At 72.9% G+C, this 227,293-nt stretch carries 194 protein-coding genes, 9 tRNA genes and 3 pseudogenes (1 of these 206 only partly in view); 134 read left to right on the forward strand and 72 right to left on the reverse strand.

Annotated features, from left to right (window positions below):
- Nucleotides 1–345: 345 nt before the first annotated feature.
- Nucleotides 346–2,649 (reverse strand): helix-hairpin-helix domain-containing protein, encoded by a 2,304-nt coding sequence (locus ACZ6X9_RS16870; RefSeq protein ID WP_469779173.1) that lies wholly within the window; start codon nucleotides 2,647–2,649, stop codon nucleotides 346–348.
- 539 nt (nucleotides 2,650–3,188) lie between these two features.
- Nucleotides 3,189–4,172, reverse strand: a complete 984-nt coding sequence (locus tag ACZ6X9_RS16875) for an aldo/keto reductase (protein ID WP_469778762.1) — start codon at nucleotides 4,170–4,172, stop codon at nucleotides 3,189–3,191.
- A 287-nt stretch (nucleotides 4,173–4,459) separates the two neighbouring features.
- Here ACZ6X9_RS16875 and ACZ6X9_RS16880 point away from each other — a divergent pair, with 287 nt between their 5' ends.
- Together ACZ6X9_RS16880 and ACZ6X9_RS16885 are read left to right on the forward strand one after the other, a co-directional pair.
- On the forward strand, nucleotides 4,460–5,509 hold the full coding sequence (locus ACZ6X9_RS16880) for an LLM class F420-dependent oxidoreductase (protein ID WP_469778763.1): 1,050 nt from the start codon (nucleotides 4,460–4,462) through the stop codon (nucleotides 5,507–5,509).
- A gap of 349 nt (nucleotides 5,510–5,858) precedes the next feature.
- Nucleotides 5,859–6,650, forward strand: coding sequence for a ferritin-like domain-containing protein (locus tag ACZ6X9_RS16885; protein ID WP_469778764.1), 792 nt, complete (start codon nucleotides 5,859–5,861; stop codon nucleotides 6,648–6,650).
- Nucleotides 6,651–6,818: 168 nt separating this feature from the next.
- Here ACZ6X9_RS16885 and ACZ6X9_RS16890 read toward each other — a convergent pair whose 3' ends face one another.
- Nucleotides 6,819–7,811, reverse strand: a complete 993-nt coding sequence (locus ACZ6X9_RS16890) for a magnesium and cobalt transport protein CorA (protein WP_469778765.1) — start codon at nucleotides 7,809–7,811, stop codon at nucleotides 6,819–6,821.
- Nucleotides 7,812–7,922: 111 nt separating this feature from the next.
- Here ACZ6X9_RS16890 and ACZ6X9_RS16895 point away from each other — a divergent pair, with 111 nt between their 5' ends.
- The 7 genes from ACZ6X9_RS16895 (at nucleotide 7,923) to ACZ6X9_RS16925 (ending at nucleotide 15,592) form a co-directional block, all read left to right on the forward strand.
- On the forward strand, nucleotides 7,923–8,627 hold the full coding sequence (locus tag ACZ6X9_RS16895; RefSeq protein ID WP_469778766.1) for a histidine phosphatase family protein: 705 nt from the start codon (nucleotides 7,923–7,925) through the stop codon (nucleotides 8,625–8,627).
- 212 nt (nucleotides 8,628–8,839) lie between these two features.
- Nucleotides 8,840–9,430 carry a DUF3090 domain-containing protein gene (locus ACZ6X9_RS16900; RefSeq protein ID WP_469778767.1) on the forward strand — a complete coding sequence of 197 codons (591 nt, stop codon included), beginning with the start codon at nucleotides 8,840–8,842 and terminating at the stop codon, nucleotides 9,428–9,430.
- Nucleotides 9,394–10,344: an SCO1664 family protein gene (locus ACZ6X9_RS16905; RefSeq protein WP_469778768.1), complete on the forward strand. Its 951-nt coding sequence runs from the start codon at nucleotides 9,394–9,396 to the stop codon at nucleotides 10,342–10,344. Before ACZ6X9_RS16900 ends, ACZ6X9_RS16905 begins: the two co-directional genes overlap by 37 nt.
- 204 nt (nucleotides 10,345–10,548) lie before the next feature.
- Complete coding sequence (gene mshC, locus ACZ6X9_RS16910) at nucleotides 10,549–11,778, forward strand: cysteine--1-D-myo-inosityl 2-amino-2-deoxy-alpha-D-glucopyranoside ligase (RefSeq protein WP_469778769.1); 1,230 nt, start codon at nucleotides 10,549–10,551, stop codon at nucleotides 11,776–11,778.
- 673 nt (nucleotides 11,779–12,451) lie between these two features.
- The gene (locus ACZ6X9_RS16915; RefSeq protein ID WP_469778770.1) at nucleotides 12,452–12,853 is read left to right on the forward strand and encodes an SgcJ/EcaC family oxidoreductase; all 402 of its coding nucleotides are present in this window, start codon (nucleotides 12,452–12,454) and stop codon (nucleotides 12,851–12,853) included.
- Between the two features lie 130 nt (nucleotides 12,854–12,983).
- Nucleotides 12,984–15,245, forward strand: a complete 2,262-nt coding sequence (locus ACZ6X9_RS16920) for a glycoside hydrolase family 31 protein (RefSeq protein WP_469778771.1) — start codon at nucleotides 12,984–12,986, stop codon at nucleotides 15,243–15,245.
- Between the two features lie 44 nt (nucleotides 15,246–15,289).
- Entirely contained in the window at nucleotides 15,290–15,592 is a 303-nt protein-coding gene (locus tag ACZ6X9_RS16925; RefSeq protein ID WP_469778772.1) for a DUF6191 domain-containing protein, read from the forward strand.
- Nucleotides 15,593–15,907: 315 nt separating this feature from the next.
- Here ACZ6X9_RS16925 and ACZ6X9_RS16930 read toward each other — a convergent pair whose 3' ends face one another.
- Together ACZ6X9_RS16930 and ACZ6X9_RS16935 are read right to left on the reverse strand one after the other, a co-directional pair.
- Nucleotides 15,908–16,366: a hypothetical protein gene (locus ACZ6X9_RS16930; protein ID WP_469778773.1), complete on the reverse strand. Its 459-nt coding sequence runs from the start codon at nucleotides 16,364–16,366 to the stop codon at nucleotides 15,908–15,910.
- A 193-nt stretch (nucleotides 16,367–16,559) separates the two neighbouring features.
- Nucleotides 16,560–17,291: a GntR family transcriptional regulator gene (locus tag ACZ6X9_RS16935; protein ID WP_469778774.1), complete on the reverse strand. Its 732-nt coding sequence runs from the start codon at nucleotides 17,289–17,291 to the stop codon at nucleotides 16,560–16,562.
- Between the two features lie 361 nt (nucleotides 17,292–17,652).
- Between ACZ6X9_RS16935 and ACZ6X9_RS16940 the strand changes: the two genes are divergently transcribed.
- Nucleotides 17,653–18,450 (forward strand): aminotransferase class IV, encoded by a 798-nt coding sequence (locus tag ACZ6X9_RS16940; protein ID WP_469778775.1) that lies wholly within the window; start codon nucleotides 17,653–17,655, stop codon nucleotides 18,448–18,450.
- Nucleotides 18,451–18,507: 57 nt separating this feature from the next.
- On the opposite strand, the gene ACZ6X9_RS16945 is transcribed toward ACZ6X9_RS16940, so the two are convergent.
- The 7 genes from ACZ6X9_RS16945 to ACZ6X9_RS16975 form a co-directional block, all read right to left on the reverse strand.
- Nucleotides 18,508–19,365, reverse strand: a complete 858-nt coding sequence (locus ACZ6X9_RS16945) for an SCO4651 family lipoprotein (protein WP_469778776.1) — start codon at nucleotides 19,363–19,365, stop codon at nucleotides 18,508–18,510.
- 146 nt (nucleotides 19,366–19,511) lie between these two features.
- Nucleotides 19,512–20,735, reverse strand: coding sequence for a PAC2 family protein (locus tag ACZ6X9_RS16950; protein WP_469778777.1), 1,224 nt, complete (start codon nucleotides 20,733–20,735; stop codon nucleotides 19,512–19,514).
- Nucleotides 20,736–20,905: 170 nt separating this feature from the next.
- Complete coding sequence (locus ACZ6X9_RS16955) at nucleotides 20,906–21,961, reverse strand: glycoside hydrolase family 18 protein (RefSeq protein ID WP_469778778.1); 1,056 nt, start codon at nucleotides 21,959–21,961, stop codon at nucleotides 20,906–20,908.
- A 131-nt stretch (nucleotides 21,962–22,092) separates the two neighbouring features.
- Nucleotides 22,093–23,700 (reverse strand): glycerol-3-phosphate dehydrogenase/oxidase, encoded by a 1,608-nt coding sequence (locus ACZ6X9_RS16960; RefSeq protein ID WP_469778779.1) that lies wholly within the window; start codon nucleotides 23,698–23,700, stop codon nucleotides 22,093–22,095.
- 14 nt (nucleotides 23,701–23,714) lie between these two features.
- Nucleotides 23,715–25,250, reverse strand: coding sequence for a glycerol kinase GlpK (gene glpK / locus ACZ6X9_RS16965; protein WP_469778780.1), 1,536 nt, complete (start codon nucleotides 25,248–25,250; stop codon nucleotides 23,715–23,717).
- A gap of 44 nt (nucleotides 25,251–25,294) precedes the next feature.
- Nucleotides 25,295–26,077 (reverse strand): MIP/aquaporin family protein, encoded by a 783-nt coding sequence (locus tag ACZ6X9_RS16970; RefSeq protein WP_469778781.1) that lies wholly within the window; start codon nucleotides 26,075–26,077, stop codon nucleotides 25,295–25,297.
- Nucleotides 26,078–26,594: 517 nt separating this feature from the next.
- Nucleotides 26,595–27,359, reverse strand: coding sequence for an IclR family transcriptional regulator (locus ACZ6X9_RS16975; protein ID WP_469778782.1), 765 nt, complete (start codon nucleotides 27,357–27,359; stop codon nucleotides 26,595–26,597).
- Nucleotides 27,360–27,632: 273 nt separating this feature from the next.
- On the opposite strand from ACZ6X9_RS16975, the gene metH reads away from it, so the two are divergent.
- The 4 genes from metH (at nucleotide 27,633) to ACZ6X9_RS16995 (ending at nucleotide 35,887) form a co-directional block, all read left to right on the forward strand.
- A complete protein-coding gene (metH, locus tag ACZ6X9_RS16980) occupies nucleotides 27,633–31,133 on the forward strand; it encodes a methionine synthase (protein WP_469778783.1) in 3,501 nt (1,166 codons plus the stop codon).
- A gap of 237 nt (nucleotides 31,134–31,370) precedes the next feature.
- Nucleotides 31,371–32,075 (forward strand): HAD family hydrolase, encoded by a 705-nt coding sequence (locus tag ACZ6X9_RS16985; RefSeq protein WP_469778784.1) that lies wholly within the window; start codon nucleotides 31,371–31,373, stop codon nucleotides 32,073–32,075.
- Between the two features lie 472 nt (nucleotides 32,076–32,547).
- Nucleotides 32,548–34,146, forward strand: a complete 1,599-nt coding sequence (locus ACZ6X9_RS16990) for an ABC transporter substrate-binding protein (RefSeq protein ID WP_469778785.1) — start codon at nucleotides 32,548–32,550, stop codon at nucleotides 34,144–34,146.
- Between the two features lie 145 nt (nucleotides 34,147–34,291).
- Nucleotides 34,292–35,887 carry an ABC transporter substrate-binding protein gene (locus tag ACZ6X9_RS16995; protein WP_469778786.1) on the forward strand — a complete coding sequence of 532 codons (1,596 nt, stop codon included), beginning with the start codon at nucleotides 34,292–34,294 and terminating at the stop codon, nucleotides 35,885–35,887.
- Between the two features lie 61 nt (nucleotides 35,888–35,948).
- On the opposite strand, the gene ACZ6X9_RS17000 is transcribed toward ACZ6X9_RS16995, so the two are convergent.
- Nucleotides 35,949–36,620 (reverse strand): response regulator, encoded by a 672-nt coding sequence (locus tag ACZ6X9_RS17000; protein WP_469778787.1) that lies wholly within the window; start codon nucleotides 36,618–36,620, stop codon nucleotides 35,949–35,951.
- Between the two features lie 13 nt (nucleotides 36,621–36,633).
- Entirely contained in the window at nucleotides 36,634–37,671 is a 1,038-nt protein-coding gene (locus ACZ6X9_RS17005) for a RecB family exonuclease (protein WP_469778788.1), read from the reverse strand.
- A gap of 130 nt (nucleotides 37,672–37,801) precedes the next feature.
- Here ACZ6X9_RS17005 and ACZ6X9_RS17010 point away from each other — a divergent pair, with 130 nt between their 5' ends.
- From ACZ6X9_RS17010 to ACZ6X9_RS17020, 3 genes are all read left to right on the forward strand, one after another.
- Nucleotides 37,802–39,061 carry a site-2 protease family protein gene (locus ACZ6X9_RS17010; RefSeq protein WP_469778789.1) on the forward strand — a complete coding sequence of 420 codons (1,260 nt, stop codon included), beginning with the start codon at nucleotides 37,802–37,804 and terminating at the stop codon, nucleotides 39,059–39,061.
- A gap of 70 nt (nucleotides 39,062–39,131) precedes the next feature.
- A complete protein-coding gene (locus tag ACZ6X9_RS17015; RefSeq protein ID WP_469778790.1) occupies nucleotides 39,132–40,055 on the forward strand; it encodes a tRNA (adenine-N1)-methyltransferase in 924 nt (307 codons plus the stop codon).
- 145 nt (nucleotides 40,056–40,200) lie between these two features.
- Nucleotides 40,201–40,758 (forward strand): hypothetical protein, encoded by a 558-nt coding sequence (locus ACZ6X9_RS17020; protein ID WP_469778791.1) that lies wholly within the window; start codon nucleotides 40,201–40,203, stop codon nucleotides 40,756–40,758.
- A 4-nt stretch (nucleotides 40,759–40,762) separates the two neighbouring features.
- Here the strand turns inward: ACZ6X9_RS17020 and ACZ6X9_RS17025 are convergent, their stop codons facing one another.
- Nucleotides 40,763–41,104, reverse strand: a complete 342-nt coding sequence (locus tag ACZ6X9_RS17025; RefSeq protein WP_469778792.1) for a ferredoxin — start codon at nucleotides 41,102–41,104, stop codon at nucleotides 40,763–40,765.
- A gap of 242 nt (nucleotides 41,105–41,346) precedes the next feature.
- Here ACZ6X9_RS17025 and arc point away from each other — a divergent pair, with 242 nt between their 5' ends.
- The 5 genes from arc to prcA all read left to right on the forward strand — a co-directional run bounded on the left by arc (nucleotide 41,347) and on the right by prcA (nucleotide 47,308).
- The gene (arc, locus tag ACZ6X9_RS17030) at nucleotides 41,347–43,113 is read left to right on the forward strand and encodes a proteasome ATPase (protein ID WP_469778793.1); all 1,767 of its coding nucleotides are present in this window, start codon (nucleotides 41,347–41,349) and stop codon (nucleotides 43,111–43,113) included.
- Nucleotides 43,114–43,454: 341 nt separating this feature from the next.
- Nucleotides 43,455–44,966, forward strand: coding sequence for a depupylase/deamidase Dop (gene dop, locus ACZ6X9_RS17035; RefSeq protein WP_469778794.1), 1,512 nt, complete (start codon nucleotides 43,455–43,457; stop codon nucleotides 44,964–44,966).
- Between the two features lie 148 nt (nucleotides 44,967–45,114).
- The gene (locus ACZ6X9_RS17040) at nucleotides 45,115–45,333 is read left to right on the forward strand and encodes a ubiquitin-like protein Pup (RefSeq protein ID WP_436780717.1); all 219 of its coding nucleotides are present in this window, start codon (nucleotides 45,115–45,117) and stop codon (nucleotides 45,331–45,333) included.
- A 305-nt stretch (nucleotides 45,334–45,638) separates the two neighbouring features.
- On the forward strand, nucleotides 45,639–46,484 hold the full coding sequence (gene prcB / locus ACZ6X9_RS17045) for a proteasome subunit beta (protein WP_469778795.1): 846 nt from the start codon (nucleotides 45,639–45,641) through the stop codon (nucleotides 46,482–46,484).
- A 62-nt stretch (nucleotides 46,485–46,546) separates the two neighbouring features.
- The gene (gene prcA / locus ACZ6X9_RS17050; protein ID WP_469778796.1) at nucleotides 46,547–47,308 is read left to right on the forward strand and encodes a proteasome subunit alpha; all 762 of its coding nucleotides are present in this window, start codon (nucleotides 46,547–46,549) and stop codon (nucleotides 47,306–47,308) included.
- Between the two features lie 225 nt (nucleotides 47,309–47,533).
- On the opposite strand, the gene ACZ6X9_RS17055 is transcribed toward prcA, so the two are convergent.
- Nucleotides 47,534–48,610, reverse strand: a complete 1,077-nt coding sequence (locus ACZ6X9_RS17055) for a LacI family DNA-binding transcriptional regulator (protein ID WP_469778797.1) — start codon at nucleotides 48,608–48,610, stop codon at nucleotides 47,534–47,536.
- A 155-nt stretch (nucleotides 48,611–48,765) separates the two neighbouring features.
- Between ACZ6X9_RS17055 and ACZ6X9_RS17060 the strand changes: the two genes are divergently transcribed.
- The 11 genes from ACZ6X9_RS17060 to ACZ6X9_RS17110 all read left to right on the forward strand — a co-directional run bounded on the left by ACZ6X9_RS17060 (nucleotide 48,766) and on the right by ACZ6X9_RS17110 (nucleotide 60,621).
- Entirely contained in the window at nucleotides 48,766–50,025 is a 1,260-nt protein-coding gene (locus ACZ6X9_RS17060) for an MFS transporter (protein ID WP_469779174.1), read from the forward strand.
- A 9-nt stretch (nucleotides 50,026–50,034) separates the two neighbouring features.
- On the forward strand, nucleotides 50,035–51,396 hold the full coding sequence (pafA, locus tag ACZ6X9_RS17065; RefSeq protein ID WP_469778798.1) for a Pup--protein ligase: 1,362 nt from the start codon (nucleotides 50,035–50,037) through the stop codon (nucleotides 51,394–51,396).
- 165 nt (nucleotides 51,397–51,561) lie between these two features.
- Nucleotides 51,562–52,656: an FKBP-type peptidyl-prolyl cis-trans isomerase gene (locus ACZ6X9_RS17070; protein WP_469778799.1), complete on the forward strand. Its 1,095-nt coding sequence runs from the start codon at nucleotides 51,562–51,564 to the stop codon at nucleotides 52,654–52,656.
- Nucleotides 52,657–52,739: 83 nt separating this feature from the next.
- Nucleotides 52,740–53,114 (forward strand): FKBP-type peptidyl-prolyl cis-trans isomerase, encoded by a 375-nt coding sequence (locus tag ACZ6X9_RS17075; RefSeq protein WP_469778800.1) that lies wholly within the window; start codon nucleotides 52,740–52,742, stop codon nucleotides 53,112–53,114.
- 126 nt (nucleotides 53,115–53,240) lie between these two features.
- Entirely contained in the window at nucleotides 53,241–54,278 is a 1,038-nt protein-coding gene (locus ACZ6X9_RS17080) for a helix-turn-helix transcriptional regulator (protein ID WP_469778801.1), read from the forward strand.
- A 113-nt stretch (nucleotides 54,279–54,391) separates the two neighbouring features.
- The gene (locus ACZ6X9_RS17085) at nucleotides 54,392–55,354 is read left to right on the forward strand and encodes a helix-turn-helix transcriptional regulator (protein WP_469778802.1); all 963 of its coding nucleotides are present in this window, start codon (nucleotides 54,392–54,394) and stop codon (nucleotides 55,352–55,354) included.
- A 7-nt stretch (nucleotides 55,355–55,361) separates the two neighbouring features.
- On the forward strand, nucleotides 55,362–55,607 hold the full coding sequence (locus ACZ6X9_RS17090) for a hypothetical protein (protein ID WP_469778803.1): 246 nt from the start codon (nucleotides 55,362–55,364) through the stop codon (nucleotides 55,605–55,607).
- A 184-nt stretch (nucleotides 55,608–55,791) separates the two neighbouring features.
- Nucleotides 55,792–56,007: a hypothetical protein gene (locus ACZ6X9_RS17095; RefSeq protein ID WP_469778804.1), complete on the forward strand. Its 216-nt coding sequence runs from the start codon at nucleotides 55,792–55,794 to the stop codon at nucleotides 56,005–56,007.
- Nucleotides 56,008–56,338: 331 nt separating this feature from the next.
- Nucleotides 56,339–56,620: a Sec-independent protein translocase subunit TatA gene (gene tatA, locus ACZ6X9_RS17100; RefSeq protein WP_469779175.1), complete on the forward strand. Its 282-nt coding sequence runs from the start codon at nucleotides 56,339–56,341 to the stop codon at nucleotides 56,618–56,620.
- A 65-nt stretch (nucleotides 56,621–56,685) separates the two neighbouring features.
- The gene (gene tatC / locus ACZ6X9_RS17105) at nucleotides 56,686–57,651 is read left to right on the forward strand and encodes a twin-arginine translocase subunit TatC (protein ID WP_469778805.1); all 966 of its coding nucleotides are present in this window, start codon (nucleotides 56,686–56,688) and stop codon (nucleotides 57,649–57,651) included.
- 156 nt (nucleotides 57,652–57,807) lie between these two features.
- A complete protein-coding gene (locus tag ACZ6X9_RS17110; RefSeq protein ID WP_469778806.1) occupies nucleotides 57,808–60,621 on the forward strand; it encodes a DEAD/DEAH box helicase in 2,814 nt (937 codons plus the stop codon).
- Nucleotides 60,622–60,942: 321 nt separating this feature from the next.
- Here ACZ6X9_RS17110 and ACZ6X9_RS17115 read toward each other — a convergent pair whose 3' ends face one another.
- From ACZ6X9_RS17115 to ACZ6X9_RS17125, 3 genes are all read right to left on the reverse strand, one after another.
- On the reverse strand, nucleotides 60,943–61,980 hold the full coding sequence (locus tag ACZ6X9_RS17115) for a hypothetical protein (protein ID WP_469778807.1): 1,038 nt from the start codon (nucleotides 61,978–61,980) through the stop codon (nucleotides 60,943–60,945).
- Nucleotides 61,981–62,196: 216 nt separating this feature from the next.
- The gene (locus ACZ6X9_RS17120) at nucleotides 62,197–63,063 is read right to left on the reverse strand and encodes a siderophore-interacting protein (protein ID WP_469778808.1); all 867 of its coding nucleotides are present in this window, start codon (nucleotides 63,061–63,063) and stop codon (nucleotides 62,197–62,199) included.
- A gap of 66 nt (nucleotides 63,064–63,129) precedes the next feature.
- Nucleotides 63,130–64,035 (reverse strand): 5'-3' exonuclease, encoded by a 906-nt coding sequence (locus ACZ6X9_RS17125; RefSeq protein WP_469779176.1) that lies wholly within the window; start codon nucleotides 64,033–64,035, stop codon nucleotides 63,130–63,132.
- A 243-nt stretch (nucleotides 64,036–64,278) separates the two neighbouring features.
- Here ACZ6X9_RS17125 and ACZ6X9_RS17130 point away from each other — a divergent pair, with 243 nt between their 5' ends.
- Together ACZ6X9_RS17130 and ACZ6X9_RS17135 are read left to right on the forward strand one after the other, a co-directional pair.
- Nucleotides 64,279–65,313, forward strand: coding sequence for a quaternary amine ABC transporter ATP-binding protein (locus ACZ6X9_RS17130; RefSeq protein ID WP_469778809.1), 1,035 nt, complete (start codon nucleotides 64,279–64,281; stop codon nucleotides 65,311–65,313).
- Nucleotides 65,306–67,111, forward strand: a complete 1,806-nt coding sequence (locus ACZ6X9_RS17135) for an ABC transporter permease/substrate binding protein (RefSeq protein ID WP_469778810.1) — start codon at nucleotides 65,306–65,308, stop codon at nucleotides 67,109–67,111. Before ACZ6X9_RS17130 ends, ACZ6X9_RS17135 begins: the two co-directional genes overlap by 8 nt.
- Nucleotides 67,112–67,236: 125 nt before the next feature.
- Here the strand turns inward: ACZ6X9_RS17135 and ACZ6X9_RS17140 are convergent, their stop codons facing one another.
- Complete coding sequence (locus tag ACZ6X9_RS17140; protein ID WP_469778811.1) at nucleotides 67,237–67,848, reverse strand: DsbA family protein; 612 nt, start codon at nucleotides 67,846–67,848, stop codon at nucleotides 67,237–67,239.
- 56 nt (nucleotides 67,849–67,904) lie between these two features.
- Between ACZ6X9_RS17140 and ACZ6X9_RS17145 the strand changes: the two genes are divergently transcribed.
- The gene (locus tag ACZ6X9_RS17145) at nucleotides 67,905–68,645 is read left to right on the forward strand and encodes a helical backbone metal receptor (RefSeq protein ID WP_469779177.1); all 741 of its coding nucleotides are present in this window, start codon (nucleotides 67,905–67,907) and stop codon (nucleotides 68,643–68,645) included.
- Here the strand turns inward: ACZ6X9_RS17145 and ACZ6X9_RS17150 are convergent.
- The gene (locus ACZ6X9_RS17150; RefSeq protein WP_469778812.1) at nucleotides 68,572–69,795 is read right to left on the reverse strand and encodes a TDT family transporter; all 1,224 of its coding nucleotides are present in this window, start codon (nucleotides 69,793–69,795) and stop codon (nucleotides 68,572–68,574) included. The two genes, ACZ6X9_RS17145 and ACZ6X9_RS17150, sit on opposite strands and share 74 nt — an antisense overlap.
- 286 nt (nucleotides 69,796–70,081) lie before the next feature.
- On the opposite strand from ACZ6X9_RS17150, the gene ACZ6X9_RS17155 reads away from it, so the two are divergent.
- Nucleotides 70,082–70,981 carry a LysR family transcriptional regulator gene (locus ACZ6X9_RS17155; protein WP_469779178.1) on the forward strand — a complete coding sequence of 300 codons (900 nt, stop codon included), beginning with the start codon at nucleotides 70,082–70,084 and terminating at the stop codon, nucleotides 70,979–70,981.
- A 170-nt stretch (nucleotides 70,982–71,151) separates the two neighbouring features.
- Here ACZ6X9_RS17155 and ACZ6X9_RS17160 read toward each other — a convergent pair whose 3' ends face one another.
- Both ACZ6X9_RS17160 and ACZ6X9_RS17165 read right to left on the reverse strand, forming a co-directional pair.
- On the reverse strand, nucleotides 71,152–72,063 hold the full coding sequence (locus ACZ6X9_RS17160) for a gamma-glutamyl-gamma-aminobutyrate hydrolase family protein (protein WP_469778813.1): 912 nt from the start codon (nucleotides 72,061–72,063) through the stop codon (nucleotides 71,152–71,154).
- Nucleotides 72,064–72,327: 264 nt separating this feature from the next.
- Complete coding sequence (locus ACZ6X9_RS17165) at nucleotides 72,328–73,059, reverse strand: FadR/GntR family transcriptional regulator (protein ID WP_469778814.1); 732 nt, start codon at nucleotides 73,057–73,059, stop codon at nucleotides 72,328–72,330.
- An 87-nt stretch (nucleotides 73,060–73,146) separates the two neighbouring features.
- On the opposite strand from ACZ6X9_RS17165, the gene ACZ6X9_RS17170 reads away from it, so the two are divergent.
- From ACZ6X9_RS17170 to ACZ6X9_RS17195, 6 genes are all read left to right on the forward strand, one after another.
- Nucleotides 73,147–74,514 (forward strand): glutamine synthetase family protein, encoded by a 1,368-nt coding sequence (locus tag ACZ6X9_RS17170; protein WP_469778815.1) that lies wholly within the window; start codon nucleotides 73,147–73,149, stop codon nucleotides 74,512–74,514.
- Nucleotides 74,515–74,525: 11 nt separating this feature from the next.
- Entirely contained in the window at nucleotides 74,526–75,884 is a 1,359-nt protein-coding gene (locus tag ACZ6X9_RS17175; RefSeq protein ID WP_469778816.1) for an aldehyde dehydrogenase family protein, read from the forward strand.
- 297 nt (nucleotides 75,885–76,181) lie between these two features.
- Nucleotides 76,182–76,970 (forward strand): 3-oxoacyl-ACP reductase, encoded by a 789-nt coding sequence (locus ACZ6X9_RS17180; protein ID WP_469778817.1) that lies wholly within the window; start codon nucleotides 76,182–76,184, stop codon nucleotides 76,968–76,970.
- A 109-nt stretch (nucleotides 76,971–77,079) separates the two neighbouring features.
- Nucleotides 77,080–78,357 carry a haloacid dehalogenase-like hydrolase gene (locus tag ACZ6X9_RS17185; protein ID WP_469778818.1) on the forward strand — a complete coding sequence of 426 codons (1,278 nt, stop codon included), beginning with the start codon at nucleotides 77,080–77,082 and terminating at the stop codon, nucleotides 78,355–78,357.
- Between the two features lie 204 nt (nucleotides 78,358–78,561).
- Nucleotides 78,562–78,975 carry a hypothetical protein gene (locus ACZ6X9_RS17190; protein WP_469778819.1) on the forward strand — a complete coding sequence of 138 codons (414 nt, stop codon included), beginning with the start codon at nucleotides 78,562–78,564 and terminating at the stop codon, nucleotides 78,973–78,975.
- A 13-nt stretch (nucleotides 78,976–78,988) separates the two neighbouring features.
- Nucleotides 78,989–81,727 (forward strand): KGGVGR-motif variant AAA ATPase, encoded by a 2,739-nt coding sequence (locus ACZ6X9_RS17195; protein ID WP_469778820.1) that lies wholly within the window; start codon nucleotides 78,989–78,991, stop codon nucleotides 81,725–81,727.
- Between the two features lie 24 nt (nucleotides 81,728–81,751).
- Here ACZ6X9_RS17195 and ACZ6X9_RS17200 read toward each other — a convergent pair whose 3' ends face one another.
- Nucleotides 81,752–82,969: an amino acid deaminase/aldolase gene (locus ACZ6X9_RS17200; RefSeq protein WP_469778821.1), complete on the reverse strand. Its 1,218-nt coding sequence runs from the start codon at nucleotides 82,967–82,969 to the stop codon at nucleotides 81,752–81,754.
- Nucleotides 82,970–83,208: 239 nt separating this feature from the next.
- Here ACZ6X9_RS17200 and ACZ6X9_RS17205 point away from each other — a divergent pair, with 239 nt between their 5' ends.
- The 4 genes and pseudogenes from ACZ6X9_RS17205 to ACZ6X9_RS17220 all read left to right on the forward strand — a co-directional run.
- Nucleotides 83,209–84,075, forward strand: a complete 867-nt coding sequence (locus ACZ6X9_RS17205) for a hypothetical protein (protein ID WP_469778822.1) — start codon at nucleotides 83,209–83,211, stop codon at nucleotides 84,073–84,075.
- 550 nt (nucleotides 84,076–84,625) lie between these two features.
- Complete coding sequence (gene mycP / locus ACZ6X9_RS17210) at nucleotides 84,626–85,771, forward strand: type VII secretion-associated serine protease mycosin (RefSeq protein WP_469778823.1); 1,146 nt, start codon at nucleotides 84,626–84,628, stop codon at nucleotides 85,769–85,771.
- A gap of 226 nt (nucleotides 85,772–85,997) precedes the next feature.
- A complete protein-coding gene (locus ACZ6X9_RS17215) occupies nucleotides 85,998–86,732 on the forward strand; it encodes an SseB family protein (RefSeq protein ID WP_469778824.1) in 735 nt (244 codons plus the stop codon).
- Nucleotides 86,733–86,874: 142 nt separating this feature from the next.
- Nucleotides 86,875–87,549, forward strand: a pseudogene (locus ACZ6X9_RS17220) (MIP family channel protein); the annotation flags it as partial.
- A gap of 512 nt (nucleotides 87,550–88,061) precedes the next feature.
- On the opposite strand, the gene ACZ6X9_RS17225 reads toward ACZ6X9_RS17220, so the two are convergent.
- Nucleotides 88,062–88,445, reverse strand: a complete 384-nt coding sequence (locus tag ACZ6X9_RS17225) for a DUF1844 domain-containing protein (RefSeq protein ID WP_469778825.1) — start codon at nucleotides 88,443–88,445, stop codon at nucleotides 88,062–88,064.
- 355 nt (nucleotides 88,446–88,800) lie between these two features.
- On the opposite strand from ACZ6X9_RS17225, the gene infC reads away from it, so the two are divergent.
- The 10 genes from infC (at nucleotide 88,801) to ACZ6X9_RS17275 (ending at nucleotide 99,547) form a co-directional block, all read left to right on the forward strand.
- Nucleotides 88,801–89,439 carry a translation initiation factor IF-3 gene (gene infC / locus ACZ6X9_RS17230; RefSeq protein ID WP_185945699.1) on the forward strand — a complete coding sequence of 213 codons (639 nt, stop codon included), beginning with the start codon at nucleotides 88,801–88,803 and terminating at the stop codon, nucleotides 89,437–89,439.
- Between the two features lie 137 nt (nucleotides 89,440–89,576).
- Nucleotides 89,577–89,771, forward strand: a complete 195-nt coding sequence (gene rpmI / locus ACZ6X9_RS17235; protein ID WP_004944288.1) for a 50S ribosomal protein L35 — start codon at nucleotides 89,577–89,579, stop codon at nucleotides 89,769–89,771.
- A gap of 103 nt (nucleotides 89,772–89,874) precedes the next feature.
- A complete protein-coding gene (rplT, locus tag ACZ6X9_RS17240; protein ID WP_004944290.1) occupies nucleotides 89,875–90,261 on the forward strand; it encodes a 50S ribosomal protein L20 in 387 nt (128 codons plus the stop codon).
- Between the two features lie 119 nt (nucleotides 90,262–90,380).
- A complete protein-coding gene (locus tag ACZ6X9_RS17245; RefSeq protein ID WP_469778826.1) occupies nucleotides 90,381–91,214 on the forward strand; it encodes a TrmH family RNA methyltransferase in 834 nt (277 codons plus the stop codon).
- 57 nt (nucleotides 91,215–91,271) lie between these two features.
- Nucleotides 91,272–92,384 (forward strand): sensor histidine kinase, encoded by a 1,113-nt coding sequence (locus ACZ6X9_RS17250; RefSeq protein WP_469779179.1) that lies wholly within the window; start codon nucleotides 91,272–91,274, stop codon nucleotides 92,382–92,384.
- A gap of 163 nt (nucleotides 92,385–92,547) precedes the next feature.
- Nucleotides 92,548–93,666, forward strand: coding sequence for a phenylalanine--tRNA ligase subunit alpha (gene pheS / locus ACZ6X9_RS17255; RefSeq protein ID WP_469778827.1), 1,119 nt, complete (start codon nucleotides 92,548–92,550; stop codon nucleotides 93,664–93,666).
- Nucleotides 93,666–96,173, forward strand: a complete 2,508-nt coding sequence (gene pheT / locus ACZ6X9_RS17260) for a phenylalanine--tRNA ligase subunit beta (RefSeq protein WP_469778828.1) — start codon at nucleotides 93,666–93,668, stop codon at nucleotides 96,171–96,173. Before pheS ends, pheT begins: the two co-directional genes overlap by 1 nt.
- A gap of 188 nt (nucleotides 96,174–96,361) precedes the next feature.
- Entirely contained in the window at nucleotides 96,362–97,534 is a 1,173-nt protein-coding gene (locus tag ACZ6X9_RS17265; protein ID WP_469778829.1) for a PP2C family protein-serine/threonine phosphatase, read from the forward strand.
- An 86-nt stretch (nucleotides 97,535–97,620) separates the two neighbouring features.
- Nucleotides 97,621–98,958, forward strand: a complete 1,338-nt coding sequence (locus tag ACZ6X9_RS17270; RefSeq protein ID WP_469778830.1) for a tetratricopeptide repeat protein — start codon at nucleotides 97,621–97,623, stop codon at nucleotides 98,956–98,958.
- Between the two features lie 58 nt (nucleotides 98,959–99,016).
- Entirely contained in the window at nucleotides 99,017–99,547 is a 531-nt protein-coding gene (locus tag ACZ6X9_RS17275) for an NUDIX hydrolase (protein ID WP_469778831.1), read from the forward strand.
- Between the two features lie 30 nt (nucleotides 99,548–99,577).
- On the opposite strand, the gene ACZ6X9_RS17280 is transcribed toward ACZ6X9_RS17275, so the two are convergent.
- The 3 genes from ACZ6X9_RS17280 to ACZ6X9_RS17290 form a co-directional block, all read right to left on the reverse strand.
- Nucleotides 99,578–99,829, reverse strand: coding sequence for a hypothetical protein (locus ACZ6X9_RS17280; RefSeq protein WP_221903609.1), 252 nt, complete (start codon nucleotides 99,827–99,829; stop codon nucleotides 99,578–99,580).
- A 195-nt stretch (nucleotides 99,830–100,024) separates the two neighbouring features.
- Nucleotides 100,025–100,849, reverse strand: coding sequence for a GNAT family N-acetyltransferase (locus ACZ6X9_RS17285; protein ID WP_469778832.1), 825 nt, complete (start codon nucleotides 100,847–100,849; stop codon nucleotides 100,025–100,027).
- Between the two features lie 93 nt (nucleotides 100,850–100,942).
- Nucleotides 100,943–101,800 (reverse strand): 3-hydroxybutyryl-CoA dehydrogenase, encoded by an 858-nt coding sequence (locus tag ACZ6X9_RS17290; RefSeq protein ID WP_469778833.1) that lies wholly within the window; start codon nucleotides 101,798–101,800, stop codon nucleotides 100,943–100,945.
- 163 nt (nucleotides 101,801–101,963) lie between these two features.
- Here ACZ6X9_RS17290 and ACZ6X9_RS17295 point away from each other — a divergent pair, with 163 nt between their 5' ends.
- A complete protein-coding gene (locus ACZ6X9_RS17295; RefSeq protein ID WP_469778834.1) occupies nucleotides 101,964–103,187 on the forward strand; it encodes a glycoside hydrolase family 10-like protein in 1,224 nt (407 codons plus the stop codon).
- A gap of 8 nt (nucleotides 103,188–103,195) precedes the next feature.
- Here the strand turns inward: ACZ6X9_RS17295 and ACZ6X9_RS17300 are convergent, their stop codons facing one another.
- Both ACZ6X9_RS17300 and ACZ6X9_RS17305 read right to left on the reverse strand, forming a co-directional pair.
- On the reverse strand, nucleotides 103,196–103,396 hold the full coding sequence (locus ACZ6X9_RS17300; protein WP_469778835.1) for a DUF1918 domain-containing protein: 201 nt from the start codon (nucleotides 103,394–103,396) through the stop codon (nucleotides 103,196–103,198).
- Nucleotides 103,397–103,772: 376 nt separating this feature from the next.
- The gene (locus ACZ6X9_RS17305; protein WP_469778836.1) at nucleotides 103,773–104,675 is read right to left on the reverse strand and encodes a DMT family transporter; all 903 of its coding nucleotides are present in this window, start codon (nucleotides 104,673–104,675) and stop codon (nucleotides 103,773–103,775) included.
- Here ACZ6X9_RS17305 and ACZ6X9_RS17310 point away from each other — a divergent pair.
- Nucleotides 104,674–106,113: an aminotransferase-like domain-containing protein gene (locus tag ACZ6X9_RS17310; RefSeq protein ID WP_469778837.1), complete on the forward strand. Its 1,440-nt coding sequence runs from the start codon at nucleotides 104,674–104,676 to the stop codon at nucleotides 106,111–106,113. The genes ACZ6X9_RS17305 and ACZ6X9_RS17310 overlap by 2 nt on opposite strands.
- Before the next feature lie 191 nt (nucleotides 106,114–106,304).
- On the opposite strand, the gene ACZ6X9_RS17315 is transcribed toward ACZ6X9_RS17310, so the two are convergent.
- Complete coding sequence (locus tag ACZ6X9_RS17315; RefSeq protein WP_469778838.1) at nucleotides 106,305–106,940, reverse strand: TetR/AcrR family transcriptional regulator; 636 nt, start codon at nucleotides 106,938–106,940, stop codon at nucleotides 106,305–106,307.
- A 48-nt stretch (nucleotides 106,941–106,988) separates the two neighbouring features.
- Between ACZ6X9_RS17315 and ACZ6X9_RS17320 the strand changes: the two genes are divergently transcribed.
- The 3 genes from ACZ6X9_RS17320 (at nucleotide 106,989) to ACZ6X9_RS17330 (ending at nucleotide 110,534) form a co-directional block, all read left to right on the forward strand.
- Nucleotides 106,989–108,569, forward strand: a complete 1,581-nt coding sequence (locus ACZ6X9_RS17320; protein WP_469778839.1) for an FAD-dependent monooxygenase — start codon at nucleotides 106,989–106,991, stop codon at nucleotides 108,567–108,569.
- A gap of 32 nt (nucleotides 108,570–108,601) precedes the next feature.
- Nucleotides 108,602–109,183, forward strand: coding sequence for a TetR/AcrR family transcriptional regulator (locus ACZ6X9_RS17325; RefSeq protein WP_469778840.1), 582 nt, complete (start codon nucleotides 108,602–108,604; stop codon nucleotides 109,181–109,183).
- A gap of 94 nt (nucleotides 109,184–109,277) precedes the next feature.
- On the forward strand, nucleotides 109,278–110,534 hold the full coding sequence (locus tag ACZ6X9_RS17330; RefSeq protein ID WP_469778841.1) for an MFS transporter: 1,257 nt from the start codon (nucleotides 109,278–109,280) through the stop codon (nucleotides 110,532–110,534).
- Between the two features lie 51 nt (nucleotides 110,535–110,585).
- On the opposite strand, the gene ACZ6X9_RS17335 is transcribed toward ACZ6X9_RS17330, so the two are convergent.
- Nucleotides 110,586–111,074: a GNAT family N-acetyltransferase gene (locus tag ACZ6X9_RS17335; protein ID WP_469778842.1), complete on the reverse strand. Its 489-nt coding sequence runs from the start codon at nucleotides 111,072–111,074 to the stop codon at nucleotides 110,586–110,588.
- 139 nt (nucleotides 111,075–111,213) lie between these two features.
- A complete protein-coding gene (locus tag ACZ6X9_RS17340) occupies nucleotides 111,214–111,429 on the reverse strand; it encodes a hypothetical protein (RefSeq protein WP_469778843.1) in 216 nt (71 codons plus the stop codon).
- 178 nt (nucleotides 111,430–111,607) lie between these two features.
- Here ACZ6X9_RS17340 and ACZ6X9_RS17345 point away from each other — a divergent pair, with 178 nt between their 5' ends.
- The 4 genes from ACZ6X9_RS17345 to ACZ6X9_RS17360 all read left to right on the forward strand — a co-directional run bounded on the left by ACZ6X9_RS17345 (nucleotide 111,608) and on the right by ACZ6X9_RS17360 (nucleotide 116,630).
- Entirely contained in the window at nucleotides 111,608–112,891 is a 1,284-nt protein-coding gene (locus tag ACZ6X9_RS17345; protein ID WP_469778844.1) for a sensor histidine kinase, read from the forward strand.
- A gap of 65 nt (nucleotides 112,892–112,956) precedes the next feature.
- A complete protein-coding gene (locus ACZ6X9_RS17350; protein ID WP_469778845.1) occupies nucleotides 112,957–113,643 on the forward strand; it encodes a response regulator transcription factor in 687 nt (228 codons plus the stop codon).
- A 1-nt stretch (nucleotide 113,644) separates the two neighbouring features.
- Nucleotides 113,645–114,454 (forward strand): ATP-grasp domain-containing protein, encoded by an 810-nt coding sequence (locus tag ACZ6X9_RS17355; protein WP_469778846.1) that lies wholly within the window; start codon nucleotides 113,645–113,647, stop codon nucleotides 114,452–114,454.
- Nucleotides 114,455–114,977: 523 nt separating this feature from the next.
- Complete coding sequence (locus tag ACZ6X9_RS17360) at nucleotides 114,978–116,630, forward strand: ABC-F family ATP-binding cassette domain-containing protein (protein WP_469778847.1); 1,653 nt, start codon at nucleotides 114,978–114,980, stop codon at nucleotides 116,628–116,630.
- A gap of 301 nt (nucleotides 116,631–116,931) precedes the next feature.
- Here ACZ6X9_RS17360 and ACZ6X9_RS17365 read toward each other — a convergent pair whose 3' ends face one another.
- Both ACZ6X9_RS17365 and ACZ6X9_RS17370 read right to left on the reverse strand, forming a co-directional pair.
- Complete coding sequence (locus tag ACZ6X9_RS17365) at nucleotides 116,932–117,525, reverse strand: short chain dehydrogenase (protein ID WP_469778848.1); 594 nt, start codon at nucleotides 117,523–117,525, stop codon at nucleotides 116,932–116,934.
- Complete coding sequence (locus ACZ6X9_RS17370) at nucleotides 117,522–117,983, reverse strand: nuclear transport factor 2 family protein (RefSeq protein WP_469778849.1); 462 nt, start codon at nucleotides 117,981–117,983, stop codon at nucleotides 117,522–117,524. Before ACZ6X9_RS17370 ends, ACZ6X9_RS17365 begins: the two co-directional genes overlap by 4 nt.
- A gap of 104 nt (nucleotides 117,984–118,087) precedes the next feature.
- Here ACZ6X9_RS17370 and ACZ6X9_RS17375 point away from each other — a divergent pair, with 104 nt between their 5' ends.
- Entirely contained in the window at nucleotides 118,088–119,017 is a 930-nt protein-coding gene (locus ACZ6X9_RS17375; protein WP_469778850.1) for a LysR family transcriptional regulator, read from the forward strand.
- A gap of 164 nt (nucleotides 119,018–119,181) precedes the next feature.
- On the opposite strand, the gene ACZ6X9_RS17380 is transcribed toward ACZ6X9_RS17375, so the two are convergent.
- Both ACZ6X9_RS17380 and ACZ6X9_RS17385 read right to left on the reverse strand, forming a co-directional pair.
- Nucleotides 119,182–120,450: a beta-ketoacyl-[acyl-carrier-protein] synthase family protein gene (locus tag ACZ6X9_RS17380; protein WP_469778851.1), complete on the reverse strand. Its 1,269-nt coding sequence runs from the start codon at nucleotides 120,448–120,450 to the stop codon at nucleotides 119,182–119,184.
- A gap of 370 nt (nucleotides 120,451–120,820) precedes the next feature.
- Nucleotides 120,821–121,456, reverse strand: coding sequence for a DUF2867 domain-containing protein (locus tag ACZ6X9_RS17385; protein ID WP_469778852.1), 636 nt, complete (start codon nucleotides 121,454–121,456; stop codon nucleotides 120,821–120,823).
- Between the two features lie 111 nt (nucleotides 121,457–121,567).
- On the opposite strand from ACZ6X9_RS17385, the gene ACZ6X9_RS17390 reads away from it, so the two are divergent.
- Entirely contained in the window at nucleotides 121,568–122,125 is a 558-nt protein-coding gene (locus ACZ6X9_RS17390; RefSeq protein WP_469778853.1) for a TetR/AcrR family transcriptional regulator, read from the forward strand.
- Between the two features lie 503 nt (nucleotides 122,126–122,628).
- On the opposite strand, the gene ACZ6X9_RS17395 is transcribed toward ACZ6X9_RS17390, so the two are convergent.
- Entirely contained in the window at nucleotides 122,629–123,483 is an 855-nt protein-coding gene (locus ACZ6X9_RS17395; protein WP_469778854.1) for a S1 family peptidase, read from the reverse strand.
- A 473-nt stretch (nucleotides 123,484–123,956) separates the two neighbouring features.
- On the opposite strand from ACZ6X9_RS17395, the gene ACZ6X9_RS17400 reads away from it, so the two are divergent.
- Nucleotides 123,957–124,850: a DUF2268 domain-containing putative Zn-dependent protease gene (locus tag ACZ6X9_RS17400; protein WP_469778855.1), complete on the forward strand. Its 894-nt coding sequence runs from the start codon at nucleotides 123,957–123,959 to the stop codon at nucleotides 124,848–124,850.
- 159 nt (nucleotides 124,851–125,009) lie between these two features.
- Here the strand turns inward: ACZ6X9_RS17400 and ACZ6X9_RS17405 are convergent, their stop codons facing one another.
- The 4 genes from ACZ6X9_RS17405 to ACZ6X9_RS17420 all read right to left on the reverse strand — a co-directional run bounded on the left by ACZ6X9_RS17405 (nucleotide 125,010) and on the right by ACZ6X9_RS17420 (nucleotide 128,341).
- Nucleotides 125,010–125,897 (reverse strand): AraC family transcriptional regulator, encoded by an 888-nt coding sequence (locus tag ACZ6X9_RS17405; protein WP_469778856.1) that lies wholly within the window; start codon nucleotides 125,895–125,897, stop codon nucleotides 125,010–125,012.
- A 78-nt stretch (nucleotides 125,898–125,975) separates the two neighbouring features.
- On the reverse strand, nucleotides 125,976–126,596 hold the full coding sequence (locus tag ACZ6X9_RS17410) for a GNAT family N-acetyltransferase (protein WP_469778857.1): 621 nt from the start codon (nucleotides 126,594–126,596) through the stop codon (nucleotides 125,976–125,978).
- 221 nt (nucleotides 126,597–126,817) lie between these two features.
- Nucleotides 126,818–127,789 carry a hypothetical protein gene (locus tag ACZ6X9_RS17415; protein ID WP_469778858.1) on the reverse strand — a complete coding sequence of 324 codons (972 nt, stop codon included), beginning with the start codon at nucleotides 127,787–127,789 and terminating at the stop codon, nucleotides 126,818–126,820.
- A gap of 3 nt (nucleotides 127,790–127,792) precedes the next feature.
- Entirely contained in the window at nucleotides 127,793–128,341 is a 549-nt protein-coding gene (locus ACZ6X9_RS17420) for a hypothetical protein (protein ID WP_469778859.1), read from the reverse strand.
- Between the two features lie 366 nt (nucleotides 128,342–128,707).
- On the opposite strand from ACZ6X9_RS17420, the gene pdxR reads away from it, so the two are divergent.
- The 7 genes and pseudogenes from pdxR (at nucleotide 128,708) to ACZ6X9_RS17455 (ending at nucleotide 135,887) form a co-directional block, all read left to right on the forward strand.
- Nucleotides 128,708–130,126, forward strand: coding sequence for a MocR-like pyridoxine biosynthesis transcription factor PdxR (gene pdxR, locus ACZ6X9_RS17425; RefSeq protein ID WP_469778860.1), 1,419 nt, complete (start codon nucleotides 128,708–128,710; stop codon nucleotides 130,124–130,126).
- 93 nt (nucleotides 130,127–130,219) lie between these two features.
- Nucleotides 130,220–130,735, forward strand: a complete 516-nt coding sequence (locus ACZ6X9_RS17430; RefSeq protein ID WP_469778861.1) for a putative immunity protein — start codon at nucleotides 130,220–130,222, stop codon at nucleotides 130,733–130,735.
- Between the two features lie 112 nt (nucleotides 130,736–130,847).
- A complete protein-coding gene (argC, locus tag ACZ6X9_RS17435; RefSeq protein ID WP_469778862.1) occupies nucleotides 130,848–131,876 on the forward strand; it encodes an N-acetyl-gamma-glutamyl-phosphate reductase in 1,029 nt (342 codons plus the stop codon).
- On the forward strand, nucleotides 131,873–133,024 hold the full coding sequence (gene argJ / locus ACZ6X9_RS17440) for a bifunctional glutamate N-acetyltransferase/amino-acid acetyltransferase ArgJ (protein WP_469778863.1): 1,152 nt from the start codon (nucleotides 131,873–131,875) through the stop codon (nucleotides 133,022–133,024). Before argC ends, argJ begins: the two co-directional genes overlap by 4 nt.
- A pseudogene (gene argB, locus ACZ6X9_RS17445) lies at nucleotides 133,021–133,962 on the forward strand (acetylglutamate kinase); the annotation flags it as partial. The gene argJ and the pseudogene argB, both read left to right, overlap by 4 nt.
- Nucleotides 133,963–134,051: 89 nt before the next feature.
- Entirely contained in the window at nucleotides 134,052–135,302 is a 1,251-nt protein-coding gene (locus ACZ6X9_RS17450) for an acetylornithine transaminase (protein ID WP_469778864.1), read from the forward strand.
- A gap of 42 nt (nucleotides 135,303–135,344) precedes the next feature.
- Nucleotides 135,345–135,887, forward strand: a complete 543-nt coding sequence (locus ACZ6X9_RS17455; RefSeq protein WP_469778865.1) for an arginine repressor — start codon at nucleotides 135,345–135,347, stop codon at nucleotides 135,885–135,887.
- 35 nt (nucleotides 135,888–135,922) lie between these two features.
- Here the strand turns inward: ACZ6X9_RS17455 and ACZ6X9_RS17460 are convergent, their stop codons facing one another.
- Nucleotides 135,923–137,035, reverse strand: coding sequence for a polyprenyl synthetase family protein (locus ACZ6X9_RS17460; RefSeq protein ID WP_469778866.1), 1,113 nt, complete (start codon nucleotides 137,033–137,035; stop codon nucleotides 135,923–135,925).
- A gap of 314 nt (nucleotides 137,036–137,349) precedes the next feature.
- On the opposite strand from ACZ6X9_RS17460, the gene ACZ6X9_RS17465 reads away from it, so the two are divergent.
- A complete protein-coding gene (locus ACZ6X9_RS17465) occupies nucleotides 137,350–138,837 on the forward strand; it encodes a glycosyltransferase family 39 protein (protein WP_469778867.1) in 1,488 nt (495 codons plus the stop codon).
- Nucleotides 138,838–139,111: 274 nt separating this feature from the next.
- A complete protein-coding gene (locus tag ACZ6X9_RS17470; RefSeq protein ID WP_469778868.1) occupies nucleotides 139,112–139,657 on the forward strand; it encodes a hypothetical protein in 546 nt (181 codons plus the stop codon).
- 190 nt (nucleotides 139,658–139,847) lie between these two features.
- On the opposite strand, the gene ACZ6X9_RS17475 is transcribed toward ACZ6X9_RS17470, so the two are convergent.
- From ACZ6X9_RS17475 to ACZ6X9_RS17485, 3 genes are all read right to left on the reverse strand, one after another.
- The gene (locus tag ACZ6X9_RS17475; RefSeq protein WP_469778869.1) at nucleotides 139,848–140,168 is read right to left on the reverse strand and encodes a hypothetical protein; all 321 of its coding nucleotides are present in this window, start codon (nucleotides 140,166–140,168) and stop codon (nucleotides 139,848–139,850) included.
- A gap of 225 nt (nucleotides 140,169–140,393) precedes the next feature.
- Nucleotides 140,394–140,585: a DUF397 domain-containing protein gene (locus ACZ6X9_RS17480; protein ID WP_469778870.1), complete on the reverse strand. Its 192-nt coding sequence runs from the start codon at nucleotides 140,583–140,585 to the stop codon at nucleotides 140,394–140,396.
- Nucleotides 140,582–141,406, reverse strand: a complete 825-nt coding sequence (locus tag ACZ6X9_RS17485; protein ID WP_469778871.1) for a helix-turn-helix domain-containing protein — start codon at nucleotides 141,404–141,406, stop codon at nucleotides 140,582–140,584. Before ACZ6X9_RS17485 ends, ACZ6X9_RS17480 begins: the two co-directional genes overlap by 4 nt.
- 137 nt (nucleotides 141,407–141,543) lie before the next feature.
- Between ACZ6X9_RS17485 and ACZ6X9_RS17490 the strand changes: the two genes are divergently transcribed.
- The 4 genes from ACZ6X9_RS17490 to ACZ6X9_RS17505 all read left to right on the forward strand — a co-directional run bounded on the left by ACZ6X9_RS17490 (nucleotide 141,544) and on the right by ACZ6X9_RS17505 (nucleotide 145,531).
- Nucleotides 141,544–141,879: a hypothetical protein gene (locus tag ACZ6X9_RS17490; protein WP_469778872.1), complete on the forward strand. Its 336-nt coding sequence runs from the start codon at nucleotides 141,544–141,546 to the stop codon at nucleotides 141,877–141,879.
- Nucleotides 141,880–142,129: 250 nt separating this feature from the next.
- Nucleotides 142,130–143,404, forward strand: coding sequence for an IS701 family transposase (locus ACZ6X9_RS17495; protein ID WP_469778873.1), 1,275 nt, complete (start codon nucleotides 142,130–142,132; stop codon nucleotides 143,402–143,404).
- Nucleotides 143,405–143,507: 103 nt separating this feature from the next.
- A complete protein-coding gene (locus ACZ6X9_RS17500; RefSeq protein WP_469778874.1) occupies nucleotides 143,508–144,281 on the forward strand; it encodes an NADH oxidase in 774 nt (257 codons plus the stop codon).
- Between the two features lie 260 nt (nucleotides 144,282–144,541).
- Entirely contained in the window at nucleotides 144,542–145,531 is a 990-nt protein-coding gene (locus tag ACZ6X9_RS17505) for a PI-PLC domain-containing protein (RefSeq protein ID WP_469778875.1), read from the forward strand.
- A gap of 135 nt (nucleotides 145,532–145,666) precedes the next feature.
- On the opposite strand, the gene ACZ6X9_RS17510 is transcribed toward ACZ6X9_RS17505, so the two are convergent.
- From ACZ6X9_RS17510 to ACZ6X9_RS17520, 3 genes are all read right to left on the reverse strand, one after another.
- On the reverse strand, nucleotides 145,667–146,275 hold the full coding sequence (locus ACZ6X9_RS17510; protein WP_469778876.1) for a response regulator: 609 nt from the start codon (nucleotides 146,273–146,275) through the stop codon (nucleotides 145,667–145,669).
- A 70-nt stretch (nucleotides 146,276–146,345) separates the two neighbouring features.
- Nucleotides 146,346–148,793: a sensor histidine kinase gene (locus ACZ6X9_RS17515; RefSeq protein WP_469778877.1), complete on the reverse strand. Its 2,448-nt coding sequence runs from the start codon at nucleotides 148,791–148,793 to the stop codon at nucleotides 146,346–146,348.
- Between the two features lie 366 nt (nucleotides 148,794–149,159).
- Nucleotides 149,160–150,908 (reverse strand): mycolysin, encoded by a 1,749-nt coding sequence (locus ACZ6X9_RS17520; protein WP_469778878.1) that lies wholly within the window; start codon nucleotides 150,906–150,908, stop codon nucleotides 149,160–149,162.
- 710 nt (nucleotides 150,909–151,618) lie between these two features.
- Here ACZ6X9_RS17520 and ACZ6X9_RS17525 point away from each other — a divergent pair.
- Entirely contained in the window at nucleotides 151,619–151,924 is a 306-nt protein-coding gene (locus ACZ6X9_RS17525) for a hypothetical protein (protein ID WP_469778879.1), read from the forward strand.
- Between the two features lie 287 nt (nucleotides 151,925–152,211).
- On the opposite strand, the gene ACZ6X9_RS17530 is transcribed toward ACZ6X9_RS17525, so the two are convergent.
- From ACZ6X9_RS17530 to ACZ6X9_RS17540, 3 genes are all read right to left on the reverse strand, one after another.
- Nucleotides 152,212–152,285 (reverse strand) — tRNA-Pro (locus ACZ6X9_RS17530).
- 126 nt (nucleotides 152,286–152,411) lie between these two features.
- Nucleotides 152,412–153,818 (reverse strand): hypothetical protein, encoded by a 1,407-nt coding sequence (locus tag ACZ6X9_RS17535; RefSeq protein ID WP_469778880.1) that lies wholly within the window; start codon nucleotides 153,816–153,818, stop codon nucleotides 152,412–152,414.
- A gap of 86 nt (nucleotides 153,819–153,904) precedes the next feature.
- Entirely contained in the window at nucleotides 153,905–154,495 is a 591-nt protein-coding gene (locus ACZ6X9_RS17540; protein WP_469778881.1) for a Uma2 family endonuclease, read from the reverse strand.
- A gap of 155 nt (nucleotides 154,496–154,650) precedes the next feature.
- Between ACZ6X9_RS17540 and ACZ6X9_RS17545 the strand changes: the two genes are divergently transcribed.
- From ACZ6X9_RS17545 to ACZ6X9_RS17565, 5 genes are all read left to right on the forward strand, one after another.
- Nucleotides 154,651–155,844 (forward strand): argininosuccinate synthase, encoded by a 1,194-nt coding sequence (locus tag ACZ6X9_RS17545; RefSeq protein WP_469778882.1) that lies wholly within the window; start codon nucleotides 154,651–154,653, stop codon nucleotides 155,842–155,844.
- A gap of 82 nt (nucleotides 155,845–155,926) precedes the next feature.
- Nucleotides 155,927–157,360, forward strand: a complete 1,434-nt coding sequence (gene argH / locus ACZ6X9_RS17550; protein ID WP_469778883.1) for an argininosuccinate lyase — start codon at nucleotides 155,927–155,929, stop codon at nucleotides 157,358–157,360.
- A 334-nt stretch (nucleotides 157,361–157,694) separates the two neighbouring features.
- A complete protein-coding gene (locus tag ACZ6X9_RS17555; RefSeq protein ID WP_469778884.1) occupies nucleotides 157,695–158,246 on the forward strand; it encodes a TetR/AcrR family transcriptional regulator in 552 nt (183 codons plus the stop codon).
- On the forward strand, nucleotides 158,243–159,829 hold the full coding sequence (locus ACZ6X9_RS17560; protein ID WP_469778885.1) for an MFS transporter: 1,587 nt from the start codon (nucleotides 158,243–158,245) through the stop codon (nucleotides 159,827–159,829). The genes ACZ6X9_RS17555 and ACZ6X9_RS17560 overlap by 4 nt, the downstream gene beginning before the upstream one ends.
- Nucleotides 159,830–160,033: 204 nt before the next feature.
- Nucleotides 160,034–160,870: an alpha/beta fold hydrolase gene (locus ACZ6X9_RS17565; protein ID WP_469778886.1), complete on the forward strand. Its 837-nt coding sequence runs from the start codon at nucleotides 160,034–160,036 to the stop codon at nucleotides 160,868–160,870.
- 29 nt (nucleotides 160,871–160,899) lie between these two features.
- On the opposite strand, the gene ACZ6X9_RS17570 is transcribed toward ACZ6X9_RS17565, so the two are convergent.
- A complete protein-coding gene (locus ACZ6X9_RS17570; protein WP_469778887.1) occupies nucleotides 160,900–161,577 on the reverse strand; it encodes a lysophospholipid acyltransferase family protein in 678 nt (225 codons plus the stop codon).
- Between the two features lie 264 nt (nucleotides 161,578–161,841).
- On the opposite strand from ACZ6X9_RS17570, the gene ACZ6X9_RS17575 reads away from it, so the two are divergent.
- The 3 genes from ACZ6X9_RS17575 to ACZ6X9_RS17585 all read left to right on the forward strand — a co-directional run bounded on the left by ACZ6X9_RS17575 (nucleotide 161,842) and on the right by ACZ6X9_RS17585 (nucleotide 164,305).
- Nucleotides 161,842–163,044: a glycerophosphodiester phosphodiesterase gene (locus ACZ6X9_RS17575; protein WP_469778888.1), complete on the forward strand. Its 1,203-nt coding sequence runs from the start codon at nucleotides 161,842–161,844 to the stop codon at nucleotides 163,042–163,044.
- Between the two features lie 99 nt (nucleotides 163,045–163,143).
- Nucleotides 163,144–163,713: an RNA polymerase sigma factor gene (locus tag ACZ6X9_RS17580; RefSeq protein WP_469778889.1), complete on the forward strand. Its 570-nt coding sequence runs from the start codon at nucleotides 163,144–163,146 to the stop codon at nucleotides 163,711–163,713.
- An 85-nt stretch (nucleotides 163,714–163,798) separates the two neighbouring features.
- Nucleotides 163,799–164,305, forward strand: coding sequence for a GNAT family N-acetyltransferase (locus ACZ6X9_RS17585; protein WP_469778890.1), 507 nt, complete (start codon nucleotides 163,799–163,801; stop codon nucleotides 164,303–164,305).
- A gap of 184 nt (nucleotides 164,306–164,489) precedes the next feature.
- Here the strand turns inward: ACZ6X9_RS17585 and ACZ6X9_RS17590 are convergent, their stop codons facing one another.
- Nucleotides 164,490–164,921 (reverse strand): hypothetical protein, encoded by a 432-nt coding sequence (locus ACZ6X9_RS17590; RefSeq protein ID WP_469778891.1) that lies wholly within the window; start codon nucleotides 164,919–164,921, stop codon nucleotides 164,490–164,492.
- 2 nt (nucleotides 164,922–164,923) lie between these two features.
- Nucleotides 164,924–165,283: a hypothetical protein gene (locus tag ACZ6X9_RS17595; protein ID WP_469778892.1), complete on the reverse strand. Its 360-nt coding sequence runs from the start codon at nucleotides 165,281–165,283 to the stop codon at nucleotides 164,924–164,926.
- A gap of 481 nt (nucleotides 165,284–165,764) precedes the next feature.
- Here ACZ6X9_RS17595 and ACZ6X9_RS17600 point away from each other — a divergent pair, with 481 nt between their 5' ends.
- The 9 genes from ACZ6X9_RS17600 to ACZ6X9_RS17640 all read left to right on the forward strand — a co-directional run bounded on the left by ACZ6X9_RS17600 (nucleotide 165,765) and on the right by ACZ6X9_RS17640 (nucleotide 179,403).
- Entirely contained in the window at nucleotides 165,765–166,823 is a 1,059-nt protein-coding gene (locus ACZ6X9_RS17600) for a methionine ABC transporter ATP-binding protein (RefSeq protein WP_469778893.1), read from the forward strand.
- Nucleotides 166,820–167,617, forward strand: a complete 798-nt coding sequence (locus ACZ6X9_RS17605; protein ID WP_469778894.1) for a methionine ABC transporter permease — start codon at nucleotides 166,820–166,822, stop codon at nucleotides 167,615–167,617. Before ACZ6X9_RS17600 ends, ACZ6X9_RS17605 begins: the two co-directional genes overlap by 4 nt.
- 97 nt (nucleotides 167,618–167,714) lie before the next feature.
- The gene (locus ACZ6X9_RS17610) at nucleotides 167,715–168,584 is read left to right on the forward strand and encodes a MetQ/NlpA family ABC transporter substrate-binding protein (protein WP_469778895.1); all 870 of its coding nucleotides are present in this window, start codon (nucleotides 167,715–167,717) and stop codon (nucleotides 168,582–168,584) included.
- A 198-nt stretch (nucleotides 168,585–168,782) separates the two neighbouring features.
- On the forward strand, nucleotides 168,783–169,439 hold the full coding sequence (locus ACZ6X9_RS17615) for a GNAT family N-acetyltransferase (protein ID WP_469778896.1): 657 nt from the start codon (nucleotides 168,783–168,785) through the stop codon (nucleotides 169,437–169,439).
- A 140-nt stretch (nucleotides 169,440–169,579) separates the two neighbouring features.
- Nucleotides 169,580–170,818 (forward strand): precorrin-6y C5,15-methyltransferase (decarboxylating) subunit CbiE, encoded by a 1,239-nt coding sequence (gene cbiE, locus ACZ6X9_RS17620; RefSeq protein ID WP_469778897.1) that lies wholly within the window; start codon nucleotides 169,580–169,582, stop codon nucleotides 170,816–170,818.
- A gap of 219 nt (nucleotides 170,819–171,037) precedes the next feature.
- Nucleotides 171,038–176,383: a nicotinate-nucleotide--dimethylbenzimidazole phosphoribosyltransferase gene (gene cobT / locus ACZ6X9_RS17625; RefSeq protein ID WP_469778898.1), complete on the forward strand. Its 5,346-nt coding sequence runs from the start codon at nucleotides 171,038–171,040 to the stop codon at nucleotides 176,381–176,383.
- Between the two features lie 229 nt (nucleotides 176,384–176,612).
- Complete coding sequence (cobA, locus tag ACZ6X9_RS17630) at nucleotides 176,613–177,872, forward strand: uroporphyrinogen-III C-methyltransferase (RefSeq protein WP_469778899.1); 1,260 nt, start codon at nucleotides 176,613–176,615, stop codon at nucleotides 177,870–177,872.
- Between the two features lie 50 nt (nucleotides 177,873–177,922).
- On the forward strand, nucleotides 177,923–178,747 hold the full coding sequence (locus tag ACZ6X9_RS17635; protein ID WP_469778900.1) for a TrmH family RNA methyltransferase: 825 nt from the start codon (nucleotides 177,923–177,925) through the stop codon (nucleotides 178,745–178,747).
- A 428-nt stretch (nucleotides 178,748–179,175) separates the two neighbouring features.
- Entirely contained in the window at nucleotides 179,176–179,403 is a 228-nt protein-coding gene (locus tag ACZ6X9_RS17640) for a hypothetical protein (protein ID WP_469778901.1), read from the forward strand.
- Nucleotides 179,404–179,465: 62 nt separating this feature from the next.
- Here ACZ6X9_RS17640 and ACZ6X9_RS17645 read toward each other — a convergent pair whose 3' ends face one another.
- The gene (locus ACZ6X9_RS17645; protein WP_469779180.1) at nucleotides 179,466–180,746 is read right to left on the reverse strand and encodes a serine/threonine-protein kinase; all 1,281 of its coding nucleotides are present in this window, start codon (nucleotides 180,744–180,746) and stop codon (nucleotides 179,466–179,468) included.
- A gap of 648 nt (nucleotides 180,747–181,394) precedes the next feature.
- Between ACZ6X9_RS17645 and ACZ6X9_RS17650 the strand changes: the two genes are divergently transcribed.
- A complete protein-coding gene (locus ACZ6X9_RS17650) occupies nucleotides 181,395–181,610 on the forward strand; it encodes a hypothetical protein (RefSeq protein WP_469778902.1) in 216 nt (71 codons plus the stop codon).
- A gap of 220 nt (nucleotides 181,611–181,830) precedes the next feature.
- Here the strand turns inward: ACZ6X9_RS17650 and ACZ6X9_RS17655 are convergent.
- From ACZ6X9_RS17655 to ACZ6X9_RS17680, 6 genes are all read right to left on the reverse strand, one after another.
- Nucleotides 181,831–181,905 (reverse strand) — tRNA-Val (locus tag ACZ6X9_RS17655).
- Nucleotides 181,906–181,925: 20 nt separating this feature from the next.
- Nucleotides 181,926–182,000, reverse strand: a tRNA-Val gene (locus ACZ6X9_RS17660).
- A 16-nt stretch (nucleotides 182,001–182,016) separates the two neighbouring features.
- Nucleotides 182,017–182,088 (reverse strand) — tRNA-Val (locus ACZ6X9_RS17665).
- 20 nt (nucleotides 182,089–182,108) lie between these two features.
- Nucleotides 182,109–182,183: transfer RNA gene (locus ACZ6X9_RS17670), tRNA-Val, on the reverse strand.
- A 1-nt stretch (nucleotide 182,184) separates the two neighbouring features.
- Nucleotides 182,185–182,258 (reverse strand) — tRNA-Cys (locus ACZ6X9_RS17675).
- Between the two features lie 33 nt (nucleotides 182,259–182,291).
- Nucleotides 182,292–182,364: transfer RNA gene (locus ACZ6X9_RS17680), tRNA-Gly, on the reverse strand.
- Between the two features lie 183 nt (nucleotides 182,365–182,547).
- Between ACZ6X9_RS17680 and ACZ6X9_RS17685 the strand changes: the two genes are divergently transcribed.
- The 3 genes from ACZ6X9_RS17685 (at nucleotide 182,548) to ACZ6X9_RS17695 (ending at nucleotide 185,363) form a co-directional block, all read left to right on the forward strand.
- A complete protein-coding gene (locus tag ACZ6X9_RS17685; RefSeq protein WP_469778903.1) occupies nucleotides 182,548–183,615 on the forward strand; it encodes a chorismate-binding protein in 1,068 nt (355 codons plus the stop codon).
- Nucleotides 183,612–184,433 (forward strand): aminotransferase class IV, encoded by an 822-nt coding sequence (locus tag ACZ6X9_RS17690; RefSeq protein WP_469778904.1) that lies wholly within the window; start codon nucleotides 183,612–183,614, stop codon nucleotides 184,431–184,433. The genes ACZ6X9_RS17685 and ACZ6X9_RS17690 overlap by 4 nt, the downstream gene beginning before the upstream one ends.
- A gap of 108 nt (nucleotides 184,434–184,541) precedes the next feature.
- Nucleotides 184,542–185,363: a GNAT family N-acetyltransferase gene (locus ACZ6X9_RS17695; protein ID WP_469778905.1), complete on the forward strand. Its 822-nt coding sequence runs from the start codon at nucleotides 184,542–184,544 to the stop codon at nucleotides 185,361–185,363.
- 16 nt (nucleotides 185,364–185,379) lie between these two features.
- On the opposite strand, the gene ACZ6X9_RS17700 is transcribed toward ACZ6X9_RS17695, so the two are convergent.
- A complete protein-coding gene (locus ACZ6X9_RS17700; protein WP_469778906.1) occupies nucleotides 185,380–185,910 on the reverse strand; it encodes a DsbA family protein in 531 nt (176 codons plus the stop codon).
- A 179-nt stretch (nucleotides 185,911–186,089) separates the two neighbouring features.
- Between ACZ6X9_RS17700 and ACZ6X9_RS17705 the strand changes: the two genes are divergently transcribed.
- Both ACZ6X9_RS17705 and ACZ6X9_RS17710 read left to right on the forward strand, forming a co-directional pair.
- Entirely contained in the window at nucleotides 186,090–186,536 is a 447-nt protein-coding gene (locus tag ACZ6X9_RS17705; RefSeq protein ID WP_469778907.1) for a hypothetical protein, read from the forward strand.
- A 59-nt stretch (nucleotides 186,537–186,595) separates the two neighbouring features.
- Nucleotides 186,596–186,832: a hypothetical protein gene (locus ACZ6X9_RS17710; protein ID WP_469779202.1), complete on the forward strand. Its 237-nt coding sequence runs from the start codon at nucleotides 186,596–186,598 to the stop codon at nucleotides 186,830–186,832.
- Nucleotides 186,833–186,848: 16 nt separating this feature from the next.
- Here ACZ6X9_RS17710 and ACZ6X9_RS17715 read toward each other — a convergent pair whose 3' ends face one another.
- Both ACZ6X9_RS17715 and ACZ6X9_RS17720 read right to left on the reverse strand, forming a co-directional pair.
- Nucleotides 186,849–187,442, reverse strand: coding sequence for a CGNR zinc finger domain-containing protein (locus ACZ6X9_RS17715; protein ID WP_469778908.1), 594 nt, complete (start codon nucleotides 187,440–187,442; stop codon nucleotides 186,849–186,851).
- Between the two features lie 232 nt (nucleotides 187,443–187,674).
- Nucleotides 187,675–188,088 (reverse strand): SsgA family sporulation/cell division regulator, encoded by a 414-nt coding sequence (locus ACZ6X9_RS17720; RefSeq protein ID WP_004942301.1) that lies wholly within the window; start codon nucleotides 188,086–188,088, stop codon nucleotides 187,675–187,677.
- Nucleotides 188,089–188,374: 286 nt separating this feature from the next.
- On the opposite strand from ACZ6X9_RS17720, the gene ACZ6X9_RS17725 reads away from it, so the two are divergent.
- Nucleotides 188,375–188,446: transfer RNA gene (locus tag ACZ6X9_RS17725), tRNA-Val, on the forward strand.
- A 338-nt stretch (nucleotides 188,447–188,784) separates the two neighbouring features.
- Nucleotides 188,785–188,856, forward strand: a tRNA-Val gene (locus ACZ6X9_RS17730).
- Nucleotides 188,857–188,929: 73 nt separating this feature from the next.
- Here ACZ6X9_RS17730 and ACZ6X9_RS17735 read toward each other — a convergent pair.
- Complete coding sequence (locus tag ACZ6X9_RS17735) at nucleotides 188,930–189,655, reverse strand: exonuclease domain-containing protein (protein WP_469778909.1); 726 nt, start codon at nucleotides 189,653–189,655, stop codon at nucleotides 188,930–188,932.
- 166 nt (nucleotides 189,656–189,821) lie between these two features.
- Between ACZ6X9_RS17735 and ACZ6X9_RS17740 the strand changes: the two genes are divergently transcribed.
- The 6 genes from ACZ6X9_RS17740 to ACZ6X9_RS17765 all read left to right on the forward strand — a co-directional run bounded on the left by ACZ6X9_RS17740 (nucleotide 189,822) and on the right by ACZ6X9_RS17765 (nucleotide 196,455).
- On the forward strand, nucleotides 189,822–190,424 hold the full coding sequence (locus tag ACZ6X9_RS17740; RefSeq protein ID WP_469778910.1) for a DUF4365 domain-containing protein: 603 nt from the start codon (nucleotides 189,822–189,824) through the stop codon (nucleotides 190,422–190,424).
- Nucleotides 190,424–191,608 (forward strand): hypothetical protein, encoded by a 1,185-nt coding sequence (locus tag ACZ6X9_RS17745; protein ID WP_469778911.1) that lies wholly within the window; start codon nucleotides 190,424–190,426, stop codon nucleotides 191,606–191,608. The genes ACZ6X9_RS17740 and ACZ6X9_RS17745 overlap by 1 nt, the downstream gene beginning before the upstream one ends.
- Nucleotides 191,609–191,690: 82 nt before the next feature.
- Nucleotides 191,691–193,667, forward strand: coding sequence for a threonine--tRNA ligase (gene thrS, locus ACZ6X9_RS17750; protein ID WP_469778912.1), 1,977 nt, complete (start codon nucleotides 191,691–191,693; stop codon nucleotides 193,665–193,667).
- A gap of 68 nt (nucleotides 193,668–193,735) precedes the next feature.
- Nucleotides 193,736–194,296: an HIT family protein gene (locus ACZ6X9_RS17755; RefSeq protein ID WP_469778913.1), complete on the forward strand. Its 561-nt coding sequence runs from the start codon at nucleotides 193,736–193,738 to the stop codon at nucleotides 194,294–194,296.
- Between the two features lie 96 nt (nucleotides 194,297–194,392).
- Nucleotides 194,393–195,205, forward strand: coding sequence for a polysaccharide deacetylase family protein (locus tag ACZ6X9_RS17760; protein ID WP_469778914.1), 813 nt, complete (start codon nucleotides 194,393–194,395; stop codon nucleotides 195,203–195,205).
- Entirely contained in the window at nucleotides 195,205–196,455 is a 1,251-nt protein-coding gene (locus ACZ6X9_RS17765; RefSeq protein ID WP_469778915.1) for a YVTN family beta-propeller repeat protein, read from the forward strand. Before ACZ6X9_RS17760 ends, ACZ6X9_RS17765 begins: the two co-directional genes overlap by 1 nt.
- A gap of 20 nt (nucleotides 196,456–196,475) precedes the next feature.
- Here ACZ6X9_RS17765 and ACZ6X9_RS17770 read toward each other — a convergent pair whose 3' ends face one another.
- Nucleotides 196,476–198,125: a hypothetical protein gene (locus tag ACZ6X9_RS17770; RefSeq protein WP_469778916.1), complete on the reverse strand. Its 1,650-nt coding sequence runs from the start codon at nucleotides 198,123–198,125 to the stop codon at nucleotides 196,476–196,478.
- A gap of 184 nt (nucleotides 198,126–198,309) precedes the next feature.
- Nucleotides 198,310–200,523: an elongation factor G-like protein EF-G2 gene (locus ACZ6X9_RS17775; protein WP_469778917.1), complete on the reverse strand. Its 2,214-nt coding sequence runs from the start codon at nucleotides 200,521–200,523 to the stop codon at nucleotides 198,310–198,312.
- 362 nt (nucleotides 200,524–200,885) lie between these two features.
- Here ACZ6X9_RS17775 and pgsA point away from each other — a divergent pair, with 362 nt between their 5' ends.
- The 3 genes and pseudogenes from pgsA to ACZ6X9_RS17790 all read left to right on the forward strand — a co-directional run bounded on the left by pgsA (nucleotide 200,886) and on the right by ACZ6X9_RS17790 (nucleotide 204,153).
- On the forward strand, nucleotides 200,886–201,548 hold the full coding sequence (gene pgsA / locus ACZ6X9_RS17780) for a phosphatidylinositol phosphate synthase (protein WP_469778918.1): 663 nt from the start codon (nucleotides 200,886–200,888) through the stop codon (nucleotides 201,546–201,548).
- Nucleotides 201,545–202,465: pseudogene (locus ACZ6X9_RS17785) on the forward strand (phosphatidylinositol mannoside acyltransferase); the annotation flags it as partial. The gene pgsA and the pseudogene ACZ6X9_RS17785, both read left to right, overlap by 4 nt.
- A 263-nt stretch (nucleotides 202,466–202,728) precedes the next feature.
- On the forward strand, nucleotides 202,729–204,153 hold the full coding sequence (locus ACZ6X9_RS17790) for a glycosyltransferase family 4 protein (RefSeq protein ID WP_469778919.1): 1,425 nt from the start codon (nucleotides 202,729–202,731) through the stop codon (nucleotides 204,151–204,153).
- Nucleotides 204,154–204,841: 688 nt separating this feature from the next.
- Here ACZ6X9_RS17790 and ACZ6X9_RS17795 read toward each other — a convergent pair.
- Entirely contained in the window at nucleotides 204,842–205,552 is a 711-nt protein-coding gene (locus ACZ6X9_RS17795) for a VC0807 family protein (RefSeq protein WP_469778920.1), read from the reverse strand.
- 230 nt (nucleotides 205,553–205,782) lie between these two features.
- Between ACZ6X9_RS17795 and ACZ6X9_RS17800 the strand changes: the two genes are divergently transcribed.
- From ACZ6X9_RS17800 to ACZ6X9_RS17855, 12 genes are all read left to right on the forward strand, one after another.
- The gene (locus tag ACZ6X9_RS17800; protein WP_469778921.1) at nucleotides 205,783–206,337 is read left to right on the forward strand and encodes a LemA family protein; all 555 of its coding nucleotides are present in this window, start codon (nucleotides 205,783–205,785) and stop codon (nucleotides 206,335–206,337) included.
- Between the two features lie 597 nt (nucleotides 206,338–206,934).
- Nucleotides 206,935–207,843, forward strand: a complete 909-nt coding sequence (pdxS, locus tag ACZ6X9_RS17805; protein ID WP_469778922.1) for a pyridoxal 5'-phosphate synthase lyase subunit PdxS — start codon at nucleotides 206,935–206,937, stop codon at nucleotides 207,841–207,843.
- Between the two features lie 85 nt (nucleotides 207,844–207,928).
- A complete protein-coding gene (pdxT, locus tag ACZ6X9_RS17810; RefSeq protein ID WP_469779181.1) occupies nucleotides 207,929–208,525 on the forward strand; it encodes a pyridoxal 5'-phosphate synthase glutaminase subunit PdxT in 597 nt (198 codons plus the stop codon).
- Nucleotides 208,526–208,583: 58 nt separating this feature from the next.
- Nucleotides 208,584–209,336 carry a YebC/PmpR family DNA-binding transcriptional regulator gene (locus ACZ6X9_RS17815; RefSeq protein ID WP_436781492.1) on the forward strand — a complete coding sequence of 251 codons (753 nt, stop codon included), beginning with the start codon at nucleotides 208,584–208,586 and terminating at the stop codon, nucleotides 209,334–209,336.
- A gap of 158 nt (nucleotides 209,337–209,494) precedes the next feature.
- Nucleotides 209,495–210,043, forward strand: a complete 549-nt coding sequence (gene ruvC, locus ACZ6X9_RS17820) for a crossover junction endodeoxyribonuclease RuvC (protein ID WP_469778923.1) — start codon at nucleotides 209,495–209,497, stop codon at nucleotides 210,041–210,043.
- Complete coding sequence (ruvA, locus tag ACZ6X9_RS17825) at nucleotides 210,040–210,654, forward strand: Holliday junction branch migration protein RuvA (protein ID WP_469778924.1); 615 nt, start codon at nucleotides 210,040–210,042, stop codon at nucleotides 210,652–210,654. The genes ruvC and ruvA overlap by 4 nt, the downstream gene beginning before the upstream one ends.
- A 128-nt stretch (nucleotides 210,655–210,782) precedes the next feature.
- Entirely contained in the window at nucleotides 210,783–211,862 is a 1,080-nt protein-coding gene (ruvB, locus tag ACZ6X9_RS17830; protein WP_469778925.1) for a Holliday junction branch migration DNA helicase RuvB, read from the forward strand.
- A 164-nt stretch (nucleotides 211,863–212,026) separates the two neighbouring features.
- A complete protein-coding gene (gene yajC, locus ACZ6X9_RS17835) occupies nucleotides 212,027–212,560 on the forward strand; it encodes a preprotein translocase subunit YajC (protein ID WP_469778926.1) in 534 nt (177 codons plus the stop codon).
- 147 nt (nucleotides 212,561–212,707) lie between these two features.
- A complete protein-coding gene (gene secD, locus ACZ6X9_RS17840; RefSeq protein WP_469778927.1) occupies nucleotides 212,708–214,492 on the forward strand; it encodes a protein translocase subunit SecD in 1,785 nt (594 codons plus the stop codon).
- A gap of 1 nt (nucleotide 214,493) precedes the next feature.
- Nucleotides 214,494–215,621, forward strand: coding sequence for a protein translocase subunit SecF (gene secF, locus ACZ6X9_RS17845; protein WP_469778928.1), 1,128 nt, complete (start codon nucleotides 214,494–214,496; stop codon nucleotides 215,619–215,621).
- Nucleotides 215,618–216,184 (forward strand): adenine phosphoribosyltransferase, encoded by a 567-nt coding sequence (locus ACZ6X9_RS17850; protein WP_469778929.1) that lies wholly within the window; start codon nucleotides 215,618–215,620, stop codon nucleotides 216,182–216,184. The genes secF and ACZ6X9_RS17850 overlap by 4 nt, the downstream gene beginning before the upstream one ends.
- 155 nt (nucleotides 216,185–216,339) lie before the next feature.
- On the forward strand, nucleotides 216,340–218,874 hold the full coding sequence (locus ACZ6X9_RS17855) for a RelA/SpoT family protein (RefSeq protein WP_469778930.1): 2,535 nt from the start codon (nucleotides 216,340–216,342) through the stop codon (nucleotides 218,872–218,874).
- A 63-nt stretch (nucleotides 218,875–218,937) separates the two neighbouring features.
- Here ACZ6X9_RS17855 and ACZ6X9_RS17860 read toward each other — a convergent pair whose 3' ends face one another.
- Both ACZ6X9_RS17860 and ACZ6X9_RS17865 read right to left on the reverse strand, forming a co-directional pair.
- Nucleotides 218,938–220,167: a DUF349 domain-containing protein gene (locus ACZ6X9_RS17860; protein ID WP_469778931.1), complete on the reverse strand. Its 1,230-nt coding sequence runs from the start codon at nucleotides 220,165–220,167 to the stop codon at nucleotides 218,938–218,940.
- Nucleotides 220,168–220,408: 241 nt separating this feature from the next.
- Nucleotides 220,409–221,284 (reverse strand): peptidylprolyl isomerase, encoded by an 876-nt coding sequence (locus tag ACZ6X9_RS17865; protein WP_469778932.1) that lies wholly within the window; start codon nucleotides 221,282–221,284, stop codon nucleotides 220,409–220,411.
- A 189-nt stretch (nucleotides 221,285–221,473) separates the two neighbouring features.
- On the opposite strand from ACZ6X9_RS17865, the gene ACZ6X9_RS17870 reads away from it, so the two are divergent.
- The 4 genes from ACZ6X9_RS17870 (at nucleotide 221,474) to ACZ6X9_RS17885 (ending at nucleotide 225,617) form a co-directional block, all read left to right on the forward strand.
- Nucleotides 221,474–222,193, forward strand: coding sequence for an MBL fold metallo-hydrolase (locus tag ACZ6X9_RS17870; RefSeq protein WP_469778933.1), 720 nt, complete (start codon nucleotides 221,474–221,476; stop codon nucleotides 222,191–222,193).
- Nucleotides 222,194–222,203: 10 nt separating this feature from the next.
- Nucleotides 222,204–223,466, forward strand: a complete 1,263-nt coding sequence (gene hisS / locus ACZ6X9_RS17875; protein ID WP_469778934.1) for a histidine--tRNA ligase — start codon at nucleotides 222,204–222,206, stop codon at nucleotides 223,464–223,466.
- 58 nt (nucleotides 223,467–223,524) lie between these two features.
- Nucleotides 223,525–224,184 (forward strand): vitamin K epoxide reductase family protein, encoded by a 660-nt coding sequence (locus tag ACZ6X9_RS17880; RefSeq protein ID WP_469778935.1) that lies wholly within the window; start codon nucleotides 223,525–223,527, stop codon nucleotides 224,182–224,184.
- Between the two features lie 83 nt (nucleotides 224,185–224,267).
- Nucleotides 224,268–225,617, forward strand: a complete 1,350-nt coding sequence (locus ACZ6X9_RS17885; protein WP_469778936.1) for a replication-associated recombination protein A — start codon at nucleotides 224,268–224,270, stop codon at nucleotides 225,615–225,617.
- 207 nt (nucleotides 225,618–225,824) lie between these two features.
- Here ACZ6X9_RS17885 and ACZ6X9_RS17890 read toward each other — a convergent pair whose 3' ends face one another.
- Nucleotides 225,825–226,526: a DUF2470 domain-containing protein gene (locus tag ACZ6X9_RS17890; RefSeq protein WP_469778937.1), complete on the reverse strand. Its 702-nt coding sequence runs from the start codon at nucleotides 226,524–226,526 to the stop codon at nucleotides 225,825–225,827.
- Between the two features lie 188 nt (nucleotides 226,527–226,714).
- Here ACZ6X9_RS17890 and rpsD point away from each other — a divergent pair, with 188 nt between their 5' ends.
- Nucleotides 226,715–227,293: the 5' portion of a 30S ribosomal protein S4 gene (rpsD, locus tag ACZ6X9_RS17895; protein ID WP_004942368.1), read on the forward strand. The gene runs 36 nt beyond the window's last position; only the first 579 of its 615 coding nucleotides appear in the window; the start codon lies at nucleotides 226,715–226,717; its stop codon lies beyond the right edge, outside the window.

Genomic DNA, 227,293 nt, shown 5'->3' on the forward strand with positions numbered 1-227,293 from the left:
CGCCTGGCCGCCTGGCCGCCTGGCCGCCTGGCCGCCTGGCCGCCTGGCCGCCTGGCCGCCTGGCCGCCTGGCCGCCTGGCCGCCTGGCCGCCTGGCCGGGTGGGTCCGTCGGGTCAGGCCGCCGGTCTTGACCGCCTTGTCGACTCCGCGTCCGTCCGCCCCTGCCCGGGCCGTCGGTCCGGTCCGGCCGTTCGCTCACCGTGCGCGTCCGTCCAGCCAGCCAGCCCGCCCGGTTCGGCGGGGTCACAGGCCGCCGGGGAGCCGGCCACGGCCCCGCCGAGCGCGAGCGTCAGGGGCCGTCCGGCCCGGCCTGGCCACGGAACCCCTCGGCGACCGCCGTCGACCTCACTCCGCCGGCGGCGTCTGCGCCTTCAGCAGGGAGCGCAGCCGTGTCGTCCGTTCCTTCGCGGGGATCTCCGCCACGGCCCGCGGCAGGTCCTGGCCCGCGCCGTGTACCACGGAGAGGTGGCGTTCGCCGCGGCCGAACGCCGTGTAGACCCAGGACCTCGTCAGGCCGGGGCCGGCGTCGCCGGGGAGGACCACCACCGCGGCCGGCCAGCGGGTGCCGGCCGCCTGGTGGGCGGTGACGGCCCAGCCGTGCCGTACGGCGTCGGCCACGCGGGCGGGCGGGACGACGACCCGGGTGCCCGAGCAGTCGAGCCGCAGCCCGTCGGCGTCGCCGGAGACCACCGTGCCCGGGACCATGCGGCCGGGGGCGGGGACGTAGGCGATCCGGTCGCCGGGGTCGAAGCCGCCGAACCGGCCGGGGCCGGGGTTGAGCCGCTGCTTAAGGGCGGTGTTGAGGGCCCGGGTGCCGGCGGGGCCGCCGTGGCCGGCCGTGACGACCTGGGTGTCCTGGGGCGGGACGCCGATCGCGCGCGGGACGGAGTCGGCGACGAGCTGGACCGTGCGGTGCACGGCCTCCCCGGCGTCCTGCACCGGGACGATGACGACCTCCTTGCCGGGGGCGTCGACGCGCAGCAGCTCGCCGGCCCCGATGCCGGAGAGCAGCTCGCCGAGGGGGCCGGAGTCGGGGGTGCGGGAGACGACCACCGGGCAGGCGCGGGCCGCCAGGACGTCGGCGAACACCCGCCCGGGGCCGGCCGACCAGAGTTCGGCGGGATCGCCGGAGAGCACCAGCCGGGCGCCGTCGGGCAGTGACTCGACCAGCGCGGCGGCGGTCTCGACGTCCAGGCGCGGCGCGTCGAGCACCGCCAGCAGGTCGACGGCGAGCGCCCCCTCGGCGTCCCGCTCCGGCCCCTCCCGGCCGGCGAGCAGCCCGGCGACCGTGACCGCCTCGGCGTCCCCGGCGGCGGCCAGGCGCCGCCGGCCGTCCTCGGTGAACGCGGCGGCCACCGCGCGCAGCCCGAGCGACCGGGCCGCGGCGACGACCGCCGCGGGCTCGGCGCGGGCGGCCTCGCCGCCGCTGTGCGCGACCAGGCCGGAGGCGGCCACGGCGCGGATCAGCTCGGCGGCCGACGGGGAGGGTGCCGCGGCGGCGGCGCCCGCCCAGTCCTGGTCCCGGGCGGCGAGCGTGCCGAGCAGCCGGGCGAGCCCGTCGGCCAGGCTCTCCTCGGCCATGGCGTACCGGTCGAGGCCCAGCAGGGTCCGGACCGGCACCTCCGCCTCGCCGGACTCCTCCTCGGGGGTCTCGGGGGCCCGCAGGGGCTCCTGGAAGACCAGCACCGAGCCGTCCGCCACCACCTCGCGGAGCGCCTCCTCCGGATCCGGGACGGCCCGCCGGGCGAGCTCCTCGCGCACGGCGGGCGCTTCCAGCACGGTGTGCCCGGCGAGCGCGGCCCGCTCCAGCAGCCGGACGACGAGGGCCCGGACCCGGCGCTCGTCGCCCGGGCCGCACGCGTCGCCGAGCAGCGCGCGGGCGAAGCCGTCCGCCTGCTCGGGGCGGACGCCCCCGACGCCCATCAGCAGCCACGGGTCCTCGCCCAGCGCCTCGGCGGCCTGTTCCCCGAGCGCGGCCACCACCGCCCCGGCCAGGCTCTCGGGCGCCCCGCCCGCCGTCAGCACCCGCCGCACCCCGGCGAGCGCCTCCTCGTCCACCGGCGCCTCGGCGAGCGGCCCTTCCACAGCGGCCACGGGCCGGGCCGGCCGCGCGGCCGCACGCGGCGCGGGCGCCGGCCTGGCCGGCTGCGTGAAGAACGACGCGGCGGGCCGCTCCCCGCTCTCCACGGCCCGCACGGCCGCGGCCAGCGCCTCCGCGACGGCGGACTTCCCGGGCGCCGCCCCGCCGCCCCCGGGGGCGGCCGAAGCGGCTTCCGGGCCACCGGCGGCGGCGCTCCCGCGCCCGCCGTCCGGGCCCGCGTCCGCGGCGGGCTCCCGGTCGCGGCGGCCGTCGGGGGAGGACGCGCCGTCCGGCGCTTCGCCGCCCTCGGGGGCGGCGGGAGGCACCTCGCCGCCCGCCCGGGCGGACTCCGAACGCGCCGCGTCGTCTGGTTTCCGGCCGGAGCGGCCGTCGGCAGCGGTGCCCTGACCGTCTGCCGTGCCACGTGCCGCCTCGGCCGGGCCCGCCGCGGAGCCCGGCCGAGCGACCGGCGCCTCCGGGCCCCCGGCCCGTCCGCCGTCCGTCCCCACGTCCGACGCGTCCCGACCGGTCGGTACGTCGTCCTGTGCGCTGGAGGCGCGGCCCGGCATCGTGCCGGGCCCCGGTGCGCTCTCGGCCGCGGCCGACTCGCCCGCTACCGGGTCTTCGGGGCGCGGCGCCGGTGCGGCGTCCGGGGACGTCCGCGCGGCGGCCGCTTCAGGCGCTTCGGTCGCGTCCGTCGCGTCCGTCGTGTCCTTGGCGTCCGTCGTGTCCTTGGCGTCCGGAGCGGGGGAGGAGGCGGGGGTTCCCCCGGACGTCGGGGCGGTGGCCTTCTCCGCGTCAGCGGGTTTCGCGCTGACGGGTTCCGTGCCGATGGGTTCCGTGCCGGCGGTGGCCGCACTGCCGGAACCCGTTCCGTCGGCGCTCGGGGCGCCGCCGGCAGCCGTCCGCAAACCGTCTCCGTCCCCGCCTTCACCGCCGTCCGGGCCGTCCGGCGCGCCCGTCCCGGCCCCGGCCGTATTCCGGGCCTCCCGGCCGTCGGGCCCGGGCCGCGCGGCCTCGGGTGCCCGGTCCGGGGTCGGGTCCGGTGTCGCGGACGTCGTCCCGTCCGTGGCCGCGGGGGCGGCCTCGCCGTCGAGGCGGTCCGTGTTCACAGCTCGCTCCAGTCCTGGTCGGGGTAGCGGTGCACCGGCGCCGACACATCGTCGAGCGCTTGGCAGATCTCGTCCGGAAGCGTAAGGGCTTCCACTGACAACGCCGCCCTGAGCTGCCGCGCCGTGCGGGCGCCGACGATCGGGGCGGTGACGCCGGGCCGGTCGCGGACCCAGGCGAGGGCGACTTGGAGGGGCGTCGTGGCGAGCCCGTCGGCGGCGGTGACGACGGCGTCGACGACGCGGCGCGCGGGCTCCTCCAGATACGGGGCGACGAACGGCGCGAGGTGTTCGGAGGCGCCCCGGGAGTCGGCGGGCGTCGAGCGGCGGTACTTGCCGGTGAGCACGCCCCGGCCCAGCGGCGACGAGGGCAGGACGCCGACGCCCAGGTCGAGCGCGGCGGGCAGCACTTCGCGTTCGATGCCGCGCTGGAGCAGCGAGTACTCCATCTGTGTGCTGGCCAGCCGGGTGCGCGTGCCCGGCGCGGCCAGTTGCCAGGTCGCGGCCTTGGCGAGCTGCCAGCCGCAGAAGTGCGAGACGCCGGCGTACCGGACCCGGCCGCTGGCGACGGCGGTGTCGACGGCCTGGAGGGTCTCCTCCAGCGGTGTGCCCGGGTCGAAGGCGTGCAGTTGCCACAGGTCGACGTGGTCCGTGCCGAGCCGGGCGAGGGAGGCGTCGAGGGCGGTCAGCAGGTGGCCGCGCGAGGCGTCGGCGCGGTGGCCGGGGTCCAGGACGCTGCCCGCCTTGGTGGCCAGGACCAGGTCCCGGCGGGGGACCACCGTGTCGAGGAGCCGGCCGAGGAGGTACTCGGCCGCGCCGCCCGCGTAGACGTCCGCCGTGTCCACCAGCGTCCCGCCCGCCTCGTGGAAGACCCTGAGCTGCTCGCCGGCCTCGTACTCGTCGGTGTCCCGCCCCCAGGTGAGCGTGCCGAGTCCGATCCGGGAGACGCGCAGGCCCGTACGGCCGACATGCCTTTGCTCCATGACCGGTGAGCGTATCGGCCGGCCGGGTCGGCACCGGGCCCGGCGCCGCGCGGTCACGGGCGCCCCGGGCGCCGCCCTTGCACACGTGGCGCCGGGCCGGCGAGGGCCTTCCCCGGAGGCAGGCGGCGCGGGCGTCCCCACCCGGCACCGGCCCGGCGCGGCCCCCGGCGGCCTCCGGTACGGCTTCCGGCGTCGCGCGGTCACCCCACGTCACCCGGTGACGTACCACCGGTCCGCGCGCTAGAGTCCCCGCGACGACGACGTTACTGATCGGTAGGGAGAGCGGGATGCGGCTCGGAATCAACCTCGGCTACTGGGGCGCCGGGATGGACGCGGACAATCTCGCGGTCGCCAAGGAGGCCGACCGGCTCGGCTACGCGGTCTGCTGGGCCGCCGAGGCGTACGGCTCCGACGCGGCCACCGTCCTCTCCTGGGTCGCCGCGCAGACCGAGCGCATCGACGTCGGCTCGGCCATCTTCCAGGTCCCGGCCCGCACCCCCGCCATGACGGCCATGACCGCCGCCACCCTCGACTCGCTCTCCGGCGGCCGGTTCCGGCTGGGCCTCGGCGTCTCCGGCCCGCAGGTCTCCGAGGGCTGGTACGGCGTCAAGTTCGACAAGCCGCTCGCCCGCACCCGCGAGTACGTCGAGATCGTCCGCAAGGCCATGTCCCGCGAGCGCCTGACGCACGAGGGCGAGCACTGGACGCTGCCGCTGCCCGGCGGTCCCGGCAAGCCGATCAAGCTGACCGTGCACCCCGTCCGCGAGCACATCCCGCTCTACATCGCGGCCATCGGGCCCAAGAACCTGGAGCAGACGGGCGAGATCGCCGACGGCGCCCTCGTCCTCTTCTTCGCCCCCGAGCTCGCCGAGGAGACCACCCTCGGCTCGCTCCGCGCCGGCCGCGCCAAGGCCGGCAAGGACATGGACGGCTTCGACCTCGTCCCGACCGTGCCGCTCGCCCTCGGCGACGACGTCGCCGCCCTCGCGGACACCTTCCGCCCCTACACCGCCCTCTACGTCGGCGGCATGGGCAGCGCCAAGCAGAACTTCTACAACCGGCTCGCGGTCCGCATGGGCTACGAGAAGGAGGCCGCCGAGATCCAGGAGAAGTACCTCTCCGGGGACAAGAAGGGCGCCGCCGCAGCGGTCCCGCAGCAGTTGATCGACTCGACGTCGCTGCTCGGCTCCGTCGAGCGGATCTCCGACCGGATGCGCGCCTACGCCGAGGCCGGTGTCACCACGCTGTCCCTGACCCCCGCGGGCTTCACGCTGGAGGAGCGGATCGCCGGGCTGCGGGCCGGCGTCGAGGCGCTGGAGCGGGCCGGACTCGCCTGAGGCTCCGAGCCGGAGGTCCGAGTCGGTGACTTCGGGCCGGTGACCCCGAGCCCCTTCGGGCCGGTGACCCTGAGCCCGACGCTCCGAGCCTGACGCCCGAGGAGCCGGTGAGCCCGAACCTGGCGCTCCCCGCCCGACGCCCCGAGAAGCCTGCGGCCGTGGTGGGGGCTCGGGGGTCTTCCCCGCCACGGCCGGCACCGGGCTCAACGCCCGTACGTCCGCCGGGTTACGGGGCGGAGGGCGCCCGGGGCGCGCGCCCGTCGTCGTCCGTTCGGCCGAGCGCCCGCCGCCTCCTGGCTGGCGCCCCCCTCGGCGGGGACCTTGACTGGTTCCCACGGAGGTGACGGCCATGCTCACGGCCAGAAGTCTGTTCCAGGAGATCCTCGGCCACGACGAGGCGTACCGCCTGTTCTGCTCCATCGCCGCCGGCGGCGAGGCGCAGGGCGGCTGGGAGAACGGCCGTATCGCCCTCCTGGTCCCCGAGGAACTGCGGGCCCTCGCCCCCAAGATCGCCCGGCACGGCGCGGACGAGGACAAGCACGGCCGGATCTTCCTGGCCCTGCTGCGCAAACGCGGCCTGGAACCGGTCGAGGTGCCGCCCGAGACCGACTACACGATGCTCCTCGAACGCCGCGGCATCGGCCTGCCGCACGCCAAACTGCGCGCGGACGAGCCGCTGACCGTGCGGGACGTCATCACCTACCTGGCCCACAGCCGCGTCACCGAACAGCGCGCCGCCGGCCAGATGCGGATGCTCAGCCACCACTTCGGCGACCACCCCGAGATCGGCCGGGCTCTCCGGATGATCAGCCACGACGAGGCCAACCACCTCGCGTACTGCCACGAGGAACTGCTGCGGCTCGCCGCCGCCGGACACGGCCGGACGATCCACACCCTGCTGCGCGAGGCCGCCCGGGTGGAGTCCGCCGTCCACCGTGACGTCGGCCTGGCCGTCATGGAGCGCATGGGCCGCCTGCTGGGCTGGCCGCGCGCCAAGTCGGCCGCCCTGGCCGCGGGCCTCCACGCGCTGTACGCGGGGGAGCGGCTCGGCGGCCGGCGGCGGGCGGTCGGGCTGCGCATGCCGGAGCGGCGGGACGCGCTGGGCGGCGGGGCGGTGGCGGTGGCGCCGGAATTCGTCTGACCGAGGGCGCCCGCCTGCCTCACGGCCACCGAGGCCGCGTACCCGCCCTTCAGCCACCCGAGAACAGCCGCACCCGAGGCCACGTACCCGCCTCATAGCCCCCACGGAACCGCCACCCGAGGCCGCGTACCCGCCCGACAGCCGCCCCAGGGCCGCCTACCCGCCGCCCTACAGCCACCCGCGCCGCTTGAACAGCCGGTACAGCAGCACCACCACGCCCACCATCAGCACCAGCGCCGCCGGGTAGCCCCACACCTGCCGGAGCTCGGGCATGTGGTCGAAGTTCATCCCGAACACTCCGGCGATCATCGTCGGGGCCGCCGCCATCGCCGCCCACGCCGAGATCTTCCGCATGTCGTCGTTCTGCTGCACGCCCATCTGCGCGAGGTGGGCGGAGAGGATGTCGGACAGCAGCCGGTCCAACTGCTCCACCGCCTCGTTGGCCCGGGCCAGGTGGTCGCCGACGTCGCGGAAGAACGGCCGCGCCTCCTCGTTGACGAACGGCAGCCCGGTGCTCGCCAGCCGGTTCACCGGCTCGGCGAGCGGCCCGGTGGCCCGCCGGAACTCCACCACCTGGCGCTTGAACGCGTAGATCCGGGACGCGATGTTCTTGTTGTCGAAGCCCAGAGGGGCGAACACCTCGGTCTCCAGCTCGTCCAGGTCGGCCTGGAGCAGCCCGGACACCTCCGTGTAGTGGTCCACGACCGCGTCGCTCACCGCGTACAGCACCGAGGTCGGCCCGCAGCGCAGCAGGTCGGGCTGTTCCTCCAGCCGGGACCTGAGCTCGGAGAGCGGGTTGCCGACGCCGTGCCGGACCGTCACCACGAAGGAGTCGCCGAGGAACATCATCAGTTCGCCGGTGCTCACGGTGTCGGTGTGGTCGTCGTAGACGACGGGCTTGAGGACGACGAAGAGCGAGTCGGCGTACACCTCCAGCTTGGGCCGCTGGTGCGCCTTGAGGGCGTCCTCGACGGCCAGCGGGTGCAAGCCGAACTCGCTGGTGACCAGGTCGAACTCGCTTTCCGTCGGCTCGTGCAGGCCCACCCAGAGGAAGGCGTCCCCGTCCGCGCGCGCCTGGTCGAGCGCGTCGGAGAAGTCGGCCGGACCGTCCGTGCGGTGTCCGTTCCGGTAGATGGCGAAATCCACGATCACGCGGGGCATTCTCCCTTCCCGGGGGCTGCTTGGTGTCCACAAGGGCGTCCGCGCCGCCGTCCGTCCGGCGGCCCGCACCGCCGTCGGTGTCCGTCCGGGGGGCGTCGTAGGCTGGCGGTCATGCCCACCCTGATCCTGGTCCGGCACGGCCGGTCCACCGCCAACACCGGCGGGGTGCTCGCGGGATGGACCCCCGGTGTCGCCCTGGACGAACGGGGCACCGCCCAGGCCGCGGCCCTCCCGGACCGCCTGCGGGACATCCCGCTCGCCGCTCTCGTCACCAGTCCCCTCCAGCGTTGTCAGGAGACCGTGGCCCCCTTGCTCGCCGCCCGTCGGGAGCTGCCGTCGAGCACGGACGAGCGGATCGGCGAGTGCCACTACGGCGACTGGTCCGGCCGCGCGCTCGCCGAACTCCACGACGAGCCGCTGATGACCGTCGTGCAGCGGCACCCCTCCGCCGCCTCCTTCCCCGGCGGCGAGTCCCTACGCGCGATGCAGGCCCGCGCCGTGGACGCGGTGCACGACTGGAACGAGCGGATCGAGCGCGAGCACGGCCCCGACGCCGTCTACCTCATGTGCTCGCACGGCGATCCGATCAAGGCGATCGTCGCCGACGCGCTCGGCCTCCACCTCGACCACTTCCAGCGGATCGCGGTCGACCCCTGTTCGCTCACGGTGATCCGCTACACCCCCCTGCGGCCGTACCTGCTGCGGCTCGGGGACACCGGCGAGACCGCCTCCCTGGCACCACCCGCCACACCGCCGGGCGGGGGAGCGGGCGACCCGGGGGAGGCCGTGGTGGGGGGCGGCGCGGGAGCACCGTGATCCACATGCGCAGTAGGGTGGGGGCGCGGGGGCGCCGCCGCACCGTCTGACCGATCCGGTCGTCCCCGCTGTTCCACAGTCCCGCACTCCCGCTGTCCCCGTCGGCGTTCCGAAGAAGACCGAACAAGACCCAGGAAGACCCCAGGAAGACCGAGAAGTCCGGGACTTCCCGCAGGACCCCCCCTCCGACACCGAACCAATGGAGCAGGACGTTGTCCCGTCAGGTGTTCCTCTACGACCCGCCGGACCGCTTCGTCGCCGGTACGGTCGGGCTGCCGGGCCGCCGCACTTTCTTCCTCCAGGCCAGCGCGGCCGGCCGGACCACCACCGTCGCCCTGGAGAAGGCCCAGGTGGAAGCGCTCGCGGAGCGCATCGACGAACTGCTGGACGAGGTCGTCCGGCGCACCGGCGGCAGCGCCCCGGTCCCGGCCGTGGCCCCCGTCGAGTACGCCGACACCGCGCCCCTGGACACCCCCGTCGAGGAGGAGTTCCGGGTCGGCACCATGGCCCTGGCCTGGGACGCCGAGGGGCAGCGGATGGTCGTCGAGGCACAGGCCCTGGTCGAGCTGGAGGCCGACACCGACGAGGACCTGGCCGCCGCCGAGGAGCGCCTCCTCCAGGACGAGACCAACGGGCCGCCCATGCTCCGGGTGCGGATCACCGGCACCATGGCCCGCGCGTTCGCCAAGCGCGCCATGGACCTCGTCAACGCCGGCCGGCCGCCCTGCCCGCTGTGCAGCCTGCCGCTCGACCCGGAAGGACACGTATGTCCGCGCCAGAACGGATACCGCCGCGGGGCGTGAGGCCGCCGGAGCCGGACGCGGGGGCTCCCGGGTCCGGGCCCGGGTCCAGGCCCGAGCCCGGGGCCGGTCCCGGATCCAGGCCCGAGCCCGGCTCCGGCGTGCCGGGCGTCAGTCCGCAGGAGCTGCTGGCGCATGGTGAGCTCACCGTCCGCGGGCGCGTCCGCGAAGCGTCCAACGCCGTCCTGTACTGCACGGTCGCGTACGAGGGCGTGACGGCCGCCTGCGTCTACAAACCGGTCGCCGGGGAGCGCCCGCTGTGGGACTTCCCGGACGGCACCCTCGCCCAGCGCGAGGTGGCCGCCTACGAGCTCTCCGAGGCCATGGGCTGGGGCCTGATCCCGCCGACCGTCCTCCGGGACGGCCCCTACGGGCCGGGCATGTGCCAGCTCTGGATCGACGGCCCGGCCGACGACGGCGCCACCGAGGAGACGCGGCGCCTCCTCGCCCTGGTCGAGGGGGACGAGCCCGGCCCCGGCTGGAAGGCCGTCGGTTACGCGGAGGTGGGGGACGGCCGCCCCGCCCTGCTCGTGCACGCCGACGACGAGCGGCTGCGGCGGCTGGCCGTCCTCGACGCGGTGATCAACAACGGTGACCGCAAGGGCGGCCACCTCCTGCCCGCCGCCGACGGCCGGCTGTACGCCATCGACCACGGCGTCACCTTCAACGCCGAGGACAAGCTGCGCACGTTGCTGTGGGGGTGGGCGGGGGAGCCGCTGACGGAGGAGGCGCTGGAGGCGTTGCGGCGACTTTCGGCCGATCTGGCCGAGGGGCGCCCCTTGGCGGGGCGGCTGGCGGAGTTGATCACTTCTGCGGAGATCGATGCCTTGCGGGGGCGGGTGGCCGAGTTGCTGCGTACCGGGCGGCACCGTGAGCCGAGTGGGGAGTGGCCGGCGATTCCGTGGCCGCCGGTGTAGGCGCCTGCGGCGGGCGGTGCCCCGGTCCCTCCCCTTCGCCGATTCCTGAAGCTGCGCTCCAGCCCCCTTGTCGCGGCTTCGCCGCTCGTCCTCGGACTTCCCGGAGGGGTGGGGCACACTCCCACCGCCCGCACAAGCCCCCTTTCTCAGCCAACCGCCCCCTCCGGTTCGTATCCGGAACCCGCATCCGGTTACGCTCAGGACATGCATGCCTGGCCCGCTTCTGAGGTTCCCGCCCTGCCCGGCAAGGGCCGCGACCTCCGGATCCACGACACCGCGACCGGTGGACGGGTGACCCTCGTCCCCGGCCCCGTCGCCCGCCTCTACGTCTGCGGCATCACGCCCTACGACGCCACCCACATGGGGCACGCGGCGACCTACAACGCGTTCGACCTCGTGCAGCGCGTGTGGCTCGACACCAAGCGGCAGGTCCACTACGTCCAGAACGTGACGGACATCGACGACCCGCTGCTGGAGCGGGCCGCCGCCAACGGCGACGACTGGGAGGCCCTCGCCGAGCGCGAGACCGCCCTGTTCCGCGAGGACATGACCGCGCTGCGGCTGCTGCCCCCGCGCCAGTACGTGGGTGCCGTGGAGTCGATACCGAAGATCGTCCCGCTGGTGGAGCGCCTGCGCGACGCGGGTGCCGCCTACGAGCTCGACGGGGACGTCTACTTCTCCGTCGCCACCGACAGCCACTTCGGCGAGGTCTCCGGTCTCGACGCGGAGGCCATGCGGTTGCTGTCCGCCGAGCGCGGCGGCGACCCGGACCGGCCGGGCAAGAAGAACCCCGTCGACCCGATGCTGTGGATGGCCGCCCGCCCGGGCGAGCCGAGCTGGGACGGCGCCTCCCTCGGCCCCGGACGCCCCGGCTGGCACATCGAGTGCGTCGCCATCGCCCTGGAGTACTTCGGCATGGGCTTCGACGTCCAGGGCGGCGGCTCCGACCTGATCTTCCCGCACCACGAGATGGGCGCCTCCCACGCGCAGGCGCTGACCGGCGAGCACCCGTTCGCCAAGACGTACGTCCACGCGGGCATGGTGGCCCTGCACGGCGAGAAGATGTCCAAGTCCAAGGGCAACCTCGTCTTCGTCTCCGCCCTGCGCCGCCAGGGCGTGGACCCGGCCGCGATCCGTCTCGCGCTGCTGTCGCACCACTACCGGGCCGACTGGGAGTGGACGGACGACGTCCTCGCCGAGGCCGTCGGACGCCTCGCCCGCTGGCGCGCCGCCGTCTCCCGGCCCGACGGGCCGTCCGCCGACGCCCTGCTCGACGAGGTCCGCGAGGCCCTCGCCGACGACCTCGACACCCCGGCCGCCCTGGCCGCCGTCGACCGCTGGGCCGCCGCCCAGGCCGCCGACGGCGGTGCGGACGAGGGCGCGCCCGGCCTGGTGTCGCGCACCGTGGACGCGCTGCTGGGCGTCGCGCTCTAAGGCGTCGTCCCGCAGGCTCCGGAAGAGGGGTGCCCACCGCCCAGGCGGCGGTGGGCACCCCTCTCCGTTTCCTCCGGAGCCGGCGGGGCCGGGCATCCGGACGCGGGGAGCACCGTCCCCACCCGCTGCCCGTCGAGCACCGTGCCCGCCCCGCTGCCCGTCGAGCACCGTCCCCACCTGCCGCACCTGCTCGGCCCTGCCGCCACCTGCTCGGCCCGCCGGGTGCCTTCGCCGCCTCCACCGCCTCCACCGCCTCCACCGCCTCCACCGCCTTCGCGCTCCTCGCGACACCCCGGACCCACGGCCCGCGCCGCCGCGGCCGGACCGGACGTCCCGCCGCCGTCCTCCCGCCGCGGTCCTCCCGCTGCCGGACGTCCCGCCGCCGGGCGGCACGCCGTCCGACCGGGTCAGGGCGCTGCTCGCCCGGCTCACCCCCGACGAGAAGAGCTCCCTGGTCCACGGCGCGCGCCCGGTGTGCGCCGGCCGGGGCGTCGTCGCGGGACATCCGGCTGACGGGCAGCGCCGTTCAGCGGGCGCCCGGCCCGGCGTACGCTTCCGCCGTCCGGGCGGAACAACCGGCGGGCGGGAAGCGCTGCCCGGAGAGGCGGGACGAGACCTGCCCGCCCCGCCGCACCGCCAGTGCAGACGTCGTGACGAGGAGAGGTGGCCGTCCGTGTCGGGAGTGGAGTACGAGGAGGTCGTCGCGCGGTTCCTCGCGGCCTGGGACGGGCTGGACGCCGCCCGGCTCGCGGAGTTCTTCGCGGAGGACGGGACGTACCACAGCATGCCCCTGCCGCCCGTCGTCGGCCGGGACCGCATACGGTCCTACTTCACCGACTTCCTGGCCCGCTTCACCGCCGCCGAGTTCACCGTCCACCACCAGGCGTCCGCCGCCGCCGAGGGCGGAGGAGTGGTCCTCAACGAACGGACCGACACGATGACGCTCCGCTCGGGGGCGGCCGTCCGGGTGCGGGTGGCGGGGGTCTTCGAGATACGGAGGGACGGGCTGATCGCGGCCTGGCGGGACTACTTCGACCTGGGGGCGGTGGCCGGGGACAGCCCGTCCGGCGTTTGAGGACCGCCGGGCGGAGGCGGTTCGGGGTGCGGGGGTCGTGTCCCGCAGGAAACGGCGAAATGGGGGCGCCCCCTCCGGGGAAGGACCGAGGGGCATGGTCATGTGCACGACAGTGCGCTAAGCATGCCGCATGACCACCCGCGAACGACACAGAACCCCCGTCGCCACCGCCCTCCTCGCCCTCCTCGCCGCCGTCCTCCCCCAGGCCGCGGCCCGGGCCGCGGACGGCCCCGACCGGGAGCCGCACACCGTCGGCAACGTCACCTCCTTCTCCGCCGAGGGCCCCGACTACCGCTTAAGCGCGGGCCCCGCCCGGGCCCGCATCCGTTTCGTCACCCCTGACGCCGTCCGCCTCGAACTCGCCCCCGACGGCACGTTCACCGACCCCACCGGGAACGACATCGTCCTGCCCCAGGGCGCGCCCCCGCCCACCCGCTGGCGTGACCGCGGCGACCGCTACGAACTGAGCACCTCACGCCTCACCCTGCGCGTCTACAAGGCACCGCTGCGCTTCGCCCTGTACCGGGCCGACGGCACCCCCCTCTGGTCCGAGACCAAGGGCCTCACCTGGGACAAGGACGGCACGACACAGACGCTCGCCCGCGGCGCCGACGAGCGGTTCTACGGCGCTGGCATGCAGAACGGCCGCGGCAACACCTCGCACCGCGGCAAGAAGGTCGAGGTCGGCGTCGACTACCACTGGGACGACGGAGGGCACCCCAACTCCGTCCCGTTCTACCTCTCCTCGGCCGGCTACGGCGTCTACCGCAACACGTACGCCCCCAACACCTACGACTTCGCCGACCCGGTGACGGCCACCGCCCGCGAACAGCGCTTCGACGCGTACTACGTCGCCGGGCGGACGCCCAAGGACGTCATCGGCGGCTACACCCGGCTGACCGGCCGCCCCTTCCTGCCGCCGCTCTACGGCCTGGAGGCCGGCGACTCCGACTGCTACCTGCACAACAAGAACCGCGGAGAGCGCCGCACCCTGGACGCGCTCAAGGTCGCCGACGGTTACGTCGAACACGACCTCCCCCTCGGCTGGATGCTCGTCAACGACGGCTACGGCTGCGGCCACGAGAACCTCCCCGAGGTGAACAAGGGCCTCGCCGACCGCAAGATGACCATGGGCCTGTGGACCGAGGACGGCCTCGGCAAGCTCGCCGACCAGGTACGGGCCGGGCAGCGGGTCGCCAAACTGGACATCGCGTGGATCGGCGACGGCTACAAGTTCGCCCTCGACGGCTGCAAGGACGCGTACAAGGGCATCGAGGACAACAGCGACGCCCGCGGCTTCACCTGGGCCCCCGAGAGCTGGTCCGGCGCCCAGCGCTGCGGCGTCCAGTGGTCCGGCGACCAGAAGGGCTCCTGGAACTACATCCGCTGGCAGATCCCCACGTACGCGGGCGCGACGATGTCCGGCCTCGCCTATACCACCGGCGACATCGACGGCATCTTCGGCGGCAGCCCCAAGACGTACGTCCGCGACCTCCAGTGGAAGGCGTTCCTCCCCGCCGTCATGACCATGGACGGCTGGGCGCCGAACGACAAGCAGCCCTGGCGGTACGGCGAGCCGTACACCTCGATCAACCGCAAATACCTCAAGCTCAAGGAGTCCCTCCTCCCGTACATGTACACGTACGCGGCCGAGGCGACCCGCACGGGCGTCGGCCCGGTCCGCCCGCTGGCCCTGGAGTACCCGGACGACCCGAAGGCGGCGTCGGACGCGGCGAAGTACGAGTTCCTGAGCGGTGAGCACTTCCTCGTCGCCCCGGTGTACGAGGACAAGGAGACGCGCGACGGCATCTACCTGCCGCGCGGCACCTGGACCGACTACTGGACGGGCCGGACGTACCACGGCCCCACCACCGTCGACGGCTACCGCGCCCCGCTCGACACCCTCCCCCTCTTCGTCAAGGCGGGAGCCGCCATCCCCATGTGGCCCGGCATCCGCTCCCACCGCGACCGCACCCCCGGCTCACCGCTCGCCTGGGACGTCCACCCGAAAGGCACCTCGTCCTTCACCCTCTACGAGGACGACGGCGTGACGCGGGCCCACCGCACGGGCGCCTCGGCCCGGCAGACGGTGACCGTCCGCGCGCCGCACACCGGCCGGGGCGACGTGACGGTCCACGTCGGCGCCTCCCATGGCACCTACCAGGGCAAGCAGCCCTCCCGCCCCTACACCTTCACCGTCCACTCCCGCACGGCCCCCCGGACGGTCCTCCTGGACGGCCGCCCCCTGCCCCACACCACCTCCGGCACGTCCGCCCCCGGCTGGTGGTACGACCCGACCGACCGCACCGGCATCATCCACGTCACCACCCCCAACCGCCCGACGGACCACGCCTTCACCCTGCGACTGCCCGGGGCTGGTGCGGTGGGCTGACGCAAGCGGAACCACGCCCGGGCCCGCCACGTTCCCTCGATGTGATGAGCCTTCTGACGGGTCCGGGCCTGGCCCTCCTGATCGTCGTCCCGCTCTTCCTGGCGGCCGCCGCCCGCAAGGGGATCCGACTCGTCCGGAGCGGCCCCGGCGGCGGCCCACGCGGTGCGGGCGCCACGGCGACGGAGGAGTTGCACGGCCTCATGTACCCCGGCAAACGCGCGCAGTTGGAACAGCGCCGCGTCGAACTGGTCCTGCGCGACGACGAACAGGACGGCGCCCCGCGCCGGACCGGTATCGACCTCGACGCGGGGACGGCCCGCCTGTCCCCCCGCGATCACCCGCACTGAACCGCGGCCATGGCACCCGCCCCGGCCGGCGCCGGACTGCGGCCGGTCGGCCGCGCCGACGGGATTCACCGTCCGGACCGGCCGGGCTGTGCAGGTGTGATCAGCCTGCGGACGGGGGTGGCGGCGGGCCCTGTCGAGCGTCGGCCGAGTCATGCCGGTTGTCGGTGGGATGGCCGCATGCACACGTGCAGCGGAGGCGTTCGGTGGTATCCGGCGCGGGCGGTGCGCCGATGACGCGAACGACGAGGGCGCCCTCGCAGTCGGCGTGGTGGCCGAGGGCGCACTGCGGAGCGACGTGTGGAGTGGTCCGGCCGGTCACGGACATGGCGTGACTGTCTTCCGGCCGAGCAGGCGCATACCGGTCTCGGCGGCGTGGCGCAGGTCGTCGGGGGCCGTGAGGGTGCGCCATGCTTCACTGTCGCGGCCGGGGATCACCCAGACGCGGTCCCCTCGGTACTTGCCCGGGGGCGGGGTGAACAGTTCCGAGCCCCTGGGCCGGGGCCTGATGCCGGGGATTCCGGCGAGGCGCGGCGCGCTGCCGAGGGGCAGCAGCCACCACATCGCGTGTTCCGCGCCGCCCATCAGGTAGAGGCCGATGTGGCGGTCGGAGTCCCTCAGCCGCGTGATGGCAGCGGTCGCGAGGGTGAAGTCGAGCTCGACCAGGTCCCATTGCCGACCGACGGTCAACGGCGTGGTCCCACCCGATTCCCAGTGGGCCAGTGCTTTCCGTGCGGAGGGGGCGGCCTGGCAGAGCCAGCGTGCCACGGCGTTCACTGGGCGACCTGAAGCAGGGGGCATCGTTGACTCCCATGGTGGTGAGCAGGGCTGGGCCGCTGCGGTCACGGAAAGGCGTCTCGATGAGACGCCCTGTACTGGAATGGTCCACCGGTGGACTAGTCAGGTCAAGGGGTCGGGAATGAAATGGCCCCCACCAAGTGTGGGGGCCTTCCGGCGAGTTGACGTAGACCTATTCGTTCATCGGGTACTCGTCCGTACGGGTCCATCGGCCGCCCGGGTTCACCCCGACTTCGTAGGTGATCGGACTCCCGTCCGCGTCGTATGCCACGTGCCGTGCCTCGGCCACGGCAGCCGGGCCGTCGAGCCGCAGCAATTCCAGCTCCTCCGCGGTGGCGAGGCGCGCGGTCCACCAGTCGCGGCCGGTGTGCGGCCGGCGCCCGGTCTGCATCTCGACGTAGCGGGTGGTGCCCTCCCTGACCCGCTCCCGGTGGAGGAGGCGTGGGGCCAGTGCCGCGACCTCCGCGGTGAACCACGACCACGAGGTGGCGGTGGGGGTCTCACCTTCGAAAGTGATGCGGTGGCGCCTTACCACCGGGTCGCCGGGCTCGATCCCGAGTGCGGTGGCCACTTCCTCCGGTGCCGGCAGTGTCTCGGCGCCGACGATCTCGGCATACTCGCCGGCCGTGTAGATCTGACCGGTGCGTACCGCTGTGCGGTAGCGCTCGCCGGCCGTCCGTGCCAAAGGTGCCCGCGCCCGCACCGTCGAACCGGTTCCCTGGCGGGTCTCGATCAGTCCCTCCTGGCGCAGGACATCGAGAGCGCGGACCACGGTGGCTCGCGCCACCGACCAGCGTTCCGTCAGTTCGCGCTCGGAGGGCAGGGCGTCGCCGGCCTTGAGTTCGCCACGAACGATGCGCCCTCGCAGGTCGCCCGCGATCTGGTCGTACTTCGGTAGCGCCATGAATACCTCAACTCATCTGGTGGACCAGTCCAGTAGTCATGGTGGTGACGTCGGAGAGCACGGTCAAGGGAGAGTGGATCCGCGAACGTGCGCGAGACGTGCGACGTCCCGCCCTCGCCGACGCCGTTGCCCCCGGGCCGCTCTGCCGAAGCCGTCGCGAGCGGGGCGCCCGCCCGGATCGGTGGCCCCCGTGTGGGCGGCCATGCGGGGGAGCGGGCCGTGGACGCCGTCGGAGTCGCGTGGCCGGCCGCCGACCAGGTCCGCCGGTACGTGCGGCTGACCCTGGGCCGGGGCAGCATGGCCAACGGCGACTGGAACCACGACGAGCTTTGAGCCGCAACGGGCACCATAGGGTGGGGAGATGAACGATCTCTCCACCCCGCATGTCGAGGTCGACGGCCGTCCGGTCGCCGCCGACCCCCTGTTCCTCGCCCTTCTCGGCGGCTACGGCCACATGACCGCGATGGAGGTCCGCGGCGGCCGGCTCCGCGGACTGGAGCTGCATCTCGCACGGCTCGACGCCGCCACCCGCGAGCTGTTCGGGGAGGGGCTGGACGACGGGCTCGTCCGGGAGCGGGTGCGGGGCGCGCTGCGGGCGGCCGGGGTGACGGACGCCGCCGTCCGCGTCTACGTGCACCTGCCGCCGGCCGAGGGGGCGGTCCGTCCGGTCAGCACGGTGACCGTCCGGCCGCCGACGCCCGAGCCGGAGGGCCCGCAGCGCCTCACCGCCGTCGCGTACCAGCGGCCCGCCGCGCACCTCAAGCACACCGGCGTCTTCGGGCAGGCGTACCACCTGCGCCGGGCACAGGCCGCCGGGTTCGACGAGGCGCTGCTGACCGGCCCGGACGGCACGGTGGCCGAGGGGGCCATCACCAACATCGGGTTCGTCCGGGGCGACACCGTCGTCTGGCCGGACGCCCCCGCCCTCGACGGCATCACCCTGCTCCTGCTGCGCCGCGAACTCGACCGGCTCGGCCTCCCCTGGCTCCGCCGCCCGGTCCGCCTGGACGACCTGCCCTCCTTCGACGGCGCCTTCGTCAGCAACTCCCTGGGCGTGGCACCCGTCGGCCGGATCGACGAGCTGAGTCTCCCCGTGGACGTCCCTCTGGTGGAGCGGATGCGGGCGCTGTACGCGGGCGCGGCGTGGGACGTGATCTGAACCACCGCACGGAGGCCCGTCGTACGGGGAGCGCGAAGGCGTCGCAAGGGACGAGGGTCAGCTCAGGGGGTCGAGGCCCCGGTCCGCCTTGTCGCGGACCCCTCGCAGCCATTCGTCCTGCGTGATGACGTCCTTGCCCTTCGGGATACGGATCCGCGGGTCGGCGCCGAAGTCCGTGTACTCCTCGGTCACACCCGTGCTGCCCTTGGAGCCCTTGCCGTGCTCCGAACCCTTGACCGGGATGTCGTCCTTGCCGATCCACAGGTCGATGTCGACCTTCTCCAGGCCGTCCTTCCGGTGGTTCTTGACGTAGAGCTCGCGGAGCCAGTCCCGCATCACGTCGCCCTTGTACGCCGCCAGGTCCGCGAGGGCGACCGTGGCCGCGAAGTGCGTGGCCTTGTGGCCGTTCACCTTCTCGCTGCCCACCTTGCGCACGTTCTTCGACGTGCGCAGGACGCTCAGCAGTTCGGGCAGCGAGCCCTCGGCGGTCTTCTGGACGTCCCCGGGCTTGGGCGGCTCCTCGCCCGGCTCCAGGAGGCTGGAGCTCACCCAGCGACCGTCGGCGATCTTGGGGTCACGGGTGTAGAGCGTCTGGCCCGCGCTCATCGCGTGGTCGAAGCGCTCCGGGCCCTTCTCGCCGTTCTCCCCCTTCTTCGCCCCGGACCGCCAGGTCTTGCGTTCGGCCAGGTCGGGCTCGCGGGAGAACGTGTACTCGCCGCGCTCCGTGCTCTCCACCCCGGTGACCTGCCGCTTCGTCCGGTAGGAGTTCGCCGCCGCCGTCTTCTCCGCCGCGGCCTTCAGTACGGCCTGGGGGTCGCGGGTGTCCTCCTCCCCGCCGCCGCACGCGGTCAGCGAGAGGGCGAGGGCGGCACCGGTGGCCGCTATGACGGTTGTTCTGATCGCCTTGACGGCCATGCTGTCCTTTTGTCGTTGCAGTTGTTGTAGCGGTTGCAGTTGCAGTCGCAGTGGTCGTTCGGTGTTTCGGTGGTGCAAGAGGATCAAGAGTGTCAAGAGGAACAAGGGGAAGGGGCGCCGCCCCGGCGGGCGGCACCCCTCCCTCGTCAGTTCTCGCCCTCCGGCGGGCCGGATGCCTCCGGTGGGCCGTTCCCGTCCTCGCCGGCGTGCCGGTCCTCACCGGTGTGCCGGTCCTCGCCCGGGCCCTCGGCCCCGTCGGCGCTCCCGGTGCCCTCCGCCTCCGCCTGCTCCTGCGGAGCCCGGCGCGGCGGACGCGTCCGTCCGCTCGTGGTGTCACGCAGGTACGAGGCGTCCCGGCCGCCCGGCTCGCCGAGCCCCGGCTCGGCCGCCAGGCCCCCCGGCTGCCCGGACCCCGCGCCCGTACCGCCGACACCGGCGGGCCCGCCGGGTCCGCCCACGCCGCCGGGCCCGCCGACCGGGCCGGGCCCGGTCCCCGGTCCCGACTGGCCGTCGCGCCGCCGCAGGTACCGTTCGAATTCACGGGCGATGGCCTCGCCCGACGCCTCCGGCAGGTCCGCCGTGTCCCGCGCCTGCTCCAGCGACTGGACGTACTCGGCCACCTCGCTGTCCTCCGCCGCGAGCTGATCTACCCCGAGCTGCCAGGCGCGCGCGTCCTCGGGCAGCTCGCCCTGCGGGACGCGCAGGTCGATCAGATCTTCCAGCCGGTTGAGGAGGGCCAGGGTGGCCTTGGGGTTCGGCGGCTGCGACACGTAGTGCGGCACCGCCGCCCACAGGCTGACGGTGGGGACGCCCGCGTGCGTGCAGGCCTCCTGAAGGATGCCGACGATGCCGGTCGGGCCCTCGTAGCGGGACTCTTCCAGATCCATGGTGCGTGCCAGGTCGGGGTCGGAGGTGACGCCGCTGACCGGCACCGGCCGGGTGTGCGGGGTGTCGCCGAGCAGCGAGCCCAGGATCACCACCATCTCCACGCCGAGCTCGTGGGCGAAGCCCAGGATCTCGTTGCAGAACGAACGCCAGCGCATGCTCGGCTCGATGCCCCGGACCAGCACCAGGTCGCGAGGTCTGCCGCCCGCCTCGCCCGCGCCGCCCGGACCTCCGGTGCGCACCACGGACAGCCGGGTCGTCGGCCAGGTGATCTTGCGGACCCCGCCGTCCAGCCAGACGGTGGGCCGGTTGACCTGGAAGTCGTAGTAGTCCTCCGCGTCCAGCGCGGCGAAGACCTCGCCCTTCCACTCCCGGTCCAGGTGCGCGACCGCACTGGAGGCCGCGTCTCCGGCGTCGTTCCAGCCCTCGAAGGCACAGATCATGACCGGGTCGATCAGCTCGGGAACTCCCTCAAGCTCGATCACCCAGCGCCTCCTTCCGACCGGGGTGGAGGGGTCCCTTCCACCGCCGGTTGCCGTTCAGTGCAGTTGATTGCAGGTCTCGTGCGTGCGCCCCCAAGCCTACGACTTCCGGGACCGCTGTCCGCAGTCCGTGCAAGGGACGCTCATCACCCTCGCACCACCGGGAGCTGTCGTCACCCTCGCCTACCCCACGCCTCGCGGTACGCACGCCAGTCGCCTTCCGTGGCGGCGAAGTCCACGTACAGGGCGACGCCGAACCGCTCGCGGTGCCGGTCCTCGCGTGTCAGTCCGAGCCGGGTGCCGCGCAGCGCGGCGGCGGCCGTCTCCGCCGAACCGTGGTGGCCCATGTCGTCGGTGTGGAAGAACGGCAGGCCCATCAGCAGGTCGGTACCGGTGGGAGTGGCCTCCAGCGCCAGCCGGGTCTGCTGGGCGACGTAACCGCCGTACAGGCTCTCCCAGGGCAGCGCCGTGTCGTACGACATGACGGCGATCTGGTCGGTGCGCCGGGCGACCTTGGCGAAATACCCCTGCGACCACCACTTCCGGCCGCCGAACGCGCGGGACGCCGCGTGCATCGACGGCAGCGGGTCGATCTGCTGCGCGGCCACCGACAGCACCCCGCCGCCCGAACGGACCGCCGTGTGCAGGGAGTCCAGCAGCGTCAGGAAGCCGCCGTCGCCGTCGGGGACGGGCTCGACGTCGAGGTGGACGCCCTCGAAGCCGGCCTTCAGCACCTGCCGGGCGCTCGTCACCACCGCGTCCCGGGTCGCGGCGGACCCCAGCCTCAGCCCGCCCTTCCCGTCGTGCGCGATCACGTCGCCGAGCCACGCCTGCACCCGGACGCCGGGCAGCTCGCGGTGGACGGCGTCGACCAGCCGGCGCGCGCCACGGTACGCCGAGGCGGGCAGGGTGCCGTCGTGCTCCAGCGGGCCCGCGTGGACGTACAGGTCCCGGACGCCGGTGCCGTCGATGCGCCGCTTGAGCCCTGCCAGGTCCTTCTCGGTGCGGCGCCCGTCGACCCAGGCGTGCCCGAGCCAGACGGCGTCCCGCCCGCGGGTGACGGCGTCGTCGGCGGGCGAGCCCGCGTAGGAGGCGCGCAGCGCCCCGGCGGCGGCCACCACCGGTACCGCGACGACGAGGAACAGGACGAGTGCGACGCGCTTGACGGTCCGCCTGCGCGGCAGGTGACGCAGCCGGCGCAGTCGGGCCCGGATCTCCGGCCAGGTCATGAGGCCCCCCTTTCTCCTCCAGGGACGGGGGAGGGGCGCCACCGGTTGCCTCCTACAAGAGGAAGACGGAAAAGGGGAGGGACGTCACAGGTCCCTCCCCTTCGCCCGCGCCCGCCGGGGCGCGGCGGGCCTCAGCCCTTGTGCTCCAGCATCTCCTTGACCCGGGCGCGGACGTTCTCGTCGTCCAGACCGCGGATGGTCAGGGTGGTGCGGCGGCGCAGCACGTCGTCGACCGTCTCGGCCCACTCGTAGTCACGGGCGTAGGCGACCTGGGCCCAGATCTCCGGGCCGTCCGGGTGGATGCGCTCGCCGAGCTCCGGGTTCTCGTTGGCCAGGCGCGCGATGTCGAAGGACAGCGAGCCGTAGTGGGTGGCCAGGTGACGGGCGGTCAGCGGGTCCATCCGGGAGCCGGGCTCGCGGTCCACGAGCAGGCGGTGGGCGACCGCGTTGGGGTTGGCGACACCGGGCAGCGGGGTCCGGCGGACCAGGTTGGAGACGGGCTCCATCTCCTCGGTCAGCGGGCTGCCGGGCACCTTGGCCAGCTTGTTCATGACCGTACGGCCGATGTGGCGGTACGTGGTCCACTTGCCGCCGGCGACGGACAGCATGCCGCCCTTGCCCTCGGTGACCACGGTCTCGCGCTTGGCCTGGGCCACGTCACCCGGGCCGCCGGGCAGCACCCGCAGGCCGGCGAAGGCGTAGGTCATCAGCGAGCGGTCGAGGTCCTCGTCGACGATGGAGAAGGCGGCCTCGTCCAGGATCTGCTGGATGTCCTCCTCCGTGGCGCGCACGTCGGCCGGGTCGCCCTCGTACTGGGTGTCGGTGGTGCCGAGGAGGAGCTGGTCCTCCCACGGGAGGGCGAAGGTGATGCGGTACTTGTCGATCGGGGTGGCCATGGCGGCCTTCCACGGCGACTTGCGCTTCATCACGATGTGCGCGCCCTTGGAGAGGCGGATGGAGGGGGCCGCGCCCTTGTCCTCCATCTTGCGCAGGTGGTCGACCCACGGGCCGGTGGCGTTGAGCACCACGCGGGCGTCGATGCCGAACTCGGTGCCGTCGACGCGGTCCTTGAGCTCCGCGCCGGAGACCTTGCCGTGCGTGAAGCGCAGGCCGGTGACCTCGGCGTGGTTGAGGACGACCGCGCCGGACTCGACGGCGGCGCGGACGGTCATCACGGCCACGCGCGAGTCGTTCATCTGGTGGTCGTAGTAGACCGCGACGGCCTTGAGGTTGTCCGTGCGCAGACCGGGGTTGTCGGCCTTGGCGCGGGACGGGGAGATCACCTTGCCGACGCCGTCGCCGAAGGCGGACAGCGCCGAGTAGGCGAAGACACCGGCGCCGAGCTTGGCGGCGCCGACCGGCCCGCCCTTGTAGACGGGCAGGTAGAAGGTGAGCGGGTTGACCAGGTGCGGGGCCACGTCCTTGGCCAGCACCCGGCGCTCGTGGTGGTTCTCCGCGACCAGCTTGACCGCGCCGGTCTGCAGGTAGCGCAGACCGCCGTGGACGAGCTTGGAGGACGCGGAGGAGGTGGCGCCGGCGAAGTCGCCGGCGTCCACCATCGCGACCCGCAGTCCCGACTGCGCGGCGTGCCAGGCGACCGAGGTGCCCAGGATGCCGCCACCGATGACCAGGAGGTCGTACGTCGCGTTGGACAGGCGCTCCCGGGTCTCGGCGCGGCCCGGGTTGGCACCGGCGGCCGGGTGCGTTCCCAGGGTGGGCACGCTCTGCGGGGTAGTCATGAGTTGCTCCTCAGTCAGCTCTCGTCGTCGATCCAGCCCATGGTCCGCTCGACGGCCTTGAGCCAGTTCTTGTACTCGCTGTCACGCTTGTCAGCGTCCATGCGGGGGGTCCACTCGGCGGCCCGGCGCCAGTTGGCGCGGAGGGCGTCGGTGTCGGGCCAGAAGCCGACGGCCAGGCCGGCGGCGTAGGCGGCGCCGAGGCAGGTCGTCTCGGCGACCATCGGGCGCACCACCGGCGCGTCCAGGAAGTCCGAGAGGGTCTGCATCAGCAAGTTGTTGGAGGTCATGCCGCCGTCGACCTTGAGCGCTGCCAGGTCGACGCCGGAGTCCTTGGTCATGGCGTCGGTGATCTCGCGGGTCTGCCAGGCGGTCGCCTCGAGCACGGCGCGGGCGATGTGCGCCTTGGTGACGTAGCGGGTCAGGCCCGCGATGACACCGCGCGCGTCGGAGCGCCAGTAGGGGGCGAACAGGCCGGAGAAGGCCGGCACGAAGTAGGCGCCGCCGTTGTCCTCGACGCTGGAGGCGAGGGTCTCGATCTCGGCGGCGGACTTGATGAGGCCCATCTGGTCGCGCATCCACTGCACCAGCGAACCGGTGACGGCGATGGAGCCTTCCAGGGCGTAGACCGGCTTCTGGTCGCCGATGCGGTAGCCGACGGTGGTCAGCAGGCCGTTGTACGACTGGACGGGCTCGTCGCCGGTGTTCATCAGCATGAACGTTCCGGTGCCGTAGGTGGACTTGGCCTCGCCCTTGTCGTAGCAGGTCTGGCCGAAGAGGGCGGCCTGCTGGTCACCGAGCGCGGAGGCGACGGGGACGCCGTCCAGGGCGCCGCCCTTGGCGTGGCCGTAGACCTCGGCGGACGAGCGGATCTCCGGCAGCACGGCGGCCGGGATGCCCATGGAGGAGAGGATGCGCTCCTCCCACTCCAGCTTCCGGAGGTTCATCAGCATGGTGCGGGAGGCGTTGGTGACGTCCGTGACGTGCACACCGCCGTCGACACCGCCCGTGAGGTTCCAGATGACCCAGGAGTCCATGGTGCCGAAGAGGATGTCGCCGCGCTCGGCGCGCTCGCGCAGACCCTCGACGTTGTCCAGCAGCCAGCGGACCTTCGGGCCGGAGAAGTAGGAGGCCAGCGGAAGGCCCGTCTCGCGGCGGAAGCGGTCCTGGCCCACGTTGCGGCCGAGCTCGCGGCAGAGGCCGTCGGTGCGGGTGTCCTGCCAGACGATGGCGTTGTGGACGGGCTCACCGGTGTTCTTGTCCCACATCAGCGTGGTCTCACGCTGGTTGGTGATGCCGATCGCCTTCACGTCGTCGGCCGTGATGCCGGCCTTCTCGACGGCACCGGCGACGACCTGCCGGACGTTCTCCCAGATCTCCTTGGCGTCGTGCTCGACCCAGCCCGGCTTGGGGAAGATCTGCTCGTGCTCCTTCTGGTCGACGGAGACGATGCGGCCGTCGCGGTCGAAGACGATGCAGCGGGACGAGGTCGTGCCCTGGTCGATGGCCGCGATGAACGGTCCGTGACCGTGGGTGCCGTGGGTGCTGGTCATGTGGTCTCTTGCTCCTGAAGTCTGAGGGTCTCGGCTGTCGTGCGTCAGAACGCGAGCTTGTGGATGCCTGCCGCCAGGGCGGCGCCGGCCAGCGGGCCGACCACCGGGATCCAGGCGTAGGACCAGTCGGAACCGCCCTTGTTGGGCAGCGGAAGCAGCGCATGCACGATACGCGGGCCGAGGTCACGCGCGGGGTTGATCGCGTAACCGGTGGGGCCGCCCAGCGAGAGGCCGATGCCGACGACCACGAACGCGGTCATCAGGACGCCGGTGCCGCTGACGGCCAGACCCTCCGTCAGGCCCTGGGTGAGGATGGCGAGGACGAGCACGGCGGTGCCGATGATCTCCGTCGCGAGGTTCTGCACGGCGTGCCGGATCTCCGGGCCGGTGGAGAAGATGCCGAGCACCGGTCCGGCCTGCGGAGTGGCGGTCTGGTCGACCATCCCCTCCTTGGGGTTGAGCGTGGCCACCAGCTCCGGGTCGGTCAGATGGGCCTGGAACTGCCCGTAGTAGGTGACCCAGACCAGCGCCGCGCCGATCATCGCGCCGAGCATCTGGGAACCGATGTAGAGGGGAACGTCGCTCCACTTGGTGGCGCCGTCTATCGCCAGGCCGAGGGTGACGGCCGGGTTCAGGTGGGCACCGGAGGGCTTCGCGATGTACGCGCCCGTCAGTACGGCGAAGCCCCACCCGAAGGTGATGGCGAGCCAGCCCGCGTTCAGCGCCTTCGAGCGCTTCAGGGTGACGGCGGCGCAGACGCCACCGCCGAGCAGAATCAAGACGGCGGTACCGATGGTCTCGCCGATGAAGATGTCGGAGCTGGACACCCGCGACTCCTTTGTCCTTCGTCCAGGGGAAGGCGAACCCCGGGTACCTCCGGTGGTCCGCGCCCTCCGTGAGGGCGGTGATCGGTCCCATGGCACTGCAGCCCTGCAGCACTGCACGCACTGCACACCATAGCGAATATTGTCGTCAGGTGTTCGACAATGCCGACCGATGCACGGCAGTTTTCTGCACCGTAAGGGGCCCGTCAAGGGTTCTGTGACCGGAAACTCCCGGCCAACTGACCTGAAATGTACGTTTGGATACCGACCGGTAACGAAGGGGTCTCGTGGGCTTGCGGAAGGGGCCCGGAAGGGGTTTCCGGCGGGGCGGCGGAAGGGGTCCGGACGGGCGGGGAGGGGCTCCGGGCGGGCGGCGGGCCCTGGCGGGAGGCGCGGCCCGGCGGGAAGCGGGGCCGGGCGGCGGAAGGGGCCGGACGGGAAGGGGGCCGGGCGGGGGAGCGGGGCCCGCCCGGCAGGTCGGAACCGCCCGGGTCGGAACCGCCGGGGCGGAACCGCCGGGTCAGAACCGGCCGGCGCCGAGGTCCCGGGAGACCGCGCGGGCGCAGTCCCGGACGGCCGCGATCAGTTGCGGGCGCAGTTCGCCGTTCTCGCAGACGCGCTCGACGGCACCGGTGACGCCCACCGCGCCGACCGGCATCCGGCGGCGGTCGTGGATGGGGGCGGCGACGGACGCGACGCCGGCCCAGGTCTCCTCGACGTCCGCGGCCCAGCCCCGGGCCCGGGTGAGGTCGAGCATCCCCTCCAGGCCGGCGAGGTCGGTCACGGTGCGGTCGGTGAACGCCTCGGGGCCGGTCTCGGTCAGTTGGCTGTGGGCCACCGGGTCGTAGGCGCACAGCACCTTGCCGAGGGCGGTGCTGTGCAGCGGGTGCATCGCGCCGACCTCCAGCACCTGGCGGCTGTCGTCGGGCCGGAAGACGTGGTGGATGATCAGGACGCCCTGCTGGTGGAGTACGCCCAGGTAGACGCTCTCACCACTGGCGCGGGCCAGGTCGTCGGCCCAGACCAGGGCGCGGGCGCGCAGCTCGTGGACGTCCAGGTAGCTGTTGCCCAGCCGGAGCAGCTCGGCGCCGAGCTGGTAGCGCCCGGAGGCCGGGTCCTGCTCGACGAAACCCTCCTGCTGGAGCGTCCGCAGGATGCCGTGCGCGGTGCCCTTGGCGAGTCCGAGCGCGGAGGCCACGTCGGACAGTCCGAGCCTCCGCTCGCCGCCCGCGAGCAGACGCAGCATCGCCGCCGCTCGTTCGAGCGACTGGATGGTCCGTGCCATCGAGCAACCTCCTCCAAAATGCCGTTCGGCATTGCTGAACACTATCGGCCGATGCCGACCGTGGGATAGCCGACGTGGCGTGATCATGATCGCTGAGCCTCCGCCCGCACGCGTACCCGATGGTCCTGCGGACGCCGTAGCCGCCCTCCCCGCCGGGTGTCCGCGCCCTGGGACGCCCCCTGCTTTCGCCGGGCACTGCGGCTACGCTTGCGGCGTGCGTCCTCTTCGGGAGGGCGTAAAGCCGACAGCCGTCGCAACCACGGGAGCACCTCCATGGCCCTGCAGCCATCGACCGTCCGTTCATCCCGATCCGACCTGCTCCGGGAGGCGCTCGCCACCCGGGTCGTGGTCGCCGACGGGGCCATGGGAACCATGCTCCAGGCACAGGACCCCACGATGGAGGACTTCCAGCAGCTCGAGGGCTGCAACGAGATCCTCAACGTCACCCGGCCCGACATCGTCCGCGCCGTCCACGAGGCCTACTTCGCCGTCGGCGTCGACTGCGTGGAGACCAACACCTTCGGCGCCAACCACGCCGCGCTCGGCGAGTACGACATCTCCGACCGCGTCTTCGAACTGTCCGAGGCCGGCGCCCGGGTCGCCCGCCAGACCGCCGACGCCTTCGCCGCCGACGGCCGCCCCCGCTGGGTCCTGGGCTCCATCGGCCCCGGCACCAAGCTCCCCACCCTCGGCCACGCCCCCTACACCGTCCTCCGCGACGCCTACCAGGCCAACGCCGAGGGACTGGTCTCCGGCGGCGCCGACGCGCTGCTCGTCGAGACCACCCAGGACCTGCTCCAGACGAAGGCCGCCGTCCTCGGCGCCCGCCGCGCCCTCGACGCCACCGGCGCCGATCTGCCGGTGATCGTCTCGGTGACCGTGGAGACCACCGGCACCATGCTCCTCGGCTCGGAGATCGGCGCCGCCCTCACCGCGCTGGAACCGCTGGGCATCGACATGATCGGCCTCAACTGCGCCACCGGCCCGGCCGAGATGAGCGAGCACCTGCGCTACCTCGCCCGGCACGCGCGCGTCGCCCTCTCCTGCATGCCCAACGCGGGCCTGCCGGTGCTGGGCAAGGACGGCGCCCACTACCCGCTCGCCCCGGCCGAACTGGCCGACGCGCAGGAGACCTTCGTCCGCGAGTACGGGCTGTCGCTGGTCGGCGGCTGCTGTGGCACCACCCCGGAGCACCTCCGGCAGGTGGTGGAGCGGGTCCGCGGCCTGACCCCGCCCGAGCGCGCGCCGCACCCCGAGCCGGGCGCGGCCTCCCTCTACCAGACCGTCCCGTTCCGCCAGGACACCGCGTACCTGGCCATCGGCGAGCGGACCAACGCCAACGGCTCGAAGAAGTTCCGCACGGCCATGCTGGAGGGCCGCTGGGACGACTGTGTGGAGATGGCCCGCGAGCAGATCCGCGAGGGCGCCCACATGCTCGACCTCTGCGTGGACTACGTCGGCCGGGACGGCGTCGCCGACATGGAGGAGCTGGCCGGCCGCTTCGCCACCGCCTCCACGCTGCCGATCGTGCTGGACTCCACCGAGGTGGACGTCATCCGGGCCGGCCTGGAGAAGCTCGGCGGCCGGGCCGTCATCAACTCCGTCAACTACGAGGACGGCGACGGCCCCGAGTCGCGGTTCGCCAGGGTCGCCGCCCTGGCCCGGGAGCACGGCGCGGCCCTGATGGCCCTGACCATCGACGAGAACGGGCAGGCCCGTACCGTCGAGGACAAGGTCGCCATCGCCGAACGGCTCATCGCCGACCTCACCGGCAACTGGGGCATCCATGAGTGCGACATCCTCATCGACTGCCTCACCTTCACCATCTGCACCGGCCAGGAGGAGTCCCGCAAGGACGGCGTCCACACCATCGAGGCGATCCGCGAGCTCAAGCGCCGCCACCCGGACGTCCAGACCACCCTGGGCCTGTCCAACATCTCCTTCGGCCTCAACCCGGCCGCCCGCATCGTCCTGAACTCCGTCTTCCTCGACGAGTGCGTCAAGGCCGGCCTGGACTCGGCCATCGTCCACGCCTCCAAGATCCTGCCGATCGCCCGGCTGGAGGAGGAACACGTCAAGGTCGCCCTGGACCTGATCCACGACCGGCGCGCCGACGGCTACGACCCGCTCCAGCGCTTCCTGGAACTCTTCGAAGGCGTCGACACCAAGTCCATGAAGGCCGGCAAGGCCGAGGAGCTGCTCGCCCTGCCGCTGGAGGAACGGCTGCGCCGGCGGATCGTCGACGGCGAGAAGAACGGCCTGGAGGCCGACCTCGACGAGGCGCTGACCGAGCGCCCGGCCCTCGCCATCGTCAACGACACGCTGCTGGAGGGCATGAAGGTCGTCGGCGAACTGTTCGGCTCCGGGCAGATGCAGTTGCCGTTCGTCCTCCAGTCCGCCGAGGTGATGAAGACCGCCGTCGCCTACCTCGAACCCCACATGGAGAAGAGCGACTCCGAGGGCAAGGGCACCATCGTTCTCGCCACCGTGCGCGGCGACGTCCACGACATCGGCAAGAACCTCGTCGACATCATCCTCTCCAACAACGGCTACAACGTCGTCAACCTCGGCATCAAGCAGCCGGTCTCGGCCATCCTGGAGGCCGCGGAGGAGCACCGGGCCGACGTCATCGGCATGTCCGGCCTGCTGGTCAAGTCCACCGTGATCATGAAGGAGAACCTGGAGGAGCTGAACCAGCGCAAGCTGGCCGCCACCTACCCGGTGATCCTGGGCGGCGCCGCCCTCACCCGCGCCTACGTCGAACAGGACCTGCACGAGATCTACGAGGGTGAGGTCCGCTACGCCCGCGACGCCTTCGAGGGGCTGCGGCTGATGGACGCCCTGATCGCCGTCAAGCGCGGCGTCCCCGGCGCCACGCTCCCCGAGCTCAAACAGCGGCGCGTACCCAAGCGGGACACCCCGGTGGCCGTGGACGAGGAGCCCAAGGGCGCGGTCCGCTCGGACGTCGCCACCGACAACCCCGTGCCCACCCCGCCCTTCTGGGGCACCCGCGTCGTCAAGGGCATCCCGCTGAAGGACTACGCGTCGTGGCTCGACGAGGGCGCCCTCTTCAAGGGCCAGTGGGGCCTGAAGCAGGCCCGTGCCGGCGGCCCCAGCTACGAGGAGCTGGTGGAGAGCGAGGGCCGGCCGCGGCTGCGCGGCTGGCTCGACAAGCTGCACACCGAGAACCTGCTGGAAGCGGCCGTCGTCTACGGCTACTTCCCCTGCCACTCCAAGGGCGACGACCTGATCCTCCTCCACGAGGACGGCACCGAGCGCACCCGCTTCACCTTCCCGCGCCAGCGCCGCGGCCGCCGACTCTGCCTCGCCGACTTCTTCCGCCCCGAGGAGTCGGGGGAACGGGACGTCGTCGGCCTCCAGGTCGTCACCGTCGGCTCCCGCATCGGCGAGGCCACCGCGGACCTCTTCGCCTCCGACGCCTACCGCGACTACCTGGAACTGCACGGCCTCTCCGTGCAACTGGCGGAGGCACTCGCCGAGTACTGGCACGCGCGGGTCCGGACGGAACTCGGATTCGGCGGCGAGGACCCGTCCGACGTCGAGGACATGTTCGCCCTCAAATACCGGGGCGCCCGGTTCTCCCTCGGCTACGGGGCGTGCCCCGACCTGGAGGACCGCGCGAAGATCGCGGAGTTGCTGGAGCCGGAGCGAATCGGGGTGCGGCTTTCCGAGGAGTTCCAGTTGCACCCCGAGCAGTCGACGGATGCGATCGTGATTCACCATCCGGAGGCGAAGTACTTCAACGCGCGGTGAGCGCTGTGGGGGTGGGGGTGCCGTGCCCCCGGACCCCCGGAAACCGCGCGGAGCGCTTCGGGGGTGCGGGGGCTCGCCCCCGCAGGAAACGGTGAAAGGGTGGGCCGGGGGCGGCGGAAACGGAGGAGCGCTCCCGCGCCCCCCGCCGTAAACTGTTCGTCCGGTAGAAGAAGGCCGGTCCGCCGCCCCGCAAGGGCACGGCGGACCGGCCTTCTCGTCCCCTCTGGAGGTGCGCGGATGACGAGCGGCATTCCCACGGTCGCGACCAGGACCGCCCCGGGCGGCGGCCCCGCCCTGGAAGCCGTCCTGCTCGACATGGACGGCACCCTCGTCGACACCGAGGGCTTCTGGTGGGAGGTGGAGGTCGCGGTCTTCGCGGAGCTGGGGCACCAGCTCCTGGAGGAGTACCGCGAGATCGTCGTCGGCGGCCCGATGACCCGCAGCGCCGCGTTTCTGATCAAGGCCACCGGCGCGAGGATCGCCCTCGCCGAGCTCACCGCGCTGCTGAACACCCGCTTCGCCGAGATGATCGGTTCCGGCGTCCCGCTGATGCCCGGCGCCAAGCGCCTGCTCACCGAGTTGACGGCGCACGACGTGCCGACCGCCCTGGTGTCCGCGTCGCACCGGGAGATCATCGACCGGGTGCTGCGCACCCTGGGTCCGGAGCACTTCACGCTGTCCGTCGCGGGCGACGAGCTGGCGCGCACCAAGCCGCACCCCGACCCCTACCTGCTGGCCGCCGCGAGACTCGGGGTCGCCCCGGAGCGCTGTGCGGTGGTCGAGGACACCATGACGGGCGTGACGGCGGCCGAGGCGGCCGGGTGCCGGGTGGTGGCGGTGCCCTCCGTGGGGGCGATCCCGCCCGCGCCCGGCCGGACGGTCGTCCGCTCGCTCGAAGAAGTGGATCTCCGTTTTCTGCGCGGCCTGGTCGGGGCGGCCTGAGACAGCCGACGAGCCGAAAAACGTCACCGGTCACGATATGTACTTGGTAAGTACACCCAGCGTTGACGGTGGAATGCTCAAGAAACTCTGAGCGCCGGTCCCGTCGTTTTCCGTGATCAATGCGATGGCAAAAGCCAAGAGCCGCGAGGTCATTTTCCGAGTGACCTTCGTCACCGCGCCGGGGTTATCGCCGTGCCGCCACCGGCCCGATCTGACGCTTTGTCGACGATGTAAGCGCACCCTTGTGTCCCGATTGGTTCACTGGTGCGCGAATCGTTCCGGCGCCCGGATATCGGTCGGCCCGGTGCCGTTATCGCCGCGTGATATCGCATCAGGGAGACCGCGTTCCGGTCCCTCCGGCGCCGCCACTAATCTCTTGGCGAGTACTTCACGGCACCCCGTGGGGCCCGTGCAGCAACGCATCCGTACGGAGTCCCGGGCGCCGTTCGCACCACAGGGAGAACACCGGACAATGAACCGCAAGACGTTGGTGCTGCCGACCGTGGTGGGCCTGCTGGCTCCCGTCCTCGTCGCCTGTGGCGGGGGCGACGGGGCGGGCAAGGGCAAGGGCGCCATCGTCGTCGGCACCACCGACCGGTTCGAGCGGACCACCGACGCTCCGGCCCCCTTCGACCCCGCCGCCGCCTACGACATCGGCGCCTGGAACGTGCTGCACAGCGCCTTCCAGACGCTGCTCCGGCTGCCCCGCTCCGGCTCGACCCCGGTGCCCGACGCCGCCTCCAAGTGCGGGTTCAGCGACCGCCGCAACGAGCAGTTCCGGTGCACCCTGCGCAGCGGGCTGACCTTCTCCAACGGTCATGAGCTGACCGTCAAGGACGTCAAGTTCTCCATCGAGCGGGCCCGCGAGATCAACTTCGAGAACGGTCCCGTCTCGCTGCTGAGCAACATCGACCGGGTGGAGACCCCGAACGACCGCGAGATCGTCTTCCAGTTGAAGACGCCCGACGCGACGTTCCCGCAGAAGCTCGCCACCCCGGCCGCGGCCATCGTCGACAGCCGGACGTACCCGAAGAACAAGCTCATGGAGGACGGCTTCAAGGTCGTCGGCTCGGGTCCGTACACGCTGGACACCGAGGAGAAGGACGGCCACGCGGTCAAGGTCGTGCTCTCCAAGAACCCCGACTACCAGGGTTCGGTCAATGTGCAGAACGACAAGGTCGAGATGCGCTTCTACGACGACGCCAAGACGATGGAGAACGCCCTCAAGGCCGGCGACGTCGACATGGCGAACCGCACCCTGTCGCCCGACCAGATCGGCCGGCTGCGCAACGCCACCGGGCAGCAGGTCCGGCTGCTGGAGTCGGCCGGCGCGGAGATCGGCTACCTGGCCTTCAACACCGACGACCCGGCCGTGAAGCCCAAGGCCGTCCGGCAGGCCATGGCCCAGTTGGTGGACCGTCAGGCGCTGGCCCGCGACGGCTACGACCGGACCAGCGACGCCCTGTACTCGCTGGTGCCCAGCGGCATCCCGGGCCACCAGAACTCCTTCTCCAACGAGTACGGCGGCCCGAGCGTCGACAAGGCCCGCGCCCTGCTGAAGAGCGGCAACATCAGCACCCCGGTGCGGTTCACCCTCGCTTACTCCTCCGACCACTACGGCGAGGCCACCGCGCGGGCGTTCAAGGCGTTCCAGAAGCAGTTGAACGGCAGCGGCCTGTTCGACGTCAAGCTCCAGGACGTCAAGTGGTCGGAGTTCCGTCCCAACGCGGCCAAGGGCCAGTACGCGGTCTACGGCATGGGCTGGTTCCCCGACTTCCCGGACCCGGACAACTTCATCGCCCCGTTCTTCGGCAAGGACAACTTCCTCCGGTCCCGCTACCAGAACAGCAAGATCAACGACCTGATCCCGCGGACCCGGCAGACCGCCCAGCGCGAGTCGGCGGCCAAGCTCTTCCAGCAGGCCCAGGACATCGTCGCGGACGAGGTGCCGGTGTTGCCGCTGTGGCAGGGCAAGCAGTACGTGGCGGTCCGGGACGGCATCACCGGCGCCGAGTGGGCGCTCAACGCGGCCACCGAGCTCCAGCCCTGGGAACTCGTCCGCGGCAAGTGACGCACAACACGGCGGCGACGCCCGGCCGTGATGAGAACACCCCTTTTGCAGCACAACGCTCCACCTGTACAACAAGCTCCACAGAACGACCTAGAGGGGCGGGCCCGGCCCGCCCCCTCCACTTGGAACTGTGAGGAACGTGCACGTGAGGAAACGTGACCAGTGGCTTGCCGCCCCGCTCGGTGCGGGGCTCGCCGCCGCCCTGCTCAGCGGGTGCGGTGCGGAGGACGGCAAGGCGGCGGGCACCGGTGAGTCGGTGGTCATGGGGATGTCCGACGAGGTCGTCGCCGTGGACCCGGCCGCGGGTTACGACCCCGGTTCCTGGATCCTGTTCAACAACGTCTTCCAGTCGCTGCTGAGCTTCCCCAAGGGCAGCAACCAGCCGCAGCCCGAGGCCGCCCGGAAGTGCGGCTTCAAGGACCAGTCCAGCACCGTCTACGAGTGCACGCTCAACAGCGGACTGAAGTTCAGCAACGGCCACGACCTCACCTCCGAGGACGTCGCCTTCTCCTTCCGGCGCACGCTGAAGATCAACGACAAGTCCGGTCCCGCGTCGGCCATGCTGTCCACGATCAAGGACATCAGGACGCCGGACAAGAAGACCGTCGTCTTCCGGCTGAAGCGGCCCGACGCGACCTTCCCCCTGAAGATCGCCTCGGGCGCCGGTTCCATCGTGGACCACAAGGAGTACCCGGCCGACAAGCTGCGGACCGACGGCAAGGCCGTCGGCTCCGGCGTCTACACGCTGGACTCGTACGGCAAGGACAAGGCCGTCTTCAAGGTCAACGGCGGCTACAAGGGCCCCGCGACCGTCCAGAACAAGGGCATGACCCTCAAGTTCTTCCACGGCGAGCAGGACGCCCTGAAGACCGCCCTGCGGAAGGGCGACGTCGACCTCGCCTACCGTGGCCTGGCCACCGAGGACATCTCCTCGCTGGAGGCCGCCGGCACCGAGGACAAGGACCTCAAGGTCGTCCAGGGCAGCAGCGCCGAGGTCCAGCACCTGGTGTTCAACACCAAGGACCCGGTCGCGGGCAAGCTCGCCGTCCGGCGCGCCGTCGCCTACCTCGTCGACCGCAGCGCGCTCGTCCGCGACGTCTACAAGCGCACCGCCGAGCCGCTGTACTCCGTCGTCCCGAGCGGCATCACCGGCCACCGGACGCCGTTCTTCGACCTCTACGGCGACCGCCCCCAGCCGGACAAGGCCAAGGAGGCGCTGACGTCCGCCGGCGTCAAGGGCAAGGTGAAGCTGACCCTCTGGGGCACGCCGATCCGCTACGGCCCGGGCACCGTCCCCGAGCTCAACGCCATCGCCAAGCAGCTCAACGCCAGCGGCCTGTTCGAGGCCGACGTGCGCACCGCCCCCTTCCCCGAGTACGAGAAGGGCATCGAGGCCGGCAAGTACGCGGTCTACGTCAAGGGCTGGGTGCCCGACTACCCGGACCCGGACAACTTCACCGCGCCCTTCTTCGGTGACGACAACGAGCTCGCCAACCACTACGAGTCCAAGGAGATATCCGACCGGATCCTCCCGGCGACCGCCGCCCAGGGCACCCGGACCGCGACCGTCGGCGACTTCGCCAAGCTGCAGTCGACCGTCGCCCAGGACGTCCCGGTGCTGCCGCTCTGGCAGGGCAAGCAGTACGCCGTCGCCAAGAACCGGATCACCGGCATCCAGTGGACCCTGGACGCCTCCACCGTCTTCCGTTTCTGGGAGATCGGCAAGGCCGACAAGGGCTGACGCCCGGTGCGACACGAAGGGCCCGCCGGGAGACCGGCGGGCCCTTCCGCGTCCGGCGGCGCTACTGCGCGCCCGGCCGCACCAGTCCGCTCTCGTAGGCGTAGACCGCCGCCTGCACCCGGTCGCGCAGCCCGAGCTTGGTGAGGACGTGCCCGACGTGCGTCTTCACCGTGGTCTCGCTGACGAACAGGTCCGCCGCGATCTCCGCGTTCGACAGGCCGCGGGCCACCAGCTTGAGCACCTCCACCTCACGGTCCGTCAGGGTGCCGAGGGTGTCCGGCAGCGGCTCCTCGCCCGACGGCAGGTGCCCGGCGTACTTGTCGAGCAGCCGGCGCGTGATGCTCGGCGCCAGCATCGCCTCGCCGCCCGCGACCACCCGGATCGCCTGCACCAGCTCGTGGGCCGGCGCGTCCTTCAGCAGGAACCCGCTGGCCCCCGCGCGCAGCGCCTCCACCACGTACTCGTCCAGGTCGAAGGTGGTGAGCACCAGCACCTTCGCCGGGCCGTCCCGCTCCGGGCCGGTGATCTGCCGGGTCGCCTCGACCCCGTCCATCCGGGGCATCCGGATGTCCATCAGCACCACGTCCGGCTGGAGCGCCCGGACCTGGTCCAGCGCCTGCAGGCCGTCACCGGCCTCCCCGACCACCGCGATGTCCTGTTCGGCCTCCAGGATCATGCGGAAGCCCGTGCGCAGCAGGGGCTGGTCGTCGACGAGCAGGACACGGATCGCCACAGGAACTCCTTCGTTAGACCGGGTCCATTCTGCCCTGCGCGTCCCCGCCGGGGGCCACCAGGCCACCCGGGTCGCCGGGGGCGGAGTCCGGCATGGAAGCGGAGGAACGCGGTCCGGGCAGCGGCAGCGGATACGGCGGGGGAGTGCCCCCGAACTCCGGGCAGACCGCCTGGTGGTCGCACCAGCCGCACAGCTTCGTCGGCCGGGGCCGCCAGTCGCCCGTCTCCGTCGCCAGCGCGATCGCCTCCCACAGGGCGCGCAGCTTCCGCTCCACCGCCAGCAGCTCCGTCTCCACCGGGTCGTACGTCAGCACGTCACCGCTGCCCAGATAGACCAACTGGAGCCGGCGCGGCACCACCCCGCGCAGCCGCCAGATCACCAGCGCGTAGAACGTCATCTGGAACAGGGCGTCCCCCCGGTACTGCGGGGCCGGCGCCTTGCCGGTCTTGTAGTCGACGATCCGCACCTCACCGGTCGGCGCCACGTCCACCCGGTCGACGATGCCGCGCAGCACCAGCCCCGAGTCCAGCGTCGTCTCCACGAACAGCTCGCGCTCGGCCGGCTCCAGCCGCGTCGGGTCCTCCAGCGAGAACCACCGCTCGACCAGTCGCTCGGCCTCCGCAAGCCAGCCGGCCAGCCGCTCCGGCTCGTGCGCGCCGTCCTCGCCGGCGAACAGCTCCGCCAGCTCCGGCCGCGCCGCCAGCAGCTTCTCCCACTCGCCCGGCAGCAGCGCGCGGGCCCGGTCCGGAGTGCGTTCCGCCGCGGGGACGTCGAAGAGCCGCTCCAGCACGGCGTGCACCACCGTGCCCCGGGTCGCCGCCGGGCTGGGCTTCTCCGGCAGCCGGTCGATCACCCGGAACCGGTACAGCAGCGGGCACCGCATGAAATCGGCCGCCCGCGAGGGCGACAGCGAGGCCGGCCGGGCGGCGGCCCGCCGCACCGGAACCTCCGGGGATCCGGGGGCCTGCGCCACGGGCGCGGGCGGCGGGACCGCGGGGCCGGCGGCCTCCGCGGCCGGGCCCCGCGCGGTGTCGTCGAGAGCGGTGTCCATGGCAGAGACCCTACGGCCCCCCACGGACATTCCGCGGCATACCATCGACGGCAGAGCTCCCGCGCGTGCATGATCGTGGCAGGGCGCGCGCACCGGGCGGGTGCGGGAGCAGCACCGACGAGGGGAAACCGTGGAGAACAGCGGGCAGGGCGGGTCCGGCAGCGGGGGCGCCGACCACCAGGCCGGACAGCCCGGGGATCCCAGGGAATCCGGGGCACACGGCCGCGGGCCGCGGCGCCCGCGCGAGAGCGGCGGCGGCATCCTCATGGGCCGCCCGTTCGGCGTCCCCGTCTACGTCGCCCCGAGCTGGTTCCTGGTCGCCGCCCTGATCACCTGGGTCTTCGGCGGCCAGCTCGACCGCGTCCTGCCCGAGCTCGGCCGGGCCCGCTACCTGGTCTCCCTCTTCTTCGCCGTCGCCTTCTACGCCTCCGTCCTGGTCCACGAACTGGCCCACACCGTGGTCGCCCTCCGCTTCCGGCTCCCGGTGCGCCGCATCCAGCTCCAGTTCTTCGGCGGCGTCTCCGAGATCGAGAAGGAGAGCGAGACCCCCGGCCGGGAGTTCGTCCTCGCCTTCGTCGGCCCGCTGCTCTCCCTCGTCCTGGCCGGCGTCTTCTGGCTCGGCATGCAGGCCGTCGAGCCCGACACCGTCCCCGGCGTGCTGCTGGCCGGACTGATGGTGTCCAACGTCCTGGTGGCCGCCTTCAACCTGCTGCCCGGCCTCCCGCTGGACGGCGGGCGGATGCTGCGCGCCGTCGTCTGGAAGATCACCGGCCGGCCCATGACCGGCACCGTGGCCGCCGCCTGGGTCGGCCGCGCGCTCGCCGTCAGCGTGCTGATCGGCCTTCCGCTGCTCACCCAGGCCGACCGCGCCGACAGCTTCGGCAGCGTCGACTCCCTCACCGACGCGCTGCTCGCCGCCATCCTCGCCGCGATCATCTGGACCGGCGCCGGGAACAGCCTCCGCATGGCCCGCCTCCGCGAGCGCCTCCCCGGCCTGCGCGCCCGCACCCTGACCCGGCGCGCCGTCCCCGTCGCCCCCACCACCCCGCTCTCCGAAGCCCTCCGCCGGGCCAACGAGGAGGGTGCCCGCGCCCTCGTCGTCGTCGACGCCGCCGGCGCCCCCACCGCCCTGGTCCGCGAGTCCGCCATCGTCGGCATCCCCGTCCACCGCCGCCCCTGGGTCGCCGTCGGCACCCTCGCCCAGGACATCAAGGACGGCATGCGGGTCTCCGCCGAGCTCTCCGGCGAGGATTTGCTGGAGACCCTGCGGCTCACCCCCGCCACCGAGTACCTGGTGGTCGAGGAGACCGGCGAGGTCTACGGGGTGCTCTCCACCGCCGACGTCGAGCGGGCGTTCGTCGCCGCCATGGCCCGTACCCCCGCGTCCTGAGGCCCCGCCCCGGAACGGGCCGCCAGGGCCCGTGGTCCCGGTCCCGCTCCGCGCCCGGTACGCTGGTCACATGTCCGAACCGACCGGTGCCGCCCGCCGTCGCGGGCCCTTCCAGGTCGGGGACCAGGTCCAGCTCACCGACCCCAAGGGACGCCACTACACCTTCACGCTCGAAGCCGGGAAGCAGTTCCACACCCACAAGGGTGCCTTCCCGCACGACGAGCTGATCGGTGCTCCCGAGGGCAGTGTTGTCCGTACCACGGGAAACGTCGCCTACCTCGCGCTGCGCCCCCTGCTCCCCGACTACGTCCTGTCCATGCCGCGCGGAGCCGCCGTGGTCTACCCCAAGGACGCGGGGCAGATCCTGGCCATGGCCGACATCTTCCCCGGCGCCCGCGTCGTGGAGGCCGGCGTCGGCTCCGGGTCGCTGAGCAGCTTCCTGCTGCGCGCCATCGGCGACCAGGGCATGCTGCACTCCTACGAGCGCCGCGCCGACTTCGCCGAGATCGCCACGAAGAACGTGGAGCGCTACTTCGGCGGACCGCACCCGGCCTGGCAGCTCACCGTCGGCGACCTCCAGGACAACCTGTCCGACACCGACGTCGACCGGGTCATCCTGGACATGCTCGCCCCCTGGGAGTGCCTGGAGGCCGTCCGCAAGGCGCTGGTCCCCGGCGGCATCCTGTGCTGCTACGTGGCGACCACCACCCAGCTCGCCCGGACCGTCGAGTCCATCCGCGAGATCGGCTGCTTCGCCGAGCCGTCGGCCTGGGAGACCATGGTCCGCACCTGGCACGTCGAGGGCCTGGCCGTCCGCCCGGACCACCGCATGATCGGCCACACCGGCTTCCTGCTCACCGCCCGCCGCCTCGCGGACGGCGTGGAGCCGCCGATGCGCCGCCGCCGTCCGGCGAAGGGCGCCTACGGCGAGGACTACGCGGGGCCGGGCGGTCGGGAGACGCACGGCTCCGGCGGCCGGACCGCCGAGGCCTGAGCCCCTCTCACAGCGCACGGAAGCCGTCACCGGTGAACTTGGTGGCGGCTTCCGCGTGTTGGGCCCGGGGCACGGTTCCGCGGGCCGGACCGGTGTGCGACGATGCCGCTGTCCCCGCAGCCCACCCAGCACAGGAGCAGCGCGCGTGCAGCCCCCGGCCGGACTTCCGCACACCCACCCGAGGCCCGTCCACTGGCTGCTGACGGCCGTGGCCCTGGCCGCCGTGCTGACCGGCGCGGTGCTCCTCGGCCCGGCGGACGCCACGGCCGGGGACGCCGCGTCCCCGCCGGCCGCCGTCGCACCCGATCCGACCGCCGTCCGCTACCCGCTCGACTGCGGCCCGGTGGGCGTCGAGGTGGCGGACAGGGCGGTCGCCGACCCGGACGGCGACGAGCGGCCCGAGACGGTGGCCGTGGTCCACTGCCGGGCGGGCGCGGGCACGCCGCCCGACGGGCTCTACGTCCTGGCGGCCGGCGCCGGGACGGGCGCCCCGCCGCGGGTGGTGGCCACCCTCGTCGACCCGGCCCGGCGGATGAACGTCGACCGGCTCAGGGTCACCGGGGACACGATTTCGGCCACTCTGCTCGGCTACTCCGCGCGGAGCGTGCCGCGCTGCTGCCCGGACCTGCGCCGGCCGGTCGAATGGCGGTGGCGCGACGGCCAGTTCGCGCCGGTGACACGGCCTGTCACCGGTCGCGCCTGACCGGTCACCCGGCGTCCGGGCCGTAGACCTCGACCTTGTCCGAGATGCGCCGCACATGGATGCAGTCGCCCGGGCACTCCTTGGCCGAGTCCCGGACGTCGGCCAGCAGCGGCAACGGGACGGGCGTGGTGGCACCCGGCTCCTGGAGCAGCTCGTCGTCGGCGCTCTTCACATACGCCAGGCCGTCGATGTCGAGCTCGAAGACCTCGGGGGCGTACTGGGCGCAGATGCCGTCCCCGGTGCACAGGTCCTGGTCGATCCAGACCTCCAGGGCCTCGTCGGAGCCCCCGGCGCTGCCGGTGGCGTCCTCGTTGACGGTCGCGCGGTCTTCGTTCCGGACGGTCATCTCGCCTGCCGTTTCCTGCTTACGTGAATCAATTGGAGCCAGCACTGACGGGTGTTGACCGACTCGACGATACAACCGCTCGCTTTCCGATGTTGATGGGTGGGTATTCCCCAGTCGTGAGGACGTGCGCAAGGGTGAAGATCGGACACACTCCGACCGGGTTTGTGATCTAGGGGTTTCAACCTGCACCGGCCCAGGTAGGGTCTGGAAGCGTCCAGCTCCCCTTGGAGGAGGTGAGGACCGTGGCAGCCCACGACGACGACATGAACCGCGGCATCCGGCCCGGACGGGGCTCTGACGACCCCGCCAGCCAGGTTGCCTACCTTGAGCAGGAGATCGCCGTCCTGCGCCGCAAGCTCGCCGACTCTCCGCGGCACACGAGGATTCTCGAAGAGCGGATCGTCGAGCTCCAGACTAACCTGGCCGGGGTGTCCGCCCAGAACGAGCGGCTCGCCAACACCCTCCGCGAGGCCCGCGACCAGATCGTGGCCCTCAAGGAGGAGGTCGACCGGCTCGCCCAGCCGCCGGCCGGCTTCGGCGTCTTCCTGCAGGCGAACGACGACGGCACGGTGGACATCTTCACCGGCGGCCGCAAGCTCCGGGTCAACGTGAGCCCGGGCATCGATCCCGAGGAGCTCCGGCCCGGCCAGGAGGTCATGCTCAACGAGGCCCTCAACGTGGTCGAGGCCATGGCGTTCGAGCGGGCCGGGGACATCGTCACCCTCAAGGAAATCCTGGAGGACGGCGAACGGGCCCTGGTCATCGGGCACACCGACGAGGAACGGGTGGTGAGGCTCGCCGAGCCGCTGCTGGACGTCACCATCCGCCCCGGCGACGCCCTGTTGCTCGAATCCCGCTCCGGCTACGTCTACGAGGTCATCCCCAAGAGCGAGGTCGAGGAGCTCGTCCTCGAAGAGGTCCCCGACATCGACTACACGAAGATCGGCGGCCTGGGGAACCAGATCGAGCTCATCCGCGACGCGGTCGAGCTCCCCTATCTCTACCCCGACCTCTTCAAAGAGCACGAACTCCGGCCCCCCAAGGGCGTCCTGCTCTACGGCCCCCCCGGCTGCGGCAAGACGCTCATCGCCAAGGCGGTGGCCAACTCCCTTGCCAAGAAGGTCGCGGAGGTCACCGGGAAGCCCGCGGGGAAGAGCTTCTTCCTCAACATCAAGGGCCCCGAGCTGCTCAACAAGTACGTCGGCGAGACCGAGCGGCACATCCGCCTGATCTTCCAGCGCGCCCGCGAGAAGGCCAGCGAGGGCACGCCGGTGATCGTCTTCTTCGACGAGATGGACTCGCTGTTCCGCACTCGTGGCTCCGGCGTCAGCTCGGACGTGGAGAACACCATCGTCCCGCAGTTGCTCTCCGAGATCGACGGCGTGGAGGGCCTGGAGAACGTCATCGTCATCGGCGCCTCCAACCGCGAGGACATGATCGACCCGGCGATCCTGCGCCCCGGCCGGCTCGACGTGAAGATCAAGATCGAGCGGCCGGACGCCGAGGCGGCCAAGGACATCTTCTCCAAGTACCTGACCGCCTCGCTGCCGCTGCACGCGGACGACCTCGCCGAGCACGGCGGGGACGCCCGGGCGACGGTCGACGGCATGATCCAGTCGGTCGTGGAGCAGATGTACGCCGAGTCCGAGGAGAACCGCTTCCTGGAGGTCACCTACGCCAACGGTGACAAGGAAGTCCTCTACTTCAAGGACTTCAACTCCGGAGCGATGATCCAGAACATCGTGGACCGCGCCAAGAAGATGGCGATCAAGGCGTTCCTGGACCACAACCAGAAGGGCCTCCGCGTCTCCCACCTGCTCGCCGCCTGCGTGGACGAGTTCAAGGAGAACGAGGACCTGCCGAACACCACCAACCCGGACGACTGGGCCCGCATCTCCGGCAAGAAGGGCGAGCGGATCGTCTTCATCCGCACCCTCGTCACCGGGAAGCAGGGCGCGGACACCGGCCGCTCCATCGACACGGTGGCCAACACCGGTCAGTACCTGTAGCACCGCCGTCCGGCCGCGGATGACCGTTCCCCCGGCTCCTCCGGCTCCCGACCCCGGGCGCCGGTCCGGGACGAACGGTCCGTCCGCGGCCGGACGCGTTCACGGACCCCGCGGGGCGCCCGGGGGGTCCCCGGGGGACGCGCCGGAGGACGCCCGCGGCCGGGCGGGCCCGGTACGGCACGAACCGGAGCAATGACTGGAATGATCTCCCCAGGGCCGCAAAGCCGTTCTAGGCTCTGCGGTACCACCGCGACGCGCGTGGGGGACGCACACGGACCGGATGCGCAGCGGTACTTGAGCGGCGACCCCACCAGGGGGCGCCGCCGGGCAAGGAGGGCCGCATGACCGTACGGCGAGTAATGGGCATCGAGACGGAGTACGGGATCTCCGTCCCCGGTCACCCGAACGCCAATGCCATGCTCACCTCGTCCCAGGTCGTCAACGCCTACGCGGCGGCGATGCACCGGGCACGCCGTGCCCGCTGGGACTTCGAGGAGGAGAATCCGCTGCGCGACGCCCGGGGCTTCGACCTCGCCCGGGAGGCCGCGGACTCCAGCCAGCTCACGGACGAGGACATCGGCCTGGCCAACGTCATCCTCACCAATGGCGCCCGGCTGTACGTGGACCACGCCCACCCCGAGTACAGCTCCCCGGAGATCACCAACCCGCGGGACGCCGTCCTCTGGGACAAGGCCGGCGAACGGATCATGGCCGAGGCCGCCGAACGCGCCGGCCGGCTGCCCGGCGCCCAGCCGATCCACCTCTACAAGAACAACACCGACAACAAGGGCGCGTCCTACGGCACCCACGAAAACTACCTGATGAAGCGGGAGACCCCCTTCTCGGACATCGTGCGGCACCTGACCCCCTTCTTCGTCTCCCGCCAGGTCGTCACCGGCGCCGGCCGCGTCGGCATCGGCCAGGACGGCCGCGAGCACGGCTTCCAGATCAGCCAGCGCGCCGACTACTTCGAAGTCGAGGTCGGCCTGGAGACCACCCTCAAACGGCCCATCATCAACACCCGGGACGAGCCCCACGCGGACGCCGAGAAGTACCGCCGGCTCCATGTGATCATCGGCGACGCCAACCTCTCGGAGATCTCCACCTACCTCAAGCTGGGCACCACATCCCTGGTGCTGTCCATGATCGAGGACGGCTTCATCTCCGGCGACTTCGCCGTCGACCAGCCCGTCCGCACCCTGCACCGGGTCAGTCACGACCCCTCGCTGCGCCGGCTGATCACGCTGCGCAGCGGCCGCACCCTCACCGCCGTCCAGCTCCAGATGGAGTACTGCGAGCTGGCCCGCAAACACGTCGAGGACCGGTACGGGGCCGACGCGGACGAGCAGACCAAGGACGTCCTGACCCGCTGGGAGGACGTGCTCGGCCGGCTGGAGAGCGACCCCATGAGCCTGGCCGGCGAGCTGGACTGGGTGGCGAAACGGGAGCTGCTGGAGGGCTACCGCCGCCGCGACGGCCTCGACTGGGACGCGGCCCGGCTGCACCTGGTGGACCTCCAGTACGCGGACGTCCGCCCGGACAAGGGCCTGTACAACCGCCTGGCGGCGCGCGGCCGGATCAAGCGGCTGCTGGACGAGGACGAGGTGGAGCGGGCCCGCACGGCACCGCCCGAGGACACCCGGGCGTACTTCCGGGGCCGCTGCCTCGACCAGTACGCGGACGACGTGGCCGCCGCCTCCTGGGACTCCGTGATCTTCGACCTCCCCGGCCGGGACTCGCTCCAGCGCGTCCCCACCCTGGAACCGCTGCGCGGCACCCGCAACCACGTCAAGGAGCTGCTGGACCGCTGCCGCACGGCGGAGGACCTGGTACGGGTGCTGTCGGGGGGCTGAGCGGGGTCTGGGGAGGAGGCGGAACGGGAATCATCACGGTGGTTCCCGGACGTTCCCGGGAGTACGGGGCCGATGTCGGACCGTGCTTGTAGGGTCTGATCTGTAGGACTTGAGTACGTGTACGTCGAAACCGAGCGGGGTGAGGGGTATGGCGACCAAGGACACCGGCGGCGGGCAGCAGAAGGCCACGCGTGCCACCGAGGAGACCGAGGAGCAGGCGCAGGAGGCGCAGGCGTCCGAGGACCTCAAGGAGCGGCACGAGAAGCTGTCGGATGACGTGGACTCGGTGCTGGACGAGATCGACGACGTCCTGGAGGAGAACGCCGAGGACTTCGTGCGAAGCTTCGTCCAGAAGGGTGGAGAGTGATTTGACCTACGATTCGTAGGTCGAATTCGGTCGGGACCGGACACTCGCCCGGTCCGGGCGAAGGGTCGCGCGCGGCGCGGGGGACCGCGGACCGCGAGCGGCCGCACCGCGGCCGGGGATCGGCCCGGGGGGTGGAGGGGGTCTGTCCGACCCGCCTTGCCGCCCGGTCGGAGCACATGGATCATGATCACCGAACCGGGGCCGAGCGTGGCGTGCTGCGACGCAGCCGCGACGCCGCCCCCGGACCGTTCTAAGGATCGGCCGGACGTCACGCGGCGTGCCGCCGAATACGTGGAAGGAAACGTGTGGAAGCCAACCCTCGTAGCACCGGGCGTCTACCTGCTGCCTTCCTGACGCCGGGCTCGTCCTCTTTCGTGGACTTCCTCGGGAACCACGCCCCCGAGCTGCTGCCCGGCAACCGGCAGTTGCCGCCCGTGATGGGTGCCGTCGAGGCGCCGCACGGCACGACCATCGTCGCGGCGACCTTCGCCGGCGGGGTGGTGCTGGCCGGCGACCGGCGGGCGACCATGGGCAACGTCATCGCGCAGCGCGACATCGAGAAGGTCTTCCCGGCGGACGAGTACTCGGCCGTCGGCATCGCGGGCACGGCCGGTCTCGCGGTGGAGATGGTCAAGCTCTTCCAACTGGAGCTGGAGCACTTCGAGAAGGTCGAGGGCGCCCAGCTCTCCCTGGAGGGCAAGGCCAACCGGCTCTCCACCATGATCCGCAGCAACCTGGGCATGGCCATGCAGGGCCTGGCCGTGGTGCCGCTCTTCGCCGGCTGGGACGTGGACCGCGGGAAGGGCCGGATCTTCACCTACGACGTGACCGGCGGTCGCTCCGAGGAGTACGGCTACGCGGCCACCGGCTCCGGCTCGCTCTTCGCCCGCGGCTCGCTGAAGAAGCTCTACCGGGAGGGCCTCACCGCCGAACAGGCCGCCACCCTGGTGGTACAGGCCCTGTACGACGCGGCCGACGACGACTCGGCGACCGGCGGTCCCGACCTCGCCCGCCGCATCTACCCGATCGTCACCGTCATCTCCGACGAGGGCTACCGGAGGCTCACCGACGCCGACCTGGCGGAGACCGTCCGGGAGATCCACGAGCGGCGGCTCCAGGAGCCCGACGGCCCCCGCGCCGCCCTCCTCTGACCCGTACCGGTCCCGAGTCCCCCGTACGCACTCCCCACAGACCAGAAAGGGACGGATAACCGGTGTCGACGCCGTTCTACGTCTCTCCCCAGCAGGCCATGGCCGACCGCGCCGAGTACGCCCGCAAGGGCATCGCGCGCGGCCGCAGCGTCGTGGTCCTCCAGTACAACGATGGCGTTATCTTCGTTGCCGAGAACCCGTCCCGCGCGCTGCACAAGGTCAGCGAGATCTACGACCGCATCGCGTTCGCGGCCGTCGGGAAGTACAACGAGTTCGAGACCCTGCGCATCGGCGGCGTCCGCTACGCCGACCTGCGCGGCTACACCTACGACCGCGGCGACGTCACCGCCCGGGGCCTCGCCAACGTCTACGCCCAGACCCTCGGCACCATCTTCTCCAGCGCCGGCGAGAAGCCCTACGAGGTCGAACTGATCGTCGCCGAGGTCGGCGCCGGCCCCGAGGACGACCAGATCTACCGGCTCCCGCACGACGGTTCGATCGTCGACGAGCACGGCTCGGTCGCCGTCGGCGGCAACGCCGACCAGATCAGCAGTTACCTCGGGCAGCGGCACCGGGACGGGATGACGCTGGCGGAGGCGCTCAAGCTCGCCGTCGAATCGCTCGCCCGGGACACGAACGGCGGGGAGCGGACGCTGACCGCCGAGCAGCTTGAGGTCGCGGTGCTCGACCGGACGCGGCCGCAGCAGCGGAAGTTCAAGCGGTTGCTTGGTGATCAGTTGACGCGGCTGCTCGAAGGCGCGGGTGGCGCCGAGGGCGCCGAGGAGGGCGAGGACGGCGAGGACAGCGAGAACGCCGGCTCCTGAGGCGCCTGCGGCGGGCTGTGCCCCGGTCCCGCCCCTTCGCCGTTTCCTGGGGGCCGGCCCCCAGACCCCCGAAACCGCGCTCCGCGCGGTTGTCCTCAAACGCCGGACGGGCTGATTTCAGCCCGTCCGGCGTTTGAGGACAGCGCCCGCAGGGCGCTTCGGGGGCGCGGGGGCCCGCCCCCGCAGGAAACGGTGAAAGGGCGGGACCGGGGCACCCCCCCGCCGTCAGGCGGGCCGCGCCGGCCCGCTCGAGTCGCGGATCACCAGGTCCACCGGCAGCTCGGCCGCGCCATCGGGCCGCCCGTCGAGAACGGCCGCGAGCGCCCGCATCCCCGCCTCGCCGACGGTCTCTGCGGGGAGACGGACCGTGGTCAGCTCGGGATCGACAGCCGTAGCCAGCGAAAGATCGGCGAACCCGGTCACCGAGACGTCGTCCGGAACACGCAACCCAAGCCGCCGAGCGGCCTTGCACGCACCCGCGGCGAGCATGTCGTCGTCGCAGACGAGGGCGGTGGGCCGGGGTCCGGGCCCGGAGAGGACGCGTTCGGCCGCCGCCCGCCCCGCGTCGACGTGCAGCGAAGCCGGCTCCGTACGTATCACGCGCGCGTCGGGGACGCCCCGCAGCGCCTCGGCCAGGGCCCGCGCCCGGACCCGGAAGGTCCAGGAGTCGACGTCGGCGGCCAGGTGGGCGAAGCGCCGGTGGCCGAGGGTGAGCAGGTGGGCGGCGACCTGTCGCATGCCGTCGGCGATGTCCGGGTTGACGGTGGCGGCGGCCTCCGCGCTGTGGGGGTCGCTGTCGAGCATGACCAGCGGCAGGCCGCCGGCCCGCAGGGCGGTCAGGGAGTCGACCGCCATGGAGGAGGCGATGACGCCGTCGAGGGCGGCGCGGGCGGAGGCGAAGGGGTCGCGGGCGGGGCCGATGCCCTCGGGGGAGGGGTAGAGGAGGACGCCGACGCCCTGTTCGCCGGCCGCGCGGGCGGCCCCGGCGTAGACCCGGGCGAAGAATTCGTTGGTGAGGGCGGGGACCACGAGCAGGACGGTCCGGGTCCGGCCCAGCCGTAGGTCGCGGGCGGCGAGGTTGCGGCGGTAGCCCAGTTCGCGGGCGGCGGTGCGGACCGCCTCGGCGCGGGCCTCGGAGACCCGGCCGCGCCATTTGTCGCCCATGACCAGGGAGACCGTCGCCTGGGAGACGCCGGCCGCGCGGGCCACGTCCCGGCTGGTCGCCCGGGCGGGCGCCGCGTGTGCCCCCCGGACCGTCGGCCAGCGGCCCCCGCCGCCTCTGCTCTGTTCGCCGTCCGTCACCGCGGTGACGCCCCTCTCCGCCCGACTCCCCACGGGTGGACCCGTGAGCTGCCGACATGGTACGTATAACTCTTCAACGTTATACGTAAAACCACACGGACGGGCGGACGAACGTCCCGGCGGACCCGGCCACGGCCGGTCGAGAGAGGCAGATGATGGCGGCGGGCTACGGCGAGATGCTCAGGACGCGGTACGCCGCGCGGTTGCTGGTGGGCACCCTGGTGGGCCGGCTGCCCACCGCCACCGCCGCGCTGGCGGTCGTCCTCTTCGCCCGCGCCGAGGGCGGCAGCTACACCCTCGCCGGCGCGCTCTCCGCCGCCTACGGCGTGGCCAACGCCGTCGGCCAGCCGCTGCTCGGCCGCGCCGTCGACCTGTACGGCCAGCCGCGCGTGATGCTGCCCTCGGCCGTACTGTCCGCGCTGGGCATGGTCCTCTTCGCCTGCGTCGGTCTGGAGCCGCTGCCCGTCGCCTACGCGGCCATGGTCGTCGCGGGCTTCTTCACCCCGCCGCTGGAGGGCGGCCTGCGGGCGCTGTGGCCGTCCGTGCTGGAGCGCGAGGACCGCATCCACGCGGCCTACGCCCTGGACGCCGTGGCCCAGGAGGTCATGTACGCGGTCGGCCCGCTGATCGTGATGCTGTTCGTCCGCGAGTGGTCCGAGGCCGCCGCGCTGCTGGTCATCAACGCCCTGGGCGTGCTCGGCGCGCTCGCCGTGGTCAGTTCCCCGCCCTCGCGGAAGTGGCGCAGCGAGCCGCGCGAGGCCCACTGGCTGGGCGCGCTGCGCTCCCGGGGCCTGCTGGTCGTCCTCGGCACCTTCTTCTTCGTCGGCTCGGCGCTGGGTTCCATAGCCGTCGCCTCCGTGGCCTACGCCGACGCGCACGGCAACCAGATGATCTCCAGCTATCTGTTGTCGGCGCTCAGCGCCGGTGCCCTGGTCGGCGGTGTGGTGTACGGCGGCCGGCAGTGGGCGGGGGCGCCGGAGGGGCGGCTGCGGGTGATCATCGCCGCGCTGGCCGTCTGCTACGTGCCGCTGCTGCTGGTCCCCGGTGTCGTCCCGATGACCGTCCTGGCGGGGATCGCCGGTGTGTTCCTGGCACCCGCGCTCGCCTGCGCCTTCGTCGTCGTCGACCGGCACGCGCCGGCGGGCACGGCCACCGAGGCGTTCTCCTGGCTGGTCACCTCGTTCGGCGTCGGCGCGTCCATCGGTACGGCGTTCGTCGGACCGGCGGTGCAGTCGGGCGGTGCCCGGGCCGGGTTCGCGGTCGCGGCGGGCGGCGGGATCGCCGCCGCGCTCGTCCTGCTGGCGGCGCGCAAGGCGCTGACCGCCCCCGAGAAGGTGTCGGCCGTCGTCGCGCGTTCGGAATCCGATCGGAACGGTGCCGTCGAACCCGGTTTCAGCGCAGGGCATCAGGCGTAGTGTTCAGGCATGGACCGCCGCATTTTCGGGCTGGAGAACGAGTACGGCGTCACGTGCACGTTCAGGGGACAGCGCCGACTGTCGCCTGACGAAGTGGCGCGGTACCTCTTCCGCCGTGTCGTTTCCTGGGGCCGCAGCAGCAATGTCTTCCTGCGCAACGGCGCCCGTCTCTACCTCGATGTGGGCTCGCACCCGGAATACGCGACACCAGAGTGCGACAACGTGATCGAACTGGTCACCCACGACAAGGCGGGCGAGCGCATTCTCGAAGGACTGCTCGTCGACGCCGAACGCCGCCTGCACGAGGAGGGGATCGCGGGCGACGTCTACCTCTTCAAGAACAACACCGACTCGGCGGGGAACTCCTACGGCTGCCACGAGAACTACCTCGTGGCCAGACACGGGGAGTTCTCCCGTCTGGCGGACATCCTCATCCCCTTCCTGGTGACCCGTCAGATCATCTGCGGCGCCGGGAAGGTCCTCCAGACCCCGCGCGGCGCCGTCTACTGCGTCAGCCAGCGCGCGGAGCACATCTGGGAGGGCGTCAGCTCCGCCACCACGCGTTCGCGCCCGATCATCAACACCCGGGACGAGCCGCACGCCGACGCCGAGCGGTACCGCAGGCTGCACGTCATCGTGGGCGACTCGAACATGTCGGAGACCACGATGCTGCTCAAGGTCGGCGCCACCGACCTGGTGCTCCGCATGATCGAGGCCGGCACGGTGATGCGCGACCTCACCCTGGAGAACCCCATCCGGGCGATCCGCGAGGTCAGCCACGACATCACCGGCCGCCGCAAGGTGCGCCTGGCCAGCGGCCGCGAGGCCTCCGCCCTGGAGATCCAGCAGGAGTACTACGAGAAGGCCGTCGACTTCTGCGAGCGGCGCGGCATCCGCACGGGCGTCGTCGAGCGGGTGCTGGAGCTCTGGGGCCGGTCCCTGGAGGCGATCCGGGACGAGGACCTGGACCGCATCTCCACCGAGATCGACTGGGTGATGAAGTACCAGCTCATCGAGCGTTACCGGGCGAAGAACGCCATCAGCATGTCCCACCCGAGGGTCGCCCAGATAGACCTCGCCTACCACGACATCCACCGCCGGCGGGGCCTGTACTACCTGCTGGAGCGGCGCGGCCAGGCCGCCCGGGTCTGCAACGACCTGAAGATCTTCGAGGGCAAGTCGGTGCCCCCGCAGACCACCCGGGCCCGGCTGCGCGGCGATTTCATCCGCCGCGCGCAGGAACAGCGCCGGGACTTCACCGTCGACTGGGTCCACCTCAAGCTCAACGACCAGGCTCAGCGCACCGTGTTGTGCAAGGACCCTTTCCGGTCGGTGGACGACCGGGTGGAAAAGCTGATTGCCGGAATGTGAGCGGAAGCACGGCCTGAAATCCCCGAATTCGGGGCAGCGAATGCGACACCGGTGCGCCGGACCCATCGGTCCGGCGCATCGCCGTGTCGGACGGGGGTGCCGGGCGGGGCGCAGGCCGTAGAGTGGCGGGCACTGTTCAGCCACCCCCTAGCCCGAGTTGGACCGATGCTGCGATTCACCGCGGGACGATTCCCGCAATCCCGTCGCCTCGCGAGGACCGCGAGCGGCACCCGCCCGTCCCGCCGTCTGGCCGCCGCCCTGGCCGTGCCCGTCCTGCTGCTGACCGCCGCGGGCTGCGGCTCGGACGACGACGGCGGTTCGAAGAAGTCCGCCGAGAGCAGCTCCAAGGCCACGGAGAGCGCCAAGTCGGCGCAGGGCGGCTCGAAGATCACGGTGACGGGCGCCTTCGGCGAGCAGCCGAAGATCACCGCTCCGAAGGACGCCAAGGGCCCGGACAAGGTGCGGATCACCACGATCACCGAGGGCAAGGGCGCCACCGTGGAGAAGGGCGCGTTCGCCCGCATGGCCTTCGCGGTGCAGCCGACCCAGGAGGGCGCCACCGCCAAGGGCACCTGGAACCCCGAGCCGGGCCAGGACACCAAGGGGCCGCGCCGCGAGCTGGTGCAGCGGGTGGGCGACGGCGAGGGCGGCGGCCAGGTGCCGGCCGCGGTCGCCGACGCCCTGGTGGGCCACAAGGTCGGCACCCGGGTGTGGGCCGAGGGCACGCTGAAGTCGATGTACGGCGACAAGGTCCAGCAGAACGCCGACCAGACGCTCGTCTGGGTCCTGGACGTCGTGGCCACCGGCAAGGCCGACGCCAAGGCGGAGGTCAAGGGCGAGCAGGCGAAGCCCGAGTCGGGCATGCCGGAGGTGAAGGCCGAGTCCGGCAAGGCGGCCGAGATCACCATGCCCAAGGGCGAGAAGGCGCCCAAGGAGCTCAAGGAGCAGATCCTCATCAAGGGCGACGGCCCGGAGGTCAAGGCCGGTGACGGCCTGGTGGCCCAGTACACCGGCGTGCTCTGGGACGGCGGCAAGAAGTTCGACTCGTCCTGGGACCACGGCGGCGCCACCGCCTTCCAGATCGGCACCGGCTCGGTCGTCTCCGGCTGGGACAAGGGCCTGGCCGGCAAGCACGTCGGGGACCGGGTGCTGTTGGTGCTCCCGGCCGAGCAGGCGTACGGCAGCAGCCCGCCGCCCGGCAGCGGCATCCCCGCCGACGCGCCGCTGGTCTTCGTCGTGGACATCGTGGGCAAGGTCTGACCGGCCCATCGGGGACGAGGCCGGGCCGCTCATCTGCGAAACTTGCACGGTTGTCCGAAGAATCCGTTCGTAGGAGCACTTACGTGAACATCGAGAAGCCGGAGATCGACTTCCCCGAGGGCCCGGCCCCGTCCGACCTGGAGATCATCGACCTCTGGGAGGGCGACGGTGCGGTGGCCAAGGCCGGCGACTTCGTCAAGGTCCACTACGTGGGCGTCGCCTACTCCACCGGCGAGGAGTTCGACGCGAGCTGGAACCGGGGCAACCCGCTGGAGTTCAAGCTGGGCGCCGGCCAGGTCATCGAGGGCTGGGACAAGGGCATCCAGGGCATGAAGGTCGGCGGCCGCCGCCGGCTGACGATCCCCGCCCACCTCGCCTACGGCGAGCGCGGCGCGGGCGGCGGCCGGATCGCCCCCGGCGAGACGCTGATCTTCGTCTGCGACCTGATGGGCGTCTGACCGGACCCCGACCGGTGATGACCGAGGGCCCGCGCGAACCGCGCGGGCCCTCGGCTTTTGCCGGGTGACCGGTGAGCGGTACGGTCATCGGTTGAAAGAACATGAGAAGAGGGCGAGAGGGCGTCGATGGCGATTGCCAAGGCCGAGCGGCTGATGAATCTGGCGCTGTGCCTGCTGGGGACGCGTCGTCCGCTCAGCAAGCGGGAGCTGCGCGGGTCCATCGAGGCCTACCTGGAGGCCTTCGGACCGGGGAGTGACGTGGCCTCTCGTGCGGACGTCGGGTCGGACGCCGACGCCGCCGTTCCGTCCTCCCGTTCCGCCGGGACCGGCAGTGACGACGCCTTCAACCGCATGTTCGAGCGGGACAAGGAGGACCTCCGCGAGCTCGGCCTGATCATCGAGACGGTCGAGGGTGTCGACGGTGAGACCGGCTACCTGGCCCGCCGGGACAGCAACCGCCTCCCCCCGATCACCCTCGACGTCGAGGAGGCCGCGGCGCTGGGCCTCGCCGCGAAGGTCTGGCAGCAGGCGCGGCTGGCGTCGGCGGCCAGCGGCGCGCTCCAGAAGCTGCGCGCGGCCGGGATGCCGGTGGCGGAGGACGCGTACGAGGGCGGCGCCCTGGAGACCCGCATCCCCGTGCACGAGGCGGCGTTCGAGCCGCTGATGCTCGCGGCGCGCGACCGCCGCACCGTCGTCTTCGACTACCGCAAGGCCAACGCGGCCCGTCCCGAGCAGCGGCACGTGGAACCGTGGACGCTGGAGTGCTGGCGCGGCCACTGGTACCTGGCGGGCTGGGACCGCGAGCGCCAGGCGGAGCGCGTCTTCCGTCTCTCCCGTATCACCGGCCGGGTCCGCTCGCGGGCCCTGCCGTTCACCGCGCCGGTCCCCGACCACGTCACCGTCCGGGAGACCGTGGAGAGCTGGGCGGGCGAGACGGCCACCGGCACCGCGCTGATCAAGGTCCGGGCGGGGCACGGCTACCCGCTGCGCGCCAAGGCCCTGGCCCGCCGGGACCTGGGCGACGGCTGGGACGAACTGGAGATCCCGTACGGGCACGGGCTGGACGCCTGGCTCGTCGAGTTCGGCCCGGACGTGGTGGTACTGGAACCGGACGACCTGCGGGCCGACGTCGTCGAGCGGCTGCGGGCCGTGGCGAAGGACTGACCGCGAGCGCGACCGCGACGCCCCCCCCCGGCGTCCCGGCACATCCCGACGAGCGGACCCAGCCACACCCCCGACGAGCGGACCTCCAACAGAAGGGCACGGACCGACCCCTCATGGCCGGAAACGCCATCGACCAGACCCGGCGAATGCTGTCGCTGGTCACCTACCTGCGCGAGCGCCCCGGCGCCCGCGTCGCCGACGTGGCCCGGGCCTTCGGCATCACCGAGGACGAGCTGATCGGCGACCTCGACGTGCTGCCGATGTGCGGCACCAGCTTCCGCGGCGGCGACCTGCTGGACATCGACACCGACGGCGACCGCATCTGGTGGCACAACCCGGACGCCTCGGGCACCAGCACCGGTGAGCCGCTGCGGCTCGCGGCCGACGAGGCCACCGCCCTGCTGGTGGCCGCCCGCGCCGTGGCCACCCTGCCCGGCCTGCGGGAGAGCGACCGGCAGGCGCTGGTGCGCGCCACCGCCAAGATCGAGGCCGCGGCCGGGGAGGCGGCGGGCGCCAGCTCCCGGCTCTCCGTCACCTTCGAGTCGGAGGGCGGCGTCTTCGCCGACGTCGACCGGGCCATCGCCGAACGCCGCCGGCTCTGGGTCCGCTACTACTCGCCGGCCCGCGACGAACTGACCGAGCGCGAGGTCGACCCGATCCGGCTGTTCGCCGTCGGCCACACCTACATGGAGGCGTGGTGCCGGCTCTCCGAGGCCCGGCGCACCTTCCGGCTGGACCGGGTGGCCGAGATCCGGCTGCTGGACGAGGTCTCCGACCCGCCGCCGGTCGAGCCGCGCGACCTCTCGGCCGGGCTGGTGCAGCCCGCCGCCGAGGACCCCGAGGTCGTGGTCGAGGTGGGCCCCGGCGGACGCTGGGTGGCCGAGTACTACCCGCACGACAGCGCCGAGGAACTGCCCGAGGGCGGTCTGCGCATCACCCTGCGCACCCCCGACCCCGCGTCGCTGCGCCGGCTGGCGCTGCGGCTGGGCCGGGACGGCCGCATCGTCTCGCCCCCCGAGCTGGCCGCGAGCGCAAGGGAAGCGGCCCGGGAGGCCCTCGCGGCCTACGGCGGGTGAGGCCGGGGTGACCGGGTACGCGCGGGAGCTGCCGGGCACGGTCTTCAAGGCCGCCTGCCCCGACTGCCGGGGGAGCTTCGAACTGACGGCCGCCGCCCTCCGGCTGGCGATCGGCGGCAGCCGGCGCACCACGTTCTACTCCTTCACCTGCCCCGACTGCGGCGCGTCGGTGCGCAAGCCGGCGGGGGAGCGGATCGTGCAGTTGCTCACCGGGGGCGGGGTGCGCACGCTGCGGCTGCACTCGACGGTCTGAGCGGGCCCCGAGGGGTGTGTCCCCGGGCCCGTGCCCGCCTGTGGTGCCTGCCCGGGTGGGGGTAAGTTTCCGGGCCCGTGCCTGCCCGTGGTGGGGGCGGGTCCCCGGGCCCCCGCCCGCCCGTCGTGGGGCGAGTCCCGGGCCCGTGCCCGCCCGTCGTCCCGCCTTCGGTAGGTTCGTCCCCATGCTCTTCCCCATGCTCGCCGTCGCCCTCTCCTTCTGCGGCATCGCCGTGCTCGGCGTTCTCGCCGCGCTCGTCCTGGTGCAGGTGCGCCGGCTGGCCCGGCAGGTGGAGGAGAGCTCCCGGCGGATCACCCGGGCGACCGAGGACCTGGAGCGGGCCGCCGTCCCGCTCGCCGCGGAGGCGGCGCGGGTGGCGCACGGCGTACGCCAGGAGTGATCACGGGCGTACGCCGCACCGCGTGCCGCCCGGCGCACGCCCCCGGCCGGCGTCCGGCGTACGCCCGGTGTGGCAACCGGCGCGCACGGGCGGGCGGAAGGGCCCGACGGCCGTCTCCTCCGCCGGAGGTGCTGGCGGTACGCTGGTGCGGGTGACCCTGCCGACGAAGCGGAGGGTCGCTCGCGGGAACAGCGGGGAAGTACGCGCGGGGATTGCCCGGCGTTCATCCTTGCGCGTTACGATCGCTGCCGTACGACTGCTGGACAAAACGTCTTATCGGTCCACAGCTCCACACCCCTAAACCGCTTCGGTGAGAAGGTAAACGCTTATGTTGTTCGGACGGCTCGGGGCCCCTGAGATCATCCTCATTCTCGTGGTTGTCGTGCTCCTGTTCGGCGCCAAGAAGCTCCCCGACATGGCGCGTGCTCTCGGCAAGTCCGCCCGCATCCTCAAGAGCGAGGCCAAGGCGATGAAGTCCGAGGGCAAGGACGCCTCGGCGCCCGCCGAGCCCGCGGACCCGCAGGCGGCGGCCCCGCGTACGATCAAGGCGGCTCCCGGTGACGTGACCTCGCGCCCGGTGCAGGAGCCGGCCGACCGCACGACGCAGCGCTGACCACCGAGGACGACTGGGACGGCCGCCCGGAGGCGACCGTCCGCCGCACGAGATAGGGACGTGGGTTGCTCAAGCCTGCCCGCAAGAAGGAGAAGGATCCCGAGGGGCGGATGCCGCTCGCGGAGCACCTCCGTGAGCTGCGCAACCGGTTGGCGAAGTCGGTCATCGCGATTGTGATCGTCGGGGTGGTCGCGGCCTACTACTACCTGGACATCATCGATGTCTTCAAAAAGCCGATCGAGGACGCGGTCGGTTGTGACCTTCCCTTCTCCGAGTTGCTGAAGGTCAAGAAGGACAACCCCAAGGTCTGCGCCAACATCACGATGTCGGGCCTCTCGGGGCCCTTCACCCTGATGGTCAAGGTGTCCCTGGTCTCGGGGCTGGTGATGGCCAGCCCGGTGTGGCTGTACCAACTGTGGGCCTTCCTCGCGCCCGGTCTGCACCGGCACGAGAAGAAGTACGCGCTGAGCTTCGTGGCCGCCGGTGTCCCGCTCTTCGGGGCGGGCGCCTGGTTCGCGTACACCATCCTGCCGACCGCAGCCAAGGCCCTCCTCGGGCTCACCCCCGCCGGCGTCGACAACATCCTTCCGCTGGACGAGCTCCTCGACCTGATCATGCGGCTGGTCCTGGTCTTCGGCCTCTCCTTCGAGCTGCCGCTGCTGCTCATGCTGCTCAACTTCGGCGGAATTCTCACCGGCCGCCGGATGCTGGGCTGGTGGCGCGGCATGATCATGGGTGTCACGATCTTCGCGGCCGTGGCAACGCCGACCGTCGACCCGGTGTCGATGTTCGCCCTCGCCGGCCCGATCGTCGCCCTCTACTTCATCGCCGTCGGCATCGCCATGCTCAACGACAAGCGCAGGGGCAGGGCCAACCCCGACCGCCTCCTCGACGACGACGAGGCGGCACCCCTGGACCTCACCCCCGAGCCGGTCGCCGACGTGGAGCCGCTGACCGCCGCCGACCGGTCCGGTCGGCAGGGGAACAACGGGGAGCCGGTACGGCGGAACGGGTACGACGACTTCACCTGATCCGGGCGGTCCGCGACCGCGGACCCAGCGCTTCCGGGGCGGCAGCCGCAGACGGCTGCCGCCCTGTGGCGTTCGGGGCCCGGGCGAAGGGGAGGGGGCCGGGGCGCCGTAAAGATCGGGTACCTGTCCGAGGTGCCCGGTAGGCTCGTAGACAAGATGACCGACGACATGTCCCCTGCTGAGCGCTATGCCCTGGCGAAGCGGCGCGCTGCGGAGCAGGCCACCGCCCTGGCCTCCTTCCGCGAAATGTACGACTTCGAGCTGGACGCGTTCCAGATCGACGCCTGCAAGGCCCTGGAGGCCGGAAAGGGGGTGCTGGTCGCGGCGCCGACCGGCTCCGGCAAGACGATCGTGGGCGAGTTCGCCGTCCACCTGGCCCTCCGCGAGGGCCGCAAGTGCTTCTACACCACCCCCATCAAGGCGCTGTCCAACCAGAAGTACAACGACCTGGTCAAACGCTACGGCGCGGCCAAGGTCGGGCTGCTGACCGGTGACAACAGCGTCAACGCCGACGCCCCGGTGCTCGTGATGACCACCGAGGTGCTGCGGAACATGCTCTACGCCGGGTCCCAGGCCCTGAACGGGCTGGGCCATGTGGTCATGGACGAGGTGCACTACCTCTCCGACCGCTTCCGCGGCGCCGTCTGGGAAGAGGTGATCATTCACCTGCCCGAGTCGGTGACGCTGGTGTCCCTGTCGGCGACCGTCTCGAACGCGGAGGAGTTCGGCGACTGGCTGGACACCGTCCGCGGCGACACCGAGGTGATCGTCTCCGAGCACCGGCCCGTTCCGCTCTGGCAGCACGTGCTGGCCGGGCGGCGGATGTACGACCTGTTCGAGGAGAAGACCGGCCCGGACGGCACGCCCGTCACCGGCCGCCGTGAGGTCAATCCGGATCTGGTGCGGCTGGCCCGGATGGAGAACAGCCGGCCGATGGGCGGCCGGGACCGCCGCCGCGGCCGGGAGGCCGACCGTGAGCGGGAGCGGCGGCAGCGCAGCCGGATCTGGACCCCCAGCCGGGTCGAGGTCATCGAACGGCTCGACGCCGAGGGCCTGTTGCCCGCGATCACCTTCATCTTCAGCCGCGCGGGCTGCGAGTCCGCGGTCCAGCAGTGCCTGTACGCGGGGCTGCGGCTGAACGACGACGAGGCCCGGCGCCGGGTGCGCGAGATCGTCGAGGAGCGCACGGCCTCGATCCCCGACGAGGATCTGCACGTCCTGGGCTACTTCGAGTGGCTGGAGGGGCTGGAGCGCGGTATCGCCGCGCACCACGCGGGCATGCTGCCGACCTTCAAGGAGGTCGTGGAGGAGCTGTTCGTCAAGGGCCTGGTCAAGGCGGTGTTCGCCACCGAGACGCTGGCCCTGGGCATCAACATGCCCGCCCGGTCCGTGGTGTTGGAGAAGCTCGTCAAGTGGAACGGCGAGCAGCACGCGGACATCACCCCCGGCGAGTACACCCAGTTGACCGGCCGGGCCGGCCGGCGCGGCATCGACGTCGAGGGGCACGCGGTCGTGCTCTGGCAGCGGGGCATGGACCCGGGCGCCCTGGCCGGTCTGGCCGGCACCCGGACGTACCCGCTCCGGTCGAGCTTCAAGCCGTCGTACAACATGGCGGTCAACCTGGTCTCCCAGTTCGGCCGGCACCGGTCGCGCGAGCTGCTGGAGACCTCGTTCGCCCAGTTCCAGGCGGACCGTTCGGTCGTCGGCATCTCGCGGCAGGTGCAGAAGAACGAGGAGGGCCTGGCGGGGTACCGCGAGGCGATCACCTGCCACCTCGGCGACTTCGACGAGTACGCGCGGCTGCGCCGTGAGCTGAAGGAGCGCGAGACCGAGCTGGCCAAGCAGGGGGCCACCCAGCGGCGGGCCGCCGCTGCCGCCGCCCTGGAGAAGCTCAAGCCGGGCGACGTCATCCATGTGCCGACCGGCAAGTTCGCCGGGCTCGCGCTGGTGCTCGACCCCGGGCTGCCCGGCCGGGCCGACCGGTCCCGCGGTTACGACTACGAGGGGCCGCGTCCCCTCGTCCTCACGGCGGAACGGCAGGTCAAGCGGCTGGCGGCGCTGGACTTCCCGGTGCCCGTCGAGCCGGTGGAGCGGATGCGCATCCCGCGCACCTTCAACCCGCGCAGCCCCCAATCGCGCCGCGACCTGGCGTCGGCGCTGCGGACCAAGGCCGGGCACATCGTGCCCGAGCGGCACCGCAAGGGCAGGTCCGCGGCCGTGGACGACGCCGAGATCTCCCGACTGCGGACGGCGATCCGCGCGCACCCCTGTCACGGCTGTGACGAGCGGGAGGACCACGCCCGCTGGGCCGAGCGCTATCACCGGCTGCAGCGGGACACCCGGCAGTTGGAGCGGCGGATCGAGGGCCGGACGAACACCATCGCCCGTACCTTCGACCGGATCTGCGCACTCCTGACCGACCTCGACTATCTGCGGAACGAGGAGGTGACCGAGCACGGTCGACGGCTCGCGCGGCTCTACGGCGAGCTGGACCTGCTCGCCTCCGAGTGCCTGCGCGAGGGCGTCTGGGACGGGCTGGCCCCGGCCGAACTGGCGGCCTGCGCGTCGGCGCTGGTCTACGAGGCGCGGATGAGCGACGACGCGGTGGCGCCCAAGCTGCCGTCGGGTGCGGCCAAGGCGGCGCTGGGCGAGATGGTCCGCATCTGGGGCCGGCTGGACGCCCTGGAGGAGGCGCACCGCATCAACCAGGCGGAGGGGGTGGGCCAGCGCGAGCCCGACCTCGGGTTCGCCTGGGCCGCCTACCGCTGGGCCTCCGGGCACGGGCTGGACGAGGTGCTGCGCGAGATCGAGATGCCGGCGGGCGACTTCGTCCGCTGGTGCAAGCAGCTCATCGACGTCCTCGGCCAGATCGCGGCCGCCGCGCCGGCGGGCAGTCCCGTGGCGCGCAACGCCCGCAAGGCGGTCGACGGGCTGCTGCGCGGTGTGGTGGCGTACTCGTCGGTGGGGTGAGCCGCGCCGGTTCCGCTTTGAGAGCCCGTCCCCGGAACGTCTCCGGGGGCGGGCTCTCGCCGCTGACGGTGTCCCGTCGGGCCGCCCGGCCCCTGATCGTGCCGCTCGGGCCGGCCGGTGGTGCGGGGTGTCGGGTGGGGCCTGCCGGCCTGTCGGTGCTCGCCTCCCTGCCGCCTGCCGTGGTGACGGGGGCGGTGTCCGGCACGATCGGTGTGCCGGTCCGGCAGTGTGCGTCGATCAGCGCGCACGACGCGTTTCCGCTGCTGCCGCCGACGTTCGTCCCGTCCGCCGTCACGAAGCCGGGGGCGACGCCGGGGCGGATCACCAGGACCCGTCGGGCAGCTTCCTCGCCCGTCGGCGTCGGCGGCCGACGAGGAAGTAGGTGACCGAGGCCGCGACCAGGGCGGCGGCGGACGAGACGGCGACGATCGTGCCGGTGCCCGGGCCGTCGTTCCCGTCCTTGTCCGCCGCGTGGTGACTGCCGCCGGTGCCGTCCTCGTCGGGGGCGGTCTCGCTGGTGCGGTCGACGATCTCCTTGTACGCGTGGGGGCCGGCGCAGAAGTCGCGGTTGGCGGGGTCCATGTGGTCCGGCACGGTGAGTCTCACCGACTGCAGAGGGGAGTCCTCCTCCTCGTCACCGCCGCCGGCCACGAGGTCCACGGCGTAGGTGCCGGGCTTGATGTCGCAGCGCACCATGCCCGCGAGGTCGGTCCACCAGCCGTCGCCCTTCCCCTCCTTGAAGTTCTTCGTCAGGCGCTTGACGGGCGTGACGAAGGCGGGGGAGCGGAGGAGGAGCGCGTCGTGGGCGTCGAGGGTGGCCCGGTCGGTGGTGATGGTGAACACGGCCTCGTCGCCGCGCTGCGGCTCCCGGCCGCCCGGCCGCAGCCGCAGCGAGGAGACGCCGGCCTGGCCCGCGGACGCCGACGGGCTCGGCGTACCGCCGTCGCAGGCGCCGGCGCGCCCCCCGGTCACGGTCAGCCGGGTGCTCGCGACGGACTTCCCCGCGCCGTTCAGCAGGACGCTCACCGGGTGCCCGCCGGGCCGCGCGTCGCAGCGGATCCGGCCGTGGACCGCCACGGTGGTGTCGTCGGCCTTGTTGTGGCCGAAGTCCTTCCCGCGGACGGTGATCTTCGCGTCGAAGGCGGGCGACTCCACGACGACGGAGTCGACGCCCTCGGTGCCGGGGCCCTCGAGGGTCACCACGAACTCGACGTCGCCCCCGCGCGGTGCGGGCTCCGCGGACGTGATCCGCGTGGGCGGCGGGTCGGCCGGTGCCGGGGCGGCGGGGGCCGGCCCGGCCGCCGCCAGGGCGAGGGCCGCGGCGGCCGTGCTCGCGAGGGATATCCGTGCGGAACGCATGGCGCCGAGCCTATCCCGGAGCCGGCGGGCGGCTGCCGGGCCGTGGGTTTCGTGGGGGTGCCCCGGTCCCTCCCCCAGAGGGGGGACCCCCATTTCACCGTTTCCTGAGGCTGATGCCCAAGCCCCCCGAATTGGCGCTCCGTACGTTGTCCGCAAACGCCGGACGGGCTGTGGGGGGGGGCGGGGCAGGAGGGGGGACCGTACGCGGGTGCGTTCTCAGGCGCCGGCAGGGCCGGACCGGCCCTCCTGCTCGGCCTCCACCTGCTGGTTCCACTCGCGCTTGGACGCCTGCCAGCCGTCCTCGTCGTGGCCCCGGCGCCAGTAGCCGGAGATCGACAGCCGCTCGCGGGGGATCTCCCGCTCCAGCCGCAGGTGGCGGCGGAGCTCCTTGACGAAGCCGGCCTCGCCGTGGACGAAGGCGTGGACGTCGCCGGGCGGGAAGTCGAGCGAGCGGACGGCGGCCACCAGGGCTTCCCCGACGGGGGCGGAGCCCCGGTGCAGCCAGGTCACCTCGATGCCGGGGGCGAGGTCGAGCTTCTGCTCCTCGTCCTCGTCGGCGATCTCGACGAAGGCCCGGACGACGGCGTCGGGGCGGGTCAGCGACAGCCGTTCGAGGACGGCGGCGATGGCGGGCAGCGCGCTCTCGTCGCCCGCGAGGAGGTGCCAGCCGGCATCCGGGTCGGGCGCGTAGGCGCCGCCCGGGCCCATGAACAGCACCTCGGTGCCCGGCTCGACGCGGGCGGCCCAGGGGCCGGCCAGGCCCTCGTCACCGTGGACCACGAAGTCGACGACGAGTTCGCGGGCGAGCCGGTCGAAGGAGCGGACCGTGTACGTCCGGGTACGCGGCCACTGGTCGCGCGGCAGGTCCCGGCGGATGACCTCCATGTCGAAGGGCTCCGGGTAGGCGACGCCCTCGTACGGGAAGAGGAGCTTGACGTAGTGGTCCGTGAACTCCCCGACGGGGACCGCGTCCAGCGCCTCGCCGCCCAGGACCACCCGGGTCATGTGCGGCGTCAGGCGCTCGGTGCGCAGCACGTGCGCCCGGTGGACCGGGCGTTTCCTGGGGGCGGGGCGGTCTGCCATAGGACGGTCTCCCTGAGCGCACGCGAGTGACGGGGTCGATCATAGTTAGGACTGCCTAACCTAACACTACCCCGGAAGAGCGGACAGCAGCCGCTGCAAGGATCCGCCCAGGCCCCACCGCTCGGCCAGCATCTCCAGGGCCCGCGCGTCGCGCGGGGCGGACGGCAGGGCCGCGTCGAACGGCGGCAGCGCCACGTCGGACGCCACCCGCACCACCTTGGGCGCCACCGCCAGGTACGGCCGCGCCTCGTCCAGCCGCCGGCGCTGCGCCGGGGTCAGCCCGGACGCCGGGTCGGCTACGGCCGCCAGGATGCCCGCCAGGTCGCCGTACGAGGCGAGGAGCTTGGCCGCCGTCTTCTCGCCGACCCCCGGCACGCCCGGCAGGCCGTCGCTGGGATCGCCGCGCAGCAGTGCCAGGTCGGCGTAGCCCGGGCCGTCCACCCCGTACTTCTCCCGCAGCAGCGCCTCGTCCACCAGTTGCAGCGTGCCGACGCCCTTCACCGGGTAGAGCACGCGCACCCCGCGGGCGTCGTCGACCAACTGGTAGAGGTCCCGGTCGCCGGTGACCACGTCCACCGGGCCGGCGGCCCGCGCGGTGAGGGTGCCGATCACGTCGTCCGCCTCGTAGCCCGGCGCGCCGACGCGGGCGATGCCGACCGCGTCCAGTACCTGCTCGATCACCGGGACCTGCGGGGAGAGGGTGTCCGGCACCTCCTCCTCGTCCGTGCCCTCCGCCACTTCCTGGGCCACCCGGTGCGCCTTGTAGGAGGGGATCAAATCCACCCGCCACTGTGGCCGCCAGTCCTCGTCCATGCAGGCCACGAGGTCGTCCGGGTGGTGGTCCTGGACGAGGCGGGCGATGAAGTCGAGCAGGCCGCGCACCGCGTTCACGGGCGTGCCGTCGGGGGCCCGCACCGACTCCGGCACGCCGAAGTAGGCGCGGAAGTAGAGGGAGGCGGTGTCGAGGAGCATCAGGCGTCGCGTCACACCCCGATCATGCCGTACCCCACCGACACGACCCCGGCCTCGAGCGCGCCACATGTGAAGTGGATCACTCTTCCGTTTGCTCCCGAAAAACGGGGGCAGGCGCGGCCGCGGAGCGGACCCGCCTGTGCCGGAACGGCGCGTACGGGACGCGGGCCGGATGCCCGTCCCGCTCCACGGCCGCCCGCAGGGGGGAGGCGGGCGTCACCAGGTTCGACCCGTGAGGTGTATGTGTCCAGGCTGAAGGCCGAGCACTTGTACAAAGTGTTCGGCAAACGACCCGAAGCCGCCGTCAAGCGGCTCGAAGGCGGCGCGAGCCGCGACGAGCTGCGTGCGGACGGCACCACGGCAGCCGTGATCGACGCCTCGTTCGAGGTCGAGGCCGGCGAGATCTTCGTCGTGATGGGTCTCTCGGGCTCCGGAAAGTCCACCCTGCTCCGGATGCTCAACGGCCTCCTGGACCCCACCTCCGGCCGGGTCTCCTACGACGGGCGCGACCTGACCGCCCTCACCCCCGCAGAGCTGCGCGAGGTCCGCTCGCGCAACATCAGCATGGTCTTCCAGCACTTCGCCCTCTTCCCGCACCGCAGCGTGCTGGAGAACGCGGGCTACGGCCTGGAGGTGCGCGGCGTACCGCGCGCCGAGCGCGAGCGGCGGGCCGCCGAGGCCCTGGAGCTCGCCGGCCTGGCCGGCTGGGAGCGCTCCTGGCCCGACGAGCTCTCCGGCGGCATGCAGCAGCGCGTGGGCCTGGCCCGCGCCCTCGCCACCGACGCCGACCTGCTGCTGATGGACGAGTCCTTCAGCGCCCTCGACCCCCTGATCCGCCGCGACATGCAGGATCAGTTGCTGGACCTCCAGAAGCGGCTCAAGAAGACCATCGTGTTCATCACCCACGACCTCAACGAGGCCATGCGCCTCGGCGACCGCGTCGCCGTCATGCGCGACGGCCGCATCGTCCAGAACGGCACCGCCGAGGACATCCTCCTCCGGCCCGCCAACGACTACGTCGCCTCCTTCATCCAGGACGTCGACCGTTCGCGGGTGCTCACCGCCGGCTCGATCGCGGAGCAGGACGGCACGGAGGCGGACGCCGTCGCCACCGTCGCCGGCGACACACCGCTGGCCGACCTGTTCGCCCCGCTCGCCCTCGGCACCGGACCGGTCGCCGTGACCGGTGCCGACGGCGCCCCGGCGGGAGTGGTCACCCGGGACCGGCTGCTGGCCGTGCTCGGCGAGCAGCCGGCGGGGGTGACCGCCGGTGCCTAGGATCAAGCTCGGCTCCTGGGCGCAGTCCGCCGTCGACTGGCTGCAGGCCCATCTCTCCTGGCTGTTCGACGCCATCAGCACCGTCCTGACCGGCCTCTACGACGGCGTCCACGCCGTGCTCGGCGCCCCCGACGCGCTGCTGATGGCGGGCATCCTGGCCGTCGTCGCCTGGTGGCTGCGCGGGCTGCTCGCCGGTGTGTTCGCCTTCGTCGGCCTCGCCCTGATCGACTCCTTCGGGCTCTGGGACGAGGCCACCGCGACGCTGTCGCTCGTCCTCGTCGCCAGCTTCATCACCCTGCTGCTCGCGGTGCCGCTGGGCATCTGGGCCGCCCGCGACCAGCGCGTCAGCCGGGCGCTGCGGCCGGTGCTTGACCTGATGCAGACGATGCCGGCGTTCGTCTACCTGATCCCCGGCGTGATGTTCTTCTCGATCGGCCCGATCCCGGGCCTCTTCGCGACGATCATCTTCTCGATGCCGCCCGGCGTCCGGATGACCGAGCTGGGCATCCGCCAGGTCGACGGCGAACTCGTCGAGGCCGCCCGGGCGTTCGGCACCACCCCGCGGCACACCCTCACCCGCGTCCAGTTGCCGCTGGCGCTGCCCACCATCATGGCGGGCGTCAACCAGGTGATCATGCTGGCCCTGTCCATGGTCGTCATCGCGGGCATGGCCGGCGCCGGCGGCCTCGGCGAGACGGTCTACGCGGCCGTCACCCAGGTCGACATCGGCGGCGGTGTGGAGAGCGGCCTCGCGGTCGTCGTCCTCGCCATGTACCTGGACCGGATGACCGGCGCGCTCGGCAAGCGGGTCTCCCCGCTCGGCCGCCGAGCCGCGGCCAAGACCCCGGCCGGTGCCCGGCCCTCCGCCGTGCTCAATTACCGGCCCGGCACCGCCGTCGCCACCGTCGGCGTCGTCGTCCTCGCGCTCGTCGCGGGCGGCATGCACCTGGCCGGCGGCGGGGACCGGGAGAGCGTGGCCGCCGGCTCCGACATCGGCCGCGGGCAGAAGGTGAAGATCGGCTACTTCCCGTGGGACGAGGCCGTCGCCACCACCCACCTCTGGCAGAACGTCCTGGAGGCCCGCGGCTACAAGCCGGAGGTCAAGCAGCTCGACCCCGGCCCGCTGTACACCGCGCTGGCCCAGGGGCAGATGGACGTCCAGTTCGACTCCTGGCTGCCCACCACGCACCAGCAGTACATGGACCGGTACGGCGACAAGCTCAGCGACCTCGGCACCTGGTACGGCCCCACCTCCCTGGAGCTGACCGTCCCGTCCTACGTCAAGGACGTGAACACGCTGGAGGACCTCAAGGGCAAGGCCGGGAAGTTCGGCGGGAAGATCGTCGGCATCGAGGCCAGCGCCGGCATGATGGGCAAGCTCAACGGCAACGTCCTCAAGGACTACGGCCTGGACGGCGAGTACAAGGTCGTCTCGTCCTCCACCTCCACGATGCTCGCCGAGCTCGACCGGGCCATCAGGAACAAGCAGCCGGTCGTCACCACCCTGTGGTCGCCGCACTGGGCGTACGGCACCTACGACCTCAAGAAGCTCAAGGACCCCAAGGGCGCCTGGGGCAAGGGCGAGGAGCTGCACGTCGTGGGCAAGAAGGACTTCGCCGCCGACTTCCCGCGGATCGCGGAGTGGGTGAAGGGCTTCAAGATGTCCGAGAAGGACCTCGCCTCGCTGGAGGCCGAGATCCAGAAGGGCGGCAAGGGCAAGGAGAAGGCCAGCGCGGGCCGCTGGCTGGACGCCCACCCGGGGCTGCTGGACAAGCTGGCGCCGGTGAAGACGTCCTGAGCCGGACGACGGCGTGAACGGGAGGCGTCCGGGCCGGTGGCCCGGGCGCCTTCGCCGTGTGCGGGGTCGCCCGTGCGCTCTCGCCCTGCGCGGAACCGCCCGCGGCCCTTTCACCGGGTGCGGGGTCACCTCGTCGCCGGGTCCGCCGGGCGGGCGCGCCGGAGTTCACTGAAGCCCGGAACCCCGGCCACCAACAGCGAGCCGTCCCACAGCCGGCCGGCGGCCTCGCCGCGCGGGACCGGCGCCACGACCGGGCCGAAGAAGGCGGTCCGCTGGCCGTCCGCACCGCGCACGGCCAGCACGGGCGTGCCCACGTCCGTCCCGGCCAGCGCGACGGCCTCCGCGTGCGAGGCGCGCACCGCCGCGTCCCACGCCGTGGACCCGGCCGCCTCCGCCGTGCCCGCCGGCAGCCCGGCCGCCGCCAGCGCGTCGGCCATTCCGTCCCACCGGCCCCGCTCGTGCACCTCCGTCCCCAGCGCCGCGTAGAACCGGCCGAGCGCCTCCTCGCCGTACGTCTCCGCGACCGCCGCGCAGACCCGTACGGGCTGCCACAGCCACCCCTCCGGGTCGCCCTCGGGGTCGTCGGCCCGGCCCTCGTTCAGCACAGACAGGCTCATCACGCGCCACCGCACGGTCACGGGCCGTACCACCGCCGCCTCCACGAGCCAGCGGGAGGTGATCCAGGTGTACGGGCAGGACGGGTCGAACCAGAATTCGGCGGTGTACGGCGGTCGCATGCGCCTCGGCCCTCCGGGGTGGGGTCCCCGCCGCGTACGGTGGGACGGTGACCACGTTGACTGGACGTCGTACCGTACGCCGTGTCGTCTCGCTCGTCCCGTCGCTCACCGAGGCGGTCGCCGCCACCGCGCCGGAGCTGCTCGTCGGGGCCACGGACTGGTGCGAGCACCCGGCCGGGCTCGACGTCGTCCGGGTCGGCGGAACCAAGAACCCGGACGTCGCGCGGGTCGTCGCGCTCGCCCCGGACCTCGTCGTCGCCAACGAGGAGGAGAACCGCGCCCCCGACCTCGCCGCCCTGCGCGCGGCCGGGCTCCACGTCCTGGTGACCGAAGTGCGCACGGTGCCGCAGGCGTTCGAGGAGCTGGAGCGGCTCCTCGTCGACGGCTGCGGGCTGGCAGCGCCCGGCTGGCTGGCGGACGCGCGGGACGCCTGGCGGGACGTGGGAGCGGCAACGCCCGCGCTGACGGCGGTGGTTCCGGTGTGGCGCCGGCCGTGGATGGTGCTCGGGCGGGACACCTTCGCCGGGGACGTGCTCGCCCGGCTCGGCGTCCGCCACGTGTACGCCGGCCACGCGGAGCGCTACCCCCGCGTCCCGCCGGACGAGCTGCGGGCGAGCGGCGCGGACCTGGTCGTACTGCCCGACGAGCCGTACCGGTTCACGCGCGACGACGGGCCCGAGGCGTTCCCCGGGCTCCCCGCCGCGCTCGTCAGCGGACGTCATCTCACGTGGTACGGGCCGTCGTTGACGCGGGCGCCCGAGGTGCTGGGGCGGGCGCTGCGCACAGCCGTCCGCTGACCAGCCCGGCCGCCGTCCCCGCCGTCGCGACCGCCCAGGCCGCCACCAGCACCGCGTACAGGGCGACCGCCAGCCAGGTGAGGGCGTGCAGCCCGGTGTGGCGGGCCAGTCCGGCGGCGCCCGTGACGCAGGTGCCGACCGGGAAGGTGAAGGCCCACCAGGTCATGGCGAAACCCATGCCGGAGCGGGCCGCGCGCACGACCATGGCCGTGGCGAAGGCCAGCCACAGCAGGGCGAAGCCCATGACCGGTACGCCGTAGAGCACCGCGAAGGCCGTCATCGCCGCCGGGTACGGGCCGCCGACCGCGGCCGGCGCGGCGTCGGCCAGGTTGTTCACGGCCGTCGTGGACTGGCCCAGCGGGCCCAGGACGAGGAACAGCGTCGGGGTGAGCGCGAGCGGCGGCGGACCGTGGTGGACCAGCCGCGAGAACACCACCGGCAGGATCACCAGCGTCATCAGCAGGCTCAGACCGAACAGCGCGTAACAGCCGAGCAGCATGCCCTCCCGCGCCTGTCCCGCCGGCAGGTGGGCGACGAGCGCCGGGCCGAGCGCGGCCGACACCATGGGCGCCACGACCGGCAGCAGCCACACGGGCGAGGCGGAACCGGGCTCGATCCGGTGCCGGGTCACCATCAGGTACGGGATGCCGGCGGCGGCCACCAGACCGGTCACCGTGCCCGCCGTCCACAGCACCGCGTCCACGGCCACCGCCGCCCGCTCGCCGACGACGCCCGCGCCCACGGAGAGCGTCGCGCCGCCGACCGCCAGCAGGGCCATTGCCAGACAGCCGTAGAACGGCGCCACCGCCGGGTCGGCCAGGTGGCGGGCCGCCTGGTCCCGGTAGCGGGCCCAGTGCGCGGCCCGGGCGGTGAGCAGGGCCACCAGGGCGAGGGCGGACAGGAGCCACACGGCCTCCAGGGCCGGGCGCGGCAGGGCCCGGCCGGGGAGCGCGGAGCCGGCGCTCGCCACGATGGCGGTGCCCATGACGCCGGCGTACCAGTTCGGGCCGAGGTGGCGCAGGCGGCGGACGTCCGGTGGACGTGGCGTGCGAGCGTCGGGGATGCCGGGAACGTCAGGCGCGTGGGGGGCATCGGGGGCGCGAGGGGCATCGGGGATGGGGAGGGGCGAGAGGGAACCGACCGTGCTCATGCCTCCACCGTGTCCCGTCCGGCCCGGCCTCACCAGAGACTCCGTCCCTATGACCACATAACCTGGACTTATGACGCAGCCGACGGACCCGTCGCGGGGCGCCTCGCGACCGGCGGACCCGCAGCCGGCGGACGCGCGGCCGGCCGACTCCGGCCGGACGGCCGGCCCCACCCCGCCGGCCGACCCGGCCCGGCCGAGCGGATCTTCCCGGCCGAGCGGATGGTCCCGTCCGGTCGACTCGGCCCGTCCGGTCGACTCGGCCCGGCCGGTCGACTCGGCCCGGCCGATCGCGGAGCGCGTCCCCGACCTCGCCGCCCTGGAACTGCTCCTCGCCGTCGCCCGACTGGGCAGTCTCGGCCGCGCGGCCCGCGAACTGGGCATCACCCAGCCCGCCGCGAGCGGCCGGCTCCGCGGCATGGAACGGATGCTGGGCGTCGCCCTCGTGGACCGCTCGCCGCGCGGCTCCCGGCTCACCCCGGCGGGCGTCCTGGTGACGGACTGGGCGCGCCGGATCGTCGAGGCGGCCGAGGCCTTCGACGCCGGGGCCCAGGCCCTGCGCACCCGCCGGGACTCGCGGCTGCGCGTCGCGGCGAGCATGACCATCGCCGAGTACCTGCTGCCCGGCTGGCTCATCACGCTGCGCACGCGGCGCCCGGGGACGGCCGTCTCGCTGTACGCAGGCAACTCGGCGGCCGTGGCGTCCCGCCTCCTCGCGGGCCGGGCCGACCTCGGCTTCGTCGAGGGCCTGGAGGTACCGCCCGGCCTCGACGGCGCGGTCATCGGCCACGACCGGCTCGTCCTGGTCACCGCGCCCGGCCACCCCTGGGCCCGCCGCCGCGCGCCGCTCACCCGCGCCGAACTCGCCGCCGCCCCCCTGATCCTGCGCGAGAGCGGCTCCGGCACCCGCCAGGTCCTCGACGCGGCCCTCGCCGCCGAGCACGGCCCGGCCGCGCCGCTGCTGGAACTCGCCTCCACCACGGCGGTCAAGGCGGCGGTGGTGAGCGGCGCCGGCCCGTCCGTCCTCAGCGAACTGGCCGTCGGCGACGAGCTCGCCGCCCGCCGCCTCGTCGAGGTCCCCGTCGCCGGCCTCTCCCTGCGCCGCGACCTCCGCGCGGTGTGGCCCCTGGGACAACGGCCGGTGGGGCCGGCGTGGGATCTGCTGGGGCTGACGCGGGGGATGGGGTGAGGGGGGCGTCTCCACGGAAGGGGCGGGGCCGGGGCGTTGCCGCGGAAGGGGCAGGGCCGGTCCCCGTCCTGCCGCCGGTCCTCGTCCCGCCGCCGGTCCCTGTCCTGCTGCCGATCCTCGTCCCGCCGCCGCTTCCGGTCGGCGTCGGCCGCGCCTCCGGTCTCCGCTTCTCACACTTCCGCTTCGCGGCTACCCGCCTCCCGGCCGGCCGCCTCCCGCGTTCCCGTTTCCCCTGCCGACGCCGCCGCCCGCTGCGCTCCCGCCTCCCGTTCCGTCCGGCGGTGGCGGCCCCCGGGGCGGGGCACGCGTCGAGGACCGGCCTCGTGGGCGGCGCTCCCCGGCCCGGCCTCCAGGGCCGCCGCGACCAGCCCGCGCATGAGGCGGAGGTCGTCGCGGACTTCCGGGTGCCACTGGACGCCGACGGCGAACCGGCTCTCGGACGAGGGGAGTTCCAGGGCCTCGATGGTGCCGTCCTCCGCGTGGGCCGAGGCGACGAGGCCGCGGCCGAGTCGGGCGACGCCCTGGTGGTGATGGGTCGCGACGTCGACCGGGAGCGGCATCAGACGGGCCGTCAGGGTGTCGGGGACGGTCTCCACGAAGTGGTCGGAGAAGGTGCCGAGGCGGGGGTTGTGGCCCTTGTGGCCCACGGTCTCCGGGAGGTGCTGGTTGAGCGTGCCGCCGGCGTGGACGTTCATGAGCTGCATGCCCCGGCAGATGCCCAGCACCGGTGTGCCGAGCCGCAACGCCGCGTCCAGCAGGGCCAGTTCCCACAGGTCGCGCTCCGGGACCGGGCGCCCGGTGCGCGGATGCGGCTCCTCGCCGTAGAGGGCGGGGTCCACGTCCTCGCCGCCGGCGAGGACCAGGCCGTCGAGGCGGGCGACGAGCGCGGGTGCGGCGTCCGGGGCGTCGGGCGGCAGCATGACGGCCAGGCCGCCCGCCCGCCGGACGTACTCCGGGTACGTGCTCGGCAGCAGCGCCGCGTGCTGGTCCCAGACGACGTTCCAGCGGGCGCGGGTGGAGTAGGTGGTGACCCCGATCAGCGGCTGGCGGGGCCGGGGGCTGCGGCTCTGCTGGCTTGTCACGTACCCTCGCGTCCTTTCGGTGGGGTGCCCGGCCGGGAGCCGGCCGGGCGGCGGGCCGCGTCGGGCGCCGTGCCGAGGGCCCGGCCCGTTGTCGGTGCGCGGCGCTCCCTGCCGGCGGCCCGCCGTCGTCGGGGCCGGTGAAGCCGGTAAAGGTCGCCTCCCGTACCTTTGCCCGTGGACGGCGGGTGGCGCAACCCCCGCACGCCTCGCGCCCCTTGGACGCGCCGTCCGCCACCCCTCCCCGCGCCCGTCGGCCGGGCCGTCTCACGTGAGGAAGCCCCGCAGCAGGGCCGCCGTTCCCGCGCAGTGCTCCCGCATCGCCGCGCGCGCCGTGTCCGGGTCCCCCCGGAGCACCGCCTCGGCGAGAGCCGCGTGCTGGCGCTGCGAGTGCTCCAGGTTGCGGACCAGCAGGGGGATGCAGTCCAGGAGTTGGTTGACGGTCGCCCGCACCGCCGAGTAGTGCGCGGCCAGCGACGGCGAGCCGGAAAGCTCGGCCAGGGTGAGGTGGAAGAGGGTGTCGTGGCGGCGGTAGTCGTCCGGGGCGGCGTCGCGGGTGGCGGCCAGGGCCTCGCGCAGCCGGTCGGCCGCCTCCGGCGGGAGCGGGCGGGCGGCGCACAGTTCGGCCGCGCCGAGCTCCAGGACCTCGCGGAACCGCAGGGTGTCCTCGACGTCCACGTCGGCGACCCGGCGGCGCAGTTCGGCCGCGTCCGCCGTCGGGGCCGGCGCCGGGAGCGCGTGGACGAACGTCCCGCCGTACCGGCCGCGCCGGCTCTCCACCAGTCCCTGCTCGTGCAGCACCCGCAGCACCTCGCGGAGCGTCACCCTGCTGATCCGCAGCCGCTCCGCCAACTCCCGTTCCGAGGGCAGCCGTTCGCCGTCGGCCACCAGGCCGAGCCGTATGATCCGCAGTATCCGCTCCAGGGCCTCCTCGAAGCCGTTGCCCGCGTGGACCGGCCGCAGGACCGATGACAGCCGGTCGGCCGCGCTCCCGTTCATCGGACCCCTTCCCAACCAATGGTCTACCGGCATACCTTAAGACTTCCGGTCGCACCGCACGGACCGCACCGACAGGGAGGCTCACCCGTGGCAGACCGCACGCCCCCGCTCAGCGTCGCCGAGCTCCGCCGGCTCGTCGGCGGCGGGGAGATCGACACCGTCGTCCTCGCCTTCACCGACATGCAGGGACGGCTCCAGGGCAAGCGGTTCGCCGCCCGCTTCTTCCTCGACGACGTGCTGGAGAACGGCACCGAGGGCTGCAACTACCTGCTGGCCGTGGACGCGGACATGAACACCGTCGACGGCTACGCCATGTCCTCCTGGGAGCGCGGCTACGGCGACTTCGCGATGCGCCCGGACCTGTCCACCCTGCGCCGCACCCCCTGGAACCCCGGTACCGCCCTGGTCACGGCCGACCTCGCCTGGCACGACGGCTCTCCGGTGCTCGCCTCGCCCCGGCAGATACTCCGTCGCCAGCTCGACCGGCTCGCCGAGCGAGGCTGGACCGCCCAGGTGGGCACCGAGCTGGAGTTCATGGTCTTCAAGGACTCCTACGAGCAGGCGTGGAGCGGCGGTTACCGGGACCTCACCCCGGTCAACCAGTACAACGTCGACTACTCCGTCCTCGGCACCGGCCGCGTCGAACCCCTGCTGCGTCGCATACGCAACGAGATGGGCGGCGCCGGGCTCACCGTCGAGTCGGCCAAGGGCGAGTGCAACCTCGGCCAGCACGAGATCGCGTTCCGCTACGACGAGGCCCTGGTCACCTGTGACCAGCACGCGGTCTACAAGACCGGCGCCAAGGAGATAGCCGCCCAGGAGGGCATGGCGCTCACCTTCATGGCCAAGTACGACGAGCGCGAGGGCAACTCCTGCCACATCCACCTCTCGCTGCGGGACGAGGCCGGGCGGCCGGTGCTCGCCGACGACGACGGCCCCTACGGCATGTCGCGCACCATGCGCCACTTCCTCGCCGGACAGCTCGCCGCGCTCCGGGAGTTCACCCTCCTCTACGCGCCCAACATCAACTCGTACAAGCGCTTCCGCCCCGGCTCCTTCGCCCCGACCGCCGTCGCCTGGGGGCCGGACAACCGCACCTGCGCCCTCCGCGTCGTCGGCCACGGCCGCTCGCACCGCTTCGAGAACCGCCTCCCCGGCGGTGACGTCAACCCCTACCTCGCCGTCGCCGGCATGGTCGCGGCCGGCCTGCACGGCGTGGAGAACGAGCTGGAGCTCCCCGAGGTGTGCACCGGCAACGCCTACGCCGGTGACGCCCGGCACGTTCCCGCGACACTGCGCGAGGCGGCGAAGCTGTGGGAGCGCAGCGCCCTGGCCCGGGCCGCGTTCGGGGACGAGGTGGTCGAGCACTACCTGACCATGGCCCGGGTCGAGCAGGAGGCGTACGACACCGCCGTGACGGACTGGGAGCGCTACCGCTCCTTCGAGCGCATGTGAGGGATCGGCCCGTGCAGCAACTGGAGATTCTCAACCCCGCGACCGAGGAGGTCGTCGCCACCGTCCCGGCCGCCGGAGTCGAGGACGTCGACGCGGCCGTCCGGCGGGCCGCCGGCGCGCAGCGCGACTGGGCCGCCCTCGCCCCCGGCGACCGGGCCCGGCTGCTCCGCCGCTTCGCCGCCGTCGTGGACGCGCACCTGGAGGAGCTCGCCCTGCTGGAGGTCCGCGAGGCCGGGCACCCGGTGGGCGGCGCTCGCTGGGAGGCCGGCAACGTCCGCGATCTCCTCGACTACGCGGCCGGCGGTGTCGAACGGCTCACCGGCCGGCAGATCCCGGTGGCCGGCGGCCTCGACGTCACCTTCCACGAACCGCTCGGCGTCGTCGGCGTCATCGCCCCTTGGAACTTCCCGATGCCCGTCGCCGCCTGGGGTTTCGCCCCCGCCCTCGCCGCCGGCAACGCCGTCCTCCTCAAACCGGCCGAGACCACACCGCTCACCGCGCTGCGGCTGGCCGAGCTCGCGCTGGAAGCCGGGCTCCCGGAGGGACTGTTCCAGGTCCTGCCCGGGACCGGGCCGGTGGCCGGGAACGCACTGGTCGAACACCCCGGCGTCGCGAAGATCGTATTCACCGGTTCCACCGCCGTCGGCAAGCGGATCATGGCCACATGCGCCGAGCGCGTGAAGCGGGTGACCCTCGAACTCGGCGGCAAGTCCGCCAACATCGTCTTCGCCGACGCGGACGTCGAACGCGCCGCCGCCACCGCCCCCGGCTCGTTCCTCGACAACACCGGCCAGGACTGCTGCGCGCGCAGCCGCATCCTCGTCCAGCGGAGCGTCTACGACCGCTTCATGGAGCTGCTCGAACCCGCCGTCCGGGCCGTCGTGGTCGGCGACCCCGCCGATCCGGCGACGGACATGGGCCCGCTGATCTCCGCCGCCCACCGGGAGCGGGTGCGTGCGTACGTGCCGGAGTCCGCGCCCGCCGCGATCCGGGGCGAGGCTCCGACCGGGAAGGGGTTCTGGTACCCCGCCACCGTGCTGGAGGGGTCCGCCGATGACCGGGTGGCGCGCGAGGAGGTGTTCGGGCCGGTCGCCGTCGTCATCCCGTTCGAGGACGAGGAGGAGGCGGTGCGCATCGCGAACGCGACCGATTACGGGCTGGCCGGGTCTCTGTGGACGCGGGACGTCTCGCGGGCGCTGCGGGTGTCGCGGGCCGTCGCGGCCGGGAATCTGTCCGTGAACTCCCATAGTGCCGTGCGGTATTGGACGCCTTTCGGGGGGTTCAAGCAGTCGGGGCTGGGGCGGGAGTTGGGGCCGGATTCGGTTGCGGCGTTCGCTGAGGTGAAGAACGTTTTTGTCGCGGTGGAGTGAGGGTGCCCCGGTCCCTCCCCCAGAGGGGGCACCCCCACTTCGCCGTTTCCTGGGGCTGCGCCCCAGACCCCGCTTGTCGCGGCTTCGCCGCTCGTCCTCAAGCGCCGGACAGGCTGGAATGTGCCTGAGGTGGCACTTTCAGCCCGTCCGGCGTTTGAGGACAGCGCGCGAAGCGTGCTTCGGGGGTCTGGGGGCTTGCCCCCAGGAATCGGCGAAGTGGGGGTGCCCCCTCTGGGGGAGGGACCGGGGCACAGCCCGCCGCAGGCGCCACCCCCACCCCACGGAAAGGAAACCCTCATGACCGAGACCGAAACCCCCACCTGCCGTCGCCTCCCCGGCCGAACAGCCGTCATCACCGGCGCGGCCGGCGGCATCGGCCTCGCCACCGCTCGCCGCCTCGCGTCCGAGGGCGCACACGTGGTCTGTGCCGACGTCGACGAGAAGGCGGGCCAAGCGGCGGCCGAGGAAGTAGGCGGCCTCTTCGTCCGCACGGACGTGACCGACGCCGACCAGGTGGAAGCCCTCTTCAAGGCCGCTCACGACACCTACGGCTCGGTCGACATCGCGTTCAACAACGCCGGCATCTCCCCTCCCGAGGACGACTCGATCCTCACCACCGGCCTGGACGCCTGGAAGCGCGTCCAGGAGGTGAACCTCACGTCCGTCTATCTCTGCTGCAAGGCGGCGCTGCCGTACATGCGCGCCCAGGGCAAGGGCTCGATCATCAACACCGCGTCGTTCGTCGCGGTGCTCGGTTCGGCGACGTCGCAGATCAGCTACACGGCGTCGAAGGGCGGGGTTCTCGCCATGTCGCGGGAGCTGGGGGTGCAGTTCGCCCGGGACGGGATCCGGGTGAACGCGCTGTGCCCGGGGCCGGTCAACACGCCGCTCCTCAAGGAGTTGTTCGCCAAGGACCCGGAGCGGGCCGCGCGGCGCCTGGTGCACGTGCCGGTGGGCCGGTTCGCGGAGGCGGAGGAGATCGCGGCGGCCGTGGCCTTCCTGGCGAGTGACGACGCGTCGTTCGTGAACGCGGCCGAATTCCTGGTGGACGGGGGCATCTCCGGGGCGTACGTGACCCCCCTGTAGCGGCGGGCGCTCCGCCTGTAAGGTCCATGACCAGACGCCGGAGTCGGACGTTCCCGTCCGGCTCGGGCGTGTGTCCTGCCCTTTCAGCACCGAGCACCGAAGAGAACGCATGCGCACGAAGTACGCCATCGCCGCCGGCTTCCTGGTCACCGCGACCCTCGCCACCTCGGCACCGACAGCGGGCGCGGCCCCGGCGGCGCACGGCGCCCGCACCGCGGCCCACTGCCCCGAGCTGGACAAGAAGATCACCTGGTTCGGCACCAACCGCGCCAAGCTCCAGCGCATGATCGACGAGCGTGGCACCTGCTCGGGCCGGACCGGCGCCCGTCCCGTCGCCGCGTTCGACTGGGACAACACCGTCGTCAAGAACGACATCACCGACGCCACCCTCGCCTGGTCGCTCAAGCACGACAAGATCCTCCGGCCGAAGAGCTGGAAGGACACCAGCAAGTGGCTGACCCCGGCCGCGGACCGGGCCCTCACCGCCGCCTGCGGCACCTCCGTGCCGGCCGGCAAGCCGCTGCCGACCTCGAAGAACACCCGCTGCGCGGACGAGATATTCGAGATCCGCGAGAAGTCGAAGACGATGGGCGGCGCGCCGGCCTTCGCGGGCGACTGGAACCACCGCCGTACCGTCCCCGCCTACGCCTGGATCCCGCAGCTCTTCTCCGGCCACACCCCGGCCGCGCTCTCCTCCTTCGCCCGCGAGGCCCGCACCGAGCAGCTCGCCGCGCCCGTGGGCAGCAAGCAGAAGGTCGGCACCCACACCATCGCCGGCTATGTCCGCTACTACGACCAGCAGAAGGACCTGATCCGCACGCTCAAGGCGGCCGGCTTCGACGTCTACATCGTCTCCGCCTCCTCCGAGCCCATCGCCGAGGCCTGGTCCGGCGGCGTCGGCCTGGACCGCGCCCACACCATCGGCATCCGCAGCATCGTCAAGAACGGCCGCCTCACCCCGGGCATCAAGGGCTGCGGCGACGTCAAGGACGGCATGGGCGAGGCCCTGCCGTACATGGACGGCAAGCGCTGCATGATCAACGAGCACATCTTCGGCATCAAGGGCGCCAAGGCCTGGAAGCAGCAGGACTTCCGGCACCGCATCGCCCTCGGCGCCGGCGACGCCGACACGGACGTCACCTTCGTCGGCGACGCCACCGGCGCCCACCTCGCCATCAACCGCAACAAGGCCGAGCTGATGTGCCGCGCGTACGACAACGAGGACGGCCGCTGGGTCGCCAACCCGATGTTCATCGACCCCATGCCGCGCAAGACCGGCACCTACCCCTGCGCCACCGCCGGCTACACCCGCCCCGACGGCACCCTCGCCCCCGTCCGCCGCACGGACGGCTCGATCATCCCGGACCAGACGGACACCGCGGTCTGAGCCTCCGGGCCCCGGCCGGCCGCCGACGGGCCGGGCCGGGGGAGATCAACGCGGTAGCGGTCCTGCCGGGCACCCTGGCGGGACCGCTGCCGCATCCGCTGTACGGGGGGTGCCGTCAAGCGAACGGCTGCCCGCCGGGCCCGGACCGGCTGGGATTGTCCAACACCCCCGCGTCGTCCGGCACTCCGATGGCATGATGACGTCATGGTGCTACAAGTGGGTTTAAGGGCACTTCAGAAGCGACGGGACGAACTCCGGTGCAGCGCCGACTCCGTAGGGAGTACCGGTGACGTCGCGACCGTGTGCCTCCTCCTGTTCTACGCCGCGGAGTGCGGTCTGAAGGAGCGTCTGCTCGCGCGCAGGGGACTCCGTGATTCCTCGGCCCTGGAACCCACGCACGACCTTCGCAAGCTGGCCAAGGAACTACGTCTTCCACGGTCGGTCGGTGAACGTCTCGACCGACTCCGGAACTGCCGACTGCACCCGCACACCCGTGGCTCCGTCACCATGGCCGACTTGCATCAAGCCTGGCGTTATGGTGCGAAGCTGGACGCGGCGGACGAGAAGGAAGCCCACGAAGCGCTCCGCACCCTGATCACCTGGTGCGAGCAGGACTGAGGAGTACCGGCCAGTGGCGGATCTGAGTGACCTGGAAGCGCCTGTCCCACCGGCACACCTGTTCACCTGGGTGGACGTGGACGAGCACCTCGCCCACCTTTCGGCTGCCGGGCGGTGGCCCGGCTGGCTGCTCGCGGCCGACGGTTGGTGGGACGGGCTGGAACTCGTGGTGGCTCCCGGCACGGAACCGGGGCACGTGAAGGAGTGGCTGGACCTGGCATTCGGGGTGGGGTCGGCCGAATGGCGCGATGGAACACTCCTGCTGGGTTTGGACGACCCGCGGACGACGGAGTTCACGGGAATGCCTGTTGTGCTGAGCACGGAGCCGGAAAACTCGGAATTGCCGCGGCGACTGCCTTTGCTGCGCGAGAAGCACATCACGCCTCAACTGGGTCTGCCCATGGAACGCCCCGCCGCCGACCGCTTTCCCGGTGACGTGCAACTGCTGGCATTCCACTCCTTCAAAGGCGGTGTAGGCCGCACTGTTCACGCGGTGGCCATGGCCGATGCCGTGGCCCGGCGCGGTGGAAGCGTCTTGTTGGTGGACGCCGATCTGGAAGCCCCGGGCATCACGTGGATGCACAAGGCGCAGGGCGGACAGGCGGATTTCTGCTTCGAGGACTTCCTCGCCCTGCTCCAGGGAGCCGACGACGACGGCTGGTCGGCGGCCGTCGACATCGCGGCCGCTTATCTTCCGAACCAGCAAGTGGGCCGATACGCGGGGAAGGGGCGCATCACTGTGGTCCCCACCAGCCGCAGGCCGTTGCTGGGCCCATCGGTGATCGAACCGGCCGACCTGTTGACACCTGGCCGCTCGTCGTACTTCCTCACCGAAGCGTTGGCGGCGCTGGCCGTGCGCACAGGCGCGGACACCGTGGTGGTGGATCTGCGGGCCGGCGCTTCGGAGCTGTCCGCGCCGGTACTGCTGGACCCGCGGGTGCAGCGCGTTTTCGTGACCACACTGAGTCATCAGTCACTGGCGGGTACGGAACGGCTGGTGCGTCAACTGGGACGCAGGGCGCCCGCTGTACAGGGAACGGACCCGGCCGGCGCGGTGGTCGTCACCCAGTACCGGGAAGACGTCCACACCGCTCAGCTCGAACAGGCTTGTGACGCGCTCGGATCCGCTCTCCTGGCGTCGCTCAGCCTGCCGGGCGGGAACGGCGAGGCGGGCCCCGACGAAGTGGATTCGGGTGTTCTCTCGCGGCCGTTGCTGAGTAAGTTCAGGGAAGAACTCCTGGCTCTGCCATCCTCCTGGGACGCGGTGGTGCGGGTCCTGGACGACTGCAAGGTCGCGGAGGCCCTGGAACCCATCATCCCCGCTCCGCTCCCGGCTGCCCTCGTCGCGGGCGACGCCCAGGAGGACCCACAGCCCGTCGACTACCAGTCGCTGCGGAGGAACCTCGCCGACGCGGCGAACCGGCTCATCCACGCGGAACGGGAGGGCCTCTCCTCCACCAGTGGCTTCCTTGTGACCGATCCGCTCCGGAGACTGCTGGGGGACCACCGGACCGAGCCACCGCTCGCCTTGGTGGTGGGTGCGAAGGGCGCGGGCAAGACTTTTCTGCACGCGAAGGCGTGCGCGGCGCGGTCGTGGGCGAGGTTCGCCGAACAGTCCCAGGTCGAAGGAGTGCGACTGGACGCCCTCGTGGTACCCGTGCTGGAGTCGGTGAATCTCGAGTCGGACGACCTCACGACGCAGGATCTGCGGGACGCGTTCGTCGCCCGCCACCGGGCCCCGGGTGCCGGAGCCGAAACCACCCAGGACATCAGTGACAGGCTGAAAAGAGGGCTGGCCACACTCGACGACAAGGACGAGATCGGGTGGCGGAACCTGTGGCTCGAAACGCTTGCCGCGGCGGCCGGTGTGCTGCCCGGAAACGGAGGGAGCGTCGAGGACGCGCTCACTGACCTGGGCAGGAGGGCGCGGGCCGTTTTCGTCATCGACGGGCTGGAAGACCTGCTGCAGACGCTCGACACGGACGTCAAGCGAACAGCTCTGCGCGTGCTGCTGATCGACGTGCTCGCGTGGCTGCGGTCATTGCGGGGGCGCCCGCTCGGGCTGGTGGTCTTCGTGCGCCAGGACCTGGTGACACGTGCGGTGCGTCAGAACAGTGGACAGCTCCTGGGGCGCTATGAGCCCTATGCGCTGCGCTGGGACAAAAAGGAAGCACTGCGCTTGGCGTTGTGGGTCTCGGCTCATGCGGAAGCGTTGCCGATGCCCATGTCCAAGTCGGAGATCACCGAGCTTTCGGATGAGACGGTAGTCGAATCCCTGATCCAGTTGTGGGGCTGGAAAATGGGCACGGAGAAATCCAAAGAGGCTCGTTCCCATCTGTGGGTACCGGCTGCGCTCGGCGATTTTCATGATCAGGTACAGGCCCGGGACGTGGTGAAGTTCCTCGCGGAAGCGGCCCGGCTGTCCATCCCGCAGACGACGTGGGAGGACCGGGTTCTGGTGCCCAGCGCGATGCGCAACGCGCTCTTCGAATGCAGTGTGAACAAGATCGAGGCCATCCAGACGGAGAACCAGGAAGTAGGAGCGCTGCTGGCCAGGCTGCAGAAGGTGCAGGCGGTGACGGTTCCCTTCGAGTTGGAATCGGTCGGCCTTTCCGTGGAAGAGGCGGACTTCCTGGTGAGTTCCGGGGTCTTCAACCGCGGCAAGGACGGTCGGTACTGGGTTGCCGAGATCTACCGGCACGGTCTCGGGTTCGGCAGTGAGCGACGGGCGAGGGTGCTGTGGCGTCGCTGAACCCATAGGTATCGCCCGTAGGCCTCAGAGGAACGTCTTCCCCTCGCCCCGGTACGTCGGCACCGTGTCCGCCACCCGGTCGCCGTCGATCAGGTGCAGGGCGGCGAAGCGTTCGCAGAGTTCGCCGGCCTTCGCGTGGCGGAACCACACCTTGTCGCCGACCGCCAGGGTGTCCGCCGGGGCGCCGAGCAGGGGGGTCTGTACCTCGCCGGCGCCCTCCTGGCGGGTCAGGCGGAGGCCCGCCGGGAGGTGTGGGACGGGGAGGCGGTCGGGGGCGGAGGGGCCGGAGGCCGGGAGGCCGCCGCCCAGGGCGGTGACGACGCCGGGGCCCGGGCGGCGGACCACCGGCAGGGCGAACAGGGCGGCGGGGCGGCCCCTGAAACCGGTGTAGTGGTCGAACAGGCGCGGCTGGTACAGCCCGGAGCCCGCCGCCACCTCCGTCACCGCGGCCTCGGCCGCCGTGTGGTGGACGCTGCCCGTCCCGCCGCCGTTGACGAACTCCAGGTCCGCGACGGCCCGGACCGCCCGGACGGCCTCCGCCCTGCGTACCGCCAGCTCCCGGCGGGAGACCGACTGGAGCAGCCGGATCGCCCGGGAGCGCAGCGGCCGCCCCGGCACCGCGTCCCCCACCCCCGCCACCTGCGCCTCGTACGCCATCAGGCCCACCAGCCGGAAGCCGGGGCGGCGGACGACGGAGCGGGCCAGCGCGGCCAGTCGGGCCGGGTCGTGCAGCGGTGAGCGCAGGGCGCCCACGCGGATCCGGCCGGCCAACAGGCGCAGGGAGGTGTCCAGTTCGAGGCAGACCCGGATCTCCTCGCGTCCCGTCCGGGCCGCGTCGATCAGCGCCAGGTGCGCCGGGTCGTCCACCATGACCGTGACCGCGCGGGCCAGCCGGGCGTCGGACGTCAGCTCGGCGAAGCCGGCCCGGTCGGCCGACGGGTAGGCGAGCAGCACGTCGTCGATGCCCGAACGGGCCAGCCACAGCGACTCGGCGAGCGTGTGGCTCATCACCCCCGCGAAACCGTCGTGCTCCAGCACCCGCTCCAACAAGGCCCGGCAGCGCACCGACTTGGTGGCCACCCGCACCGGCTTGCCCCGCGCCCGGCGGGCCAGATCCGCCGCGTTGGCGTCGAACGCCCGCAGGTCGACCACGGCCAGCGGTGCGTCGAGGTGTGCGGTGGCCCGGTCGTAGCGGGCCCGGTCGGCGAAGGCTCCGGTGGCGTGGGTGAAGGCGGGGGTCATGGCGGGCAGCTTGCCAGAGCCGATTACCGCTGGGTAGGGGCCGCGCGACGGAGGACGGACCCCGGCGGATGGCCTCCGGCACGGCGTGCCCCGTAGAGTGACGCGCGCGCCGTGGATCACCACGGCCGCGCAGAGCGCGGGGCGACCGGGCGCGGTGGCAACCGGCCCGCCCCGCAGGGCAGTCGAGCAGCCGAGTGGTCGAAAGGCCGGCGGCAGTCGTCCGGGCGGGGGAGCGCAGGGTGGGCACCGAAGCGGAATGGCTGTGGAGACCCGCGCCCGCGCCCGTTCCCCTGCCGCCGCGCCCGGCCCGTCCGCCGTCGGCCGGCGCCCCGCCGCGTACCGCCTCCGCCCGCGCCGGGCGCGGAACCGCCGCGGCCGTCTGCGCGATCCTCGGCGCCGGGCTCCTCGGAGGTGCGGCGGCGGGCGGCTGGCTCACGGCACGGCCGGCCGGCCGGACGGCCGCCGAGGCCGCGTACGCGCGCGCCGGCACCGTCTGGGAGACCGAGCCGGTGGACCGCCTCTTCCCACCCGCCGTGCACGACGCGACCGCCGGGCCCGGCGGCGCGTCCCGCGACTGGGTCCGGCTCGGCGTCGCCCCCGACGCGGACTGCGCCGGTGCCTTCGACCCCTCCCTCGCGCTCGCCCTCCGGCCGGTCGGCTGCACACGGCTGCTGCGGGCCACCTACGCCGACGCCACGTCGTCCGGCGTGACCACCGTCGGGCTGCTCGTCACCGAGGCGGACGCGGACGGCATGCGGGCCCTCCGCGAGCGGTTCACCGTCGAACGGCTCGCCGAGCGGCCGGACATGCTGCCCCGCCCCTACGCCCCGCCCGGCACCCCCGCCGAGCGCTTCGGCCCCGCGCAGCGCGCCAGTTGGCACGTCGGCGTGCTCACCGACCTGCCGGTCGTCGTCTGGTCGGTCACCGCCTTCGCCGACGGCCGCCCCGTGCCCGAGCCGCAGCCGGCCGCCCGCGCCGTCGACCCCACCGCGACCACGGCCCCCGCCGAGGCGGGCCTCGGCCACGACGCGACGGCCCTGGCCGCCCACGTCGAGCGCGCTTTCCGCACGGCGGCGCGGGGCGGCGCGCCGGGAGCCGGCCGGTGAGCGCGGCGCGGGCGGGCCGGGGGCCCGCGGGTACGCGGCCCGGACGCCCGGGCGGCGCGGGACGGACGAGGTCCGGCACCGGACGCGGCCGGAGGGGCGGCGGAAGCGGCACCGGGAGCACGGACACGAAGACGGTGGCGGGTCCGGGCGGCGGGGCGGGGCCGTGGCATCCGGGAGCCGTGGCCGGAAGCGGTGGGTCGTCGGCGGGGGCACGGGCCTGCCCGGCCGCCCACCGAGGGGCCCGTACGCGGCCGGCGGGAGGCACACCATGAGCGCGGCGCGGGCGGGCCGGGGGCCCTTCCGCGCGGCCGTGCGGTCGGGGCCGGTATCCGCCGCGGCGAACCTCCGGCGGGCCGTGAGGACCGCGAGCCGCGAACGAGGGGCTCCCACCGGGACGGGCGGCAGGCGGCCCGGCGGCACGCCACGGGCCGGGGCGGCAGGGCGCACGGCGCTGTCCTCCCGCGTCCTGCGTGGGACGGCCCCCGGGCTCAGGGGCGGAAGGCCGACCGCCCTCGCGGGGTACGGAACCCGCCGCGCGGCCGCCACCGTCGTGACCGTCCTGGCCACCGTCCTCGCGGCCGCCCTCACCGTCGCGGGTGCCGCCCCCGCCCGCGCCGACGCGATCCGGGTGCAGGAGTGGGCGCTGGACACGCTGCACCTGGACGAGGCGTGGCGCACCACGCGCGGCGCCGGGGCGACCGTCGCCGTCCTCGACACCGGCGTCGACGCCGGCCACCCCGACCTGCGCGGCCGGGTGCTGCCCGGCAAGGACCTCGTCGGCTTCGGCGCCGGGCGCGGGGACCGGTCCTGGGCGCGGCACGGCACCGCCATGGCCGGGATCGTCGCCGGCCGCGGGCACGGCGCGGGGGACGGCGACGGGGTGCTGGGCGTCGCCCCCGAAGCCCGGATCCTGCCCGTGCGCGTGATCCTGGAGGAAGGCGACCCGGCCCGCGCCCGGGCGCGGGCCGCGCGCGGCGGCGCCCTCGCCGAGGGCATCCGCTGGGCCGCCGACCACGGCGCGGACGTCATCAACCTCTCCCTCGGCGACGACAGCGCCACCGCCCACCCGGACGCGGGCGAGGACGCCGCCGTCCGCTACGCCCTCGCCAAGGGCGCCGTCGTCGTCGCCTCCGCCGGCAACGGCGGGCGGGACGGCGACCACGCCTCCTACCCGGCCGCGTATCCGGGCGTCATCGCCGTGACCGCCGTCGACCGGAACGGCGGCCGGGCCGCCTTCTCCACCCGCCGGTGGTACGCGACGCTCAGTGCACCGGGCGTCGGCGTCGTCATCGCCGATCCCGACCGGCGCTACTACGAGGGGTGGGGGACGAGTGCCGCCGCGGCGTTCGTCTCCGGGGCGGCGGCGCTCGTCCGGTCCGCCCATCCCGGGCTGGCTCCGGAGCGGGTGCGGCGGGTGCTCGTGGAGAGCGCGCGGGACGCGCCGGCCGGCGGGCGCAGCGACGAGTTGGGCGCGGGGGTCGTGGATCCGGCGGGGGCGCTGACGCTCGCGGGCCGGCCTCCGGGGGAGGGGGCCGGTTCTCCGGCACCGCGTTACTTCGGCGCGGGGCCGTACGCCCGGCGGGTCGAGCGGCCGGCTCCCGGGCCGGGTGTGCCCGTGCTGGCCGCCGGTTCGGCGGGCCTGCTCCTGTTGCTGGTCGCGGGGGTGCTGCGGTGGGGGCGCCGGCGGGTGGGTTAGCCCCGGCCCCGCCCTTTCACCGCTTCCGCGGGAGGGCCCGCACCCCGCGCTCCCGCGACGTGGCTTCGCGGCGTTCGTCCTCACACGCCGGACGGGCTGAATGGTGCGCCCGGGGCACGGCCCGTCGCAGGCGCCCCCGGCGGAGCGCGCCGCAAGAGCCACCCGGCCCCGACCCCGGGCCCAACCCCCACCGAACCCGTCACCCCCCTCCCGATACCCTCGACCCGTGGCCCTCAAGAACATCCCGGACCCCGGTTTCTCCGACGACGACGGCTCCGCCGACCCCGTACTCGCCGAGGCGCTCGCCGCCTGGGCCGCCGACCGGGGGGCGGAGGGGCGGGTGCTGGCCGCGCTCAGGAACGCGCGGCTGCTGGTACCGGTGGTGGCCGTGCTGGGCGAGGTGGAGACGGGGCCGGACGGGCTGAAGCGGGAGAAGACCAGCGACATGGCCGTGCCCACCCTCCAGGCGCCCGACGGGCGGCGGGCGCTGCCCGCGTTCACGTCCATGGAGACGCTCCACCGCTGGCGCGCCGACGCCCGGCCCGTCGCCGTCCCCCTGCACCAGGCGCTCCAGGCGGCCGCGCACGAGAAGGCCGACACGATCGTCGTGGACATGGCGGGACCGGTGACCTATCCGCTCACCGGCCGTGCCCTGCTGGCCCTGGCCGAGGGCCGGACCAGCACCGACCCGCTGGCCGACCCCGCCGTCGCCGAGGCCCTGCGCGGGCTGCTGGCCGCCGAGGACGGCGTCCTGCGGGCCCACCTCGTGGCCGCGGGCGACGCGGACGGGACCCTCGCGCTGGCGCTGGCCGACGGGGTCGCGCCCGCCGAGGTGGCCCGGCGGATCGCCGAGGCCCTGGCCGGTGACGAGGTGCTGCGCGCCAGGCTGGTCCGCGGCCTCGACCTGGCGCTGCTGCCGGTGGGCGCCGAGGTGCCGGGGGAGCCCCTGTTCAGCCGCTGAGCGGTCCGCGGACCCGCCCGGACGGGGCCGCGATCTTTCGACAGGCGCCCCGGAGTGGACCGTCCGACAATGCGAGGACAGTCCACGAGATCCCCGGGAGGACGCCATGGACGCGAAGCTGGACCCCATGAAGCTGGACCCCGTGGAGACACGGACGGTCGCGGCCGAGTTCATCGGCACCCTGCTGCTGGTCTTCTTCGCCGTGGGGTCCGCCGTCCTCGCGGCGGACTACATCGGCGCCCTCGGCATCGCGCTGGCGTTCGGCTTCACTCTTCTGGCCCTCACCTACGCGCTGGGGCCGGTCTCCGGATCCCACCTCAACCCCGCGGTCACCCTCGGCATGCTGCTGGAGGGCCGGATCGCGCTGCGCACCGCGATCGAATACTGGATCGCGCAGTTCGTCGGGGCCATCGTCGGCGCCGCGCTGCTGCTCCTGCTGGCCAAGCAGGTGCCGGGCCTCAGTACCCACGGGACGTTCGGGACCAACGGGTACGACGACCGGTCGGCGGTCCACCTCAACATGGGCGGCGCGTTCCTCGCCGAGGTCGTGCTGACCTTCCTGCTGGTCTTCGTCTGGCTCGCGGTGACCCACAAGGTGGCGGTGGTCGGCTTCGGGCCGCTGGCGCTGGGCTTCACCCTGGCGCTGGTCCACCTGGTCGGCGTCCCGCTGACCGGCGCCTCCGTGAACCCGGCGCGCAGCCTGGGCCCGGCCCTGTTCGCCGGTGACGGCGCGCTGTCCGACCTGTGGCTGTTCATCGTGGCGCCGCTGATCGGCGGCGCGCTGGCGGCCTTCGCCCACCAGGTCGTGCAGCCGCACGGCGCGCCCGTGCTGATCGCGGACGAACGGGCCCTCGGCGGGCACCGGGCGTACGAACTGCCGCCCGAGGCCGCGGAGGTCGAGGCCGGACGGCAGGAGCGGGAAGAGGCCGGACGGCAGGAGGGGACCGCGGGACGCGGGGGAGCGGCGGGGCGGCGTCGGCCGCCCGAGCCCCCGGCGGGCCGGGACGGACACGCGGGCCCGGGGGGCCCGGCCGAGCCGGGCTCCGGCGGCCCCGGGGACGGTCCGCCCCCGCCGCCGGTCGGACTCTGACGTCCACCGTCGGGGGAGGGGGAGGAGGGCCGGACAGTTCGGCGGGCGTCGGGCTCCGGCGTCCACAGGGGCCCGGACCGTCCGACGGGAACCGGACCGTCCACCGGGAGCCGGACCGGCCGACGGGCGTCCACCTCCGGCGTCCACCGCGGGCCGGGACCGTCCACCGGGAGCCGGACCGTCCACCGGACGTCCACCTCCGACGTCCGCCGAGCGCCGAGCGCCGGACCGGCCGGCGATCAGCCGAAGACCGGCCCCGTGTACTTCTCGCCCGGCCCCTGCCCCGGCTCGTCCGGCACCACGGACGCCTCGCGGAACGCCAACTGGAGCGACTTCAGCCCGTCGCGCAGCGGTCCCGCGTGGAAGTTGCTGATCTCCGTGGCGCTCGCCGTCACCAGACCGGCCAGGGCGGTGATCAGCTTCCGGGCCTCGTCCAGGTCCTTGTGCTGTTCGCCCTCCTCGGCCAGGCCGAGGTTGACGGCCGCCGAGCTCATCAGGTGCACCGCCACGGTGGTGATCACCTCGACCGCCGGGACGTCGGCGATGTCACGGGTCATGCTGTCGAAGTCGGGACCGGCCTCGGGGGAGCCAGAGGGGTCGGCGGAGGGGGTAGCGTCGCTCATGGCGGACACGATACGTCCCGGGGGAACACGGGTTCGCCGCGGGTTTTGTCCGGGGTTAGCACCCCCGCACCCCTGCTGGTAGAGTGGGGGATCGACCGGTCGGACATCTGCGTGTCCGACCCACAAGTGGAGGCTCCGCACTCCCACCTGACCGGCTCACGGGCCGGCGGGTCTCCGGTCAGACGGCAGCCATCGTTCCGTACGGACGATGGGGCCGTCCGAGTAGCCCCACGGCGCATCGTGGCGGCGTTCCGGTTTCATGGAGCCTCGCCTGTGTCCCGTCCGGGGCATTTTTTGATGCACCGGCGCGGTTGGTCTTACGAAAAGACGTTACGCGGCAGCCCGCCAGGCGGCCGTGTGGTGCTACCGAGGAGGATCCATCAGCGCCGAGCCCCGCATCAACGACCGGATTCGCGTTCCCGAGGTGCGACTTGTCGGTCCCAGCGGCGAGCAGGTCGGCATCGTGCCGCTTGCCAAGGCCCTGGAGCTTGCGCAGGAGTACGACCTCGACCTGGTCGAGGTGGCGGCCAACGCCCGTCCGCCGGTCTGCAAGCTCATGGACTACGGGAAGTTCAAGTACGAGTCGGCCATGAAGGCCCGTGAGGCGCGCAAGAACCAGGCGCACACGGTCATCAAGGAGATGAAGCTCCGGCCGAAGATCGACCCGCACGACTACGACACCAAGAAGGGTCACGTCGTACGGTTCCTCAAGCAGGGCGACAAGGTCAAGATCACGATCATGTTCCGTGGTCGCGAGCAGTCCCGGCCCGAGCTGGGCTTCCGACTGCTGCAGCGGCTCGCGGAGGACGTCCAGGACCTGGGCTTCGTCGAGTCGAACCCCAAGCAGGACGGCCGGAACATGATCATGGTTCTCGGTCCGCACAAGAAGAAGACCGAGGCGATGGCCGAAGCCCGCGAGGCCCAGGCCGCCCGCAAGGCCGAGCGCCAGGGCGGTTCGGGTGCGGACGCCGCCGAGGAGCCCGCAGAGGCGTGATCACCGGGGGCTGATGCCCGTCAGCCCCGGTTCACCCCCCGGTGCCGCAAGGTCCCGGACAGCAAACGAACAGAGCTGACGCTTCCGTGCGCCCGCGCCGCGGGTGGGGAGCGCCACCGACGAGGAGATACGGCGCGATGCCGAAGAACAAGACGCACAGCGGTGCCAGCAAGCGCTTCAAGGTCACTGGCTCCGGCAAGGTCCTGCGCGAGCGTGCCGGCAAGCGCCACCTGCTCGAGCACAAGTCGTCCCGTCTGACGCGTCGCCTCACCGGCAACGCCGAGATGGCCCCGGGCGACGCCAAGAAGATCAAGAAGCTTCTCGGCAAGTGACGCACCGCGCCCGCCGTACGGCAGGGCGCGCGTCGAGACCGGGACCCAATCGTTTCCGGGCCGCGTGAGAATCGTCCGCGGCCCCGCTACAAGGAGTTAACAAGTGGCACGCGTCAAGCGCGCAGTCAACGCGCACAAGAAGCGTCGGGCGATCCTGGAGCAGGCCAGCGGCTACCGCGGCCAGCGCTCGCGCCTGTACCGCAAGGCCAAGGAGCAGGTCACCCACTCCCTGGTCTACAACTACAACGACCGCAAGAAGCGCAAGGGCGACTTCCGTCAGCTCTGGATCCAGCGCATCAACGCCGCCGCCCGCCAGAACGGCATGACGTACAACCGCCTCATCCAGGGTCTGAAGGCCGCCAACATCGAGGTGGACCGCAAGATCCTGGCCGAGCTCGCGGTCAACGACATGAACGCGTTCGCCGCGCTCGTCGAGGTCGCCCAGAAGGCGCTCCCGGCCGACGTCAACGCGCCGAAGGCTGCCGCCTGAGCGATGCCGTGAGGCATCCCCTGGCACGGTCCGGACCCGCAGGCCCTCCCCGGTCTGCGGGTCCGGCCGCGTTCCGGGCCCCACACGCCGTAGTAACCGAAGCAACCGAAAGTGAGCCCATGGCGGCCCCCGAGCTGACCTCCCTGCGATCGCCCCGCGTCGTCGCGGCCCGCCGCCTCGCCAAGCGCAGCTTCCGCGGCAAGGAGCGCCGTTTCCTGGCCGAGGGCCCGCAGTCCGTCCGCGAGGCCGTCGACCACCTCGTCGAGCTCTACGTGACGCCGGACGCCGCCGAGCGCCACGCCGACATCGTCGCCTCCGTGCGCGACGCCGGGGTGCCCGTCCTCACCGCGACCGACGAAGTGATCGCGGAGATGTCCGAGACGGTCACGCCGCAGGGCCTGGTCGGCCTGTGCCGCTTCCTGGACACGCCCTTCGAGGAGATCCTCGCCGGCCGGCCGCGGCTGGTCGCCGTCCTCGCCCACGTCCGCGATCCCGGCAACGCCGGGACCGTGCTGCGCTGCGCGGACGCCGCCGGCGCCGACGCCGTGGTGCTCACCGACGCCTCCGTCGACCTGTACAACCCCAAGTCCGTCCGGGCCTCCGTGGGCAGCATCTTCCACCTGCCGGTCGCCGTGGGCGTCCCCGTCGAGGAGGCCGTGCGCGGCCTGCGGGGCGCGGGCGTGCGGATCCTGGCCGCCGACGGCGCGGGCGACCGCGACCTGGACGCCGAGCTGGACCGCGGGACCATGGGGGGTCCCAGCGCCTGGGTCTTCGGCAACGAGGCGTGGGGTCTGCCGGAGGAGACCCGCGCGCTGGCCGACGCCGTGGTGCGGGTCCCGATCCACGGGAAGGCCGAGAGCCTGAACCTCGCCACGGCCGCCGCCGTGTGCCTCTACGCCTCCGCCCGTGCGCAGCGCGCGTCCGGAGGGTGCCGCTCTGTTACCTCCAGCTAGTAGGGTGACGCACCTGGGGCTCGGGAGGGGGCGTCGGGTGTGAGTGGGGAAGCTGCCGTGGGCGGTGCCGCGGGCGGGACCGCCGTCATCGAGGACGGTGTCGTCGGGGCCGGATGCGTGCTGCACCCGGACGACCTGCCGGACGGCCTCGTGGTCGCCGGTTCCGACGGCCGCGTCGTCGCCTTCAACGCCGCGGCGGCCCGGATCACCGCGCTGCGCCCGGCCGAGGCGCTCGGCCGGCCGCTGGAGAACGCCCTGCCGCTGGAGGACCTGGACGGCCGCCGCTGGTGGCCGCTGTGCGACCCGTACGGCGGCCTCGCCACCCGTACCGGCCAGCCGGAGCGCAACCTGCTGCTGCCGGGCGGCCGCGAGGTGCTGGTCTCCGCCCGGTACGTGCGCGAGCGCCCCCTCGGCCCGCTGGTGCGGCTCGTCGTCCAGTTGCGGGGCACCGAGGCCCGGCGGCGCACCGAGCGCAGCCACGCCGAGCTGATCGCCACCGTCGCCCATGAGCTGCGCTCCCCGCTGACCTCCGTCAAGGGCTTCACGGCGACGCTGCTCGCCAAGTGGGAGCGGTTCACCGACGACCAGAAGCGGCTGATGCTGGAGACGGTGGACGCGGACGCCGACCGTGTCACCCGGCTGATCGCCGAGCTGCTGGACATCTCCCGGATCGACTCCGGCCGCCTGGAGGTGCGCCGCCAGCCCGTCGACATGGCCGCCGCCGTCCGCCGGCACGTCGCCGCGCACACCGCCCGCGGTCAGCACGCCGACCGCTTCGCGGTCCGCGTCGTCGAGCCGCTGCCCGCGCTCTGGGCCGACCCCGACAAGATCGACCAGGTGCTCGGCAACCTCCTGGAAAACGCGGTGCGCCACGGCGGCGGAACGGTCACCATCGAGGTGGCACCCGCCTTGACGAACGCCCGCGCGGAAGGGACGGCGGTCACCGTGAGCGACGAGGGACCCGGCATCCCCGAGGACGCCATGACGCGCGTCTTCACCCGCTTCTGGCGGGGCAGCAAGCGCGGCGGCACCGGCCTGGGCCTGTACATCGTCAAGGGCATCGTCGAGGCGCACGGCGGGACGATCACCGTCGGCCGCTCGGCCCACGGCGGCGCCCGGTTCCGGTTTACCCTGCCCGTGGGCGCCCCCGCGTTCCTGTCCCAGGGCTGAGCTTCACGTTCTCCCGGGGCCGAGGCGGCGGGCCCGCGGGCTGCGAAGACCCCCGCGCCCCTTAGACTCGACCTTTGGCACGTTTCTGGGGCCACTTTGGCCAATACAGTCGGGCGAAGCCGCGCAGCCAGCGGAGCCAGCCACTTCGGAAGTACGGGAAGAGATGTCGGCACCCAATAAGTCGTACGACCCTGTCCAGGTCGAGGCACTGAAACCGGAAGAGATCGAGCGCATGCGGGACGAGGCGCTCGCCGCCTTCGCCGCCGCCGCCGACCTCGACGCCCTGCGGGAGGCGAAGACCGCCCACATGGGCGACCGCTCGCCGCTCGCCCTCGCCAACCGCGAGATCGGCGCCCTGCCGCCGCAGGCCAAGGCCGAGGCGGGCAAGCGCGTCGGCATGGCCCGCGGTGCCGTGAACAAGGCCCTGGCCGCCCGCCAGGCGGAGCTGGAGGCGGAGCGCGACGCCCGCGTGCTGGTCGAGGAGGCGGTGGACGTCACGCTGCCGTACGACCGCGTGCCGGCCGGTGCCCGCCACCCGCTGACCACGTTCATGGAGCGCGTCGAGGACGTCTTCGTGGCCATGGGCTACGAGGTCGCCGAGGGCCCCGAGGTCGAGGCGGAGTGGTTCAACTTCGACGCCCTGAACTTCGAGCCGGACCACCCGGCCCGCGCCATGCAGGACACCTTCTTCGTGGCCGGCCCCAAGAACGCCGAGACCGGCGTCGTGCTGCGCACCCACACCTCCCCGGTGCAGGTCCGCTCGATGCTCGACCGCGAGCCCCCCATCTACGTCGTCTGCCCCGGCCGCGTCTACCGCACGGACGAGCTGGACGCCACCCACACCCCGGTGTTCCACCAGGTCGAGCTCCTCGCCATCGACGAGGGCCTGACCATGGCGGACCTCAAGGGCACCATCGAGCACATGGTGCGCTCGCTGTTCGGCGAGGGGCTGACCACGCGGCTGCGCCCGAACTACTTCCCGTTCACCGAGCCGTCCGCCGAGCTGGACATGCAGTGCTACGTCTGCCGCGGCGCCTCGGTGGGCAACCCGGAGCGTCCCTGCCGCACCTGCTCCAGCGAGGGCTGGATCGAGCTGGGCGGCTGCGGCATGGTCAACCCGCGCGTGCTCGTCGCCGCGGGCATCGACCCGGAGAAGTACAGCGGATTCGCCTTCGGGTTCGGCATCGAGCGGATGCTGATGTTCCGCCACAACGTCGAGGACATGCGAGACATGGTCGAGGGTGACGTGCGCTTCACCCGGCCGTTCGGGATGGAGATCTGATGCGCGCCCCGCTTTCCTGGCTGCGGGAATACGTCGACCTGCCGGCCGGCACCACCGGCCGCGACGTGCAGGCCAAGCTCGTCGCCGCCGGCCTGGAGGTCGAGCGGGTCGAGCACCTCGGCTCCGACCTCACCGGCCCGCTGGTCGTCGGCAAGGTCGCGACGATCGAGGAGCTGGAGGGCTTCCGCAAGCCCATCCGCTTCTGCACCGTCGACGTCGGCATGGCCAACGGCACCGGCGAGCCGCAGGAGATCGTCTGCGGCGCCCGCAACTTCACCGTCGGCGACAAGGTCGTCGTGGCGCTCCCCGGCGCCGTCCTGCCCGGCGACTTCGCCATCGCGGAGCGCAAGACCTACGGCAAGGTCTCGCGCGGCATGATCTGCTCCGGCGACGAGCTCGGCATGGGCGACGACGGCACGCACGGCATCATCGTGCTGCCGCCGGAGCACGAGGTCGGCACCGACGCCATCGAGCTGCTGGAGCTGCGCGACGACGTCCTGGACATCGCCGTCACCCCGGACCGCGGCTACTGCCTGTCCCTGCGCGGCATCGCCCGCGAGACCGCCACCGCGTACGGCCTGCCGCTGCGCGACCCGGCGCTGCTGGACGTGCCCGCGCCCAACTCGTACGGCCACCCGGTGCGCGTCGCCGACCCGGCCGGCTGCGACCGCTTCACCGCCCGCACGGTCACCGGCCTCGACCCCGAGGCCCGGTCGCCGATCTGGCTCCAGCGCCGGCTGCAGAAGGCCGGCATGCGCCCGGTCTCGCTGACCGTCGACATCACCAACTACGTGATGCTGGAGCTCGGCCAGCCGCTGCACGCCTACGACCGCTCCCGGATCGCCGGGACGATCGGCGTCCGCCGCGCCGAGCCGGGCGAGAAGCTGACCACCCTCGACGGCACCAAGCGCGTCCTGGACGCCGAGGACCTGGTCATCACCGACGACAACGGCCCCATCGGGCTCGCCGGTGTCATGGGCGGCGCCGGCACCGAGATCGCCGGGGCGGCCGAGGGCGGCTCCACCGAGGTCGTCATCGAGGCCGCGCACTTCGACGCGGTCGCCATCGCCCGCACCGCGCGCCGGCACAAGCTGTCCTCCGAGGCGGCCAAGCGCTTCGAGCGCGGCGTCGACCCGCAGGCGGCCTCGGCCGCCGCGCAGCGGACCGTCGACCTGCTGGTGCTGCTCGCCGGCGGCACCCCGGAGGCCGGGGTCACCGAGTTCGCCACCCCCAGCGCCCCCCGCACCATCGCGCTGCACGCGAACCACCCGGACCGGGTGGCGGGCGTGGAGTACGGCCGGGAGACCGTCGTCCGCCGCCTCCAGGAGGTCGGCTGCGACGTCTACGGGCAGGACGAGCTGATCGTCACCGTCCCGAGCTGGCGGCCGGACCTCACCGACCCCAACGACCTCGCCGAGGAGGTCATCCGGCTGGAGGGCTACGAGAACCTGCCCTCCACCCTGCCCAAGCCGCCCGCCGGCCGCGGTCTGACCGCCCGGCAGCGCCTGCACCGCCGCGTCGGCCGCGCCCTGGCCGGTGCCGGGTACGTCGAGGCGCCCAGCTACCCGTTCCTCGGCGACTGGGCCCTGGACCACCTCGGCCTGGAGGCGGACGACGCCCGCCGGCTGACCGTGCGCCTGGCCAACCCGCTCTCCGAGGCGGAGCCGGCGCTGCGCACCACCCTGCTGCCGGGGCTGTTCGCGACCCTGCGCCGCAACGACAGCCGGGGCGAGCACGACCTGGCCCTCTTCGAGACCGGCCTGGTCTTCCGCCCCACCGGCGAGGAGCTCCCGGCCGGCCGGCTGCCGGTGGACCGCCGTCCCACCGACGAGGAGATCGCCGGCCTGGACGCCGCGCTGCCCCGGCAGCCGCGCCGGGCGGCCGTGGTACTCGCCGGGGCCCGCGAGCGCGCCGGCTGGTGGGGCCAGGCCCGTCCGTCGGGCTGGGCGGACGCCGTCGAGGCGGGCCGCACGGTGGCCCGCGAGGCCGGCGTCGAGCTGATCGTCCGGCAGGACCAGGTGGCGCCGTTCCACCCGGGCCGCTGCGCCGCGCTGCTGGCCGTGGTCGACGGACAGGAGGTGCTGGTAGGCAACGCCGGTGAGCTCCACCCGCGCGTCATCAAGGCGTTCGGCCTGCCGGAGCGCACCTGCGCGATGGAGATCGAGCTGGACCGCCTGGAGCAGGCCGGCACCGGGCCGCTGGAGGCCCCGCGCGTCTCCTCCTTCCCGGTGGCCACGCAGGACGTCGCCCTCGTGGTGGACGCGGGGGTGCCGGCCGGTGAGGTCGAGGCCGCGCTGCGCTCCGGCGCCGGTGAACTGCTGGAGTCGCTGCGGCTGTTCGACGTCTTCACCGGCGAGCAGTTGGGCGAGGGCCGGAAGTCGCTGGCGTACGCGCTGCGGTTCCGCGCGTCCGACCGCACGCTGACCGCCGACGAGGCGTCCGCCGCCCGTGACGCCGCCGTGCGCGCGGCCGTCGAGCGCACCGGCGCGGTGCTGCGCGGCGCGTAGGCACGTCGGCCGTACTGGTCGTGAGGGGCGCTCCGGTTCGCCGGGGCGCCCCTCACGTGCCTCCCGCACCGTCAGCCTCGCACCCATCGGCTTTCACTCGATGGGGTGGAAAACGGGGTTCAGGTCGTTACTTCCGCGCCGACGCTCGCGAGAATCGAGCGCGTCATTGCGCAAGGGGGGCCGACGGCATGATCCGTACCAAGGCGGCGCGCTGCCGACAGGGTGCGGTGCTCGCGCTGCCCGGGTTGTGGGTCGCCGGGGTGGTGGTCTGGGAGCTGTTCAGCCCGCTCGGCGTCCACTTCGTGCAACTGCTGGCCGCCGCCCCCGCCATCGCCTGTGCCGGCAGCGGCCGGCGGCAGTGCGTCCTGCTCGGCGGCGCCTGCGCGCTCTTCGCCCTCCTCCCGCTGGGCTCGGCGGGCCGCGCCGATCCGGCCATGCGGCTGGGCACCTGCTGCGCCGTCCTCGCCGTCGTCGCCGCGGCCTGGCTCACCAGCCACCGCCGCCTCCGGCTGACCCGCGAGGTCGAACGGCTCCGGGAGATCGCCACCACCGCCCAGCACGCCGTCCTGCGCCCGCTGCCGCCCCGCCTCGACGGGCTCACCCTCGCCGGCGGCCACCGCTCCGCCAGCGAGGGCGCCCTCCTCGGCGGCGACCTCTACGAGGTGCTCGCCACCCGGTACGGCGTCCGGCTGGTCATCGGGGACGTCCGCGGCCACGGCCTGCCCGCCCTCGGCACCGTCGCCGCCCTGCTCGGCAGCTTCCGCGAGGCCGCCCACGACGAGGACGGCCTCCCCGGCGTGCTGCGCCGCATGGAGCGCGCCTTCCACCGCCACCTCGGCGGCCACGCCTCCGGCCAGTCCCCGCCCTCCGGCGAGGACTTCGCGACCGTCCTCGTCCTGGAGATCCGCCCGGAGGGCGAGGTGCTGGCGCTCAACTGCGGCCACCCCTGGCCCCACCGGCTCACCGGCGGCGACTCGCCGCGCGAGGTACGGGCCGACGTCCTCACCGCCAGCGACCCGCTGCCCCCGCTCGGCATGTTCCCCCTCCCCGCCGATCCGCCCGTCCGCCGGCTGACCGGGCTGCGGCCCGGCGAGGCCCTGGTGCTGCACACCGACGGCGTCGAGGACGCCCGGGACGCGGCCGGCCGCTTCTTCCCGCTCACCCGCGCCCTCACCGAGGCCGCCGGGAGCGCCCCTGTCGTCCCCGCCGCCGTCGTCGACCGCGTCCGCGCCGCCGTCCTGCGGCACACCGGCGGCGCCCTGGCCGACGACTTCGCCCTCCTCGCCCTGCGCAACGACCGCCACCGCGTACCGGACCGCTCCCCGCACGGACCACCGGCCCTCAGTTGCCCGCACGGCTGAACTCCCGTACCCGCCAAGCCCGTTCACACCCCGTGCGAATCCGCTTCCGTTACCCTGGGTCGACCGAGCGCTCACGGAGGGGCGGCATGGAGCCCAACACTCTGCTCGACGCCATACTCGACGAGGCGGGGATGTCCCACGCCGGCCTGGCCGCCCACGTCAACGCGGCGGGCCGGGCCCGGGGTCTGGCGTTGCGTTACGAACACACCGCCGTGGCCCGCTGGTTGAAGGGTCAGCGGCCGCGCGGCCGGGTGCCCGACCTCATCTGCGAGGTGCTGGGCGAGCGGCTGCACCGGCCGCTGACCCTCGACGACATCGGCCTGGGCACCCCCGGCGCCCCCCGGGTCCCCGGCACCCCGCTGTCCGGCTTCGTCGAGCGGGCCACCGCCCTGTGGCGCTCCGACGAACAGCAGCGCGAGCACGTCGTCACCGCCCCGGCCGTCACCGGCACCCATGCCGTCATCCCCGTCTGGGAGTGGGAGAACCCGCCCGACGACGCCGACGTCTCCCGGCGCGGCCTCACCCGGGTCTCCATGGACGACATCGCCATGCTGGGCGTCGCCCGGACGCACTACGAGCAGATGTACCGCAAGGCCGGCGGGATCGCGACCCGCGCCCGGATCGTCGGCTTCCTCAACGCCGAGACCGCCCCGCTGCTGCGCGGCAGCTACTCCGACGCCACCGGCCGCCAGCTCCACCGCGCCACCGGCGGGCTGGTCGCCGTCGCCGGCATCTGCGCCTACGACTCCGACGCGCACGGCCTGGCCCAGCGCTACTTCCACCAGGCGCTGCGGCTGGCGAAGGCCAGCGGCGACCGGGGGCTCGGCGCCTACGTCATCGCCCTGCTCGTCAACCAGTCGCTGTTCCTGGGGGAGTACCGGCAGGCCGTGGCCTTCGCCGAGTCCGCGCTGCGCTCCGGCGGCCCGCACCTGACCCCCGCCCTCACCGCCGACCTCTACGCCATGCAGGCCAAGGCGTACGCGCGGCTGGGCGACGGCGCCGGGGCGCTGGGCTGCATCCGCCGCGCCGAGTCGGCCGCCGAGCGCATCCACCGGGGCCAGGAGCCCGCCGAGACCGGCTACGTCCAGCCGGGACTGGTCAACGTCCAGGTGGCCGAGGCCCTGCTCAGCCTCGGTGATCTCCGACCCGCCCGTGAGCACGCCGACCGGGCCGTCGACACCCCCGCCCACGACCGGGGCCGTGTCCACCGGCTCGCCATGCTCACGCACATCGAGCTGCGTCAGGGAGACGCGGACAAGGCGGTGGCCACCGCTCAGGAGATGACCGAGCAGGCGAGGGGCATGGAATCGCAGCGCTTACGGGACCGGCTCCGGGCGGTGCGCGAGCACCTGGTCGAAAGCGGGTGCGCGGCCACCGCCGAGGCCGCCGAAATGATCGAAGGGGCGCTGCGCGTGCCCTTGTGACGACCCTCGCGCGGGCGACGCCCGGGTAGGTGGCCACCTCGGCGGAAGGTGGCAACACGTGCGTTGGAAGAATCTCGCGGAGCGGAACGTCTATGAGAACCGCTGGTTCCGGGTCAATCTCGCGGACGTCGAACTCCCCGACGGCCGGCATCTCGACCACTTCCTCATCCGGATGCGGCCCGTGGCCGTCGCCACGGTGGTCAACGACGCCAACGAGGTCCTGCTGCTCTGGCGGCACCGGTTCATCACCGACACCTGGGGCTGGGAACTGGCCGCCGGGGTCGTCGAGGACGGCGAGGACGTCGCCCGGGCCGCGGCCCGGGAGATGGAGGAGGAGACCGGCTGGCGGCCCGGCCCGCTGCGGCACCTGATGACCGTCGAGCCGTCCAACGGCCTGACCGACGCCCGGCATCACGTCTACTGGACGGACGAGGCCGAGTACACCGGCGAGCCGGAGGACGGCTTCGAGTCGGACCGCCGCGAATGGGTCCCGCTCAAGCTGGTGCCGGACCTGATCGCCCGGGGTGAGGTGCCGGCCGCCAACATGGCCGCCGCCCTGCTCCTGCTGCACCACACGCGCCTCGGCTGATCCTCGCCGGGCGGCGGGGGACCCCCGTGCTCACCGGCCGACCACCTGCCAGACGGCGAGGCCGAGCCCGGCCAGGCCGGTGAGCGCGGCAAGGGAGGAGACCGGCCAGCGGCCGCTCTCCAGCGCCTTGACGCGCTCCTCCACTTCGGTGATCTCGCGTTGCGCCTGGTCGCTGCGCTGGGTGAGCAGGGCGAGGCGCCCGTCGATGCGGACGACGCCCACGTCGAGTCTGCGCCGGAGCTCCGCGAGCTCTGCCGTCTTCGCGGCGTGCTCGGGATGCATGGTCACGGTCCGTACTCCTTCCGGAAGGCCCCACGGCCGTCGGCCGCGGTGAAAGCGCTGTACGACAAGGAAAGCGCGGGGCGGGTCCGGGCGGGAGCGTGTGCGGAGGGTGAGTACGGGTCAGTTCCGCACACCCCGTGTGAACGGCCTTGCGAGACGCAGGTGTTCGGCCGGGGAAGGGGAGGTGACGGCGCGTCAGACGGCCGGTTCGGCGATGAGCGCGGTGCCGACGCGGCGGAAGCCGAGCCGGCCGTACAGCCGGGCCACGTCGTCGTCGCCGGCCGAGAGGAAGACGGTCTCCACGCCCCGCGCCCGGGCGTCGGCCGCCAGTGCGGCGGTCACGGCGAGGCCGAGACCGCGGCGGCGGGCGGCGGGCAGGGTGCCGACCCCCACGATCTCGGTGACCGTGCCGACCGGCTGGTGCTGTCCCGCGCTGAGCGCGGTGCCGTCCTCCAGCGCGGCGGCGACGGACGTCAGCCCGGCACGCATCCGGTGCGCGAGCCGTTCGACGGTCCCGTCGGCCAGCAGTCTGCGGATCAGCGGGGCGAGTTCGGGCCGGCCGGCGGTGCCGGTGCGGGTGCCGGGCTCGGCGAACGAGAGGAAGGGAACGGCCACCGCGCTCGGCAGCGCCGGGTCGTCGGCGTCCAGCGTACGGACGGTGAGGCCGTCGGGCGGCGGGACCGCGGCCGGGGCGGCGGCGGGATCGAGGACCATCAGGGGATGCTCGTGCACCACGAGCCCCGACTCCTCGACGGCCGCGCGCAGCCCGGGGGCGGTCTCGGCGACCCACTCGAAGGTCTCCGGTACCCCGAGTGCACGCTGGCGGGCCCGGACGCGGTCCACGTCGGCGGCGGTCACGGCGGCCGCGCTCCCGTCGGCGGAGCCGGTGAAGGCCGGACGGGCGTAGTAGGGCCACCCCTCGCCCCGCCGTACGAAGAGGGTGAGCGGACCGAAGTCCTCGGCGCGGGCGGCGGAGCGCGGCACCGCGTCGTAGTACGCCTCCAGGCGGTTCAGCGACAAGCTCGCACTCCTGAAGGGGACGACGGACCGGAACGTGCCGGACGGGCCGGCGAACCGGCCCGTCCGAGGCGTGACAGGAGTGACGACCGTTGCTCAGTAGGTGTAGAACCCGGCCCCCGACTTCCGCCCGAGCCGCCCCGCGTCCACCATCCGCTGCAGCAGCGGAGGTGCCGCGTACAGCGGCTCCTTGTACTCGGCGTACATGCTGTCGGCCACCGACGCGACGGTGTCGAGACCGATCAGGTCCGACAGTTTGAGCGGCCCCATGGGGTGGGCGCAACCCATTTCCATGCCGTTGTCGATGTCCTCGCGGCTGGCGATGCCCGACTCGAACATCCGGATCGCGGACAGCAGGTACGGGATCAGCAGCGCGTTGACGATGAAGCCGGAACGGTCCTGGGCGCGGATGGGGTGCTTGTCCAGCACGCCGGCCACCAGTGCCTCGGCCCGCTTGACCGTCTCGTCGGACGTGGTGAGCGCCGGGATGATCTCGACCAGCTTCTGCACCGGGGCGGGGTTGAAGAAGTGGATGCCGATGACGTGGTCGGGGCGCGAGGTGGCGACCGCGAGCTTGACCAGCGGGATGGACGAGGTGTTGGACGCGAGGATGGCGTCCGGGCGGGTGACGACCTGGTCGAGTACCTGGAAGATCTCGGTCTTGACCTGCTCGTTCTCCACGACGGCCTCGATGACCAGGTCGCGGTCGGCGAACTCGCCGAGGTCGGTGGTGAAGCTCAGCCGCCCCAGGGCCGCGTCCCGCTCCGCCTCGGTGATCTTGCCGCGTTCGGCGGCCTTGCCGAGGGAGTTGATCAGCCGGGTACGGCCGATCTCCAGGGCCTCGCCCGTGGTCTCGGCGACCATGACGTCCAGGCCCGCCCGGGCACACACCTCCGCGATGCCCGCGCCCATCTGGCCGCAGCCGACCACTCCCACGCGTTCGATGTCGCTCAAGACGTTGCCTTTCGGTGCTCTTCGTCGACCGGCGGGTGCCGGGGTCGCTCCCGCCTCGGTCAGACGTTACTCCGAGCGGTCCGGTAGCGGGGGGCCCGGGGAGGGCATGCTCAGCGCGCACGGTGTGACACATCCGACAAGGAGTGAGCAACATATGGTGCGTATGACGCGAAGACGGTTCACGGCGGTCGGCGCGGGAGCGGCGACGGCCCTGGGCCTGCAACTGGGGCGGGTGGGGGCCGCGGAGGCGGCCGGTACCCCGACGGAGTTCCGGGGCGTGTGGGCCGCCACCGTCGCCAACATCGACTGGCCGTCCCGCCCGGGGCTCACCCCGGACCGGCAGCGCGAGGAACTCCTCGTCCTCCTCGACTCCGCCGTGAAACGACGGCTCAACGTCGTCCTCCTCCAGATCCGGCCGACCGCCGACGCGTTCTGGCCCTCCCGGTACGAACCCTGGTCCGAGTTCCTGACCGGCACCCAGGGGAAGAACCCGGGCTGGGACCCGCTCGCCTTCGCCGTCCGCGAGGCACACCGGCGGGACCTGCACCTGCACGGCTGGTTCAACCCGTACCGCATCGCCAACCACACCGACCCCGGACGGCTCGTCCCCTCCCATCCCGCACGGGTGCATCCGGACTGGGCGGTTCCCTACGGCGGGAAGCTGTACTACAACCCCGGCCTGCCGGAGGTCCGCCGGTTCGTCCAGGACGCCATGCTGGACGCGGTGTTCCGCTACGACCTGGACGGGGTGCACTTCGACGACTACTTCTACCCGTACCCGGTGGCGGGGCAGCAGTTCGACGACGCGGCGGCCTACCGCCGGTACGGCGGGAAGTTCCCCGACCGGGCCGCCTGGCGGCGGGACAACATCAACCGGCTGGTGCGGGAGACGGGCGAGCGGATCAAGCGGCGCAAGAAGCACGTGCGGTTCGGGGTCAGCCCGTTCGCCGTGTGGCGCAACAAGGCGACGGACGCCCGGGGTTCGGACACCCGGGCCGGTGTGCAGACCTACGACGACCTGTACGCGGACACCCGCATGTGGGTGCGCGAACGGTGGATCGACTACATCGTCCCCCAGGTGTACTGGCACATCGGCAACCCCGCCGCCGACTACGCCACCCTCGTGCCCTGGTGGGCCCGGACCGTCCACGGCACCGGCGTCGACCTCTACGTCGGCGAGGCGCTCTACCGGCAGGGCGACCCCTCGCAGCCCGCGCCCTGGCAGGACCCGGCCGAGCTCTCCCGCCACCTCACCCTCTGCCGGCGCCACCGCGAGGTGCGCGGAAACGTTTACTTCTCCGCCCGCCAGGTGCGCGACGACCCCGTCGGGGCGATGGCGCGCGTGGTCGGGGACCACTACCCCCGCCGCGCGCGCCCGCCGCGCTGACCTCGCGGCTACCGCTCGCCCGTCGCCTTGCGGTGGTCCACCACCGAGTCCGGGCCCGGCGACATGAGGGTCTCGTGCCCGTTCTCGGCCCTGACCCGGTACGGCGGCGTGCCGTCGGGCCCCAGGACCTCGACGATCTCCACGACGTGGTCCTGCTTTCCGACGACCCTGCCGTGCACGACCAGACGGTCGCCCTTGCTCGCATGCATCGACGCGGCTCCTTCCGTCGGGGTCGGTCGTGGCTGGTGCGGCGGCGCACGAGTGTGCGCTGCCGCACGGGCATACGCCCAAGTCTAGGATCGCGGAAGGCGACCGGCTCGGTCTACGGCCCGATTGGGGGTGCCCCGGCCCCTCCCCCAGAGGGGGGACCCCCATTTCACCGTTTCCTGGGGGCAAGCCCCCAGCCCCCCGAAACCGCGCTCCGCGCGGTTGTCCTCAAGCGCCGGACGGGCTGTATCAGCCCGGCCGGCGCTTGAGGACAGCGTCCGCAGGGCGCTTCGGGGGTGCGGGGGCGGAGCCCCCGCAAGAAACGGTGAAATGGGGGTCCCCCCTCTGGGGGAGGGGCCGGGGCACCCCAAAGCCGCATCACGTCCGCTGCGTCACCGCGATACACACCAGCACCGCGACAGCCGCAACCGGCGCCGCAGGCGAAAGCCGCTCACCGAGAAGCGCCACCGACCAGACCAGAGTGAGCAGCGGCTGCGCGAGCTGAAGCTGGCCCGCCCGGGCCACCCCCGTCGCGGCCATCGCGCGGTACCACAGCCACATGCTCACGAACTGGGAGAACGCCAGCCAGCCGAGGCCCGCCGTCGCCTTGGCCGTGACATGGACGGGCTCCAGCGTCAGGGCGACCGCCGCCCCGGCCGCGCCCACCGGCAGGCACAGGACGAGGGCCCAGGCGATCACCCGCCACCCCGGCATCTCCCGGGCCAGCCGGCCGCCCTCGGCGTATCCGGAGGCGCACACGAGCAGCGCGGCGAACAGGCAGAGGTCGCCGGTGCCCGGCCGGCCGCCGCTCTGGTGCAGGGCGAAGGCGATGACGACGACGGCCCCGGCCACGGCCGCCACCCAGAAGGCGCGGGAGTGCCGGGCGCCGGTGCGCAGCGTGGCGTAGACGGCGGTGGTCACCGGCAGCAGGCCCACGACCACGGCCGCGTGCGAGGTCGTCGAGGACTCCAGGGCCAGGGTGGTCAGCAGCGGGAAACCGACGACGCAGCCGGCCGCGACGGCGAACAGCCCGCCCCAGTGCCGGCGGTCCGGTGGTGGCACCCGTCCAACGGCCAGGAAGCCGCCGGCGAGCAGGGCGGCGAGGACGGCGCGGCAGGCGACCACGGACCAGGGGCCGAGCCCGTCCAGGGCCCAGACGGTCGCCGGGAAGGTCAGCGAGAACATGCCCACGGCGAGCAGGGCGAGCAGTGTGCCGCCGTTCGGCAGGCCGCCGTTCACCGCTATCGTCACCCGGCGGGTAGCGCTATCTTGTGCTGTCATGCACGAGCGTAGCAGCGTCTCCGAACTGGCCGCCCTCCTCCGGAAGGAGGCCTACCGCTACTCGCCGGGTGAGAAGCTGCCGTCCAGCCGGGCCTTGATCGACCGCTTCCGGGTCAGTCCCGTGACCGTCTCCCGGGCCCTCGCCGTCCTCGCGGCGGAGGGGCTCGTGACCACCCGGCCGGGGGCGGGCGCGTTCCGTGCGGAGGCGCGGGCGGACGCGCGCCCGCCGCTGGGGGACACCTCCTGGCAGCAGGTCGCGCTGAGTGCCGAACCGGGTGACCGCACCGTGCCGCGCTCCGTCGAGGCCGGCCGGGTGTGCGCCACCTTCACGTCCACGCCTTCCGGAACCATCGACCTCGCCGGCGGCTACCTCCACGCGTCGCTGCAACCCGAACGCGCCCTCGCCGCGGCCCTCGGCCGCGCGGGCCGCCGTCCCGGCGCCTGGGGCCGGCCTCCGGTCGAGGGCGTCGACGAGCTCCGCGCCTGGTTCGCCCGGGCGATCGGCGGGCCCGAGGGTACGGTCACCGCCTCCGACGTCCTGATCACCGCCGGCGGCCAGAGCGCCCTCACCACCGCGCTGCGCGCCCTGGCGCCCCCGGGCGCTCCCGTGCTCGTCGAATCACCCACCTACCCCGGCGTGATCGCCGCCGCCCACGCCTCCGGTCTGCGCCCCGTGCCCGTCCCGGTGGACGCCGACGGGGTCCGCACCGACCTGCTGGCCGACGCGTTCCGGGCCACCGGCGCCCGGGTGTTCTTCTGCCAGCCGCTCTACCAGAACCCGACCGGCGCGGTCCTCTCCGCCGAACGCCGCCGCGACGTCCTGCGCATCGCCCGGGCGGCCGGGGCGTTCGTCGTCGAGGACGACTTCGCCCGGAACCTCGCCCACGCGGACGCGCCCCCGCAGCCGCCCACCCTGGCGTCCGAGGACCCGGACGGCGTCGTGGTGCACGTCACGTCGCTGACCAAGTTCGTCTCGCCCAGCCTGCGGGTCGGCGCGCTCGCGGCCCGGGGACCGGTGTTCGAACGGCTGTGCGCGGTCCAGTTGATCGACAGCTTCTTCGTGCCGCGGCCTCTCCAGGAGGCGGCTCTCGAACTGGTCGGCTCGCCCGCCTGGGCGCGGCACGCGCGGACGGTCGCGGCGGAACTGCGGTCGCGGCGGCGGGTGTTCCTCGACGCGGTGCGGCGCGAGCTGCCGTCCGTCGCGGTCGACCACGTGCCGCCGGGCGGCTTCCATCTGTGGCTGCGCCTGCCCGACGGGGTCGATGAGGCGGCTTTCGTCGCGGCGGCGCTGCGGGGCGGTGTCGCCGTGGCGCCCGGCCGTCTTTACTACGCGGCGGAGCCGCCGGCGGCTCATGTGCGGGTGTGTGTGGCGGCCGTTGCCGGGGAGGCGGAGCTGGTGGAGGGGGTGCGGCGGTTGGGGGTGGGGTTGGCGGGCTGAGGTCAGTCCGGTGGGGTTGCCCCGGTCCCTCCCCCAGAGGGGGTACCCCCAGTCCTCAAGCGCCGGACGGGCTGAAATCAGCCCGTCCGGCGATTGAGGACGAGCGGCGGAGCCGCGAAAGAAGGTCTGGGGCGTAGCCCCAGGAAGCGGCGAAGTGGGGGTGCCCCCTCTGGGGGAGGGACCGGGGCACCTCACCCCCCAAGCGGCAACACCCGCTCCAACTCCCCGAACACCCGCTCCAGCAAGGCCCGATGCGCGGGCAGTACCTCCTCCGGCGCGTCCCCCGCGAACATCCGCCGCAGCGATGCCGCGCAAGCCCCCCGGTAAGCGGCGACGGCGAGTGCCGCGGTCATCCGGGGTTGCGGATCGGTGCCCGAGGCCGCGATCGCCGCCGTCAGGGCGGCCTCCAGTTCGTCCGCCCCCTCGCGCAGGCGAGCCCGCAGTGCGGGAGACCCGTAGACAATCCGCCAGAACGCCGCGGCCTCGACCGCCGACAGCGGATGCCCCTCGTCGACGAGCCGCAGGGCGAGGCGGCGGAGCGCCGCGACCGGTGTCTCGCCGGGGGCGCGGTCCCGGACGGCCGTGACGCTCAGCTCGATTCCCTCGGGGATCCGGTCGAGGAACAGGTCCTCCTTGCGCGGGAAGTGGTTGAAGACGGTCATGGTCGACACCTCGGCCGCTTCGGCCACCTCCGCCACCGTCACCTCCTCGAAGCCGCGCTCGAAGAACAGCCGGGTCGCCACGTCCGAGATCCGCTGCCGTGTCCGCAGCTTCTTGCGCTGCCGGAGCGGCAGCTCCGCCGCGTCCGGTGTCGTCGGTCCACTCATGAGAAAAGGCTATACCGACCACAAAGTTTTAGTCGCTACAGTGATCTCATGAACCTCACCGATTCCATGGACCGCGCCGGCGACCACGACGTCGTGGTGGCGGGTGCGGGTCCCGTCGGCCTCACCCTCGCCTGCGAACTCGCCCTCGCCGGCACCCGCGTCCTCGTTCTCGAACGCCGTACCGAGGTCGACCGGACCGTCAAGGCCGGCGGCCTCAACACGCCAAGCGCGGAGGCGTTCTACCGCCGGGGCCTGCTGCCGGACCTCGTCGCGATCCAGAAGGAGGCGCTGAGCCGCTTCGGCTCGTTCGCCCCCGCCGGCGCCCGGGCCGCCGGGGCGGACGCTCCCGCGCCGCCGCCCCGGTTCGCCGGCCACTTCGCGGCGATACCGCTCCGCGCCGACCTCTTCGACGCCACCGACCCCGAGCTCGGCGACCCCGGCCCGGCGGCGCACGTCGGCCTCGTCCCGCAGGAGTCACTGGAGCGGCTGCTCGGCGAACGGGCGGCGGCGCTCGGCGTGGACGTCCGCCGCGGGGTGACGCTCACCGGCTTCGACGCCGACGAGGCGGGTGTGACCGTCCGCACGGACGCGGGCGAGCTCCGCGCCGGCTGGCTCGTCGGCTGCGACGGCGGCCGCAGTACCGTCCGCAAGCTCGCCGGCTTCGCCTTTCCCGGCACCGACCCCGAGATCACCGGTCGGCAGGCGCTCGTCGAGATGACGGGCGCGGAGGCGCTGGGCTCCGGCTGGCAGACCACCGGCACCGGGCACTACGTCCACGGTCCGATGCCCGGCCGCGTCCTCACCGTGGAGTTCGACGGCCCGCCCGCCGACCGCGACGCCCCGGTCACCGCCCGCGAGCTTCAGGACAGCCTGCGCCGGGTCGCCGGCGCCGACGTGACGGTCACCGCCGTGCACTCCGCCACCCGGTTCACCGACAACGCCCGCCAGGCGTCCACCTACCGCAAGGGCCGGGTCCTGCTCGCGGGCGACGCCGCCCATGTCCACTCGCCGTTCGGCGGGCAGGGCCTCAACCTCGGCATCGGCGACGCGATGAACCTCGGCTGGAAGCTCGCCGCCACGGTCCGGGGGTGGGCCCCCGAGGGCCTGCTCGACACCTACACCGCCGAGCGGCACCCCATAGGCGCCTGGGTGCTGGAGTGGACGCGGGCCCAACTGGCCGTGATGCGGCCCGACCCGCACGCCCGCGCCCTGCGGACGGTGGTGCGCGACCTGCTCGGGACCGTCGACGGCACCACCCACGTCGTCAAGAAGATCTCCGGCGTGTGGCAGCGGTACGACCTCCCCGGCGACCACCCGTTGACCGGCCGCAGCGCCCCCGACCTCGCCTTCGCGGACGGCAGCCGGCTGGCGGACCACCTTCGCCACGGCCGCGCCCTGCTCGTCGACCTCCACGGCGACCCGGAACTCCGCGCGTGCGCCGACGGGTACGGCGGGCGGGTCGACGTCCTCACGGCCGTCTGCCCGGACCGGCCGGGGCCGGCCGGCCTCCTCGTCCGGCCGGACGGATGCACCGCGTGGGCGGCGGACACGGCCGGCGAACGGAAGGAGCTGGAGGCGGCGCTGCGCCACTGGTTCGGGGAGCCGCGGCTCCCGGGCCGGAATTCTTGAACGTTCGGTCGGATTCGTATAGCGTCCGGATCATGGGCAGGAACAAGGAGTTCGACCCCGACGCCGCACTGCGGGCCGCGCTGGACCTGTTCTGGCGGAAAGGGTACGAGGCCACCTCGATGCAGGACCTGGTGGACCACCTCGGCGTCAACCGGGGGAGCCTCTACGCCACGTTCGGCAGCAAGCACGCCCTCTATCTGCGCGCGCTCGACCGGTACTGCGAGCTCAAGGGCGAGGCGAGCCTGGAACTGCTCAGCCGGCCGGGGCCGGCCCTGGCCGGCGTACGGGAGCTGTTCCGCCGCTATGCCGCCGAGACCCTCGACGACCCGGACCGCAAGGGCTGCCTGGTCACCAACACCGCCGTCGAGATCCTGCCCGGTGACGAGCAGGCCGAGCGGCGGGTGGCGTCGGCCCTGGACGAGCTGGAGACGGCTCTCGCCGGCGCCCTCGTCAGGGCGCGCCACCAGGGCGAGCTGAGCGAGGACGCCGATCCGCGGGCCCTCGCCCGGTTCCTCGTCACCTTCCTCCAGGGCCTGCGCGTCGTCGGCAAGACCGCCGACGGGCGCCGGCGGGTGGACGACGCGGTGGACCGGGCGCTGAGCGTGCTCCGCTGACGCGCCGGCCCCGGCGTCCGGGGAACCCCCTGAGATCAGGGGGTTTTCTTGCACCCTTTTATTGGAACGATCGGTTAGGAAAGGTGTTGCCGTCATGAGCCGAGCCACCGCCGTCCCCCGGCCCGTCTACGTGCTCGCGCTGGGCATCTTCGCCATGGTGACCAGCGAGTTCGTGGTCGCCGGGCTGATGCCGCAGCTCGCGGAGGGGCTGGACGCCACCGTCCCCGAGGTCGGATACCTGATCACGGCCTACGCCGCGGCCATGGCCCTCGGCGGCCCCTTCCTCACCGTCGCCCTGATGAGGATGTGTCAGAAGAGCGCGCTGTACGTGCTGTTCGCCGTGTTCCTGGCGGGGAACGTACTGGCCGCCACCGCGTCCGACTACGTGGTGATGCTGGTCGCCCGGATCGTCACCGGCGTCGCCTCCCAGGCCTTCTTCGGCATCGGCGTCTCCCTCGCGGCCCAGTTCGCCGCCCCCGAGGCGCGCGGCCGGGCGCTCGGCACCGTCATGAACGGACTGATGCTCGGCACCCTGCTGGGACTGCCGCTGGCCACCCTGGTCGGCGAACACCTGGGCTGGCGGGCCGCGTTCTGGGCGATCAGCCTGCTCACCGCCTTGGCCGCGCTGTGCACCGCCGTCGGCGTGCCCCGCCCGGGCCGCGCCGAGGGCGGCGTCGGCTTCCGGCAGGAGCTGGACACCTTCCGCAACCCGCGGCTGTGGCTGGTCATGTCCACCAGCGCCCTCATCATCGGGGCTACCTTCGCCGCGTTCAGTTACCTCAACCCGCTGCTCACCGAGGTCACGGGCTTCGCCACCGGCACCGTGCCGCTGCTGCTGATCGCCTACGGGGCCGCCACCGTGCTCGGCAACTCCGTCGTCGCCCGGCTCGCCGACCGGTACACCCTCCCGGTGCTGTTCACCGGTCTCGCCCTGAACACGGTCTTCCTCGTCGGCCTCGCGCTGTTCGCCCACCTCGCCGTGCCCGCGGTGGTCTGCATGATGGGCATCGGACTGGTCGGCGTCACCATGAACCCGGCGATGATCACCCGGGTGCACCGCACGGCCAACGCCCGTCCCCTGGTGAACACCGTCCACTCCTCCTTCATCACCTTCGGCGTCATGATCGGGTCCTCGGTCGGCGGCCTGGCCGTCTCCGGTTTCGGTCTGCGCGGCCCGCTGTGGCTCGGCGCGGGCCTGGCCGTCGCGGGACTGCTCACCCTCGTCCCCGACCTGCGGCGCCGGGGGAGCGGTGCGGTGATGGCGGCTGGGAAGGCAGGGGTGGCTGAGAAGGCAGGGGCGGCAGAGGAGCCGGGGGAGGCGGAGAAGGAGCTGTGCGCCGCGCGCGGTTGACGCGGACGCGCGCCCGCGCCGGGCCCGGCCCGCATCCGGTCCCACCCGCGCTCACAGCTCCCGGTACATCACGTGCAGGCCGACGTAACCCTCCCGCGGATGCCGGAACGCCCCCGGAACGGTGCCCACCACCTCGAAGCCGAGCGACCGGTACAGCCGCACGGCGGGTTCGTTGCTCGCGACGACGGCGTTGAACTGCATCCCCCGGAAACCCGCCGCCCGGGCCCACTCCAGGGTGTACTCGCACAGGGCCCGGCCCACGCCCCGTCCCGCGTGCGCCGGGTCCACCATGTAACTGGCACTGGCGATGTGGGAGCCGTTGCCCGGCTTGTTGGTCGTCATGTTGGCGGTGCCCAGGACCGTACCGGCGTCGTCCACGGCCACGACCGTGCGGTTCGGGGCCGGCAGCAGCCACAGGGCCCGCGCCGCCTCGTCGTCCATGTCGAGCGGGTAGACGAACGTCTCGCCGGCGGCGGTGATCTCGCGGAAGAACGGCCGAATGGCGGCCCAGTCCCGGTGAGTGGCCTCTCGGATCTGCATGGCGCGATCCTCCACGGGTGACGGGCGGGCCGCCACGGCTTTTCGCGGCGGCCGTACGGGCGCCGGTCCGCGCGCGGCGGCCGTACGGACTCCGGGCGGTGCGGTCAGGCGACGGCCGTACGGCCCCGGGGCGGTGCGGTCAGGAGGAGGAACCCCGGCGTTCCAGGGAGCCGGCGAGGAGGGCCAGGACGATGCCCAGCAGCACGAAGACGGCGTTCGCGTAGACCGCGTAGCCGTCGGGCGTGAGGTACCGCAGGAAGCCGAAGAGCCGGAACCAGCCCAGCCATTCGTGCAGCAGACCGGTGATCCCGCCGGCCATGAGGACGAAACCCAGAAAACCCAGCACACTCTTCATACGGCGACGGTAGGAGGGGCCGGACGGTCCCGGCGTCGGCCGTCGGGAGGTCCCGCGCCGACCGGAGGACGATTCCCGCGCGGCCCGTTGTCGTCCGAAGGTATCGACGCGTGTCCGAAGGTATCGGCCCGGCCGCCGGCCCCTCCGGGCCGGGCCCCGCGCCGCGTACATTCCGGTCATGACCCGCCTCCGTCCCGCCACCCGTGACCGGCTCGCCGACCTCGGGTGTTTCCTGTTCGCCGCCGTCTTCTCCATGGCCTCCGCCGAGAACGCGCTGGACGGCCGCCGGCTGTCCGAGACGGCCCTGATCGCCGAACAACTGGCGGGCGGCCTCGCGTGCGCGGCGCTGTTCCTGCGGCGGCGGTGGCCGGTTCAGGTCGCGGTGGCGCTCGTGGTCACCGGGGCCGTCTCGCACTTCGCCGCCGGCCCGATCATGGTCGCCCTGTTCACCGTCGCGGCCCACCGGCCGCCGCGCGTCACCCGCCGGCTCGCGGTGTTCACGGCCCTTCCCCTGCCCCTGTTCCTGCTCGGCCGGCCGGCGCTCGACGAACCCGGGACCTCCTCCGCGCTCACCTACTTCGCCCTCGTCGCGGGCACCTTCGGCTGGGGCCTGTACGTCCGCTCCCGGCGGGAACTCGTCGCCGGGCTGCGGGAACGCGCCGACCGGGCGGCGGACGAGGCCCGCCGCCAGGTCCGCGAGGACATCGCCCGCGAGATGCACGACGTGCTCGCGCACCGCCTCTCGCTGCTCAGCGTGCACGCGGGCGCGCTGGAGTTCCGGCCGGACGCGCCCGCCGAGGACATCCGGCGGGCCTCGGGGATCATCAGGGACGCCGCCTACCAGGCCCTGGAGGACCTCCGCGAGATCATCGGCGTCCTGCGGCCCTCCGCAGGCGACACCCGGGACCGGCCACAGCCCACCCTCGACGACATCCCCCGGCTCGTCGACGAGTCACGGGCGGCGGGCATGCGCGTCGAGACCGGGCTGCGGACCGCCGCAGGCGCGCCGCCGGCCCCCGTCATCGGGCGCACCGCCTACCGGATCGTCCAGGAAGGACTCACCAACGCCCGCAAGCACGCGCCCGGCGCGGACGTCACCGTCACCGTCGACGGCGGCCCGGACACCGGCCTGGTGGTGGAGGTGCGCAACCCGGTGCCCGCGGCGGCGCCGGCCGCCGCCTCGCCGGCCGGCCGCACGCTCGGCGCGGCCCTCCCGGGTGCGGGTCTCGCGGACGCCGGCGTCCCGGTCGCGGGCGTCCCGGGTGCGGGCATCCCGGGCGCCGGGCAGGGCCTCACCGGTCTCGCCGAACGGGCCCGGCTGGCGGACGGGCTCCTCGAACACGGCCGGGTGGAGGGGGAGTTCAGGCTGCGCGCGTGGCTGCCCTGGGACGGCCGGCGCGCACCCTCGGCACCGTCGCCCGCCGCCTCCCCCGGCGAAGGGGCGTACCGGCCGATACAGTGAGCCCACCCGCCTGCCCCACCGCCCTCCCCGCCTCCGCGGAGGCCGCAGAAGTCCGAGGAAGCCCGGTGACCGAGCCCGTTCCCGAGTCCGCCCCCGCGCCCGTCCGCGTCCTCCTGGTCGACGACGACCCGCTGGTCCGGTCGGGGCTGCGGCTGATGCTGGGCGGCGCCTCCGGTGTGGAGATCGTCGCGGAGGCGGCGGACGGCGCCGAGGTCGAGCCGCTGGTCGACGCGCACGCCCCGGACGTCGTCCTGATGGACATCCGGATGCCGACGGTGGACGGGCTCGCGGCCACCGAGACGCTGCGCCGCCGCCCGCGGCCGCCCGAGGTCGTCATGCTGACCACGTTCAACACCGACGACCACGTCCTGCGCGCGCTGCGGGCCGGTGCCGCGGGTTTCGTCCTCAAGCACACCCCGCCGGCGCAGATCGTGGAGGCCGTGCGGAAGGTGGCCGCCGGGGAACCGGTGCTCTCGCCGGCCGTCGTACGGCAGCTCATCACCCGGGTGGCGGACGGCGGCGGGCGCGGCGAGCGGGCGGCCCTGGCGCGGCGGCGGCTCGCCCTGCTGGGCGACCGCGAGCGGGAGGTGGCGGTCGCCGTCGGCCGCGGCCGGTCCAACGCGGAGATCGCCGCGGACCTCTACCTGAGCGTGCCCACGGTCAAGACGCACGTCTCCCGGATCCTGACCAAGCTCGACCTGAACAACCGGGTGCAGATCGCGCTCCTGGTGAACGACGCCGGGGAGATCTGACGTGACGTCGGGTACCGGCGCCCTCGTCCTCGCGCCGCAGTACACGACGACCCGCGAACTGCTGGCGCGGGCCGCCCGGCACCGGGGCATGGACGTCGTGACGCTGCCCGCCCGGCCGGCGGGGGACGGCACGGTGTCCGGCGGTCACTACTACGGCGGCCCCCGCTACGCGGCCCGGTTCGGCGCGGGCCTCGGAGTGGCCCTGCTGGAGCCGGCCGACGACTGGCTGCCCCGACTGCCGTTCGCCTTCCGCCGCCGGAACACCGTCCTGACCACCCTCGGCGCGGCCCGCCGCCTGGACCGGCCGGCCTTCGTGAAGCCGCCGTCCGACAAGAGCTTCCGGGCCGCCGTCCACACCGACGGCGGCGGGCTGCCCGCCGCGGCGGAGCTGCCGGACGCCACGCCGGTGCAGGTCGGCGACGTCGTGGCGTGGGACGTGGAGTTCCGGCTGTTCGTCCTGGACGGCGAGGTGCGCACCGGCAGCCAGTACGCCGTCCACGGGCGCCTGGAGTCCGCCCCGCTCGACGGGCACCGGCACCGCGCCGCCGTCCTCGCCTTCGCCCGGCGCCTCCTCGGCGCCTGCGGCGAGACGCTGCCCAGCGCGGTCGTCGTCGACGTGGGGCTGCTGCGCACCGAGCGGGCGCCGGTCGCCGAGTGGGCGGTGGTGGAGGCCAACATGGCCTGGTTCAGCAACTGTTACGCGGCCGACCCGAACCGGGCCCTGGACGTCGTCCTCCGCGCGGCGGGCCCCCGCGAGCGACTGTCCGAGCGGGACCGCGGGTTCTGCCGGGCCGCGCCCGCGCGGGGCTGACCGCCGCCGGACGCCGGCAGGCGTTCCGCCGTCCCGCGCCCGGGCGACAAGCGCCCCGTGCCCGTGGAGCCCAGGGCGGCCGGACCGGGTCCTCCGCCGCGTGCACGGGTCCTCGGTGCCGCCCCGCCCCGGCCGGGAGCCGCGCCCGGCGGCCGTACGGCCCGTACCGGCTGTGTCGGCACCGCCGGGGGCGTGCGGACGAAAACGCGTTGACGTGCCCACCGTGCCCTCCCTACGGTGTACACCGCCCCTGTTGCCGTCGATCGGAGAAGGACGTTGCTCGTCTGAGGTCCTGAGACACCGCCCGCGCAGCCACGCCGTTCCGCGTCCGCTGCCGCGTTCCGTGTGCGACCTCGACGCTTCAGCCGTCCTCCCGCCGGTGCGGGGAGCCTCTCCCGTGTTCCCCCGCCCCTCATGGTCGCCCCACGGTGTTCTCGCGTGCCGTCCGGCATGACCGGTACGTCCGGCCGTCCGGCGCCTTCCCCCTCACCGTCTGTCCTCACGCGACCCCTGCGAGGCCCGTATGTCTCATTCCTCCGCTTCCACCCCCGCGTCCATCGCCTGCACCTCCCTCACGTACGCCTGGCAGGACGGGACCCCCGTGTTCGACGGACTCCAGGTCGCCTTCGGGCCCGGCCGGTCGGGGCTCGTCGGCATCAACGGATCAGGCAAATCAACACTGTTGAAGCTGATCGCCGGGGAGCTCCGGCCGGCCGGCGGCACCGTGCGGGTGACCGGCGAGATCGGCTACCTGCCGCAGAACGCCACGCTGGACACCGCGCTCCGCGTCGAGGACGTCCTCGGCGTCGCCCGCACCCGGGCCGCCCTGCACGCCATCGAGGCGGGAGACGTCCGCGAGGAGCACTTCGCCGCGGTCGGCGACGACTGGGACGTCGAGGAGCGCGCCACGGCGACGCTCGCCGGACTCGGACTGGGCCACATCGGCCTGGACCGCACCACCGGTGAGCTGTCGGGCGGCGAGTCGGTCCTGCTGCGCCTGGCCGCGCTGCTGCTGCGCCGGCCGGACGTCCTCCTCCTCGACGAGCCGACCAACAACCTCGACCTGTACGCGCGCCGTCGCCTGTACGCGGCCGTCGAGGCGTGGTCCGGTGTCATGGTCGTGGTCAGCCACGACCGCGAACTGCTCGAACGCGTCGACCGGATCGCCGATCTGCGCGCCGGCGGGGTCGCCTGGTACGGCGGCGGCTACACCGCGTACGAGGAGGCGCTCGCGGCCGAACAGGAGGCCGCCGAGCGGATGCTCCGGGTGGCCGAGTCCGACCTGCGCAAGCAGCGACGCGAACTGACCGACGCCCACGTCGTCCTGGCGCGCCGCAAGCGGTACGGCCAGAAGATGTGGGACAGCAAACGCGAGCCGAAGATCGTCATGGGGGCGCGCAAGCGCCAGGCCGAGGTCTCCGCGGGCAAGCACCGCATCCTGCACGAGGAGCGGGTCGCCGAGGCGCGGGAACGGCTCGACAAGGCGGCGGAAGCCGTGCGGGACGACGACGAGATCCGCGTCGACCTCCCGCACACGGCCGTACCGCCGGGCCGTTCGGTACTGACGCTGCGCGAGCTGCGACCGCGCCACGGGGCACGACTGGACGGCGAGTTCGAGCTGCGCGGGCCCGAGCGGATCGCGCTCGTCGGACGGAACGGCGCCGGCAAGACGACGCTCCTCCGGACGGTCGCCGGCGAGCTCGACGCCGTCTCCGGCACGGCGACCGCCCACGTCCCGCTGCGGTTCCTGCCGCAGCGGCTCGACGTCCTCGACGACGGGCTGACCGTCGTCGAGAACGTGGCGCGGTTCGCCCCCGAGGCGACCCCCCACGAGATCCGCGCCCGCCTCGCCCGCTTCCTCTTCCGGGGCAACCGCGCCGGGCAGCGGACCGGAACCCTCTCCGGCGGCGAGCGCTTCCGCGCCGCGCTGGCCGCGCTCATGCTCGCCGAACCCGCCCCCCAGTTGCTCCTCCTCGACGAGCCGACGAACAACCTGGACCTGGCGAGCGTCCGGCAGTTGACGACCGCCCTGGAGTCGTACGAGGGCGCGCTGATCGTGGCCTCGCACGACCTCCGCTTCCTGGAGTCCGTCGGCGTGACCCGCTGGCTGCGACTCGACGGCGGGCTGCGGGACACGACGCCGGAGGAGGTGCGCGCCGAAATGACCGACGAGTGAGAGGCGCCGGGCCGGGGGCCTCTCGTACGGCGGCCCCTCGTACGGCGGTCGCCGGCCGGGAACGTCGGTCGGGGACGCCGGCCGGAGGCGTCGGTCGGCGGGGCGTCAGGCCGACGGGCCGCGCCGGCCGGGTTGGCCGCGCCGGACCGGCGCCCCGGGCGTGGACCCGTACGTCTCGGACCGGCGACCGCGCACCTTCCGCCTCGCTTCGGTGGTCTTGGCGTGGCCGCGGCTCACGGGGCGGGGGACTCCTGAGCGATTCTGGTAACGCTGTCGCCTTCGGCAGTCCGTGAACCGGCCCTCAGTGGGGCGACGGGGTCAAGGTCTGCCCCCGCATGGTTCCTGTGACTGCCTGGAGATAGGCGTCGACGACATCGCTCAGCGGCGTGCCTCCCCGGCTGTCCATGCCGAGCTTTTCGAGTGTCTCCTTCACCCAGCCCGGGCTGACGACGTTCACTCGCAGGCCGCGGGGCATCTCAGGGGCCACGGCTTGCACGAAGGCCTCCAAGCCGGCATTCACGAGAGCACCGAACGAGCTGCCTGGCGTCGGCTCCTGGAAGACGCCACTGGTGAGTGTGACGGAACCGCCGTCGCGCACATGGTTCACAGCCCGTCGCAGCAGCATCACCTGCCCCAACAGTTTGCCCTTCAGACCGAAGGTGAATGCGTCGTCGGACGGAGAAGTGACCGGCGTGAGCCGACCGCCGGCCGCGCAGCAGACGACCGCGTCCACCGCGCCGACGGTGCCGAAGAGGGTGTCGATGGAGCCTGGTATTTCCAGGTCGACCCGTGTGCTGCCGTTGCGTGAAGCCCGTGTCACCTCATGCTCGGCCTCCAGCGCGTCGGCGACTGCGCGGCCGATGGTGCCGGTCGCCCCGATCGTGATGATCTTCACGCTGATTCCGCCTGTCGCGGGGCGGGACGGCCCGGAAAGGGCGTCGGCGCGAAGTTGGCCCGGACGTAGGTGTCCATCTGGTGCTGGTCACCGCTGAGGTTGACCACCCGGTCGACTCGGCCGTCGGCGTCGAAATGCCACACCAATGCCCACAGGGTGTCGACCCGGCCGACGCCCTGGGTCGTCCAGCCTCGGTGGACGTCGACGACGTATTCACCGTTGCCGCCCACGAACACGGGCTCGGCCTGGAAGCCGGCCGTGCCGAGTCGGTCGAAGAAGGCGACGACTTCGTCCAGTCCGCGCTTGGTGCCCGAAAGCTGATGACGGCCCGGGATGGTCCACTCGATACCCCGAGCCAGGATCGCGCTCATCGCCTTGACGTCATGGGCGGCGTAGGCGGCGAAGAAGCGGTTGATGGCCTCGACCTTGATGTCGGGCGCGGCGTCACTCGTCGTCACTTGGATGCTCCCCGATGGGTTCGTACCGGGCTGCCCGGTCGCGTGATCGACGATCCCGTCACTCCGCCGTGCCCGTCCAATACCCGCTTCCATAACCTGGCGGCATGGATATCGACACCCGTCTGCTGCGCTGCTTCGCCGCAGTGGTCGAGGAAGGCAATCTCACCCGGGCCGCTGAGCGGCTCTACGTCTCACAGCCCGCGCTGACGAAGCAGATCCGGCGCCTGGAAGGGCTGCTCGGCGTGGAGCTCTTCGTCCGTTCCCGCGCCGGGATGACTCCCACCGAGGCCGGACAGGCCTTGGCCCCCCACGCCGTCGCTGTGCTGGCCGCTTGGGAACGTGCTCTGCGCGTCACGCGGGCGGCCACGACCCGGACCGCACGCACGCTACGGGTCGGCTTCGTCGCGAGCGCCGCCAATGAACACACCCCAATGATCATCGCCGACTTCGCGCGGCGCCGGCCCGGCTGGCGGGTGCGGATGCGACAGGCCGCATGGACCGACCCCACCGCCGGGCTGGCCGTCGGCGAGGCCGACGTGGCGCTGCTCCGGCTGCCGGTAGCCGCGCAGAGCGACTTCAACGTCGAGGTCCTGCTGACCGAACCACGCTGGATCGCCCTGCCCGCAGGGCATCACCTTGCGGCGGAGGACCGCATCAGATTCCGGGATCTGTACGACGAACCCTTCGTGGCGACCCCCGCCGTATCGGGGGCATGGCGCGACTACTGGCTGGCGACCGATGAGCGCGAAGGCCACCCGGTTCGCATCGGTGCCGTCGCGCATCACCCTGACGAATGGCTCAACGCGATCGCCCACGGACAAGGCATCAGCCTCACCCCCGAGGCGACCGCCCGCTTCTACCAGCGCCCCGACGTCGTCTACCGGCCTGTGACGGGCGTCAGCCCCAGTCGGATCGGTGTCGTTTGGCACCGTACTCAACCGGTTGACGACATCGTCGACGACTTCGTCCTTGGCTGCCGCGCCGTATGCGCTGACGACCGACTCACGGACGCCGGTCCATCGACGCACGCCTGACCGGCCCGGAGCCCGTCGCACCCGCGACCTGGTCCGCCGGCTCGGCCGCGACGTCACCCTGGCAACCACCGGCCGAAACAAGCGACCGTCCTCTCGGGCTTTGACCGACCGACGCATCGGCATGTCCGGGGCATGGGGACGTTTCCGTTGCCTACTTCCCGGGATCAGCGGCCGTTCTGTGGCAGGTGGAGGCCTTGACCGCGTTCCTGGGGCGCCGGCGTGAACACCAACGTCGCGTTGTGGCCGCCGAAGCCGAACGCGTTCGCGAGGCCCGCCGTCAGGGGGCCGCGCCGGGCCTCCCCGGTGACGATGTCGAAGGGGATGTCCGGATCCTGGGCGTCGAGGTTGCGGGTGGGCGGGACGGCCTGGTCGCGGAGGGACAGGATGGTGGCGATCGCACCCAGCGCGCCCGCCGCGCCGAAGAGGTGGCCGGTCATCGACTTGGCGGCCGTCACGACCGGGTGGGTGCCGACGGCCTCGGCGAGCGAACGGGCCTCGGTCAGGTCGCCCTGCGGCGTGGACGTCGCGTGGGCCTGTACGAGTGCGATGTCGCGCGGGGACAGTCCGGCGTCGGCCAGCGCCCGCCGCATGGCCCGCACCTGCCCGTCCTGGTGCGGGGCGGTGATGTGGTGCGCGTCGGAGGTGACGCCGGCTCCGGCGAGCGTGGCGTGGGCGCGGGCCGCCCGGGCCGCCGCGAAGCCGGCGCGCTCCAGGACGATCACGGCCGCGCCCTCCCCGATGACGAACCCGTCGCGGTCGACGTCGAACGGACGGGACGCCCGCCCGGGCTCGTCGTTGCGCGTCGAGTGCGCCTTGGCCTGCGCGAACCCGGCCAGCGGCAGGGCGCACACGCAGGCCTCGGTGCCGCCCGCCACCACCACGTCGGCGCGGCCGAGCCGGATCAGGTCCAGGCCCTGGGCGATGGCCTCGGCGCCCGAGGCGCAGGCGCTGACCGGGGTGTGGGCGCCGCCCTTGGCGCCCAGCTCGATGCTGACCCAGGCGGCGGGCCCGTTGGCCATCAGCATGGGCACGGTGTGCGGGGAGACCCGCCGGACCCCGGAGGTCTCCAGGATGTCGTCCTGGCCGAGCAGGGTCAGGGCGCCGCCCGTGCCCGTCCCGATGACGACGGCCAGCCGTTCGGGATCGACCTCGGGCCGGCCCGCGTCGGCCCACGCCTCCCGCGCGGCGATCAGCGCTATCTGCTCACAGCGGTCCATCCGGCGGGCCTGCACCCGGTCCAGCACCCCGGCGGGCTCGACCTTCAGCCGGCCCGCGATCCGGACCGGCAGCGCCGCCGCCCACTCGTCCTCGATCGGCCCGATACCCGACTCGCCGGCCAGCATCGCCGACCAGGTGGACGCGATGTCGCCGCCCAGCGGTGTGGTGGCTCCGAGTCCGGTGACCAGGACGGTGTCGGTGTTCCCAGCGTTCACTGGTCGACCCCCTTTGTCGTGAGAGAACAGGCAGAATGAATCCCGCATCGCGAAAGCGTGGTTCGTTTTTGGCTCACGGGCCCACCCTGTCAAGGAGACTGAGGGATCGTGGATGCCGCCATCGATGCATTCCGGTGATGATCTTGTGTGGGATTTCCACAATGCCTGCCGACAAGGGGACGGCTTTTCCGGCGGAGGTTCGCCGCGGCGGCCGGCCGCCGCGGCGCGGTGCGCGCGCCGGGGGCGGGGGTGGGGGCCGGGCTCGGAGGCGTTCGGTGGGCCGGACCCCCGTACCGGTCCGCCGGGTTTCCTCCCGGGGGTGCTGGGCCGCGTGTCGGCGATGCGTTCGCGCGGGCGCGGACCGGGCTGATCAGACGGGATCGGCGCGGCCGGCCGGGTCGGTGGACGCGACCGGGGTGCCGGCGTGCGCGGCCCCGGCGCGCCACGCCCGGTCCATCCCCCGGAAGATCGCCGGGTACACCGCGAAGTACCGGAACGGCTTGATCGCTCTCATGTAAGCCGTACCGAAACGGCCGTTCGGCTTCACCAGCACGGCCATCTGGCCGCGGTACCCGCCCTTGCCGTCCGCGACCCAGCCGATGTGCCGCACCCCGTGCATGGTCCGGTTGGCGGTCTCGCACACCCACTCGTTCTCCGTCCGGTAGAGCGTGGGGAACGAGGTGCCGGGCCCTTCGGGTTCTTCCGCCCCCTCGCGCAGGTCGGCGGGGAGCCGGTCCCGGAGGGTCGGTACGCGGGAGTCGAGCCCGGTGCCGGGTCCGTCCCAGTTGAACAGCGCCCCGAGCTTCCACCGGACCGCGAAGAGGGCGCGGGCCACCGGGGAGGACGCGTATGCCGGCTCGCCGGTGGAGAGTTGGCGGACGAGGCGGTCGAAATCGTCGGGGCCGCCCGGAGTGGGGAGGGCCCACACGTCGTCGAGCCGGAAGTCACCGGCTATCTCGTGGATGCGCCAGGGCTGGGACGTGTGGGCGGAGTTGGGAAGTCGCATGAGACGCCTGCCTTCTATACGCTGCCGTATAGAAGGCAGGTTAGCCCTGGGTATACGGCGCCGTATAGATCCGGGGTGGGTAATCCGGGGTCATGTGAGGGGAGACACAGGATGGGTGCGACGCGTACGCCTCGCGAGCGGTGGATCGAGGAGGGGCTGCGCGCCCTCGCCGCCGGGGGACCGGACGCCGTGCGCGTCGAAGTCCTCGCTCAGGCGCTCGGAGTCAGCAAGGGCGGCTTCTACGGGTACTTCCGCAACCGGGACGCGTTGCTGAGCGAGATGCTCGACACGTGGGAACGCCATACGACCGGGGAAGTGATCGAGTCCGTCGAGGGCGGCGGCGGTGACGCCCGGGCCCGGCTGAAGCGGCTGTTCGCGATCACCTCGGCCCGTCAGGGCCCGGCGGAAGGCGTCGCCCTCGACCTCGCGGTCCGTGACTGGGCCCGACGCGACGAGAACGTCGCCCGCCTGCTGCGCCGCGTCGACAACCGGCGCATGGACTACCTGCGTTCCCTGTACGGAGCGATCTGTACCGACCCCGCCGAGGTCGAGGCCCGCAGCATGCTCACCTTCTCCCTGCGCATCGGCAACCACCTGATCGTCGCCGACGGGGACGGTCACGACCGCGCGGAGGTGATGGCCCTGGCGGCGAGGCTGCTGCTCAAGTGAGGGGGGTTAGGGCGGCGAGGGCGTTGAGGCGGGGCGACGCCGGCGGCATGTCGCGTCCGGGAAGGCCCGGTACGTCGTATGTCGACGTAGCCCTGCCGTCCGCGACACCCGCGGGACGGTGAGGGGGCCGGCCTCCGGTCAGCCCGTTTCGGCTGTTACGCGGAGACCGGACCCGATCGGTGCGAACCCGGCCGCCCGTCCCGACACGCGCCGCACGCGCGGCCGTCCGCACACCGTCCGGGCTGGGGAGACGACGCGGACGTACGTACCGAGCCAGGGCGGGCGGCACCGGCAGACCCGCCGAGGGAAATGCCACTTCGGCCCCCGGGCGGCGGCCGTCCTGCGACGGAACGTCCTCGCGGCGCATCCGGTGGAACATGTACCCGGTCGAGCGTGGAGTCGGGGCTGCCGGCCGCCTTGGCGGACGTTCGCTTCCGTACACAGCGAGTGCCGTGCCTGTTCCCTGCGCCGGTCGCGGTCCCGGTGGCGGATCCGGGCCGGAGTCAGAGCCCCAGGCCCGGAGCGACCGTGCTCACCTTGGTGAAGACGGACAGCGGATAGGTCGCGTCGCAGTACTTGTTGCCGGTCGAGACGATGCCGATGAGGACGCCGTCGGCGACCAGCGGGCCGCCCGAGTCGCCGGAGCAGATGCTGTCCGTACGGCCCTTCGCGGAGGTTCCGCAGACCTTGAGGGTGCTGTCCGTGGTGTTGGAGAACGGCTCGCAGGAGGCGAGCGGGGAGAGGGTCAGGGTGGCCTTCCGCAGTTTCCGGCCCTGGGTGTCCCGGTCCGTGTACCCCCAGCCGTAGACGGTGGCCGTGCGCCCGGTCGCGTAGAGGGCGGCGTCCTTCGCGGTCGCGACGCGCAGGGGCTTGTAGGGGAGCGGACGGTCGAGGGTGAGGACGGCCGCGTCGCGGAGGAGGTCGTGGGTGTACCCGGGGTGCAGTGCGGTGCGGGTGACGCGCCGCACCTGCCCGGCCGTCGAAAGCCGGTCGGTGCGTCCGCCGACGACGGTGAGCGACGTCGGCCGGGCGGCGTTGGCCACACAGTGCCCGGCCGTCAGCACCTTGTCCGGCGCCACGAGCGTGCCGCCGCACCAGGTGGCGTCAGGCCCCTCCACGGCGTCGGGATTCCTGATCAGTACGGCGAACGGCGCCTCCCCGGCCGTGGCCGACGTCCCGCCGCGCACGGCGGCGGCCGGCGGGGCCACGGCACCGGCGGCGCCGGCGAGAGCGGCACCGGCCAGGAGGGCGGCGGCGAGCCGACGGCGTGCGGGCCGACGGCGTACGGGCCCGGGCGCTGCGGCGATCCGGGGCGCCGCGGCCGGGGTGGTTGCGGGCGTGGGTGTGGTCTTGGGCATGGGATCCCCCGTGGTTTTCCGTTGGAACGTCGGAATGGAACATTGGGACAGCGGGACGTCGGCGCGTCGGCGCCTCGGCACGATGGAACGCCGGGACCGCATGGTGGCGGGACGGCGTGGTGGTGAGGCGGGGCCTCGCGGCGGGTCCGTCGTGCTCGTCCGGAAGCCGGCCTTCCCGCGCCGGCGGTCCGGCCGACCGGTCAGGCCGACCGGTGTGGCGGCCGGTCACCACCCTGCCCGCGTCCTCCGCCTCCGACCAGACCTCGGACGCCGACGCGGGAAGCCGGAACGCCCGCACCCTCTCTGACCTGCCCGGACGTCGGAAGCGGGAACGGCGGTCGGGAACGCCGCGCACAAGCGGTGGGACGGCGGCATGCCACCGGCACCGCGACACCCCGGGCCTCACCGGCCCCGCCCCCGGCCGGCGACCGCACTTGACCTTGACGCAACGTCAACTTCTACCGTCTCGATCCATGCAGATCATCGTTCACGACACCGCCACCACCATGCTCGACCTCCTCCGCCGCCCCCCGGCGGAACGCCCCGACGTCCTGCGGGACCTGTACGCGCCGCTGGCGGGCCCGATGTCCGTCATCGGGGACTTCGATCCCGTCCGGGCCCACCGCATGGGCAGCGGTTTCCCCTTCGACCACGACCACGACGACCCCCGGCTCCCGGCCGCCCTGCACCGGATGCGGGAGGAACGGGTGTGGGAGCGGGTGGCGGACTCCCTCGCCGCCGCGTGGGAGCGGATCGACGCCGCCGTGCCCGGCGTCGCGCACGCCGAGACCGTCCACGTCGTCATCGTCCTCGGCGACCCCGACGACCACCACCTCACCGTGCGCAGCTCCGGCTACTTCGGTCTCGGCGGCTTCCCGGGAGCCGTCCAACTGGTCGTGTGGCCGACCGACACCGCCCTGCGGAACATCGGTCACGCCGCCGCCCACGAGCTGCATCACAACGTGCGCTACGCCAACGTGCGCTGGAACCCGGCGACCGTGACCGTCGGCGAGCACGTCGTCGCGGAGGGGCTGGCCGAGGCGTTCGCCCGCGAACTGGCCGGCGAGGAGGGGCTGTGTCCGTGGACCCGGGAGCTGACCGGCGACCGCCTGGACAGCGCCTACGAGCGGATCACCGCGGACGTCGACCTGGCCGGCATGGGGAACGCGCTCGCCTACGTCCTCGGCGACGCCACCGCCCGGCTGATGGGCCGGCCGCCCGTCGGGCTGCCGGACTTCGCCGGCTACGCCGTCGGTCTGCGCATCGCCGAGGCGCACAAGGCGGCCACCGGCCTGACCGCCGCCGAGAGCGTGGCCCTGCCGGCCCGCGAGATCCTGCGCGGCGCGGGGGTGGCGACGGAGGCGTAGGCCCCGGGCGGGGGCGACTTGTGGGCGACGGCTCGCCCCCCGGCCGCCGCTGTGCCTCCCGCCGCCGCCTCCGCCCCCGCCGTCACCGCCGCCGCCCTCGCTCCCGTCACGGCCTTCGCCCCCGCCGCCCCCTCGCTCCCGTCACCGCCCTCGCTTCCGTCAGCGCTCCTGCTCCCGCTCCACCGGAAGCCACAACTCCGCCGTGCCTTCCGTCCGCGACGCCGACAGGCGGGTGCACATGATCTCCGGACCGGGCCGGCTCCGGTACGGGGTGGAGGGGAACCACTCGGTGAACACGTCCCGCCACAGGTTCTGGACGGCCGACGGCATCGGCCCGTCGGCCGTGAACACCGCCCAGGTGCCGGCCGGTACGCCGAGCACGGCCGTCCCCTCCGGGAGGTCCGCCGCTCGCGCTGTGCCGGGCGACATGAGCACACCGTGGTAGTAGTCCAGCTCGGTACCCTCGGCGCGGCTCGGGTCCAGGCCGTCGCAGACCGAGACGGTCCCCCGCGGCTCCTGGTCCGACAGCTCCTCCAGGCGTGTCAGGGCCGTCCGGTCGACGCCGCGGACGAAGCCGACGATGGACGGGTTGGGCCCGGCGTGCACCAGCGGCACCCGGGCCGTGAAGCCGACGACGGCGAAGTCGGGCCGGTCCACGATGCGGTAGCGCATGCTGCCGCTCCCTTCGACGGTGAGGCGGAAGGACAGCCGGGGCTGCGAGACGAGCGAGGCGCCGGTGCGCCGCGCCTCGCCGGGCCCGACGCCGTGCACGGCGCGGAACGCACGGGCGAACGCCTCCCCGGAGCCGTAGCCGTAGCGCACCGCGATCTCCAGCAGCGAATCCCGCCCGGCGAGCACCTCGGCCCCCGCGACGGTGAGCCGCCTGCGCCGGACGTACTCCGACAGCGGCATGCCCGCCAGTGCCGAGAACATCCGGCGCAGGTGGTACTCCGATGTCGCCGCGGTCCGTGCCAGCACGGCCACGTCCACCGTTCCGTCGAGGTGTTCCTCGACGTACGCGAGGGCCTGGTTCAGCCGTTGCAACACGCCCGGTTCCCTTTCTTGCCGAAATCGCCGCAATACTCGAAAGCGCTTGAATCGCCGATCTTGGCGACGATCACCACGCTAGACGGGACCGGTCCCACCGGACCCGGCACCCTGTGTCCGATCCGGTCGGGTGCGCGCGGCCCCCGGCCCCGGCGCTCCGGAAGCGGACGCCGACTCTCTCAGATCCTTCTCGAGCAGCGTGAACGACTTGGCCGCCGCACCGCCGGGCTGCGGCTTGCCCGCCTTGTGACCGACGACGCGGTAACCGGCGTCCAGGTAGTACGCGGTGAGGCGCGCGTTGCCGGCCAGGCAGTCCAGCCGGACCAGGTGCCGGCCCACCGCGGCCACCCGCCGCTCGGCGGCCCGCAACAGCAGCAGCCCTGTCCCGGGGGCGGCGGCCGACCGGTCCACCATCAGCCGGTGGACGTACCCGGCCTCCGGGGGCCGCGGCCCCCAGGCGTCCTCGTCCTCCCACCACAGTTCCCACGCCCCGACCGCCCGCCCGCCGGTCTCCGCGAGCCAGACCTCCCCGGACCCGACGATCCGCCGGAAGTGGTCCGCGCCCAGCTCGCCCGGCCGCCACTGTCCGGTGACCCCCCGGGCGATCATCCGGCGGGCCGCGTCGTCCCGGAGCCGGACGAGGGCGGCGAGGTCCGCGTCACTGCCGGTGGAACGGCGGAAGGAGGTCGTCTCGTACACGGCGGTGATCTTCGCACGGTGCGTGGACGCCCGTGAGAGGAGCCCACCGCCCACCGGCCCCACACGGCCCAGGGCGAACGCCCGCCCCCGAATTCCCCGCCCCGGCCCCCCGGCTCCGGCCCCCCGGGCCCCGCCTCCGCCCCCCGGCAGCGAAGCGGGGCCGAGCAGCGTGTGCTCGGCCCCCGGACCCACCTCGTCCTCGACGTTCCCGGCCCGGCCGGTCAGCCCGCCTGTCGGGCCTGGGCCAGGACGGTCTCGACCTTCTTCATGATCGCCTGGTTGCGGGTCTTCTCCTCGTCGAGCCGCTTGCGCTGCTCGCCGATCAGTTTGTCCTGCATCCCGCTCTCGACCGCGAACCACTGCTGCGGCAGCCCCATGGCACCGGCGCACCGGGCCTCCGCCACGGCCTGTTCCCTCGACCGCTGAACGCCCGGCCGCTCCGCGGGAACGCCCTGCTTTTGGGCACACGCGTCGCGCTTCGCCTTCAGGGCGATGACGGCCGGGTCCTTCCGCGAGGCGGAGAACGTCTTCCCGGCGATGGTGTCGGCGGTCTCCGCGCGCAGATCACCGCCGAGCCTGGTGATGGCTTGGGTCCCGCATCCGCCCTTGGGCGTGCGCTTGCCCCGCAATGTGCCGGTGAACGGCTTGCCGTCCTTTCCGGTCGTCCGCAGCAGCAGCATCTGCTCTTTCGACAGTCGGAGCGGTTTCTCCGACCCCGCGAACCGCTCGGGGCCGTTGAGCCTGGCCGTCTCGACGTCGACGTTGCCGTAGCGCTGCTCGATGTTCGCGTCGTTCGCGCTGGTCTTCGCCAGCGTCGAGTCCACCGGATTCTGCTCCGGCTCATAAACAACGCCGAAGTCCGCCATGCACTGGATAATCAACAATTCCTCGGCCTGCCGCGCCTTCGCCGCGTCGACCGAGCCGATCAGGTACTTCTCGATGGGCAGTTCCTTTCCTTTGAGCGGGCCGGAGCGCGGGGACTGCGGCGCGGCGCCCTGAACCGTCCGGGTCGCGAATTCCTTCACCTGCGCACGGGCGGCGTGCTGCACGCTGATGATCTGCTGTCTGTCCTGGTCGGCGGCGGGCGCCGCGGCGTCGTTGCCGGAGGCGGAGGCCGCGGCGAACGCCCCCGCTCCCGCGAGGACGACCGCGGCGCTCGCGCCTACGGCCAGGCGTGTACGTGAGAGCTTCATCCGTCAGCCTCTCTGGCTGGAGCCGTTGTTGTTCTTCAGGTCCGAGATGAGGTTGTAGCCGCGGCGCGGGTTGATCGTCTGCCGCTGCCCTTCGTAACCGCTGTTGTAATAGATCGTGTGGGGCACCGTGTCCTGGTTCACGGCGGACGCGGCGTTGTTCTTCAGCGCGTCGCCGGCGCCGGCCCCGTTGGGAAGGCACTTGGCCCACGCCACGTCCCCGCCGCTGACACGGTCGAAGACGATGAGCGGCCCGCCGTTGTAGCCCTGGTTGCGGAACTGGTAACGCACCGGGACCGTGCCGTTGTTCTCGTACCGCCCCCAGTGGTCGGGAACGCCGCGGTTGGTCAGAAAGCACGCGGAATCGATGACTTGGCTGCCCGGTACGCTGCTGTAGAAGATGCCGAAGCACGACCCGTTGCCCGAATTGCACAGGTCCCACTCGTAGGCCGTCCCCGCGGACGCGCTGCCGCCGGTGGCCATGACCGCCCCCGACGCCAGGGCGAACGCCGCTACGGCTGCGGCCGTTCTGCCTTTCCACCTGGAATTGCGCATGGTTCTCCTCAGGCATGTCTGTTGATCGATGACTTGGGTGCCGGACAGGCGGGCCCGCGGCAACGCGGCCGCCTCTCGCCTCCGGCGTCCGCCGGACCACCGGAAAGCGCCACCCGTACGCGACAACTCGCCCTCCGCCACGGGAAGAAGCGCCACGGGACAAGCGTGGGCCTCCCCGACTTCCCCCGGCCGAGGCCTTCGACGATCTGCTTTCCACCCCTCCCCTCGGGACGGCCCTACGGCCGCGACCGCCTTCGCCCGTCAGCTCCGGCCTCACCGTTCGTGTGGTTGCGGCCGCGGCCCGTTCAGTAAAGCCTTGGCCTGCCGGTTGGACCAGACCAGTCGGGGAAGGGATGAGCAGACCAGATGCCGAGGCACCTGCACGTCACGATCGACCGCTCCGCCGCGGAACCCCTGCATGAACAACTGCGCACCCGCATCCGGCAGATGATCAGCAGCGGCCTGCTGCGGGCCGGCACCACCCTGCCGTCGAGCCGCCGTCTGGCGGCCGACCTCCGGCTCTCCCGCAGTGTCGTGGTGGAGGTGTACCAGCAGCTCGCCGCCGAGGGCTATCTCCACACGGTCGACCGGTCCGGCACCCGTGTCGCGGACCGGGGTGTCAGCCGGCCCGGCCCTACGGCTACGGCCCCGGTACCCGGCAGGGCGGCCGTGCCGGGCCCGGCGAACGCGCCCGTGCGCTGGGACCTGCGCACGGGACCGGCCGACGTCACGGGCTTCCCCCGGCGCGAGTGGCTCGCCTGTGTGCAGCACGCCCTGCACACCGCGGGCCCCGAACACCTGGGGTGCCCGCCCCCGGAGGGGGTGGCCGAGGCGAGGGAGGAACTCGCGGCCTACCTCGGCCGGGTCCGCGCCGTACGCGCCACGGCCCATCAGGTCGTGATGACGGCCGGGTTCTCCCACGGCCTGTCCCTGATCTGCGCCCTGCTGCTCGCGGAAGGCCACCGCAGCATCGCAGTGGAAGACCCGGGGCACCCCGGGCACCGGCGGTTCGTCGAGAGCGCCGGCCTGCGAGCCGTACCGGTGCCCGTGGACGACCAGGGCATCGTCGTCGAGGCGCTCGCGCGGAGCGGGACGAGGGCGGTCCTGGTCACGCCCGCCCACCAGTTCCCCACCGGCGTGGTCCTGACCGACGACCGCAGGAACGCCCTGCTCGCGTGGGCGCGGGCGGGCGACGGGATCGTGGTGGAGGACGACGTCGACAGCGAGTTCTGGTTCGACTCCGGCGCGCGCCCCCTCTCCCTGCAGGAGGCGGCGCCCGAACACGTCGTCTACGGGAGCTCCGCCGGCAAGCTGCTGGCCCCCTCCCTCCGCCTCGGCTGGCTCACGGTTCCCTCGCGTCTCGTCACACCCCTCAGCCGGATCAGGGCCCGGCTGGACTTCGGCGCGTCCGGCATCGACCAGCTCGCCTTCGCCGAGTTCATCCGCAGCGGACGGCTCGACCGACACCTCCGTCGCACGCGCAAACGCCACCAGGAACGCCGGCAGGCGCTGACCGACGCGCTCGGCCGGCACCTCCCCGACGCCACGGTCCTCGGCGCGGAAGCCGGCCGGCACAGCCTCGTCTCCCTGCCCCGGCACCTCGACGAACAGACCGTGACGTCGGCCGCCCGGCAGTCGGGCGTCCTGATCCGCGGACTCGGCGACTTCACCGCCCGCCCACCGGCCCCCTTCGGCCCGTGCCTCGTCGTCGGATACGCCGCGCAGACGCCCCACAGCCTCGCCGCGGCGGTCCACGCCCTCGCCCGGGCGGCGTCCGAGGGGTGAGCGCGTGGTCTGCGCGGCGCCATGTGCCGAACTCCGCGAGCGACCCCTCGCGGCCCGCCCGAGACGCCGATTCCGGCTGAAGGAGTGCCACTCGTGATCCTCCCGAAGATCCGGGACCCCCGCTTCGTGACGATCCGCCGCGGCGGGACCCTCACCGACTCGGATCATCACCTCCTCGCCCTGTGGGCGGCATTGTGCGCCGAGCACGTCCTCGACTGCTTCGAGGCGGCCCGGCCCGACGACCCGCGACCGCGTCAGGCGATCCGGCATGCCCGCGCCTGGGCGCGCGGTGCGGTGACGATGACGCGGGCCCGGTCGGCCGGTGGCCATGCGATGGGCGCGGCCCGGGACCTGCGCGGCGCGGCGCGGCATGCCGCGTACGCCGCCGGGCAGGCCGCCGTGGTCGCGCACGTCGCCGCGCACGAGCTGGGTGCGGCCGCCTATGCGATCAAGGCCGTACGCGCTGCCGCGCCGGAAGGGCAGGGCGCGGTGGCGGGGCGCCTTGAGTGCCGGTGGCAGCGTGACCGGCTTCCGGAGACGATCCGCGAGCTCGTGCTCGACGACCAGCGGTTGCGGAACGACATCTGCTGGTCGGTGTTCGACTGCTGAGCGGGAGCCGGACGCCGGTCCGCGCCCGGGACCGGCTCAAGGAGGCGCACACCTCTATTGCATAAATCCTCACTCGTTCGTATAGTCATGCCATCACTGAGGAGGAACCCCGATGGCAATACGAGCGGCAGTGGCCGGAGCGAGTGGATATGCGGGCGGCGAAGTGCTGCGTCTGCTGCTCGGGCACCCCCGTGTCGAGATCGGGGCGGTGACCGGCAACAGCAGTACCGGGCGGGCGCTGGGGGAGGTGCAGGCGCATCTGCCGGCGCTGGCCGGGCGGGTCGTCCAGGAGACGTCCGCCGAGGTGCTCGCGGGGCATGACGTCGTCTTTCTCGCGTTGCCGCACGGGCAGTCGGCGGCCATCGCCGAGGAGCTGGGGCCGGAGGTCCTGGTGGTCGACTGTGGTGCGGATTTCCGGTTGCGGGACGCGGGGGAGTGGGTGCGGTTCTACGGGTCGCCGCATGCGGGGACGTGGCCGTACGGGCTGCCGGAGCTGCCCGGTGGGCGGGAGCGGCTGCGCGGAACGAAGCGGGTGGCGGTGCCGGGGTGTTATCCGACGGCGGTGTCGTTGGCGTTGTGGCCTGCTTTCGGGGCGGGGCTGGTGGAGCCGGAGGCCGTCGTTGTCGCGGCGTCGGGGACGTCGGGCGCCGGGAAGGCCGTCAAGCCGCATCTGCTCGGCAGTGAAGTCATGGGGTCGATGAGTCCGTACGGGGTCGGGGGCGGGCATCGGCATACGCCGGAGATCGCGCAGAATCTGGCCGCCGTCGCGGGTGGGCCGGTGAGTGTGTCGTTCACGCCGACCCTCGCGCCCATGCCCCGCGGCATCCTCGCCACGTGCAGCGCGAAGGCGCGCCCTGGCGTCACCGCCGAGGCCGTCCGCGCGGCGTACGAGAAGGCGTACGCGGACGAGCCGTTCGTCCGCCTGCTGCCCGAGGGGTGCTGGCCGGCCACGGGAGCGGTGACCGGGTCCAACTCCGCGCAGATCCAGGTCGTCCTGGACGAGTCCGCTCACCGCGTGATCGCGGTCAGCGCGATCGACAACCTGACGAAGGGCACTGCCGGTGGTGCGGTGCAGAGCATGAACATCGCCCTCGGGCTGGCCGAGGAGCTGGGACTTTCCACGACAGGGGTGGCTCCGTGAGTGTGACGGCGGCGAAGGGCTTCACGGCGGCCGGTGTGGCCGCCGGGATCAAGGACAGTGGTGCGCCGGACGTGGCGCTGGTGGTCAACCAGGGGCCGGGGCGGGCCGCGGCGGGGGTGTTCACCTCCAACCGGGTCAAGGCGGCTCCCGTGCTGTGGTCGCAGCAGGTGCTGAAGTCCGGGGAGGTGACGGCCGTCGTCCTCAACTCCGGCGGTGCCAACGCCTGCACCGGCCCGGAAGGCTTCCAGGACACCCACGCGACGGCCGAGAAGGCCGCGGACGCGCTCGGCTGCGGCGCCGGCGAGGTCGCGGTGGCCTCCACCGGCCTCATCGGCGTCCGGCTGCCCATGGACAAGCTGCTCCCCGGCGTCGAGAAGGCCGTGGCGAGCCTGTCGGCGCACGGCGGCGAGAAGGCCGCCATCGCGATCAAGACCACGGATACCGTGCACAAGACGGCCGTCGCGGAGCGCGACGGCTGGGTGGTCGGCGGCATGGCCAAGGGCGCGGGAATGCTCGCGCCGGGCCTGGCCACCATGCTCGTCGTCCTCACCACCGACGCCGACGTCGACGCCCCCGGGCTGGACGAGGCCCTGCGCGCCGCCGTCCGCACCACCTTCGACCGGGTCGACTCCGACGGCTGCATGTCGACCAACGACACCGTCCTGCTCCTGTCCTCCGCCGCCTCCGGGATCAGCCCCGACGCCGCCGCGTTCACCGATGCCGTCCGCGAAGTGTGCGACGACCTCGCCCGGCAGCTCATCGGCGACGCGGAAGGCGCCAGCAAGGACATCCGCATCGAGGTGATCAACGCCGCGTCCGAGGAGGACGCGGTCGAGGTCGGGCGGTCCATCGCCCGCAACAACCTCCTCAAGTGCGCGATCCATGGCGAAGACCCCAACTGGGGCCGGGTGCTGTCCGCGATCGGCACCACCTCCGCCGCCTTCGACCCGGACAAGCTGAACGTCGCGATCAACGACGTGTGGGTCTGCCGCGACGGCTCCGTCGGCGACGACCGCGACCTCGTCGACATGCGCTACCGCGAAGTCCGCATCACCGCGGACCTGGCCGAGGGCGGCGAATCCGCCGTCATCTGGGCCAACGACCTCACCGCCGACTACGTCCACGAGAACAGCGCCTACTCCTCATGAGCGATACGACCACCAGCGGCAGCACCCGCAAACACACCGCCCTCCCCAAGGCCCGCATCCTCGTCGAGGCGCTGCCCTGGCTGACGCGGCACCACGGCAAGACCGTCGTCATCAAATTCGGCGGGAACGCCATGGTGGACGACGAGTTGAAGGCCGCGTTCGCCCAGGACGTCGTCTTCCTCCGGCACGCCGGACTCCGCCCGGTCGTCGTGCACGGCGGCGGGCCGCAGATCAGCGCGCAGCTCGACCGGTTCGGCATCGCGTCCGAGTTCAAGGCCGGGCTGCGGGTGACCACACCCGAGGCGATGGACGTCGTCCGGATGGTGCTCGCCGGTCAGGTGCAACGCGAACTCGTCGGCCTGCTCAACCGGCACGGCCCGCTCGCCGTCGGCCTCACCGGCGAGGACGCCCACACCATGACCGCCACCCGGCACTACGCCCGGATCGACGGCGAGCGCGTGGACCTCGGCCGCGTCGGCGAGATCACCGCCATCGACACCGGCGCCGTCCAGGCCCTGCTCGACAACGGCCGGATCCCCGTCGTCTCCTCGATCGCCCGCAGCGCTGAGGACGGGCACGTCTACAACGTCAACGCCGACACCGCCGCCGCCGCGCTCGCCGCCGCCCTCGGCGCCGAGACGCTGATGGTCCTCACCGACGTCGAGGGGCTGTACGCGGACTGGCCGCACAGCGACGACGTCATCAGCCGCCTCACCGCGACCGAACTCGAAGCGCTGCTCCCGGACTTGTCGAGCGGCATGGTGCCCAAGATGGAGGGCTGCCTGTACGCCGTCCGCAACGGGGTCGCCAACGCCCGTGTCATCGACGGGCGGGTGCAGCACTCGATCCTGCTGGAGATCTTCACGGACGAGGGCATCGGCACGATGGTCGTCCCGGACGCTCCGGCGGCGGCCCACCGGCCCGCCGATCCCGCCCAGCCCGCCGCCGCCACCGGGCCGGCGGCCCCCGCCCAGCCCACCGACCCCACCGACCCCGCCGAGCCGGCGCAGACCGGGGGTACTTCCTCATGACCGACGAGCTCAAGGCCGACGCGACCGGGACGGCCAACGCCGCCCTCACCCGGCGCTGGCGGAACGCCCTGATGGACAACTACGGCACCCCCCGCATCCCGCTCGTGCGCGGCGAGGGCAGCACGGTCTGGGACGCCGACGGCAAGGCGTACCTCGACTTCGTCGGCGGCATCGCCGTCAACGCCCTCGGCCACGCCCACCCCGCCGTCGTCCGCGCGGTCTCCGAGCAGATCGCCATCCTCGGCCACGTCTCCAACCTCTTCACCGCCGAGCCCACCGTCCGCCTCGCCGAGCGGCTCCTGGAGCTGGCCGGGCGCCCCGGGCGCGTCTACTTCTCCAACTCGGGCGCGGAGGCCGTCGAGGCCGCGTTCAAGATCGGGCGGCGGACGGGCCGCCGGCACATGGTCGCCGCGCAGGGCGGTTTCCACGGCCGGACGATGGGCGCCCTCGCCCTCACCGGCCAGCCGGCCAAACAGGAACCGTTCCTGCCGCTCCCCGGCGACGTCACCCACGTCCCGTACGGCGACACCGACGCCCTCCGCGCCGCCGTCACCCGCGACACCGCCCTTGTCGTCCTCGAACCGGTTCAGGGTGAGAACGGCGTCGTCGTCCCGCCGCCCGGCTACCTCGCGGCGGCCCGGGACATCACCCGCGCCACCGGCACGCTGCTCGTCCTGGACGAGATCCAGACAGGTATCGGCCGCACGGGCCACTGGTTCGAGTGCCTCGCCCAGGGCGTCGAGCCCGATGTCGTCACCCTCGCCAAGGGCCTCGGCGGCGGCCTTCCCATCGGTGCCACCCTCGCCTTCGGCGAGGCGGCGGGCCTGCTGACTCCCGGTCAGCACGGTTCGACGTTCGGCGGCAACCCCGTCGCGTGCGCCGCCGCCCTCGCCGTGCTCGACACCCTGGCCGCCGAGGACGTCCCCGCGCGCGCCCGGCGGACCGGGGCCGCGCTCCGTGACGGGATCGCCGCGCTCGGCCACCCGCTCGTCGACCACGTCCGTGGCGCGGGCCTGCTGCTGGGTATTGTCCTTTCCAAGCCCCTCGCACCGGACGTGCAGCGGGCAGCTCAGGAAGCCGGTCTCCTGGTGAACGCGGTCGCGCCCGACGTGGTGCGGCTGGCTCCTCCGCTGATCATCACGGAAGATGAGGTGGAGACGTTCCTCCGGGTGCTCCCCGGCGTCCTCGACGCTGCCGCCGCCACCGCCGCTGCCGCCGCCGAGGCAGGGGCGCCGCAGCAGCCCTGACGGGGGGCTCAGGAGAACCATGATCCGGAGACTGACGAGACGATGACCGAGGCGCAGGAGACCGAGCCGGCCCAGGGCGGACAGGCCGTGCCGCAGACCCGCACCGCACGCCACCGCCGGATCGTGGACATCCTCGGCCGGCAGGCCGTCCGTTCCCAGAGCCAGCTCGCCCGGCTGCTCGCGGACGACGGCCTGTCCGTCACCCAGGCCACCCTCTCCCGCGACCTCGACGAGCTGGGTGCCGTCAAGATCCGCAACACCGGCGGCGAGCTCATCTACGCCGTCCCGGGCGAGGGCGGCGACCGCACGCCCCGCGCCCCCCTCGGCGAGTCCGCCACCGAGGCCCGCATGGGCCGCCTCGCCGCCGAGCTCCTGATCTCCGCCGAGGCCTCCGCCAACCTCGTCGTCCTCCGCACCCCGCCGGGCGCCGCCCAGTTCTTCGCCTCCGCGATCGACCAGGCGGGCGTCCACGAGATCATCGGCACCATCGCGGGCGACGACACGGTCCTGCTCATCAGCCGCGACCCGGTGGGCGGCCAGGCGCTGGCCGACCACCTGCTGCGGCTGGCGCAGAAGGAGCGCTGAGGACGAGCGGGAGGCGGCGTCCCGGCGGGCGGCGCTCAGAGCGCCCGTTCCGCCGCCCAGAGGGGAAGGCGCTCGAAGAAGCCGACGGCCTCCGGCCGCCACCGCGCACGCCAGCCCGCGGCCTCGGCGGACGCCGTCTCGGCGAGCCGGCGCAGGTCGGCGCGGACGCGGTCGTCGACGCCGTGGCGGCGGGCGATGTCCCGGACGCGGCCGACGGTCGCGTCCGAGCAGTCCGGGTCGCCCAGGGCCCGCTCGACCACCGCCCGTTCCGCGGCGGTGGCCGCCTCCAGCGTCGCGTGCAGGACGTAACTGCGGCGCCCCGCGCGAAGGTCGGCGCCGGACGGTTTGCCGACGGTCTCCTCGACCCCGAAGAGGTCCAGGTAGTCGTCGCGCAGTTGTCCCAGGACGCCGACCGGGGCCGCGTACCGGCGCAGCCGCTCGTCGTGTGCCGGGAGGTCCTCGCCCGCGAGCAGCAGGCCCATCCGCAGGGGCGCGAGGACCGAGTACCGCGTGCTCTTGTAGTCGGTGACGGTGTCCAGGAGGCCCGTGACGTCCGGCGCGCCGGGGCCGGGGTGGGGGAGGAGGTGGAGGAAATCCCGTTCCAGATCCATCACCTGGCCGACGACCGTGTCCGCCGCCGCGCGCGTCTGCACGTCCAGCAGCGCCTGCCGCAACTCCGCCGGAACCGGTGCGTCCAGCAGCACCCGGACGGACAGGAAGGCGGCGAGGTCCCCCGCGAGCAGCGTCAGCCCGAGGGCCGTCCGCTCGTGCTCCGGGAAGTCGCGTCGGTAGGCGTAGTACGTCGACGGCCCGCCGCGGCGCGTCGGCGCGTCGTCGATGATGTCGTCGTGGACGAGACCGTGCGTCTGGAGCAGCTCGATGCTCAACGCCGCCTCCGTGAGCCCCGGAACGTCGCCGTCCGGGCAGGCCAGCCGCGCCGCCTCGTGCAGCAGCGCCACCCGCAGCCGCTTGCCGCCGCGCAAGGAGAGGTCACGCAGGAGTCCGAGGGCGCGAGGGGTGAACCGGCTCACCGGCGGAGCACCGACATCCGCCGCCAGTGCGTCGAAGTACGCCGCGAAACGGGCGTCGAACCGCCGCTGGTGCGCGGCGAGACGGGCCGGGGCCGCGGCGGTGAGCTTGTCGTCCATGAGGGTCATTCTCCCTGGTCAGGGGAGCGGGGGCGGCGGCCGGGGGTGTTGTCGGCGCCCGGGGAGGTGCTGCCCGCCGGGGTGCGTTCCTTTGAATTCACATTCATATGGCACGTAATGTGCCGGGTGTGGGAGGTGCTTCCTGCCGGACGTCACGCGCGCGGACGTCACGCGATGCGGTGCGCCGCCCGCCCCCCGCACCGCCCGGCGCGGGAAGCGCCGGCGACGAAAGCAGCACCGTGACAGCGACCTCACCCCCCGCGGCCGTGCCCGTCCCGTCCGGCCTGTCCGCCGGCCGGGGCAGCCTGTCGCGCGTGGCCGGGTGGATGACACCGGTCCTCGCGTTCTGCCTCGGCGTCTGGGGGAACACGGACCCCTCCGCGTGGACGGACGAGATCGTCACCATCGACGTGGCGCGGCGCTCCTGGCCGCAACTGACGGAGCTGCTGGGACGGGTCGACGCGGTGCACGGCCTGCACTACGTGCTGATGTACCTGGTCGGGCAGGCGAACGGCGGCCTCAACGAGTTCACCGCGCGGGTGCCCTCCGCGATGGCGGTGGCCGTCGCGGCGGCCGGCCTCGTCCGACTGGGACGGCTGCTCGGCGGCCCGCGTCTCGGGCTGTACGCCGGACTCCTCCTCGCCGTGCTGCCGACCGCCTCGCGCTACGCGCAGGAGGCCCGCTCGTTCGCCTTCGTCATGGCGGTCGCGGTGTGGGCCACGTGCGCGTTGGCGAAGGCCCTGTCCGCCGGCCCCGGACCGGGCGGGAAGACGGTCCGGTGGCCGGCCGGGTACGCCGTCCTGCTCGCCCTGCTCGGCTGGTTCAACCTGATGGGGCTGCTCCTGGTGGCCGCCCACGCGGTCACCGTGGCCCTCCGCCGCCCGGGCCGCCGCGTCGTCGTCCGCCTGCTGTCGGCCCAGGCCGCGGGCGTCGCCGCCGTCGTCCCGCTGCTGGTTCTCGCCGCGACGCAGAGTTCCGCCGTGGGGGAGGCCGCACCGGTCACCGCCGGAACCCCGTTCGGCTACTTCACCTGGCTCCTCACCCCCGGCCAGGACACCCTCCCCACCCCGCTCAAACTCCTGCTCACCCTCACCGCCCTCGCCGCCCTCACCCTCCTCGCGGTACGCCGACGCGACGCCCCGCCCCTCGCCCTCGCGGTGGGGGTGCCCTGGCTGGTCGTCCCCCCGCTGCTCCTGGCGGTCGCCTCGCTCGACCACCCGCTCTTCGCCTACCGCTACCTGCTCTTCTGCCTGCCGGCCCTCGCCCTGCTGCTCGCGACGGCCGCCACCGTCGTCCCCCTGCGGCTGCGCCTGCTGATGGTGCTCCTGGTGGCCGTCCCCCTCGCCTCGTCCCACCAGGCCGTACGCCGGGAGGACAGCCGGCAGTGGGACACCCGCGCCCTGATCAGAACCCTGCGCGTACACGACGCTCCCGGCGACACCGTGCTCTTCAGCGGCGCCCGGTGCGGTCTGATCGCCACCGCGTACAAAGAGGCGTTCATACACCGCCCCGACTTGGGCCAGGCCCGGACGGCCGCCGGACTCGGCGCCCTGGACCACCTGCCCGCCGAACCGGCCCTCCTGCGGGAGCGCCTGAACCACACCCACCGCGTCTGGCACGTCACCTGCAACCACCTCTCCGACGGCGCCCGCCGGACCGCCGCCCGGACGGCAGCGGTCCAGGAGGAGACCCTCACCCGTGCCGGCTTCTCCCCGGCCTACCACCACAGCGCGCGGGGGATCGACATCACCCTCGTACAACGCTCCGGGGCGGGGGAGGCAGCCGGCGGGGCCGCCCGTTGAGGTAAGCGGGCGGTTCCGGCGGAGGAGGGACGGTGCCGAAGAGGAGGACGGGCGGTCGATCCCACCCCTCTCCGAAGCGGCCGGGATGTCCGCTCTACGGGAATCTGCCGACGTCTGCGGAATCGCGCACAATTCATCCGTTTTCGCGGAACCGGCGCCCGCCGTCAGGAAAACCTCAATCCGGGAAACCCGTCATTGCGCGCATGGATCACCGCTGGTAGCGTCGCCCGCGAAAAGATCAAGATATTTCCTTGTTTATCGGAGGGTCGACCCCGTGAGCGTACGCGACAAAGGAATATCCGCCGCGATGACTTTCGCCATGACCGGCGCCTTGTGCGGCCTCGGCGTGCAGGCCGCGCAGGCCGCTTCCCCGAACGGCGAAGGGAACACGATATCCGCGTCCGCGCCGAAGGCGGCGGACATGGGCGTCGCCACCGCCGGCGCCGACGAGATCTGCGCGGTCCTGGGCATCGGCAGCGGCGCCGCCGGTCTTTCCAAGGCCCTGGCCAAGGGAGCCTCGTGGGTGGGCATCGGGGCCAGCATCGGGTGTTACGCGTACACCAAGGCCAAAAACGCCACCCCCGCCGCGAAGCGCGCGGCCATGATGAAGTCCTACAACAGCTACCAGGCCAAGAGCGACCTCGGAAAACTTGAGGCACTCGGCTATTACTGCCGGAAGAAGGGCGGCGGCGGCGGTGGCGGCGGCACTGATTTCGCGCCCCTCGCCGCTGCCGGAAAGCACACCATCGTCATGCCGATCGGATACCGGGACATCAAAATGAAGGGCGTCACGTACACGTGCGGCAACACCCGGGACTGACCGGCCGCCGCGCCCGGGGGCCCGGGGAGCGGCTTCTGCTCTCCCTGGCCCTGGTCGCGGTGAGCCTTCTGTGGATGACACGGCCCCTCGCCGCCTGGGCATCGGCCGCATGCTGGGCCGGCACGGTGGTCGGCGGACTGGGAACGCTCTGGTTCGGCTGGCGCTACCTCACCTCCCGCGGAGCCGCGCGCTAACCGAACCGCACGCTTTCCCCCCTGTACCTTCCCCACTGCTCGCCCGTCCGCTTCGGCAGCGGCTGCGCCACGCCGGAGCAGCCGTAGGTGTCGAACACCACGGCATCGGTGTCGGTCTGGTTGTCGGCGCCGAAGGCGGGCGAGTCGAAGTCGTAACACACACCATTGGCGGGATTGGTGATCGCCCCGTGAGTGCCGTCGATGCGGTCGTAGACGAACGTGCCTGTCGCCGCCTGGGCGCTGAAGGCCGGCCCGACGGCCATGAGGAGCGCGGCACCGGCGGTCAGTACAGTGCGGGCCACGGGCTTGAGCTTCATCAGAGCGGTGTCCTTCCCCTCGGGAGGCGCCCGGACGGGACCCTCTGATCGCCAAGGTCCCGTGAATCCGGCCACCCGAGCAGGCCCTTCGCGGGCTTTCGCTCGAACGAAGGACCACGAACACTCGCACCGGACAACAGGCGTCACGCGACTCGTCGGACGCACCCTGAGAGCGGCCGGGGCCGCCCGCTTACGTCCGCCGGGGCAGGGCCCGTCGGCCGGCGGTCAGCCGCCGAGACCACCGGCTCTGAGGGTGGTGAGGAACGCCGCCCAGGCGGCGGGTTCGGCGGTGAGCAGCGGGGTGGGTTCGTCCGTCCGCTTGCTGTCGCGTATGTGTATGAGGTCGTCGGGGGATCCGGCGACCTCTACGCACTCGTTGGTTCCCCCCTGGCTGTAGGAGCTCTTGCGCCAGATCACGAGTAGTTCTCCTCAAGAACCTTGCGGATAAAGGCCTTCGACGCATCAGTATCCATGGCGTCCGATTGCAACTGGTCGTAGATACTGGCGAACAGCGAGACCTCTTGGGGGTCTGTGACGAAGACGCCTCCGGCGTTGACCCCCTCCTTGTACACCACGGTCTTTCCGTCGGCGAATGTCCACAGTGTCGCCAGCCCGATCCCCGTGAGAACCATACGGTTGCGCGCGAACGGCAGCACTTGCACCCGGACGCGAGGGCGCTCGCACTCCTTGAGGAGGTGGTGGAGTTGTTCGCGCATGACGTCCGGCGGACAGACTGCGCGGTAGACGGCCGACTCATCCATGACGCACCGCAACCAGGGGTTGTTGGGTCCGTCCAGGACGGTTTGACGCGCGATGCGCAGGTCGACCTTCTCGTTCAGGTCTCCGCCGAAGAAGGGGATTCCCGCTGCCAGGAGCGCTGTGGCGTACTCACGAGTCTGCAACAGACCGGGGATGATGTAGGCGTAGTGCTGAATCTTGGTGGCCCGCGCCTCGGCATCGACGAACTCCTCGGCCCACTTTTGGTACGGGCTTCGGTTCAGGAACGGACGCACCTCCACCAGGAGACCTCCCGCGCCCAGGACCCTGTCCAGCAGCTCGGTGATGTCCATCGGCGGCGCGTCCTCCGCCCGCTCGAACTGCGCGATGCGGCTGCCGGAAAGCCGCACCGCCTCCCCGAGCTGAGTCTGAGTCCAGCCGAGCGCTTCCCGTAGGTGGCGGATCTTCGCGCCGAACCATTCGTTCAGGTTGGTGGGTTCGATCCGCTTGGGTGCGGGCACAGTTGTTCGCCCCTCCGTTGAAGCCGGGCATCCCTGCAACGGGAGCGGCCTTCCTACAGCAGTTACTCCTGGTCACGGTACCGCTGCGCGGAGATGCTGGGTATCGAATCGCAAGATCCCGCGAGAGGAACACCAGCATGGACAAGCCACCCGCCCCGCAGCACCAGCGGACGCCCGCCGTGGGCGAGTTGGTGGTGGACGCGCGGCGTGAGCGCGTAGGGGAGGTCACCGGCACCGGTGAGGGAAGGGTGCGGTTGCGGCCGCCGACGGGAGGGGACGCGTGGGAGGCGCTGCCCTGTGACGTGCGGCCGGCGACGGACCAGGACGCGTGGCGGGTGTACCGGCCGTCGCGGTGTGTGGAGTGCCGGGAGATCAAGCAGCGGCGCAGCCTCGCGTTGGCGTCGGGTGATCTCAAGACGGCGGTGGAGCTGACCGAGGCGATGGGGGTGCACCTCCGGGTGGCACACGCGTGACCGCATCGCACGACACCCCACCCCACCCCACCGCACCGTGCCGCACCGTGCCGCGGGGCCCGGGCGTGAGAGCGGGTTCCGGGCGGGGCGGCATGCCCCGGGTATGAAAAACGCATACCCGGGGCATGCCGGTATTCACCCCTCGACTCATGCCCGGCGCACTGCCGGAAAGCCCCCTGGCCTGCGACTGTCGTCGCAGTCACCGGGGGAGCCCCGGACGGCGTTCGTACAGCGGATGTGAGGGATCCCCATGAGTGGTGTTGCCGTTGCCGTGAGACCTCGTACGAAGGCGACGCCCACCGGCGGGGGAGCCCGGGAGCGGACGCGGGAGGAGGTGCTCGCGGAGCTGTGCGGTGTCGCGCTGGGGACGCTGGGGCGCAGCGACCAGCGGCGGCACGGGGAGGCGTATCTGCGAGGGTTGTTGGGGGCGCGGGGGCGCAAGTCGATCCGTAACATCGCGGGGCTGGCCGGGGGGACGGCGCCGGAGCAGAGCCTGCACCACTTCGTCTCCAGTTCGCCGTGGGACTGGCGGCCGATGCGGCGGGCGTTGGCGCACCACCTCGTCCGGGCGCTCGCGCCGCAGGCGTGGGTGGTGCGACCGATGGTGATACCGAAGGCCGGGGAGAACTCGGTGGGGGTGGAGCGGCGGTTCTTCCCGGAGGCGGGGCAGGTGCTCAACGCCCAGCAGGCGGTGGGCGTGTGGGCGGCGTCGGCGTACCGCAGCGCCCCGGTCAACTGGCGGTTGCTGCTGTCGGACGCGTGGCTGGGGGATCCGGTGCGACGCGGGCAGGCGGCGATCCCGGACGCGGTGCGGCCGGAGACGCCGGGGGAGTGCGCGGTGGAGGCGTACGCCGGGATGATGCGGGACTGGGGACTACCGGTGAGACCGCTGGTGCTGGACGCCCGGGAGCCGGACACGCTGGCGGCGCTCCACCGGCTGCGCGCGTGCGGGGTGCCCGTGCTGGCGCGGGTGAGCGGTTCGCTGCGGCTGGTGGTGTCGGACGCGCCGTCGTCGGGACGGGAGACGTGGCTGATGACGGCGGCGCGGGCGATGGCCGGGGCGCGGGAGCTGCGCAGGCCGGTGATGTGGCGGCACGGCCCGGACTCGGACGCGTTCGGCACGTCGCTGACGGCCGGGGTACGGGTGGGGCTGCCGGTGCCGGGGGCGGGCGGAGGCGGGAGACGCCTGCGCGAGATGCTGCTGATCGGCATGGGGGAGAACGCGGACCGCTGGCCGGGGGAACTGTGGCTCACGGACCTGGTGAACGTGGCACCGGCCGCACTGGTCCGGCTGAGCGGGCTGCTGCGCCGGGTGGACCACGACTTCGCCGCGATCGCCGACGGTGTGGGCATCCGGGACTTCACCGGGCGGTCGTTCGGCGGCTGGCACCGGCACACGACCCTCGCGTCCGTCGCCCACGCCGTCGCGCTGCTGACTCCGTCGGCTGACGAGCCCATGTGCGGGGGCGGCGCCGGGACGGTCCTGCCGCCGGGGGGCGTGGGCACGCGGCGGTGCCGCATGTGAGACCTCCCCGCCGGGGGAACGACCGAGTGGCTGTCACCTGCCGCGCGACCCATCGCGCACCGCGCACGCCGAGGCGCGTCAGGAGGCCGGGGAGAAGAGGACGATGCGGATCGGCGCCGGGCACCGGGTGCTGCACCTGTGGTCGCTGAGCGAGGACGTGGTGGTCGAACACCGGGCGGACGGTGCGGTGGTGGTCCGGGGCCGCTGGGGGGCGGAGCGGGTCGACCGGCCGGTGCCCGCCGTGCGCGAGGCGCTGCGGCGGATGGAACTGGGGCCGGTGCTGCTGGCCAACGTCGAGACGGGGAGACGGGCCGAGGCGGGGAGACGGACCGAGACTGGGAGGCGGACCGAGACGGGGAGACGGGCCGGTGGCGGCCCCGGCGCGACGCGCGAACGCCGGGACGGCGAGAGGTGGGACGGCGAGGGGTGGGACGGCGAAGGGCCGGACCAGGGCCGGCCGGTCATGATGCGGGTGATGGGCCGGCTGTCGCACCTGATCGTGCGGACGCTCGGGGTGGACGACCTCAAGGGCCCCTTGCTCTCGGTCTCCCCGGTGGCCCGGAACGCCTCGTTCGCACCGGTGCCGCTGCCGGAGGAGACCCCCGTACGACTGCCGGCCGACGCCGTGCTGACGCCCTGGCGTTCGGGGCTCATGCTGGAACGGGCCGACGCCCGGTACCGCGTGGTGCTGCACCGGCCGGAGGCGGTGTGGGTGCTGGGCATGCTGGCCTGGCCCGTCACACCCCAAGCGGCCTGCGCCGACCTGCCGTTGCCGGGGGAGCTGACCCGGGAGGTCCTGGCCTACCTGGCCGCGGCGGGGATGCTCGCCCCGGCGAAGGAGCGGCGCCGGGTGAGGACGGTGGGGCCTGCGGCGTAGGGCGGGCCGGGTGAGGGCGGTGGGACCTGCGGCACAGGGCGGGCCGGGGGTGCGGCGCCCGTGCCAGGGGCCGGGCGGACGCTCAAGGCGGTTGCCCCGGGCGGGCGTTGCAAACGGCTTGGTTCCCCCTCTGACCGGATCTCACTTTTCCGGTTCCGCGTACCGAAGTGCCCGTTTTGGTAGCGGCCGGGGCACCTGTTCCCGCAGACTCAAGTGGTTCAAGTGTTCAGGAAAACGACAGGTGTGAAGGAGTTCCTCTCTTGACCACTCATTTCCGACGCGCCACCGGCCTGCGGGCGATACCGGCGCTGTTAGCGGCCCTGTGCGGGCTCATCGGCGCCACGGTCCTCGGCGCGAACCCGGCGGCGGCGGCCGACCAGCGGCAGGCCGTCTATGCCATCGCCCACCGCGTGGACACCGTGGAGGGTGTGGACGCCGCGCTCAACCACGGCGCCAACGCCATCGAGATCGACGTCTGCGCCTGGTGGAACCCCAACGAATGGCGCGCCTACCACGACTGCTCCTCGGCCGGTGAGAACCGGCGGGGACCCAGCTTCGACAGCATGATCGACCGCATCCTCTCCAACGCCAACTCGGGACGCCGCCTGGCGCTGGTCTGGCTGGACATCAAGGACCCGAACTACTGCGGCGAGGCCCCGAACCGGACGTGCAGCGTCGCCGGGCTGCGCGACAAGGCGCAGCGGCTGACGGCCGCCGGAATCCAGGTGCTCTACGGCTTCTACGAGTACCACGGCGGCAACGACCCGGACGTCGGCGGCAGGGGCTGGAAGAGCCTGGAGGGCAAGCTCGGCAGGCTGGAGGGCATCACGACGACCGGCTCCCGCGACACGGTGCTCAACGCCTTCAACCGCTCCGGCGCCGGGTTCCCGGCCGGCCGGCGGGTGATGGACTACGGCGACACCGACCTCCCCAACGGCTTCGGCAACTGCACCGAGCCGAGCTGGAACACCTGCGCGGAACTGAAGAAGGCCGCCGCCGACCGCGCCGCCGGCCGGCTCGCGGCCACGCTGTCCTGGACGGCCACCTACAACGACCCGTGGTACGTCGACAAGCTGCTGGGCGACGCGCGGGTGGACGGCATCATCGCGGGCTACGGCAAGTACACCGGCGAGCGCGAATACGACAACGGCTGGCAGTGTGCCAACGCCATCAACCTCATCCGTGACTGGGTGAACCGGCACAGCGGCACGCACCGCATGGCCACCAGCGCCGACCGTCTGTTCAAGTAGCGGTCACGGTGGCGGGCGTCCGGCGACGGCGGCAGTGCCCTCGGCGTACGGCCGCCCGTCGGCCCGATGGGGCGGTCCGGCGGCAGCGGTCCGGCGGCAGTGGTCCGGGACTCGCGCCGCCGGGCCGGCGCCCGCCTACGTCAGCCAGCCCGAGTCGCGGGCGATCCGGATGGCGTCCACCCGGTTACGGGCGTTGAGCTTGGCCACCACGGTCGTCAGATAGTTGCGGACGGTCCCGGCGGACAGGTGGAGCCGGGAGGCGATCTCGCCGGTCTCCGCGCCCTCCGCCGCCAGGCGCAGCACCTCCGTCTCGCGGGCGGTCAGCGGACTCTCGGCGCCGCCCCAGGCGGCGAGGGCGAGTTCGGGGTCGATGGAGCGCTGTCCGGCGGCGACCCGGCGGATGGCGGTGGCCAGCTCGTCCGACGGCGCGTCCTTGAGGAGGTAGCCGGAGACGTGCGCGGCCAGGGCCCGGCGCAGGGTGCCGGGGCGGCCGAGGCTGGTGAGGATGAGCGTGCGGCACTCCGGCAGCTTCTCGCGCAGCTCGGCGGCGGCGGTGAGCCCGTCGGTCCCCGGCAGGTCGATGTCGATCACCGCCACGTCGGGCCGGTGCCTGAGCGCGGCCTCCACGATCTCGTCGCCGCGCTCCAACTGGCACACGACGTCGATGTCCGGTTCGAGGTCGAGCAGGGCCACGAGCGCTCCGCGGACCATGTGCATGTCCTCGGCCAGAAGTATCCGTATCACGGGGTGCCTTCGTCTGTAGCGGTCCGCGGGGCCGGTGTCCTGTGGTGACTCCGCGAGAGGCGTGATCCTATCAACGTGCCGCCAGAGCATGATCTTTTATTGCGGCGGCGACGGCGCTGGGGATGATCGCGGGCGCGGGGATGGCCACGGGGGCGGGGGTGGCCGCGGATGCGGGTGCGGCCGGGTCGCAGTGGCCCGCGGGGACCTCGGCGGTCAAGCGGAACGTACCGTTCCCCTCATGCCCGTACACCAGCCGCCCCCCGACGGCCTCCAGACGCCCCGTCAGATTGCCGAGGCCGCTGCCGCTGTCGGGGCAGGGATCACGGTGGGCGGGATCGGCGCCGTCGTTGCGGACCGTCAGCCGGACGCTCCCGGCGGGCGTGCGGCTCACGGAGAGCGCGCAGCGCCGGGCCCGGCTGTGGCGGAGGAGGTTGGTGACCGCCTCGCGCAGCACGGTCGCGAGCACGGTGTCCGCCTGCCGCCCGACGGACCCCGGCGCGCACTCGACGTCCAGGGAGATCCCCGCCGCGTCCAACACCGAGCGGGCCGAGGCGATTTCGTCCTCCAGGCTCAGGTCCCGGTAGCCGCTGACGACCGTCCGGACGTCGGCGAGCGACTGCCGGGCGACGGCCAGCACCTCGTCGGCCTCCGCCATCGCCTGCTCCGGCCGGACGGGGACGAGGCGGCGGACCAGCTCGCTCTTGAGCGTGATGGAGGAGAGGCTGTAACCGAGCAGGTCGTGCAGGTCGCGGGCGAAACGGAGGCGCTCCTCGGCCACGGCGGCGCGGGCGAGCTCGTCGCGGGTGCGGTGCAACTGCCAGATCACGTCGTAGAAGTGGGAGATCCCGTAGACGACGATGCCGCAGAGCAGGGTGGACTGCCCGAAGTAATAGCTGCACGCCTCGGTGTGCCCGGCGAGCCGGGCACAGCCGGACAGGCCCAGGCCCGTCACCCAGAACAGCGCCCAGGCGGGCCGGGAGGGCAGGAGCAGCAGGAGCGAGCCGCAGAAGAACCCGGCGGTGTAACCCCACCACTGCCCGAGGAGCATGATCGGCAGGCAGGCCAGCACGCCCTGGACGCCCAGGGTGAGGCAGGCGCGGCGGCCCAGCCTGCGGCGGGTGCGCGGACAGAAGTGGAAGCACTGGATCACCGCGCTCACGGCCAGACCGGCGAGGGAGAACACGGCGGCGGAGACCGACGGGTTCTGCCGCAGGATGTTCGTGACGCCGGTCAGGACGTAGTTCAACAGCACGGCCACGGAGATGCCGAGGGCCGTCCGGGACGCGGGCGCGGGAAAGAGGCCGGTGCGCCGCCGCGCCCGCCGGCGGGCGGCGGGAGCTTCGGCCTGCCCGGCGGCCGGCACTTCGGCGACCAGGCGGAACCCGCCGTCGGCGGTACGGTCCGACACGAGCCGGCCCCCGAGGGCCCGGAGCCGGGAGGCGAGGCCGCTCAGACCGGTGCCGTCGTCCGTCGGGGGAGTGTGTGCGACGGGAGCGTCCGGGAGGGGAGCGTTCGGGACGGGAGTGCGCGCGACGGGATCGTTCGGGAGGGGAGTGTTCGGGACGGGAGCGAGCGGAGCGGAAAGGGCACAGCCGTCATTGCTCACCGACAGGCGGATCACACCGTGATCGGTCCGGACGGCGGTGATCTCGCACGCCGTCGCCCGGCCGTGCCGCAGGACGTCGGTGACGGCCTCGCGCAGGACCGCCGCGAGCACGGTTTCGGCCCGGCGGTCGACGGTTCCCACCTCGGCCCGGGTCCGCACCTCGACTTCGGCGGAGCGCAGCACCTCCCCGGCGGAGGCGATCTCCCGCTCCAGCGACATGTCGCGGTAGCCCTTGGCGACGGCGCGGACGTTGGCGAGCGCCTGGCGGGAGACGGCCAGCACGCCGGCGACCTCGTCCACGGCGCGGTCGGGGCGGGTCGGGATGAGGCGGCGGACGAGCTCGCTCTTGAGCGTGATGGCGGAGAGACTGCTGCCGAGCAGACCGTTCACGTCCCGGGCGAAGGCCAGGCGTTCCCTGGTCACGGCCGCCCGGGCGAGCCCGGTCCGGGCGTCGCGCAGCTCGCGGACGAGCTTGGAGAGGTGCGAGAGGCCGAAGACGACGAAACCGAAGCCCGCCGCGGATTCGGCGAAGTAGAGGGTCTCCACCCACCCGTGCCCGTAATGGAAACCGATGGCCACGAACACCGCGCCCAGCGCGCCGAACACCGTCCAGGCGGCCCGCGCCGGCAGCACCACGAGGACCGAGCCCGCGAAGAGACCGGCCATGGTGATCCAGTAGAACCCCAGGAACGCGAACGGCGCGAAGGTGAGCACCGCCTGGGCGATCAGCGTCAGATGGACGCACCGGCCCAGCCGCTCCCTGGCGGTCGCGGAGGAGTGGAGGCACTGGAGCAGACAGACGGCGACGATCAACGCCGCGGCGGAGACCAGTTTCCCGTCGCCCTGCCCGGCTTGTGCCAGATTGATCAAGCACAAGCCGGGCAGGGCGACGAGGGTGCCGGCGAGCAGCATCCGGGCCACCCGGGGCGTCGGCCCCGCCGGGTTCTCCTCACACCGCCCGCCTGCCGGCCGCCCGTCCCCCCGCCCCGCTCCCTGCTGCCGCCCGTCCTCCCCGGCGCCCTTTCCCGACCTGCTCGCTTCCCCGAACCGATCGCGAGATCCCATCCGTGACGCCGCCCCTCCCCTAACACGCGTCTCACATGTGAGGGGCAGCATAAGGGACGCAGGTAAGGGGCCGCAGAAAAGAATGTGTGTTACTTGCCCCGGGGGCCGGGGGCCGGGGGCCGGGGGCCGGGGGCCGGGGGCCTGGGGCGGAGCCGGGGCCGGGGGCGACCGCGACGGCACCGACCGCTGCCGGTCAGTGCCGAGTGACGCCGGTCAGTACCAGATGGTGTGCTTCCAGATGATGTCGCGGGCCGTCGCACCCGTGTCCAGGCCGTACGCGGGCCGGTCGGTGACGAAGTACTCGCGGAAGGTGGACTGCGGGTCCTTGGCCATCATGGTGTTGCTCTTCGTCCAGCCGCCGTCGACCTGCGACCACAGGTCGACCAGCGTGGTGGCGACGCGGGCCTCACAGGCGTCGCCCGGGTCGATGCCGCGGGTGGAGCGGTCGTTGGCGAGGTTCAGCGAGGCGCCGTTGCCCCAGTAGTAGGTGGTGTCGCCGAAGGTGTGGAACGCCACCGCGTTGGCGAAGCCCTCGGTCCAGGCGCAGGTCGTGGAGGAGGAGCGGTCGACGTAGTGGGGCGAGCAGTTGCTCACCCGCGGCCACCACCCCTTGTAGAGCTTGCCCTGGAGGGCGTGGCCCGCCTCGTGGACGGTCGTGTGCTCGGAGTCCGGGTCGTTGTCGGCGAGATGGATCCTGTCCTCGCCGGAGTTCCAGTACGTGCCGTCGGTGGAGCCGGGGTACCACTGGACGGTGATCGGGGTGCAGCGCCCGCCCTGTTCACTGGAGGCCCAGCAGTCGGTCGTGGAACCGCGGTTCCACCACAACTTGTTGAGGGTGTCCAGGGCGTGCCACGCGCGGCTCTGCCCGGCGTTGGCGTACACGTTGCCCAGGCCCGTGCTGCCCGAGAGGTTGGTCAGGGCGTACGAGGAGGTGGCGTAGACGCCGCCGTCGGCGCCGATCACCGACCACATCCCGCCGGCCTGCGTCCGGAACTCCACCCAGGCCGCCGAGGTGACGGCGGTGGTCGGGGTGTAACAGAGGTTGAACCGGCCGTCGCCGTTGCCGGTCATCCCCGTGGCGAGCTTGCGCGTCTCGCCGTTGGCGGTCGGCTTGCCCCACAGGATGACGTTGGCGTTGCTGACCGGCTCGTCCCGGTTGGCCTTGGCGTTCCAGTCGCCGCCCTCGGCGGACTGGAAGCGGTTGCGGAAGGTGCCGCTGACGCAGACCTGGGCGCGCGCGGTGGGGGCGGAGGCGGCCGGCGGGTGCGCGGGAGCGGGGGACCTGGGTGCGACCTTGCGCGGCTTGCGGATGTCGCGGGCGGGACCGTCGACCTTGGTCGCACGGGCCTTGCCGATCGATACGCCCTTGCCGGTGGAGCCCTTGGCGGTGCCGACGGTCAGTTCCACCGAGTCGTGGCCGGCGCGGCGCGGGTCGGGGTGGTCGATGTCGCTGATGTCCGCCTGGATCTGGGCGGGCCCTGCGGCGACGGCCCTGACCTTGAGCTCGACGGCGCGGGTACCGGGGGACAGGACGAGCTTCCGGCTGATGCGCTGGCCGAAGACGTCCGTGGCGGGCGCGGCCAGGCCGGCGCCTCCGCCGGCTATTCGGAGCGAGGGCGGCAACCGGACGGCCAGACCCGCGTTCCCGACGGTCGTCTGCGCCTTGACCACCACGGTGAGGGTGGCCTGCTCACCGACGGCCGGCAGACGGTCGAGGGAGGCGGTGACGCCGAGGCAACTGAGCGGCGCCTCGGAGCGCTTGTCGGCGGAGCGGATCGTACAGGGGCCGCTCGGGGCGGCCGAAGTGTGCGCGGCGGCCGTCGTGGTGCGCGCGGCGGGTGTGGCCGGCGTGGCGGACGCGGACGGCACGACGGCGACGGCCAGGCAGGCACCGACGCCCGCCAGAGCGGCCAGCGGGACGGGTTTGAGGACCCGTCTCTTCAAGGCCCGTTTTCCGGACATGAGCGAACCTTTCCGCGGTGGGCGTGGCCCGGCCCTGGCCGAACCAGGCCCGGGCCACGCGGGCACCGCTGTGGGGGAGTTGCGCACTGCCCTCCAGGGCGCCGACACCTTCGACCGATGAGCCGAGCATTGGCCAAAGAAGCACTCTGGGTGACAGAGGGCGAAACCATACACCATGGCTTGCGCATGCCAACTGCTCCCTTGTGGGTTCCTGACGGCAGGTCAACCGAGCAGTCTGAGCTGCCGAGTTGAGCTGAAGCTGGTTGCCGGAGGATGCAAGGGGGGCGTTTCGTGGTGTGGTCGAAGTCTCGCCGCACAACTACCCTGCGTATGCGTCGATCTACGGCGACGGCCTCGCTGCGGCGCGCTCCCTGCTCGGCCGCCGGCGTGTGCGAAGCTCCGCGGCGCCGACCGGCGCCCCGGGGTCGGCTGGCCGTCCCGGAAAACGCGAAAAAGCCCTCGGTCTTGGCGCATTCGCAGGCCGAAGGACTTTTCCCGTGCCAGGACGGCGAGATTGCCGCTTGGCCGGATTCAGGCGTAAGCGTTCAACCGCCAACCGCCTACTTCCCGATCCTTTTTCGCGTCGGCGACCTTCGGTCGATCCGACCGGGCGCTGTGTCATGCCGAGGGGCGCGTGACCCGTCGAGAGCGCCTTGACGTTCCCTGATGCGCCCGTGGACAACGACCGCTCCACGGAGGAGCGTTGCCGCATGCGCAAGAGTGCCCGCTGGGCCATAGCCCGCTTCAAGAGCCTTCCCTGGTACGGGAAGATCGCCTCCCTCGCGGCTGCTGCCGTCGCCGGTTACTTCCTTGGGTGGTTTCTCCTTGTCCTGGTCGTCGATCTGGTGGCGTTCGCCGTCACCACGGCCCTCATGATCCTTCTGCCGGTCTTCGGCTTCCTCGCCCTCGCCGGCGCCGACAAAAGAAGCAGCCGTCGGGAGGACGATGAATGGTCCGAGCAGAACGATCCGCGGCGATATGAGCGGACGCATGCCGGGGACCTACCGCACTTCTGAGCGGAAAGTATCGATCCCGTGATCCATGGCGGCCTTTACCTGGCTGCCGAGGGCTTGTCCCGGCGTGAGACACCCGCCTTCGGCAAGGCGTCGCGCGGATCCGAAAAACCTGAACACCGGATCGGACGGACCGGGTGGGCTCTTGGGGCGTAGGCGTTGGGCATGATCCGCATCGCCTGTGACGAATCGCGGCGAATCGCGGCAAGATCACCCGAAGGTACGACGAAGGCCCTGCCTCCAGTGATGGAGACAGGGCCTCTGAGCCGGAAAGATTCCCGCTCGACCTGTCGGGACGGCGGGATTTGAACCCACGACCCCTTGACCCCCAGTCAAGTGCGCTACCAAGCTGCGCCACGTCCCGTTCGCCCGTTCCCGCCGGTTTTCATCCCGGTGGGGCGTGCAGAAAGAAAATATCCTGTTCCGCGCCGTGATCCAAATCCGGGGGTGGGCTGGGGGCCGGCGGGGCCCTCCGGGGCCGGCGCCCGGGTCAGCGGGAGGCGTCCAGAAACCAGCGCACCCGGGCGGCCTGCCGCCCGCCCGGCCCGGCCGCGACCCGCTCCAGCAGCGCGTCCAGCTCGGCGCGACGGGCCGCGGGAAGCGCCCGGAAGGCCGTGGCGCCGTTGTAGGGGATCCAGTCGGCGAGGGCGGTCAGGGCCCGCTCGCGCAGGGCGGGCTCCTCGTCGTCCGCCAGCCGCAGGAAGCAGCGCAACCGGGCCGTCGGGTGGTGGGCGGACAGCAGCCGGAACGCGGAGACGCGGACGTGCCGGGGGCGGTCGTCGGCCAGCCGGTCGTACAGCCAGTCCTCGGAGAGCCGGGCGGCCACGGGCAGGAGCGTCGTGGTCGCCTCGCGGACGACGGAGACCGACGGGTCGTCCAGCAGCGGCTCCAGCCGCTCGGGCTCGCCCGCGTCCAGCGCCCGCAGCGCGGCGACGGCCTTCGCCCGCACGGCCGGACGCGGGTGGCCGAGCAGCGGCCACAGCAGCGGCGCGTCCGCCCGCGTCCCGGCCTCGCCCAGCCCGGCGGGCGCGCCGGGGAGGACGTCGGGGGCGGTGCAGGCGGCCCGGTGCAGCGGCAGCGGGTCGACGCCGTGCTGCCGCAGCACCCAGCGGGCGCAGGCGCGGACCAGCCCGGAGCGGTCGGCGAGGAAGCGGGCCGCCTCCTCGGTCTCGCCGGTCCGCCGCAGCGCGGTCACGCCGGCGGCACGGACGCGCGGCTGCCGCGAGGTCAGCAGCGGGCGCAGGACGCCCTCGGGGTCACCGTCCCGGGTGCGGGCGAGCGCGGCGTTCGCGCACAGGTCCTGTACGACGACGTCCGGATCCGTGGCCGCGGCCCGCGCCAGCTCGGCGGCGGACAGATGCTCCTCCTCGACGGCCACCCGGTACCCCAGCCGGCGGGCTCCCCGGTCGCGGCACGCCAGCAGCGCGCCGATCCGCTCCGGACTCCGGACGAACGTCATGACGAGATCGTGGGCGAAGTCGCCCCGCCGCCGGACGGCCGCGCGCAGGGCGACCGCCGCGACCAGCGCCACGGTGCTCGGCGGCGCACCCGGCAGCAGCACGGCCAGCGCCCGCCGCGCCTCTTCGCGCACCGGCCCCGCCCAGTCCGCGCACCGCAGCACCACCAGCGCCGGGAACCGGGCCGCCTCCAGCCGCCGCAGCACCGCCTCGCGCACCCGCCCGTCGAAATGACACAGCGCCACCGCCACCGCCGCGCCGCCGGGCGCCGGTTCCCCGGAGCGCAGCCAGTCGACGGGCGGGTCCTGCCAGTGCAGGGGGTCGCGCACGCCGTAGTCGAAGTCGATCCACGCCGTCGGATCGGCGGCGTCGAACGGGACGTCGTCCCCGGCTCGGGCGGCCCGGAGGGTCGCGTAGGCGAGGCCGTACTCGCGGTTCATATAGGGGAGTGCTCCCGTTCCGGTCGTTTCGATCGTCCAAAGGTGATCGTAGATCCGGCGGGAAAGGGGGACGGGCTGGGGCGGGCTCAGCTCCGGCGCTTGAAGGAGGCAGTGGGGATCTCGATCTCGGCGCCGTCCTGCAGGCTCAGCGGGATGGTGTCGCCGTACTTGTACGTCTGCCGGGAGGCGTACGCGTCATCTCTGGGGTTGGTGAGCAGGTCGCATTCGCCGCGGAACGGATCAATGATGAGGTATGCGGGTACGCCGAAGCGGGCATACTGCCACATCTTGACCGCATAGTCGTTCTTGTCGTTCCTCGACGAGACGATCTCGATCGCGGCCAAGAGGTCCTCGTGCGAGTACGGGTCGGTCGCTCCGTCTTCGATGATCGCCACGTCCGGGCATCGATCGGGCTCTCCAGGGAAGCCGAACTCCACGTCGTTCAGAATTCGTTGCTTGCCGAGGCCGGAGGCGACGATGGCAGTCTGGACGTCGAAGACGGTCCAGCTCTGAACGCCGCTCCGCGGAGTCGCGATGATCCGGTCCCCCACTGCCTCGATCTTGAAGCTCTTCAGAAGCGGCGACGCGCGTTCGATGGCGTTCCGCATGGATTCGGTCCGTGCGTCGTTCACGGACTCCACCCGCGCGTTGTGCGGGCGCTCAAGCTGCGCAGTCATCGTCCGCCTCCCCTACTCGGGCCTCTCGATACTCGCCTCGTAGAGCGTCCCGCCGGTACCCGTATCCGCTTGATTCACCCTTCCGAGTCCTTGACGAAACATACGGAGCACTGCATAGTTATACCCATCACCGCATGCAAGGTAAGGAGAATCCCGTGACCGAGCGCGTCGTACTCGCCTACTCGGGCGGCCTGGACACCTCCGTCGCCATCGGCTGGATCGCCGAGGAGACGGGCGCCGAGGTCATCGCCGTCGCCGTGGACGTCGGCCAGGGCGGCGAGGACCTGGACGTCATCCGCAAGCGCGCGCTCGCCTGCGGTGCGGTGGAGGCGGAGGTCGCCGACGCCAAGGACGAGTTCGCCGAGGAGTACTGCCTCCCGGCGATCAAGGCCAACGCCCTCTACATGGACCGGTACCCGCTGGTCTCGGCGCTCTCCCGGCCGACGATCGTCAAGCACCTCGTCGCCGCCGCGCAGAAGCACGGCGCGACCACGGTCGCCCACGGCTGCACCGGCAAGGGCAACGACCAGGTGCGGTTCGAGGCCGGGATCTCCTCGCTCGCGCCGGACCTGCAGTGCATCGCGCCCGTCCGGGACTACGCCATGACCCGGGACAAGGCCATCGCCTTCTGCGAGGCCAAGGGCCTGCCGATCGCCACCACCAAGAAGTCGCCGTACTCGATCGACCAGAACGTCTTCGGCCGGGCCGTCGAGACCGGCTTCCTGGAGGACATCTGGAACGCGCCGATCGAGGACGTCTACGACTACACGGCCAACCCGGCCGCCCCGCGCGACGCCGACGAGGTCGTCATCACCTTCGAGGCCGGCGTCCCGGTCGCGATCGACGGCCAGGCCGTCAGCGTCCTCCAGGCGATCCAGCAGCTCAACGACCGGGCGGGCGCCCAGGGCATCGGCCGGATCGACATGGTCGAGGACCGGCTCGTGGGCATCAAGTCCCGGGAGATCTACGAGGCGCCCGGCGCCATCGCGCTGATCACCGCCCACCAGGAGCTGGAGAACGTCACCGTCGAGCGCGAACTCGCCCGCTACAAGCGGCAGGTCGAGCAGCGGTGGAGCGAGCTGGTCTACGACGGGCTGTGGTTCTCGCCGCTCAAGCGGGCGCTGGACGGCTTCATCGCCGAGGCCAACGAGCACGTCAGCGGCGACATCCGGATGACGCTGCACGGCGGCCGGGCCGTCGTCACCGGCCGGAAGTCCGCGAAGTCGCTCTACGACTTCAACCTCGCCACCTACGACACGGGTGACACCTTCGACCAGTCCCTGTCCAAGGGCTTCATCGAGATCTTCGGCCTCTCGTCGAAGATCGCCGCCAAGCGGGACCTGGTCTGACCGACCGGCCGGCCGCCGTATCCCTCCGCCCGACACCCCGACGGCGGCCGGCCGCCTCCCACCACCCACGAGGAGCACGCACGTGAGCACCGGCACCCCCGACGATGTCCGCCTCTGGGGCGGCCGCTTCGCCGACGGCCCCGCCGAGGCGCTGGCCAGGCTGTCCGCGTCGGTCCACTTCGACTGGCGCCTGGCCCCCTACGACATCGCCGGTTCCCGCGCCCACGCCCGTGTGCTGCACAAGGCCGGTCTGCTGACCGCCGACGAGCTCGCGGCGATGCTGGACGGCCTCGACCGACTGGAGGCCGACGTCGCCACCGGCGCCTTCACCGGCACCGTCGCCGACGAGGACGTGCACACCGCCCTGGAGCGCGGCCTCCTCGAACGGCTCGGCCCCGACCTCGGCGGCAAGCTGCGCGCCGGCCGCTCCCGCAACGACCAGGTCGCCACCCTCTTCCGGATGTACCTGCGCGACCACGCGCGGATCATCGGCGGACTGCTCACCGAGCTCCAGGAAGCGCTCGTCGGCCTCGCCGAGGCACACCAGGACGTCGCCATGCCCGGCCGGACGCACCTCCAGCACGCCCAGCCCGTCCTCTTCGCCCACCACGTCCTCGCCCACGTCCACGCCCTCGGCCGGGACGCGGAGCGGCTGCGGCAGTGGGACGAGCGGACGGCCGTCTCCCCGTACGGCTCCGGTGCCCTGGCCGGCAGCAGCCTCGGCCTCGACCCGGAGGCGGTCGCCGCCGACCTCGGGTTCGAACGCGGCTCGGTGGGCAACTCCATCGACGGCACCGCCGCCCGGGACTTCGTCGCCGAGTTCGCGTTCATCACGGCCATGATCGGCGTCGACCTCTCGCGGATCGCGGAGGAGGTCATCATCTGGAACACGAAGGAGTTCTCCTTCGTCACCCTCCACGACGCGTTCTCGACCGGCTCGTCGATCATGCCGCAGAAGAAGAATCCGGACATCGCCGAGCTGGCCCGGGGCAAGTCCGGGCGACTGATCGGCAACCTCACCGGGCTGCTCGCCACACTCAAGGCGCTGCCGCTCGCCTACAACCGGGACCTCCAGGAGGACAAGGAGCCGGTGTTCGACTCCTGCGACCAACTGGAGGTGCTGCTCCCCGCCTTCACCGGGATGATGGCGACGCTCACCGTCCACCGGGAGCGGATGGAGGAACTGGCCCCGGCCGGGTTCTCCCTGGCCACCGACATCGCGGAGTGGCTGGTGCGGGAGGGGGTGCCGTTCCGGGTGGCTCATGAGGTGGCGGGGGAGTGCGTGAAGGAGTGTGAGCGGCTGGGGATCGAGCTGGACGGGCTCACGGATGAGCAGTTCGCGGCGATCTCGCCGCATCTGACGCCTGAGGTTCGTACGGTCCTCGACGTCCCTGGGTCGCTTGCTTCCCGCAGCGGGCGGGGGGGTACGGCGCCGTCGGCGGTGGCCGCACAGCTCATCGAGGTAAAGGCGGAACTCGCGGTCCAACGGGAGTGGGCGGGCGCGAAGCGGGGATGAGCCCCTGCGGGGGGCTGTGCCCCGGTCCCTCCCCCAGAGGGGGCACCCCCACTTCGCCGATTCCTGGGGCTGCGCCCCAGACCCCCTTGTCGCGGCTGCGCCGCTCGTCCTCAAACGCCGGACAGGCTGAAAGTGCCCGCTCAGGCACGATCCAGCCCGTCCGGCGTTTGAGGACAACCGCGCGGAGCGCGGTTTGGGGGGCTGGGGGCTCGCCCCCAGGAAACGGCGAAAGGGCGGGACCGGGGCACCCCACCGCGCGAAGCGCGACCGCGACACGCGCGACACCACCGCCCCGAATGAGACACCACTGTCTCATTCGGGTTACCCTCGTCTCATGACGAGGCTCGACCGACAGCACGTACTGAACGCGGCAGCGTCCCTGCTCACCCGCAAGGCGACGGCCTCCATGGACGAGATCGCGAGAGCGGCGGGCATCAGCCGCGCCACGCTCCACCGGCACTTCGCCGGGCGGGACGCGCTCGTCCGGGCGTTGGAGGACCTGGGCATCGAGCAGTTCGAGCGGGCGCTCGACGAGGCGCGGCCGGAGGAGGGGGACGCGGCCGAGGCCGTGCGCCGGCTGATCGCCCTGTCCGAGCCCGTGGCGGGCATCCTCGCGTTCCTCTTCACCGAGAACCAGTTGTACGAGAACGGCTGCAACGAGGGCTGGAACCGGCTGGACACCCGCGTGCAGCGGCTCTTCACCCGGGGCCAGGAGGAGGGCGCCTTCCGTCTCGACCTGTCGGCGGCCTGGCTCACCGAGGCGCTCTACGGGCTGATCGGCACCGGCGCCTGGGCGGTCCACGACGGCCGGGTGGCCGCCAAGGACCACACCAGAATGGTCTCCGAGCTGCTGCTCGGCGGCGCCCGACGGAGGATGGAACGATGAGCGGCCAACGAACGATCACCCAGCCGTCGGACGCGCGAGGATCCGGGGAGACCCCGTACCGGGGCCGCTGGCTGGCGCTCTCCGTCCTCGTCCTGGCCGTGCTGCTGGTCGCCGTCGACGCCACCGTGCTCGGCCTGGCGACCCCGTTCCTCAGCGAGGACCTGAAGCCCTCCGGCACGCAGTTGCTGTGGATCGGTGACATCTACTCCTTCGTCATCGCCGGCCTGCTGGTCTCCATGGGCAGCCTGGGCGACCGGATCGGCCGCAAGAAGCTGCTGCTCGGCGGTGCCGTCGCGTTCGGCGCGGTGTCGGTGTTCAACGCCTACGCCTCCAGCCCGGAGATGATGATCGCCGCCCGGGCGCTGCTGGGCGTCGCCGGCGCGACCCTGATGCCGTCCACGCTGGCGCTGATCCGCAACCTCTTCCACGACCCGCGCGAGCGCAGCCTCGCCATCGGCATCTGGGGTGCGATGGCGTCGGCGGGCGCGGCCGTGGGGCCGGTGGTCGGCGGGTTCCTGCTGGAGAACTACTGGTGGGGCTCGGTCTTCCTGATCAACCTGCCGGTCATGGCGGTGCTGGTGCTGGTCGGCGTCAAGCTGCTGCCCGAGTCGCGCGACCCGTCGCCCGGCCCCTGGGACCTGCTGAGCGTCGTGCTCTCGATGGCCGGCATCGTGGGCGTCGTCTACGCGGTGAAGGAGGGCGCCACGCACGGGTTCGGCGTGGAGATCGCCCTCGCGGCGGTGGTCGGCGTGGGCGCCCTCGCCTGGTTCGTCCGCCGGCAGCTCCGGCTGCCCGCGCCCCTGCTGGACATGCGCCTGTTCCGCAACCGCGGCTTCTCCGCGGCGGTGCTGGCCGACCTGCTGACGGTGCTGGGCCTGTCCGGAATGGTGTTCTTCCTGTCGCAGTTCCTCCAGTTGGTGCAGGACCGCGACCCGCTGGAGGCCGGGCTGGCCGAACTCCCGGCCGCCGTCGGCGCGGTGACGGCCGGCCTGCTCGCCGGACAGGCGGCCCGCCGGTGGTCGGTGCGGTCGGTGGTGGGCGGCGGGCTGGCGGCCATCGGCATCGCCCTGGCCGTCATCGCCACCCTGCGGACCGACACCTCCTACCCGCTGCTCGGGGCGGTCCTGCTGGTCGTCGGCGTCGGCGCGGGCTTCTCGTTCACCGTCACCGCCGACGTCATCCTCTCCAGCGTGCCCAAGGAGCAGGCGGGCGCCGCCTCGGCCGTCTCCGAGACGGCGTACGAACTGGGTGCCGCGCTCGGCATCGCCCTGCTGGGCTCGATCGTCACCGGCGTCTACCGGGACTTCGCCGTCCCGGCCGGGGTGCCGTCCGGTGCCGCGGCGGACGCGCACGAGTCGCTGGGCGGAGCCGTCAAGGCGGCGATGACGCTGCCGGCCGACGCCGGGTCCGCCCTCCTGAGCTCCGCGCAGCACGCCTTCGTCGACGGGCTGCGGCTGGCGTCCGCCGTCGGCGCGGTGGTGCTGCTGGGGACGGCGGTGGCGGCCTGGTTCCTGCTGCGCGGGCAGCGGCTGGAGGACAGCGCGGAGGCCGAGCACATCAAGCACGCCGAGCACGAGCACTGAGTGCCGCCGGTGAGCGGGACAGGGCTCGGATGAGCCAAGCGCACACGGGCCGGGGCGGCAAGCCCCGGCCCGTGTGACTTTTTCCGAGGGTTCCGTCCCTTGACGGGGTCCTTACGCGCGGGAACGATCTGCGACTACCGGTCGGTATTGCCGAACGTGGTTCGGCGAGGTTGAAGCAAAGCCCTTGTGCGGAAGGAACCCCCCATGCGTCTGCGCACCAAAGTGAGAGCCCTGCTCGCCGCGGCGGCCACCGCGGCCCTCACCCTCACCGGTATGTCCGCCACCGCGGCCCCCGCCTCGGCGTCGGTGCTCGACATCCCGCCCAAGGGCGCCAACGACTGGTCGTGCAAGCCGGACTCGGCCCACCCGGAGCCCGTCGTCCTGGTCAACGGCACGTTCAAGCTCATGGCGGAGAACTGGGCCAAGCTCTCCCCGAAGCTGAAGGAGAACGGCTACTGCGTCTTCGCCTTCAACTACGGGCACATGGAGACCGATCCCATCCCGCAGGCGGCGGCCGAACTGCGCGACTTCGTCGAAGCCGTGCGCGGGGCGACCGGCGCGGCCAAGGTCGACATCGTCGGCCACAGCCAGGGCGGCATGATGCCGCGCTACTACGTGAAGTTCCTCGGCGGCGCGGACAAGGTGGACGACCTCGTCGGCATCGTCCCGTCCAACCACGGCACCAAGAACCCGCTGGCCATCCCCGCCGGTTACACGGTCTGCCCGTCCTGCCTGGACCAGCGCGTCGGATCCGACCTGCTGAAGAAGCTCAACGACGGCGAGGAGACGCCTGCCGGGCCCGACTACACGGTCGTCACCACCCGGTACGACGAGGTCGTCATCCCGTACACCAGCGCCCTGCTGACCGGGCCCGCCGAGCGGCTGACCAACGTCGTCCTCCAGGACACGTGCCCGCTCGACCCGTTCATGCACGACCAGGCGACCAAGGACCCGGTCGTCCACCAGTGGGTGCTCAACGCCCTGGCACGGAAAGGCCCCGCCGACCCGGGCTTCAAGCCGCGGTGCCTCGGCGGGGCCTGACGGCCGCCCGTCGTCGGAGGGGGCCCGGCTCAGGCGGCCTTCGCCGCCCGCGCCTTGGTGGCGTACATGTCCACGTACTCCTGGCCGGAGAGCCGCATGACCTCGCTCATCACCTCGTCGGTGACGGCCCGCAGGACGTAGCGGTCGCGGTCCATGCCCTCGTACCGCTCGAAGTCCAGCGGCTCACCGAAGCGGACGGTCACCGGGCTGATGTGCGGGCGGCCCTTGCCGCTCGGCTGCACCTTGTCGGTGCCGATCATCGCGAACGGCACCACCGGCGCGCCCGTCATCAGCGCGAGGCGGGCGATGCCGGTCCGGCCGCGGTAGAGCCGGCCGTCGGGGGAGCGGGTGCCCTCCGGGTAGATCGCGAAGATGTTGCCCTCCTCCAGCACCCGACGGCCGGTCATCAGCGCCGCGACCCCGCCGTGGCCGCCGTCGCGGTCCACCGGGATCATGCCGGAGGCGCCGAAGAACCAGGCCATCAGCCGGCCCTTGAGCCCCTTGCCCGTCACGTACTCGTCCTTGCCGATGAAGAACACCTGGCGTTTGACCACCAGGGCCAGGAACAGCGAGTCGATGAACGTGACGTGGTTCCCCGCGAGAATGACCGGCCCGGAAGCGGGGATGCGCTCCATGCCCTCGACCTTGGGGCGGTACAGGACGCGCATGAGAAGTCCGAGGAACGCCTTGAGCAGGATGCGGGACACGGATCCTCCGGTCTTGTCTTGTCTGGGTCTGGGTCTTGTTCGTGGTGGTCGGTCGGTGACGGCCGGGCCTGGTGGCAGGTGAGGACGATACTCGCGGGTACGGCCTTTCCGCACACCGGGTTAACCGACCCGATACGCAGTGTTGACGTGAGTTTTCACTCCGTTTCGATCACGGCCTTCTGTACGCAAGACGGACGCACCTACGATCTGCGCGTCCGAAAGGGAGCCGGAACCACCGGCTCCGGAACGAAGGAGCGAATGCACATGCAGCAGGAGCAGCGGCCGGGCCGGCGCTCGGTGCTGGGGGCCGCGGCGGCCCTCGGCGCGGGAGCGGTCACCCTCGGCGGCGGCGCGGGCGTGGCGGCGGCGGCCCCCTCGGCGGCGGCCACCGGCGGCGACCGGCGGCCGGGGCACGGCCACGGCGGCGGCGGTGGCCTGCGGGACCTGCCGGTGCCCACGGTCGTCGGACACCGCGGCGGCAGTGGATACCGGCCCGAGCACACCCTCGGCTCCTACCGGTTCGCCCTGGAGAACGGCGCGGACGTCATCGAGCAGGACGTCGTCCCCACCAAGGACGGCCATCTCGTCTGTCGCCACGAGAACGACATCACGGGCACCACCGACGTCTCCTCCCGTCCGGAGTTCGCCTCCCGCAAGACCACCAAGAAGGTCGACGGCGAGTCCCACACCGGCTGGTTCACCGAGGACTTCACCCTCGCCGAGCTGAAGACCCTGCGTGCGAAGGAACGCCTGCCCCAGGTCCGGCAGCACAACACCCTCTATGACGGCCACTGGACCGTCCCCACCTTCGAAGAGGTCCTCAAGTGGGCCGAGGAGGAGGGGCGCAAGCGCGGCCGGCGCATCTGGCTGCACGTCGAGACCAAGCACCCCACCTACTTCCGCAAGCTGGGCCTGGGCCTGGAGGAGCGACTGGCGAAGCTGCTCCGCCGCTACGGCCGCGCGGGCCGGAACTCGTATACCTTCCTGCAGTCCTTCGAGCCGAGCAGCCTCCGGCGGCTGGGCCGGCTCGGCCTCGACTGCCCGAAGATCCTGCTCCTGGACGACCTGCCCACCCGCCCCTGGGACTTCGTCGAGGCCAAGGACCCGCGCACGGTCGCCGACCTCATCACCCCGAAGGGGCTGAAGTGGGTCTCCGGCTTCGCCCAGGGCATCGGCCCGTGGCTCAACCTGATCATCCCGCGCGACAAGAACGAGAAGCTCACCAAGCCCACCACGCTCGTCCGTGACGCCCACGCGGCCGGTCTGGTGCTGCACCCGTACACCATGCGCAACGAGAACAGCTTCCTGCCCGCCGACTTCCGGCGCGGGAGCGACCCCAACGCGTACGGCGACGCCATCGGCGCCTTCAAGGCGTACTACGCCACGGGGATCGACGGCATCTTCTCGGACAACTGCGACACGGCGGTCCTCGCGCGTGAGGAGTTCCTGAAGGGGCGCAAGGGCTGAGACCCCCGCTTCCCCGGTAATCCCCGGGGATTCCACACGGACGAGTGACACCCGTGGGGGTCGGCAACCGGCGGGACACGGGCCCACGTCCCGCCGGGCATGACACCGAACGACCTCGTCACCTCGCTCCGGCCGCTGCTGGCCGCCGAATGCGCCGCCGAGGCGCCGGCGGCCGGCATCGACGCGGCCGACCTCGAACAGGCCGTCTGGGTCCGACTGCTGAGCGACCGGCACGACGCCGGTCCCGCCGGCCGGCGGAAGAGCCGGCGCCCGCGCCGCCCCGAGCCGCCCGCCCTCCGGTTACGGGCCGCCGTCCGCGCCGAGGCCCGCGCCGCGAGCCGCCTCGCCCGCCGTGAGGTGCCGTACGACCCGGTGGCCGCCGAACCGGCCGACCACGCGGGCGCCCTCGACTCCGGTGTCGAACGGGCGGTCCTGGCCGCCGAGTCCCGCCGCGAACTGCGCGCCGCGGTCCGCCGACTCCCCGGCCGCTGCCCCGGCCTGATGCGGGCACTCCTCTCCTCCGGAGACCCGACCTACCGAGAAATCGCAGGAGAGTTGGGTATCTCACAAGGATCTTTGGGGCCGATCCGTTCCCGTTGCCTGGGATGCCTGCGCAGAATGCTGACGGCGGCGATTGCGGCTCCTGGACCTTGGGGAAAGGAGCGGTAGACAACAGGCGCCACGGAGGCGACGTGAACCGCGGCGGCTCCTGTCAGACGGAACGTACGGGACTGACCAGGGGAGGCATGCGCACATGGGTATGAGCGTGACCATCGCGGCGGCGACCGAGGACGACGCCGAACAGATCCTGAAGCTCCAGTACCTCTGCTACCAGGGGGAGGCCGAGCTGTACGGGGACTACTCCCTGGAGCCCCTGACGCAGACCCTCGACGAGCTGCGGGCCGAACTCGCCTCCGGGTGCGTGCTGGTGGCCCGGCTCGGCGACGAGGTCGTCGGCTCCGTGCGCGGCGCGGTCGACCCCGCGTCCGGTACGGCCTCCATCAGCGGCCTCATCGTCCACCCCCGCCTCCGCCGCCACGGCCTCGGCGGCCGGCTGCTCACGGCCGTGGAGGAGCGGCTCGCGGCGGACGGCTCGGTCCGGCGCTTCCGGCTCGCCGTCGGGGGGCGCAGTGAGCTGACGCTGCGGCTGTGCCGGAAGCGGGGGTATGAGGCGGTGGGGACGGAAGTGGTCAGCAAGGTGCTGACGGTGGTGACGCTGGAGAAGTCCGCTCATGCCGAGGAACTGGCCGCTGCCGGGTGAGGGTTGCCCCTGTCCCGCCCCTTCCCGTTTCTTGCGGGGGCAGGCCCCCGCACCCCCGAAGCGCCCTGCGGGCGCTGTCCTCAAGCGCCGGACGGGCTGATATCCAGCCCGTCCGGCGTTTGAGGACAAGGGGGTCCGGGGGCCTGCCCCCAGGAAACGGTGAAAGGGCGGGTCGGGGGCACCCTCACCGCGCAGCGGAAACCGGCGCCCGCCGCAGCCACACCATCGCCGTCACCGGCAGGATCACGGGAATGAACAGGTACCCCATCCCGTAGTCCGACCACACGGTCGCGTCGGGGAACGCCCCGGGATCGGCAAGGGTCCACGTCCCCACCGTGACGACCCCGAGCAGCTCCAGCGCGCAGCAGACGAGAGCCGCACGCCGAGCCCCCTCCCCACCCCGCACCAGCGAGTACGTGATGAACGCGTACACCACGGCCGCGACGGCCGAGAGCACGTACGCCAGCGGCGCGTCCCCGAAGTGGAGGGCCATCTGCACGATCGACCGCGACGCCGCCGCCACGGTGAACACTCCGTAGAGCCAGACCAGCAGCCGGCCCGGGCCCTTGCCCAGGCCGCCGCCGTCCTCGGCGGTGGTGGTGGCGGGTTCGGTCACGGTCAGCCTCCCCAGATGTCGTAGAGCCGTACTTGGAGCACGGCGAGGATGACGGCGCCGGCGGCCACGGTGGCGGACCCCCAGCGGGTGCGTTCGGCGAGCGACATGAAACCGGCGCCGGGCACGCACGCGGCGGCGCCCAGGAGGTAGGCCACGAAGAGGGCGGTGCCCTTCACGGGCCGTTCGCCCCGGGCGAGCTGCACCACTCCGACGGCCAACTGGACGAGGGCGAGGACGGAGACGACGGCCATGCCGATGAAGTGCCAGTCCTTGGTCGGCTGGTCACGGTAGGTGGCATGGCCGCACCAGACGGCGAGCGCGAGAGCGGTCACACCGACCGCGAGCGTCAGCGCGTCGATCACCGTGACCCCCGGGCGGCACGGGCGTGCGGATGGGGCGTGACAGGCATGGGGACGACTTTAGACGGCCCCCGCGCGCCCGCCGCGCCCGGCCCGCACTGTCCACGGGGTGACCGGAGGCGTCCGCCATTCGGACAACCTTGGCCTGTTCGCGCAGACGTCTGTTTTACTTGCCCGCATGACCACGACGAGCACCCGCATCTCTGCGACCGAGGCGATGACGACGCCCGGTGCTGCTCGTCGCATGTGTCGAATGTGTGACCGCTGAGGGCCCCCGTTCCGAGCCTCGCGCCCCGAAGCGAGACCCGCAGAGCCCGCGTCCGACGACGGACCGCCCGCTCCGCACCGCTCTTCCCCTCCGCGACACCGGATCCCCCGCCACGCGCCGACGACGGCGCCGACGGGGTCCCACGCCGCGTTCCGCAATGAATTCCCGTGCGCCGGCGCCCCACCGGCCGCGCACTCGACAGTGACGGAAACCCCTGTGATCACCACTACGGGCCTGACAAAGGTCTACCGCTCACGCGGCCGCGAGGTCACCGCCCTCGACGGCGTCGACCTGCATGTCCGAGAGGGCGAGGTGTACGGCGTCATCGGCCAGAGCGGCGCCGGAAAGTCCACGCTCATCCGCTGCGTCAACCTCCTGGAGCGCCCCACCTCCGGCACGGTCACCGTCGCCGGCGAGGACCTCACGGCGCTCGCCGGCCGCGGCCCGCGCGCCGGGGCGGCCCTCCGGCAGGCACGCAGCCGCATCGGCATGGTCTTCCAGCACTTCAACCTGCTGTCCTCGCGGACCGTGCAGGCCAACGTCGAGCTCCCGCTGGAGATCCTCGGCCTGTCCGGCAAGGAGCGCTCCCGCAAGGCCCTGGACCTGCTGGACCTGGTCGGCCTCGCCGACAAGGCCAAGGCCTACCCGGGCCAGCTCTCCGGCGGCCAGAAGCAGCGCGTCGGCATCGCCCGCGCCCTGGCCGGCGACCCCAAGGTGCTGCTCTCCGACGAGTCGACCTCCGCGCTCGACCCGGAGACCACCCGCTCGATCCTCCAGTTGCTGCGCGACCTCAACCGGCAGCTCGGCCTCACCGTGCTGCTGATCACGCACGAGATGGACGTCGTCAAGTCCATCTGCGACTCCGCGGCCCTGATGAAGGGGGGCCGGGTGCTGGAGTCCGGCACCGTCGCCGAGCTGCTGGCCACGCCCGGTTCCGAGCTGGCGGCCGAGCTGTTCCCCGTCGGCGGCGAGCCGTCCGGACCCGACCGCACCGTCGTCGACGTCACCTTCCACGGTGACGCGGCCACCCGGCCGGTCATCTCGCAGCTCTCGCGCACGTACAACATCGACATCTCGATCCTCGGCGCCGCGATGGACACCGTCGCCGGCCGCCAGGTCGGCCGGATGCGCATCGAGCTGCCCGGCCGCTTCGAGGAGAACGTGGTCCCCATCGGCTTCCTGCGCGAGCAGGGCCTCCAGGTCGAGGTGGCGCCCGTGACCGCCGGTGCGGAGGCCGCGGCCGACGCCCTCCTCCTTAAGGAAGGTGCCAAGTGACCTGGAACGAGATGCAGCCCCTGCTGCGCGACGGCTGTCTCGACACCCTCTTCATGGTGTGGTGGTCCGCGGTCTGGACGGTCGTGGGCGGCCTGCCGCTGGGCATCCTGCTGTACCTGACCGACCGCGGCGGACTGCTCCGCAACCTCGCGGTCAACAAGATCGTCGGCGCGGTGGTGAACGTCGCCCGTTCCGTGCCGTTCATCATCCTGATCGTCTGGCTGATCCCGTTCAGCCGCATGGTCATCGGCACCTCCATCGGCCCCAGCGCCGCGGTCGTCGCCCTGGCCATCGGCGCCATTCCGTTCTTCGCCCGGCTGGTCGAGAGCTCGCTCCGCGAGGTCGACGGCGGTCTGATCGAGGCCGTCCAGTCGATGGGCGGCGGCACCTGGACGATCATCTTCAAGGTGCTGCTCCCGCAGGCCCTGGCCTCGCTGGTGGCCGCCCTGACCACCACCGTGATCGCCCTCATCGGCTACTCCGCCATGGCGGGCGCCGTCGGCGGCGGCGGGCTCGGCGCGGTCGCCATCAACTACGGCTACCAGCGGCAGGAGCACGAGCTGATGAACATCACCATCGTGCTGCTGGTCGTCATCGTCACCGTCGTCCAGGTCGTCGGCGACCTGACCGTCCGCCGCCTCGCCCGGCGCACCGGACGCCAGTCCGCCCCCGTCGGCCTGTGGCGCCTGCGCCGCGCCCCGAAGGCCGCTCAGGCCCCTCAGGCTATGGACGCCGCGGCCGTCCCCGCCCAGCGCGCCGCCGACGAGCCCAAGGCGGCCGTCGACGCCCCCTGAACCCCTCCGGGGCCCGTCGACGGCCCCGGGGAAACCACGAGCCCGGACCCTTTGCCGGGCGGCATCACCTCGTGAGAACAAGAAAGAGGCACTCTTCGTGCGTACCACCCTCAAGCTCACCGCCGCCGTCGCGGCAGCCGCCGCACTCACCCTCGGCCTGAGCGCCTGCAGCGCCCCCTCCGACACCTCCTCGTCCTCCACCAAGAAGGGCAAGGACGCCGACCCGGCGGCCAAGCTCATCATCGCCGCCAGCCCCACGCCGCACGGAGTCATCCTCGAGTACGTCCGCGACCACCTCGCCAAGGACGCCGGCCTGAAGCTGGAGGTGAAGCAGTACAACGACTACAACGCGCCCAACACCACCGTCCAGAACGGCGAGGTCGACGGAAACTTCTTCCAGCACAAGCCGTACCTCGACGACTTCAACAAGAAGAACAAGACGGACATCGTCCCGGTCGTCAACGTCGAGATCGAGCCGCTGGGCCTCTACTCCAGGAAGGTCAAGAAGATCTCCGACCTCGGTGAGGGCTCCACCATCGCCGTCCCCAACGACGCGACCAACGAGGGCCGGGCGCTCAAGCTGCTCGCCGACAACAAGATCATCGAGCTCAAGGACGGCGTGGGCGCCTCCGCCACCCTCAAGGACGTCAAGGACGACAAGGGCGTCAAGTTCACCGAGATCGAGGCGGCGCAGATCCCCCCGCGCCTCGATGACGTGGACGCGGCGATCATCAACGGCAACTTCGCCATCGGCGCCAAGCTCAGCCCCGCCAAGGACTCCCTGGTCCTCGAGAAGGCCGAGGGCAACCCCTACGCCAACTTCCTGGCCGTGAAGCGGGGCAACGAGCAGGACCCGCGCATCGTCAAGCTCGCCAAGCTGCTCAACTCCGACGAGGTCAAGAAGTTCATCGAGGAGAAGTTCAGCAACGGGGCCGTCATCCCGGCCTTCGGTCCCGCCAAGAGCTGACCGCCGGTACTCTCGGCCGTCCCGGCGGACGCAGGCCCCGCACACGCCACGCGTGCGCGGGGCCGCCGCGCTTGGCGCACCAGCGTGGCCATACTGCATGCTGGTGCACCCGAGACCGGCGCGACCGCCGGGACGGGACCCGGCCACCTCCCCGCGCCCGCACGGCACGGGGAACCCCCTCCGGCGTTGGAGCAGCGCATGACTTCCACCTTTCCGGACATCTCCATCAGTACGGACCGGCTGGTGCTGCGCCCGTTCGACGCGACGGACGTCCCCGCGCTCACCGAGATGATGAACGACGAGCTCATCACCGCGTGGACGTCCGCCCCCCACCCGTACACCACCGCCGACGCCCGCGACTGGGTCCTGCGCGCCGCCCCCGCCGAACGCGCCACGGGACGCGGAATCGTCTTTGCGGTCACCGAATTCCTCACCCACCGCCTCGTCGGCACCGTGCGTCTCCAGCACACCGACTGGCACACCCTCTCCACCGAGATCGCCTACGTCACCGCCCCCTGGGCCCGGGGCGAGGGCTACGCCTGCGAGTCCGTCCTCGCCGTCGCCCAGTGGCTCTTCCGCGACCAGAAGTTCGAACGCCTCGAACTCCGCACCGCCGCCGACAACACCGCCGCCCAGCAGGTCGCCCAGAAGCTCGGCTGCATCAGCGAGGGCGTCCTCCGCAACGCCTGGATAGCGCGCAGCCGCACCGAGGACGGCGGGTGGACCGACATCCGCACCGACCTCATCGTCTGGAGCCTGCTCCCCGAGGACCTCGACGAGGTGCGCGACCGGCACACCGGCGACGGCACCGGCTACGCCGCCGCGTTCCCCGGCTGGTCGCCCGGCTGGCGCTGACGCCCCCCGCGCGCAACCATCCGCCCCGTACTCCGGACGGTGGTCCGGACCTGCCGGGGTACTCTCACCATGCCCGCCGCGAGAGCGGGCATCCTCACCTTGGACTTTCCCCCCGAGACACCCCCAGGAGACAGACGACGATGGCCGACCGGGTCACGGTGATCGGATGGGACGGCTCACCGCTGACGGAGGCGGCCCGCTCCGCCGTGGGTGCCGCCACCCTCGTCGCCGGAGCCGCGCACCACCTGGCGCTGCCCGAGGTACCGCCCGCCGCCGAACGCGTCCGGCTCGGCAGCGTCGACCTCGCCGCCCGCCGCATCGCCCGGCACCGCGGCACCGCCGTCGTCCTCGCCGACGGCGACCCCGGCTTCTTCGGCGTCGTCCGTGCCCTGCGCGCCCCCGAGCACGGCCTGGAGGTGGAGGTGGTGCCCGCCGTCTCCTCCGTCGCCGCCGCCTTCGCCCGGGCCGGCATGCCGTGGGACGACGCCCAGATCGTCGTCGCCCACAGCCGCGACCTGCGGCGCGCCGTCAACGTCTGCCGCGCCCACCCCAAGGTCGCCGTCCTCACCTCGCCCGGCGCCGGACCCGCCGAACTGGCGCTGCTGCTCGGCCCGGTCCACCGCACCTTCGTCATCTGCGAGCGACTGGGCACCGCCCGCGAGCGCGTCACCGTCCTGACCTCCGACAAGGTCGTCGACCACACCTGGAGCGACCCCAACGTCGTCATCGTCATCGGCGGATCCGGCGCGGGCCCCGACGACACCCCGGCCCTCCCCGGCCAGCGCGCCGGCGGCTGGATCGCCGGCCGCGACCCCGGCCGGCTCCCCGGCCCACGCGGCTGGGCCCTGCCCGCCGACGCCTACGGCACCGCGCTCGGCGAGGGCGAGGGCACCGAACTGCGCGCCGCCCAACTCGCCCGGCTCGCCCCCCGCGTCGGCGACCTCGTCTGGGACATCGGCTCCGGCAGCGGCGCCGCCGCCGTCGAGGCCGCCCGGTTCGGCGCCGCCGTCATCGCCGTCGACCGCGACGCGGACGCCTGCGCCCGGGCCCTCGCCGCCGCCCGCCACTACGGCGTCCAGCTCCAGACCGTGCACGGCACCGCGCCGCACGTCCTGGAGGATCTGCCCGAACCCGACGTCGTCCGCGTCGGCGGCGGCGGGGCGCCCGTCGTCGCCGCCTGCGCCGACCGCCGGCCCGAGGCCATCGTGGCGCACGCCGTCACCCGTGACGAGGCGGAGGCCATCGGCAGGGCGCTCGCCGAGGGCGGGTACGCCGTCGAATGCACCCTGCTCCAGGCCGTGCGCCTGGACACCGCCGCCTGGACCGAAGCCGAGCGGTCCGTCACCTTCCTGCTGAGCGGCCGCCGTCCGCACCCGTGATCCCGACACGCCGCGCGGAAGGTAGGCTGGCGGATCGTTGTGCGGCGGCTCGGTGTCAAAGACCACAGTCACCAATGTCCGGAACGCCCCTCCTTTTTGGCGGTGCGCAGGGCAGGGTGGCACCGGGGCGGCACGCAACGTGCCGCGAGAGTTGGACGCTCGTTCTTGCTATGGGCGTGAGCGGTTGGAAGGAGCACTACCGATGGGCGAGGGGTACGCATGACCGACACCGGCCGGTTCCCGGATGAGGGACAGCCGGAGAACGCAGGCGCGACGCCCGGGCACCCGCTCACCGCGGACGCCGCGGCTCCTGCCGACACCGGAATCCCGGCACATCCCGCCGTCCCGCAGGCGCCCCGCGGGCGCCCCACGACGGGACCCTCCACGTACGCGTTCCTCGCCGACCCGGACGCCGCCGACGAGGACGACCTGCTCCTGATGCCGGGCGCCCAGGGCGCCTGGAGCGAGCAGCCGCTCCAGGGCGGCACCCACGAGACGGGCGGCCGGGACACCGGCGCCGCCGTCTTCGAAGAGGTCCGCACGCCCCCGGCCGCCCCCGCCACACCCCGCCGACCGCTGCACATGGGCCCGCCCGACCCGTCGTCCAGCGGCGTCGTGCGCTCCCTCGCCGACCGCGGCCCGGCCGCGCCGCAACAGCCCGTCGGCTCCCCGGTCCCGCACCCCCCGGGCTCCCCGGCCGCCGGCCCCGAGTACCTCGACGCCCCGCGGGCCGATGCCGGGACGGCCGCGCCCGCGGCCGACGCGGAGCCGGTGACCCAGCCGGGCATATGGGACGCCCAGCCGCAGCACCAGAACCGGACCGAGTACCCGAACCAGGGCCCGGAGCAGCAGGGTTCGCCGCAGGAGGCCATCGCGGCGGACGCCGTGGCGCCGGGCGCGCCGGTCGTCTCCGAGGCGATGCCCGCGGCCGAGCCCGCCGTCGCTTTCGTCCCGCCGCAGAACACGGGCGGGGTTCCGCCCCTCGGGACGGCGCCCGTTGACGCGCCGTCGGCCGCGGCCGTCGCGGGGGAGGGCGTGCCGGACGCCGCCCCCGGCGCGACCGTGCCCGCCCAGGCGGCGCCGGTGGAGGCAGCCGCGCCCGCCGACGCCGTCGCGCTCCCGCACGACGCCGTGCCGCCGGCCCGTACCCCGAGCGCGGAGGAGACGGGGCAGCCGGCGCCGGTCGCGGAGACGGCCGTTCCCGCGACCGGGACCGCCACGGGCGCGTCTGTGACCGAGGCCGCCGGCGAGCCCGTGGCCGCCGCCGAGCAGGCTCCGCGGCCGACCGACGCTTCCACCGCCGTTCCGGTGGCGGAAGCGCCCGTGGCCGCCGCCGGGCCGGAGGCTGCGGTTCCGTCGGCCGCCGGTGACGCCGCCGTGGCCGCTCCCGTGGCGGCCGAAGCCGCCGAGGCGGCCGAGGCGCCCGTGACCGCGGCGGAGCCCGTCGCCGCCGACGGCGCCGCGGACGCCGGAACGCCCGCGCCCGTGGCTGCCGTGCCGTCCGAGACGCCGGTGACGGAGGGGAGCGCCGCTCCCGCCGATGCCGCTCCCGCCGGTGCCGATGCCGCTGTCGCGGAGACGCCGCAGCCCGCTCCCGGGGCCGAGGCGACCGCAACGGCCGTGGCCGAGGCCGGGCCCGCGGCACCCGATGCCCCGGCGCCCGATGCCCCGGTGCCCGCGTCGCCGGAGGCCCCGGCACCGGCCGGTGCGACCGCGCAGACGGAGGGGTCCCCGACGGAGACCGTGACGGCACCGGCCGAAGCCTCCGTCCCCACGGAAGCTCCCGCCCAGGCCGACACGCCCGTTCCCGCGGACGCTCCCGTCCAGGACGGCACATCCGCCGCTGCGGACGCCGCTTCTGCGGAAGCCGCTCCTGCGGACGCCACTCCTGCCCAGGGCGGCACGCCTGCTTCTGCGGACGCTCCCCTCCAGGCCGGTACTGCGAACGCGGTGGCCGCGTCCGCCCCTGATGACACGTCGGCCCCGGCGGAGGGCTCCGCCGCTGCCTCGACTGAGGCCCCCGCGCAAGCCGACGCCACCCCGCAAGCCGACGCCACCCCGCAAGCCGATGCCACCGCGCAGGCCAATGCGACCGCGCAGGACGACGTCCCCGCCCCGGCGGACGCTCCCGCGTCGGCTGACGCCTCAGCCCAGGCGGATCCAAGCGCTCCGGCGGACGCTGCCGTGCCCGCTGCCGACCCGGCTGACGCACCCGCACCGGCCGACGCCGCTGCCCAGGCCGGCGTAACCGCTCCGGCGGACGCCGTCGCCGCCGCTGCGTCGGATGCCACGCCCGCCTCCGGCGACGCGTCCGCCCCGGGCGACACGTCCGTTCCGGCGGACGCTGCCGCTGCGGCCTCCGCTGACGGGCCCGCGCCGGCTGACGCCTCCGCCCAAACCGGTGGATCCGTTCCGCCGGTCGTCGCCGCCCCCGCCCCCGGTGATGCGTCCGCCCCGGCCGGCGCATCCGTCCCGGCGGACGCCGCTGTCTCGGCAGACGCGCCCGCGCCGGGCGACGCCTCCGCCCCGGCCGGCGTCGGCACACCCGCCCCGGCGGACGCTTCTGCCCAGGCCGCCCCAGCGACCCCGGCGGACGTGTCCGCCGTCGGCTCGGCTGACGCACCCGCCTCTGCGGAAGCCGCTGTTCAGACCGGCGTGCCCGCCCCGGCGGACACCTCCGGCTCAACTCCCGCATCGGCTGACGCTTCCGCACCGGCCGACGCCTCCGCCCAGGCCGACGGGCCGGCGCCCGCCGGAGCGCCCGCTGTTCCCACCCCGGCCGGGGCACCCGCCCCTGCTTCGGCTGACGCCTCCGTACCGACCGGCGCTTCCGCACCGGCCGGCGCACCCACGCAGGCGGTAACTCACGCCGCCGTGGAAGCTGTTGCTCCCGCCGAGGCCGTCACTCCCGTGGCGGCTCCCGCCGCCGCAGCGGACGTCCCCGCGGAGAACACCGCGCCCGCAGAAAACACCGCGCCCGCCGAAACCGGCGCCCCCACCGAGAACGCCCTCCCCACCGACAACGCCGTGTCCGCCCAGGACACCCCGCCCGTAGAGAATCCCGTGGCTGCCGAGACCGTTGTGCCCGCTGAGACTTCCGTGCCCGCCGAGGCCCCCGCGCAGGCAGAGGCCCCCGTGACGGCCGCGCCCGCCACGACCGAAGGGGCGCCCGCCGCCCCGGAGACGCCCGCGAGCCCCGCCGCCCCGGCGGCGACCGCCGAGGCGACCACCCCCGCCGAGGCCGCCGCCCCCGCCGAGGCCGCCGCCCCCGCGGAGGCCGTTGTTCCGGCGCAGGCCGCCGACCAGGCGCCCGCCCCGGCCGTCGTGCCCTCGGCGGAGGCGCCCGCCGCCGACCCGGCCGGCGAGCCCGCCTCCGTACCGGCGCAGGCCGCGGCTCCGGCCCCCGCCGAGGCGGCCCCGGCCGTCCAGGCCGTCGCCCCCGCGCAGCAGCCTTCGGCGAGCCCGGAACAGTCGCCCGCCCCGCAGCCGGTCTCCGGCGACGAGGCCCCGGCCGCGGCGCCCGCCCCCGAGGCCGCCCCCGCCACCGCCGCCGAGGCCGCCCCCGCCGCCGAGGTCCCCGCCGCGCCGGCGGAGCACCAGGCCCCTGTCGCCCAGTCGGCACCGGAAGCCCCGCAGGCCCCGGTGGCCTCCGCACCGCCCGTGCACCTCGCTCTCGTCCGCGACGACGAGCCGCGGAACGAGTCGGGTGACGAGCCGACCGGCACCGCCATCGAACAAGCCGCCACCGACCAGGACGCCACCGACCAGGCCGCCGAGCGGGCCGACGGCGCGGAGGCGGAGGACGTCGAGGAGCCGCGCATGCCCCTCGGCCCGCCGGCCGACGGTTTCGCCGCCGCCGAGCGGGAGGCCGTCCACCGCGTGATGCGCGAACGCCGCGACATCCGCAACGGCTTCCGCCCCGACCCGATCCCGCACGACGTCCTGCTGCGCGTCCTGGAGGCCGCGCACACGGCGCCCAGCGTCGGGCACTCCCAGCCGTGGGACTTCGTCGTCATCCGGTCCGCCGACACCCGCCGGACGATGCACGAACTGGCCGTTCGCCAGCGCGACGCGTACGCCGCCTCGCTGCCCAAGGGCCGGGCCAAGCAGTTCAAGGAAATGAAGATCGAGGCCATCCTCGACACCCCGGTCAACATCGTGGTGACCGCCGACCCCACCCGGGGCGGCCGGCACACCCTCGGCCGGCACACGCAGCCGCAGATGGCCCCCTACTCGTCGGCCCTCGCCGTCGAGAACCTGTGGCTCGCCGCCCGCGCCGAAGGCCTCGGCGTCGGCTGGGTCAGCTTTTTCGACGAGCGCGAGATGGTCCGCGAACTCGGCCTCCCCGAGCACCTGGAGGTCGTCGCGTACCTGTGCGTCGGGTACGTCGACGAGTTCCCGGACGAGCCGGAGCTGATGCAGGCCGGCTGGTCCAAGCGGCGCCCGCTGTCGTGGGTCGTGCACGAGGAGACGTACGGCCGTCGCGCGCTGCCCGGCGAGGACCCGCACGACCTGCTCGCCGAGACCCTGCGCGGCATCCGCCCGCTGGACGCCAAGGCGCTCGGCGAGGCGTGGGAGCGGCAGAAGCGGATGACCAAGCCGTCCGGCGCGCTCGGCATGCTGGAGATCATCTCCGCGCAGCTCTGCGGCCTGTCGCGCAAGTGCCCGCCGCCGATCCCGGAGCCCGCCGCCGTCGCGGTCTTCGCCGGTGACCACGGGGTGCACGCCCAGGGCGTCACCGCCTGGCCCCAGGAGGTCACCATGCAGATGGTGACCAACTTCCTGGGCGGCGGGGCCGTCTGCAACGCGTTCGCCAACCAGGTCGGCGCGGAGGTCTGCGTCGTGGACGTCGGTGTCGCCGGCGAGCTGCCGGCCCGCCCCGGCCTGCTGCCGCGCAAGATCCGCCCGGGCACGGACGACTTCACCGCCGGCCCGGCGATGACCCGCGAAGAGGCGCTGCGCGCCGTCGAGGTGGGCATCGAGACCGCCCGCGACCTTGTCACCGCGGGCAACAAGGCGCTTCTCACCGGCGAGATGGGCATCGCCAACACCACCGTGTCGGCCGCCCTGATCTCCGTCTTCACCGGCTCCGACCCGGCCGAGGTCACCGGCCGCGGCACGGGCATCAACGACGAGATGCACGCCCGCAAGATCGACGTCGTCCGCCGGGCGCTGGAACTCCACCGTCCCGACCCGGCCGACCCGATCGGCGTCCTCGCCGCGGTCGGCGGGCTCGAACACGCCGCCCTCGTCGGCCTGATCCTCGGCGCGGCCTCGCTGCGTACGCCGGTGATCCTCGACGGCGTGAGCGCCGGTGCCGCCGCCCTGGTGGCGCGGGCCATCGCTCCCGAGGCGCTGGCCGCCTGCATCGCGGGGCACCGCAGCGCCGAACCCGGGCACGTCGCGGCCCTCACCAAGCTCGGATTGCGTCCGCTGGTGGATCTCGACCTGCGACTCGGTGAGGGGACGGGCGCTCTGCTGGCCCTGCCGGTCGTGCAGAGTGCCGCGCGGGCGATGCACGAGGTGGCGACGTTCGACAGCGCGGGGGTCGCGGAGAAGGGGTAAGGGGCCCTGCGGGCGGCTGGTGCCCCGCTCCCTCCCCCAGAGGGGGCCCATTCACCGTTTCTAGCGGGGCCGGCCCCCGCACCCCCTGAAACCGCGCTTCGCGCGGTTGTCCTCAAACGCCGGACGGGCTGGTATCGGCCCGTCCGGCGTTCGGGCGAAACCCCCTGCTAACAAAGCCCACGTAGGGTATGCCCAGCGCCCCTGACCAGCGAGGAGACCCGCAGCCCCCATGGCCGAGCACCCAGAATTCGCCGCCTACCCCGTCGGACTCCGCCTGCACGGCCGCCGTGTCGTCGTCCTCGGCGCGGGCCAGGTCGCCCAGCGCCGGCTCCCCGCCCTCATCGCCGCCGGAGCCGACGTCCTGCTCGTGTCGCCGTCCGCGACCGCGTCCGTGGAGGCCATGGCGGAGGCCGGCGAACTGCGCTGGGAGCGGCGCCGCTACCGCGAGGGCGACCTCGAGGGTGCCTGGTACGCGCTGATCACCACCGACGACCCCGAGGCCAACCGCGCCGCGTCCGCCGAGGCGGAGGCCCGCCGGGTCTGGGCCGTCCGCAGTGACGACGCCGAGGCGGCCACCGCCTGGACGCCGGCCACCGGCCGCAGCGAAGGCGTCACCGTGGCCGTGCTCACCGGCCAGGACCCGCGCCGCACGGCGGCCCTGCGGGACGCCATCGTCGAAGGACTGCGCGACGGTTCCCTCGCCGCGCCCCATCGCCGTACCCGCCCGGGCACCGGCCGGGTGGCGCTCGTCGGCGGCGGCCCCGGCGACCCCGACCTGATCACCGTGCGCGGCCGGCGTCTCCTCGCCGAGGCCGACGTCGTCGTCGCCGACCGGCTCGGCCCGCGCGACCTGCTGGACGAGCTCCCGCCGCACGTCGAGGTCATCGACGCCGCGAAGATCCCGTACGGCCGCTCCATGGCCCAGGAGGCCATCAACGACGCCCTGATCGAGCACGCGAAGGCGGGGAAGACCGTCGTCCGGCTCAAGGGCGGCGACCCGTTCGTCTTCGGGCGCGGCAAGGAGGAGGTGCAGGCGCTCGCCGAACACGGCATCCCCTGCACCGTCGTGCCGGGCATCTCCAGCTCCATCAGCGTCCCCGGCGCGGTCGGCATCCCGGTCACCCACCGTGGGGTGGCCCACGAGTTCACCGTCATCAGCGGGCACGTCGCCCCGGACGACCCGCGGTCCCTGGTGGACTGGCCGTCGCTCGCCCGGCTCGGCGGCACCCTCGTGGTGCTCATGGGCGTCGAGCAGTGCGGCGCCATCGCCGGGACGCTCATCCGGCACGGCCGGTCCGCCGACACCCCGGTCGCGGTGGTCCAGGAGGGCACGACCGCCGCCCAGCGCCGCGTCGACGCCGTCCTCGGCACGGTGGGGGAGCGGGTGCGGGCCGAGGGCATACGCCCGCCGGCCGTGATCGTCATCGGCGAGGTCGTGGCGATCGGCCGGGAGGCGGACAGCGCCCCTTGTGCCGCGACCGCCGACTGAGAACGAGCCCCCTGGTCCCCCCCGTACGCACCACGAGACACGTGAGCCCCATGACGCAGTCCCCTCAGGTCATCACCATCGACGACCCCGACGACCCCCGGCTCCACGACTACACCGGCCTGACCGACGTCGAGCTGCGCCGCCGGCGCGAGCCCGCCGAGGGACTGTTCATCGCGGAGGGGGAGAAGGTCATCCGCCGGGCGGTGGACGCGGGTTACGGCATGCGTTCCATGCTGCTCTCCGCCAAGTGGGTGGACGTGATGCGCGACGTCATGGAGGGCGTCTCCGCCCCCGTCTACGTCGTGGAGCCGGAGCTCGCCGAACGGGTGACGGGCTACCACGTGCACCGCGGCGCCCTCGCCTCCATGGCCCGCAAACCGCTGCCCGACGCCGCCGGACTGCTGGCCACGGCCCGCCGCGTCGCCGTCATGGAAGCGGTCAACGACCACACCAACATCGGTGCCATCTTCCGCAGCGCCGCCGCCCTGGGCATGGACGCCGTCCTGCTCTCCCCGGACTGCGCGGACCCGCTCTACCGACGGTCCGTCAAGGTGTCCATGGGCGCCGTGTTCTCCGTCCCCTGGGCCCGCCTGGAGAACTGGCCGCGCGACCTGGAGACGGTCCGGGCGGCCGGCTTCCGGGTCCTGGCCCTCACCCCCGACGCCCAGGCCACCCCGATGGACGCCGCCGCCCCGCACCGCCTGGAGCGGGTCGCCCTCATGCTCGGCGCCGAGGGCAGCGGCCTGTCCGCCAAGGCCCTCCGGGCGGCCGACGAGTGGGTGCGCATCCCGATGGCCCACGGCGTCGACTCCCTCAACGTCGGCGCGGCGGCGGCCGTCGCCTTCTACGCGGTGACGGCGGGGACGCCGGCGTAGGACGCGGAAGCGCCGCCCGGCCGACGGCTGCCGCGGCGCACCGTGCCCGGCCTCGGCCGGAGCGACGCGTTCGGTCCGGACGGACCCCCTCTGCCCGACACCCGGGGACGTCCACAGCGGACGCTTGTACGCCCCCGCCGCACGTCCGGCCCGAGCCCGACCCGGGTTCGGTCCGAGCCCGGTCAGCGTTCGGTCCGAGCCCGGCCCGCGTCCGGCTCCGCCGCTCCGGCACGCTGGGCGTACCGGGCGCCGCCCGCACCGACGCCGCGACCGGACACCCACCGGGTACGCGCCCGCGATCGCGGACCGGCCCAGGGACGCGCCGCATCACGGACCGGCACCGGCCACGCGCGCCGCCGTCCCGGACCTCAGGGCCGCGACCGAGGACGGCTTCGGCGCCGACGAGGACCCGACGAGGTGCCGACGAGGTGCCGACGATGGGGGAGGGCGGCGCGACCGTTCGCCGGACCGGTGATCCCAAGGGCGGACTCGCCCGGACCGCCCTTCCCCGCGCGCGGGACGACCGTACGCAGGCCACCCCGGACGGACCGATCACTCGCCCCGCCGGCCACGACGACCTGCCGGGCGCCCGCGAGGGGTACGCGCCCGTCTCCGGCGGCTTCCGGAACCCGGGGGCCGACCATGTCACCCCGTGAGGAACACGTCCCCCAGCGGCCGGCCCGGAGACGCCGGGCCGGCGGCGACGACGGTGGCGCGCTCAGCCCCGCCCGTGCCCCGCCCCCGCCGCGCCACAGGCATCCGCCGTCACCGCGACCGCGCACGGCCGCTCTCGCCCCGGCCCCAGCCCGGACGACTTCTTCGGCCCGTCACAGCCCTGCGCCGCCGCGATGCCCAGGGCCACCAGCAGCGTCACCACCACGAACACGATGAGCCGCTGCCGCAGCAGCCGGGGGTCGCCGCCGGTCCGCCGGCCCGCCGGCCCGGTGCGGGCGCCCGCGCGGGAGCCGTTGCGCGGCCGGGCCGCGGGCCGGGCGGCCGGGCGGTCCGGGCGGCGCTGCCGCAACGGCCGGGTCGCCGGCGGCCGGGCGGGGGAGCCCGCCTGGGCGGCGGCCGCCGGGCGCGGTTCCGTGGGCTGGTGTGCGTGGTCCGCGACCCGGCGGGCCGGGGGCCGCTCGGGCTCGCGCCGCGTCGGCACCCGGCGGGCGTCCGGGAGCCCGTGCGCCTCGCGCGCCGCGATCTCCTTCAGCCGCAGCGACAACTGGAGTGTGCTCGGCCGCTCCTCAGGATCCTTCGCCAGGCAGGCGAGGATCAGCGGTGCCAGCGCGTCGGGCACGCCCATGAGCTGCGGTTCCTCATGGACCACCCGGTAGAGCATGACCTCCGAACTGCCCTGCCCGAAGGGGGAGTCCGCGGTCGAGGCGTACGCCAGCGTGGCGCCCAGCGCGAAGACGTCCGTCGCCGGCGTCACCGTCGCGCCCCGCACCTGCTCCGGCGCGAGGAAGCCCGGCGAGCCGACGGCCGTGCCCACGTGCGTCAGGGTGCTGGCCCCCGTCGCCCAGGCGATGCCGAAGTCGATGATCCGCGGGCCCTTGGGGGAGAGCAGGATGTTGGACGGCTTCAGGTCCCGGTGGACCACCCCGGCGTCGTGCACCGCGAGCAGACCCTCGGCCAACGCCGCCCCGATGGACGCCGTCTGAGCCGCCGACAGGGGACCCTCCTCGGTCACCTTGTCGTGCAGCGAGGGCCCGGGCACGTACTGCGTCGCGAACCACGGCCGCTCCGCGTCGAGATCGGCGGCCACCAGCCGCGCCGTACAGCCGCCGCGGATGCGCCGCGCGGCGGACACCTCGCGCGCGAAGCGCGAGCGGAATTCCTGGTCCTCGGCGAGATCCGGCCGGATCACCTTCAGTGCCACCCGCTGGCCGCGCTTGTCCGAGCCGAGGTACACCACACCCATGCCGCCCGCGCCCAGCCGGCGGTGAAGCCGGAACGAGCCGACGACACGCGGGTCCTCGCGCCGGAGCCGCATCATCGTCATCTTCATCCCCGCTGCCGGTCCGTCTGACGAGCCACAGCTTACGGATTGACGGGCGGCCGTGCTGAGAGGCCGCGCATGCGTCGGCCATCGGATGCCCGGTTCCGCCGCGCGCCCGTGTCCGGCCCCTCCCCGGCGCCCGTCCCGCACCCGTCCGTCGGCCACCGGCCAGCAAGATCCCGAAACGGCACGGGGATTGACGGGCTGACGGGTCGCACGGCACGGCCGGAGATCCCCGGTGAGCCGGCCGCTCGAACACCTGACACGGCGTCGGCCCGGGCGGTCTCCGGGGCCACGACGACGGGGGACCGGGACACCCCGGACGTGAGGCAGATCACCCGGAGGTGGTCCCCTCGGGGCGACCCGGACGCCCGCCCCGAGGCGACCCTGGCGAACCGCTCCTCTGTTCTCCACCCAGGGGAGTACCGGCCCCACCCCTCCCTCCTCCTCGCGGAGGCGGTGCAAGGGGTACGAAGGCATGACGCCCGGCCCCCTCGGCGGCGCCTACTGTGGTGCTCAAGCGGCGGGCGCGCCACTCGTCCCCCGAGGCCGGACGCCCGTCGCTGTCAGCATCGGCACACGCCGGGGCGGCCCGCGGAGCGAGCCGTACCGGGCGGGGGCGGGTCCGGCAGGACCGGGAGGGAGAGGGCCATGGCCCAGGCGGTACGGCGCGCGGTCCGCGCGCCCCGGCGGGCGGACGTCCGCCGGAGCCTTCCCGAGCTGCCCGGCCGCCCCGCCGACCGGCGGCACCCACTGGTCGCACTGGCCATGGTGCTGCCCTGCGCGGCCGTCCTGGCCGTCGCCTTCGGCGGCTGGGACGCCGTCGTCACCCAAGCGTCGTCCGTGGCCGGCATGCTGGGGCGCTGAGCGCCCGGGCTCCCGGAAGAGCGGTCCGGGTCGGGGACGGGCCGGCCATAACCCCGTGGGGACGGGGGTGCGGCGGACGGCATGACGGGCCGGGCACCTGGGGAGGTGCCCGGCCCGTCCTTCGTCCGACCGCGCGATACCGCCATGACGCGGCGATACCGCCATGACGTGCGAAAACGGCCGGAGGCCGGAGCTCGAAGCCCCGGCCTCCGGCCGATCGTGGTGCGCGATACTGGGATTGAACCAGTGACCTCTTCCGTGTCAGGGAAGCGCTCTCCCGCTGAGCTAATCGCGCGGGAAGGTCCGCGAGGACCTTGGTGGACGATACTGGGATTGAACCAGTGACCTCTTCCGTGTCAGGGAAGCGCTCTCCCGCTGAGCTAATCGTCCGGGAGGGTGTGCAGCGTGCGCGATACTGGGATTGAACCAGTGACCTCTTCCGTGTCAGGGAAGCGCTCTCCCGCTGAGCTAATCGCGCGGGAAGGCCCGTGAGGACCTTGGTGGACGATACTGGGATTGAACCAGTGACCTCTTCCGTGTCAGGGAAGCGCTCTCCCGCTGAGCTAATCGTCCTTGGAGGTGGAGACGGGATTTGAACCCGTGTAGACGGCTTTGCAGGCCGTTGCCTCGCCTCTCGGCCACTCCACCAGGAGTGCGGGGACCGGGAAGATCCCCTACTCGAGCGGACAACGAGACTCGAACTCGCGACATCCACCTTGGCAAGGTGGTGCTCTACCAACTGAGCTATGTCCGCACGCCCCCTCCGGACCGTGATCCGGAAGTTGCCCCGCCGTTTCGCTTCCGCGTCCCGGCGACGTGTTGAACTCTAGCGGATTCCCGCGCCAGCTCAAATTCCGTTTCCGCAGCGTGCTGCCCCCTTCCTCCGCTCTTCCTCCACCCGGCCCGGGTCCGGGGACCGGCCCATAGACTCGTTGACGTGCACGACCTCCCCCCGATGGCCCGCTTCGGCGGCCTCCTCGCCACCGATCTGCGCGACGTCACCAGTGATCCCGAGGCCCTCGACTCCCGGGGCTGGTGGGCCGTGGTCGCGGGCTTCGAGGGAGACGTGCGGTGCGCCCGCTTCGGCGACGTGCGTCCCGCGCCCCTCCCCGCGCCCGGCCGCTGGCACGGTCCCGCCCCCGACACCTGGACCAGCTCCCTGGACCGGGACGCCTTCATCGCGGGCGTCCGGCGGATCCGCGAGCACATCGCCGCCGGCGAGGTCTACCAGGCCAATCTCTGCCGCGTCCTCGGCGCGCCGCTGCCCGATCCGGACCACGCCGACGTCGACGCCCTCGCCGCCCACCTCGCGGCCGGCAACCCGGCCCCGTACGCCGGCACCGTCCGGCTCCCCGCGCACGGCACCGAGGTGGTCACCGCCTCGCCCGAGCTCTACCTGCGCCGCACCGGCAGCACGGTGGAGTCCGGCCCGATCAAGGGCACCGGCCGCACCGCCGCCGACCTGCTCGACAAGGACCACGCCGAGAACGTGATGATCGTGGACCTGGTCCGCAACGACCTCGGCCGCGTCTGCGCCACCGGATCCGTGACCGTCCCGTCGCTCTGCGCCGTCGAGGAACACCCCGGCCTCGTCCACCTCGTCTCCACCGTCCGCGGCGAGCTCGCCGCGGGCACCGACTGGGCCGGCCTGCTCGCCGCCACCTTCCCGCCCGGCTCGGTCACGGGCGCGCCCAAGGCCAGCGCCCTGGAGATCATCGAACGGCTGGAACGGGGACCGCGCGGCCCCTACTGCGGCGGCATCGGCTGGGTCGACGCCGACCGGGGCACCGGTGAGCTGGCCGTCGGCATCCGCACCTTCTGGATCGACCGCGCCGCCCCCGGCGGACCGGCTCTCCGGTTCGGCACCGGAGCGGGCATCACCTGGGGCTCCGATCCCGAGGGCGAATGGGCCGAGACCGAACTCAAGGCGGCCCGGCTGCTCGCGATAGCGTCGGGCACCCACACCCCGACCGCCCACACTCCGACCGCCGGGAGGCGACGGTGACCGTCTGGCTCAACGGGAAGCTCGTCGAGGACGACGCGGCCCGCGTCTCGGTGTTCGACCACGGTCTGACAGTCGGCGACGGCGTCTTCGAGACCCTCAAGATCGTGGACGGCCGCCCGTTCGCGCTCACCCGGCACCTGGCCCGGCTCGCCGCCTCGGCCCGCGGCCTGGGCCTGCCCGCCCCCGACGCGGACGAGGTCCGCCGCGCCTGCGCGGCCGTCCTCGACGCCCACCCGCTCGCCCTCGGCCGCCTCCGGATCACCCTGACCGGCGGCCTCTCCCCGCTCGGCTCCGAACGGGGCGCCGCCGACACCACCCTCCTCGTCGCCGCCGCGTCCATCGAGCCCCGGCCCGCCGCCACCGCCGTCGTCACCGTCCCGTGGACCCGCAACGAACGCGGCGCGCTCACCGGCGTCAAGTCCACCTCGTACGCCGAGAACGTCGTCGCCCTCGCCCGGGCCAGGGAACAAGGCGCCTCCGAGGCCCTGCTCGCCAACACGGCCGGCGCGCTCTGCGAGGGCACCGCCACCAACGTCTTCGCCGTCCTCGACGGCGAAATCCACACCCCGCCCCTCGCCTCCGGCTGCCTCCCCGGCATCACCCGGGCCCTCGTCCTGGAGTGGACCGGCGCCCGCGAGACCGACCTGCCCATGGGCGTCCTCGACCGCGCCGAGGAGCTCTTCCTGACCTCCAGCCTGCGCGACGTCCAGGCGGTCCACACCCTCGACGGCCGCCGGTTCCCCGCCGCCCCCGGCCCGGTGACCACCGAGGCCATGCGCGTCTTCGCGGAGCGGTCGGCGGCGGACCTCGACCCCTGAACCGAGGCGCGGCCGGGGCCGGCCCGGGCGCGATCGATCCGGTCTTGGGCCGGCCCCGGCCGCGAAAACGCGGCGACACCCGCCCCGGCGCCTGGGTAGAACAGCGGCATGACCACCACCCTGCGCCCCACCGCACCGGAGCAGCGCACCGCCGACGGCCACCGCAGCCGTACGTACGAGATCTGTGTCAACGGCAGGCCCGTCGGTGACGCCGGCCTCAGCACGCACCCCCACTTCGGCCCACAAGCCGGCCGGATAGAGCGGCTCTTCGTCCGGGAGTCCGAGCGCCGCCGGGGCCGGGGGACGGTCGCCGTCCTCGCCGCCGAGGAGGTGCTGCGAGGCTGGGGATGCCGGTGGGTGAGCGTGCGGGTCCCCGCCGGGGACCCCGCCGCGCTCGGCCTGGTGACCGCCCTCGGCTACACCGAGCGCAACCGCAACATGGCCAAGCCGCTGACCACTCCGCCGCCCCTGCCCGCCGGGAGCGCGGCGCGGCCGATGGACGGCGAGGAGTTCCCGGGGTGGCTCGCCAAGGCGCAGGAGGTCTACATCCAGTCGATGACCGAGCGCGGCGTGCCCCGCGCCGAGGCCGAGGCGAAGTCGGAAGCCGATCACGCGTCGTCGTTGCCGCGGGGCCACGCCAGCCCCGGCGTCGCCCTGCGCGTCCTCGCCCATGAGGGCGTCGACGTCGGGACCGTCTGGCTGGGGACGCGTGACGGCATCGCCTACGTCAACGACGTCAAGGTGGCACCGGAGCACCGCGGGCGGGGGCACGGCCGCACCCTGATGCTTGTCGCCGAGCGGGAAGCCCTCGCCATGGGGCACGACCGCATCGGCCTCAACGTCTTCGCCGGCAACACCCCGGCCCTGCGGCTGTACGAGTCCCTGGGCTACGCGCCCACGAACCTGTACTTCCACAAACCGCTGCTCTGAGCAGCGGGGGCGGGTCCTATCCGGCGAGCAGCCGGTCCGCGATCTCCTCGATCCGCTCCCGCAGCCCCTCCTGGCTCTTCCCGCCGTCCAGGCGCTCGCCGTCGATGACGTACGTCGGGGTGCCCGTCACGCCGATCGCCCGGCCCTCGGCCTGGTCGGCGTCGACGATCAGCAGGTGACGGCCGTCGATCAGCGCGGTGTCCACCTCCTCGGCGTCCACTCCCAGCCCGGCCGCCACCTCGGTCAGCAGGGCCTCGCCGCGCTCGCCGAGCTCCCCGGCGCGCGCCAGCACGGCCTCCGCGAACTCCCAGCCGCGGCCCTGCTCGGCCGCCTCCTCGGCGGCCTGCGCGGCGGCGTAGGCGTGCCGGTTCTTCTCCAGCGGGAAGTGCCGCAGCCGGATCTCCAGCCGGTCGCCGTAGCGGGCCCGCAGGGCCCGCAGGTCGTCCAGGGCGGTGTGGCAGTCGGTGCACTGGAGGTCGCACCAGACGTCCAAGACGACGGGGGCGGCGGACGAGGGGGCGGTGGAAAGGGAGTCGGTCTCGCTCATGGGCCCAGTCTCCCAGCCCGGGCGGGAGCGCGGAGCCGCCGGGGGGGACTCCGACCTGAGGAGGAGAGCCCCCAGGGGAGGACCCGGACTTCTCCCTGATCCCGGCCCCCCGTCGTGGCTTCCGGGCCGTCGCCCGGTGCAGGATGGACGCAGAAGCCCATCATCGGCAGGAGGACCGGATGCTGACCTCGACCGTGTGCGCCGCGGTGTCCGCGGGCGGACTGGGCATCGCCCTGCTGACGGCCTACCGCAAGCGCTTCCTCGCCGCGACCCGCATCGCGGCCTTCGCTCTGATCCCGATCGGCCTCGTCATGACCGGGATCATCGACTGGGTCACCGACCTGGTCTTCAAGCCGACCGTGTGGGCCGGTTTCGGCGTCCTCGCGCTCTCCGCTCTGCTCTTCCTGGTGAGCCGGGCCGCCGAGCGGCGCGGCGCCGGGGGCCACCCCCTGCCCTCGGCCGGCGGCCCGGACGCCCTGGCGCCCGGCGCTTCCGCCCCCGCCGTCGGAGCGGGCGCCGGCCGGCCCGAAGAGCGTCCCAAGGGGCGCTCGAAGACGAAGGGGCGGAAGGATACCGGAGGAGAGTTCGACGACATCGAGGCAATCCTCAAAAAGCACGGGATCTGACGAACACCTCCACACGATCGGCCCGTTGACGGAACGGGCTGCGCCATGATCTGCCGGAGATGAACGACGAACCGGCCGAGCTGACCGCAGAACCGACCGCAGACCTGTCCGCCCTGAACGACCTCGCCCTGAACGACCTCGACCTGAGCGATCTCGACCTGAGCGACCTCGGCGACCTCGCCAAGGAACCACGAGGCTGCCTCTTCGCCCTCTCCCAGCCGCCCCTGATGCTGTTCCTCACCTTCGTGGCGACGCTGATCCTGGTGACAGCGGTCCACGACCTCTACCGGTGGTGAGCGGTGGACAGCCCGTTCAGCCGGCCGCGCCGCGCCGCCGCGCCCGGTACGCGGCGACGTGCAGACGGTTGCCGCAGGTCCGGCCGTCGCAGTAGCGGCGGGACCGGTTCCGTGAAAGGTCCACGAAGGCCCGCCCGCAGCCCGGCGCGCCGCAGCGGCGCAGCCGTTCCCGCTCGCCCGCCACCAGGAGGAACGCCAGGGCCATCCCGCCGTCGGCGGCCAGATGCTGGGCGAGGGAGGCCCCCGGCGCGAAGTAGTGCACGTGCCAGTCGTAGCCGTCGTGGTCGGTGAGCCGGGGCGTGGTGCCCGCCTTCGCGACGAGGGCGTTGAGGAGCTCGGCGGCCTCCGCGGTGGCCTCGGTGTCGAAGACCTGTGCGAAACGCCCCCGGAGCTCCCGTACGGCGCGCAGATCGCCCTCGTCCAGTTGTCCCACCCCGCTGATGTCGTGCCGCGCGACGAAGTCCCGCAGCGCCGCCAGGTCCGCCAGGCCGTCGCCCTCGCCGGCTCCCGGCGTCCCCGGCGCTCCGGGGGCCGGCGGCCCGGCGGGGGCGCTGTTGAGCAGGTCGACGACGGCGTCGAGCGCGCACCGGGTGTCGTGATTGATCAGCACGGTTGGTTCGCTCCCTGGCCCGGCCGGTGGGGCGGCAACTTGTTCGACGGTGGCCACCGACCTTACTGGCTGCCGGGCGAACGCCACACGGCCGCGGCGTCGGCCACGGTGGATTCCGTGGCGACGGCGCGGCCGTGCTGCCGGATGCGAGGGACGTATCAGCGGGACGGGACGCGCGCCGCCTCCCCGAGTGGGCGGCGCGCAGGGACCGGACCTCCTGGTGTGGACCTCCTCAGCTCTCCGCCAGGATGTGGGAGAGCTCGGTGTCCAGGTCGAAGTGCCGGTGCTCGGTGCCGGGCGGGACGGCGGCGTCGGTCCGCTTCAGGAACGACTCCAGGGCTCGCGCGGGAGCCTCCAGCAGGGCCTCGCCCTCGGGAGAGCTGAGCGCGATGCACACGACGCCCTGACCGTGGCTGCGGGACGGCCAGACGCGGACGTCGCCGGTGCCGGTGGGCCGGTGCAGGCCCTCGGCGAGCAGGTCCCGGGCGAAGACCCACTCGACCGTTTCCTCGGCTCCGGTGTGGAAGGTGGCGTGTACGGCATACGGATCGGAAGTGTCGTACCGCAGACCTGCGGGTACAGGCAGTGACGATTCGCTCGACACAACGAGGCGCAGGTGCAGCTCACAGCTGACCGTGGTGTTCATAAGCGCCAGGGCCTTTCGCTCAGTGTGCGCTCGGGGATTCGCACGTCGGCGAAATCGACATGCCACCTACGGTGCCGTTGTAAACCCCTCTGACCGTTTTGGGACTCTTCGGATACCTCGTACGGCCGACCCGGCGCGCTCCGCGTACGGCCGTACCGGTGAGTTCCGTCAAGTGCGCGCCGCGCCTCCTTCATCACCGAGGGTGACAGCGCCCAGTGGCCCCCGGTCGGGGCCGGAAGATGGTTCTGGGCACCGTCTGACATGCGGTAATGTTTGCGGTGCGCCCGGGCGATTAGCTCAGCGGGAGAGCGCTTCGTTCACACCGAAGAGGTCACTGGTTCGATCCCAGTATCGCCCACATCCCACCCGTGGTCCGCGAGGCAATGCTTCGTGGACCACGGGTGTTTTGTCGTGCCCCGGTCCCGCCCCTTCGCCGTTTCCTGGGGCTGCGCCCCAGACCCCCTTGTCCTCAAACGCCGGACGGGCTGAATCAGCCCGTTGGGGGCACCCCCTCTGGGGGAGTTTGAGGACAGCGCGCGCAGCGCGCTTCGGGGGTGCGGGGGCTGGCCCCCGCAAGAAACGGTGAAAGGGCGGGACAGGGGCACACCCCTCCGGCCCCTCGGCCGGAATTTGATGGAGGGCCGCTCCGGCCTGTATTGTTCAGTGCGTTCCCGGGGGAAACCCCGAGAAACTCCCGGGCGATTAGCTCAGCGGGAGAGCGCTTCGTTCACACCGAAGAGGTCACTGGTTCGATCCCAGTATCGCCCACACACCGCGAGGCCGGTCCTTCACCAGAAGGACCGGCCTCGCGTCGTCGTACCGGGCGCCGCACGCCGCGGGCTCACGCCGCGGACGGCAGCTCCGCCCGCAGCGGCCACGCGGGATCGCACTGCTCCTCCGAGCCGTTCCTGGCGAACCACGCCTGGAGCCCGCGCGCCTGCGCCGCGTGCCACACCGCCTGCCGGGCGTGCAGCTCGGTCATGCTCAGCCGTTCCAGCCGGACCGCGAACCGCCGGCCTATCGCCCGGGCCACCGCCATCGCGGCCGTCGCGTCCGCCGCCGCCTCGTGAGCGCCCGTCAGCTCCACCCCGTACTGGGCGCACAGGTCCGACAGGGTCCGGCGGCCCTTGCGGTACCGGTCCAGGTGCTTGTCGAGCACCCAGGGGTCGAGGACGCACAGCGACGAGGCGCCCAGGTATGCCGCGAGCGACGTGGCCCGGTGCCGGCGCAACTCCCGGTCCAGCAGGGTCAGGTCGAACGGCGCGTTCATCACGACCAGGGGGACCCCCGCCGCCGCCTGCTCGGCCAGTGCCCGTGCCACCTCCTCCATCACCGGCGCCGGCCACCGTCCGAACCGCTGGAGGTGGGTGTCCGTCAGCCCGTGTATCGCCGTGGCGCCCTCCGGCACCGGGACGCCCGGATCGACCAGCCAACGGGTGACCGCCGGCGAGGCCCCCGCCCGTGACTGGGCCACGAGGGCCGCGGACACGATGCGGTCGTGCTCGACGTCCACCCCGGTGGTCTCCGTGTCGAAGGCGGCGAGCGGCCCTTCGAACCAGCTCGGCATGTCACAACTCCTCGCGCTTGACCGTAATTTGGCGTGAATCCCCTCCCTCCGTCGAGTGATACCCGGTCTCGGTGCGCCCCGAACCGCCCTTGTTTGCGAAGGAGTTCGGGTGGAGACAACAGCGGTGTACCCACCGAAGGACGTGCTCCCGGAAGGTGTTTCGGACATGGCCCTCACGCGGCCCGATCCGGCCGTTCCGGCCGGCGGGCCCCCGCGCGCCGACGGGCGGCGGCCTCCGCCCGGTCCCGCCCCGCCCCGCCGCGGCGCCCTGGCCACCACCGCCTGCATGGAGACGCTCCAGATCGGCCATCTGCACGCCGTCGCCGCGGCGGCGGGCTGCACCCTCGCGCAGCCCTTCCCCGACCACGGCATCGACTGGCACCTCAGCCACACCGCCCCCGGTCACACCACGGACGACGAGGTCACCATCAAGGTGCAGTTGAAAGCCACCTACCAGCTTCCGCCCCGCCCGCCCGGCGCCACCTTCCCCTTCACGCTCGACAACGAACACCTCGTCAAACTCGCCCGCACCCCCGTGGCCGTCCACCGCATCCTCGTCGTCATGCTCGTCCCCCGCGCCAGGGACGACTGGGTCCACGCCGGCCACGACCGGCTCGCCGTCCGGCACTGCTGTTACTGGACCAACCTCGCCGGCCACCCGGTCACCGGCCGGCACAGAACCACCGTGCGGATCCCCACCGCGCACGTCTTCGACGACCACGCCCTCTGCGAGATCATGACGCGCGTCGGGGCGGGAGGGAGACCCTGATGCGACCGCCGGCCGACGCACCCCGCCCCCGCGGCCCCGACGTCCCCGCCGACCCCGTCGTTCTCGCGGCCCTGCTGGACCGCCACGGCTGGCGGCGCCACGGCGGAGCCGCCGGTCCCTACGGCCGCTGGACGCCGCCCCCGCCGAGCGGATCCGGCGGACCCAGCCTCCTCGTGCCGGACGACCCCGCCCTCCCCGACAGCGCCGACCTCCTCGCCGAGGCCCGCACCGCCCTGGAACGCTGCGCCGACCCCACCGCCCGCCATATCCTGCTCGCCCTCGGCACGCCGGGCGACGAGATCCACTGCGAACGCCGGGCGCCCGCCCCCGACGCGGACTGGGCCGCACAGGACCGGCTGCGCGCCGGTGTCCGCGCCCTGCTCACCGCCGGCGCGCTGGCGGCCCGCGCGGCCGCCGGTCACCACGGCGCCCGCCACCGCCGCACGGCCGAGGCCGCCCTCGACGGGCTGCTGCTCGGCCCCCGGTGCTCCGCCCGCGAACTGACCGTCCTGGCCCCGCTCGGCCCCGACCGCCCCTACGGACGCCCGGCGGTGACCGCCCTGCTCACCGCGTTGAACGCCGCGCGCGACGCCACCGACTACCAGCGCGCCACCGGACGTACCGACGCGTTCGCCGCGGCCGTGCGCGCGGGCGTCTGCCGGGAGCTGACCGACGCCCTCGTCGCCCTGGTCGGCGGGGCCGAGGGGATCCGCGTCCGGTTCCACTGGGCCCCGGCCGCCGGGCCGCCGCCCGGGCGTCCGGCCCGTCCCGAGCCGGTGGAGTTCTCCCCCGGGGACCTGCCCGCCCTGCGCGCCGCGAGCGCCCGCTACCGCCACGACGAACCCGCCGTCCCCGTCCGCCTCACCGGCACCGTGACGCACCTGTGGCGCGAGGCCCCGGGCGAAGGCGGCACCGTACGGCTCCGGGTGCTCTCCGGGGCGGACGTGGGGGAGGTCCGCGTCGAACTCGGCGAGGCGGACTACCGCGCCGCTGGCCGCGCCCACCTGGCGGGCCGGCCCGTGCGCCTCGACGGCCGCCTGGAGGGCCGCGGCGGTTTCCGCCGGCTCGCCGACGCCGGGGGAGTGCTGCCCCTGCCGGTGGACGAGGCCGAGCGGGAGCGGCTGCTCAAGGCCCTGAACACGGGCCCGGAAGGCTTCCGGGGCCCGGACGGCGACGGCGCCTGACCGTTTGGCGGCCCGGGCGCCGGGCTCGGTACGATTCAGACGCGCAGCGTCCGCTGCCGCGTCCCACAGTCAGGAGAGTCCGGTGTCAGACGTCCGTGTGATCATCCAACGCGATTCCGAGCGGGAAGAGCGCGTGGTGACGACGGGCACCACCGCGGCCGACCTCTTCGCCGGCGAGCGCACGATCGTCGCCGCGCGGGTGGCGGGTGAGCTGAAGGACCTGGCGTACACGGTCGCGGACGGCGACGAGGTGGAGCCGGTCGAGATCTCGTCCCAGGACGGTCTCGACATCCTCCGCCACTCGACCGCGCACGTCATGGCGCAGGCCGTGCAGGAGCTCTTCCCCGAGGCCAAGCTGGGCATCGGCCCGCCGGTCAAGGACGGCTTCTACTACGACTTCGACGTCGAGAAGCCGTTCACCCCCGACGATCTCAAGCTCATCGAGAAGAAGATGCAGGAGATCCAGAAGCGGGGCCAGCGCTTCTCCCGCCGCGTCGTCACCGACGAGGCCGCCCGTGAGGAACTCGCCGACGAGCCCTACAAGCTGGAGCTGATCGGCCTCAAGGGCTCCGCCTCCCAGGAGGACGGCGCCAACGTCGAGGTGGGCGCCGGCGAGCTCACCATCTACGACAACCTGGACGCGAAGACCGGCGAGCTGTGCTGGAAGGACCTCTGCCGGGGCCCGCACCTGCCGACCACCCGGTTCATCCCGGCGTTCAAGCTGATGCGCAACGCCGCCGCCTACTGGCGCGGCAGCGAGAAGAACCCCATGCTCCAGCGCATCTACGGCACCGCCTGGCCGACGAAGGACGAGCTGAAGGCGCACCTGGAGTTCCTGGCCGAGGCCGAGAAGCGGGACCACCGCCGCCTCGGCTCCGAGCTGGACCTCTTCTCCATCCCGGAGCAGATCGGTTCCGGCCTGGCGGTCTTCCACCCCAAGGGCGGCATCATCCGCCGGGTCATGGAGGACTACTCGCGCCGCCGGCACGAGGAGGAGGGGTACGAGTTCGTCTACACCCCGCACGCCACCAAGGCGAAGCTCTTCGAGACCTCGGGCCACCTGGACTGGTACGCCGACGGCATGTACCCGGCCATGCAGCTCGACGAGGGCGTGGACTACTACCTCAAGCCCATGAACTGCCCCATGCACAACCTGATCTTCGACGCGCGGGGCCGCTCGTACCGTGAGCTCCCCCTGCGGTTCTTCGAGTTCGGGACCGTGTACCGGTACGAGAAGTCGGGCGTCGTGCACGGCCTGACCCGGGCCCGGGGCTTCACCCAGGACGACGCGCACATCTACTGCACCCGCGAGCAGATGGCGGAGGAGCTGGACCGGACGCTGACCTTCGTCCTGGACCTGCTGCGCGACTACGGCCTGAACGACTTCTACCTGGAGCTCTCCACCAAGGACCCCGAGAAGTTCGTCGGGTCGGACGAGGCGTGGGAGGAGGCCACCGAGACCCTGCGCAAGGTCGCCGAGAAGCAGGGCCTGGAGCTCGTCGCCGACCCGGGCGGCGCGGCCTTCTACGGCCCGAAGATCTCGGTGCAGGCGAGGGACGCGATCGGCCGTACCTGGCAGATGTCGACGATCCAGCTCGACTTCAACCTGCCGGAGCGGTTCGAGCTGGAGTACACCTCGGCGGACGGCACCAAGCAGCGTCCGGTCATGATCCACCGTGCGCTGTTCGGTTCGATCGAGCGCTTCTTCGCGGTGCTGCTGGAGCACTACGCGGGCGCCTTCCCGGCGTGGCTGGCCCCGGTGCAGGCGACCGGCATCCCGATCGGCGACGCGCACGTCGACTACCTGCGGGAGTTCGCCGCCGAGGCGAAGAGGAAGGGCCTCCGGGTGGAGGTGGACGCCTCCTCGGACCGGATGCAGAAGAAGATCCGCAACGCCCAGAAGTCCAAGGTCCCGTTCATGATCATCGCCGGTGACGAGGACGTGGCCAACGGCGCCGTCTCCTTCCGCTACCGCGACGGTTCGCAGAAGAACGGCATCCCGAAGGACGAGGCCCTGGCCGAGCTGCTCGACGTCGTGGAGCGCCGCGTCCAGGTGTGACACGCTCCGGAGTGCGGTGGAGGGGCGGCCCCACGGGGCCGCCCCTCGCCGCGTCCTCCTCGGGGAATATGCTGCTCACCATGACGAGTGAGCCGGAGCAGCAGATCGGAGTCGGGTCCCCGGACGCCTTCCAGCGCCTGTGGACGCCCCATCGGATGGCCTACATCCAGGGGGAGAACAAGCCGACCGGCCCCGGTGCCGGCGACGGCTGCCCCTTCTGCTCCATTCCGGAGAAGTCCGACGAGGACGGGCTGATCATCGCCCGGGGCGAGCGCGTCTACGCCGTGCTCAACCTCTACCCGTACAACGGTGGCCACCTCATGGTCGTCCCGTTCCGGCACGTCGCCGACTACACGGAGCTCGACGAGGCGGAGACGGCCGAGCTGGCCGACTTCACCAAGCGGGCGATGCGGGCGCTGCGGGAGGCGTCGGGGGCGCACGGGTTCAACATCGGGATGAACCAGGGCGGCGTCGCGGGAGCGGGGATCGCCGCGCACCTGCACCAGCACGTCGTCCCCCGTTGGGGCGGGGACACCAATTTCCTCCCGGTCATCGGCCACACCAAGGTGCTGCCCCAACTCCTGGCGGACACGCGGAAGATGCTCGCCGACGCCTGGCCGAAGGGCTGACCTCCCGGGTCCCGGGCGGGGGTGCGGCGGGGACACGCGCCGACCCCATGAGCCGAAAATCACCCCAAATCCGGACAAAAAAGCTCTAATGGTGCGGTGACCTTCCCGCATCGCCGTACCGTGCTGCGCGCAGCCGCGAGCGGTGTCCTCGCCGGACTGGCGGGGGCACCGCTCGTCGGCTGTGACGAGGAGCGGCGGACCGCCGGCGAGGGCGCCCGGCCCAGCGCACGGGTGTCCGAACGGCCGGCTCCGTCCGGACCGCCCGGCCCGGCCGGCCGCCTGCCCGCCCTGCCGCCCCTGCCGGCCGGACTGCCGGAACAGATCGAGAACGGGCCCCGCGACCGTGACGCCGTCGCCCTCACCTTCCACGGCCGGGGCGACGCGGCCACCGCGACCGGCTGTCTGACCGAGGCCGAACGGGCCGGGGCGCGGGTGACCGTCCTGGCGGTGGGGGACTGGCTGGACGCCCAGCCGGGACTGGCCCGCCGGGTGCTCGACGGCGGGCACGAGCTCGGCAACCACACCATGCGCCACCTGGACATCTGCTCGATGAGCGCCGAGGCCGCGTACGCCGAGATCACCGAGTGCGCGGAGCGGCTGCGCCGGCTGACCGGCGGGATCGGACGCTGGTTCCGGCCGTCGAAGACGCGGCTCGCCACGGACCAGGTGGTGCGGCTGGCGCGCAGGGCGGGGTACCCGCACATCCTGTCGTACGACGTCGACTCCCTCGACTTCACCGATCCGGGCGCGGCGGCCGTGGGGCGTGCCGTACTGGACGAGGTGCGTCCGGGGTCGGTGGTGAGTCTGCACTTCGGGCACGCCGGCACGGTGGCCGCGCTGCCCGCGATCCTCGACGGCCTGCACCGCCGCGGTCTGCGCGCGGTGACGACTTCGGAGCTGCTGACCTGATGATCCAGTTCTCGCACGTCCGTTCCCGTCCCCGCCTTCGTCCCGGTGACCGTCCCCGCCCGCGCCGGCTGCCCCGCGGGCTCCGCCGCATCGCGGTGCTCACCGCCGGCGGGGTGCTGATGGCCGCGGCCGGCTGCGGCGGCGGCAGCAGCGACGAGGCCGCGGGCCGCCGTCCGCACCAGGAGCAGCGGCAGGGGGCGGCGGCCCCGAAGGTGCCACAGGGGCTGCCGGGGATGCCGCCCCTGCTCGACCCGCACGACGTGTACGCCGCCGACCGGCCGAACGCGCTGTCCCCGGTGGTGAAGGACTTCCCGTCCCGGGTGTACGTGCCCAACACGGAGTCGGACACGGTCAGCGTCATCGACCCCAAGACGTACAAGGTGATCGAGACGATCCCGGTGGGATCGCAGCCGCAGCACGTGGTGCCGTCCTGGGACCTGAAGACGCTGTGGGTCAACAACGACCGGGGACACACGCTGACCCCGATCGACCCGGCGACGGGCAGGGCCGGCAAGACCGTGCCCGTCCACGACCCGTACAACCTCTACTTCACGCCGGACGGCAAGTACGCCGTGGTGATGGCGTCGATGGACCGGGAGCTGGTGTTCCGGGACGCCCACACGATGAAGCGGAAGAAGACCGTCCCGGTGAGCTGCCTGGGCGTCAACCACGCGGACTTCTCACCGGACGGGCGGTACTTCATCGTCTCGTGCGAGTTCTCGGGCGAGCTGCTCAAGGTCGACACGGAGAAGATGAAGGTCATCGGCCAGCAGAAGCTGCCCTTCGACGGGGCGATGCCACAGGACGTGAAGATCGCCTCGGACGGGCGGACCTGGTACATCGCCGACATGATGGCGGACGGGCTGTGGGTGCTGGACGGCGACAAGTTCACCGAGCCGTGGCTGATGCCCACCGGCAAGGGGGCGCACGGCCTGTACGTGAGCCGGGACTCCAAGTCGATGTACATCTCCAACCGGGGCGAGGGATCGATCTCGGTGCTGGACCTGAAGAGCCGCAAGCTGGTGCACAAGTGGGAGCTGCCGGACGGCGGCAGCCCGGACATGGGCGGGGTGTCGGCGGACGGCAAGGTGCTCTGGCTGTCCGGGCGGTACAACAGCGAGGTGTACGCGATCGACACCACGGACGGGCACCAGATCGCGCGCATCCCGGTGGGCGCGGGACCGCACGGGCTCGCCGTCTACCCGCAGCCCGGCCGCTACTCGCTGGGGCACACCGGGATCTTCCGGTGAGAACCCCCGCGCCCCCGGGCCTAGGCGTTGTAGACGTCGGCCTGACGGGGTGACAGGTCCTGGACGGCGCCGCTCAGGTTGCCGGCGCGGTTGCTGAAGCGCTCGGTGTCCACCCCGTGTTCGGCGAGGAAACGCACGGCGGTCTCGTGCACCACGCGGAGCACGGGGGTGGCGGCCCGCAGGGCGTCGTCGGCCATGAAGCGGTGGCGCCAGGGCTTGTCCGCCCACGCGTGCCGCAGACCGAAGGGCTCGGGCAGGACCAGCTTGCCGCCCCAGTACTCCAGCAGCGGCGGGTACCAGGTGAGCGGGGCGCGGGCGGCCAGCCGGACCACCTCGCGGGTCTCCACCACGGGAAGCCGGCGCTCCCAGGTCTCCCAGAACTTGACTCCCTTGCGGAAGGTCTTGGTGCGGTTCTTCGGCTTGCCGTTGAAGACGGGGTGGATCGGGCCGAGAGCGTGGCCGGTGACCTCGATGCGCAGCGTCTTGTGCAGCACAGTGACGTTGATCAGCAGGGTGATGACCAACTGGCCGTCCCACAGGACGAACTGCACGCCGAGGTAGTGACGGTCGCCGCTGCCGAAGTGCTGCTCGTTGCAGATCTTCTGCAGCGCGGCGCCCCTTATCTGGAAGGACGCGTCCGCGCCGGCGGGCCGGGAGACGGCGCCCGCGCCCTCGCCGATGGGGGAGACCACCCAGTGCTCGACGAACGGCGGAGTCAGGCCCCCGGTGTTGATGGGGGTGCGCTCCAGCAGGCGCAACTGGTCGTGGACCGCCCGCATGATGTCCCAACTGCGGAAGGGGTGGATCTCCTTGCCGGGGTCGGCGGGGGTCAGCTCCTCGGCCAACTGCCAGCTTCCCCAGCGGGTGCCCATGCCGAGTATGCCCTTGGGGCCGGCGTAGAAGACGATGTTGCTCTTCTGCTCGGCGGACAGGCGCTCCAGGTTCTGCCGGAGCTGTTCCGCGGCGCTCTCGCCGGGGTTCCGCGGCACGGCCTCGGGGATCTTGGCGCCGATGCCGCCGCCGTCCAGCAGGCCGGTCCAGCGGCCGCGCAGGTCCTTGGCGGTGCGTTCGCAGATGGTCTTGGCCCAGGCCCAGCCGATGATCGGGGCGACCATCATGGCCCGGAGGTAGACGCCGAGGAAGCCGTCGAAGGGCATCTTGACCATGAGGACCGCGCCGAGCACGGCCAGCACCAGCAGGAGGGCGCCCCCCAGGGCGCCGACCCGCTTGTCCTGCGCGCCGGCGAGCGTACGGCGGAGCTGGAAGACGCCGAGCCAGATCAGGACGCCGGGCAGGAAGAGGACGCCGAAGACCAGCATGATGACCGTCAGCCGGGCGTCGCGCAGCCTGCGGATGCGGCTGGCGGCGAGGCAGTGCTCGACGATGACCTGCGGTTCCATCCCGAAGGACTGGATGAGGGGCTTCCGGCCGCCGCCGAGCATGCGCTGCTGCACCGCCCGGGCGAACGCCTCGCCGAGGTTGGGCTCGAAGAGGGCGATGCGGGGCGGTTTGACGGAGGACGTGGCCCACTCCGAGTTGGCCTTGAGGAGCTCCTCCATCGGCCCGTCGCGGTAGGCGGCGGAGGCGAGCGCCTGCGTCGCCGCGGTCTGCCCCGCCCCGCCCGAGATGGGGACCTGGGCGCCCGGGCTGAAGTCGAACCCGTCTGTCACTGATGCCCCCCAAGGCGCACGCCGCTGCTGCGACGGCCCCGACCTGCCGTCCCGCCCCGCTCGTTGACCGGTGCGGTGGACGCCGGAGGGCCGCCTGCCCAGCCTAACGGTGCGGACCGTCGCCTGTCGCAGCGGATGGGAAAGCCGCCCACTCCGGAACGAGTTGGAGTGGGCGGCTTGTGAACTATGCTCCGGTCTGCTGCTGTTCGCGCACCCGCTCGGCGACCTGCGGCGGCATCGGCTCGTGCCGCGCGTAGCAGCGGCTGAACCGGCCCGTGCCGTGCGACAGCGACCGCAGGTCCACCGCGTACCGGCCGATCTCCAACTCCGGCACCTCGGCGCGGATCAGCGTCCGGCCGCCCGGCGACTGCTCGGTGCCCACCACCCGGCCGCGCCGCCCGGACAGATCGCTCATCACCGGGCCCACGAACTCGTCGGCCACCAGCACCCGCACGTCGGCGACCGGCTCCAGCAGGTGCACCCGGGCCGCGGCGGCGGCCTCGCGCAGGGCGAGGGCACCGGCGGTCTGGAACGCCGCGTCGGACGAGTCCACCGAGTGCGCCTTGCCGTCGAGGAGCGTCACCCGGACGTCCACCAGCGGACAGCCCGCGACGACGCCCTTCGCCGCCTGCGCCCGCACCCCCTTCTCCACGGAGGGGATGAACTGGCGCGGCACCGCGCCGCCGACCACCTTGTCCACGAACTCGATACCGGAACCGCCCGGCAGCGGCTCCACCTCGATCTCGCAGATCGCGAACTGGCCGTGCCCGCCGGACTGCTTGACGTGCCGGCCGCGCCCGGCCGCCTTGCCGCCGAACGTCTCGCGCAGCTCCACCCGGTGCGGCACCACGTCGACCTGGACGCCGTAGCGGGTGCGCAGCCGCTCCAGCGCCACGTCCCGGTGGGCCTCGCCCAGACACCAGAGCACCACCTGATGGGTGTGCCGGTTGTGCTCCAGCCGCATCGTGGGGTCCTCCGCGACCAGCCGGGACAGCCCCTGGGACAGCTTGTCCTCGTCCGCCTTGCTGTGCGCCTGGATGGCCACCGGAAGCAGCGGGTCCGGCATCAGCCAGGGCTCCATGCGCAGCGGCCGGGCGGGGGAGGAGAGGGTGTCACCGGTCTCGGCGCGCACCAGCTTGGCGACGCTGACGATGTCGCCGGCGACGGCCTGGGGGAGCGGCCGCTGGTGTTTGCCGAAGGGCGACGAGAGGGCGCCGACCCGTTCGTCCGCCTCGTGGTCCTCGTGCCCCCGGTCGGCCAGGCCGTGGCCGGACACGTGGACGGTCTCGTCGGGGCGGAGGGTGCCGGAGAAGACGCGCACGAGCGAGATCCGGCCGACGTAGGGGTCGGACGCGGTCCTGATCACCTCGGCCGCGAGCGGACCGGCCGGGTCGCACGTCAACGGAGGCCGCGAGGTGCCGTCGAGCCCGGTGACGGCGGGGATCTCGCGCTCGGCCGGGGTGGGGAAGCCACCGGTGACCAGCTCCAGCAGCTCCACCGTGCCCAGGCCCTGGCGGGCGCCGTCGACCGCGGGGGCGGCGGGCAGCACGGGGTGGAAGGAGCCGCGCGCCACGGCCCGTTCCAGATCCTCGATCAGGGTCTTGACGTCGATGTCCTCGCCGGAGAGGTAGCGGTCCATGAGGGTCTCGTCCTCGCTCTCGGCGATGATCCCCTCGATGAGCCGGTTGCGGGCGGTCTCCAGCACCGGCAGCAGGTCCGGGCCGGGCTCGGCCTCGGCGCGCTCGCCGGCCGCGTAGTCGAAGACGCGGCGGGAGAGCAGCCCGGTCAGACCCGTGACCGACCGGTGCCCGTCGGGTCCCTCGGGGCCGTGCACCGGCAGGTAGAGCGGCAGCACGCTCTCGGGGGAGTCGCCGCCGAAGGCGGCGCGGCAGGTCTCCGTCATCGCGTCGAAGTCCGCCCGCGCCGCCTCCAGGTGCGTCACCACGATCGCGCGCGGCATGCCCACGGCCGCGCACTCCTCCCACAGGGCCCGGGTGGCACCGGAGACACCCTCGCCGCCCTCCGCCGCCGAGACCACGAACAGCGCGGCGTCGGCCGCCCGCAGCCCGGCCCGCAGCTCACCGACGAAGTCGGCGTACCCCGGGGTGTCCAGCAGATTGATCCTGATGCCGGCCCACTCCACCGGGACCACCGACAACTGCACCGAGCGCTGCTGGCGGTGCTCGATCTCGTCGTAGTCGGAGAGGGCGGCGCCGTCCTCGACCCGGCCCGCGCGGGTGACCGCGCCGGTGGCCAGGGCCAGTGCCTCCACGAGGGTCGTCTTGCCGGAACCGCTGTGGCCGACCAGTACCACGTTCCGTAGGTCGCCGGGCCGGTCGGCCGCCGCTGCTCTGCCCGCGGCCCCGGGATGACCGGCGTGGTTCGTCTTCTCGCCCATGTGCCTCGCCTTCCGGTTGACACCTGCGATCCTTCGAGCTTTCCACCGTGGTCACGCTGCGTCCATATGTCGCACACGGTGGCGCGACCGCCCGCCCCGGCGCGCGCCGCCTCCGGCGCTCCCCGGGGGAGCGCGGCCATTCGGGTGGCGCGCTCCCTCCGCGCGCCGGGGGCGCGGGACCGGCGGGAGCTCCGGAACGGAGAGGGGCGGGGGCGGCGTCGGGGTCCGGGACGCCGGTGGAGTGATCCGTGCCATGGCCGAGGTGTGCGACGCGGGCGCGGCGGGCCACCGCGGCCTGGCTACGATGGGCCAGCCGGTGGCCCTTCGGCCACGCGGCCCGCACACGACCCTCCGGGAAGGCCATGCTGAACAAGTACGCGCGTGCGTTCTTCACGCGTGTTCTCACGCCGTTCGCCGCCCTGCTCATCCGCCTCGGCGTCAGTCCCGACGCGGTGACCCTCATCGGTACCGGTGGTGTGGTGGCGGGAGCGCTGGTCTTCTACCCCATGGGCGAGTTCTTCTGGGGCACGGTCACCATCACCCTCTTCGTCTTCTCCGACCTGGTCGACGGCAACATGGCGCGGCAGCTCGGCCGCTCCAGCCGGTGGGGGGCGTTCCTCGACTCCACGCTGGACCGGGTCGCCGACGCGGCCATCTTCGGCGGTCTCGCCCTGTGGTACGCGACCTACGAGGGGCACAGCATCATGCTGTGCGCGGTGTCGATCTTCTGCCTCGCCAGCGGCCAGGTGGTGTCGTACACCAAGGCCCGCGGCGAGAGCATCGGCCTTCCGGTGAAGGTCAACGGCCTGGTCGAGCGCGCCGAGCGGCTCGTCATCTCCCTGGTGGCCTGCGGGCTCTCCGGACTGCACAAGTTCGGCGTCCCCGGCATCCAGGTGCTGCTGCCCATCGCGCTGTGGATCGTGGCCGCCGGCAGTTTCGTGACACTGATCCAGCGTGTGGTGACCGTCCGCCGGGAGGCGGCCGAGGCGGACGCCGCGCTGGTGGGAGGGGGAGAGACCGGGTGAAGGACGAGCTGACGGACGCCCTGTACGGGCTGGGGTGGGGCGCCGTCAAGCGGCTCCCGGAACCGGTGGCGACGCGGCTCGGCCGCGAGATCGCCGACGTCGCCTGGCGGCGGCGCGGCAAGGGCGTACTCCGGCTGGAGGCCAACCTCGCCCGGGTCGTCCCCGACGCCTCGCCCGCCCGCCTCGCCCGCCTCTCCCGGGAGGGCATGCGCTCCTACATGCGCTACTGGATGGAGTCCTTCCGGCTGCCGGCCTGGAGCCGCGAGCGGATCCGCACCGGCTTCGCGCCCGAGGGGCTGCACCACTTGGAGAAGGCGCTGGACGCCGGACGCGGCGTCATCCTCGCCCTGCCTCACATGGGCAACTACGACCTCGCCGGGGCCTGGGTCACCACCCGGCTCGGCGTGCCCTTCACCACCGTCGCGGAGCGGCTGAAGCCCGAGTCGCTGTACGACCGCTTCGTCGCCTACCGCGAAGGCCTCGGCATGGAGGTCCTTCCGCACGCCGGGGGCACCGCCTTCGGCGTCCTCTCCCGCAGGCTCCGCGCCGGCGGCCTGGTCTGCCTGGTCGCCGACCGGGACCTGTCCGCCCACGGCATAGAGGTCTCCTTCTTCGGCGAGCCGGCCAAGATGCCCGGCGGGCCGGCCCGGCTGGCCGTCCAGACCGGTGCCGTCCTGCTGCCGGTCACCCTCTGGTACGACCGCTCCCCGGTGCTCCAGGGGCGGGTGCACCCGCCCGTCGAGGTCCCGGAGACGGGCACCCGGCCGGAGAAGGCCGCCGCGATGACCCAGTCCCTGGCCGACGCGTTCGCCGAGGGCATCGCCGAGCACCCGCAGGACTGGCACATGCTCCAGCGGCTCTGGCTCGCCGACCTGTCCCCGGCGGGGGGCGGACCCCGTACGGACTCCGGCTCGCGGTCCGGCCCTGACTCGCGTCCTGCCGAGGGCGGACGTCCCGGTCCTGGCTTGCGTGCTGCCGACGGCGAAGGTCCCGGTCCTGGCTTGCGTCCTGCCGACGGCGGACGTCCTGGTCCTGGCTCGCGTCCTGGCGACGGTGAACGCACCGACCCCGGCTCGCGTCCTGCCGAGGGCGGACGTCCCGATCCCGGCTCGCGCCCCGCCGACGACGGACGCGCCGACCCCGGCCCGCGCCCTGCCGCCGGCCCCGGGACGGAGGCGCCGTGAGGGTCGGGATCGTCTGCCCCTACTCCTGGGACGTGCCCGGCGGTGTCCAGTTCCACATCCGCGACCTCGCCGAGCACCTCATCCGGCGCGGACACGAGGTGTCCGTCCTGGCCCCGTCGGACGACGGCACGGCCCTGCCGCCGTTCGTGGTCTCGGCGGGCCGGGCCGTCCCCGTGCCCTACAACGGCTCGGTGGCCCGGCTCAACTTCGGTTTCCTTTCCGCCGCCCGGGTGCGCCGCTGGCTCCACGAGGGCGACTTCGACGTCATCCACATCCACGAGCCCACCTCCCCGTCACTCGGTCTGCTGGCCTGCTGGGCCGCTCAAGGGCCCATCGTCGCCACCTTCCACACCTCCAACCCCCGCTCCCGGGCCATGATCGCCGCCTATCCGATCCTCCAGCCCGCCCTGGAGAAGATCAGCGCGCGTATCGCCGTGAGCGAGTACGCCCGCAGGACCCTGGTCGAGCATCTGGGCGGGGACGCGGTCGTCATCCCCAACGGCGTCGACGTCGACTTCTTCGCCAGCGCCGAGCCACGCCCGGAGTGGACGGGCACGGGCACCCGCGCGAACGCGCACCCGGCCACGGGTGTCTCGTCCGACGTGGACCCGGCTCCCGGCGTGCAAACCCCCGGTGACACCGAGTCCCCCGCCCCCGACCTGGCCTCACTGCTGCCGACCGAGGCACCGCCCGGTACGCCCGGCCCCGCCGCCCGCACTCCCGAAGACCCGTCCCCCCGTGCCCCCGAGGACACCGACGGCCCGGACGCGCACCCGCTTCCTCACCCGGACGACGCCCCCGCCGGCTCCGCCCGCCCGGCGACGATCGGCTTCATCGGCCGGATCGACGAGCCTCGCAAGGGCCTGCCCGTCCTGATGCGCGCCCTGCCCAAGATCCTCGCGGAACGCCCCGGCACCCGCCTGCTGGTGGCGGGGCGCGGCGACGAGGAGGAAGCCGTCGCCGCCCTGCCCCCCGAGGCCCGGGACGCCGTCGAGTTCCTCGGCATGGTCAGCGACGAGGACAAGGCCCGGCTCCTTCGCAGCGTCGACCTCTATGTGGCCCCCAACACCGGCGGCGAATCCTTCGGCATCATTCTCGTCGAGGCGATGTCGGCCGGCGCGCCCGTCCTCGCCAGTGACCTGGACGCCTTCGCCCAAGTCCTGGACCGGGGTGCCGCCGGCGAGCTGTTCGCCAACGAGGACGCGGACGCCCTGGCCGCCGCGGCCGTCCGCCTCCTCGCCGACCCCGCCCGCCGGCTGGAACTGAGCGAGCGGGGCAGCCGGCACGTCCGGCGCTTCGACTGGTCGACCGTCGGCGCCGACATCCTCGCCGTCTACGAGACGGTCACCGCCGGAGCGGCCTCCGTCGCCACCGACGAACGGCTGGGCCTGCGGGCCCGGCTGGGCCTCGCCCGCGACTGACCCCGAAGGGGCGGGACCGTCGCCGAAACGGCCGGACCGATCCCGAAGCGGTGGGACCGACCCCGAAGCGGCACGAACGGTCGCGGCTCCGAGTCCCGCCCCGGGCTCCGCGGGCCCGCTTTCGGGCTCGACGGGCCCCCTTCCGGGCTCCGCGGGGCCGTCACCGGGCTCCGCGACCGGGGCCGGCTGCCGCGGACGGGTCGAGGCCCTGCGCCGGTAGGTCCCATCCGCTCCGCCCGCCTGGGCGACGCCTGACCAGGCCACCTCCAGGCTCCGCGGGGCCGCCCCCGGCTCTGCGATCGGGGCCGGCTGCCGCGCCGGACCGGTCGAGGCCCCGCGCCGGGAGGTCCCATCCGCTCCGCCCGCCCGAGCGACGCCCGGGCGGGCCCCCTCCGAGCTCCGCGGGGCCGCCCCCGGGCTCCGCGATCGGGGCTGGCTGCCGGGGACGGGGCGAGGCCCTGCGCCGGGAGGTCCCAGCCGCTCCGCCTGCCTGAGCGATGCCCGGCCAGGCCATCTCCCGGGCTCCACGGGGCCGCCCCCGGGGCTCCGCGACCAGGCCGGCTGCCGCGCCGGACCGGTCGAGGCCCCGGGCCGGGAGGTCCCGTCCGCTCCGTCCGCCTGAGCGAAGCCCGACCAGGCCACCTTCGGGCCGGGCCATCTCCGGGCCGGGCCTCCTGCCGGTTCTCGCTCACACCGGGTCAGGAGCCTGTTCCCCGTCCCGTACCCCGGCCTCCTCCCTCTCTTCCTTCCCCGCCGGCTCCCGGAGACCGAACAGCGGTATCCCGTAGCGGTCCCGGAAGCGGCGACTGCGGCGGACGCTGAGGAACGCCACCGTGCCGATGACGGCCAGGGACTGCGCCCGCCCCAGCAGCGGAACCATGTCGACCGGCAGGACCAGTGCCTCCGTCGCGCTCAGCAGCGCGTCGAGCAGCTCCGCGCCGGCCCACAGCAGGGTGAGCTCCCGCAGCGCCCGTCGGAAGGCGGGTGACTCCCGCCAGCGCCGCTCCGCACGCTCGGCCGCCGCGTCCGACCGCAGCCGGTGGCCGAACCGGAAGGCGAACGGGCGGGCGGTCCACAGAGTGGCCCCTATGCCCAGCCCGATGGCCGCCGGAAGCGCCGCGTCCTTCAGCAGCAGGACGCGGGGATTCCCGCTGACCAGTGAGGTCGCGGCGGACACCAGAAGCAGGCCGGTCACCAGCAGATCGACGTATCCGGGCCGGTGGCCGCGGAAGGCCGTTATGAGGGAGTGGGCGACCGGCGGGACGCTGCCGAGCAGCAATGCCTGCCAGGCGGGAACGCCTTGGGCGCGGAGCACGTAGTACAGCGCCAGCGGAAGGACGATGACGACGGCGGGTGTGACGATCAGGGCGCGCCTGGCGCGCGGGACGTGCGGTCGCATGGGACGACTCCCTTGCCCTTGCCTCGACGGATTGCCGGGAGCGGTGAAAACCCGCCGGATGGGCGGGACTTCTGCCACCCCCGACGCTAGGCGCCGGCCGGGTGGAGACGGATCGGAGCACGGGTCGATTCCTCGGAGGGCCGGTCTCCACCCGTCGTCCACCCCTGGGTGGAGCGGCCGCCCCGGGAGGTGGCCGCCGGGCGCCGGCCGGACGGGTACTGTGACCCGGCGTGACGGATTCTCTCTGGATCTTCGTGTGGACGGTGGCCGCCCTGGTCCTCGTCGGCGTCTACCTGAGCTGGACCGCCGGTCGGCTGGACCGGCTGCACAGCCGGATCGACGCGGCGCGCGCGGCCCTCGACGCCCAACTGGTGCGCCGCGCCTCGGTCGCCCAGGAACTCGCCACCGCCGGCGTCCTCGACCCGGCCGCGTCGATCGTCCTCTACCAGGCCGCGCACGCCGCCCGGCAGGCGGAGGAGGAACAGCGCGAGGTCGCCGAGAGCGAGCTGAGCCAGGCGCTGCGCGCGGTCTTCGCCGAAAGCGCGCAGGCGGCGGCCGTCCGGGAGGCGCCCGGCGGTGAGGAGTCCCTGGTGGAACTCGACCAGGCCGTCCGCCGCGTGCCGATGGCCCGCCGTTTCCACAACGACGCGGTGCGCGCCGCCCGGGCGGTACGCCGGCACCGGGTGGTGCGGTGGTTCCGACTGGCCGGTCACGCGCCCTTCCCGCTCGCCTTCGAAATGGACGACGAGCCGCCGGTGGCGCTCGTCGACCGACCGGGAGGCTGACCCGGGCAAGCCGCCCGGACGTGGACCGACATCCGAGTCCACAGACGCGTCCGCCTCCGAATCCGAGCCCGCATCCGCATCCGCGTCCACACCCGAGTTCGCATCCGAATCCGGAGCCAAACGCTGACCTGAATCCTCCTCCGGAGCCGCGTCCGGACCGGACCGGTGCCGCGCCCGGACGTGGACCGCGCCCGGACGTGGACCGCGCCCGTAACCCGGACGCGAACCCGGCCCCGAGCTTGGCCTTCGAGCCCGGCCCCAAGCCCGGCCGCCGCCGGACTCGCCGGACGGGCGGAAGCGCCGCAGCGGACTGCGCCGGCCCAACCCCTCAAGTTTTCCGGCCCTCCCGGCCCTCCCGGCCCTCCCGGCCCTCCCGGCCCTCCCGGGTCTCCCGGCCCTCCCGGGTCTCGGACCCCCTGCCCCCCTTGCCCCCCCTGCCCCCGGGCCCTCGCCAGCTCGGCCCCCCTGCGCCCCCGCCCCCGCCGCCCGCCCGCACCCCCGCGCAAGCCACCCACCCGAAATTGGCTCTTTCCCCCCACCGCCCGGGCGGCTTTGATGACGCTGCAGCATCACCGCACCGGATAGTGAGGTCACATCGTGTCCACCACCAGCACGTCCCCCACCCCCGAGACCGGCACCGCGCGCGTCAAGCGCGGCATGGCCGAGCAGCTCAAGGGCGGCGTGATCATGGACGTCGTCAACGCCGAGCAGGCGAAGATCGCCGAGGACGCGGGCGCGGTGGCGGTCATGGCCCTGGAGCGGGTTCCGGCCGACATCCGGAAGGACGGCGGCGTGGCCCGGATGTCCGACCCGAACATGATCGAAGAGATCATCGGCGCCGTCTCCATCCCCGTGATGGCCAAGTCCCGCATCGGCCACTTCGTCGAGGCCCAGGTCCTCCAGTCGCTCGGTGTCGACTACATCGACGAGTCCGAGGTCCTGACCCCCGCCGACGAGGTCAACCACAGCGACAAGTGGGCCTTCACCACTCCCTTCGTCTGCGGTGCCACCAACCTGGGTGAGGCTCTGCGCCGCATCGCCGAGGGCGCGGCCATGATCCGCTCCAAGGGTGAGGCCGGCACCGGCAACGTCGTCGAGGCCGTCCGTCACCTGCGTCAGATCAAGAACGAGATCGGCAAGCTGCGGGCCCTCGACAACAACGAGCTGTTCGCCGCCGCCAAGGAGCTGCGGGCGCCGTACGAGCTGGTCAAGGAGGTCGCCGAGCTCGGCAAGCTGCCGGTGGTGCTGTTCTCCGCCGGTGGCGTCGCCACCCCGGCCGACGCCGCGCTGATGCGCCAGCTCGGTGCCGAGGGCGTCTTCGTCGGCTCGGGCATCTTCAAGTCCGGCGACCCGGCCAAGCGTGCCGCGGCCATCGTGAAGGCCACCACCTTCTACGACGACCCGAAGGTCATCGCGGACGCCTCCCGCAACCTGGGCGAGGCCATGGTCGGCATCAACTGCGACACCCTCCCCGAGGCCGAGCGGTACGCCAACCGCGGCTGGTAGTCCCCGCAGTCCCGCAGTTCCCGGTGGGCGGCCCGCGGCACAGCCGTGAGCCGCCCACCGGCCCGTACGACCGAGAGGCAGGACGATCGTGTCCACCCCCACCATCGGTGTCCTCGCCCTCCAGGGCGACGTCCGCGAGCACCTCGTGGCCCTGGCCGCCGCCGACGCGACGGCCCGCCCGGTACGCCGTCCCGAGGAGCTCGCCGAGGTCGACGGCCTGGTGATACCCGGCGGCGAGTCCACCACCATGTCCAAGCTGGCCGTGGTCTTCGGCATGCTGGAGCCGCTCCGCGAGCGGGTGCGGTCCGGGATGCCGGTCTACGGCACCTGCGCCGGCATGATCATGGTCGCCGACAAGATCCTGGACGGCCGCGAGGACCAGGAGACCCTCGGCGGAGTCGACATGATCGTGCGCCGCAACGCTTTCGGGCGCCAGAACGAGTCGTTCGAGGCGGCGGTCGAGGTGTCCGGCGTCGAGGGCGGCCCGGTCGAGGGCGTCTTCATCCGCGCGCCCTGGGTCGAGTCCACCGGCGCCGACGTCGAGGTGCTGGCCCGGCACGACGGCCACACGGTGGCCGTGCGCCAGGGGAACGTGCTCGCCACGTCCTTCCATCCGGAGCTCACCGGCGACCACCGGGTGCACGCTCTGTTCGTGGAGATGGTGCGCGCCGTGCAGCGGTGAGATCCCGGTAGGATCTCAGTCGTTCGTTCAGGATGGGTAACGCGAAGGAGACAGGCGGATGTCCGGCCACTCTAAATGGGCTACGACGAAGCACAAGAAGGCCGTGATCGATGCCAAGCGCGGCAAGCTCTTCGCGAAGCTGATCAAGAACATCGAGGTCGCGGCCCGCATGGGCGGTGCCGACATCGACGGCAACCCGACCCTTTACGACGCCATCCAGAAGGCCAAGAAGCAGTCGGTCCCGAACAAGAACATCGATTCCGCGGTCAAGCGTGGTGCCGGTCTCGAGGCCGGTGGCGCCGACTACGAGACGATCATGTACGAGGGCTACGGCCCGAACGGCGTGGCCGTCCTCATCGAGTGCCTCACCGACAACCGCAACCGCGCCGCCGGTGACGTCCGCGTGGCCATGACCCGCAACGGCGGCTCGATGGCCGACCCGGGCTCGGTGTCCTACCTCTTCAACCGCAAGGGCGTCGTGATCGTCCCCAAGGGCGAGCTGACCGAGGACGACGTCCTCGGCGCGGTCCTGGACGCGGGCGCCGAGGAGGTCAACGACCTCGGTGAGAGCTTCGAGGTCCTCAGCGAGGCCACCGACCTGGTCGCGGTCCGCACCGCGCTCCAGGAGGCGGGCATCGACTACGACTCCGCCGAGGCCAACTTCGTCCCCACCATGCAGGTGGAGCTGGACGAGGAGGGCGCGCGCAAGATCTTCAAGCTGATCGACGCCCTGGAGGACAGCGACGACGTGCAGAACGTCTTCGCCAACTTCGACGTCTCCGACGACGTGATGGCCAAGGTCGACGCCTGATCCGGCCGACCGGTCGCGGCCGCCGCCGACGGGCCGACGGGACACCTCCCGTCGGCCCGTCGCGCTTGTGTTCCGGAACCCGTCCGTCCGGGTCGGTCCGGGGCGTTGTCAGTGCCGCCCGATAGCCTGCCGGAACAGTTGACCGAAGGAGGGGCGCAGTGCGCGTGCTGGGGGTGGACCCGGGGCTGACGAGGTGCGGCGTCGGTGTCGTCGAGGGCGCGGCGGGGCGCCCGCTGCGCATGGTGGGCGTCGGCGTCGTCCGCACCCCCGCCGAGGCGGAGACCGCCGAGCGGCTGGTGCTCGTGGAGCGCGGCATAGAGCAGTGGCTCGACGAGTACCGGCCCGAGTACGTCGCCGTCGAGCGGGTGTTCAGCCAGCACAACGTCCGTACGGTCATGGGCACCGCCCAGGCCAGCGCGGTCGCCATGCTGTGCGCCGCCCGCCGCGGGCTGCCCGTCGCGCTGCACACCCCCAGCGAGGTCAAGGCGGCCGTCACCGGCTCCGGCCGGGCCGACAAGGCGCAGGTCGGCTCCATGGTCACCCGGCTGCTCCGGCTGGACGCGCCGCCCAAGCCGGCCGACGCCGCCGACGCGCTCGCCCTGGCCATCTGCCACATCTGGCGGGCCCCGGCCACGGGTCGTCTCCAGCAGGCGGTCGCCGCCCACCGCCGCACCACTCCCGTACGTCTCCCGAAGGGCACCCGATGATCGCCTTCGTCTCCGGCCCCGTCGCCGCCCTCGCCCCGGACACCGCCGTCGTCGAGGTCGGCGGCGTCGGCATGGCCGTCCAGTGCACGCCCAACACGCTCTCCACCCTCCGGGTGGGGGAGCCCGCGCGGCTGGCCACCTCCCTCGTCGTCCGCGAGGACTCGCTGACCCTCTACGGCTTCGCCGACGACGACGAGCGGCAGACCTTCGAGCTGTTGCAGACCGCGAGCGGTGTCGGCCCGCGCCTGGCCCAGGCCATGCTCGCCGTGCATTCGCCGGACGCGCTGCGGCGTGCGTTCGCCGCGGGTGACGAGAAGGCGCTGACCGCCGTGCCCGGCATCGGCAAGAAGGGCGCCCAGAAGCTGCTGCTGGAGCTGAAGGACCGGCTGGGGGAGCCGGTCGGTTCCGCGCCGGCCGCCGCGGCCGTCTCGTCGGCCCCCGCCGGCTGGCGCGAGCAGTTGCACGCGGCGCTCGTCGGGCTCGGGTACGCGCCGCGCGACGCTGAGGAAGCCGTTGAGGCCGTCGCGCCGCAGGCGGCTGCCGCGGGGGGTGCGCCGCAGGTCGGGCAGTTGTTGCGGGCTGCTCTGCAGACGCTCAACCGGGCTCGGTGAGGAGGGGGTTCTCCCCGCCCCGCCCCTACCCGTTTCCTGCGGGGGCCGCGCCCCCGAAACCGCGCTCCGCGCGGTTGTCCTCAAACGCCGGACGGGCTGAACAAGCCCCCGACCGCTAGGTTTCCACCGTGGACTTCGTACCCCCCGCCGGTGAGCGGCTCGTCGGGGCCGCCGCCGATCATGACGACCAAGCCGTCGAAGCCGCCCTGCGCCCCAAGGACCTGGACGAGTTCATCGGCCAGGAGCGGGTGCGCGAGCAGCTCGACCTGGTGCTGAAGGCGGCCCGGCAGCGCGGTGCCACCGCCGACCACGTCCTGCTCTCCGGCGCCCCGGGGCTCGGCAAGACCACCCTCTCGATGATCATCGCCGCCGAGATGGGCGCCCCCATCCGCATCACCTCGGGCCCCGCGATCCAGCACGCGGGCGACCTCGCGGCGATCCTGTCGTCGCTCACCGAGGGCGAGGTCCTCTTCCTCGACGAGATCCACCGCATGTCCCGGCCCGCCGAGGAGATGCTGTACATGGCGATGGAGGACTTCCGCGTCGACGTCATCGTCGGCAAGGGCCCCGGCGCCACCGCCATCCCCCTGGAGCTGCCGCCCTTCACCCTCGTCGGCGCCACCACCCGCGCGGGCCTGCTGCCGCCCCCGCTGCGCGACCGCTTCGGCTTCACCGGCCACATGGAGTTCTACGCCCCCACCGAGCTGGAACGCGTCGTCCACCGGTCCGCCGGCCTGCTCGACGTGACCATAGAGGACGGCGGGGCCGCCGAGATCGCCGGCCGCTCGCGCGGCACGCCCCGCATCGCCAACCGGTTGCTGCGCCGGGTCCGCGACTACGCCCAGGTGAAGGCCGACGGCCTGATCACCCAGGAGATCGCGGCGAAGGCCCTGGAGGTGTACGAGGTGGACGCCCGCGGCCTCGACCGGCTGGACCGGGCCGTGCTCACCGCGCTCCTCAAGCTGTTCGGCGGCGGCCCGGTCGGTCTGTCCACGCTGGCCGTGGCCGTCGGCGAGGAGCGGGAGACCGTCGAGGAGGTCGCCGAGCCCTTCCTGGTCCGGGAGGGGCTGCTGGCCAGGACGCCCAGGGGACGGATCGCGACGCCCGCCGCCTGGGAGCACCTGGGCATGGTGCCGCCGCAGGTCGCCGGGGGTGCGGGCGGGGCCGCCCAAGGGGGTACGGAACAGCGTTCCCTGTTCGCCGAGTGACGGCGCGGGGACTGGTCCGGCCAGGAACCCGGGTGCCATGCTGGGCGTTGTTCCATTGGTGCGGACTCGCTTAGACTCCGCCGATGCCGTCCGTATGGTCCGGCATACCACCCCCGTAGACCAGGCCGCATCCCCAAGCGGTCGTGTGAAGGAAATCCCGTCCCGTGAATATCGTGACTCTCCTGCCGTTCATCGTGCTCATCGGGGCCATGTTCCTGATGACCCGGTCGGCCAAGAACAAGCAGCGCCAGGCTGCGCAGATGCGCGACCACATGCAGCCGGGCACCGGTGTGCGGACGATCGGCGGCATGTACGCCACCGTCAAGGAGGTCAGCGAGGACTCGGTCCTCCTGGAGGTCGCCCCGGGCGTCCACGCGATCTACGCGAAGAACGCCATCGGTGCCGTCCTGCCGGACGACGAGTACAACCGCATCATCCACGGCATCGAGGGGTCCGACGACGAGGGCCCGGTCGTCCCGGACGACCTCTCGTCGCTGACCGAGGGCGCCGACAAGGCGGCGGACGCCGAGAAGGCCGGCGAGAAGAAGATCGACCTCGGCAAGGACACCGCCGCCGACGCCCCCGCGAAGGGTGCCGCCCCCGCGAAGGGCGACGCCGCGACGGCGGAGAAGCCGGCGGACGCCGCCGAGGCGGAGCCGAAGGACGGCAAGCGGGACGGCGGCTCCGACGCGAAGTAGCCCCACCTCGAACCGCGACGCACCCACCGCTCGGTGCGTCGCGGTTCGCTGACGGTCTAGGCTCCGGCGGGGGGCAGGTCCCCACAAACTTCGTGGCCGCCCGGCGAACACCCGACGCCCGGCGGTTGGACAGGGAGAAACGACAAGGTGGCAGCACCGAAGAAGGGCCGCAGGTCCCCGGGCGGCCAGGGCAGGCCGGGCAGAGTCCTGGCCTTCATCCTGATCGCCATGGTGGCGCTCGTCGGGGGAATGTTCGCCTCCGGGCAGACCACCCCCCGCCTGGGCATCGACCTGGCAGGCGGCACGAGCTTCACGCTCGAGGCGAAGAACCAGCCTGGCCAGCCCAACGCGATCAACGCGACCAACATGAACACGGCCGCGAACATCATCGACCGGCGTGTCAACGGCCTCGGTGTGACCGAGTCCGAGGTCCAGACGCAGGGCAAGAAGCACATCATCGTGAACATCCCCAAGGGGACGAACGCGAAGCAGGCCCGTGAGCAGGTCGGCACCACCGCCCAGCTCACCTTCCGCCCGGTGCTCGTCGCCGCGCCCGCCGGCAAGCTGCCCGAGCCCAAGCCGAGCACGTCGGCCGGTACCGGCAAGGACAAGGACAAGGGCGACAAGAGCAAGGACAAGGAAAAGGACGCCGACAAGGACAAGAAGGGCAAGCCCTCCGGCACGCCCACCGCGTCCGCGCCCGGCTCCTCGGCGAGTCCTTCCTCGTCCCGCGGGCAGGGCCGGGCCGTCACCGAGGCCCTGAAGGCGCCGCAGGCGCCCAAGCCGCCCACGCCGTCCCCCAAGGCCCCGGACGCCCCCTCCAACGACCTGCAGAAGCAGTTCGCCGCCCTGGACTGCTCCACCAAGGAAGGCCGCGCCCAGGCCGCCAAGAAGGCCGCGGCCGCCAAGGCCGAGGACGAGGTCGTGGTCTGCGACAAGGACGGCCAGGAGAAGCTGCTCCTCGGCCCCGTCGCGGTGAAGGGCGTGGACGTCACCGACGCCAAGGCCGCCCTCGACACCCAGCGTGGCTCCGGCTGGCAGGTCCAGTTGAAGTTCAACGGCAGCGGCACCAAGAAGTTCGCCGACATCACCGGCAAGCTCGCCGCCAAGCCCGACCCGCAGAACCGGTTCGCGATCGTCCTGGACGGCCAGGCCGTCTCCGCTCCCTCGGTGCGCTCGGCCATCCCCGGCGGCAGTGCCGAGATCAGCGGCAGCTTCGACCAGTCCGAGGCGGACGACCTCGCCAACGTCCTCTCCTACGGCGCCCTGCCGCTGTCGTTCGACATCGCCACGGAGACCACCGTCTCCGCCGCCCTCGGCGGCGAGCAGCTTCGCGCCGGTCTGATCGCCGGAGCCATCGGCCTCGCGCTCGTCGTCATCTACCTGGTGGTGTACTACCGCGGTCTCGCGCTCGTCGCGCTCGCCAGCCTCGCGGCCTCGGCGGTCCTGACGTACACGATCATGGTGTTGCTCGGCAAGGCCATCGGGTTCGCCCTGAACCTCCCGGCCGTCTGCGGCGCCATCGTCGCCATCGGCATCACGGCGGACTCGTTCATCGTCTACTTCGAGCGGGTCCGGGACGAGATCCGCGAGGGCCGCAGCCTGCGTCCCGCCGTGGAGCGCGGCTGGCCGCGCGCCCGTCGGACGATCCTGGTCTCCGACTTCGTGTCCTTCCTCGCCGCCGCGGTGCTCTTCATCGTCACCGTCGGCAAGGTGCAGGGCTTCGCGTTCACCCTCGGCCTGACCACCCTGCTCGACGTCGTCGTGGTCTTCTTCTTCACCAAGCCGCTGATGACGCTCCTCGCCCGGCGCACGTTCTTCGCGAGCGGCCACCCCTGGTCCGGCCTCGACCCCAAGCGGCTCGGCGCCAAGCCGCCGCTGCGGGCCTCCCGCCGTCGTCCCTCCGCCCCTGTCGACCCGAAGGAGGCGTGAGATGTCCCGACTCGGCAGCCTCGGCGCCCGGCTCTACCGTGGCGAGGTCGGTTACGACTTCGTCGCCAAGCGGAAGATCTGGTACGGCATCTCGATCCTCATCACCATCACGGCCATCGTCGGCCTGGCGGTGCGTGGCCTGAACATGGGCATCGAGTTCTCCGGCGGCGCGATCTTCAACCCCACCCACAAGACCTCGGTCTCGGCGGACGCGGCCAAGCAGGTCGCCGAGGAGGCCTCCGGCCACACGGCGATCGCCCAGAAGACCGGTGACGGCAAGCTGCGTATCCAGGTCAGTGAGCTGACCCCGGAGAAGTCCCGGGCGACGCAGCAGGCCCTGGCCAAGAAGCTCGGCGTCTCCACGAACGACATCAACACCGACATCGTCGGCCCCAGTTGGGGTGAGGAGATCGCCAACAAGGCCTGGACCGGCCTGGCGATCTTCATGGTCCTGGTGGTGATCTACCTCGCCATCGCCTTCGAGTGGCGCATGGCGCTCGCCGCCCTCGTCGCCCTCATCCACGACCTCACCATCACCGTGGGCATCTACGCCCTCGTGGGCTTCGAGGTCACCCCGGGTACGGTCATCGGTCTGCTGACCATCCTCGGCTACTCGCTCTACGACACCGTCGTCGTCTTCGACGGTCTGAAGGAGAGCGCGAAGGACCTCACCAAGCAGACCCGCTGGACGTACAGCGAGGTCGCCAACCGCAGCCTCAACGGCACCCTGGTGCGCTCCATCAACACCACGGTCGTCGCGCTGCTGCCGGTCGCCGGTCTGCTGTTCATCGGCGGCGGCTTCCTGGGCGCGGGCATGCTGAACGACATCTCGCTCGCCTTGTTCGTCGGCCTCGCGGCCGGCGCCTACTCGTCGATCTTCATCGCCACCCCGCTGGTCGCCGACCTCAAGGAACGCGACCCGCAGATGAAGGCCCTCACCCGGCGCGTCCACGCCAAGCGCGCCGCGCAGGCCGCCAAGGCGGAATCGGGGCAGGACGAGCCCAGGGACGCCCAGGACGCCGAGTACGAGGACGACGAGCCGCAGGACGCCTCCCCGGCCGGGGTGGTCGGACAGCGCCGGCAGCCGGTGAGCCGCAACCGCGGCGGCCGCGGCGGGAAGCGCCGATGACCGCCTGGGGCGCGGAAGGCGCCGACGAGAGTTTGCGCGAGCTGCTGCTCGCCCGCATCCACGACGTCCCGGACTACCCGAAGCCGGGCGTGGTCTTCAAGGACATCACGCCGCTGCTGGCCGACCCCGAGGCGTTCACCGCCCTCACCGAGGCCTTCGCCGAGCTGTGCGTCCGGTACCGGGCCGACAAGGTCGTGGGCCTGGAGGCCCGCGGCTTCATCCTGGCGGCCCCCGTGGCCGTCCGGGCCGGGATCGGCTTCGTGCCCGTCCGCAAGGCCGGCAAGCTGCCCGGCGCGACCCTGTCGCAGGCGTACGAGCTGGAGTACGGCACGGCGGAGATCGAGATACACGCCGAGGCGTTCGCGCCCGGCGACCGGGTCCTGGTCATCGACGACGTCCTGGCCACCGGCGGCACCGCCGAGGCGTCCCTCCATCTGATCCGGCGCGCCGGGGCCGAGCCCGTGGGCGTCGCCGTCCTGATGGAGCTGGGCTTCCTCCCCGGCCGGGAGAAGCTGGAGAAGGTGCTCGGCGAAGCGCCGGTGGACGCGCTGATCCGCGTCTGAGCCGTACCGGACGCACGGAGCGGGCCCCGGGGGAGAACCCCGGGGCCCGCTCCGTGCGTCTTGGCCCCCGCCGGGCGGGAGGCGGCTCCCCGGCCCGGATCGATACCATGGCAGTCCGGACCTGCTCGGGGCCGGACCCCGCATGAGGAGTGCTCTTGCCAGACAAGGCCCAGCCGCTCTCCCCCAGACTCCGTCCGGGGGCATCCCCAGCGGCACAGCCCGACCAGCCCGCACCGGACGCCGCGGCTGCCGCGGGCACGCCCGAGCCCACGGGCCGTCCGCAGGGCGCGGCCGCGCCCGAGCCCGGAAAGCGGGGCCGTCCGCAGGGCACCCCGGGAGGCGACCCGGTCAAGGAGAGCGCCGGTCCGCGGCCCACGCCGCCGCCGAGCGCCCGCTCCGCCTCGTCCAGCCGGGTCCGCGCCCGTCTCGCCCGCCTGGGTGTGCAGCGGCAGAGCCCGTACAACCCGGTGCTGGAGCCGCTGCTCCGCATCGTCCGGGGGAACGACCCCAAGGCGGACGCCTCGACGCTGCGCCAGATCGAGCGTGCCTACCAGGTCGCCGAGCGCTGGCACCGCGGGCAGAAGCGCAAGAGCGGCGACCCGTACATCACCCACCCGCTCGCGGTGACGACCATCCTGGCCGAGCTGGGCATGGACCCGGCGACGCTGATGGCCGGGCTGCTGCACGACACCGTCGAGGACACCGAGTACGGCCTCGACGACCTCCGCCGCGACTTCGGCGACCAGGTCGCCCTGCTGGTCGACGGCGTCACCAAGCTGGACCGGGTGCAGTTCGGCGAGGCCGCGCAGGCCGAGACCGTGCGCAAGATGGTCGTCGCCATGGCCAAGGACCCCCGGGTCCTGGTGATCAAGCTCGCCGACCGCCTGCACAACATGCGCACCATGCGCTACCTCAAGCGGGAGAAGCAGGAGAAGAAGGCCCGCGAGACGCTGGAGATCTACGCCCCGCTGGCGCACCGGCTGGGCATGAACACCATCAAGTGGGAGCTGGAGGACCTCGCCTTCGCGATCCTCTATCCCAAGATGTACGACGAGATCGTCCGGCTGGTCGCCGAGCGCGCCCCCAAGCGGGACGAGTACCTGGCGATCGTCACCGACGAGGTCCAGGCCGACCTCCGCGCCGCCCGCATCAAGGCCACGGTCACCGGCCGGCCGAAGCACTACTACAGCGTCTACCAGAAGATGATCGTGCGGGGCCGGGACTTCGCCGAGATCTACGACCTGGTGGGCATCCGCGTCCTCGTCGACACCGTCCGCGACTGCTACGCGGCGCTCGGCACCGTCCACGCCCGGTGGAACCCGGTGCCCGGGCGGTTCAAGGACTACATCGCGATGCCCAAGTTCAACATGTACCAGTCGCTGCACACGACGGTCATAGGGCCCAGCGGCAAGCCGGTCGAGCTCCAGATCCGGACGTTCGACATGCACCGCCGCGCCGAGTACGGCATCGCCGCGCACTGGAAGTACAAGCAGGAGGCCGTCGCCGGAGCCTCCAAGATCCGTACGGACGTGCCGAAGAACGCCGGCAAGAACCAGGACACCGTCAACGACATGGCCTGGCTCCGGCAGTTGCTGGACTGGCAGAAGGAGACGGAGGACCCGGGCGAGTTCCTGGAGTCGCTGCGCTTCGACCTCTCCCGCAACGAGGTCTTCGTCTTCACGCCCAAGGGCGACGTCATAGCGCTGCCCGCCGGGGCCACCCCGGTCGACTTCGCCTACGCCGTGCACACCGAGGTCGGCCACCGCACCATAGGGGCCCGGGTCAACGGGCGTCTGGTGCCGCTCGAATCGACCCTGGACAACGGCGACCTGGTCGAGGTCTTCACCTCCAAGGCCCCCGGCGCCGGCCCCTCCCGAGACTGGCTGGGCTTCGTCAAGTCGCCCCGCGCGCGCAACAAGATCCGCGCCTGGTTCTCCAAGGAGCGCCGGGACGAGGCGATCGAGCAGGGCAAGGACGCCATCGCCCGCGCGATGCGCAAGCAGAACCTGCCCATCCAGCGCATTCTCACGGGCGACTCGCTCGTCACCCTCGCGCACGAGATGCGCTACCCGGACATCTCCTCGCTCTACGCGGCCATCGGCGAGGGCCACGTCGCCGCCCAGGGCGTGGTGCAGAAGCTCGTCCAGGCGCTCGGCGGCGAGGACGCGGCGACCGAGGACATCGAGGAGTCCGCGCCCATCCGCGGACGCTCCAAGCGGCGTTCGTCCGCCGATCCGGGCGTGGTCGTCAAGGGCGTGGACGACGTGTGGGTCAAGCTCGCCCGCTGCTGCACGCCCGTGCCCGGCGACCCGATCATCGGCTTCGTCACCCGTGGCAACGGCATCTCCGTGCACCGCGCGGACTGCGTCAACGTCGACTCGCTCTCGCAGCAGCCCGAGCGGATCCTCGACGTCGAGTGGGCGCCCACCCAGTCGTCCGTCTTCCTCGTCGCCATCCAGGTGGAGGCGCTGGACCGGTCCCGGCTGCTGTCGGACGTCACCCGGGTCCTGTCGGACCAGCACGTCAACATCCTCTCGGCGGCCGTGCAGACCTCCCGGGACCGGGTGGCCACCTCGCGGTTCACCTTCGAGATGGGCGACCCCAAGCACCTCGGGCACGTACTGAAGGCGGTACGCGGGGTCGAGGGCGTGTACGACGTGTACCGCGTGACGTCGGCCCGCAGGCCGTAGCCGCACAACGGAAGATGGCTCCGACGATCGTCGGAGCCATCTTCCGTTGCGAAGCGGGGGTGCTCAGCCGCCGAACTCCTGCAGACCCTTCAGCGCCTGGTCCAGCAGGGCCTTGCGGCCCTCCAGCTCCTTGCCGAGCTTCTCGGCCTTGGCGTCGTTGCCCGCGGCACGCGCCTTGTCGATCTGCGCCTGGAGCTTGTCGACCGCGTCCTGGAGCTGCCCGGTCAGCCCGGCCGCGCGCGCCCGCGCCTCCGGGTTGGTGCGCCGCCACTCGGCCTCCTCGGCCTCCTGGAGGGCGCGCTCCACCGCGTGCATCCGGCCCTCGATCTTCGGGCGGGCGTCCCGCGGCACGTGGCCGATGGCCTCCCAGCGCTCGTTGACCGAACGGAACGCCGCCCGGGCCGCCTTGAGGTCGGTCACCGGAAGCAGCTTCTCCGCCTCGACGACCAGCTCCTCCTTCAGCCCCAGGTTCGCCTGCTGCTCGGCGTCGCGCTCCGCGAACACCTCGCCGCGCGCCTGGAAGAAGACGTCCTGCGCGCCCCGGAACCGGGTCCACAGCTCGTCCTCGGCCTCGCGCTGGGCGCGGCCGGCGGCCTTCCACTCGGCCATCAGCTCGCGGTAACGGGCGGCGGTGGTACCCCAGTCCGTCGAGCCGGACAGCGCCTCGGCCTCGGCGACCAGCTTCTCCTTGACCTTGCGGGCCTCCTCGCGCTGGGCGTCCAGCGAGGCGAAGTGGGCCTTGCGCCGCTTGGAGAACGCCGAGCGGGCGTGCGAGAAGCGGTGCCACAGCTCGTCGTCGGTCTTGCGGTCCAGCCGCGGCAGACCCTTCCAGGTGTCCACCAGGGCCCGCAGCCGCTCGCCGGCCGAGCGCCACTGCTCACTGGCGGCCAGCTCCTCGGCCTCGGCGACCAGCGCCTCCTTGGCCGTCCTGGCCTCGTCGGTCTGCTTGGCCTTGGCCGCCTTGCGCTCCTCACGGCGCTTCTCGACCGTCTCGACGAGCTGGTCCAACCGCCCCCGCAGCGCGTCCAGATCGCCGACCGCGTGGTGCTCGTCGACCTGCGAGCGCAGGTGGTCGATGGCGGCCATCGCGTCCTTCGTCGACAGGTCGGTGGTCCTGACCCGGCGCTCGAGGAGGCCGATCTCGACGACCAGGCCCTCGTACTTGCGCTCGAAGTAGGCGAGGGCCTCGTCCGGGCTCCCCGCCTGCCACGAGCCGACGACCTTCTCGCCGTCGGCGGTACGCACGTACACCGTCCCCGTCTCGTCGACGCGGCCCCACGGGTCGCTGCTCACAGCGCCTCCTCCACATGATGCGGGGGCCGTTCGCGGCCCGCGCGCATCGTCCACAGTTGTCCCCGGCGGAGCCGCGCCCCGCCCGGTCCGGCGGCTTGATCATTTCACTGCGATCGGTGCTGTTTCGGGTGCCTCGCAGCCGCCGGAGCAGGCACCCTACACAACGCCAACATAGGCGACCGGCAGCCCGGCTGTCCGTATCCCGCGACCGGAATTTCGCCGTTCGGCCACGGGTCCGGAATCAGCTCTTCGCCACCGTCGCCTTGTCCACCACGACGGTGGCGTTGGGGGGACCGTCGGCACCCCCGCCCTGCACCCCGGCACCGGCGATCTTGTCGAGGACCTTCCGGCCCTCGGCGCCGATCGTGCCGACCGGGGTGTAGTCCGGCTGCAGCGGGCTGTCCTTGTAGACGAGGAAGAACTGGCTGCCGGTCGAGTGCGGCTGCTGCGTCTTGGCCATGGCGATCGTGCCGGCCGGGTAGATCTTCATCTTCGCCTGCTTGAGCTGCTCGTCCTTGGGCTCCTGGAGCAGCTCGCTCTTGAGGTTCTCCTCGGCGAGCGTGTAGCCGGGGCCGCCCCCGCCGGTGCCCTGCGGGTCGCCGCACTGGAGGACGTAGATGCCCGCGGCGTCACCGGTGAGGCGGTGGCACTTGGTGTGGTCGAAGTACCCCTGGCCGGCCAGGAAGTTCAGCGAGTTGACGGTGTGCGGGGCCTTGGCCGCGTCCAGCTTCAGGTCGATGGTCCCGCAGGTGGTCTTCAGGTCCATGGCGTAGGAGGCGGACGTGTCGACCGTCATCTGCGGCTCCGACTTCCACGTCTTCTTCGCCGGGCTGCCGGGCGCGGGCTTGGCGCACGGGTCCGGGCCCTTCGGGGGCGCCGACGGGGTGGGGAGCCCGCTCGGGGTCGCGTCCGCCGCCGCCTTGTCGTCCTTCTTGTCGTCACCGCCCAGCGCGCCGGCGGCCACCGCCGTGCCGCCCGCGGCGATCAGCACGGCGAGGCCGGCCGCGATCAACGCGTTCCGGTTGCGGGCCTTGCGCCGCTGTGCCTCGCGGCGCTGCTGCTGCCGCTCGAACTTCTCCCGTGCGAGCTGCCGCCGACGCTGCTCGTTGTTGACCACCGGGTCGTCTCCTCGTGCCGTCTCGTCCGTCGGAACGCCTGTTGCGAGCGTGCCCGTACCGTATACGGGTTCGCGGCGGCGGAGGTGCCGCCGGTAGGCTCTGAACCGGCATAAACGTGACCGGCGCACCGGCCGGGCACGCCGGCCGCCTCCCTGCCGCGTCGACGCAGGCCGACATTAAGGACGAATGTGCTGATTGCCGGGTTCCCCGCCGGGGCCTGGGGGACCAACTGTTACCTGGTCGCCCCCGCCGCCGGTGAGGAGTGCGTGATCATCGACCCGGGCCACCAGGCCGCCCAGGGCGTCGAGGAAGCACTCAGGAAGCATCGGCTCAAGCCCGTCGCGGTCGTCCTCACCCACGGCCACATCGACCACGTCGCCTCGGTCGTCCCGGTCTGCGGCGCCCACGACGTGCCCGCCTGGATCCACCCCGCCGACCGCTACATGATGAGCGACCCGGAGAAGGCACTCGGCCGCTCCATCGGCGCGCAGCTCCTCGGCGAGCTGACCGTGGGGGAACCGGACGACGTCAAGGAGCTCACCGACGGCAGCACGCTGGACCTCGCCGGTCTGGAGTTCACCGTCGCGCACGCGCCCGGCCATACCAAGGGGTCGGTGACCTTCCGGCTGCCCGAGTCGAGCGACGTCCCGTCGGTCTTCTTCTCGGGCGACCTGCTGTTCGCCGGCTCCATCGGACGCACCGACCTGCCCGGCGGTGACCACGCCGAGATACTCGAGTCCCTGGCCCGCGTGTGCCTGCCCCTCGACGACTCGACCGTGGTCCTCTCCGGCCACGGCCCCCAGACCAGCATCGGCCGCGAGCGCGCCACCAACCCGTACCTGCGGGACGTGGCCCAGGCGCAGTACGGCCCCGGAACCGGCACCCCGGCTCCGCGACGAGGAATGTGACGAAGCTTTCGTGAGCACTTTCAAAGCCCCCAAGGGCACCTACGACCTGATCCCGCCGGACTCGGCGGTCTACCTCGCCGTCCGCGAGGCCATCGCCGCCCCGGTGCGGCGGGCCGGTTACGGCTACGTGGAGACTCCCGGCTTCGAGAACGTCGAGCTGTTCTCGCGCGGTGTCGGCGAATCCACCGACATCGTGACCAAGGAGATGTTCACCCTCACCCAGCGCGGCAAGGAAGCCCTCGCGCTGCGCCCCGAGGGCACCGCCTCCGTACTGCGCGCCGCGCTGGAGGCCAACCTTCACAAGTCCGGCAACCTCCCGGTCAAGCTCTGGTACTCCGGCTCGTACTACCGCTACGAGCGCCCGCAGAAGGGCCGTTACCGCCACTTCTCGCAGGTCGGCGCCGAGGCCATCGGCGCCGAGGACCCGGCGCTCGACGCCGAGCTGATCATCCTGGCCGTCGACGCCTACAAGTCGCTCGGCCTCAAGGACTTCCGCCTGCTGCTCAACTCGCTCGGCGACAAGGAGTGCCGCCCCGGCTACCGGGCCGCGCTCCAGGAGTTCCTGCGCGGCCTCGACCTGGACGAGGACACCCGCCGCCGCATCGAGATCAACCCGCTGCGGGTCCTCGACGACAAGCGCGAGGACGTCCAGAAGCAGCTCGTCGGCGCCCCCATGCTCCGCGATCACCTCTGCGAGGCCTGCAAGGAGTACCACGAGCAGGTGCGCGCGCTGCTGACGGCGGCGGGCGTCGCGTTCGAGGACGACGAGAAGCTGGTGCGCGGCCTGGACTACTACACGCGCACCACCTTCGAGTTCGTCCACGACGGCCTCGGCGCGCAGTCCGCGGTCGGCGGCGGCGGCCGGTACGACGGTCTGTCCGAGATGATCGGCGGCCCGGCCCTGCCGTCCGTCGGCTGGGCGCTGGGCGTCGACCGCACGGTGCTGGCGCTGGAGGCCGAGGGCATCACGCTCGAACTGCCCGCCGCCACCGAGGTCTACGCGGTGCCGCTCGGCGACGAGGCCCGCCGCGTCCTCTTCGGCGTCGTCACCGAACTCCGCCGGGCCGGCGTCGCCGCCGACTTCGCGTTCGGCGGGAAGGGGCTCAAGAACGCCATGAAATCGGCCGACCGCTCGGGCGCCCGCTACGCCGTCGTCGCGGGCGAACGCGACCTGGCCGAGGGCGTCGTCCAGGTCAAGGACCTGGGCAGCGGCGAGCAGACCGCCGTCCCGATCGACGCCGTCGTGGGTGAACTCCGGGCCAGGCAGGGCTGATCGGCCCGCTCCTGGTGCAGAATGGGCGCATCGGACGACTGATGGGATCTTCGGCGCTATGACGACCTCGGCTCTTGACCGCTCCGACACCGACGACGTGGAGCGGGACGGGCCCGCCACCGGCGCGGTGGGCGGCAGCCGTGCCTTCGGGCTGCTGCTCGTCATCACCGGTGCTCTCGGGCTGCTGGCCGCCTGGGTCATCACGATCGACAAGAACAAGATCCTGGAAGCCAAGGCGGTCGGGAAGTCCTTTACCCCCGGGTGCAGCCTCAACCCGATCGTCTCCTGCGGCAGCGTCATGGAGAGCGACCAGGCCCACGTCTTCGGGTTCCCCAACCCGATGCTCGGCCTGGTCTGCTACGGCGCGATCATCGCGATCGGCCTGGCGCTGCTCTCCGGCGCCCGCCTCCCGCGCTGGTACTGGCTGGGCATGCAGGCCGGCACCCTGTTCGGCGTCGGCTTCTGCACCTGGCTGCAGTACCAGTCGCTGTACGTCATCGGCTCGCTGTGCCTGTGGTGCTGCCTCGCCTGGGTCGCCACCATCGTGATGTTCTGCTACGTCACCGTGCAGAACATCCGGCACCGCTTCATCCCGCTGCCGGACGCGGTCCGGAGCGTGGTGCTGGAGTTCCACTGGGTGGTGCCGGTGCTGTGGATCGGCGTCATCGGGCTGGCGATCCTGACCAACTGGTGGTCGTTCTGGACCGGCCAGTCCTGAGCCCGCTTCTGTGACCTGCTGTGACGCCGCCGGACGATGACCGTCCGGCGGCGTTGTCAGTGGGGTGGCATAGGGTTTCGAGCGTGGAACCCGACCTGTTCACCGCCGCAGAAGAGGACCGCCGGGAGAAAGACCCGTCGAGCAGTCCCCTGGCCGTCCGCATGCGCCCCCGCACCCTCGACGAGGTCGTGGGGCAGGGCCATCTGCTGAAGCCGGGATCGCCGCTGCGCCGGCTGGTCGGCGAGGCCGGCGGCGGGCCGGCCGGGCCCTCGTCGGTGATCCTCTGGGGGCCGCCCGGCATCGGCAAGACGACCCTCGCCTACGTCGTCAGCCAGGCGACCGACAAGCGCTTCGTCGAGCTGTCCGCGATCACCGCCGGCGTCAAGGAGGTCCGGGCCGTCATCGACGGCGCCCGCCGGGCCTCCGGCGGCTACGGCAAGGGGACCGTCCTCTTCCTCGACGAGATCCACCGCTTCAGCAAGGCCCAGCAGGACTCCCTGCTGCCCGCCGTGGAGAACCGCTGGGTCACCCTCATCGCCGCCACCACCGAGAACCCCTACTTCTCGATCATCTCCCCGCTCCTCTCCCGCTCCCTGCTGCTGACCCTCCAGGCGCTCACCGACGACGACCTGCGCGGGCTGCTGCGCCGCGCGGTCGCCGACGAGCGCGGCCTCGCCGGCGCGGTGACGCTCCCCGAGGACGCGGAGGCGCACCTGCTGCGGATCGCCGGCGGTGACGCGCGGCGGGCGCTCACCGCCTTGGAGGCGGCGGCGGGGGCGGCGCTCGGCAAGGGCGAGGGCGAGATCACCCTGGAGACGCTGGAGGAGACCGTCGACCGGGCCGCGGTGAAGTACGACCGCGACGGCGACCAGCACTACGACGTCGCGAGCGCGCTGATCAAGTCCATCCGTGGGTCGGATGTGGACGCCACTCTCCATTACCTGGCGCGGATGATCGAGGCGGGGGAGGACCCGCGGTTCATCGCGCGGCGGCTGATGATCTCCGCCAGCGAGGACATCGGGCTCGCGGATCCCTCCGCTCTGCAGACGGCGGTCGCCGGGGCGCAGGCCGTCGCCATGATCGGTTTCCCCGAGGCGCGGATCACTCTCTCGCAGGTCGCCATCGCGCTGGCCCTGGCGCCCAAGTCGAACGCGGCCTATCTCGCCATCGACGCGGCGCTCGCCGATGTCCGGGGCGGGCTGGCCGGGCCGGTGCCCGCGCATCTGCGGGACGGGCATTACAAGGGGGCGGCGAAGCTGGGGCACGGAGAGGGGTATCAGTACCCCCACGACCTGCCGGGTGGCATCGCGGCTCAGCAGTATGCGCCCGACGCGGTGCACGGCAAGCAGTATTACTCGCCTACTCGGCATGGGGCGGAGTCGCGGTACGCGGACGTGGTGGAGCGGGTGCGGGAGCGTTTGCGGGGGGAGTGAGCCCCGGACCCTCCCCCAAAGGGGGCACCCCCACTTCGCCGATTCCTGGGGGCAAGCCCCCAGACCCCCTTTTCGCGGCTTCGCCGCTCGTCCTCAAACGCCGGACGGGCTGATATCGCCCGGCCGGGGTGCGGGGGCGTAGCCCCTGCAAGAAACGGTGAATGGGGGTCCCCCCTCTGGGGGAGGGACAGGGGCACCCCCACCCCCTCATTCCTCCGCCGCGTCGAACAGCCGGTGCATCTCCCGCCGCAGCCCCGCCACGTTCCGCACCGGTTCCGGGAACTCGAACCGCGCGTCGAACGAGCGGTCGGCCGGCGAACCGGAACCCTCGCGGGTGAAGCGCACCCGGAACCCGAAGCGGTCCAGCGCCAGCGGTACCGCCGCACCCGACCCCGCCCGCCGCTCGTCCAGCAGCCCCCACAGGGAGCGCACCTGATCCCCGTGCCCCGCGTGCAGATGCTGCAGCAGCTCCGCCTCGTACTCCACCAGCGGATCGGGCGTGGCGCCCGCGAAGTCCTCCGGGGTGACGGTCTCGATTCCCCAGAGGTCGTCCACGGAGATGTCGCCGAGTTCGAGGCGCAGCATCATGCGGCCGGGTTCCGCGACGCCGGGGACGCAGGTGAGCCAGCCCGAGAGCCAGGCGCGGCCGCGGATACGGTTGGGGACGGAGACCGGTGCGACGTCGGTGAGCTCCAGGACGGCCGCGAGGTCGTCGTCCTCGGCGTGGGTGGCCGCGCGGACGAGGGGGGAGTCGGCCGGGTGGACGAGGTACACGTCGCCGTCGGGGCCGACGGTGCGGACCTCGGGGGAGAGCGGGCCGGGGCGGGTGGCGGCGGCCCCGGGAACGAGCAGTACCGCCGAGCATGTACTCTGTACGAGAGTTCGTGTGCGCTCGGCTGCTGACGGCATCCGGGCGGTTTCAAGTCCGCTGGGACGCGGCTGACCACGATCTGATCGGACCTCCGTCGTACCGGCGCCATCAGTTGCGCCGGCCTTCTTCGTGCTGTCCGTGACGTGACTGGTGTTCCCCGGGCGAGACATGCGATCTCCTTGAGTAAGGTGAGCCTAACCTAACCTATTTCGGAGGTCTGGAGAACGTGCCTAACCAGTCGCGTCCCAAGGTCAAGAAGTCTCGTGCGCTCGGCATCGCCCTGACGCCGAAGGCCGTCAAGTACTTCGAGGCCCGTCCCTACCCGCCGGGCGAGCACGGCCGCGGCCGCAAGCAGAACTCGGACTACAAGGTCCGTCTGCTCGAGAAGCAGCGTCTGCGCGCGCAGTACGACATCAGCGAGCGCCAGATGGCGCGCGCCTACGACCGTGCCAAGAAGGCCGAGGGCAAGACCGGCGAGGCGCTGGTCATCGAGCTCGAGCGTCGTCTGGACGCCCTGGTCCTGCGTGCCGGCATCGCCCGCACCATCTACCAGGCCCGCCAGATGGTCGTCCACGGCCACATCGAGGTCAACGGCAAGAAGGTCGACAAGCCGTCCTTCCGCGTCCGTCCCGACGACGTCGTGATGGTCCGCGAGCGCAGCCGCGCCAAGCACCCCTTCCAGGTCGCCCGCGAGGGTGGCTACGCGGGTGAGGGCGAGACCCCGCGCTACCTGCAGGTCAACCTGCAGGCCCTGGCCTTCCGCCTGGACCGCGACCCGAACCGCAAGGAAATCCCGGTCATCTGC

The organism is Streptomyces sp. NPDC052910 (genome assembly GCF_055585605.1).

Excerpts from the sequence above, each read along its gene's own strand:
- ACZ6X9_RS16870 (WP_469779173.1), bottom strand. The coding sequence starts at position 2,649 with ATGCCGGGCCGCGCCTCCAGCGCACAGGACGACGTACCGACCGGTCGG.
- ACZ6X9_RS16875 (WP_469778762.1), bottom strand. The coding sequence starts at position 4,172 with ATGGAGCAAAGGCATGTCGGCCGTACGGGCCTGCGCGTCTCCCGGATC.
- ACZ6X9_RS16880 (WP_469778763.1), top strand. The coding sequence starts at position 4,460 with ATGCGGCTCGGAATCAACCTCGGCTACTGGGGCGCCGGGATGGACGCG.
- ACZ6X9_RS16885 (WP_469778764.1), top strand. The coding sequence starts at position 5,859 with ATGCTCACGGCCAGAAGTCTGTTCCAGGAGATCCTCGGCCACGACGAG.
- ACZ6X9_RS16890 (WP_469778765.1), bottom strand. The coding sequence starts at position 7,811 with ATGCCCCGCGTGATCGTGGATTTCGCCATCTACCGGAACGGACACCGC.
- ACZ6X9_RS16895 (WP_469778766.1), top strand. The coding sequence starts at position 7,923 with ATGCCCACCCTGATCCTGGTCCGGCACGGCCGGTCCACCGCCAACACC.
- ACZ6X9_RS16905 (WP_469778768.1), top strand. The coding sequence starts at position 9,394 with ATGTCCGCGCCAGAACGGATACCGCCGCGGGGCGTGAGGCCGCCGGAG.
- mshC (WP_469778769.1), top strand. The coding sequence starts at position 10,549 with ATGCATGCCTGGCCCGCTTCTGAGGTTCCCGCCCTGCCCGGCAAGGGC.
- ACZ6X9_RS16920 (WP_469778771.1), top strand. The coding sequence starts at position 12,984 with ATGACCACCCGCGAACGACACAGAACCCCCGTCGCCACCGCCCTCCTC.
- ACZ6X9_RS16925 (WP_469778772.1), top strand. The coding sequence starts at position 15,290 with ATGAGCCTTCTGACGGGTCCGGGCCTGGCCCTCCTGATCGTCGTCCCG.
- ACZ6X9_RS16935 (WP_469778774.1), bottom strand. The coding sequence starts at position 17,291 with ATGGCGCTACCGAAGTACGACCAGATCGCGGGCGACCTGCGAGGGCGC.
- ACZ6X9_RS16940 (WP_469778775.1), top strand. The coding sequence starts at position 17,653 with ATGAACGATCTCTCCACCCCGCATGTCGAGGTCGACGGCCGTCCGGTC.
- ACZ6X9_RS16945 (WP_469778776.1), bottom strand. The coding sequence starts at position 19,365 with ATGGCCGTCAAGGCGATCAGAACAACCGTCATAGCGGCCACCGGTGCC.
- ACZ6X9_RS16955 (WP_469778778.1), bottom strand. The coding sequence starts at position 21,961 with ATGACCTGGCCGGAGATCCGGGCCCGACTGCGCCGGCTGCGTCACCTG.
- ACZ6X9_RS16960 (WP_469778779.1), bottom strand. The coding sequence starts at position 23,700 with ATGACTACCCCGCAGAGCGTGCCCACCCTGGGAACGCACCCGGCCGCC.
- glpK (WP_469778780.1), bottom strand. The coding sequence starts at position 25,250 with ATGACCAGCACCCACGGCACCCACGGTCACGGACCGTTCATCGCGGCC.
- ACZ6X9_RS16975 (WP_469778782.1), bottom strand. The coding sequence starts at position 27,359 with ATGGCACGGACCATCCAGTCGCTCGAACGAGCGGCGGCGATGCTGCGT.
- metH (WP_469778783.1), top strand. The coding sequence starts at position 27,633 with ATGGCCCTGCAGCCATCGACCGTCCGTTCATCCCGATCCGACCTGCTC.
- ACZ6X9_RS16985 (WP_469778784.1), top strand. The coding sequence starts at position 31,371 with ATGACGAGCGGCATTCCCACGGTCGCGACCAGGACCGCCCCGGGCGGC.
- ACZ6X9_RS16990 (WP_469778785.1), top strand. The coding sequence starts at position 32,548 with ATGAACCGCAAGACGTTGGTGCTGCCGACCGTGGTGGGCCTGCTGGCT.
- ACZ6X9_RS17005 (WP_469778788.1), bottom strand. The coding sequence starts at position 37,671 with ATGGACACCGCTCTCGACGACACCGCGCGGGGCCCGGCCGCGGAGGCC.
- ACZ6X9_RS17015 (WP_469778790.1), top strand. The coding sequence starts at position 39,132 with ATGTCCGAACCGACCGGTGCCGCCCGCCGTCGCGGGCCCTTCCAGGTC.
- ACZ6X9_RS17025 (WP_469778792.1), bottom strand. The coding sequence starts at position 41,104 with ATGACCGTCCGGAACGAAGACCGCGCGACCGTCAACGAGGACGCCACC.
- dop (WP_469778794.1), top strand. The coding sequence starts at position 43,455 with ATGACCGTACGGCGAGTAATGGGCATCGAGACGGAGTACGGGATCTCC.
- ACZ6X9_RS17040 (WP_436780717.1), top strand. The coding sequence starts at position 45,115 with ATGGCGACCAAGGACACCGGCGGCGGGCAGCAGAAGGCCACGCGTGCC.
- ACZ6X9_RS17060 (WP_469779174.1), top strand. The coding sequence starts at position 48,766 with ATGGCGGCGGGCTACGGCGAGATGCTCAGGACGCGGTACGCCGCGCGG.
- pafA (WP_469778798.1), top strand. The coding sequence starts at position 50,035 with ATGGACCGCCGCATTTTCGGGCTGGAGAACGAGTACGGCGTCACGTGC.
- ACZ6X9_RS17070 (WP_469778799.1), top strand. The coding sequence starts at position 51,562 with ATGCTGCGATTCACCGCGGGACGATTCCCGCAATCCCGTCGCCTCGCG.
- ACZ6X9_RS17080 (WP_469778801.1), top strand. The coding sequence starts at position 53,241 with ATGGCGATTGCCAAGGCCGAGCGGCTGATGAATCTGGCGCTGTGCCTG.
- ACZ6X9_RS17085 (WP_469778802.1), top strand. The coding sequence starts at position 54,392 with ATGGCCGGAAACGCCATCGACCAGACCCGGCGAATGCTGTCGCTGGTC.
- ACZ6X9_RS17095 (WP_469778804.1), top strand. The coding sequence starts at position 55,792 with ATGCTCTTCCCCATGCTCGCCGTCGCCCTCTCCTTCTGCGGCATCGCC.
- ACZ6X9_RS17110 (WP_469778806.1), top strand. The coding sequence starts at position 57,808 with ATGACCGACGACATGTCCCCTGCTGAGCGCTATGCCCTGGCGAAGCGG.
- ACZ6X9_RS17115 (WP_469778807.1), bottom strand. The coding sequence starts at position 61,980 with ATGCGTTCCGCACGGATATCCCTCGCGAGCACGGCCGCCGCGGCCCTC.
- ACZ6X9_RS17120 (WP_469778808.1), bottom strand. The coding sequence starts at position 63,063 with ATGGCAGACCGCCCCGCCCCCAGGAAACGCCCGGTCCACCGGGCGCAC.
- ACZ6X9_RS17125 (WP_469779176.1), bottom strand. The coding sequence starts at position 64,035 with ATGCTCCTCGACACCGCCTCCCTCTACTTCCGCGCCTACTTCGGCGTG.
- ACZ6X9_RS17140 (WP_469778811.1), bottom strand. The coding sequence starts at position 67,848 with ATGCGACCGCCGTACACCGCCGAATTCTGGTTCGACCCGTCCTGCCCG.
- ACZ6X9_RS17150 (WP_469778812.1), bottom strand. The coding sequence starts at position 69,795 with ATGAGCACGGTCGGTTCCCTCTCGCCCCTCCCCATCCCCGATGCCCCT.
- ACZ6X9_RS17165 (WP_469778814.1), bottom strand. The coding sequence starts at position 73,059 with ATGAACGGGAGCGCGGCCGACCGGCTGTCATCGGTCCTGCGGCCGGTC.
- ACZ6X9_RS17180 (WP_469778817.1), top strand. The coding sequence starts at position 76,182 with ATGACCGAGACCGAAACCCCCACCTGCCGTCGCCTCCCCGGCCGAACA.
- ACZ6X9_RS17185 (WP_469778818.1), top strand. The coding sequence starts at position 77,080 with ATGCGCACGAAGTACGCCATCGCCGCCGGCTTCCTGGTCACCGCGACC.
- ACZ6X9_RS17190 (WP_469778819.1), top strand. The coding sequence starts at position 78,562 with ATGGTGCTACAAGTGGGTTTAAGGGCACTTCAGAAGCGACGGGACGAA.
- ACZ6X9_RS17200 (WP_469778821.1), bottom strand. The coding sequence starts at position 82,969 with ATGACCCCCGCCTTCACCCACGCCACCGGAGCCTTCGCCGACCGGGCC.
- ACZ6X9_RS17225 (WP_469778825.1), bottom strand. The coding sequence starts at position 88,445 with ATGAGCGACGCTACCCCCTCCGCCGACCCCTCTGGCTCCCCCGAGGCC.
- rpmI (WP_004944288.1), top strand. The coding sequence starts at position 89,577 with ATGCCGAAGAACAAGACGCACAGCGGTGCCAGCAAGCGCTTCAAGGTC.
- ACZ6X9_RS17245 (WP_469778826.1), top strand. The coding sequence starts at position 90,381 with ATGGCGGCCCCCGAGCTGACCTCCCTGCGATCGCCCCGCGTCGTCGCG.
- pheS (WP_469778827.1), top strand. The coding sequence starts at position 92,548 with ATGTCGGCACCCAATAAGTCGTACGACCCTGTCCAGGTCGAGGCACTG.
- pheT (WP_469778828.1), top strand. The coding sequence starts at position 93,666 with ATGCGCGCCCCGCTTTCCTGGCTGCGGGAATACGTCGACCTGCCGGCC.
- ACZ6X9_RS17265 (WP_469778829.1), top strand. The coding sequence starts at position 96,362 with ATGATCCGTACCAAGGCGGCGCGCTGCCGACAGGGTGCGGTGCTCGCG.
- ACZ6X9_RS17270 (WP_469778830.1), top strand. The coding sequence starts at position 97,621 with ATGGAGCCCAACACTCTGCTCGACGCCATACTCGACGAGGCGGGGATG.
- ACZ6X9_RS17280 (WP_221903609.1), bottom strand. The coding sequence starts at position 99,829 with ATGCATCCCGAGCACGCCGCGAAGACGGCAGAGCTCGCGGAGCTCCGG.
- ACZ6X9_RS17295 (WP_469778834.1), top strand. The coding sequence starts at position 101,964 with ATGACGCGAAGACGGTTCACGGCGGTCGGCGCGGGAGCGGCGACGGCC.
- ACZ6X9_RS17300 (WP_469778835.1), bottom strand. The coding sequence starts at position 103,396 with ATGCATGCGAGCAAGGGCGACCGTCTGGTCGTGCACGGCAGGGTCGTC.
- ACZ6X9_RS17310 (WP_469778837.1), top strand. The coding sequence starts at position 104,674 with ATGCACGAGCGTAGCAGCGTCTCCGAACTGGCCGCCCTCCTCCGGAAG.
- ACZ6X9_RS17305 (WP_469778836.1), bottom strand. The coding sequence starts at position 104,675 with ATGACAGCACAAGATAGCGCTACCCGCCGGGTGACGATAGCGGTGAAC.
- ACZ6X9_RS17315 (WP_469778838.1), bottom strand. The coding sequence starts at position 106,940 with ATGAGTGGACCGACGACACCGGACGCGGCGGAGCTGCCGCTCCGGCAG.
- ACZ6X9_RS17320 (WP_469778839.1), top strand. The coding sequence starts at position 106,989 with ATGAACCTCACCGATTCCATGGACCGCGCCGGCGACCACGACGTCGTG.
- ACZ6X9_RS17325 (WP_469778840.1), top strand. The coding sequence starts at position 108,602 with ATGGGCAGGAACAAGGAGTTCGACCCCGACGCCGCACTGCGGGCCGCG.
- ACZ6X9_RS17330 (WP_469778841.1), top strand. The coding sequence starts at position 109,278 with ATGAGCCGAGCCACCGCCGTCCCCCGGCCCGTCTACGTGCTCGCGCTG.
- ACZ6X9_RS17335 (WP_469778842.1), bottom strand. The coding sequence starts at position 111,074 with ATGCAGATCCGAGAGGCCACTCACCGGGACTGGGCCGCCATTCGGCCG.
- ACZ6X9_RS17340 (WP_469778843.1), bottom strand. The coding sequence starts at position 111,429 with ATGAAGAGTGTGCTGGGTTTTCTGGGTTTCGTCCTCATGGCCGGCGGG.
- ACZ6X9_RS17345 (WP_469778844.1), top strand. The coding sequence starts at position 111,608 with ATGACCCGCCTCCGTCCCGCCACCCGTGACCGGCTCGCCGACCTCGGG.
- ACZ6X9_RS17360 (WP_469778847.1), top strand. The coding sequence starts at position 114,978 with ATGTCTCATTCCTCCGCTTCCACCCCCGCGTCCATCGCCTGCACCTCC.
- ACZ6X9_RS17375 (WP_469778850.1), top strand. The coding sequence starts at position 118,088 with ATGGATATCGACACCCGTCTGCTGCGCTGCTTCGCCGCAGTGGTCGAG.
- ACZ6X9_RS17385 (WP_469778852.1), bottom strand. The coding sequence starts at position 121,456 with ATGCGACTTCCCAACTCCGCCCACACGTCCCAGCCCTGGCGCATCCAC.
- ACZ6X9_RS17390 (WP_469778853.1), top strand. The coding sequence starts at position 121,568 with ATGGGTGCGACGCGTACGCCTCGCGAGCGGTGGATCGAGGAGGGGCTG.
- ACZ6X9_RS17395 (WP_469778854.1), bottom strand. The coding sequence starts at position 123,483 with ATGCCCAAGACCACACCCACGCCCGCAACCACCCCGGCCGCGGCGCCC.
- ACZ6X9_RS17400 (WP_469778855.1), top strand. The coding sequence starts at position 123,957 with ATGCAGATCATCGTTCACGACACCGCCACCACCATGCTCGACCTCCTC.
- ACZ6X9_RS17415 (WP_469778858.1), bottom strand. The coding sequence starts at position 127,789 with ATGAAGCTCTCACGTACACGCCTGGCCGTAGGCGCGAGCGCCGCGGTC.
- ACZ6X9_RS17420 (WP_469778859.1), bottom strand. The coding sequence starts at position 128,341 with ATGCGCAATTCCAGGTGGAAAGGCAGAACGGCCGCAGCCGTAGCGGCG.
- pdxR (WP_469778860.1), top strand. The coding sequence starts at position 128,708 with ATGCCGAGGCACCTGCACGTCACGATCGACCGCTCCGCCGCGGAACCC.
- argC (WP_469778862.1), top strand. The coding sequence starts at position 130,848 with ATGGCAATACGAGCGGCAGTGGCCGGAGCGAGTGGATATGCGGGCGGC.
- ACZ6X9_RS17450 (WP_469778864.1), top strand. The coding sequence starts at position 134,052 with ATGACCGACGAGCTCAAGGCCGACGCGACCGGGACGGCCAACGCCGCC.
- ACZ6X9_RS17455 (WP_469778865.1), top strand. The coding sequence starts at position 135,345 with ATGACCGAGGCGCAGGAGACCGAGCCGGCCCAGGGCGGACAGGCCGTG.
- ACZ6X9_RS17460 (WP_469778866.1), bottom strand. The coding sequence starts at position 137,035 with ATGGACGACAAGCTCACCGCCGCGGCCCCGGCCCGTCTCGCCGCGCAC.
- ACZ6X9_RS17475 (WP_469778869.1), bottom strand. The coding sequence starts at position 140,168 with ATGAAGCTCAAGCCCGTGGCCCGCACTGTACTGACCGCCGGTGCCGCG.
- ACZ6X9_RS17490 (WP_469778872.1), top strand. The coding sequence starts at position 141,544 with ATGGACAAGCCACCCGCCCCGCAGCACCAGCGGACGCCCGCCGTGGGC.
- ACZ6X9_RS17495 (WP_469778873.1), top strand. The coding sequence starts at position 142,130 with ATGAGTGGTGTTGCCGTTGCCGTGAGACCTCGTACGAAGGCGACGCCC.
- ACZ6X9_RS17500 (WP_469778874.1), top strand. The coding sequence starts at position 143,508 with ATGCGGATCGGCGCCGGGCACCGGGTGCTGCACCTGTGGTCGCTGAGC.
- ACZ6X9_RS17515 (WP_469778877.1), bottom strand. The coding sequence starts at position 148,793 with ATGCTGCTCGCCGGCACCCTCGTCGCCCTGCCCGGCTTGTGCTTGATC.
- ACZ6X9_RS17520 (WP_469778878.1), bottom strand. The coding sequence starts at position 150,908 with ATGTCCGGAAAACGGGCCTTGAAGAGACGGGTCCTCAAACCCGTCCCG.
- ACZ6X9_RS17525 (WP_469778879.1), top strand. The coding sequence starts at position 151,619 with ATGCGCAAGAGTGCCCGCTGGGCCATAGCCCGCTTCAAGAGCCTTCCC.
- ACZ6X9_RS17535 (WP_469778880.1), bottom strand. The coding sequence starts at position 153,818 with ATGAACCGCGAGTACGGCCTCGCCTACGCGACCCTCCGGGCCGCCCGA.
- ACZ6X9_RS17540 (WP_469778881.1), bottom strand. The coding sequence starts at position 154,495 with ATGACTGCGCAGCTTGAGCGCCCGCACAACGCGCGGGTGGAGTCCGTG.
- ACZ6X9_RS17555 (WP_469778884.1), top strand. The coding sequence starts at position 157,695 with ATGACGAGGCTCGACCGACAGCACGTACTGAACGCGGCAGCGTCCCTG.
- ACZ6X9_RS17560 (WP_469778885.1), top strand. The coding sequence starts at position 158,243 with ATGAGCGGCCAACGAACGATCACCCAGCCGTCGGACGCGCGAGGATCC.
- ACZ6X9_RS17565 (WP_469778886.1), top strand. The coding sequence starts at position 160,034 with ATGCGTCTGCGCACCAAAGTGAGAGCCCTGCTCGCCGCGGCGGCCACC.
- ACZ6X9_RS17575 (WP_469778888.1), top strand. The coding sequence starts at position 161,842 with ATGCAGCAGGAGCAGCGGCCGGGCCGGCGCTCGGTGCTGGGGGCCGCG.
- ACZ6X9_RS17580 (WP_469778889.1), top strand. The coding sequence starts at position 163,144 with ATGACACCGAACGACCTCGTCACCTCGCTCCGGCCGCTGCTGGCCGCC.
- ACZ6X9_RS17585 (WP_469778890.1), top strand. The coding sequence starts at position 163,799 with ATGGGTATGAGCGTGACCATCGCGGCGGCGACCGAGGACGACGCCGAA.
- ACZ6X9_RS17615 (WP_469778896.1), top strand. The coding sequence starts at position 168,783 with ATGACTTCCACCTTTCCGGACATCTCCATCAGTACGGACCGGCTGGTG.
- cbiE (WP_469778897.1), top strand. The coding sequence starts at position 169,580 with ATGGCCGACCGGGTCACGGTGATCGGATGGGACGGCTCACCGCTGACG.
- cobT (WP_469778898.1), top strand. The coding sequence starts at position 171,038 with ATGACCGACACCGGCCGGTTCCCGGATGAGGGACAGCCGGAGAACGCA.
- cobA (WP_469778899.1), top strand. The coding sequence starts at position 176,613 with ATGGCCGAGCACCCAGAATTCGCCGCCTACCCCGTCGGACTCCGCCTG.
- ACZ6X9_RS17635 (WP_469778900.1), top strand. The coding sequence starts at position 177,923 with ATGACGCAGTCCCCTCAGGTCATCACCATCGACGACCCCGACGACCCC.
- ACZ6X9_RS17645 (WP_469779180.1), bottom strand. The coding sequence starts at position 180,746 with ATGACGATGATGCGGCTCCGGCGCGAGGACCCGCGTGTCGTCGGCTCG.
- ACZ6X9_RS17650 (WP_469778902.1), top strand. The coding sequence starts at position 181,395 with ATGGCCCAGGCGGTACGGCGCGCGGTCCGCGCGCCCCGGCGGGCGGAC.
- ACZ6X9_RS17695 (WP_469778905.1), top strand. The coding sequence starts at position 184,542 with ATGACCACCACCCTGCGCCCCACCGCACCGGAGCAGCGCACCGCCGAC.
- ACZ6X9_RS17700 (WP_469778906.1), bottom strand. The coding sequence starts at position 185,910 with ATGAGCGAGACCGACTCCCTTTCCACCGCCCCCTCGTCCGCCGCCCCC.
- ACZ6X9_RS17705 (WP_469778907.1), top strand. The coding sequence starts at position 186,090 with ATGCTGACCTCGACCGTGTGCGCCGCGGTGTCCGCGGGCGGACTGGGC.
- ACZ6X9_RS17710 (WP_469779202.1), top strand. The coding sequence starts at position 186,596 with ATGAACGACGAACCGGCCGAGCTGACCGCAGAACCGACCGCAGACCTG.
- ACZ6X9_RS17720 (WP_004942301.1), bottom strand. The coding sequence starts at position 188,088 with ATGAACACCACGGTCAGCTGTGAGCTGCACCTGCGCCTCGTTGTGTCG.
- ACZ6X9_RS17735 (WP_469778909.1), bottom strand. The coding sequence starts at position 189,655 with ATGCCGAGCTGGTTCGAAGGGCCGCTCGCCGCCTTCGACACGGAGACC.
- ACZ6X9_RS17740 (WP_469778910.1), top strand. The coding sequence starts at position 189,822 with ATGGCCCTCACGCGGCCCGATCCGGCCGTTCCGGCCGGCGGGCCCCCG.
- ACZ6X9_RS17745 (WP_469778911.1), top strand. The coding sequence starts at position 190,424 with ATGCGACCGCCGGCCGACGCACCCCGCCCCCGCGGCCCCGACGTCCCC.
- ACZ6X9_RS17755 (WP_469778913.1), top strand. The coding sequence starts at position 193,736 with ATGCTGCTCACCATGACGAGTGAGCCGGAGCAGCAGATCGGAGTCGGG.
- ACZ6X9_RS17765 (WP_469778915.1), top strand. The coding sequence starts at position 195,205 with ATGATCCAGTTCTCGCACGTCCGTTCCCGTCCCCGCCTTCGTCCCGGT.
- ACZ6X9_RS17775 (WP_469778917.1), bottom strand. The coding sequence starts at position 200,523 with ATGGGCGAGAAGACGAACCACGCCGGTCATCCCGGGGCCGCGGGCAGA.
- pgsA (WP_469778918.1), top strand. The coding sequence starts at position 200,886 with ATGCTGAACAAGTACGCGCGTGCGTTCTTCACGCGTGTTCTCACGCCG.
- ACZ6X9_RS17795 (WP_469778920.1), bottom strand. The coding sequence starts at position 205,552 with ATGCGACCGCACGTCCCGCGCGCCAGGCGCGCCCTGATCGTCACACCC.
- ACZ6X9_RS17815 (WP_436781492.1), top strand. The coding sequence starts at position 208,584 with ATGTCCGGCCACTCTAAATGGGCTACGACGAAGCACAAGAAGGCCGTG.
- ruvA (WP_469778924.1), top strand. The coding sequence starts at position 210,040 with ATGATCGCCTTCGTCTCCGGCCCCGTCGCCGCCCTCGCCCCGGACACC.
- secF (WP_469778928.1), top strand. The coding sequence starts at position 214,494 with ATGTCCCGACTCGGCAGCCTCGGCGCCCGGCTCTACCGTGGCGAGGTC.
- ACZ6X9_RS17850 (WP_469778929.1), top strand. The coding sequence starts at position 215,618 with ATGACCGCCTGGGGCGCGGAAGGCGCCGACGAGAGTTTGCGCGAGCTG.
- ACZ6X9_RS17880 (WP_469778935.1), top strand. The coding sequence starts at position 223,525 with ATGACGACCTCGGCTCTTGACCGCTCCGACACCGACGACGTGGAGCGG.
- ACZ6X9_RS17890 (WP_469778937.1), bottom strand. The coding sequence starts at position 226,526 with ATGCCGTCAGCAGCCGAGCGCACACGAACTCTCGTACAGAGTACATGC.